Source organism: Rhizobium laguerreae, assembly GCF_002008165.1.
GTDB lineage: Bacteria > Pseudomonadota > Alphaproteobacteria > Rhizobiales > Rhizobiaceae > Rhizobium > Rhizobium laguerreae.
The window spans coordinates 56677-287362 of record NZ_MRDM01000017.1 but is presented as its reverse complement, the minus strand read 5'-3'; the positions used below and the strand labels follow the sequence as shown (position 1 = coordinate 287362).

Below are 230686 nucleotides of genomic sequence, written 5' to 3'. Positions count from 1 at the left end.
GCCCATTCCGAACAATGAGACGTGAACAGGGGTGCCATGGCTGGCCATTCACAGTTTAAAAACATCATGCACCGCAAAGGCCGTCAGGATGCCGTGCGGTCGAAAATGTTCTCCAAGCTTGCGCGCGAAATCACCGTTGCCGCAAAGGCCGGCCTGCCCGACCCGACGATGAACGCCCGCCTTCGCCTGGCGATCCAGAACGCCAAGGCCCAGTCCATGCCGAAGGACAATATCGACCGCGCCATCAAGAAGGCAGCCGGTGCCGACGGCGAAAATTATGATGAAGTCCGCTATGAAGGTTATGGCCCCGGCGGCACGGCGATCATCGTCGAAGCCCTGACCGACAACCGCAACCGCACCGCCTCCAACGTCCGCTCGAGCTTCACCAAGGCCGGCGGCGCTCTCGGCGAAACCGGCTCCGTTTCCTTCTCCTTCGACCATGTCGGCGAAATCACTTACAAGCTTTCCGTCGGCGATGGCGACAAGGTGATGGAAGCCGCGATCGAAGCCGGCGCCGACGACGTCGAGACCGACGAAGACGGCCACTACATCACCTGCGCCTTCGAAGCCCTCGGCGAAGTGGCAAAAGCGCTGGAATCGAACCTCGGCGAAGCCGAAACCGTCAAGGCCGTCTGGCGTGCCCAGAACAACGTGCCGGTAGACGAGGAAAAAGCCCAGTCGCTGCTGAAACTCATCGACAGCCTGGAAGACGATGACGACGTGCAGAACGTCTATTCCAACTTCGAGGTCTCGGAAGAAGTGCTGGCGAAGCTCTCGGCCTGATCTCCTCAGGCAGGTATCAAATAAAAACCCGGCACAACGCCGGGTTTTTATTTGCCGGAAAGATGGCGCCGTCAGAGTGCGCCTTGCGTAGATCCTAAGCGGCGGCTCGCATGAAATTTCCCAGCCCCGCGAATAGTTCCACCGATGTCAGCCGCGCCTCGATGTCGTGGATCGGCATCGAGATGATCACCTCGTCTGCCTGCGTTTCCTGTAGAAACTCCGTCAGTTTCGCCTCCGCCGTCTTCGGCGAGCCGACCACGGCATAACGCAGTGTGTGTTCGACATTCATCTTCTCCATCGGCGACCAGAAGTCCGCCATATCGGCCACCGGACGCGGGAACCGGCCGCGGACATTGCGGCGCAGATTGACGAACTGCTGCTCTGCAGAAGTGAAATGGTAGCGAGCCTCCTCATCTGTCGCCGCCACCGCACCCATCACGCCAACCATCACATGGGGCTTGTCGAGCGTCGCCGAGGGCTGGAAGCGGTCGCGGTAGATCGCGATCGCATCGAGCAGCATGTCGGGCGCGAAGTGCGAAGCGAAGGCATAGGGAAGCCCCAGCATGCCGGCAAGCTGGGCACTGTAGAGGCTGGAGCCGAGCAGCCAGATCGGGATATGTGAGCCATTGCCGGGAACCGCGAGGATCGCCTGGTTCTCGACCGGCGTATCGAGAAGTTGCTGCAGTTCCACCACGTCGTTCGGGAAGCTGTTTGCGCCGGCCTCGAGGTTGCGCCGTAGCGCCTGTGCCGTACGCATGTCCGTTCCCGGTGCGCGCCCGAGGCCGAGATCGATACGGCCGGGGAAGAGCGCCTCCAGCGTGCCGAACTGCTCGGCGATAACAAGCGGCGAATGATTGGGCAGCATGATGCCGCCGGAGCCGATGCGGATGCGCTTGGTCGCAGCGCCGACATGGCCGATGACGACTGATGTGGCAGCGCTGGCGATCCCCGGCATGCCGTGATGTTCGGCAAGCCAGAAGCGCTTGTAACCGAATTCCTCGGCCTTCACAGCCATCCGCGCCGAGCCATCGAGGGATTGGCGCACGCTGCTGCCATCGGCAACGGGGGAAAGGTCGAGTATGGAGAAGGGAACCATGGAAAACCTGCCGGGCAGTTGAACGATGCAGTCTATGTAGGTTCGCGCCCGCACCATTCCAAACCATCCGCGCAAACAAAAAAGGCCGCGCGAGCGCGACCCCTTGTGCAAGATCAGAAGCAATCATTTACCGATGGCGGCGCAGCACATGCACCTCAGCGCTCGGCTGGTGGTGGCCGGCCGGCAGCGTGAAATTGCCGAGCTGGCGATCCATTTCCAGGGCTTCGGTCGCCAGCCGGTGGATCGCCGCTGTCGTCTCCTCGACCATCGAGGCGTTCTGCTGCGTCATCGCGTCGAGTTCGGCAACGGCGCTATTGATCTCGCGCAGCGTATTGGCCTCCTCGCGGGTCGCACTCATGATCTCGTTGATCTGGCCATTGATCGCCTCGACATGGGCGCCGATGCCCGTCAGCGCGACGCCCGCTTTTTCCACCAGCGTAACGCCGCTTTCGACCTCATGCGTCGATTTCTGCAACAGGCTGGAAATCTCCTTGGCCGCACTCGACGAACGCTGGGCCAGCTCGCGCACTTCCATGGCGACGACGGCAAAGCCCTTGCCGGATTCACCGGCGCGCGCCGCCTCGACGCCGGCATTGAGCGCCAGGAGGTTGGTCTGGAAGGCGATGTTGTCGATCACGGAGATGATCGTGTTGATCTGGCGCGAGGAGGCCTGGATTGCCTCCATCGCCGCGATCGTCTCGCGCATGATCTGGCCTGAGCCGGTCGTCTCCTTCTTGGCGTCGCGAGCGATGCGCTCGGCCTGCTCGGCCCGCTCGATCTGCCGGCGGACCGACTGTGTGATGGCACTGATCGCATTCGCCGTCTCGGTGATCGAGCCAGCCTGGCGCTCGGTGCGCCCGGCAAGTTCGTCGGCGCCGGTGCGCATCTCCTCGGAGCCGGCGCGCACCGCCATCGAGTTGCCGCCGATCGCCGTCATGGTTTCGCTGAGTGTCGCCAGCGCCTCGTTGAAATTGACGCGCAGGCTTTCAAGCTCGTTCGGGAAGCGGCTATCGATCTGATAGGCGAGATCGCCGTTCGCCAGATGATGCAGGCCCTCGTCAATCGCCTCGACCACCTGCTGCAGCGTCTTGGCCTCGGCCTCGCGCTCGGCCAGATTCTGCTGGCGATCCTGCTCGGCCTGCAGGCGCGTCTCTTCGCTGGCGGCTTCGAGCTCGCGGCTTTCGATCAGCGAGTGGCGGAAGCGGTCCAGCGCATTGGCCATCGTGCCGATCTCGTCCTTGCGGTTCAGGCTGCCGATCTCGCTGTCGAGCTTGCCGTCGGCGACATCGCGGGTGACACCGGCAAGCCGCGCAAGCGGCGAAAACAGCAAATTGGTAACGAGCCCGGTTGTGATCGCCATGACAACGAGCACGCCGATGCCGATCATCGTCAGCAGGGTGGCGATCTCGATCGAGCCGGCATTGAGCTCGCTCAGGAGCACACTCTCGACCACGAGGAAGCGGTCGCCGCGATAGTCGATGCCGCGGACATAGGCACGAGCCGCACCATCCGCCCGGTCGAAATCGGCAACCGTCATCGCCGAACTGGCAAGCGCATCCTTGATGAAGGTGAAGGGCGTAACATCGAGCGTCGCGAGCTTGCCGCTTCCGTCGAGCCCGACGGCGGAGCCATCGCCGGAGACGATCGCCGCCCGCGCCGTGCTGCCCTGAACGATGCCCTTGGCGAGGATGCCGGTGACGATGTCGTCGCGCACCTTGAAGAGAATGATGCCCTTGGCCGCCCCAAGCTTGACGATCGGCACGGCATAGAAGATCGCCGACTTGCCGCTGCCGGCATCGACGCGAAGGCCGGAAAAGCCTGTCGGCGCGGCGTCATCGGTCGCCTTGGCGGTATTCTCGATCGCCTTGGCGAAAGCGATGCCGGCGCCGGTCGCCTTCCAGGTGTCCGACTTCAGATTTTCGGCGAAATCATCTTCCTTCTTATAGGAATAGAGCACGGTGCCCTCGAGATCGACAATCAGCAGATCGCTGAAGGCGGTATCCTCGAGGTCGCGGGCGACTTCGCCCTGCGTCTTTTCGTGGCTCGAATAATAAAAGCCGCTCGGCCCTTCCGGCTTGATGAGCTTCTCGCGCTGGTCGGCGGGGTTGGGGTTGCCTGCTATGAAAACCTTCTTCAGCTCGGCACGGGCATCGCCCGAGGTCTTCTCGATGGTCTTCCAGCCGCTCTTCAGATTGGTGATCGACATTTGCAGCGCCTCGATGCGCGCGATGGAATTGGCCTGGTTTTCAAGCTGGGTCAGCTGGTCCTGCAGCATGTCGCCGCGAAAGATCAGCACACTTTCCTTGGCCTTCAGCGCCTGCTCGTCAGAAATGCGGCTGCTGGCGAAATAGGCAAGCACATCGATGACCGCAATCGACAGCACGGTCAGCAGAATGAATGTGACGATGACCTTGAAGGACAGGGATTGAAATCTCCGAGCCATGTACGACGAACCCCTTCTGAACGTGCCTGCCAGCGCATGCCTGATCAACTGACCTGTAAACAGAACATCGGAGGCTTAACTCTTCGCGAAAAGAAGCCTCTCTCGTATTCGGTGACTAGAATTCGGGCATCTGTTTTAATTCGCGGTAAATGGCGCGGCCGAAATCCAGGAATGTTTTTGTTTTGTTCACATATCGATGGCAGTTATTTCGCAATCGCTATAGGTTGAACCATGCAAAATACGATTCGCATCGTCGGCATCGATCCCGGGCTTCGCCGCACCGGCTGGGGCATCATCGAGATATCAGGCAATTCCCTGCGGTTTGTGGCATCCGGAACCGTGACCTCCGATGGAGACATGGACCTTGCCTCCCGCCTTTGCCAATTGCACGACGGCCTGGCGGAGATCGTCCACAGCTATAAGCCGGATGAGGCCGCCGTCGAACAGACCTTCGTGAACAAGGATGCGGTGGCGACCCTGAAGCTTGGCCAGGCCCGCGGCATTGCCATGCTGGTACCGGCGCGCGCCGGGCTGCCGGTCTCCGAATATGCCCCGAACGCCGTGAAGAAGGCCGTCATCGGCGTCGGCCATGGCGAAAAGCAGCAGATCCACATGATGTTGAGGATCCTGATGCCGAAGGTCGAATTCAAGGGCAACGACGCCGCCGACGCCCTGGCGATCGCCATCTGCCATGCGCATAATCGCGGCAGCAACAAGCTGCGGCAGGCGTTGGCCGGCTAATCTGTTCTTGACTTGTTCCCATTCGATGATAAGTAATACCTCGGAGGTATTACCATGCGCGTGACGGAAAAAGGCCAGGTGACAATTCCCAAGGACATCCGAGACCGCTTGAAGATCGGCCCCGGATCCGAGGTGGATTTCGTTGCCGATGAAAAGGGTGCCCGCCTCGTTGTTCTATCCAGCAGGATAGAGCCATCACAGGACGATTTTGAATCCTGGCTCGGCAGTATGAGCGGAACCTTCGACACCAGCGGCATGACGACCGATGAATTCATGGAATGGTTGAGGGGACCACGTGATGACCTCGGTCCTCGTTGATACGAACATCTTCATCGATATTTTCGGACCGGATAGTCCTTTCAGGGAATGGTCCGCGCGGGCGTTGAGCGTATTGCGTCCGGACTCGCCATTCATCATGACACCGGTCGTCTGGGCGGAGCTGGCAAGCATGACCCCGCGCGAGGAAACCCTTGCGTTTCTCCTGTCGCGGCTAAACCTGATCCGCGAGGCCCTGCCGTTTCCCGCCGCTTACCGGGCCGGCATGGCACATGCGCAGTACCGGAGAAGCGGCGGCCTGCGCGAGCGCACCCTGCCGGATTTTTTCATCGGTGCTCATGCCCTGGTGAGATCGCACCGCCTTCTGACGCGCGATGGCGCGCGCTACCGCTCCTATTTCCCTGAGTTAGACATCATTTCTCCCGAAACGCATCCTTGAGAGACCGCGACCCATGATCGGCAAGCTGAAAGGCACCATAGACGAGATCGGCGAAGACTATGTGCTCGTCGATGTGCACGGCGTCTGCTACGTCGCCCATTGTTCGGCCCGCACCCTGTCGAAAATCGGCTCGGCAGGCGAGGCCTGCGTGCTGTTCATCGAGACCTATGTGCGCGAGGACCAGTTGAAGCTCTTCGGTTTCATGACAGCGCTGGAGCGGGAATGGTTCAACCTGCTCCAGAGCGTTCAGGGCGTCGGCGCCAAGGTGGCGCTCGCCGTGCTCTCGACGCTGACCCCAGGCGAACTCGCCAATGCGATCGCCCTGCAGGATCGCACCGCCGTCTCCCGTGCCCCGGGCGTCGGTCCCAAAGTGGCCATGCGCCTCGTCACCGAACTCAAGAATCGGGCGCCGGCCTTTGCCGGGGAAGCGATCAATATCGCCCTCAAGCAGGAACTCGGCGAAGGGGTCGCGGCCGCGCCTGTCGCCGATGCGGTTTCCGCGCTGACCAATCTCGGGTACTCCCGCGACCAGGCGGCGAACGCGATTGCCGCGGCCATGAAGACGGCGGGCGATGGCGCCGACAGCGCTAAGCTGATCAGGTTGGGGCTGAAGGAACTGGCGCGGTGACCTCCTTGAATATATCGCAATTCCTTACTAAACTCGAATGGTAAGGAGATCCGCATGAATATCTACTACGGTACGATGACATCGAAGGGCCAGACAACAATTCCGGCTGAAGTTCGTGAATTGCTGAATCTGAAGTCCGGAGACAGGATCCGCTACATCAACCGCGATGGCGAAATCATCATGAAAGCCAAGAACAAACGCGCCATCGACCTTGCAGGCAAGTTTCACGATCCGAACCGACCGACGATCACTTTGACGCAAATGGACGAGGCGATTGGGGAAGCCATCGCCGATCACGTGACTAGTGCAAGATGATTGGCCTCGACACCAATATTATGCTGCGCTTCCTCCTGAAGGACGATGTCGTCCAGACGGAGAAGGTCACAACGCTCTTCGCGAGCCTGTCCGATAGGGCACCCGGCTATATCAGTTGCATCACGCTGATGGAATGCGCGTGGTTCTTGAGACAACGGATCAAGCTGAAGAGAGAACAGATCATGGAGGCGATTTCGGACTTGTTGGACTCGGCCGACCTGATCCTTGAAGATGAAAGAGTAGTCGAGGAGACGCTCGCAATCATGGTGCGGACGAATGCGGAATTCGCAGATGTCTTCATCGCCCTTCGTAATCGTGATGCGGGCTGCGTGACAACCAGGACATTTGATGCCCAAGCCGCAAAAACCATACCTGGAATGGAACTTTTGACATGAGCGAATCCGCCCGCCTGATATCGCCGGAAAAGCGGGGCGAAGACCTTGATATCACGTTGCGCCCGCAATCGCTGGACGAGTTCACCGGCCAGGCGGAGGCGCGCGCCAATCTCAAGGTCTTCATCGAGGCGGCGAAAAACCGCGGCGAAGCGCTGGACCATGTGCTCTTCGTCGGGCCGCCCGGCCTCGGCAAGACGACGCTGGCGCAGATCATGGCCAAAGAGCTCGGCGTCAACTTTCGCTCGACGTCGGGCCCGGTTATCGCCAAGGCCGGCGATCTCGCTGCCCTGCTCACCAATCTCGAGGAGCGTGATGTGCTCTTCATCGACGAAATCCATCGCCTCAATCCGGCCGTCGAGGAAATCCTCTATCCGGCCATGGAAGATTTCCAGCTCGACCTGATCATCGGGGAAGGCCCTGCCGCTCGCTCGGTGAAGATCGACCTGTCAAAATTTACGCTGGTGGCGGCCACCACCCGCCTCGGCCTGTTGACGACGCCGCTACGCGACCGTTTCGGCATTCCGGTGCGCCTGAGCTTCTACACCGTCGAGGAGCTGGAACTGATCGTGCGCCGTGGCGCGCGGCTGATGAACCTGCCGATCACCGAGGAGGGCGCCCGCGAAATCGCAAGACGCGCCCGCGGCACCCCGCGCATCGCCGGCCGGCTGCTGCGGCGCGTGCGCGACTTCGCCGAGGTGGCAAGAGCGGAAGCCGTCACCCGCGAGATCGCCGACGAGGCGCTGACCCGCCTGCTGGTCGACAATGTCGGCTTCGACCAGCTCGACAAACGTTACCTCAACATGATTGCCGTCAATTTCGGCGGCGGCCCGGTCGGCATCGAAACCATCGCCGCCGGCCTTTCGGAGCCGCGCGACGCGATTGAAGATATCATCGAGCCCTACATGATCCAACAGGGTTTCATCCAGCGCACGCCACGCGGCCGTGTTCTGACCGCAATCGCGTGGAAACATCTGGGAATGCAACCGCCCAAGGATATGGAGGCTGCGCAGTTCCGGCTGTTCCAGGAGGACAACTGAGTGATCACCCGCCGCGGATTTTTCAAGGTTCTGGGCGGCGGTGTCGCAGGCGTCATGTCGCTCGGTGGTTATGCCTTCGCCTATGAACCGCTCGCGCGGCTCGCCATCACCCGCTATCGGCTGACGCCGCCCGGATGGACGCCAGGGCTCAAGCTGCGCGTCGTTGCGCTCGCCGATCTCCACGCCTGCGAACCCTGGATGTCGGCAAGCCGCATTGCCGCGATCTGCCGCACGGCGAATGAACTCGAAGGTGATGTCACCGTCCTGCTCGGCGATTATGCCGCCGGCATGAACATGGTGACACAGTACGTGCATTCGAGCCAATGGTCGAAGGCGCTTGCCACCTTGCAGGCTCCTCTCGGCGTCCATGCGGTCATGGGCAACCACGATTGGTGGGAGGACAGGACCGCCCAGAAGAACGGCGGGATGGAAACATTTGGACATCGGGCCCTCGCCGACGTCGGCATCCCGGTCTATGGCAACCGCTCCGTTCGGCTCGAAAAGGATGGCCGCGGCTTCTGGCTGGCAGGCCTCGAAGATCAGCTGGCGCTGCTGCCCGGCAGGAAATGGGGTCGCGCGCATATACTCGGACTCGACGATCTCGAGGGAACGATGGCTCAGGTGACGGACGATGCGCCCGTCATCCTGCTCGCTCATGAGCCCGATATCTTTCCGCGCGTGCCCGAGCGTGTCTCGCTGACGCTATCGGGCCACACCCATGGCGGGCAGATCCGCCTCCTCGGCCGTTCGCCGATCGTTCCCTCGCGTTATGGCAATCGCTACGCCTATGGCCATATGATCGAGGAGGGGCGTAATATCATCGTTTCCGGCGGCCTCGGCTGCTCCATCGCACCGGTGCGCTTTGGCGTACCGCCGGAAATCGTCGTCATCGATCTTGGATAGAATGACATGACCAAACGCACTCTCATCCGCCTGAATGCGGGCGCTGAGCGTTTCAACTATCGCATTGCCGGCCTGGGTTTTCGCGACGGCCACGTGCTCGTTCACCGTGCCGTGCATGAGCCCTTCTGGACTTTTCCGGGCGGCAGGGCGGAAATCGGCGAGACGTCGGAGGAAACGCTGAAGCGGGAGATGGTGGAGGAACTTGGCGTCGACGTCACCGTCTCACGTCTACTGTGGATCGTCGAGAATTTTTTCCGCTATGAACAGCGCAACTGGCATGAACTCGGCCTCTATTACCTGATGGAGATCCCGCCGAAATTTCCCTTCCAGCCCGGCGAGATCATCCACCGGGTCGAGGACGGCGACAACCATCTCGAATTCAAATGGGTGCTTGCGACGCGCGAGGCGCTGACCGACCTCGACATCCCGCCCTATTTCATCGCCGATGAAATCGACACGCTGCCTGCTGCGCCGCGTCATCTCGTCTGGCGCGACGGCGATCTCGATGACAAGAACTGATGCAAGCTAGGAGATGCGTCGATGCCGACCTTCGATCCCGTCAGGCCATTCCGCAAACTTGGCTATAACAATGCTCTCGCCAACCGCCGGCTGCTTCAGGCCTGCACGGCATTGAAGCCCGGCGAGTTCGAGGCGCCACGCACCAGCTTCTTCCCCTCGATCAAGGAAACCTTGAACCATATCATCACGGTCGACTGGTTCTATGTCGACGGTCTGGAAGGCGGCACGCTCGGCCTCAAGGCCTTCGAGGTCGACGAACCGTTCGATGACGTTTCCTCGCTCGCAGAAGCGCAGGCGAAGGTCGATCAGCGCCTGACGGCGCTTTGCGAGGCCCTGACGCCGGAGAGGCTCACCTCGACCATCAGCCTGCATCGCGGCGCCCGCATCCAGGAAGAGCGGATGGAGGACGTGCTCGGCCACCTCTTCCAGCATCAGACCCATCATCGCGGACAGGTGCATGCGATGCTCTCCGGCACCAGCGTCACTCCGCCGCAACTCGACGAATTCATCGTCGCCGACGACGCGCGTTTTCGCGGCGAAGAACTTGCCGGGCTCGGCTGGAGCGAAGAAACTCTGATGCGTTAGTTCTGTAGCCGTCTCTTTAGCCCATCGATGATGGTCTTGGTGAGAAGGTCGTAATTCTCGTCGAAATGATGGTCGCCGGGCAGCTCGATGACCTCGGCGCCGCTATCCCTAACCGCCGGACAGGCGACATCGTCATCGTCGTCCTTGCCGTAGATGCATTGCACGAGCTTCGGATCGATGTTCTTCAGATCGTCGACGGGATCACCGCCCGCCCCTTCCGTCTTCTGGCCGAGCCAGCCGAGAACGGAGATGACGTAGTCGACTTGGTGCGAAAGCGACAGCAATGACAATTGCGCCACCGCCGACTTTTCGGCTGGCTTGAGGAGCTGGTAGGTGGCGGGCACGACATCGGCGCCGAAGGAATAACCGACGAGCAGCACATGCTTCACCTTCCACTGTTTGCGGTAGAAATCGATGATCTTCGAAAGATCGGCGGCAGTCTCCTCCGGCTTGCGCTCCGACCAGAAATAGTGGAGCGAATCGACGCCGACGACCGGAATGCCTTCCTTCTGCAGCGTGCCGCCGACCTCCTTGTCGATGTCGCGCCAGCCGCCGTCGCCGGAATAGATCACCGCCATCGTATCGAAGGCGGGCGTTGTCTCGAGCACCGCCAGCGGCAGGCCGAGCGGGTTGCCGAAGGCGCCGGAGGCTGTGACGAGGTCGTCGAGCGTATCGGCAAATGCCGTTTGCGCATCGTCGTTGGAATCCCGGATCTCGATCTTGTCATGGGCCTTCTTCAGCGCCTCGGCATGCGCCCGGCCATCCTTGTCGGCTTCAGGCGTGAAGACTGATATGATCGGGTCCGGCAGAACGCCGTCGCTGAGGCCGTAGACCGTGCGTTCGCCGACCACCTGCTTCGACGCCGGCGTGCAAAGCTCATTGGCAAGCGGAATGCCGGCGACCGGATTGACGGCAAGTGTCTGGCCGATCGTCGCATCCGGCGTTTGCGCGGCGATCGCCAGCGCCAAGGCCCCGCCCTCGCCGATGCCGGCGACGATCGGCAGGTGATAGGCGTTGTTGCCGGTCGCGCGCTGCACCTGCTGGCTCAGCGATTCGATGTCCGAGACCATATAGACGCAGCCGTCGTTGAGGCTGACGTCGTACCGGCCGAGCGCCTGGATATAGGATGGAAAGTCGACGCCGATGACGACGGCGCCTTCGGCGACCAACCTGTCGGCTTCGCCCTTCTCATAGTCGCCCCAGCCGGCCGCATCCGAGATCAGCATCACCGTGCCCTTCACCTCCCCTTCTGGCAGGAAGATGTGCGGCGACGGAATGAGCCCGGTTTCGAAGCTCTGCGTGGTCTCCTCGGCAGCGGTCGCCGGTGCGGCCGCGAGCATGCAGGCGCACGCCGTGGCAAGAAGGATTGTCCTGATCATTTTCTCACTACCCCTTTCAATCCGCCCCCGATCAGAAATGTCGCGTCCATCAACGCGATCATCGGATTGCCCCCTCCGGAGACAGCAAGATAGCGCGGTTGCCAGTGCGGATGAAACTTGGATTTGAATGCCCGAAGGCCTTTGAAGTTATAGAAGCGCTCGCCATGTTCGAAAACGGTGCTGCCGATGCGGTCCCAGACGGGTGCCGCCTCGCGTTTCGACATACCGGAGAGCGGCGCCATGCCGAGATTGAAGTGGGTGAAACCCTGCCCGCGCAGATATTCCATGATCTGCACGAAGAGAAAGTCCATCGAGCCCTTCGGCGCGTCCGGCGAGAAGCGCATGAGATCGATCGTGCCCTCCTGTCGGGATTCGGTCACGAGGATATTGGCGAAGGCGACGATCCTGCCGCCCTTTTTCAGGATGCCGACCGGCTGCGAGGAGACGTAATCGGAATCGAAGGCCCCGAGCGAAAAGCCCTTTTCTTTGGCATTATGATGCTCGAGCCAGGCCGTGGAAACCGCGGCAAGATCATCGATGACCGAAGACACGTCCTGCGGTTCGACGACGGCGAATTCCAGCCCGTCGCGCTGGGCGCGGCTTGCCGTCTGGCGAAGGTTCGCCCATTTGCCCCCCTTCATCTCGAAAGTCCTGAGATCGGCCACCGCCAGTTCGCCGAGCTTGAAGGCGCGCAGGCCGGCATCGGCGCAGTGGGACAGCAGCGTCGGCGATATCTGGTAGAATACGGCCCGGCAGCCGGCGGCGCGCGCCGCTTCCACGAAACGCCAGACGAGTTCCTGCACGGCGCGATGGTCGCCGACCGGATCGAACAGCGCGATCCACGAGCGCCCCTGCCGACCATACATAATGAAAGCATCGCCGTTTTCCGAGAACATGATGCTCTTGTCGCCCATGCGCACCAGATTGGCGTCGGCATTGCCCTGCTTCATGACGATCTCGACGGCACGCGCCAGTCCCTCGTCCGTCGCCGGTTCCGGCCGGAAGCTCGCCGGCCGGAGCAGGCTGAAGACAGCAATCGCCGACGAGATGATGGTGATACCGAGCACGGCGCGCAGCCCGCGCGGCGCCTCGGCGGTGAATTCGAACTGCCACCAGAGCTGATTGCTGTATTCGACGTCGCGATAGACGAAGAGCAGGATGACGACGGCGCCGACGACGATCACCGCGATCGCCATCAGCCAGGATGCCGTCAACGCCTGGTTGAGCAGCGAGGCCTGGCGGGTAAAGAGCCGGCGGCTGACGAAGAGCCCAAAGATGAGGAAGGCGAGAAAAGCGGCTTCGACGAGCGCGATCGCCTTCAGCAGCGATAAAGTCAGCGCGGCAAGCGCCGAGAATACGGCCACCCACCAGGCGCCGTCGAGCCGCTGGCCGAGGCCACGCGCGGCGACGACGAGCGCCAGCCCCAGCAGGCTGGAGAGGAAATGCGCTCCTTCGACCATCGGCAGCGGCAGATAGTTGGAGAGGAATTCGAGGTTCTGGTCGGGCGTCGGCGTGACACTCGAAAACACCAGCATGACGCCGAGCAGCAGTGCGAGAGCCGACAGCAACTGCGGCATCAGCCGTCCGCCGATGCGCCGCATGCTCGAGGCGGCCGGATGGTCGACAAAACGACGCAGCTCCGCCGCCGAGACCGCAAGCACGGCGATCAGCAGCGGCAGTACATGGTAGACCAGCCGGTAGAGCACCAGCGATCCGAGCACGGCATCGATGTTCACCGCGCTGCCGAGCGAGGCGATGATCACGGTCTCGAACACGCCGAGCCCGGCCGGAACATGACTGAGCACGCCGAGACCGACGGCGATCGCATAGACGGCGAGGAAGACCGGCCAGCCGATGGCTGTCTGCGGCAGCAGCACGTAGAGTACCGACGCCGAGGCGGCGATATCGAAGGCGGTGACGAGGAACTGGCGCGACCAGGTGCGCGAATCCGGCAGGCGGATTGCCACAGGGCCGAGATCGAGCACGCGCCCGTCACGGCCGATAATCATCACCGCGCCCAGAATGGCGACGATCGAACCGGCGATTAGCCGCAGAAGGAAGGCGCTGACCCCGATGAGCGGGCCGATCTCGTCGGCGATGACGATGAGGGCGATTGCTGCGACGCCCGCAAGCCCCAATCCGAAGGACAGCGTGACGAAGGCGATGATGCGGCCGATATCCTCCGGCGAGAGCCCGAGGCGCGTATAGGCGCGGTAGCGGATCGCACCACCCGAAAGCGCGCCGAAACCGGCGGTATTGCCGACGGCATAGGCACTGAACGCCGTCAGCGCCACATGCGGAAAGGGCAGCTTCTTGCCGATGTATTCGATGGCGTTGAGATCGTAGAAGATCAGCGCGAGGAAACTGAGCGCCGTGAAAAACAACGCAAGCAGGATCGCGCTCGGCCTGGTGGCGGCCAGCGCACCGACGACGTCGTCATAGCGCACCTCGTTGGTGAGCTGCATGATCGCGTAACCGACGAGGCAGAAGACCACGAGTGACGCGGCTGCCAACAGCGGCGTTCTGTACCGTCTGAAGAGCCCGCCAAAAGAAAACCCGTCCGTTTCTTCAATCTCTTCCAAATTGCCGTGCCCCGACATTCGTACCTACTGTAACTGCCAGCTTGGCGGGAATCATTTCAGATGACGTAACATGAGAGGCATATAAGCTCTATGAAGCCATGCCGCCGCTACCCCAGCCCCGCTGCCTGCGCCTCAATCATCCTCAATTGGGGCGAATTTGCGCAGCCGGGCGTCGCGGCACATTGCATTTTCGTAAGCTTCGGCAGAGCCTTGCGCTCGATGGAGAGTTGAGACGCGGGAGAAGGTTCAATATGCAAGGTGATGCCGCTTTCGTGATGCTAGCTCTCGGTCGCCTGCTGCTGGGCGGCCTCTATGTCGCTGGCGGCATTCAACATTTTTTCGTCATCGTGCCGCTAACCGACGCGATCGAAGCCCGCGGCATTCCTTTTGCCAAAGGGGTGCTGCTCTTGGGCAGTATGTTCCAGATCGTGGTCGGAATCCTGCTGATGCTCGGCCTGTTCGTCACGGCAGCGGCATTCGGTCTCATCGTCTTCACGTTGGCCGCCACCATCATGCTGCTGAATTTTTGGGACATGCAGGGAACGGCGCGCGACAGCGCCATCAATACCTGGAAAATCAACATGGCAATCATCGGCGGTCTGCTGATCGCAGCCGCCGGCGCGATGTGAAGCAGTCATGCCGCCGGCTCGGCGCCTGCCCGTGCATGCGCGGCGTAGCGCGCGACGGCAGCATCCGCCTCCGTCGCGGTCGCCCGCTACCTGCACCGTCGGCTCGGCTATGACGGCGCGCGCTACAGCGCCACGCGTCTTTCGAGAGCCGCAGGACGCTGTAGCACTTTCGATTGTTTCAGGATTTCGCGGCCGGCTTTTCCACATGGCCGCCGAAGCCCGCGCGCATCGCCGACAGCACCTTATTGGCGAATTCGTCATTGTCGCGCGAGGAGAAACGGCCGTAGAGCGCAGCACTCAGCACCGGCGTCGGCACGCTTTCGTCAATTGCCGCCATGATGGTCCAGCGGCCTTCGCCGCTGTCCGAAACCCGGCCCGCATATTTGGCCAGTGCCGGATCGGCATGCAGCGCATCGGCTGTGAGATCGAGCAGCCAGGAGGTGATGACGCTGCCGCGGCGCCAGACTTCGGCGACATCCTGCAGGTTGAAGTCGTATTGGAAATGTTCCGGATGGGCGAGCGGCGCGGTTTCCGCATCCGCCTCGTGCGAGGCAGCGCCGATATTGGCATGTTTCAGAATATTGATACCTTCGGCATAGGCAGCCATCAGGCCGTATTCGATGCCGTTATGCACCATCTTGACGAAATGACCGGCACCATGCGGGCCACAATGCAGGTAACCCTGTTCCGCGGTGCTGACCGCGGCCGCTTCGGGGCTCCGGTTCGGCGAGGCTTCGGTCTTGCCGACGCCGGGCGCCAGCGTCGCGAAGATTGGGGAAAGGTGTTCGACGATGCCCTTCTCGCCGCCGATCATCAGGCAATAACCGCGCTCAAGGCCGAAGACGCCACCGCTGGTGCCGACATCGACATAGTGGATGCCCTTGGTGATGAGGTCGGCGCCGCGGCGGATATCGTCATGATAATAGGAGTTGCCGCCGTCGATGACGATATCGCCATTCTCAAGCAACGGCACCAGGCTCGCCAGTACCTTGTCGACGATCGCCGCCGGCAGCATCAGCCAGATCGCGCGCGGATGGGCGAGCTTCGAGACGAATTCCGCGAGCGAAGCACTGCCGGTCGCGCCGAGGCCTGCGAGCTCGGCAACGCTTTCCGGCCTTGCGTCATAGACAACGCATTCGTGACCGCCTCGCATCAAGCGCTGGACCATATAATTGCCCATGCGGCCCAAACCAACCATGCCAAGCTGCATAATGAATCTCCTGGAAACCGAAAATGAAGTATCGAATCCGGAAATTAGCACCCGCGGTGTGACAGGCAAGCGAAGTCTCGGTCATATTGACGAATGCGACTATTGCGCCTCGCGCACCAGATGCACGATACCGGCCGGATTGACGATCCAGGCGCCGCGCAGATCCTCCGGCAACGCCTCGATCGGATCGCAGCGAATGACACCGGCCCTTTCGAGATGCGTGGCAGCCCTCTCGAGATCCGGTGTCATCAACTCCAGCCAGAGCTCGGCCTGGCTCATCGCCGGCACCTCGTCTATCCAGAGCCGGATCGGCCCGAGAGCGAACAGCGCCGCATCCCCTTCGCCGATCTGCTTGAGGCCGATGACATCGCGATAGAAGGCGACCGTCGCCTGATACTGGTGCGGCGGCACCTTCATCGCAATATCGACGCCGCCATAAAGAAGTTCCGTCATGACCTTTCTCCTCAAACGTCCGGCGCGCTGGCCGGCTCGCCCTTCATTTCGCTGAGGAACATGCCTTCGCGCAGATTGATGCCATATTCAACGAAGGCCTTCATGCTGCAGAGCATTTGCGTCCAACCTTCGCAGTTGAGATAGGTGCCGCGCCGGCCGGCCGCGTCCTCGCGCCAGCCGTTCTCCGCAATCGTCACCAGCGTGCCACCATCCTCCAGCGGCTTGAAGTCCATCTCCACCAGCGTCTTGTAGGTCGCCTTGTCTTCGCCAGTGCCGCCATCCCAGCGCAGCACGATGCGGCTTTCCGGCACCAGATCGACGACCTCGACCGGCGCATCCTTCCACCAGGTCACCGTCGTGCCCTTCACGAGCGGCGCACTCGCTCCGCCGATCGTGGTGAAATAGCTGCTGAGTTTCTTCGGGTTGACGACGGCGTCGAAAACCTCGGCGACGGGGCGGCCGATACGGCCGGAAACGCGAATTCCAAGAGACATGACACTTCTCCTCTTCTCCATTGTGCCTGGCACCATTATGTTATAAAAATATAACATGTCAAGCGAATCAACCGACGACCCCGTTTTCAAGGCGCTGGCGCATCATCGCCGCCGCGAAATCCTCGATCTGCTCAAGGATGGCCCCCAAACCACAGGGACCCTTTGCGAGATGTTTCCGCAGATGGATCGCTGTACGGTGATGCTGCATCTGAAGGTGCTGCAAGAGGCTGACCTGCTCATCGCCAGGAAGGAAGGCCGCGAGCGCTGGAACCACCTGAACAGCCTGCCGATCAAACACATCTATGACCGCTGGATCAGCGCCTATGCCGGCCATTCCTTGTCGATTCTCGACCGGCTGAAGGGCGACCTCGATGGGCAGCCCGAATAATGATCCAGCCGCCCAACAGCTTGCCGGTCGGTCAGCCGAAGCCTTATGCTGGCCAAAACGGCACGGGATCAGGCAAATGACGATATCGGGCGCCGGCTTACGCCGCATGCGGCTGCTGCGCAGCATGAAGCAGGAACATCTCGCCGAACTCCTCGGCGTCAACCAGGCGACGGTCTCGCGCTGGGAGCGTAATCAGCTCGCTCTCTCGCCCGAACAGGCCATCAAGCTGGAACGGATTTTCGCCTCCCCGCAATATGCAGCAGTCGATGCGGCGCTGAAGCGGCTGGTCGAGGATTCCGTCCGGCCGGTGCATCTGATCTGCGACCGCACCCACCGTCTGCTCTCCGCCTCTCGCCCACGACAGGCGGAGTGGCGGGCGCCGCTCGGCGCCTTTCTCGGCCGTTCTCTGTTCTCTTATGCCTCCGCCGAAATCGCCGCCGCCGAGCAGTCGCTGGAGGAGCGCGGCTGGCATGAGGGCAGGCTCTCGTCGTTGACCCTCGATACCGGCGCCAACGGCAATGCGCTGCTGCCGATCGCCGCCGGCCGCGTGACTTGGGAACGGATCATGCTTTCCGACGGCAGCGCCGGCCGCCTTGTTACGACCATCGGCTGAGCCTCAAGCTTTCCTGCACTCCCATGCATAATTTATGCGTTGTCCGGAAACATCAGTCTTTATAGCGTCCGCCGCCGAACGGTCAGGAGACGATGTGATGACGATATTGGTGACGGGAAGTGCCGGCCATCTCGGCGAGGCGCTGATGCGGACCTTGAGGGCGGAAAGCCGCTGGGTGCGCGGCATCGATATCAAGCCCTCGGCTTTTACCGACATGGTCGGCTCGATCAGTGATCGCGCCTTCGTCCGGCAGGCAATGTCAGGCATCAGCCACGTCATCCATGCCGCAACGCTGCACAAGCCGCATGTGGCAACCCACGGCAATTACGATTTTCTCGACACCAATATCGCCGGCACCCTCAACCTGCTCGAAGAAGCGGTCGCCGCAGGCGTTGTCAGCGTCGTCTTCACCAGCACCACCAGCACCTTCGGTGCGGCATTGACGCCGGCTGCCGGCGAACCGGCGGCATGGGTGACCGAGGACGTGCTTCCCGTCGCGAAAAACATCTACGGCGTGACGAAACTCGCCGCCGAAGGTTTGTGCGAACTCTTCGCCCGCAAATTCGGCCTGCCGGTGGTCATTCTCAGAACGTCGCGCTTCTTCCCCGAAAACGACGACGATCCTGACATTCGCAACAGCTATTCGGCAGAGAATGCCCAGGCCAACGAGCTTCTTCACCGCCGCGTCGATATCAGCGACGTGGTCGGCGCCCATCTGCTGGCGCTCGAAAAGGCGCCGGCAATCGGCTTTGGCCGCTACATCATCTCCGCCACGACGCCGTTTTCGGCAAGTGATCTCGCCGCGATCCGGCGCGATGCGCCTCACGTCGTCGAACGACTGTTCCCAGGTGCAGGCGCCCTTTACGCATCACGCGGCTGGAAAATGTTCCCGACACTCGACCGCGTCTACGTCAACGAACGCGCAAGGCGGGAGCTCGGCTGGCAGCCGCGATATGATTTCCGTTTCGTGCTTGATTGCCTGCGCGACAACAGGGAGTGGCGAAGCCCTTTGGCGCTGAATGTCGGCTCCAAGGGCTATCACGACGAGGTCTTCGCCGAAGGACCTTACCCGGTATGCCAAGGACAAGACGAAGATCGCCGCTGAGAGCGAAATCGTTGCTCTTTCCGACAAGAACCTTCCTGATGCTCGCTGTCGATCCCGCGTCTTCGCTGAAAACAGAAGGAAAGGGTGCGATCCACGACCACCGATGGATGTTTACGATCCTGGGTGCCTACAAACGTAGGTGGGCGCCGTGTGTCCAGGCCCACGGGCCTGGCCAGGGACAGCTCCCTTTGGATCGAGTATGGCCCCAGGGATTGTGGTTCCTGTCGAGAGGCGCAGACCGCATGGCGATATATAAGGTCGTTTGTGCTGGCGCGCCAGTGGCGACGGAAGGCGGCCCCTATTTAATTGAGATCAATTGAGTTCGGGGGCCGGCCGGCCGTTCAGCTTGTCGGTGATGCCGCGGATGCGGCTCGAAACCTCACTGAGCGCCGCGGCTAGGTTTTCCTCGGTGCGGGCGGTCGCTGCAAGCACCGTATCGCGGTTGCCGCGCAGCGTCTCGAGCTCGGATTCCAATCCGGCGACGCGGCGCGTCAGTTCGGAAATTTCATCCACAACCATGATGCCGGCCATGACGGTGATCCTGAGATCGCCGATTTCCCCGAACTGATCCTTGAGATGGCCGACATAGCCGTCGAAGCGGTTGGCGAGATCGGTCAGGTGATCCTCCTGCCCTTCTTCGCAGGCCATGCGATAGGCCTTGCCGTCGATCGTAACCGTCACCTGCGCCATGCGAAACTCTCTCTCATCAGCGATCCAGAACCGCGCGGATCGTTTCCATGGCCGTCACCAGCCGCCGCGAGACCTCGCGATTGACCTCTTCCAGCCGGTTGGCGCGGAATTCGGCCTGGTCGAGCTCCTGCGCCAGCCGGGAGCGATCGGCATGCACGCGCCGCACCTCGCCCTCGATCTCGCCCTGCTCGCGCTGGCGCTCGACGCGCATGTCGACGGCGTTTTCGAGGCTCGATATCGCCTGTCTCAATTCGTTGAGCGCTGCTTCCATGGTTTTGCCTGTGGGCATCATGTCTTTCCGATTCCCGCGCAGGATCCGCGAATCGGCACGCCGCGCCGATCCTGCGTTTTCAAAAGGATATGCCGCTCGTAAACGGCCCGTCAATAAATCCTGTCACTTGCCCACCGGCCTATCCTGTGGATGAGCGTTTTACACATGTCCGCCACATCAGATTCGTCATTTGTACAATCGCGCGATCAAATGTCAAAAATCGCCGCTGCACGCCCGGATTTGGCCTGCCATTTATTGACTTGCCCGTCCCAACTGCTATGTCTCTGCCGCTTTCACTCGATGGTCTTGGAGGCTCGAGGCCATCCCCCGACACCCGGAACTTGCGGAAAAGCCATGACCTCTCCCGAACAACACGACCGGATGGCGAATGCGATCCGTTTTCTCGCCATGGACGCCGTTGAAAAGGCGAACTCCGGCCACCCGGGCATGCCGATGGGCATGGCTGACGTGGCGACGGTCCTGTTCACCAAATATCTGAGGTTCGATCCGAAGAAGCCGCACTGGCCGAACCGCGATCGCTTCGTGCTGTCGGCCGGCCATGGCTCGATGCTGCTCTATTCGCTGCTGTATCTGACCGGCTATCCCGATATGACGATCGAGGATCTGAAGCAGTTCCGTCAGCTCGGCTCGAAAACCGCCGGCCATCCGGAATACGGTCATGCCACAGGCATCGAAACGACGACCGGTCCGCTCGGCCAGGGTATCGCCAATTCCGTCGGCATGGCGATTGCCGAACGCAAGCTGCGCGAGGAGTTCGGCTCCGATCTCCAGGATCACCATACCTATGCGATCTGCGGCGACGGCTGCCTGATGGAAGGCATCAGCCACGAAGCCATCGCGCTCGCCGGCCACCTGAAGCTCAACAAGCTCGTCCTGTTCTGGGATAACAACTCGATCACAATCGACGGCGCCGTCTCGCTGTCGGATTCCACCGACCAGGTCGCCCGCTTCAAGGCGGTACACTGGAACACGATCGAGATCGACGGTCACGATCAGGCCGCCATCGCCGACGCGATCGAAGCGGCCCACAAGTCCGACCGCCCGACCTTCATCGCCTGCAAGACGATCATCGGCTTTGGCGCCCCGAACAAGCAGGGCACCCACAAGGTTCATGGCAACCCGCTCGGCGCCGAGGAAATCGCCGCCACCCGCAAGGCTCTGAACTGGGAATCCGAAGCCTTCGTCATCCCGTCTGATGTGCTCGACAGCTGGCGTGCAGCCGGCGCTCGCTCGGCCGACCTCGTCAAGTCCTGGGAAGACGGTCTTGCCAAGGCTCCGGCCAGGGCCGAGTTCACCCGCCGCATGGCAGGCGATCTGCCGGAAGGCTTCGACGCCGCGATCAGCGCATACAAGAAGAAGCTCGCCGAGACCAAGCCGACGGTTGCGACCCGCAAGGCTTCGGAAGACGCGCTCGAGGTCATCAACGGCTTCCTGCCGGAAACGCTCGGCGGCTCCGCCGACTTGACGCCGTCGAACAACACCAAGACCAGCCAGATGCATTCGATCACCCCGACGGATTTCGCCGGTCGTTACATGCATTGGGGCATCCGCGAGCATGGCATGGCGTCTGCTATGAACGGCATTGCGCTGCATGGCGGCCTCATCCCCTATAGCGGCGGCTTCCTGATCTTCTCGGATTATTGCCGCCCGCCCATCCGCCTTGCTTCGCTGATGGGCATCCGCGTCATTCACGTCCTGACGCATGACTCGATCGGCGTCGGCGAAGACGGCCCGACGCACCAGCCGGTCGAGCAGCTCGCCGGTCTGCGCGCCATCCCGAACCTGATGGTCTTCCGTCCGGCCGACGCCACGGAAACGGCGGAATGCTGGCAGATCGCCATCAAGACGCACAACCGTCCCTCGGGCCTTGCTCTGACGCGCCAGAACCTCACGCCGTCCCGCACCGAATACAGCGAAAAGAACCTCTGCGAACAGGGTGCCTACACGCTGGCCGGCAAAGCCGACGCCAAGGTGACGATCTTCGCCTCCGGCTCGGAAGTCGAAATCGCCGTTGCGGCGCGTACGGCACTCGAAGCCAAGGGCGTCACCGTCCGCGTCGTATCGGTTCCCTGCACGGAACTGTTCTTCGAGCAGCCGGAAGCCTATCGCAAGGAAATTCTCGGCAACTCGCCGGTCAAGATCGCCGTCGAAGCCGCCGTTCGCGAAGGCTGGGATGCGTTCATTGGACCGGAAGGTACCTTCATCGGCATGAAGAGCTTCGGCGCTTCCGGCCCGGTCAAGGAAGTTTACAAGCATTTCGGCATCACCGCCGACGCCGTCGTTGCGGCCGCCGAAGCAAAGCTTTAATGAGGGCGCCTTGAGGCGCTCTCCATCTCCTCAATTCCAGGCCCTCGCTATCGGGCCCTACTCTATCGGGAGTGAATGAACATGACAGTCAAGGTTGCCATCAACGGTTTCGGCCGCATCGGCCGCAACGTCCTTCGCGCCATCGTCGAATCCGGCCGCACCGACATCGAAGTCGTCGCCATCAACGATCTCGGCCCGGTTGAAACCAACGCCCACCTGCTGCGCTACGACTCGATCCACGGCCGCTTCCCGGCAACGGTGAAGGTCGAGGGCGACACGATCATCGTCGGCAACGGCAAGCCGATCAAGGTCACGGCGATCAAGGATCCGGCAACGCTCCCGCACCGCGAACTCGGCGTCGACATCGCGATGGAATGCACCGGCATCTTCACCGCCCGCGACAAGGCTGCCGCTCACCTGACGGCCGGCGCCAAGCGCGTCATCGTCTCGGCGCCTGCCGATGGTGCCGACCTCACGGTCGTCTTCGGCGTCAACCATGACCAGCTCACCAAGGAGCACTTGGTCATCTCCAACGCGTCCTGCACCACCAACTGCCTGGTACCGGTCGTGAAGGTTCTCGACGACGCCGTCGGCATCGACCACGGCTTCATGACGACCATCCACTCCTACACCGGCGACCAGCCGACGCTCGACACGATGCACAAGGATCTGTATCGCGCCCGCGCGGCCGCCCTTTCCATGATCCCGACCTCGACGGGTGCAGCCAAGGCAGTCGGCCTCGTTCTGCCGCATCTGAAAGGCAAGCTCGACGGCACCTCGATCCGCGTTCCGACCCCGAACGTTTCGGTCGTCGACTTCAAGTTCGTCTCCAAGAAGGCGACCAGCGTTGGCGAAATCAACGAAGCCATCATGGCTGCTGCCAACGGCAAGCTGAAGGGCATCCTCGGCTACACCGACGAGCCGCTCGTCTCCCGTGACTTCAACCACGACAGCCACTCCTCGATCCTCGCAACCGATCAGACCAAGGTCATGGAAGGCAACTTCGTGCGCATCCTGTCCTGGTACGACAACGAGTGGGGCTTCTCCAGCCGCATGTCCGACACGGCAGTCGCTTTCGCCAAGCTCATCTGAGCGCTCTTGAGGCATCGACATGCAAGCGGCCCGGGAAACCGGGCCGCTTTTTGTTGCCGTGCCTCCAAACGAAGGCAGCCTTCCCGCACTGGCATCTTTTCGCCCCTTGCCCGGGTGAGATCTGTTAGAATACGTCACCTGGACATTTCAAAATGCCCAGTTTCCTCACGCCGCATCGGCCACCGGCCAGGTACGGAACGCCAATACCGTGCGTCAGCACTGTCGCCCGCATGAAAATGAGAGAGATGGATGGATTACTTTACCGTTGAAATCGCCGGCCGCGCCATTGCCAGTTTTCGCTCGGAAAATCACGAGGAAGCGACGCATTTCTTCGAGGCGGAAGACTTTCGCGACGATTTGACCGTCCTGGAATCCGAAGGCCAGCCTCTTTGGGACCGCAAAGCGACCCTGAGCCTGCGCAAGGCAACGGCCGAGGAAGCAAGCGAAGTCGAGCACGCCTATGAATTCGACGACGATCCCGAACGGACCATCGAGGACGAGTTCGTCGTTTTCCTGGTCCCGGTCGCGGATCTGACCGACGAGGGCGAGGACACAGAAGACTGAGCGCCGATCCGCACCGGCTTCGCTGCACGGGTTGGCAATCCGCTGGCCAAGCGTGCTAGATTGAAGAAATACGCAGCGCTGCACAATGGCTAATGAGCCAAGGGAGGTGATAAATGGCAGAGGCACAAAAGCGCTTGTCCCATACCACTCTCAAACGGCGGCAGCGGTTTCACCCCAAGCGGGACGTCAGACCTGCCGTGCTGGCAAAGGCCAATCGTCTGGTCATCTCGGCTGCCGCGTTCATTGGCCTCTCGTTTCTCGCCATCGTCATACTTCAGGCAGTGTTGGGATAGCAGAGCAATGGCCGGCCGGCCGCTTCCGGCACAAACGACAGCCGGCGGCTCTCGCTGGCCGGCCGGCATTTCCACCCGATATCGAAATATCTCAGCGCTCATTTTCCCCTCTCCGCATCCGCGCGTGCAATCCAGTCTTCCCGTGATTGGACAAGGCAAACGGGCCGCGTGAAAGGAGGAGCGTGTCTTATGTTGTTGCCATTCGCAGATACCGGCAGGAAAAATCCGAGCCTGTCTCTTTTGCCCTGCTCTCGCCTGATTTTCCTATACATTCTTTATAGAGACTTTCTCCCGTAGCATTCCGTGTCGGTTGGCCGTCCGGCAGCTCAGCAGCATGAAGCAGCATCGCGACGAGGTTAAGCCGCAAGGCCTACCCTTCTCTGACGTTTTGCCGTTTACTGACGGATCGCCGCGCGTGACGGAGGGGGTGAATTAAGGCGGATCGGCCGGGCGGGTGTGTTCGCGAAGCAGTCGATGGAAAGGGGTGGGCATGGAAGCGTTCTATATCGTGGTGCTGGTTTCGACGGCACTCGTGCTTCTTGCCGCTTTTTCGAGCCTGCTCGCCTTCCGCTTCGGCGCCCCCCTGCTGCTGCTCTTCCTGATGATCGGCCTTGCTGCCGGCGTCGATGGCCTCGGCATCGAGTTCAGCAACAATTATCTCGCCTATATTCTCGGCTCCATCGCGCTGGCCGTCATCCTGTTCGATTCCGGCTTCGGCACGCCGATACAGGCCTTCCGGCTGGCGGCCGTGCCCTCTCTGGCGCTCGCCTCGGTCGGCGTGCTGATCACCGCCTCGCTCTTTGCCTTCGCCGCCATGTGGCTTTTGAATTTCACCTGGCTGGAAGGACTGCTGCTCGGCTCGATCGTCGCATCGACGGATGCCGCCGCCGTCTTCTTCCTGCTGCGCATTGGCGGCATCAACATCCGTGACAAGGTGCGCTCGACGCTGGAAGTCGAATCCGGCACCAACGACCCGATGGCGATCTTCCTCACCATCGCCCTCGTCGAGGTGCTGGCGAGCGGCGAGCGTTATGCCGGCATCAATATCGGCATGCTCGCCATGTTCGTGCAGCAGATGGGCCTCGGCGTCATTCTCGGCCTGCTCGGCGGCATGATGATCGTGCTGATCGTCAGCAAGCTCGATACCGATCGCGGCCTGACACCGATCTTCGTGCTGGCGCTCGCTCTTCTCGTCTTCTCCTTCACCGGCGCGGTTGGCGGCAGCGGATTCCTCGCCGTCTATGTTGCCGGCATCTACGCCGGAAACCGCAAGATGCAGGCGATCGGCACCATCAAGCGCTTCCAGGACGGCATGACCTGGCTGGCGCAGATCATCATGTTCCTGGTGCTCGGCCTGCTCGCCACGCCGTCGCAATTCCCTGCCATCATCGTGCCGGCCATCCTGCTCGCCCTCTTCCTGATCTTCGTCGCCCGGCCGTTGGCGATCTGGCTGTCGCTGCTTCCCTTCGATTACACGCAGCAGGAAATCGGCTTCGTTGCCTGGGTCGGCCTGCGCGGCGCCGTCTCCATCCTGCTTGCCATCATGCCGATCCTCGGCGGGCTTGAGAACGGCCAGATCTATTTCAACACCGCCTTCATCATCGTGCTGGTCTCGCTGCTCCTCCAGGGCTGGACGATCAAACCCGTCGCCAAGAAGCTCGGGCTGATCATTCCGCCGCGCATCGGCGCCGTCGACAAGGTTGAGGTCGACCTGCCGGGCGCAGCCAACCACGAACTGCTCTCCTACCGCGTCATCAAGGATAGCCCGGTGCTGCGCGGCGAGCGCATTCCGCGCTGGGCGACCCCCTCGCTCGTCATCCGCGACGGCAAGTCGATGCGCTATCAATATGCCGGGCGGCTGCGCGAGCACGATCTCGTCTACCTCTTCATCGTGCCGAGCTATTCCCGCCTGCTCGACCGGCTCTTCGCCAGCCGGGCGCCTGTCGATGACGACGATGCCGAATTCTTCGGGGCCTTCGCGCTCTCTCCCGCCCGCCCCGCCGCCGATCTCGACGCCGCCTATGGCCCCGGCCTGCTCAACGAATCCGAAAAGGGCCTGACGATCGCCGAATTGATGCGGCAGCGGCTCGGCGGCAAGGCCGATTATGCCGACCGCGTCCGCCTCGGCTCGATCATCCTCATCGTCCGCGATCTCGACGAGCACGATCACATCACCTCCGTCGGCATGTCGCTCGAAGCAGTCGAACCGGCAATTACGCTGCCGATCTTCCTCAATCTCAAGGACATCATCCAGCGCATCCGCGACCGACTGAACGGACGCCGGAACCGGGAAACCGCAGCTTCCGAAAGCACACCGAAACCACCAGCCGGACGCGACGAAGGCACACGCGAAAACGGCCGCTGAACGCCTTGCGTCTCGAATGATCCTTGCTATGTTCGGCGCAACTTTCGCCAACCACGACAGGATCCTCCCCATGCCTTCTTTCAAGACCCTCGACGATCTTTCCGACATCCGCGGCAAGCGCGTTCTCGTCCGCGTCGACCTCAACGTCCCGGTGAAAGACGGCAAGGTCACCGATGTGACGCGCATCGAGCGTGTGGCGCCGACGATCCTCGAATTGTCCGAAAAGGGTGCCAAGGTGATCCTGCTGGCCCATTTTGGCCGGCCGAAGGATGGCCCTTCGCCGGAGCTGTCGCTGTCGCTGATCGCCCCTTCCGTCGAGGAAGTGCTTGATCATGCCGTGCTGACGGCCTCCGACTGCATCGGCGAAGCCGCCGCCTCCGCCGTTGCCGCGATGAATGACGGCGATATCCTGCTTCTGGAAAACACCCGCTTCCACAAGGGCGAGGAAAACAACGACTCCGACTTCACCAAGGCGCTTGCCGCCAACGGCGACATCTACGTCAACGACGCCTTTTCGGCCGCCCACCGCGCCCATGCCTCGACCGAGGGTCTTGCCCACCACCTGCCGGCCCATGCCGGCCGCACCATGCAGGCCGAGCTGGAAGCGTTGGAAAAGGGCCTCGGTGATCCCGCTCGCCCTGTCGTCGCGATCGTCGGCGGCGCCAAGGTCTCCACCAAGATAGACCTGTTGATGAACCTCGTGAAGAAGGTCGATGCGCTCGTCATCGGTGGTGGCATGGCGAATACCTTCATCGCCGCCCGCGGCACCAATGTCGGCAAGTCGCTCTGCGAACATGATCTTGCCGAGACCGCCAAGCAGATCATGATCGAGGCGGCTACCGCCGGCTGCGCCATTATCCTGCCCGAGGATGGCGTGATCGCTCGCGAGTTCAAGGCGGGTGCCGCCAACGAGACGGTCGATATCAACGCCATTCCTGCCGATGCCATGGTGCTCGATGTCGGCCCGAAATCCGTTGAGGCCATCAATGCCTGGATCGAGCGCGCCGCAACCCTGGTCTGGAACGGCCCGCTCGGCGCCTTTGAGATCGAACCCTTCGATGCTGCAACGGTCGCTGCCGCGAAATACGCCGCTGGGCGCACCATAGCCGGCAAGCTCACCTCCGTTGCCGGCGGCGGCGACACCGTCTCGGCGCTCAACCATGCCGGCGTTGCCGACGATTTCACCTATGTTTCGACCGCCGGCGGCGCCTTCCTCGAATGGATGGAAGGCAAAGAGCTTCCCGGCGTCGCCGTCCTCAACGCTGCTAGATAACTACCCAGACTGATTTCGCAGATTTTACATGTGGATAGACCGTGGAAGAAAAGAAGCTTCCGCGGTCTTTTGCTCAGATGATGAAAAAAATCCCAAATTTTCAAACGATTGAATTGGATTCAATCGTTTCAATGACTTAGCCTTCCATTTTCCTCGCTATCAACTTCTGTTATCCGCGTTCTATATTCCTCAAGTGCCGATGTTTATTGTTGTGGAGAGAACGAAATGAGCGAACGACTGGAAGACATTGCAGTGCAGATGGTTGCGGGCGGCCGGGGGCTGCTCGCCGCCGATGAATCGACCTCCACCATCAAGAAGCGTTTCGACACGATCAACCTCGAATCGACCGAAACGAGCCGGCGGGACTACCGGGAAATGCTCTTCCGCTCCGACGAGGCGATGAAGAAATATATCTCCGGCGTCATCCTCTTCGAAGAGACGTTGTTCCAGAAGGCCGCGGACGGCACGCCCTTCGTCGATATCATCCGCGCAGCCGGCGCCATCCCCGGTATCAAGGTCGATACCGGCGCCAAGCCGATGGCCAAATATCCCGCTGAAACCATTACCGAAGGCCTCGACGGCCTCGGCGAGCGCCTCGCCAGATATTATGAAGCCGGCGCCCGCTTCGCCAAGTGGCGCGGCGTCATCGCCATCTCGTCAATCTTGCCGACCCGCGGTTCCGTCCGCGCCAACGCTCAGGCGCTTGCTCGTTATGCCGCACTTTGCCAAGAAGCCGGGATCGTTCCGATCGTCGAGCCGGAATGCCTGATGGACGGAAAGCCGGGCGACCACAATATTGACCGCTGCGCCGAAGTGACCGAATCCACGCTGCGCATCGTTTTCGAGGAACTGGCCGAGGCCCGCGTCAACCTCGAAGGCATGATCCTCAAGCCGAACATGGTGATCGACGGCAAGAACGCCCGCAAGGCCTTGGTCGCCGAAGTTGCAGAACGCACCGTCAAGGTGCTGAAGGCGACCGTACCTCCCGCTGTTCCCGGCATCGCCTTCCTTTCCGGCGGCCAGACGACCGAAGAAGCGACAGCCCATCTTTCGGCGATCAATGCCAGCGGCGACCTGCCCTGGTTCGTCACCTTCTCCTACGGCCGCGCCCTGCAGGACAGCGCGCTCAGGGCCTGGAACGGCAAGCAGGAAAACGTCGCTGCCGGCCAACGCGAATTCACCCACCGCGCCGAGATGAACAGCCTTGCCGCCAAGGGCAGCTGGAAGAAAGACCTGGAAAAGGCCGCCTGAGTTTTTGGAGGTTTGAACTAATGGGCAGGGAGCGGCGAACGCAGCTTCCTGCCCTCTCTGCCGTTTCCTTCCCTCTCATTGTCACGGCGACAAGAAACCGCTTCGTTCCGCGAAAAACCGTGATTACTCATAGCGCCCTGTCACAGCAGGAGCCGCCATGAACACCCTCTCCTACGTCACCGTCGATGTCTTCACCTCCACCCGCTTCGAGGGCAATCCGCTTGCTGTCATCTCCGATGCGCGCGGTCTGAGCGATGCGGCGATGCAAAAGATCGCCACCGAGTTCAATTATTCCGAAGTCACCTTCGTCCTGCCGCCGGAAGACCCGCAAAATTCCGCCCGCGTGCGCATCTTCACCCCGACGATGGAAATACCCTTTGCCGGCCATCCGAACGTCGGCACCGCCTATGTGCTCGGCCAGCAGGCGGAGATTTTCGGCAAGCCGGTCGGCGATACGCTGCGTTTCGAGGAAAAGGCCGGCATCGTCGAAGTCAGCCTGAAACGCAGCGGCGGAAAGGTTGCTGGTGCCGCCATCCGCGCGCCGCAGCCGCTGACGATCGGCGACACCATAGCCGCGGAAACCATCGCCGGCTGTGTCTCGCTCGACCCCGGTGTCATCGTCAGCACCACCCATGCCCCGGCCTTTGCATCCGTCGGCCTGAATTTCGCCGTTGCAGAAGTGAATGGGCTCGAGGCGCTGGCCGCCGTCCGCCCAAACCTTGCCGGGTTCCAGGCAGCTGCCGGCCGCCAGGCGACCAGCGGCCACGACTTCTCGCTCTTCCTCTATGTGAGGACAGCCGAAGATCCATGGAATATTCGCGCCCGCATGTTCGCGCCCCTCGACAATGTGCCCGAGGATCCGGCAACGGGCAGCGCTTCTGCCGCGCTTGGCGCCTATCTCGTCTCGCTTGCGCTGGAGGCCGATATGAAAGTCCGCATCGCCATTGAACAGGGCGTCGAAATGGGCCGCCGCAGCGTCATCACCCTTGATGTCGTGAAATCCGACGGCATCGTCACCGATGTCGTCATCTCGGGAGGCTGTGTATCCGTCATGCGCGGCGAAATTAGCTTGCAAGACTGACGGTCGCAGCCCGGACCGTACCCCCGCGTTACACGTAATCCGGGGTTACATCAGGAAATCGCGCGAAAGCAGAGCCACTGCCCATACGGCGAAAGCGATCAGCGCGAGCTTCCAGAAATCCATTCGCCGCCTGAGGCCGGGAAGCCCGAGCGGCTTGATCACTTGTATCGCCATGGCAAGGATGAGCAGCAAGGCTATCAGCTTTGTCATGCTTTATTTTTTCCGTTTTTCGGAATGTCACAGGACGGACATTTTTCCGCGCGAACAAGAGGATCTCGACACGCCGTAAAGACATTCCGGGGCACAATCAATCATCTTGAGGCTGGGCTGACGCAGGTCCTGCCTTATGTCATTGCAAATCGCTAAGACTGAGTCTGGGGAAATGAAGAGAAATCTGCTGTCCGTCGCCGCGCTGCTCTTTGGCACGCTCTTCCTTTTCATGGGCAACGGCCTGCAGGGCATCCTGCTTCCGGTGCGCGGCAATCTCGAAGGCTACGGAACGACGACGCTTGGCCTGCTCGGCACCTCATGGGCCGGGGGCTTCGTCATCGGCTGCCTGGTTGCGCCGAAGATCGTCCGCCGTGTCGGCCATGTGCGTGCCTTTTCCGGCTTCATCTCGATCATCGCCATCATTGCGTTGGTCAGCGGCATCATCATCGATCCGATCTGGTGGGTGGTCCTGCGCGCCGTCACCGGCTTCTCCACCGCCGGCACGTCTATGATCATCGAAAGCTGGCTGAATGAGCGCGCCAGCAACGAGAGTCGCGGCGCGATTTTCTCGCTCTATATCGGCATCACACTCATCGGCGTCGTCGGCGGCCAGATGATGATCCCGCTCGAGGATGTGCGCACACCGGTGCTGTTCATGATCTGCGGCATCTTCTATTGCATCGCCATGCTGCCGACGACGCTGTCGACCGCCGCTTCGCCGCAGCCGCTGAAGGCGGTGCGCCTCGACCTGCCGGCGCTCTATCGCAACTCGCCGGTCTCCTGCCTCGGCATCTTGCTCGTCGGCATCGCCAACGGTGCCTACGGCACGCTCGGCGCCGTCTTCGGCGCCGGCGCCGGCCTCTCCGACACCAGCATCGCCGTCATGATGAGCGCCACCATCTTCGCCGGGGCCGTGATGCAGCTGCCGGCCGGCCGGCTTTCCGATCGCATCGACCGGCGTTACGTGCTCGCTGCCATGTCGGGGATCGCCGCCCTTGCCGGCCTGCTGATCTTCCTGCTCCACCCGACGTCCCCCGCCTTGCTGATCGGGCTCGTCGTCCTTTACGGCGCCGTGGCGAATACGCTCTATCCGATCGCCGTCGCCCACGCGAACGACTTCGCGGCATCGGAGGATTTCGTCAAGGTCTCTGGCGGCCTGCTGCTGCTCTATGGCATCGGCACGGTGATCGGCCCGACGCTCAGCGGTCCCGTCATGTCGGCGATCACACCACATGCGCTTTTCCTCGTCACCGCCATCGCCCATGTGCTGATCACCGTTTATGCCATCATCAGGAGCCGCATCCGCGCCGCGGTCCCCGCCAGCGACCGCGACGCCTACACGACGATCCCGACCGGCACCTCGGCGATCCTGACACCGCAAAGCATGTCGCTTGCCGATCGCGGCGCCGGCAAACCTCCCGAAGCCGGAAAGTCTCCCGAAAGCGACGATCCTGCTGTAAAGTTTGGTTAGGCAGCGAACGGAGGACGAACCATGAGCTTCATCGATGATGACCGGCCGCAGAAGAAAGTCGCCCACGAGATCGGCGCCGATCTCTCCATGCTTTCGGTCGACGAATTGAAGGCGCGGGTGGAATTGCTGAAGACGGAGATCGCCCGTCTTGAGGCCGAGGCCGCCCGCAAAGCCTCCGGGCGGCAGGCGGCGGAAAGCTTCTTCCGCTCGTGATCCGATAAAAACCTCGAAAAACAAGGCTATAGGCGGATGAAATAGCCCGCCTCAAGTCTTAATCCGGCACAATGTTAATAAAATATTAAGCTTTATAAGGTATTACTGTATTCATCCGGATTTCCTCTGGATCTCAGACAGTTTTCCAAGCGGTGAATTGGTCTGATTTTTCTCCCTGTTTTACCTTGAGAGCCGCGTTTGCGGCTCTTCTTTTTCCTATGGCCGGCGCACTTCCACCAAACTGTGGAGATTAACCCTTTCTTAAGAAACGGCTTGCGCATTTGGGCTAATGATACCATCTTAAAGTCATAAAGACCGGGCCTGGAAACTTTTCCGTCGGCACCGGCGTTACCTGACTATATGTAGCTGCGTGCGAACAGGGACTATTGCGATGTCGGAAGTTGGATTGAACACGATCAGTTTTGCAGGCCGCGCCGCTGCATCCTCGCAGTTCAAGGCACTTTATGCGGAAGGCATGTCGCTGGTTGAAGAGACTGCCGCTTATCTCGACGGTCAGGGCCGCGCCGCCTCCAAGGTTCTGCCGCGGATGGCCTCGGTTCTCTACGCGGCGGAATCGATGCGTCTCACCACCCGCCTGATGCAGATGGCCTCCTGGCTGCTGTTGCAGCGCGCCGTCAACAATGGCGAAATGTCTCGCGATCAGGTGCTGGCTGAAAAGAACAAGGTTCGCCTCGACGGCTTCAACGTCGACCGCGCCGCACCCGGCTGGGGCGACCTGCCGGAATCCTTCCGCGACCTCGTCGAACGCTCGCTGCGTCTGCAGAACCGCATTGCCCTGCTTGACCGCGAGATCTACCGCCCGTCCGAAGCGGTGATCGTTCATGACAATCAGAACAGCGTCCAGGCCCAGCTTTCCCTGTTGCAGACCGCCTTCGGCAACAACTGACCGGACTTGCAAGAATTCGAATACAAACCGGCTGCGTCTTACGCGGCCGGTTTTTTTGTTTTGCCGCTCACCACCGGCATCCCTGGAACGTCCTTTGCACGTCCGAAAAGACGCGCGGCGCTGTAAGCCGTTGCGAACGCAAAAAAGCCCGGCGAAACCGGGCTCTTCGAATTCCGTCGAGCAAAAGCGATTAGAGGCCGAGGCCGCCGAAACGCTTGTTGAACTTGGAGACGCGGCCACCGCGGTCCATGAGCTGCTGATTGCCGCCGGTCCAGGCCGGATGCGACTTGGAATCGATTTCGAGGTTCATGACAGCGCCCTCCGAACCCCAGGTCGAGCGGGTTTCGTACTCAGTGCCATCGGTCATGACCACCTTGATCATGTGATATTCGGGATGGATGCCTGCCTTCATAACAATCTTCCTGCGATACCGGAGTTCAATTTGCCGCATGCAGTTGCGGCCAACGAACCGATTGAATAAATGAAGCCGCAGTCGGATGGCTACGGCTTCCCATTAGGATGCGGTGCCTATACATGAAGGACGCCTAGATAACAAGAGCCAACAGGCCGCATTGCGCGGGTCCTGCGGGCGATCGGAGACGATTTGGCAGAGCAGGCACGGGCTGAGGAAAACAAGACGCGATCGCTGCGACCGCTCGGCAGGCTGACGCCCTATGTCATGCGTTATCGCGGCCTGGTGGCCGGTGCGCTGATGTCGCTGGCGCTTGCCGCCATCACCTCGCTGGCGCTGCCGCTCGCCGTGCGTCGCATGATCGATCACGGCTTCACCCAGTCCGACGGCCGCTTCATCAACAGCTACTTCGCCATGCTGATGGTCATGGCCATCGTGCTCGCAGTCGCCAGCGCGCTGCGCTATTATTTCGTCATCACCATCGGCGAGCGCATCGTCGCCGATCTCCGCCGCGACGTCTTTTCCCATGTGACCAGGCTGTCGCCCTCCTTCTTCGACGTCAACCAATCCGGCGAGATCGTCTCGCGGCTGACCGCCGATACGACGCAGATCAAGTCCGCCGTCGGCGCCACCGCCTCGGTAGCGCTCAGGAACTTCATCCTCTGTATCGGCGCCATGGGCATGATGATCGTCACCTCGCCGAAGCTTTCGAGCCTCGTCATCGGAGCGATCCCGCTGATCGTCTTCCCGCTCGTCGCCTTCGGCCGCTCGGTGCGCAAGCGCTCGCGCGCCGCCCAGGATACGCTGGCCCATGCCTCCGCCTTCGCCAATGAGACGATTGGCGCAACCCGCACCGTCCAGGCCTTCAACGGCGAGGATGCCGCAGCGACGCGTTACGGCACCGCCGTCGAATCCGCCTATGAGGCCGCCCGCGCCGCCATCCGCTCGCGCGCACTGCTAACCGGAATCGCCATCACGCTGATCTTCGGCAGCGTCGTCGCCGTGCTCTGGGTCGGCGCCCACAGCGTGCTTGCCGGCACGCTTTCGGCCGGCACGCTCGGCCAGTTCCTGCTCTATGCCGTCATCTCCGCCGGTTCGCTGGGTGCGCTGTCGGAAGTCTGGGGTGAACTCTCGCAGGCAGCCGGTGCTGCAGACCGGCTAAGCGAGCTTCTCGACGAGGTCTCGCCGATTACAGCCCCCGCCAGCCCCGAGCCGCTTCCTTCGCCCAGCCGCGGCCGCGTCGAATTTTCAGGCGTGCATTTTGCCTATCCCTCGCGCCCCGGCAAATCGGCGCTGCATGGCTTAAGCTTCGCGATCACGCCAGGTGAGACCGTCGCCATCGTCGGCCCTTCCGGTGCCGGCAAGAGCACCGTATTCTCGCTGCTGCTGCGCTTCTACGATCCGCAGCAGGGCAGCGTGAAGATCGATGGTGTCGACGCGCAGCTGACAACACCCGATGAGCTGCGCCAGCGCATCGCCATCGTGCCGCAGGACGTCACCATCTTTGCCGCCTCGATCCATGACAACATCGCCTTCGGCCGTCCCAGTGCCTCGCGTGACGAGGTCCGCGCCGCAGCCCTTGCCGCCCAGGCCGATGAATTCATCGCCCGGCTGGACCAGGGCTACGAGACCGAGGTCGGCGAACGCGGCATCACGCTCTCCGGCGGCCAGCGCCAACGCATCGCCATTGCCCGCGCCATCCTGAAGAACGCGCCCGTGCTGCTGCTTGACGAGGCAACCTCGGCGCTCGACGCCGAAAGCGAGACGTTAGTGCAGAAGGCGCTCGATGGACTGGTTGACGGCCGCACGACGCTCGTCATCGCCCATCGCCTGGCAACGGTGCTGAAGGCCGACCGTATCCTCGTCATGGATCAGGGCCGGGTCGTCGAAGAGGGCACGCATCAGAGCCTGATCCGCCACGGCGGCATCTATGCGCGGCTGGCGCGGCTGCAATTCGACGCCGCCAATGAGGATGTGCTCGCTGCCGCGAAATAGCCGGCGCGCACTTCTCCCGCCAACAGCGACTAAAGTTGGAACCCGCCGCGCTTCTCTACGGTTGTCTTTCGCGCGTCCTGCCCTAAGCTCTTCATTCCCCGGGTGGGGATATTGCTGCTGAAATCCTTGGGAGGAGATAGGAATGGCGCTTTCCGATATGACGCGACGTGCGGGCCTTGCGCTCGGTTTCGGTATGCTTGCGGCCATTGCCGCTGGCGCCTCTGCCACCGCTGCGGATTTTCCCGATCGCGCGATCACCATGGTCGTGCCCTTCGCGGCCGGCGGCTCGACCGATGTCGTCGCCCGCATCGTCGCGCAGAAGATGTCGGAGGATCTCGGCCAACAGGTGATCGTCCAGAACGTCGCCGGCGCCGGCGGCAATCTCGGCGCCGGTAACGTCGCCCGCGCCGAACCGGACGGCTACACCATCCTGATGGGCACGGTCGCGACCCACGCCCTCAATCCGCTGATCCTGAAATCGACGCCATATGACGCCGAAAAGGATTTCGCACCGATTTCGCTGCTCGTCGTCGTGCCGAATGTGCTGGTCGTCAATCCGGAACTGTCGGCAAAGACCGTGCAGGAACTGGTCGCCCTGCTGAAGGCCGAGCCCGACAAATACAGCTACGCCTCATCGGGCAACGGCACGCCTCTGCATCTTTCCGGCGAACTCTTCAAGTCCATGGCCGGCGTCAGCATGCAGCACATCCCCTATAAGGGTGCTGGTCCGGCATTGAACGACGTCATCGGCAACCAGGTGCCGATCATGTTCGACAACCTGCCCTCCTCGTCGAGCCACATCAAGGCCGGCACTCTGCGGGCGCTGGCGGTGACCACGGCCGAGCGCGCGCCCTCCTTCCCCGACGTACCGACCGTCGCCGAGTCAGGCATTCCAGGTTACGAGACCTATACTTGGAACGCGCTTTTCGCCCCGGCCAAGACGCCGAGCGAGGTGGTGATGCGCCTCAACGCCTCGGCTAAAAAGGCGCTCGCCGACCCAGCCGTCGCGGAACGGATGAAAGAATTCAGCGCCACCATCGTCGGCTCGACGCCGGAGGAACTCGCCGCCCATGTGAAGGCCGAACTCGCCAAATGGGGACCGGTCGTCAAGGGCGCGAACATCCAGATGGAGTGACCCAGACTGTATAGGCGCTGGCGCCCTCATTCGCTTGCGTCCAATGGAAACGGTGGCAATTGGACGCTAAGCAACCCAATCCTGATTAAGGCAGTGGAAAAGCTCGCCATTTTGATCTAGCTTCCGCTAAGCTGATGGTTGCAATTCAGCGTTTTGGGATTTCGGGAGACATCTATGTATAAATTCGAAGTCTATAAGGATAAGGGCGGGGAGTTCCGCTTCCGCTTCAAAGCATCGAACGGGGAAGCCATGTTCTCCTCCGAGGGCTACAAGGCGAAGGCGTCCGCCATGAGTGCCATCGAATCCATCAAGAAGAACACGCCAAGCGCCGAGATCGTCGATCAGACGAAGGCCGAATCCTGAGCAGGCCGGCAGCGGCGGCGTGATTGCCGCCCCTGCCCTTTCGCGTCCGTAAGCAGCGCCGGTGCCCTTGAGCCCGGCACTTGCGATTTTCAGCGCCATTTTTCTTTTTCGCGTATTTTTTTGAAAGCCATGTCGAAACGACCGGTGGCCGCGCCTCATTGTTTTGGAACGGCTCCGCCGCTCCGCCGGGCTTCACGGCTTTCGGGATATCGGTCCCCGACGCCGGCATGCCCGGATCAACGTCAGCAACGAGATCAGGAGTTTTCCATGCAATATGCTCTCATCATTCGCGAAGCCGCCGAGGATTTCGCCCGCCGCAGCGATCCCGCCTATCGCGACGGCTGGGTCGCCTACAGCCAGGCGCTCGCTCAGGCAGGGATCATGACTGGCGGCGCCGGGCTGACCGGCCCGGAGACCGGCACGATCGTGCGCCGCAAAGGCGAGGACCACGATGTGCAGGACGGCCCCTATCCGGACGGCAAGGAACAGCTCGGCGGCTTCTATCTGATCGACGTCCCCGACATGGACACCGCGCTCGAATGGGCAACCCGGGTTCCGATCTCCGACAAGGGTTCGGTCGAGGTGCGCCCGCGCCTGCAGATGTGAGGTGGTCATGCCGCCCGATGCCGGACGCGCTGCCGAAAAGGTGGCGCGTCAGTCCTACGGCAAGCTGATCGCCTTTCTCGCCGCCCGCTCGCGCGACGTGCCGGCGGCAGAAGATGCATTGTCGGAAGCGCTGGCTTCGGCGCTTCGCGTCTGGCCGGAGCGCGGCATTCCTGGCAATCCGGAAGCCTGGCTGCTGGTGGCTGCCCGCCGCAACCTCATGCAGGCTGCTCGCCACCGCACTGTCGAGGCCAATGCACAAACGACGATATCGGTCGCCTTCGAGGAGGCGGAGGAACGCATGAATGCGGCTGGCAGTGCCGTCTTTCCCGATGAGCGGCTCAAACTGCTCTTCGCCTGCACCCATCCCGCCATCGACAGCTCCGTGCATACGGCGCTGATGCTGCAGACCGTTCTCGGCATCGAGGCGAGAACCATCGCACGGACCTTCGTCGTTTCGCCGGAAACAATGAGCCAGCGGCTGGTGCGGGCCAAGGTGAAGATCCGCGATGCCGGCATTCCCTTCGCCGTCCCGCCTCGCCCCGCCTTGCCCGGGCGGCTCGTCACGGTGCTTTCGGCGATCTACGCGGCCTACGGTCTCGGCTGGGACGGTCTCGACGGTGAGGAAGAGCGCCATTCGCTCGCCGGCGAGGCGATCTGGCTCGGCCGTGCGCTTCTGGCGGTGCTGCCGGATGAACCGGAAGCGATCGGCCTACTGTCGCTGATGCTCCACTGCGAAGCCCGCCGCAGCGCCCGGCGCGACGATAGCGGTCGATATGTGCCACTGGACGAGCAGGACGCGGCCGCGTGGAACGTGATCATGATTGCCGAGGCGGATGCACTGCTGCGGAAGGCCAGCGGCTTCGACCGTTTCGGCCCCTTCCAGTGCCAGGCGGCGATCCAATCCGTGCATGCAGCGCGCCGGCTGTCGGGAACGACCGACTGGCAGGCGCTGACGACACTTTACGCAGCGCTGGTGATGATGAAGCCGACGCTGGGTGCGCGTGTCAGCCAGGCTGCGGTGATCGGTAGGGCCACGAGCGCGACTGCCGGCCTGGTGCAACTCGACAAGCTCGATCCGCGCGACATCGCAAGCTACCAGCCCTACTGGGCGGCGCGTGCCTTTCTCCTGACCCAGGCCGGCGATGATACCGCGGCAGCCGATGCCTATATGACAGCCATCGGCCTTAGCGACAGCCCCGCCGTGCGCGATTTTCTCACCGGCCGGCTAAAGGAAGCGCGGCAGGCGATATCAAGTTAATCACTTCTCGGTCAGCTTCAGCTCGATGCGGCGGTTGGTAGAGCGCGCATCCGGCGTATCGCCAGGCGCGATCGGCTGGAATTCGCCGAAGCCTGCGGCAACCAGCCGGTCGGCCGGCACGCCCTGTGCGATCAGGAACTTGACGACCGAAATCGCGCGCGCCGAGGAGAGTTCCCAATTGTCGCGATAGCGGCCCGTTCCGCCAAGCGGCACATTGTCGGTATGGCCATCGACGCGCAGCACCCAGTTGATCTCGGGCGGAATTTCCTTGGCGAGATCGAGAAGGGCGGTAGCAAGCTTCGCCATCTCGGTCTGCCCCTCCGGGTTGAGATCGGCGCCGCCCGAGGGAAACAGCACCTCCGACTGGAAGACGAACCGATCGCCGACGATGCGGATATTCTCGCGGTCCGAAAGGATCTCGCGCAACCGGCCGAAGAAGTCGGAACGGTAGCGGTTCAACTCCTGAACGCGCGCGGCGAGCGCCACATTGAGGCGGCTGCCGAGGTCGGCGATCTTGGTCTGCGAGACTCGATCTTTCTCCTCCGAGGCCTGAAGGGCTGCTTCGACGGCGGCAATCTGGCTGCGAAGCGCTGCGATCTGCTGGTTCAGCAGCTCGACCTGGCTGAGCGCCCGCTCGCTCACCTGCTTCTGCTCGTCGAGCTCCTGCGTCATCGAGCCGATCCGCTTTTGCGCCGCATCCTGACCACCCGAACCGGCATTCAGCAGCGCCTGCAGTCGCGACCGGTCACCTTCGGCGCTGGCAAGCGAGGCCTGCAGATTGGCGACCGAATCCTGGAGATCCTGATTGCTGCCCTTTTCAAGCGCGAGAAGCTGCGTCAGCTCGTTGATCTGACTGTTGAGACGATTGAGCACCTCATCGCGTCCGCTAATCTCGCGGCTGAGGATGAATTGCCCGACGACAAAGACCGTCAGCAGGAACATGATGGAAATGAGCAGCGTCGACAGCGCGTCGACGAAACCCGGCCAGTAATCCACCGTGCGTTCGCGGCGCCGGTTGCGGGCAAGAGCCATGGCTTACTTGCCCTCGCTCTTTTCTGCCTGGCTGGCGCGGTCGCGCAAGCGCTCGCCCCTCTCGCCGCCGCGCTCCTGCACGCCGATGCGTTCGGCAAGCCGGTCGAGCGTGCGACGCATCGCCTTGGCCTCGTCCTGCTGCGCCTCGATCCAGTCGCGCAGCATCTGCTGCTCGTTGCGCATGTTCTTGACGAGGCCCTGAATGCCTTCGGCAAGGCTTGCCATGGCGGCGACGGAGCGCTGGCTGCCGGCGCCGCCCTCTTCGGAGACCTTACGCAGATAATCGGAGAGCGCGCGCATGTCGTCCGAGGAAGCGCCGGCAACGGCGTCGAGAGCCGGCGCAAGATCGGAGCCGACATCCGTGACCGAGGACAGCCAGTTTTCCAGTTCCATGTAGAAGCGGTTCTGCGCGCGGCCCGCCTGCAGGTCGAGAAAGCCGAGAATGAGCGAACCGGAAAGGCCGAGCAGCGAGGAGGAGAAGGCCTGGCCCATGCCCGAAAGCGGCGTGGAAAGCCCTTCCTTCAGCGCCGAGAGCACGTCTCCAGTACCGTTGGAGCCGGCATCGAGGGACTGGATGACAATGCTGATCGAACCGATCGTGCCGATGAGGCCCCAGAATGTGCCGAGCAGGCCGAGGAAGACCAAGAGGCCGATCAGGTAGCGCGAAACGTCGCGCGATTCGTCGAGGCGGGTGGCGATCGAATCGAGAATCGAACGCAGCGCTGTCGTCGACAGTGCCAGTGAGGACTTGCGGCTGCCGAGCAGCGCCCGCATTGGCGCAAGCAGCCGCGGATTGCGGTTGACCTTGTCGGCGCTGCCGGCGGCGCGGAAGGAATTAAACCAGCGCACCTCGGGTCGAAGCGCCAGTACATGATTGAAAACAAGAATGATTCCGACCGCGAGAACGCCGAGGATCAGGCCGTTGAGGCCCGGATTGTGCATGAAGGCGGTCTGCGTCTGCCGGAAGAGGATGGCGGCGATAAAACCGACGATGACGAGGAAAAGCAGCATCGTCCAGAGGAAGGGCATGGGGCTCGAAAGCCTGTAGGCATAAGTGCCCGCCGTCTTTTCGGTGGAGCCGATCTCCGCCACATTCACATTTTCCATAGGTTACGCAGCCTCCGGATTCCCTGCTGGCGGAGACTAGAACAACATTGTGCCGAATTGAAGTATGCCGGGGAGAAAACCGTGACTTTACAACAGCCAGATTTTCGTTCGGTCACTTGGCGGGAACCGGCCGCTTGACGACTTCGATCAGCGCCTTGTGGATAATCTCGTTGCCGGCGACGATTGTGCCGCTCTCCAGCATCGTTGCGCCACCGTCCCAGTCGGTGGCGAAACCGCCGGCTTCGCGGATGAGCAGGATGCCGGCCGCCATGTCCCACGGCGCAAGCTCGGCCTCCCAGAAACCGTCGAAACGTCCGGCCGCGACATAGGCGAGGTCGAGGGTCGGCGAGCCCAGGCGCCGGATGCCCGCCACTTCGCCCATCACGTGGCGAAGCTCGACCAGGAACTTGCCGTGATTGCGCTTGCCGAGCGCCGGCACGCCGCAGCCGATGACGCAATCCGACAGCGCCCGGCGCGCGGCGACGCGCAGGCGCCGGTCGTTAAGGAAGGCGCCGCCGCCGCGCTCGGCGGTATAGAGTTCGTCGGTCGCCGGATTGAAGACGACGGCTGCAACGATCTCGCCATTGCGTTCGAGCGCGATCGAGACAGCGAAGGCCGGGATGCCATGCAAAAAGTTCGTCGTGCCGTCGAGCGGGTCGACGATCCAGCGATGCGCGCCGTCGGTGCCCTTGATTTCCTCGCTTTCCTCGCCGAGGAAGCCATAGGTCGGACGCGCCTTGAGCAGCTCTTCCTTGACGATCTTTTCGGCCTTGCGATCGGCGGTGGAAACGAAGTCGCCCGGTCCCTTCACGGAAACCTGCAGGTTCTGCACTTCGCCGAAATCACGTCCCAGCGACTTTCCTGCCTTGAGGGCAGCCTGAACCATGACATTGAGAAGAGCTGAACGGGCCATCGGCGCATTTTTCCTTGGGACTGATACGGGGCGCGCGCGCTGCCAGGGGCGGGAAGTGTCCCTGAACATGCATAACAGGCAGCGCTGCGAAGATTGGCGGCCTCAAGACCACAAAATCAGGGAAATTTCAAGGGGAGGCACGCATGGCTGCCCTGCGGTGCCGGAAACCATCAATTTTATTCTGGACAGATCAGTCCAATAAGAGTAGAAGCCTCGTCATGGCACGACACAAGGAATTCGATCGCGACACCGCCCTTCATGCCGCCATCGGCGTATTTTCCGAGCACGGCTATGAAGGCACCTCGACCGAGGAACTGCTGACGGCGATGAAGATCAGCCGGCAAAGCATGTACGACACCTTCGGCGACAAGCGCGGTCTCTATCTGGAAGCGCTGAAGCGCTACAATGTGGAGAGCATCGACAAGATCATCGCCGATCTTCGCCGCGAAGGCCGGCCGATCGAGGCGCTGGAAGGCGCTCTCGTCGCTTTCGCCTCACGTCCCGCTGCCGAGGCGCGGCGCGGCTGCCTCGGTGTCAGCGCCATCTGCGAATTCGGCCGCACCGATGCCGAGGTCGCAGCTCTTACCGACAGCGCCGGCCACGCGCTTCACGCGGCGATCGAGAGCCTTCTCGGGGAGGCTCGCAGGACCGGAGAACTCGCAACAGATATCGATATCGCCGACGCCATTCGGTTTCTCGGCGCTGCCTTGTCGGGCATGAAAGTCAGTGCCCGAAACGGCGCCCCACCCGCGACGCTCCGCGCTATCGCACGCATGGCAATCAGAAGCCTCCGCTGACGAGAACAACTCCGAGCTGATTTTCCATGAGTAATTCTAGACTGATCGATCCAAAAAAAACAGAAGGAAATCCGCATGCCTCAACCTCTTTCCACCAAGATCGCCCTCGTTACCGGCGGCTCGCGCGGCATCGGTGCCGCCATCGTCCGAAGGCTCGCCGCTGACGGAGCCGCGGTCGCCTTCACCTATTCCAGTTCGGAGCACAAGGCGAAGGCGATCGTCGCCGAGCTGGAGGCTGCCGGCGGCAGGGCGCTGGCGATCCGGGCCGACAGTGCCGATGCGAAAGCCGTACAGGATGCCGTCGTGCTTACAGCCGAGACCTTCGGCGGTCTCGACATTCTCGTCAGCAATGCCGGGATTCTCATCCTCAACCCGCTCGACGACTATTCGCTCGAAGATTTCGACCGGATGTTCGCCGTTAATGTCCGCGCTGCCTTCGTCGGCATCCAGGCAGCGGCAAGACATATGAAGGAAGGCGGCCGCATCATCACCATCGGCAGCGTCACCGCCGATCGCAGCGGCTTTCCGACCTCCGCAGTCTACAGCATGACGAAGGGCGCGATCGCCTCGATGACCCGCGGCCTCGCCCGCGATCTCGGCCCACGCGGCATCACCGTCAACAACATCCAGCCCGGCCCGACGGCGACCGACATGAACCCCAATGAGGACGATCATGAGCGCCTCAAGCCGCTGATGGCGCTTGGCCGCCTGGGTGAGGACCGCGAGATCGCCGGCCTCGCCGCCTATCTCGCCAGTGCCGAGGCCGCCTTCGTCACCGGCGCCAGCCTGACGATCGACGGCGGTTATCTTGCCTGAACAGAAAACCTGTAGGGTGATATCAAGAGACGGTCCGGTTGTTTCAAACAGCTCCTAGAACTTCTGCTGCGTCATCAGCACTTCGCGAGCGATCTGATCGAGCGGCAAGACCCGATCGACGCCGCCTTTGGCGATCGCCTCCTTCGGCATGCCGAAAACAACGGAACTCGCCTCGTCCTGCGCCACCGTGTGGGCGCCGGCCTGGTGCATTTCCAGCATGCCGCGCGCGCCGTCGTCGCCCATACCGGTCATGATGATCCCCATGGCGTTCGAGCCGGCCGAGCGCGCCGCCGAGCGGAAAAGTACGTCGACGGAAGGCCGGTGTCGCGACACCAGCGGCCCGGTCTTGACGCTCACATAGTAGCGCGCACCCTGGCGCTCGAGCAGCATGTGCTTGTCGCCTGGCGCGATCAGCACATGGCCGCGCAGCACCGGATCGCCATCGACGGCCTCCTTGACCTCGACCTCGCAGAGCCCGTTCAACCGCTTGGCGAAGGCGGCGGTGAATTTCTCCGGCATATGCTGGACGATCACCATGCCAGGCGCATTGGCCGGCAGTTCCTCCAGGAACTCGCGCAGTGCTTCGGTGCCGCCGGTGGAGGCACCGACGCAGACGACCATCTCAGTCGTCTTCGCCATGGCCCGCCCCGTCGGCGGCGGCAGCATCACATCCGCCGTCAGCTTCTTGGCCGGCCCTTCGACTGAGGCAGAGCGGATGGTTCCGGCGGCGCGGCGGACGTTGGAAAGCCGTGCATGCGAGGCGCTCTTGACGACTTCGCGAATACGCATCGCATCGTCGGAAAGGCTGTCGGCGGCGCCGATCTTCGATTTCAGGATGACGTCGACGGCACCGGCCTCCAGCGCCTGGAGCAGCGTTTCCGATCCCGCCTCCGTCAGCGACGAGCACATCACGACGGGGATCGGCCGTTGCGACATCAGCTTACGCAGGAAGGTGATGCCATCCATGCGCGGCATCTCCACATCGAGCGTGATGACATCGGGGATCTCTTCCTGCAGCTTCCGCGCCGCCATGAACGGGTCGGATGCGACCGCCATGATCTCGATATCGGGATCCTGCTCCAGCACATGGGTCAGCGTCTGGCGGATGCTGGCGGAATCGTCGATGATGAGAACGCGGATTTTCTTAGCCATGAATACCCCTAATGCATGCCGTCCAGAAGTGCGCAGCCGTTTTGAGATGACGCGATGCGCTTTAGCTACGCTGAAACACCGTATTCGAGACCTGCTTCAACGGCAGATCGAAGCCGGTGATCGATTCAGAATGGCCGATGAACATGTAGCCGCCCTTCGCCAGGCAATCACAGAGACGGTTGAGAACGCCAGCCTGAGTCTGCTTGTCGAAATAGATTAGCACGTTGCGGCAGAAGATGACGTGCATCGGCTCGCCGATCGGGTATTTCTCGTCCATCAGGTTCATACGGGCAAAACCGATCTTGCTACGCAGTTTCGGCGTAATGCGCACCTCCCGCCGACCCGGCTGCTTGGCCGTCAGCACGTATTTGCGCTGCAGGTCGCGCGGCACGGGTGCGATGAGGTCTTCCGGATAGATGCCGCGGCGCGCCGTCTGCAGCACGTCGGTGGAAAGGTCGGTCGCCATTACGCTGTAGGAGACGTCGTTGCGGCCTTCGGCGAACTCCGCCAGCACCATCGCCATCGTGTAGGGTTCGGCCCCCGTCGAGCAAGCCGCACTCCAGGTGCGGATGGTCCGCACGCCGCTGTTGGTGATCGCAGGCAACGCCACGCTCTGCAGATAGTCGAAATGCTTGGCTTCGCGGAAGAAGTCGGTCTTGTTGGTCGTCACCACGTCGATCAGGTAGACGGTTTCCTGGGCGAGGCCATCCTCATAGAACAGGAAGTCGCAATAGTCGTCGAAGGTCGCGTGGTTGGTTGCGCGAAGGCGGCGCCTCAGCCGCCCTTCGAGCATCGTCAGCTTGGTCGGCGGCATCTTGATGCCGCTATAGTCGTAGATGAACCGGGCAAGCTTGTCGAAATTGCGCTTGCTGATCCGGTCGCCCGGCAATTGGGTTTCCACCGCTGCTGCCATACTCATAGAATGCAGTACTCCGAATTGATGCGCGGATCAGGCCGCCGATTGCAGTACCGAGGCGTCCTCGCGCGACAGCAAGCGTGCAAGATCGATGATGACGACGAAGCCGTGTTCACGGCGAACGACGCCGGCGATATAGTCCGAGCGCCAGCGCACGCCGATATCGGGCGCCGCCTCAATCTGCTCGCGCCGGAACGGCGTGACCTCGAAGACCCGGTCGGCGACGAGGCCGAGGGTCAGAAGCCGGCTTTCCATCGGCACGTCGAGGACGAGCACCCGCGTATGCGGCGTCGGCACGGTCTTCGTCATGCCGAGCTTCAAGCGAAGATCGATCGTCGGCACGCCCTGCCCGCGCACGTCGCGCAGACCGAGCAAATAGTCAGGACCATTCGGAATCTTGAAGGCCTCCGCATAGTCGAGGATTTCCCGCACCACCTCAACCGGCACGGCGAAGATCTCCTCGCCGAGGCTGAAGGTCACGAATTGCGCTTCCAGGGAGGTCGTGGCCATGATCATGCGCTTTCCTTGAATTCGGCGTCCCCATCATCGGGACCGCCCATGGAGAGATCGAGAGCGAAGCCTTTCGCCCGCGCCTGCTGACCGGCGACGCTGTTGGCGGCTGGTTTTTTGGCCCCCGGCTTGCGGGCGGTGGCCGGAGCCGGACTGCGCACCGTCATCCTGGCAGCTGGCGTGCGGTCACGGCGGCCGCCCGCCATATCGACCTTGAAGAAGGCGATCGACGTCTGCAATTCCTCGGCCTGGGAGGCGAGCTCTTCCGAGGTTGCCGACATCTGCTCGGAGGCGCCGGCATTCTGCTGCGTCACCTTGTCGAGCTGCTGGATCGCTTCGTTGATCTGCGAGGCGCCGATATCCTGTTCGCGGCAGGCCGCACTGATCTCGGACACGAGTTCCGCCGTCTTGCGGATGTCGGGCACCAGGCGGCCGAGCATGTCGCCCGCTTCCTGGGCGGCTTTGACAGTATCACCGGACATCGCGCCGATTTCGGCGGCAGCCGACTGGCTGCGTTCAGCAAGCTTGCGCACCTCCGAAGCGACGACCGCAAAACCCTTACCGTGCTCACCGGCACGAGCGGCTTCAACGGCGGCGTTGAGGGCGAGAAGGTCGGTCTGGCGGGCGATTTCCTGGACGATGCCGATCTTCTGGGCAATCGTACGCATGGCATCGACAGCGCGGGAGACAGCCTCTCCGCTGGCTTCCGCATCCTTGGCCGACTGACGAGCGATCTTTTCTGTCTGCGCGGCATTGTCGGCGTTCTGCTTGATGTTCGACGCCATTTCCTCCATCGAGGCGGAAGCCTCTTCGGCGGAAGCCGCCTGTTCGGTGGCGCCCTGCGATACCTGTTCCGAGCTTGCCGAAAGCTCCTGGCTGCCGGAGGAGACGTTCTCGGCAGCTGAGATCGCATCGGCGACGACGCCGCGCAGGCGCTCGACCATCTGTTCCAGCGCGATGCCGAGCATATCCTTCTCCGAAAGGGGCTTCGGAGAAACCGTCAGGTCGCCGTTCGAGATCTGATTGGCGATCGTTGCGGTAGTGCGCAGGTTCGCCGTCATCCGGCTCATCGAATGGACGAGATCGCGGATTTCGTCGTTGCTCTTGTGCTCGATGTTCTGTTCGAGGTCGCCGATGCTGACGGCATCGGCAAGGTTGACGGCGCGCTTCAGGCCCCGCGAAATGTTGAGCAGGATCCAGATCGCTGCTGCCGACGAGACGATGATCAGGCCGATCGTCATCATGACCAGCAGATTGCGCGAGTGCGCATACTGATCGTTGGTGGCGGCGTCGGTTTCGGCGACATTGCCGGTCACCGTGTCGTTCAGCTTGGTGAGGATGCCGAGAAGCTGGGTCGTCACCTGCTGGCCTTCGCCCATCGAGATGACGCCGGCCTGAGTGTTGGACTCCGTCGTGTTCTGCGTGGCGAGACCGGCGACGCGATCCTGCAGCGCTGTCCACTTGCCGTAGAGGTCGCCGAACTGGCTCATGCCATTCCTGATATCAGGGTCTTCCGAAGCAGCGAGGCGAGCCTGCAATGTCTTGATCTGCTCGCGCTGCTGCGAGATCTCATCGACATAACCGGTGATCTTGGTCGGATCGGTGTTGATGATCGCATCCTTTTCGGCGCGGATCGAGCGCATCACGGCGTCGGAGAGATCGCCGGAATCGCGCAGATTGGCGACCGGACCGGCAACCATGATCGAGATCTCGCTGTTCAGCGACGAGAGATTATAGATCGAAAGACCGGCCATCGCACAGGTCAGGAGAACGATGAAACCGAACACTAGGCTCAGTTTTAATTTGATTGTGAAGCGCATTTCAGAACCCCCGTTAGTACCGCGGCGGATATTCCGCCAGATCGCACATCGTGCCGTCGTAAAAACGCTTCATGCGTCACCGGCGGAGCCGGCATGACCAGGTGCGTCCATGCACCGGTTCAATCGAGGGCCGCTATCCACCGCGGCCCCCCGCTTCTGCATCGGAAAAGCCCTATGCGCTTTCACGGAACTCGTCATCGGTCGTATCGGGACCGCCCATCGACATATCGAGGGCAAAGCCCTTCACGCGGGCCTGCTGGCCGGCGACCGTATTGGCAGGCGCCTTGCCAGCCGGTTTGCGCGGTGCGGCCGGAACCCGGTTGCGAACGGTGAGTTTTGTAGCCGGTGCGCGCTCGCGGCGCCCGCCTGCCATGTCGACTCTGAAGAAAGCAATCGACATCTGCAGCTCTTCAGCCTGGGAGGCGAGTTCCTCCGAGGTTGCCGACATCTGCTCGGAGGCTCCGGCATTCTGCTGCGTCACCTTGTCAAGCTGCTGGATAGCTTCGTTGATCTGGGCCGCCCCGATATCCTGTTCGCGGCAGGCAGCACTGATCTCGGAAACGAGTTCCGCCGTCTTGCGGATGTCGGGCACCAGGCGGCCGAGCATTTCGCCCGCTTCCTGGGCCGCGGTCACCGTATCGCTCGACATTGAGCTTATCTCGGCGGCGGCCGACTGACTGCGTTCAGCAAGCTTGCGCACTTCGGATGCAACGACTGCGAAACCCTTACCGTGCTCACCGGCACGAGCGGCTTCAACGGCGGCGTTGAGGGCGAGAAGGTCGGTCTGCCGGGCGATTTCCTGGACGATGCCGATCTTCTGGGCAATCGTACGCATGGCGTCGACAGCGCGGGAGACAGCCTCGCCACTGGCTTCCGCATCCCTGGCCGACTGACGGGCGATCTTTTCTGTCTGCGCGGCATTGTCGGCGTTCTGCTTGATGTTCGACGCCATTTCCTCCATCGAGGCGGACGCCTCTTCGGCGGAAGCCGCCTGTTCGGTGGCGCCCTGCGACACCTGCTCGGAGCTTGCCGAAAGTTCCTGGCTGCCGGAAGAGACGTTCTCGGCGGCCGAGATCGCATCGGCGACGACGCCGCGCAGGCGTTCGACCATCTGTTCGAGCGCGATACCGAGTGCATCCTTGTCGGAGAGCGGCTTTGGAGACACCGTCAGGTCGCCGTTCGCGATCTGATCGGCGATGCCGGCGGTGGTCCGCAGGTTGGAGATCATGCTCTGCATCGCGATGCCGAGCGTATCCTTGTCCGAAAGCGGCTTGGCATCGGTGCTGAGGTCGCCCATGGCAATCTGATCGGCGAGTGCTGCCGTGGCGCGCAGATTGGCAGTCATGGCATTGACCGTATTGATGAGATCCTTGATCTCGTCATTGCTCTTGACATCGACCTTCTGGTTGAGGTCCCCGATCGCGACTGCGTTTGCAACAGTCGTAATCTTCCGCAGGCCGTTGTTGATGCCGAGCGTGATCCACAAGGCGGCGCCGAGTGCGACAAGCACGGCGATGCCGGAAGCGGTGGCGAGGATCAGCTTGGTCGAGTTATAAAGTTCGGTATTCGAGTGATCGGTCGCCTGCATGCCCTTGCGCTGGATCTCGGTAAGGGCGGCGATCGCATCGCCCATGTCGTTGGTCATCGCCCGGAGATCACCGAGTGAAAGCGCCAGCGCGCCTGATTTGTCGCCCTTAACATCAAGTTGCTGCAGCTCGGCGGATTTTTCACGGAATTTCTCGCCGACCGTCCGCAGCTTTTCCCAATGGGGCTTGCCTTCCGGCAAGGCGATCGCAAGGCCGCCATCGACGGCGTCGAACATGGCCTGTAGATTCTGATCAGCTTCCTTGTAGAAACCGGCAGCCACGTCGGTATCCGTGGAAAGCAGAGCGTTCTTCTGGGCGCGGATGGCATTGACTTCGGCAACATTGGCGTTCAGCGCAAGTTCAAGGCGGCGCATCGGGCCGGCGATCATATTGCCGCTTGCCTCGTTCAAGGTGCCGAGGCTCAGGCTTCCATAAACCGCGATGCCGATCAGCAGCAGCGTCATGATGCCGAAGGCAAGACCCAGCTTGAGTTTGATGGTGAAACGCATGTGATACCCCTATTTACGGTCAAAACGAATGGATAGAGACACGTCCCATCGGTGGGGCGTCGAGCTTGAAAGTGATGTGTCTGAAAAGGGGGAAAGCGACTACATTCACTTCCCGGCAGCCGGACATCTATCGATCGCAGCGCCAACGCCTACATGCGTTGGGGGATATTCCCACCTCGGGCCACCGGAACAGCCCGAGGGATTATGGCGAAAGCGTTCGGGTGCTTTTGCCAGGGGGAGCGCTTATGCACTTTCCCCAGGGGAGCGCCTATGCGCTCTCCCTAAAGTCGTCGTCGCCGGCGTCTGGACCGCCCATCGACATATCGAGAGCAAAGCCCTTGAGACGCTGCTGCTGAGCCGAAACCGTCTGGCCACGGCCTTGGCCGATAGCCTGCTGCGCGGGCTTGCGGACAGCGGCTGGGGCCTTGATCACCTTGGTCGAAGCTTTTGGCTGCGCCTTGTAGGCGCCGGGCCGTGCGCTGCCTGCCGTATCGACCTTGAAGAAGGCGATCGACGTCTGCAGCTCTTCGGCCTGGGAGGCGAGTTCCTCGGAAGTTGCCGACATCTGCTCGGAAGCGCCGGCATTCTGCTGCGTCACCTTGTCGAGCTGCTGGATCGCTTCATTGATCTGCGAGGCGCCGATATCCTGCTCGCGGCAGGCGGCACTGATTTCGGAAACGAGTTCCGCCGTCTTGCGGATGTCGGGCACCAGACGGCCGAGCATGTCGCCGGCATCGGCGGCAGCCTTGACCGTATCGGTCGACATCGCGCTGATTTCGGCGGCAGCCGACTGGCTGCGTTCCGCAAGCTTGCGCACCTCCGAGGCGACGACCGCAAAACCCTTGCCATGTTCGCCGGCACGAGCAGCTTCAACGGCAGCGTTGAGCGCCAAGAGATCGGTCTGGCGGGCGATTTCCTGGACGATGCCGATCTTCTGGGCGATGGTGCGCATCGCGTCCACGGCACGCGTCACCGCTTCCCCGCTCATCTCCGCATCCTTGGCCGACTGGCGAGCGATCTTTTCGGTCTGGGCGGCGTTATCGGCGTTCTGTTTGATGTTGGCGGCCATCTGCTCCATCGAGGCGGAAGCCTCTTCGGCGGAAGCCGCCTGCTCGGTGGCACCCTGCGATACCTGTTCCGAACTCGCCGAAAGCTGCTGGCTGCCGGAAGAGACATTGTCGGCGGCCGACAGTGCGTCGGCAACGACGCCGCGCAGACGTTCGATCATGGTATTGACGTTGCCCAGAAGTTCGCCGATTTCGTCACGGCTGGTGATATCGGCCATCTTCGTCAGATCGCCTTCGGACACTTCCCGAACCACGGCGTTGGCACGGCTAAGGCCCTTGCTGATCGTGCTGGCGATCCAGAATGCGGTAATCGCAGCAACCAGCAGAGCAACAGCTGCCACCGCCATCATCATGGTGCGTGTGGCCGCATACTGCGCGTCGGCATCATCGTCGGCGGCCTTCATGCGCTGCTTTTCAAGTGCCAGGATTTCGCTAAGCGTCGAGTCGATATCGTTGACAGCGGCCCGCGCCGCCGTCACGGAGACGGTATTTGCGCCTTCTGCGTTGCCTGCCTTCACGTAGTCACGAATCTGATCGTCGGCTGCCGTGAAGCTCTTGGAAAGTTCGGCAATACGAGCCCAGCGCGCCTTGCCTTCTTCGGTTGCCAGCGCCAGTACCTGGCCGAAGGCATCTGTGAAGTCCTTGCGGGCCTGATTGCCCTTGGCGATCGCACCTGCGGTTTCGTCGGCAGTGCGGGCAGCGAGCAGGTTCTTCTGCTGGCGGATGGCCTCGAGCTGAGCAATGTTGATTTGCTGGGCGAGGTCGAGACGGGCTGCGGGACCGGCGAGAAGATTGCCAATCGTGTCGTTCAGCGATCCTAGGCTGAAAATGCCGTAGGCAGCGGTGCCCATAAGCATGAGGATGATGAAAGTGAACGCCGTCACCAGTTTTGTCTTGATTGTCAATCGCATCGGTCTAACCCCAGTTTGAACTCAGCCGACATCAGCTGGCGGCTCCCGCCGCGTCGTGCCTCGATGAAAAGATCGCCTGCAGATTGGGGAGAATGATGAATTCTCCGCCCCTCTTCACCAGGCAGTTGATGTAATCGGCGCGCCAGCGCATGCCGACGCTCGGTGGCGCCTCGCTGGCGGATTTTGCAAGCGTCGTCACCTCGTTCACCTTATCGGTCCTGAGGCCGACGAGCGTCGGCTCGCCCTGCAGATCGATCTCGATGACGATGAACCGGCTGTCGATCGTCGCCTCTGCTGCTTCCATCCCGAAGGCGAGACGCAGATCGGCGAGCGGAATGACTTTGCCGCGAAAGTTGATGACGCTGGCGACGAAGGGCTGGCTGCCCGGCACCGCGGTCTCGGGAAGCAGATCCAGGATTTCCTGGACGATGACAGCTTCCAGCGCGAAGGTTTCGCCGTTGAGATCGAAGGTCAGGACCTCGACTTCCTCGGCATAGTTCCAGTGGTTGTCAAATCGTTCGGCTGCTGCTGTTGCACTCATCCTGCTACACGCAACTGCGCCTCCTGTTGCTGACCCGCGGCAACCAGGTGCCCGACGTCGAGAATGAGAGCGACGCTGCCGTCGCCGAGAATGGTGGCGCCCGAGAAGGTCGCGACGTTGTTGTGCAGCTTCGACATCGACTTGATGACCGTCTGGTGGTCGCCGATGATCTGGTCGACGACGAGGCCGACGCGCTCCGTGCCTGTGGAGATGACGACGACCTTCTGATGCACGTCGGGCTTGGTGCCGGTGCGGAAGAGATCGCGCAGGCGCAGGAACGGCACCAGGCTGTCGCGCAGCGAGATAAAGCTGCGGCCGCGCGAGCGAAGATCTTCCTCGAGCGACAGTTCGAGGCATTCCTCGACCGCCGAGAGCGGGATCACGTAGCGGCCGGAACCGACGCGCACCAGCAGGCCGTCGATGATGGCGAGCGTCAGCGGGATGCGCAGCGACACTTCCGAACCCTGTCCCGGCACACTGACGATGTCGATCGCGCCGCGAAGCGCTTCGACCGTCTTCTTGACGACGTCCATGCCGACGCCGCGGCCGGACAGATTGGTGATCGCCGCCGCCGTCGAGAAGCCGGGAGCAAAGATCAATTGCAGCAGCTCGGAGTCGGAAAGCGGCTGGCCGGGCTGGATGAGGCCCGAGGATTCCGCCTTGGCGCGAACCCGTTCGCGATTGATGCCGCGGCCGTCGTCCTTGATCGAGATGATCACCTCGCCGCCGGCTTGACGGGCCGAAAGCGTCACCGTACCGGCTTCGCTCTTGCCGGAGGCAAGCCGGTCGGCGGGCGTTTCGAGGCCGTGATCGATTGAGTTGCGCACCAGATGCACCAGCGGATCGGCCAGACGCTCGATGACGGTTTTGTCGACTTCGGTGCTCTCGCCCTCCGTCACCAGCTCGATCACCTTGCCGGTTTCGCGAGCGAGATCGTGAACGAGGCGGCGGAAACGGGAGAAGAGGGTGGCGACCGGCACCATGCGCAGCACCATCATCGTGTCGCGCAATTCACCGGAGAGACGTTCGATCTCTTCCGAGACGGAGCGCAGTGCGATATCGGTGCTGGCGCTGGCGAGCTGGCTGAGGCGCGATTGCGCGATGACGAGTTCTCCGACGCGGTCCATCAGCTCATCGAGACGTTCGGCCGGAACGCGGACATTCTCGGCCGCCTTCGCCTGGCTGACGGCGGCGGGCACTTCGCGCTTGACCGGAACCGCCTCGACGGGACGGAACTCCGCGACAGTGGTCGGTGAAACGGGGGCCGCCGATGCTGCGGCGACAGGGGCAGGTGCAGCCTTTTCCTCGACCGGAGCGGCGGTTGCCGCTGCCGACGCGTCGATCTCCTCGACGCTGAGTTCCATGTCATCGAGCACGAAGATGAAGACGTCGTCGATCGCCGAGCGGTCCTGTTCGCTGGTCAGCGTCACGTCCCAGGAAATGTGGAGTTCCGTCGGAGCCAGCGCGTCGAGGGGCGGAATGGCCGAGGTGTCGGCGCGCACGGTGCATTCGCCGAGATCGCGCAGCTCGTCCAGCAGGCCGAGCGGGTTGGTGCCGTTGGCCATCGAATTGGCGGGCAGGCTGAAGCGGACGCGCCAGCTGTTCTTCTTCTTCTTCGCCGCTGCGTCGCGCACGGCTGCGGGTACGGAAACAGCGGCCGGCGCTGCTTCCTTGCCGCCGACGGCAGCTTGCAGCTGCGCCAGAAGTTTATGCCCGATATCGCCGTGATCGGCGTCCGGCTGGTCGACCAGGGCCCGCATGTGGTCCTGGGCGGCGAGAACGGCGGCGACGAGTTCGCTGGTCGCCGCGACCTCGCCCTTGCGGACACGGTCGAAGGCCGTTTCGCAATGATGGGTGAAGGCGGCAAGCGCCTCGAAACCGAACATCGCGCCGGAGCCCTTGAGCGTGTGGAGGCCGCGGAACACGGCGTCGACGAGATCCTTGTTGTCGAGCTGGTGGGTCAGGTCGAGAAGACCGGCCTCGATCGCTTCGAGGCATTCGGCGGCTTCGGTGCGGAATACGGCAACCGGATCGAGCGTACTCATCGTCCGAGAACCTTCTTCACGATCTTCACCAGGCTTTCCGGGTCGAACGGCTTGGTCAGCCAGCCTGTGGCGCCGGCGGCCTTGGCACGCGCCTTGAGATCGGCGTCCGATTCCGTCGTCAGGAAGATGATCGGAACACCGGCCTGCGCCGGCAGCTTGCGCAGTTCCTCGATCATCGTCAGCCCGTCCATGACAGGCATGTTGAGATCGGTCACGATCAGATCGAAGCTGCTTCCCTTAGCCGTCGCCAGGCCCTCTGCCCCGTTGACCGCCTCGGTGACGCTATAGCCGGCATTGGTCAGCGTGACCTTGGTGGTCAGACGGATGCTGGCGGAATCGTCGACAGTCAGGATATTTGCACTCATAACGTCACCTCTTTATGCAACCAGAAATTCGCGTCTTCGTGATCGAAGGATTCGATGAAACCTGCGCGTTCAAGTACCTTCAGGACAGAGCCGCTGGCTGGCGAAGAAAGTTTGAACGTCTTTCCCTTGGCTTTTGCTTGGCGGCGCGAGGATTCGATGAGTTGAACGAAACTCAGATCCGCTTCCGCGCCTTCGGGAATGCTGACGATGATTGTATCATTGCTGCGAAATTCATCAGTAACCTTTGAATATAGTTCGGGAATGTTGCGAATATTGAGCACGTCCGGCAAAATTATAGATTCGTAATATTGTTTTTGAGTATCCAATGCAGCCTCCTGGGCCAGGGAAATACTTGATGACCCTAAAAGGACTCTCACGGCAGCGTTAATGCAGAGTAAACAGCGGTTGTAGGAAACTGCCGTATAGCGCGTTCCGCGACTCCCAATTCTCATCCGGGATAAGTTATATTTTTCCTCAAAATTTAGAAATAAATAAAGTAAAAACAGCATGTTGAACTACCCCGCGCGACAGTGACGCTTTCACCGGCACCCCATCGACATCTTTCGTTAATCACAACGCTGGCGAGTCCCGGCGCGTTTACCGGACGTTTCCATCCTGCTCGTAAAAATAGAGTCGAATTGCCTGTATTTTGAGAAAAGGTATAAAATTGGCATACGCTCTGGCACCATCGAACGCTGTAGCCTACACGTCAGGGCGGGACATCAGCCAGACCCTGGAATCTGCTCGTAGCGAGGTCGAGGAACGTTTCCTCGAAGGCGGCACCGTGTTGCTGTCGGTGATGGATGTCCTCAACCGTCTGTTGAACTCGCTCGAGAGTGTCACCACGGCGCTCGATAACAAGGAGGCGAGCGACACCAGCGCCGATCTCCGCGCCACGGTGGAGAGCCTGATGGCGCTGCCCGTCACCGAGGAAAACCGGCAGCAGGCGCTGGTCTCGCTGGCGCATACCGGCAGGGAACTGCGCAAGCACGTCGCCGACATGCAGGAGACGATGCGTTATCTGAGAACCTTCGCGGTCACCGTGAAGATCACCGGTGCCGGCCTTGCCGAATTCGCCGGCTTCGCCCAGGAGATCCTGGAGCGCATCTATTCCGGCACCGATGAGGTCAATCGTTTCGCCACGCACCTCGACAGTCTCGACAAGGAGGTCAAGCTCGCCGCCTCCTTTGGCGCCGGTGTTTCCAAGAGCTATGCCGATACTGTTCCGGCCGTCGCCGGAGCCCTGCGCGATGATGCCGCCAAGATCGCCGGACACCGCAAGGATCTCGGCGTCATCGCCCGCGAGGTCGGCGCAATTGCTCGCGCCGTCCAGGGCAAGGTCGCCTCGACGCTGTCCGCCCTGCAGATCGGCGATATCACCCGCCAGCGCATCGAGCATGTGCAGGCTACCTTTTCGCTGCTTGAAGATTTCTTTGCCGGCGAAGATGGCGCCAGACTCGACGCCGGCGCGCGCCAGCGCCTCCAGAACGTCATTCACCATCTGACAGCGGCGCAGATGAGCGACATGTGCGCAAATTTCCAGCGGGAGTCTGAAAACGTCGTCAAGACTATCGCGAGTTTCGACCACGACATGCGGGAGATTCTCAAGCTGCGCGATCAGATGAGCGGTCAGAGTGGCGAGGCCGGCGGCAACTTCATGCGCGCGCTGGAATCCAGCGTTTCGGCCGCCCATGAAATCGTCAAGCAGGTCGATACGGCAAGCCGCCAGGCCGACCAGGTGAGCCAGTCGACGATCGGTACGGCAGCCAAGCTCTCCGAAGCGATCGGCAACATCCGCGCCGTCAAGACCGACATTCACTATATGGCGTTGAATACCAACCTGCGCTGCAGCCGGCTCGGCGAGGAAGGCAGGTCGATCAACGTCGTCACCGCCGAGTTGCGTATCTTCGCCGGCAAGCTCGACGATTCCGCCGACGCCATCGTCAACGGCCTGCCGGCGCTCGAAGCTGCGGCCGGGCGCGTCGCCCCCGCCACGGATGCCGGAGCCGGCAACCTCGGAGAAAGCCTGACCTCGGCCGTCGGCAACATCCGCTCTGCAGCCAACGTGATGGAAAACGAGCTGAAGGTGCTCGCCGAGAATGGTCGCGAGGTCGCCACCAAGATCAGCCTGCTGATCGGCAAGCTCGATTTCCAGCATAATCTGGGGGAAGTCCTTGCCGGCTGCGCCGATATGCTCGAAGGCGTCGTCGGCACCGATGTCGCCGATATCTCCGATCTCGCAGAGACGATCGCACCGCTCGACCGCAAGATCTTCAAACACTATACGATGGTCCAGGAGCGCAGCATTCATCGCGGCATCATTCCGGCGAGCGAGGACAGCACCTCCGCTCCCGCCGAAACCGCCAAAGCCGAAAACGATGAAGACCTCTTCGCCGATGCGCTTTTTTAGGTTGGACCGCTACAGTGCCGCACGTCTTTTCAGACGCGCGAAGGATGCTGTAGCCGCATGATGCCTAAATCGATTCAGATTTAAGGGACTATGCAGGAGCCCGTCCGCCTCGTCGGCCGGGTCGCCAAGCGGCCGCTATCGCCGCCGAAACTTGTTGGCGGCGTCGATCGCCGCCTTCTGCTGGGTGTCCTCGATGCCGAGGTAGAAATCCTCGAGCGCGGGATCGGCGAGCCCGGCCCGGCGCGACAGCACGTACCACTTCGCCGCCTCGATCGGATTGGGCGCCGTGCCGATCGCGTTGATATAGAGATGGGCGAGCTTGTTCTGCGCGGCGACATTGCCGCCATTGGCGGCAAGTTTCAGCCATTCGAAGCCCTTGACGTAATCCTTTGGCCCGCCGACGCCGTTGACGAACCAGATACCGAGATCGAGCTGGGCCGTGTCGAAGCCGGCGCGCGCGGCGCGTACCATCCATTCGCGGGCGAGCTTCTTCTTTTCTTCCGGCAGGTCCTTCAGCGTCGCATAGATCTGCGCCACGGCGTATTGCGAATCGGCAATGCCCTGCTCGGCCGATTTCTCATAGAATGGCAGCGCCAGCTTCAGTCCCTTTTCGCCGGGATTGTCGGCGATGAGAAGCTGTGCCCAGTTGAATTCCGCCGAAGGATTGCCCGCCTCGGCCGCCTTGTGCATGTAGTCGTCGGCCTTGACCTTGTCACGCGGCACGCCCTCGCCTTCCATCAGGATCAGCGCATATTTGAACATCGCCGCCGCGTCGCCGCCTTCGGCCGCCTTGCCGTACCAAAAGGCAGCGTTCTTCACGTCCTTCTTGACGCCGAGGCCCTGCGAGAGGATTTCGCCGATCAGCGTCTGCGCCGCCGGATCGCCGAGCTGGGCGCGCGGCAGCGCCTTGTCCATTGCCGTCAGGTAATAACCGCGCTGGAAGGCGCCGTAAGCCTCGTCGATCGGCCCCTTGTAATCCTTCTCCGGCGGCAGGTCCGGCAGCTTCGCGCCCATGCGGTCGAATACGCCGACACCATCGGAGGGTTGCACGCCCGGGCTGGAAGGCCGGTCGGTGCGGAAGGTCGAAGCCGGTCCCGTACCCGGCTGACTGATGACGCTGTCCGGCACCTGCGCCATGGCAACATTCGGCCCGGCCGCAAGGAAGGCGGCCATACCGGCGAGGAAATATTTCAAAAGACGGGCGGGCGGGATCGGCATGAGCGCGATTTCAATCCTCAAACCGTGGCGCTTTTTCGTCAAGCAACGCATTGATCTCGGCAACGATAGCCGGCGCCCGGGCGGGCTCGGCGAAAACCGCCAGCCGCATCGCCACGAACTCCGCTCCGGTCTCGGCGACGGCGAGCGCCGAGGCTGGATCGGTGCCGCCCATGACGATGCAGGGGATCTCGATCATCGAGGCCCACCATTCGCCGAGCGCCAGGTTCTTCGGATGCGCCTCCGGCTTGATGTCCCCGTCGAGCTTGCCGAAGAAGATATAGTCCGGCCTGACTTCGCCGATCTCCAGCGCATGGTGCCGGTCAGCTGCGTTGCCGCCGCCGACGATCAGCTTCGGCGCATGTTTGTCGATCGCCTCCGAAAGGGCCTCAGCATTGCCGGAAAGGTGCAGGCCGTCGGCCTTCGCCCGGCCTGCGACACGGCTGTCACCCGCAATCAGCGCGGCGGCGCCAGCGTCCTGGATCAGCGGCACCAGCTTTTCGGCATGTTTCTGGAAGGTGCCGTCGTCAAGCCCATATTGCGGCACGATCACCGAAGCGACATCGCCGCCCTTCAGCGCGTCGGCGACGATCTTTGCCTGTTCATCGGCATCGGCGATATCGGCTACGATGAGCACAAGGCGGCAGCGGTTTTCCGGTTCGGTCATGGGGTCTTTCCGTTTCCTGCGAATTCCCCTTCGAAATGAGGGATCCGCACTCGTTTTGTGTGAGTAGTTCCGTTAGACGAGGCTTGCAAGAGGAGGACGTCGAAAGCATGCCGCAGGATTTGTCATTCTACTACGCCGCCGTGCCCGCCGTTCTGCTGGTGGGCCTCGCAAAAGGCGGCATGGGCGACGCTTTGTCGCTGATCGGCTTGCCCTTTCTCGCCCTCGTCGTCTCGCCGGTCGAGGCGGCCGCCATCCTGCTGCCGATCCTGGTCTTCATGGACATGATTTCGCTTGTCATCTGGCGCAAGCATGGCGACTGGGCGACGCTGAAGATCATGCTGCCAGGCGCCTTCATCGGCATTGCGCTGGGCTGGGCGACCTCGGCGCTGGTTCCGGGCAACATGCTGCGTATCGTCATCGGCGCGGTGACCATCCTCTTCTGCCTGCGCTATTTCTGGAGCAATTTCGGCCCGGGCGCCGGCAAGGTGGTGCCGCCGCGCAGCCAACGGCCGGTGGCCGCCAACCTCTGGGGCACATTTTCCGGTTACGGTAGCTTCGTCGCCCATGCCGGCGGCGCGCCCTTCCAGATCTATGCCCTGCCGCTCAAATTACAGCCACGTGAATATACCGGCACCAGCGTGCGCTTCTTCGCAATCCTCAACGCCATCAAGCTGATCCCCTATTTCGCGCTCGGTCAGCTCGGCACCCAGAACCTTGCGACCTCCGCAACGCTTCTGCCCTTCGCCCCGCTCGCCACCATCGCCGGCGCCTGGTGCGTGCGCCGCATGAAGCCACAGATCTTCTATCCCTTCATGTATGCAATGGCGCTGATCGCCGCCTTCCTGATCGTGCGCGAGGGCCTTGGCTGGTAAGAGGCCCTACAGCGCCGCGCGTCTCTTCAGGCGCGCAAAGGACGCTGCAGCACTTTGAATTGCTGCATAATTCCTTAGATCGATCTCGATTTAAGGAATTTTGCGGCAACACGCTGCAATGCACAATTTCCTTGCTGGTGCCGCCGGTTTGACGTAGCGTTCCCGCCATGTCGAACACGGACCCTTTCTCTGCGATTGCCGATCCGAACCGGCGGTTTCTGCTGGAGGAATTGCGTCGCGCGCCACGGACGGTCAACGAGCTCGCCGAAGGCCTGCCGATCAGCCGTCCTGCTGTTTCGCAGCACCTGAAGGCGCTTCTCGACAGCAATCTCGTTTCCGTGACCTCGGAAGGCACCAAACGCATCTATGCAGTCAATAACCGTGGCTTCGACAAGCTCAATTTGTGGCTGGATCAGTTCTGGGCCTGATGCATGTTCCCGTAAGATCTGGGGATACGATGCGAATCATAAGGATGCGATGTGAGACGTGACAGACGCAAATGCGCCAGCCACGATGCCGGATGCATCGGACTGGCGCAAATATGGTGTCAAATCACCGGTTCTTGCAAATTTTTGGTGGAATGGATGGATTTACCTTGTTGCGCAAGATGATCGCCCGGCGACCCTTGGGAAGATTAGTGGACGGATGACTTAAGACGCTGAATCTCGTCCTTGATGCGCAGCTTGCGGCGCTTGCATTCGGCAAGTTCCGTATCGGAAATAGAGGGAGATGTTCTGAGCGCGTGCAACTCCTCCTCGAGAGCGACATGCTTTTTCTGGAGTGACTCAAGATGAGCTTGAACAGTCATATGACCCTTCCTTCCTCTTACCCTCCCCGGCCAACATCGTCGGGGATCAAGGTGTCAACGGGCGGGACTGTGACATATTTTTGACGGCTTGTCGAAGGCCAAAAGATGAAGACTGCATGGCAATTTCATGATCAAGACTAACTAGCCGTTACCTGTATTTGGTGATAGGAGCTTGCGGAAATCATCGCCAGATCGGACAAGGTCCAAGGACGATAAACGGGGAATGTATATGGCCGATCAGGAACAGGCGGAAATCAGGCTCATAGTGGCGCGCCTGCGCCAGGAGCACGAGGATTTCGACGCCGCGATCAACGCCATGATTCAGACCGGATGCGATGCTCTGCGGATCCAGCGCATGAAAAAGAAGAAGCTCGTTATCAAGGACAGGCTCTCCAAGCTGGAAGATCAGATCATCCCTGACATCATCGCCTGAGAGGGAATAGCAGCAACGATGACAGACAGACCGCCCGTCGCCATCATCATGGGCAGCCAGTCCGACTGGGAGACCATGAAAAACGCCGCCGACACGCTGGAGGCGCTGGAAATTCCCTATGACGCGCGCATCATTTCGGCGCACCGCACAGTCGACCGGCTGGTCAATTTCGCCAAGGGCGCACGTGCGGAGGGCTTCAAGGTCATCATCGCCGGCGCCGGCGGCGCCGCCCACCTGCCGGGCATGACCGCCGCAATGACGCCGCTGCCGGTCTTCGGCGTGCCGGTCCAATCAAAAGCTCTGTCCGGCCAGGACAGCCTCCTTTCCATCGTGCAGATGCCGGCCGGTATTCCCGTCGGCACGCTCGCCATCGGCAAGGCCGGCGCAGTCAACGCCGCCCTTCTCGCCGCCGCCGTGCTTGCCCTTTCCGACGAAGAAATCGCCGACCGGCTCGACGAATGGCGCGAGCGCCAGAGTGCTGCCGTCGCCGAATACCCGATGGACGATCTATGACGGCGAGAACGATCGGCATTATCGGCGGCGGCCAGCTCGGCCGCATGCTGGCCATTGCCGCCGCCAGGTTGAATTTTCGCACGGTCATCCTCGAGCCGCAGGCGGACTGTCCGGCCGCCCAGCTCGCCAACCGGCAGATTACCGCCGCCTATGACGATCCCTTGGCACTGGCCGAACTCGCCGATATCTGCGACGTCGTCACCTACGAATTCGAGAACGTGCCCGTCGCAGCCGCCGAAACGCTCTCGGCGAGCGTGTCCGTCTATCCGCCGCCGAAGGCGCTGGAAGCCGCCCAGGACCGTCTCGTCGAAAAACGCTTTCTCAATGGGTGCGGCATAACCACTGCCCGCTTCCATGCGATCGACAGCCAGGCCGATCTCGAGACGGCACTGAAGGATTTCGGCGGCCAGGGCGTGCTGAAGACCCGCCGTCTCGGTTATGACGGCAAGGGCCAGAAGGTTTTCCGCTCGGCCGCAGACAGTCCGGATGGCGCCTATGCAGCACTTGGCGGCGTGCCGCTCATCCTCGAAAGCTTCGTGGCCTTCGAGCGTGAGGTCTCGATCATCGCCGCCCGCGCCCCCGACGGTACGGTCGTCTGCTTCGATCCCGCCGAGAATGTCCACCGCAACGGCATTCTCCACACCTCGACGGTTCCCGCTGCGATCTCGGCGCCGGCAGCGGACGCCGCGCGGCAATCGGCCGAGAAAATCCTTGCTGCATTGAACTATGTCGGCGTCATCGGCATCGAATTCTTCGTACTTGCCGATGGCGGACTGATCGCCAACGAGATGGCGCCGCGTGTCCACAACTCCGGTCACTGGACGGAAGCCGCCTGCGTCGTCAGCCAGTTCGAGCAGCATATCCGCGCCGTTGCCGGCCTGCCGCTCGGCAATGCCGAGCGCCATTCCGACTGCGTCATGCAGAACCTGATCGGCGATGATATCCTTGCCGTTCCCGACTGGCTGCGGCGCCCCGATACGCTGGTTCATCTCTATGGCAAGACCGAGTGGCGCCCCGGCCGCAAGATGGGCCATGTCACCACCCTGACGCCGAAATCGCCGGTTTTGGCCTGAGAAAACACCCCTGCGCCTTGGGAAAAACACCTTCATGTGGTTGACACGGAAAAGGTGACGGGGTATCTGCTCCCCACCTAAACAGCGCGCCCGATGGCGCGCTTTTGATTGTTAAAGATACGGGCGAATGTGAATTCCCCCATAGAGATCGCGGATCAGAAAAATGAAGATCAAGAATTCGCTCAAGTCGCTCAAGGCTCGTCACCGTGACAACCGTCTGGTTCGCCGCAAGGGCCGCATGTACATCATCAACAAGCTGAACCCGCGCTTCAAGGCTCGTCAGGGCTGATTTCGCGCGTCGGATCGCCCTGCGTATGAGTTTGCGCGGGCATATATATCCGGTGGGTCGCTGCGGTGATCACGTCAAATTTGTTTGATCTTCGGCGCTGGCGGGCTAATATGTCCGCCATGCGCTTTTTTGCTTTGACATCAGCGGCGCTGCCGCTCGCCCTCATCCTGTTCGCCTCCACCTTTCCGGCTACCGCCGCGGAGCAGCCGGCCGCCACGGCGAAAAAGGACGTCATCGTCGAGCAGGCGGATACTAACAATTCGCCGAAGCAGCACCTCGACCAGCTCTTCAGCCAATTGAAGCGTGAACGCGATCCCGAAAAGGCCAGCGGCATCGCCAATGAAATCCGCATGGAATGGAACGATTCCGGTAGCGCCACCGTCAATCTGCTGATGCAGTGGGCCGACAAGGCGATCGAGGAAAAGCGCAACCCCGCCGCCCTCGATTTCCTCGATGAGGCGATTGCGCTGAAGCCCGATTATGCCGAAAGCTGGAACCGCCGCGCCACGCTAAATTTCGTCATGGGCAATTATCGCAAGTCGATGTCCGATATCGAGCGTGTGCTCGATCTCGAGCCGCGCCATTTCGGTGCGCTCTCCGGCATGGCGGCGATCCTCAGCAATTCCGGCAACGACCAGCTGACCTTGAAGGCGTGGGAGCGTTTTCTCGATATCTATCCCGCCGAACGCACCGCCCAGGAACAGGCTAACACGCTTGCGGAAAAACTTGCCGGCAACCGCACCTGATTCCCGGCCGGCCATCTTGACGTTGGATCGTGGCGCACAATTTTAGAATAGAGAGGGAATGATGTGGCGGCTGTCAGCCTCCGGTCGTCCCCCAATTATCGCTCGTTGAGATCATGCTTGCAGAAGTTTCCGCTCTTCTCGCCCCACTCGCCGCCGCCATCGGTTACTCCACATATAAGGCGCGGCAATTCGAACACGCCTATCCGAATATCGGCGAACTGACGGATGTCGGCGGCTTCCGCATGAATGCCGTCCACGTCGAGCGTCCCGAAAATGCGGATCTGCCGGCGCTGGTCTTCATCCACGGCGCCAGCGGCAATCTGCTCGATCAGGTCGTCGCCTTTCGTGCCGCGCTCGAAGGCCGGGCGGAAATGCTGTTCGTCGATCGTCCCGGTCACGGCTATTCCGAACGCGGCGGCCCTGAGAACGCCGTCCCCTCCGGCCAGGCAGATGCAATCGCCAGGCTGATGGAGAAGCGTGGCATCGGGAAGGCGATCATCGTCGGCCATTCCTTCGGCGGCGCGATCACTGCCGCCTTCGGCCTGCGCCATCCTGACAAGACCGCCGGCTTGCTCTTCCTCGCGCCCGCCACCCATCCATGGCCGGGCGGCATCGACTGGTACTATCATGTGGCAACCGTGCCGATCGTCGGCTGGCTCTTCACTCACGCAATCGTTGTGCCGCTCGGGCTCAGCCGGCTGGAGCGCGGCACGCTGAATGTCTTCCGCCCCAACCCTCGCCCGGCCGACTACATCGAAAAAACCGGTCCGTCGCTGGTGCTGCGCCCCAGCGCCTTCCACAACAATGCCGCCGATTTCAAAAGACTGCTCGCCTATGTGAAGGAGCAGTCGCTGCTTTATTCGCAGATCACCGCGCCGACCGTCATCATAACGGGCGACCGCGACGAGATTGTCTGGGAACACCTGCATTCACGCGGCCTTGCCCGCGATATATCAGGCTCCGAGCTCATTACCGTTCGCGGCGTCGGCCACAAGCCGGATTATCTCGCAACCGATGTCGCCGTCGCCGCCATTGACAAGATATCAGGCAAGCCGCGCGACCTGCAGGCAATTGCCCGCAGAGCCGAGGAGAGGCTTGCCGCCGCCTCTCGCGATCAGAGGGCCGCAGCCGCGCTGGCGCCTGCTGCGCCGCGTGTCTTTTCAGACGCGCAAAATACGCTGTAGCACGTTGAAATGTATAACTATCCGGCCAAGGGCCGCATGTCCTTCGACCGACCTGACGCTGACCCAGCCGGCGAAGATAAGGATCATCGTCGATACACCGCTCGATAACGCCGACACACCGGAAACTCACCGAACTGCTGACGCTTTAGGTTTTGTTTTTACGCAGGTCGTTGTCGCAAGCCGCTGCACAGTTTTACGCGACATGATTTAAAGCCAACCCCTTGCATTGCCTCGGGCCCAGGCAGTCCCATATGTTTTTCCATCATTGTCCATAGGAGGGGAAATCATGGGCCGCCTGCATATCGGGACGATCTCCGTCATATCAGCATTGTCGCTGAGCGTGACCTCGGCTTTTGCCGCCTCGCCTGCACCCGTCGAAGCCGAGCACGGCATGGTCGTCACCGCCCAGCATCTGGCGACCGATGTCGGCGTCGAGGTGCTGAAAGGCGGCGGCAATGCTGTCGATGCGGCGGTCGCCGTCGGTTATGCGCTGGCGGTTGTCTATCCCTCGGCCGGCAATCTCGGCGGTGGCGGCTTCATGACCATCCGCCTGAAGGATGGCACCAAGACCTTCCTCGATTTCCGCGAACGCGCGCCGCTTGCCGCAACGAAGACGATGTATCTCGACGCCAAGGGCGATATCGTGCCGCGTGCCAGCCTCGACGGGTATCTTGCCGTAGGCGTGCCGGGCTCCGTCATGGGCTTCGAGACCGCGCGCGAGAAATACGGCACCAAGTCGCGCGAAGAACTGATCGCGCCGGCACTCCGCTTCGCCAAGGAAGGTTTCACGCTGGAACAGGGCGACGCGGCAAGTTTCGCCAGCAACGCCAAACGCCTCGCCAAGGATGAAGCCACGGCAAAGATCTTCCTGAAAGCGGATGGTAAACCCTATGCATCCGGCGAAAAACTCCAGCAGCCGGATCTTGCCGCAGTCCTTGCAGGCATTTCCGAAAAAGGTCCCGACGCCTTCTACAAGTCGGCACCCGCCGAGGCGATCGTCAAGGCGAGCCAGGCCAAGGGCGGCATCCTCGCCAAGGAGGATTTTGAGCAATATGCCGTGCGCGAGCTGAAGCCGATCGAGTGCAATTACCGCGGCTACGACATCATCTCCTCGCCGCCGCCGTCTTCCGGCGGCGTCATCATCTGCGAGATCCTCAACGTTCTGGAAGGATATCCGCTTTCCTATCTCGGCTATAACTCGGCCGAAACCGTGCACATCATGGTCGAGGCGATGCGCTATGCCTATGTCGACCGCAATGCTGCACTCGGCGATCCCGATTTCGTTGAGAACCCGATCACAAAGCTGCTCGATAAGAAGTATGCTTTGGAGATCGCCGCCAAGATCGACCCTTACAAGGCCGGCACCTCGGCGAACCTGAAGCCGCTCGGCGGCAAGGAAAGCACCGAGACCACGCATTATTCGATCATCGACGACGAGGGCAATGCGGTCGCCGTCACCTATACGCTGAATGGCTCCTTCGGTGCCGCGGTCGTAGCGCCCGGCACCGGTGTGCTGCTCAATAACGAGATGGACGACTTCACCTCCAAGCCCGGCGTGCCGAACCTCTACGGACTGGTGCAGGGCGAGGCCAATGCCATCGCCCCGAAGAAGACGCCGCTTTCCTCGATGAGCCCGACGATCGTCACCCGGGACGACAAGCCCTTCATGGTCATCGGCAGCCCCGGCGGCTCGCGCATCATCACCATCACGCTGGAGGCGATCCTCAATGTCGTCGATTTCGGCATGGATATCAGTCAGGCGGTCAATGCCCCGCGTCTCCACCACCAATGGCAGCCCGACAAGGTCTTTCTCGAACCTTATGCGCTTTCGCCGGATACGGAAAAGACGCTCGCCGCCATGGGCTACAGCTTCGACGGCGGCAACGACACGCCGCAATGGGGCCAGGCCGCCGGCATCCTCGTCGGCGGCAAGAGCCTTGCCGCCATCGCTAAGGGCGGCGGCGCCCGGTATAACGGCGCCATGGACAGCCGCGCAACGGAAGGGTCTGCAAGCGGCTACTGACGCTTCGGGATCGCCTGATCAAACGGTCGGCGGAAGCGCAACGCGGCTCGAGAAGCAGCGGTGGCACCATTCATGTCACCGTGACAAAGTCGCCGTTCACAATTGGCCTGCCGCGCCCTATGCATGGGCGAACCCGCAAGCAGAAAGATTCCCGAATGGCCAGCATTGAAATGATTGTCGCAGCCCGCGCCCGTCTGCGCGGTCATGCAAGGCGCACGCCGCTTCTCTCCTCTCCTTTTTTGAATGAGATTGCCGGCCGGCGTCTGTTCGTGAAAGCGGAATGTCTGCAGCATTCCGGCTCGTTCAAGTTTCGCGGCGGCTGGTCGGCCGTCTCCGGCCTCGATGCTGCGGTGCGTTCGAAGGGCGTCATCGCCTTCTCCTCCGGCAACCACGCCCAGGGCGTTGCGCTTGCGGCCAAGCTGCACAATATCCCCTCCGTCATCATCATGCCGAGCGATGCGCCGAAGCTGAAGATTGCCAACACCCGCGCCTTCGGCGCCGAAGTGGTGCTCTACGACCGCGTCAATGAGGATCGCGACGAGATCGGCGCCAGGCTTTCGGCCGAGCGCGGCCTGACGCTGATCAAGCCCTTCGACGAACCGCTGGTCATCGCCGGTCAGGGCACGACCGGTCTCGAAATCTCCGAACAGGCGGAAGAGGAAGGCGTGACATCAGCCGAAGTTCTCGTTCCCTGCGGCGGCGGCGGATTGACCTCAGGCATTGCGCTCGCCCTCGAAGCGAGCGCCCCCGGCTTTCGCGTCCGCCCCTGCGAGCCCAAGGATTTCGACGACACCACCCGCTCGCTCGCCTCCGGCAAGATCGAACGCAACACGTCGGTATCAGGCTCGATCTGCGATGCAATCGTCACGCCGCAACCCGGCAATATCACTTTCCCGATCCTCAAGCGTCTCGCCGGCGCCGGCATCGTCGTCACCGACGAGGAGGCACTGCACGCCATGGCGCTCGCCTTCACACGGCTGAAGATCGTCGTCGAGCCCGGCGGCGCCGTGGCGCTTGCCGCCGCCCTCTTCCATGGCGACGCCCTGGAAAGCGACACGATCGTCGCCGTCACCTCGGGCGGCAATGTCGATGCCGATATCTTCGCCATGGCTCTGGAACGGTTCGGCTAAATATCGTTGCAAATGAACGCCGTTGACCATCCGCAGCAGTAGCAGCGGATGGTTTCTATCTTTTAAGGTCAGGCGATCTTGTAGCGTTTCGCCGGCACGCTGCGAGACAGGTTCGGCATCAGCGCCTCGCGCGCCTGCTCATAGGCGGCAAGCAGACCGGCATCCTCGAGCGACGGAATGGTCGCGAATTCGCCCTGCCCGAGGCCTGCGAGCGACGCATCGACCATATCCTCCGCCGACATTACGATCTCATTGGGCAGGTGTTCGACTGGCGTGCCGGCAATGCCCCAGAATTCCGTTGCCGTGGCACCGGGCAGAACTGCCTGGATGCGAATGTTCTTCTCCGCCAGCTCATGCTTCAGCGATTGGCTGAAGGCGAGCACGAAGGCTTTCGTACCGCCATAAACGCCGTTCAAGAGTTCCGGTGCGATCGCGACAATAGACGCAATGTTGATGATCGTACCGCCGCCACGCGCAACGAAGCCAGGAACAGCGGCATAGGTCAGCCGCATCAGCGCCGTGACGTTGAGTTCGATCATTTCCTGCATCTTGTCGACATCGGCGGCAAGCAGCGGCGCCGTCCCGCCGAAACCGGCATTGTTGACGAGAAGTGTGATGCTCCGATCTTCCTTCAGCACGCGTTCGACGCGAGCTAGGCCGGCCCTGTTGCCGAGATCGGCGACGACAGTCTCGACGGTCCGTCCGGTCTCATCACTCAACCGACTTGCCAGCGCCTGCAGCCGCTCGCCGTTGCGGGCGACGATGATGAGATCGTAACCCTGCTTCGCCAGCCTATGGGCATAGATCGCGCCGATGCCCGAGGATGCGCCGGTTACCAGAGCCGTGCCCTTATGTTCCTGTGTCATGATCCGTCTCCATGAATACGCCGGCCCGATGCCCTGCGCTTGAGGAGAGTTTTACGTCCGATTGCGAATGTCTCAAATGTCATATATACCACCTTTCAGGACATAATCATTTCAGGACGCGATGGTCATGCAGCACGTCGGCTTTCTTCTCTATCCCGGCTTCCAGATCATGAGCCTGGCTGCCGTCTCGGCCTTCGAGTTCGCCAATATCGAACTCGAGGAAAAGGTTTACGAGGTCCACTATCTCTCCGAACATGGCGGGCCAATTGCCAACTCGCTTGGCATGGCGATGGAGACGGAGGCCTTTGGGGACCTAGCCCTCGACACGCTGATCGTGGCGGGAGCGCCCGGCATCAGACTGCCGAATGCGGCGGAAACCGACTTCGTCCGCGCCGCCTTGCCCGCCACACGTCGCCTGGCCTCGATCTGCACCGGCGCCTTCTTTCTTGCCGAAGCCGGCATCCTTGACGGACGCCGCGCAACGACGCACTGGTATGTCTCGCGCGAACTGCAAAGCCGCTATCCCAAAATAAAGATGGAGGAAGACCGGATCTTCATCATCGACGGTTCCGTCTGGACGTCCGCCGGCATGACGGCCGGTCTCGATCTGGCTTTGGCGATGGTCGAGAAGGATCAAGGTATTGAAGTGGCGCGCGCCGTTGCCCGCATGCTTGTCGTCTATCACCGCCGCGCCGGTGGCCAGTCACAATTTTCCGCCCTTCTGGAACTGGAGCCCAAATCGGACCGCATCCAGAAGGCGCTCGCCCACGCCCGCAGCAATCTGAAATCGGCGCTTTCAGTCGAGGAGTTGGCGGAAGCGGCCCATCTTAGCCCCCGCCAGTTCAGCCGCGCCTTCCGCGCTGAAACCGGCCAATCGCCGGCCAAGGCCGTCGAGAACCTGCGGTTGGAAGCGGCCCGGCTGATGATGGAGCAGGGCCGCCACCCGATCGATGTCGTTGCCCGCGAAACAGGCTTTGCCGATCGCGAGCGCATGCGCCGCGCCTTTCTTCGCGCTTTCGGCCAGCCGCCGCAGGCAATTCGGCGCGCCGCCCTGCAGGAGCTGCAGATGTGATACATCCAGCCTGCGACGGCAGGACGCATCCTGTTCTCGTTACCGCTCTTGAAGCGCCCGGCGGATCGCCGTCTCGACCGGCGAATAGGCGCCGTCCTCCCGTTCGAGCCGAAGTGGTTCGGAAGGTGCAAGGCCCGGCTGCGCCATGAAACGGGGCTGCTTGCCGCGGTGCATCTGCGCTGCATGGATGAGGAACGGATGGCACAGATAGACCGTGCCAGCCCGTCCTGTCGCCAACGCCAGCGGCCGCTCCTCCCCGACACGCTCCAGCCAGAGGTGGGCCATCCCTGCATCGCCCGCCGGTTCAAGAAGGCGGGCGATATCCTTGTGCGATCCGACGCGGATCCGGGTCGGCGCGTCCTCCTCCCCGACATCTGAGAACAGGAAGAGCATCAGCAGCGCCCGGCCGCGCGAGGTGATGTTCACCCGCCAGGCGGAAAAGTCCCGCTGCTCATCCGGATTGGAATCCTCGCCGGGAAAGCTGAGGTCGACATGCCATCCGGCATCGCCTGGATCATCGCGATGGGGAAAGCGCACCGGGAAACTGCCAAGCCCATTGCGCGGCACCCAGCGTCCTTTGCCGACGAGCTGGTCGAAGGCCGAATGCAATACCTGCATGTTGACGGCTTTCTCGAAAGGCCCGCCGCCATAACCGGCAAGCCGCACGACGGGCTGCGTCCACGTCCTTGGATCATCCGCATCGAAAGGAATATCGCGCCACATGATGGCACGAGCTTCCATGGCCAATTCGCGGGGAAAAGCGTCGTCGATCCTGACGAAACCGTCATCGATGAATCGCTCGATCTGCGCGGCACTCAGTGCCGGCGGGTAAACATCTGCTGTCATGAAAAATCTCTCTATCGCCAAACCTGCTGGCTCTTTCCTTGGCCAGATGCAGGGTGGTTACAGTTCACGGCAACGCACAGCCACGAAGGCTGTCAGCGGCCGCATCTTCTGATGCCCGAAGGCAGAGCCCTTAGAGGCTCAAGAAGAAGACCGAAGCGATATTGAGGGTGAACATCTTCATAGCAGTTCGAGGCTACAGGCTTGCGCCCGAGGGGTCAATCCGGAGATGTCAAGCCGACACCTCGCGCAGCGCGCCATGCACCGACTGAAGCACGAGCTCGGCAAGCCGGGCGGCAGCCGGCTGCGGTTCGGCTTCCGCCCGATGCAGGACCAGACCGAGCTTCGGCAAATCCGGCAGGCCGATCGTCTCCGGCGCCAGCGGCCGGACCTTCGCCGGCAGGCCGATCGGCGTGCGGATGGTGAGGCCGAGGCCTGCCGCTGTCGCGGCCCAGAGACCGCCGAGACTGGGACTGACGAAGGCGAGCCGCCAGGAAATGCCCGCCTCATCAAGTGCCTTGGTCGCTGCATTCCTCAGCAGGCACGGCGCCTCCAGCGAAGCGAGTGGTATCGGCTCGCCGCTTACGGCTTGCCAGCACGGCTGCCCCTCGGCAGGTCCGATCCAGCGCATCGGCACTTCGCCGACCCGCTCGCAATGCGCCGTCAGCGTGCCATCGCTCCAGGCAAGCGCCAGATCAAGCTTGCCCGAAGTGACGCGCTCGAGCAGCTCGGCATTGCGCACCACCCGCGCTTCAATGCGGACCTTCGGATGAGCGCGCGCAAAGCGGCCGAGCACATCAGGCAGCAGGCTCTCACCGAAATCCTCCTGCAGGCCGAGCCGCACCCAGCCTTCCAGCTCGACGCTGTTGACGGCTGCTGCCGCCTCGTCGTTGAGTTCCAGCAGCCGCCTGGCATAACCGAGCATCGTCTCGCCGGCATCGGTCAACGCCAGCCCGCGCCCCGCCTTGCGGAAGATCGGCGTACCCGCCTGCTCCTCCAGCTTCTTCAGCTGCGCGCTGACTGCAGAGGTCGAACGGCCGAGCCGCGCGGCCGCCTTGGCGAAATTGCCAAGCTCCATGCCGGTCGAAAAGGTTCGAAGCACGTCGAGATCGAAGATCGTCCGTCGCATTGAATTATCCCGATTTTCAGGACCGTTTATCCATAAAATTCTGATTTTCAGCATCATCGTGCCGTGCGATGGTTCTGCTGTCAAGGCCGACCGCGGTCTGAACCATGGAGATCCCGATGCCCTTCGTTCGCATTTCCCTTCACAAAGGCAAGTCGCCGGACTACCTCATGGCACTGGCCGACAGCATCCAGCGCGCCCTAGTCGAGACCTTCGACGTGCCCGAAAACGACCGCTTCCAGGCCATTCATCAGCATGACGGGAACGAATTGATCTTCGACCGCAGCTATCTCGCCGGCCCGCGCTCGGACGACTTCGTCTATATCTCGATCACGATCGGCAGGCCTCGCACCGTCGAGATGAAGGCGGCGCTCTATCGGCGGCTCGCCGATCTCTTGGCGCAGTCACCGGGCCTCCGGCCCGAGGACGTGATGATCGTCATCAGCACCAGTACACCGGAAGACTGGTCCTTCGGCAATGGCATTGCCCAGATGACCGACCCCGACTGGCGGCTTCGTGCAATCGGAGATCGGCAATGATTGCCATGCAGTACAGCTTCACCCTGCCAGCCGATTACGACATGTCGATCATCGGCCGCCGCATCCGCGACAAGGGACCGTTGCTCGACGGCTTTCCCAATCTCGGTTTCAAGGCCTATCTCAAAGCGCGCAAAAGTGAATTTGGCAGTCGCGAAAACCTCTACGCGCCCTTCTACCTCTGGCAGACGCCGGAAGGGGTAAGCGACTTCCTTTGCGGTCCTGGGTTTGAGGCGTTAACAGGCGCCTTCGGCTGGCCGCAGGTCAAAACCTGGATCGTCTGGCAGGCCGAAATCTCGCCTGATATCGCCGCAGCCAAGTTCGCCACCTGTGATATCCAGCAGACGGAATCCTATGCGCCGCTCATCGATCTCCGCGGGGCCAACAGCGCGGAGGCCGATGCAGATATGGCAACAGGCGCGCTCGCCTCCGTCTCCGGCTTCGAACCGACGACATGGACGCGAATACGCTTCAAGCTATGGCGCGAGGTTCCGGAAATCGGCGAGCATACGCGGGCCTATCGCGTCGGTCACCTATCCCTGGCTCGCCCCTGAACTCAGACGGTTGCCCGACGATAAAATGCCAGCGAGCCGGCAAGCGCCAGCAGCGCGCCACCGCAGGCCCGCTCCAGCCACATGGCGCCGGAGGTTTTGAGGAAACGCACGGCCTGCGAACCGAAGAAGGCGTAGCCGAACATGATGAGGAAATCGAGCGCGGCAAAGACCAGCGCGAGCAACGTGTATTGCGTTACCTGCGACAGGGTCGGGTCGATGAACTGTGGCAGGAAGGCTGAGAAGAACAGGTAGCCCTTCGGATTGGTCGCCGCGACCATGAAGCTCTTCAGCCCGATCGAGAAGGGCGAAGTCGCGCCCGCAGGCGCTCCAGACTTCAACGCCGCATCGATCGTGCCCTTCGAGCGCAGCAACATGATGCCGAGAAAAGCGAGATAGGCGGCACCCGCCCATTTCAGCATCGAGAACCAGAATTCCGATGCAGCGAGCAGCGCACCGAGCCCGATCGCGACGGCGCCGATCAGCACGAAATCGGACAGCACCGCGCCGATCATGCCAGCAACTGCCCGGCGCAGGCCATGCCGAGAACCGTTGGTCAGCGCCAACAACACGGTTGGCCCGGGCGTCGCGATGCCGACAAAAGAAACGGCTGCAAAAGCCAGAAGCGTGACGATATCCATGATGCTCCTCCGAACCCGGAGCATGTCCAGCTCCAGGGAGCGAAACTTGCATGCGTCGCCAAGCTTGGCAATGCAAGTCCGTCAACGAAAAAGCCCGCCGCCTCTTCACGCAGCGGACTTTCGAAGGCATGCGATTGGATCAGACGCCGCTCTGGCCGTCGGAGCCGATATAGGCGATGCGGATCATGTTGGTGGCGCCGGGCGTGCCGAGCGGCACACCGGCTGAGATGATGATGCGGTCGCCCGGCTTGCCGAAGCCTTCGTCGGCGACGATGCGGCAGGCGCGGTTGACCATGTCGTCGAGATCGGTCGCGTCATGGGTGACGACGCAATGCAGGCCCCAGACGACGGCAAGACGGCGCGCCGTCTTGATGATCGGCGACAGCGCCAGAATCGGCACTTGCGGACGCTCGCGTGAGGCACGAAGGCCTGTCGTGCCCGACGAGGTGTAACAAACGATAGCCGATAGCTTCAGCGTTTCGGCGATCTGACGGGCGGCAAGCGAAATCGCATCGGCACCGGTCGCTTCCGGCTGGGCACGCTGGGCATAGATGATGCCGGGATAATGCGGCTCGCGCTCGATGGCGGTGGCAATCGACGCCATCGTCGCGACGGCTTCGACGGGATAGTCGCCCGAGGCCGATTCGGCCGAGAGCATGACGGCATCCGCACCTTCGAAGACGGCGGTCGCGACGTCGGAAACTTCGGCGCGTGTTGGCACCGGCGCGGAGATCATCGATTCCAGCATCTGCGTGGCAACGACCACCGGCTTGCCCGAACGGCGGCAGGCGCGGATCAGCTGCTTCTGGATGCCGGGAACCGATTCGAGCGGCATTTCGACGCCGAGATCGCCACGGGCGACCATCAATGCGTCGGACAGTTCGATGATTTCCTCGATGCGCTCGAGAGCCTGCGGTTTTTCGATCTTCGACATCAGGCCGACGCGGCCACGGGCGATCTTGCGCACTTCGGCAAGGTCGTCGGGACGCTGGACGAAGGAAAGCGCCACCCAGTCGACATCGTCGGTGGCAAGCACGGCGTCGAGGTCGGCGCGGTCCTTGTCCGTCAGCGCGCCGACGCCGAGCAGCGTGTCGGGAAGGCTGACGCCCTTGCGGTCGGAGATGCGCGTGCCTGAAATAACAGTCGTGACGATGCTCTTGCCGTCGCATTTTTCTGCGCGCAGCGCGAGCTTGCCGTCGTCGATCAGCAGACGATGGCCGGGCTGCACCGACTCCAGGATCTCGGGGTGCGGCAGATAGACGCGGTTCTGGTCGCCGAGGGCTTCGTTGTTGTCGAGCGTGAAGGTCTGGCCGGGCTTCAGATCCACCTTGCCGTCGACGAACTTGCCGACACGCAGTTTCGGTCCCTGCAGGTCGGCGAGAATGCCGATCGGCCGGCCGGAGCGCGCCTCGACCGAGCGGATACGCTGGATGAGCATACGCATCATGTCGTGACTCGCATGGCTCATATTGATGCGGAAGACATCGGCCCCAGCCTGGTGCAGCTTCTCGATCATCGATTCCTCGGAGGAGGCTGGCCCGAGGGTGGCGAGGATTTTAACTTTGCGATTACGCTTCATCAATTCTGGCTTTCTTGCGTCCCTGGGGTGTCGGAGAGTTGAACCATCCAGCTACCCTGGCGGCCCGTATCATATTCCTTGAATCCCATCTTCTGGTAACCGCGGGCATAACAATCCTGCACACCCGAGATCTTGAATTCATTTTCCGCCACGCACATCTGCACGTCACCCGTCCATCGTCCTCCCCGGGCGGCGTCCTCTGCGTAGAGGTAATAATAACGCGACTGCAATTCTCCCTCGATCAGCGTGGCGCAGGTCGTTGCCGGCACCTGCCACCAGCCCTCCGTCACCCAGCCATCCTTGGCCCGGTATCCGATCGCAACGCCGACGAGATTCTGTGTTCCGTTGCAGACGCGAAAATCGGCGCGTGCGGCATCTGCGATGAAAAACGGCATGGCGGCTGCAAGAGCGAACAGAGCGAGACGGACCAGAGGTCTGGACCGCGTGAGGAAACTTGGCGCGGCTTGGATCAACACGGCTCCCAAATAGCTCCACGGTTATTCGTATCCGTGTCTTCTTGCGCCGCCGTCAACCGAAAGTCAACGCAATGCTAATCGATTATATTTCCTTTCATAACCACCGTCGAGGGTCCGACTTAACCTCTCCCCACCCTGCCGCGCTTGAACCTGCCGCAGGTGCATGCGATCACTGCGCCCGACGGCGCAATGACGAACGGCAATTCCCTGATGGACGACTTCCAATCCTTCGAAATCCTATCCGGCAAACATGACAAAGGCATGGTGATCCTCGCAGATCACGCGATGAACCGCCTTCCCGCGCGATATGGCCGGCTCGGACTGCCCGACGCGGCCTTCGCCCGCCACATCGCCTATGACATCGGCATCGAGGGCCTGACGCGGCAGCTTTCGGAAAAACTCGGCGTTCCCGCCGTGCTCGGTGGCTTTTCGCGTCTGCTGATCGATCCCAATCGCGGTGAAGACGATCCGACACTGATCATGAAGATCTCCGACGGCGCCGTCATATCAGGCAATCATCCGATCACGCCGCAGGAATGGAACTACCGGATCGAAACCTTCCATCGCCCCTATCACGACGCTGTCGCCGCAACGATCGACAGCGTGGCGAATGCCACCGGCAAGGCACCGCTGGTGCTATCGCTGCACTCCTTCACGCCAGCCTGGAAAGGCATCCCCCGTCCCTGGCATGCTGCCGTGCTCTGGGATAGCGACCATCGCGCCGTCGGCCCGCTGCTCGATATGCTGCGCGCCGATCCCGATCTCGCCGTTGGCGACAACGAACCCTATGACGGCGCGCTGAAGGGCGATACCATGTACCGCCATTGCATGATCACCGGCATTCCGCATGCGCTGCTTGAGGTGCGGCAGGACCTGATCGGAGACGAGACCGGCATATCGGCATGGGCCGAACGCCTGGCGCCGATCTTTGCGGCGATGAATGCCGATCCCGCCTTGCACGAATACGATGTCCGCCTGTCGCGCACCGGCCCCTATTGAACGAAGGCTACACTTAACGAGAGGAAAGCGAGATGACCGCGCTCAGCAAGGAACAACAAACCGAATTCGAAGCTGCCGCCTTCCGCCGCCTCGTCGCACATCTTCGCGAACGCAGCGACGTTCAGAACATCGATCTAATGAATCTGGCCGGCTTCTGCCGCAACTGCCTGTCGAACTGGTATCGGGAAGCCGCCGAGGCAGAAGGTGTCCCGGTGACCAGAGACGAATCGCGCGAGATGGTCTATGGCATGCCCTATGAGGACTGGAAGAATCTTCACCAGAACGAGGCCTCGCCTGTGCAAAAGGCTGCTTTTGACCTGAACAATCCACACAAATAACCTGCCCGGCCGCGAACAGGCTTGACCGTGGCGCCGCTTCGCGGCAGTCACTGGCATCCAAAATTGATCACCGAAAAATCAGGAGAACACGATGTCTGATGCTCATGGCGTCGCCCGCGATCAGCTTCGCGCTTTCATCGAGCGCATTGAACGGCTGGAAGAAGAAAAGAAGACCATCGCCGACGACATCAAGGACGTCTATGGCGAAGCCAAGGGAATGGGCTTCGATACCAAGATTCTGAAGAAGGTCGTGGCGCTGCGCAAGAAGGACGAGCAGGAACGCATGGAAGAGGAAGCAATCCTCGACACCTACCTGCTCGCGCTCGGCATGATCGAGTCGCCGCCGGAAGGCTGATCCTTCCGGCATATTACCGATGTCGACAAGCCGCCGGCCTCCCGGCGGCTTTTCTTTTGCGGTGGAAACAACTGCCTAAACAGCCAGCTTGCCGGATCGAAATAAAAAAGAAAAACCGCCGGATCGCTCCGGCGGTTTTCGACTTTTCCTCGATTGGCAGGCTCAGTTCGTGTTGAACTTGCGCACTTCCATGAAGTTCACAGCCGTGCCGCTGAAGCGGGCCGGGTCGACCGAAGCGGTCTTGACGTTGAAGCCCTCGGCATAGACGGCGATCGGCTGGGCACGCATCGTCTGGCTGACGAACCGCGGCGCCTTGACCTGCTTGGAGGCCATTTCGAGGCGGGCATTGGTGAGCGCCCACTGCGAGATCATCTTTTCCGTCAGCTTCGGTTCGGTGCGCACCGTTGTACGGCTGGCACCCGCTGCCGCGGCTTCCTTATGCGTCGGGCGACCACCCTTGGCAGGAAGCCCCTGCGCCACGGCGCTTTCGGCAGCCGGTTCGTCGAAGCCGTCGCCAAAGCTTGCCGATTTGGTCATCGGCGCCAATGCGGCGAGTTCGAGCGGCGGCTTTGCGGCAGGCGCCTTTTGCGTCATCGCGGCTTTGATCGCCTGCTCGACCGTCTGCGGCGGCGCATTCGACGCGATCTGGCTTTCCTCTTCGTTTCGCTGCTGGTCGAGCGCATCGGCAAGGGCAGGAGACAGCGCGTCCTGATCGGCTTCGTCGGCCTCTGCTTCCGGATCGGCATCGGCCGCGGCAAGAAGGTTCTCGGCAACCGCGGGGCGTTCGATCGGCGTCGGAACCGGCAGCGCATTCGCGCCCGTCAGCATGGGATCGGCCAATGCAACCTGGGCATCGCCAGGCACGCGGCGCTGGCCGAGAAGCGAGGGAACCGGAATGCTGTAGGCGCTGAGATCGGCGAATTGCTGCGGCTGGGCCTGATCGGCCGGAAGGGCCGCCGCAAGAGCCTGTTGTGCGGCATTACCCGAAGGCGGGGCGACGAGCGCGCTCGCCACTTCGCTGCCCGTCGGCTGGTTGCTGAATGCCGGGCGAACCTGCGGCACCGGCGCGTTCAGATCGGCGACTTCGGTCTGCTGCGGCTCGGCAGGAGCGGGCTCGGCCTTCGGCGGCGTCGCCTTGGCGACGGCGACAGGCGTGGAATCGTCCGACTCGTCTTCCTGCTCGTCCGCTCCGCCGCCAAAGAGCGCGGCAAACAGCGTCTTGTGCTTCGGCGCCGATTCGGAAGCGCTGGCGATCTGGATCTGCGGGCCGCTGCCGCGGCGCTTATAGTCGGCCATCGCTTGCTGGTAGCCCGGCAATGGCTTGCCATCGGCCGGAATATGGATGGTGTTGCCGTTGGGGAAAAGCCTGACGAGTTCGTCGCGGCTCATGCGCGGCCAGGCGCGAACGCCGCCGACATCCATATGCACGAAGGGCGAGCCCGATTTCGGATAGAAGCCGACGCCGCCGACCTGCATCTTCATGCCGATGGCGCGCAGCGTCGCCAGTTTGACGTCGGGAATGAAGAAATCCATCGCCTTGCCGAGCATATGCTGGCTCTTTTCGGCGACGCCGGATTTGCGCGAGCGGCCACGCAGCATCTCGTTGGTCCCCGGCGAACGGAAACCGCAGACGACGTTGATGTAATCCCTCGAACCGCTCTGGCGATAGACTTCCCAGATCAGGTCGAACAGGCGCGGGTCCATCTTCGTCGGCTGGTTCTTGCGCCAGTCGCGCAGGAAGCGGTTCAGCTGCTCCAGACCCTTGGGGTCGAACTTGCCGTTCCGCTTGTAGGTGATGACGGCTTTTTCGCCGGTATGAATGAAATAAAGCTTAAGGCTGCGGGTGTCGCCCGCTGCCTGCGAAGGCGTACCAACGAATACCGGTGAGGAAACCGCGAGCGCAAGAAGGGCGGCCGCTACCGTCCTTATTGCCTTTCCGCAAATGTCGGCGCACAACAAACGCCAGCTCAAGCGCGAAGGCTTGGAATTCCCATTCAGATTCGGCAACTCGATCCCCGTCAGACAGACAATGTCCCGTACTGTCTCAGATGACTGTCAAATGCGGTCACACGATGGCAAAAATGCCACACATGATCAACCTTTTCTTTACATAGTGAACGCGCCACTAACAAGTGGTTTATGACTAGTAACAAAACGTGGTTGCCTTAATCTTAATGAAAAGCGCTTAAGCCGCATCTTTCTGGGGATTGTCAGGATCTATGCCGTAGTCCTTGAGCTTGCGATAAAGTGTGGATCGGCCGATGCCGAGCTTGCGCGCCACTTGACTCATCTGCCCGCGGTAGAATTTGAGCGCGAATCGGATGAGCTCCTCCTCGACATCGGCAAGCCTACGCACGTCTCCGGCAGGATTGACGCTGGCGATGGCGTTTTCAGGGGCCTCGGACAGCCGGTGGTGGTGCACCTCGCCTGAGATCGACGCCCTGAAGTCCTCGCCATAGCCGCTGTCGGGATCGAGGCCGGTATTGTCGGCAACGAGCGCCAGGTGATCCACCACGTCATATTCCGGAAGCTGGGCGGCGATCTGCGGGAAATCCGCTTCGGTCAACTCCGGCCCTTCGGCCAAGACGACCGCGCGGAAGATCGCGTTTTCGAGCTGGCGGATGTTGCCCGGCCAGTCATAGGCCGTCAGCAAAGCCAGCGTGCCGGCATTCACCGTCATGCGGCGGCCGTTCTTCTGCTCGCTGGAGAAGCGGTCAGCAAAGACGCGCACCAGATGCGGAATGTCTTCCTTACGTTTGCGCAGCGCCGGAATGGTGATCGGGAAGACGTTGAGGCGATAATAGAGATCCTCGCGGAAATGGCCGTTCTTGACCTCCTCGATCAGATCCTTGTTGGTCGCCGAGATCAGTCGGACATTGACCTTGTGCGCGGTGCGCGCACCGACGGTCTCGATCTCGCCCTGCTGCACGGCACGCAGAAGCTTCACCTGCACCTCAAGCGGCAGGTCACCGATCTCGTCGAGAAAGATGGTGCCGCCATCGGCTTCCATGAATTTGCCGATATGGCGCTCGGTCGCGCCGGTAAACGCGCCCTTCTCGTGACCGAAGAGAATGCTTTCGACCAGATTATGCGGGATTGCCCCGCAATTGACCGTGACGAAGGGCTTGTTCGAGCGGTCGCCGCCGGACTGGATGGCGCGCGCCACCAGCTCCTTGCCGACGCCGGATTCGCCTTCGAGCACGACGGGAATGTTGGACTGAGCCGCCCGCTGGGCGAGATCGATGACACGGAGCATCGCCGGGCTTGCCGAGACGATGTCGTCGAAACCGACCGAGCCTGAGCGCGACCGGCGTCCGGCCCGCGCCTTCACCTCGCGCTGGTCGAGCTTCATCGCGTTCGAGATGGAAGTGGCGATGCGTTCGGGCGAGACCGGCTTGACGACGAAATCGAAGGCGCCGGCGCGCATCGCCTGCACCACCGTTTCGATGCCGCCCTGCCCCGTCTGCACGATGACGGGGATCTGCGTGCCGAATTCGTGAAGCGCATCGAGGAATTCGAGGCCGGTCATCTCCGGCATCATCAAGTCGAGCACGATGACGTTGAAAAGGCCGCTGTCGCGTTTGACCATTTCCAGGCCGATGCGGCCGTTTTCCGCCTGGTGCACGACATGGCCGTGACGCTCGATTGCGTTCTTGAGCAGGCGGCGCTGCACGGGGTCGTCTTCGACCACGAGGATCTGCCCTGCTCCCTTGAGCTCATTGTAACCGGTCATTGTCGCCTCACTTCATGCGAAACCATAAAGCGCACTCTGACAGCAAGGCTTGAACATCCAGTTTTGAGAAACAATTGCATTTTAACGATTGCCACGCGTCGTTTTCGTGCCGAAGCGAGGCCTTTCATGCGCCGAAAGCCCCTTGATGCCGGACCTTCCCGCGCTTACAGCGCCGCCGTCTTTTCAGACGCGCAAAGGACGCTGTAACACTTTGAACCTACGCATCGTGCTTTCCGAAAATCGATTCCGATTTTCGGGCCGATGCGGTAGACAATCAGACCTGTTATGAAAGTGGAGAGGAATTGCGCCCATGAAAATCAAGCTCCCGCACGCCGGCCTTCTTTTATCGGCAGCAGCGCCAGCCGGAGCCGCCGACCCGGCGCTCGGCGAGCTGCCGGTCTGGAAGCTGCAGGATCTTTATCCCTCCGCCACCTCCACCGCCTTCGTCGCCGACATGGAAAAGGCCGGCAAGGCAGCGATCGCCTTTGAAGAAAAGTGGAAGGGCACACTCACTGAGGCGGCGGCGAAGACCGGCGCTGAGGGCATCGGCGCGGCGCTGAAGGAATATGAGGCGCTAGACGACATCATCGGCCGTCTCGGCTCCTTCGCCGGCCTCACTTATTTCTCCGACACCACCAATCCGACAAACGGCAAGCTCTACGGCGACGTACAGACCAAGATCACCGAATTTTCCGGCCATCTCCTGTTCTTTGCGCTGGAACTGAACCGCATCGACGACGCGGTGCTCGACGCCTGCATGGCGAATGATCCCGCCGCCGGACATTATCGCCCTTGGCTGCTCGACCTCCGGAAGGACAAGCCCTATCAGCTCGACGACAAGTTGGAACAGCTATTCCTCGAGAAGTCGATGACATCGGCCGCGGCCTTCAACCGCCTCTTCGACGAAACCATGGCGGAACTTCGCTACGACATCGATGGCGAGAAAGTGCCGCTCGAAGTCGCGCTGAACAAGCTGCAGGAAAAGGATCCGGAAGTGCGCCGCAAGGCAGCCATGGCGCTCGCCGAAACCTTCAAGGCGAATATCCGCACCTTCACGCTGATCACCAACACGCTTGCCAAGGATAAGGAGATCGCCGACCGCTGGCGCGGCTTCGAAGACATCGCCGACAGCCGCCACCTGGCAAACCGCGTCGAGCGCGAGGTCGTCGATGCGCTGGCCGCAGCCGTCCGCGAAGCCTATCCCCGCCTTTCGCATCGCTATTACAAGATGAAGGCGAAATGGCTCGGCATGGAGCAGATGAATTTCTGGGACCGCAACGCGCCGCTTCCGGAAACCTCCAGCGCCATCATCTCCTGGCCGGAGGCGAAGGACACTGTGCTTTCGGCCTATGGCAATTTTGCCCCGGAGATGGCTGCTATCGCCAGGCGGTTCTTCGACGAACAGTGGATCGATGCTCCGGTTCGTGTCGGCAAGGCGCCAGGTGCCTTCGCCCATCCGACGGTTCCCTCGGCCCATCCCTATGTGCTCGTCAATTATATGGGCAAGCCGCGCGATGTAATGACGCTTGCCCATGAACTCGGGCACGGCGTGCATCAGGTTCTCGCCGGTGCGCAAGGGGCACTGATGTGCCAGACGCCGCTGACGCTTGCCGAAACCGCCTCCGTCTTCGGCGAGATGCTGACCTTCCGCGCGCTTCTGCAAAAGACCACCGATACGCGCGAGCGCAAGGCGATGCTCGCCCAGAAGGTCGAGGACATGATCAACACGGTCGTGCGCCAGATCGCCTTCTACGAATTCGAGCGCAAGCTGCACACCGCCCGCAAGGCTGGCGAACTCACAGCTGACGACATCGGCGAACTCTGGCTCTCCGTCCAGTCGGAAAGCCTTGGGCCGGCGATCAGCATTTCCGAGGGATACGAGACCTACTGGGCCTATATTCCTCACTTTATTCACTCGCCCTTCTATGTCTACGCCTATGCCTTCGGCGATTGCCTGGTGAATTCCCTCTATGCCGTCTACCAGAAGGCGGAGAAGGGCTTTCAGGAGAAGTATTTCGAACTGCTGAGGGCTGGCGGCACCAAGCATCACTCGGAACTGCTGAAGCCTTTCGGCCTCGACGCCACCGATCCGTCGTTCTGGAGCCAGGGCCTGGCGATGATCGAAGGGCTGATCGACGAACTGGAAGCGTTGGATAGAGCGGCCTGATCAGCCCTGTCCCCACGCTAAACCTCTTCCCGCAAGCGGGAAGAGGCGCCAGCAGGCGGACGAGGGATCGCGCTCCAAGAAAAAGACGCCGCCGATGGCCGAAACCCAACCCACTATTCTCTTCCGCGACGACGTGACCGGACAGGTGATGCTCTTTGCCGAACCGGCCGAGATCATCGTTGCCAGGACGCGCGCCGAGTTCTTTGCAGGCCTTGCCCGGATGGAGCAGGCCAAGGCAGCAGGCAAATGGCTTGCCGGCTACATGGCCTATGAGGCCGGATACCTCTTCGAGGAAAAACTTGCTCCCTTCGCCGGGGAACATCGCGAGACCCCACTCATCTGTTTCGGCGTGTTCGACGCTCCGCAGGCCGATACGCATCCGTTTGCCCAGCCAAAACAGCGCCTCGAAAACGAGGAATTCCTCACTGCTCCGAAAGCTGCCTGGGATTTCCCTATATATAAAGAGCGCTTCGACCGTCTTCACCGGCACCTGCGGCTCGGGGACGCCTATCAGGCAAATCTCACCATGCCGGTCGAGGCTCGCTGGAACGGCGATCCTCGTGCCGCCTTCTGGTCACTGATCGAACGCCAGCCGGTCAAATATGGCGCGCTGGCCGATCTCGGCGGCCCGATCGTCCTTTCGCGGTCGCCCGAACTTTTCTTCCGCACCGATGAAGAGGGCTGGATCGAGACCCATCCGATGAAGGGCACGGCAAAACGCGGCACGACGGCCGCCGAGGATGCCGAAATCATCGAGGCGATGCGCCACGATATCAAGACGCAGGCGGAAAACCGCATGATCGTCGATCTCCTGCGCAACGATATCTCCCGCATCACCGAGGTCGGGACACTCGACGTCCCGAAGCTCTTCGACATCGAGACCTATCCGACCGTCCACCAGATGGTGAGCCATGTCCAGGCAAGGCTCCGCCCCGATCTTTCGATCCGCGACATCTTCTCCGCGCTCTTTCCCTGCGGTTCGATCACCGGCGCGCCGAAGATTCGGGCAATGGAAATCCTCCGCGCGCTCGAGGATGTCCCGCGCGACGCCTATTGCGGCGCGATCGGCATGATCTCGCCCACCGGCGCCATGCGTTTTTCCGTCGCCATCCGCACGATCACGCTTTTTCAGAGCGGCAGGGCCGTCTTCAATGTCGGCGGCGGCATCGTCTTCGATTCGACCGCCGAGGCCGAATATGAGGAATGCCTGCTCAAGGCCCGCTTCGCTGTCGGCGACCAATGGATTGCGCGATGATCGATTTTTCGCTGATCGAGACGTTGCGCTGGCAGCCCGGCGAAGGCTTCATCCGGCTGCGGCTGCATCTCGCCCGGCTTTCGCGCTCCGCCCGTCGGCTCGGCTTCCCGCAACCGACGGAGGCAGCGGCCAAGCTCGACGAAGCCGTTACAGGTGCTGCCGGTCCGCTGCGCGTCCGCCTGACCTTCGACGCGCTAGGCCACATCGAGGTGACGAGCGCCGCCTTTGTTCCGCTCGCACCGGACACGGTCTGGACCGTCCGCCTCGCCGAATCCCGTCTCGATTCTGCTGATAGGTTGCTGCGTGTTAAAACCACGCGCCGCGCCATCTACGAGACCGCACGCGCCGAATACACGCCAGCCGAGGCCGATGAAGTTATCCTTTTGAACGAGCGCGGCGAAGTCTGTGAAGGCACCATCACCTCGATCTTCCTGGACGACGGAACCGGTATCCTGCGCACCCCGCCGATTTCCTGCGGCCTGCTCGCCGGCGTGCTGCGCACCGAGTTCATCTGCCGGCGTCAGGCCCGCGTCGGCCGTATCACGCTTGCCGATCTCGATGCCGGCACGCTTTATATCGGCAATTCGCTGCGCGGCCTGATCCGCGCAAATCTCGTCAGGAGCTGACCGTGTACATTCTCTCCCTCACCTATGTGAAACCCAACGATGAAGCCGACAGGCACATGGAGCCGCACATGGCCTGGGTGAAGGAGGGTTATGCCAAGGGTTGGTTCCTCGCCTCAGGCCGCAAGGTGCCGCGCACCGGCGGCGTCATCCTCGCAATCGGCGAGCGCGCCGCAATCGAGGCCTATATCGCCGCCGATCCCTTCACCATCCACGGCATCGCCGAATACGACATCACCGAGCTTGCCGTAACGACGACGGCCGAAGGACTGGAAATCCTGAAGCACTGAATTTGCGGGAGCAAATCGTGCATGATCTCGCAGCTCATCTGAAAGAGCTCGAAGAAAAACTCTTCGACCCGTCCGTTCGCGCCTCGCGGGAGATGCTGACGACACTGCTCTCGCGCGATTTCCGTGAAATCGGCAGTTCCGGACGGCTCTATACCTTCGACGTCATTGTGCCCAGTCTTTTGGCCGAACAACGGACGGGAACGTCCCGCGGCGAGCATTTCGAAACCCAAAGACTTGCGGAGCACATCGCGCTCGTCACCTACCGCGCCATTTACACAGACACCGACGGAAGCGAAAGGCGAACGCTGCGCAGTTCCATCTGGCGGCTGGAAGAGGACGGGCACTGGCGCATGCTCTTCCACCAGGGAACCGTCATCGGTTAAGCCAATCCATCGAGCTGCCGATCCCCAGGACGGTTTCGCCCGCCCCTATCGCCACCCGATATTTGGCCTTTCCCCGTCAACGCTCTTTATTGTGACGCCGTTTTATGGTTAGAGCCGGTCACCTCGCACTCTCTGCGGCAATTTCAAAACAATTCTTCGGGCTGAACGCCTTCGTCGCCTTCCACAGGAGAAAAGAATGACGGAACAGAATTATCCGGTATATGCCGAAATTACCGGTCCGATCGTAATGATCGGCTTTGGCTCCATCGGCCGCGGCACCCTGCCCCTGATCGAGCGCCATTTCAAGTTCGACAAGAGCCGGATGGTCGTCATCGACCCTCGTGAAGAGCCCTCCGACATGGAGATCCTGAAGAAGCACGGCGTTCGCCATATCAAGGAACATGTCACCAAGGACAATTACAAGGAACTGCTGAAGCCGCTGCTGACGGAGGGCGAAGGTCAGGGCTTCTGCGTCAACCTCTCGGTCGACACCTCCTCGCTCGACATCATCAAGCTCTGCCGCAAACTCGACGTTCCCTATATCGACACCGTCGTCGAGCCCTGGCTCGGCTTCTATTTCGACAAGGGCATGAGCAATGCCGACCGCACGAACTATGCGCTGCGCGAAACCATGCGCAAGGAAAAGGCGAAGAACCCGGGCGGCGCCACCGCCGTGTCCACCTGCGGCGCCAATCCGGGCATGGTCTCCTGGTTCGTCAAGCAGGCACTCGTCAACCTCGCCAACGACATCGGCCTCAAATTCGAGGAGCCGGACCAGCACGATCGCGAAGGCTGGGCAAAGCTGATGAAGAAGGTCGGCGTCAAGGGCATTCACATCGCCGAGCGCGACACCCAGCGCACCAAGCATCCGAAGCCGCTCAACGTCTTCTGGAACACCTGGTCCGTCGAAGGCTTCATCTCTGAAGGCCTGCAGCCGGCCGAACTCGGCTGGGGCACGCATGAAGAGTGGATGCCGAAAAACGCCAAGAAGCACAAGAAGGGCAACAAGGCGGCGATCTATCTGGAGCAGCCGGGCGCCAACACCCGCGTGCGCACCTGGTGCCCGACGCCCGGCCCGCAATATGGCTTCCTCGTCACCCACAACGAGTCGATCTCGATCGCCGACTTTTTCACGGTCCGCGACAAGGACGGCGAAGTGACCTTCCGCCCGACCTGCCACTATGCCTACCATCCGGCCAACGACGCCGTGCTCTCGCTGCACGAGATGTTCGGCAATGGCGGTACGCCGCAGCCCGTCCATCACGTTCTCGACGAGGACGAATTGGAGGACGGCATCGACGAACTCGGCGTCCTGCTCTACGGCCACGAGAAGAATGCCTACTGGTATGGCTCGCGCCTGTCGCTGGAAGAAACTCGCCGCATCGCGCCCTACCAGAACGCCACCGGCCTGCAGGTGACCTCCGCCGTGCTCGCTGGCATGGTCTGGGCGCTCGAAAACCCGAATGCCGGCATCGTCGAAGCCGACGAGATCGATTACAAGCGCTGCCTTGAAGTGCAGATGCCCTATCTCGGCCCGGTCGAGGGCCACTACACCGACTGGACCCCGCTCGACGGCCGTCCGGGCCTCTTCCCCGAGGATATCGACACCAAGGATCCCTGGCAGTTCAGGAACATTCTCGTTCGCTGAGATTGTCTGCACGGCTTTGACAATGCCCGCCGCAAGGCGGGCATTTTTGTAACGCCGGCTGTCTAAATGCCGCTCGCCGCCTCACCAAGGCTTGCCTTCACGCCGGGCGCGCGCCATGTTTTGCCCGAACTTGGCGGCTGTCCGCCGCGCCGATTCGCCGGGAGAAGCCTTATGAAAATTAGAACTGGTCTCGTTCTTGTCGGTGCAGCGGCCGCTCTTGCCGCCTGCGTTTCATCGGAGCCGCGTCGTTTGCCGGTTGCAACCTCGCCCGCCGCCACCGGTGTCGAAGGCAACTGGAGCGATCCGAACGGCATCGTTTCCACCTTCCAAGGCGGTACTTTCACCACCCGCACGACCGACAGCAACCAGCTTCTTGCCTCGGGCACCTATATCAATACATCACCGACCCTGGTGGAGATCAACATGACCTCGCTGGTGCGCAAGACGCAGTCCAAGGTCAATTGCGCCCTCGTCAACCCGAGCCAGCTCAATTGCACCTCCGATTCCGGAGCACAATTCACGCTTTCCCGCCGCGGCTGAAAGATTCGGCGATAGGCTAAGCACGCCATGCAGGCCGTCGCCGGTTACCTCGTCCTGCTGCTCGCCATGCCGCTTGCGGCGCTTGCGATCGTTTCGCCGGCCAACGAATATCGTGCCCAGGGCATCGCCGCTCCCGATTGCGACGGACCGCTGCAGGTGCTGAGCTTCGCCCTACCAGCAATCCTGATCTATGCTGCAGGCGCGCTCCTTGTCTATCGGGCCGGCCGGCGCTTTCATCGCCTCGTTTCCCTTCTCTGCTTGATCATCGCGCTCGCGACGGTCCCGAATATTGCAGAGGCCGTGCACGAACTCTATCGAAACGCCACGGACGGCGAATGCCGGGGATAAGCAGCCCGGCTTTTTTGCCCCGCCCCCTTGGAAAGCGCCTCGCCTGGCCCAGCTTTCTCTTGCGGTCGTGCATCGTCTGATGGAACATCCGCAGGCCGGGAAACCGCCCCGGCGCATGATGAAAGGGATCGGCGAGGATCAGGGGGATCTTTCGCCTCAATCAGGAGAACAGGGATGACGAAGTCTTTCAGCTTCGGTCTTTTGACCGCGTCCATGCTGGCGCTGAGCGCGGGCGCCGCCTTTGCGGATTACGAACTCAATATTCTTCATATCAACGATTTCCATTCACGCATCGAATCGATCAACAAATTCGACTCCACCTGCTCGGCCGAGGAGGAAGGCAAAAAGGAATGCTTCGGTGGTGCTGCCCGCCTGAAGACCGCGATCGACCAGCGCCGTCAGGCGCTATCCGGCAAGAACGTCGTCCTCCTCAATGCCGGCGACAATTTCCAGGGCTCGCTCTTCTACACGACCTACAAGGGGGCCGCCGAAGCCGAATTCCTGAACCTGATGAAGTTCGACGCCATGACCGTCGGCAACCATGAATTCGACGACAGCGAGGACGGGCTTGCGACCTTCCTCGATAAGGTGCAGTTCCCTGTCGTGACGGCGAACGTCAAGGCGACAGCCGCCTCCAAGCTCGGCGACCGCATCAAGCCGTCGCTGGTGCTCGATGTCGGCGGCCAGAAGATCGGCATCGTCGGAGCCGTCACCAATGATACGGCAGAGCTTTCCTCCCCCGGCCCAAACGTCACGATCGCCGATGACGTTGAGACCATCACAGCGGCCGTTCAGGATCTGAAGGGCCAGGGCGTCAACAAGATCATCGCGCTGACCCATGTCGGTTACCCCCGCGATCTCGCTCTGATTGCCAAGATCCCGGATGTCGACGTCGTGGTCGGCGGCCATTCCCACAGCCTGCTCTCCAACACAGATCCGAAGGCCGAAGGCCCCTACCCGACGATGGTCGACAATCCCGGCGGCTACAAAGTGCCGGTCGTCCAGGCTGCCTCCTACAGCAAGTATCTCGGCGATCTCGTCGTCAATTTCGACGATAGTGGCGTGGTCAAGGATGCCAAGGGCGATCCGATCCTGATCGATTCCAGCTTCACGCCCGATCCCGCCCTCATTACCCGCATTGCCGAACTGGCAAAGCCGATCGAGGAACTGCGCAAGAAGGTGATCGGCTCCTCCGAAAGCCCGATCGAAGGCGACCGCAAGGTCTGCCGCGTCAAGGAATGCTCGATGGGCAATCTGGTGGCCGACGCCATGCTCGATCGCACCAAGAACCAGGGCGTCACCATCGCCGTTCAGAACGGCGGCGGCCTACGCGCTTCGATCGACGGCGGCGAGATCACCCAGGGCGAGGTCATCACCGTCCTGCCTTTCCAGAACACGCTCGCTACGTTTGAGCTGACCGGCGCAGACATCGTCAAGGCGCTCGAAAACGGCGTCAGCCAGATCGACCAGGGCGCCGGCCGCTTCCCGCAAGTCGCCGGCCTGAAGTTCTCGTTCGACCAGTCGAAGCCCGTCGGCAGCCGCGTCGGCGATGTCCAGGTGAAGGAGGGCGACAACTTCGCTCCGATCGATCCGGCCAAGACCTACAAGGTCGCCACCAACAACTTCATGCGGGGCGGCGGCGATGGCTATTCGATCTTCAAGGACGGCAAGAACGCCTATGATTTCGGTCCAGACCTTGCCGACGTGACCGCCGAATATGTCGCAGCACATTCGCCCTACAAGCCCTACACGGACGGCCGCGTCACCGAACTGGCGCAGGCAGCGCCTGCTCCCTCCGCTTCCGAGCCAGCGCCTGCTGCACCCGTTGCTCCCGCTCCGTCTGCAGAGCCGGCTCCGGCCCCTGCAGCTCCGGCCCCTGCAGCTCCAGGCCCATCTGCAGAGCCCAGCCCGACTCCGGCAGCACCTGCCCCATCCGCAGAACCGGCTCCGGCACCCGCCACACCGGCGCCTTCGACCGAGCCCGCACCGGCTCCGGCAACGTCAGCACCTGCAACACCATCGACCCATGTCATCGTTGCCGGCGATACGTTCTGGGATCTTGCCGTGACCTTCTACGGCGACGGCACGCTGTGGCGGAAACTTTCGGAGGCCAATGGCAGCCCGAACCCGCGTCATCTGACGGTCGGCAAGGAGATCGAGGTCCCCGCCAAGTAAGACGATTTGTCTCGATGCCACTGGCCGGTCCGGGGTTTTCCGGGCCGGCTTTTCTTTCTATAGGGTGAACCACGATCTCCGGGCTGCGTATGAGCCGATGGGACAAATGAACGTTGGGGTCAAAATGACAGCAGATATTTCACTCCGCCCGGCCGACCATCCGGCCGTCAAATTTGGTAAGGTGGGTGTGCTGCTGGTCAATCTCGGTACGCCTGACGGCACCGATTATACCTCGATGCGCCGCTACCTCAGGGAATTCCTGACCGATCGCCGCGTCATCGAATGGTCGCCCTGGAAGTGGTATCCGATCCTGTTCGGCATCGTGCTCAACACCCGCCCGCAGAAGGTCGGCAAGGCCTATGAGCTGATCTGGAACAAGGAGCAGAACGAAAGTTATCTGCGCACCTACACCCGCAACCAGTCGGAACTGATGGCCGAGCGCCTGAAGGATCTTGATAACGTCAAGGTCGATTGGGCGATGCGCTATGGCACGCCGTCGATCGCCTCGCGCATCGACGCGCTGAAAGAACAGGGCTGCGACCGTATCGTGCTCTTCCCGCTCTATCCGCAATATGCGGCGGCGACGACCGCCACCGTCAACGACAAGGCCTTCCAGAAGCTGCTCTCGATGCGCTGGCAGCCGGCGCTGCGCACCGTTCCCGCCTATCATGACGACGAGACCTATATCGAGGCGCTCGCCGCGTCGGTCGACAGGCATCTTTCGACCCTCGATTGGAAGCCGGAGATGTTGCTCGCTTCCTTCCACGGCATTCCGATGTCCTATTTCAAGCAGGGCGATCCCTATTACTGTCAATGCCAGAAGACCGGCCGGCTGCTGCGCGAGCGGCTCGGGCTCACCAAGGAAAACTTCATGGTCACCTTCCAGTCCCGCTTCGGGCCGGAGGAATGGCTGCAGCCCTATACCGACAAGACGGTGGAGAAGCTCTCCAAGGACGGCATCAAGCGCATCGCCATCATCAATCCCGGCTTCGTCTCCGACTGTCTGGAGACGCTGGAGGAGATCGCCGAACAGGCCGCCCATTCCTTCCACGAGAATGGCGGCGAGAAATTCGCGCATATTCCCTGCCTCAACGACGGCGAGGACGGCATGAAGGTGCTGGAAAAGGTCGTCCGCCGCGAATTGCAGGGCTGGGTCTGAGAAACTTTTTCAGAAAGCAGCGCCGCACGGATAGCTGGCGAAGACCCGAATAACCCAACCGGGACGAAACCTCCGTCTCACACGGATGTGTGGCATCCGTGTGGCATTTCTTCCTCGCAAAGAACATGCTACCCCACCACATCAGTGTATGGGCGCATGCGCCGATAGGAGGAATTTTTCATGTTGTTCGGCGGCTTCGACATCGTCGTGATCGTGCTGGTCATCTTCGTCATCCTGGTGCTCTTTGCCGGGATCAAGACCGTGCCGCAGGGCTACCGCTATACGATCGAGCGCTTCGGGCGTTATACCCGCACGCTGGAGCCCGGCCTCAACCTCATCACCCCCTTCATCGAGCGCGTCGGCGCCAAGTTGAATGTGATGGAGCAGGTGCTGAACGTGCCGACCCAGGAGGTAATCACCAGGGACAACGCCTCGGTTTCGGCCGATGCCGTCTCCTTCTATCAGGTGCTAAACGCCGCCCAGGCCGCTTATCAGGTCGCCAACCTCGAAAATGCCATCCTCAATCTGACCATGACCAACATCCGCTCGGTCATGGGTTCGATGGATCTCGACGAACTGCTCTCCAACCGCGATGCGATCAACGACCGGCTGCTGCGCGTCGTCGACGAGGCCGTGCATCCCTGGGGCATCAAGGTCACACGCGTCGAGATCAAGGACATTCAGCCGCCACGCGACCTCGTCGATGCGATGGCCCGCCAGATGAAGGCCGAGCGCGAGAAACGCGCCCAGGTGCTGGAAGCCGAAGGTTCGCGCAACGCACAAATTCTGAGGGCCGAAGGCGCCAAGCAATCCGCCATCCTGCAGGCCGAAGGCCAGCGCGAAGCCGCCTTCCGCAACGCCGAAGCCCGCGAACGCCTGGCCGAGGCCGAAGCCAAGGCGACGAAGATGGTCTCTGAAGCGATCGCCGCCGGCGACATTCAGGCGATCAACTATTTCATCGCCCAGAAATATACCGAGGCGCTCACCTCGATCGGTTCGGCGCCCAATTCCAAGATCGTGATGATGCCGATGGAAGCCTCTTCCATCCTGAGCTCGCTCGGTGGTATCGGCGCCATTGCTCGCGAAGTCTTCGGCGATGCCGGCAACAGCCCGTCAACGCCACTGCCGGTACCGCCGCGTCCGCGTCCCGCTCCGGCGCGCTCGACGCCGCCGATCAATCCATCGACCCCCAATCCTTTTAATCCCGAGCAGGAGCGCTAAGCCATGCTGGCGAAGATCGTCGCCGAACTCGGTCCGTGGAGCTGGTGGGTCGCGGGCCTCGTGCTGCTCGCCGCGGAAATGATCGTTCCCGGTTTCTTCCTGGTCTGGATCGGCCTTGCCGCCTTGATCGTCGGCGCGCTGTCGCTGCTCTTCTGGGATAGCGCTTTCTGGGTCTGGGAGTTGCAGGCGATCCTTTTTGCGCTTCTCGCCGTTGCCACGACCTTCGCCGGCCGCCGGCTGACGCTGCGCAACGCCACAACCGACGAACCCTTCCTCAATCAGCGCGGCGCCAGCCTCGTCGGCCGCACGGCGACGCTGCACGAACCGATCCGCGAAGGCCGCGGCCGCATCCGCCTCGACGATACACTATGGCAGGTGATGGGACCCGACCTGCCCGCCGGAACGCAGGTGAAGGTAGTGTCGAGCAACGGCCGCGACCTGACGGTGGAGCCGGTCTGATCAAATAACTCCGATCAAAAGAACCTGATCAGGCGACGCCGATCCGCAGCAGGTCGTGGAAATGCACCAGCCCGACCGGCCGGCGGTCGTCGTCGATGACAATCAGCGCGCCGATGTGATGCTGGTTGAGCAGCGCCAGGGCGGCTGTCGCCAGCACCGTCGGCCTTACCGTCTTCGGCGTCCGTGTCATGATGTCGTCGACGGCAAGTTCAGAGAGATTGCGCGTCAGATTGCGCGCCATGTCGCCTTCGGTGACGATGCCGCAGAGCCGCCCATCCTCATCAAGCACGCCGACGCAGCCGAAATGTTTGCGCGACAGCACCGTGATCGCCTCCGGTATCGCTGTGCCCTTGGCAACGAGCGGCAGCCGCTCGCCGGTATGCATGACATCGGCGACATGCATGAGGCTCGCACCCAGCTTGCCGCCGGGATGGAAGACGTGGAAATCCGTGGCGGTAAAGCCGCGCGCCTCCAAAAGCGCCACCGCCAGCGCGTCGCCGATTGCAAGCTGCATCAGCGTCGAGGTCGTTGGCGCCAGCCCGTTGGGGCAGGCCTCCTGTTCGTTCGGCATCAGAAGGACGATATCGGCGGCGGCCGCGAGCGAAGAACCTTCGCTGCAGGTGACCGCAATCAGCGGAATGGAGAAGCGCCGCGTGAAGGAAATGATGCTCTTGAGCTCGGCGCTCTCGCCGCCTTTGGAAATCGCCAGCACGACGTCGTCGCGCGCGATCATCCCGAGATCGCCGTGATTGGCCTCCGCCGCATGTACGAAAAAGGCGGGCGTTCCGGTCGACGCGAATGTCGCCGCGAGCTTGGCGCCGATATGCCCGCTCTTGCCGACGCCGGTGACGATCACACGTCCGGAGATGTCGCCGATGACTTCGACGGCCCGTGTGAAAGGACCGGCCAATCCATTGTCAAAAGCCTGTTCGAGCGCTTCAAGACCGCGTCTTTCGGTCTCTATCGTGCGTTTTGCCGATTCGAGCACGCTGTTTTCAACGAGGTTGATCGCTCTTCTGTTCATGAAATTGCGTTAGACCTTTTCACTTTCCAAGTCCACCCTGCACTCTTTCCGACCCCCACTCTTTCCGATCCCCCACTCTTTCCGAATTGTGAACAGCGCCCGCCGCCGGCAACGAATGGTTAACCACAAGGCTTTACCTTTGGGTAAGAACCGAAAGCATGTCAGGCGCGAATTGCATGGGCCAGCCAAAACAGACGAGCAGTGTGACGCCGCTCCGCGCCATGAGCCGTGCCGTCTCTTTTGCCGTGCTGGGTACCCTGCTTCTCAGCCAGACGGCAGCCTTCGCGCAGTCCGCCTCGTCGCAGGCGGCAACCGGCCGCTCCGCCGCCTCTCAGGATAACCGCGCCACCAACAATGCCGCATCCGCCCCCGGTTTCGAGGACGAGACCGGCGATACCGCCACTCCTGCGGCAAACGGCGCGACCGCGAACGCGGACGATGCCCAGCAGCGGCCTGCCATACCGGACGCGCAAGCCGGCGACGACATTACCGGTTCCATCCTCGACGAAGAGATACGCCGGCTGAACACCCGTGAAGCGCCGGTCGACGAGGCGCTGCCGCGCCGCAGGACTGCCGAAAGTGCCTCGACAGCGGAAACGCCGGGAATCCCGATCGGCACTTTCGTGCTCCGCCCGAGCGTCACCCAGAGCATCAATACCGAGACCACCAAGGACGGCAATACCAGGCAGCGGCGCGCCTTTCTCGAAACGGATGCGGCAGCGACACTGACTTCCGACTGGGGCCGGCATCAGTTGACCGTGACCTCGGAAGGCGCCTGGCAGAAGAATGTCAGCGGCGAGGGTGAGGAACAGCCCTCCTTCAAGATCAACAGCGATCTCAGGCTCGATCTTCCCGACGACACCACGGCGCACCTCATCGCCGGCTATAATTTCTACCGCGAGGACACCGATGATCCCGACGCGATTACCAACGCCGCGCAGCAGTCGGACGTCCAGGAATTTTCGGCCGGCGCCTCCGTCCAGCGCGATTTTGGGATCCTGCGTGGCACGACGGCACTTGCGCTGACACGCTCGATTTATTCGGACGCTAAACTTTCGAACGGCACGACCGTCTCCCTCAGCGACCGCAATCAGACGACGGGCACGTTGCGTGGCCGCGTCGGCTACGAACTGTCCCCCGCGCTCATCCCCTTCATCGAGGCCAACATCGGCCGCACGGTCTATGACGAAACGCAAGATTCCGCCGGTTACGAGCGTTCCGGCCATAGCTATGGCGCCAAGGCGGGCGTCGAGGTCGATCTCGGCGAAAAACTGAAGGGTGAAGTCGGTGTCGGCTACGAGATGGCGGATTTCGAAGACAGCCGGCTGTCCTCGATCGATACCGCCACGCTCGATGCGAGCCTGCTCTGGTCGCCGATCCGCGGCACCGATGTCAATCTAGACCTGCAGACAAGCATCCAACCCTCGACCACGGCAGGCGAAAGCGGCTACGTCTCGCACGCGCTGACGACGACGGTCACCCACCAACTGCGCGACAACCTGGTCGGGACGATGATCGGCGGGGTCATATGGCGCGATTATCCCACGGATAGCACCATCAACGACGAGCTCGTCTATACCGCCGCAACCGGCCTGACCTGGAACATCAACCGCTATCTCGATCTGACCAGCACGCTCGGCTACGAGCTGACGACGCGCAAGGAAGGCAGCGATTCGCAGCAATGGCGAGCCGGCGTCGGTCTCAAGCTGAAACGCTAAGAATGTCGGAAAATAGAGCGCCGCGCATCCGTTAGGACACGCGGCGCTTTATCGCATTGAATCTGCAACTTATTTCAGGCCGGCAAGCAGTTCCTTGAAGCCGCCTTCGACGGTGGGACGGATATCGGCGCGTTCGAGGGCGAAGGCGACGTTTGCCAGGATGAAGCCGTCCTTGGCGCCGCAGTCGTAGGTCGCGCCGCGGAAGTGGTAACCGGCGAAATCCTGTTCCTTCAGCAGCTTCAGCATGCCGTCGGTGAGCTGGATCTCGTTGCCGGCACCGCGCTCCTGGGTTTCGAGGATCTTGAAGATCTCCGGCTGCAGGATATAGCGGCCGTTGATGAAGAAGTTAGAAGGCGCCGTCCCCTTGGCGGGCTTTTCCACCATGCCGGTAATGCGGAATCCGTCGCCGATCGCTTCGCCGACGCCGACGATGCCGTATTTATGCGCCTGGTCGGGCGCGCATTCCTCGACGGCGATGATATTGCCGCCGCTCTGGCCGTAAAGGTCGATCATGCCCTTCATGCAGCCCTTTTCGCCCTTCATGATCATATCGGGCAGCAGCAGAGCGAAGGGCTCGTCGCCGACGATCTCGCGGGCGCACCATACGGCGTGGCCGAGGCCGAGCGGTTCCTGCTGGCGGGTAAAGCTCACCGTACCTGCCTTTGGAAGCTGCTGCTGCAGGAGCGTGATTTCCGCCTTCTTGGCGCGCTCCTTGAGCGTCTGCTCGAGTTCGAAATGAATGTCGAAATAATCTTCGATGACGTGCTTGTTGCGTCCGGTGACGAAAACCAGATGCTCGATCCCGGCTTCGATCGCCTCATCGACGACATATTGAATGATCGGCTTGTCGACCACGGTCAACATTTCCTTCGGAACAGCCTTTGTTGCCGGAAGGAACCGCGTCCCCAACCCTGCTACCGGGAAAACTGCCTTACGAACTTTATTGTGATGCGCCACACAGGCCTCCTGCTTTGACTATATCGCCTTTTAAATAAAGCCGTTCACGTCTGACTAGTATAGAATTGCAACTGTTTTGCAACTGGTGACCTCAGCGGACGGTCATGGTAAAGATTTTGTTGACTCCGTTCCTGTAGTCTCGGGTCTGGGCGGACATGACGCCCTGCTACGCCTGAAACTGAAGATGTGGGATACGACTGTCGATGACCCAGAATCACAAAAACTCCCTTCGTGGTCTTGCGCTCGCGCTCATTGTCGCAGCCCAGGTAGGACTGGTCCCCGACAACGCGAAAGCTGATTCCCGGTTCCAGAAATGGATCGCGGATTTTTACCAAACTGCCGCTCAGAGTGGCATCAGTAAGGCAACCTATCAAAAGGCCTTTTCCGGGGTGAGCGAGCCCGATCCGACCGTGCTCGAAAAAGCGGCCTACCAGCCGGAATTCACCTCGAAGATCTGGGACTACGTCGATTCCCGCGTCAATCCCTATACCGTCAAGATCGGCCGCGAGATGGCCGCCAAGCACGCAAGAACGCTCGCTGCAATCGAGCAGCGCTTCGGCGTCGACAAGACCATACTGCTGGCTATCTGGTCGATGGAATCGAATTACGGCGCGGTCCTCGACAAGGACGACCGGCTGCACTATGTGCCGCGCGCCCTGGCAACGCTTGCCTATGCCGATCCGAGCCGTGCCAAATTCGCCAAGAAACAGCTGGTCGCCGCGCTGAAGATCCTGCAGAACGGCGACGTGCCGGCACGCGAGATGACCGGCTCCTGGGCCGGCGCCATGGGCCACACCCAGTTCATTCCGACAAGCTACCTGCTTTATGCAATCGATGCCGACGGCAACGGCCATCGCGATATCTGGAACTCGATCCCCGACGCGCTGGCGACCTCGGCCAATCTCTTGATGAAGAACGGCTGGGACACCGGCAAGACCTGGGGCTACGAGGTCGTCGTTCCCGCAGCCGCCGCCAAGCAGGCCGGCAAGACCCACACGCTGGCCCAATGGGCGGCACTCGGCCTGACACGCCCGAATGGCAAGGCCTTCCGCGAGAGCGGCACCAAAGCCGTATTGAAGATGCCGGCCGGGCCCAGTGGCCCGGGCTTCCTGATGACTGCCAACTTCTTCACCATCAAGAACTACAATGCCTCGGACAGCTACGCGCTTGCCGTCGGCCTGCTGGCCGACCAGATCGCCGGCTACGGCGGCATGCAGCAGCGTTGGCCGCGCCCGAACGGCGCACTCGACATCACCGAGAAATTCGAGCTGCAGACCCGTCTGAAGACGCTCGGCTATTACAATGGCGAGGTCGACGGCAATTTCGGCTCGGGTTCGAAGGCGGCGATATCGGCCGTGCAGTCTCGCATCGGCATGCAGCCGGACGGCGAGCCCTCGCTACCGCTTCTGAACGCCTTGCGCCGCTAGAGTTCGCGTCGGTTCGGGAATCATGCAGGGCGCTTCAAGTCTTTGTCTCATGCAGGTCGCCCCGTCCTGCCGCACGGTTTTGGCGAACCCGCATTGGAAGCGGCAGAACCGCGATCTAGATATTAGTGGGAGTGGACGCTGGCCTGCCCTGCGTGCAAGATGCCGGCAGATGCGGAACTGCCCATGACGAAGAAAACTGATCGGACCCGTAAAATCCGCTGGCTCGTGCTCGCCTTGGCGGCGGCTTCGCTGTGCCTTGGCGTGTCTGCGCCGGTGCATGTCGCCGAAGCCCAGGAGCAGCGCTATCAGCGCCGGTCGATCTTCGATTTCTTCCTTGGCCGACGCTATCTCGACGACGGCCCGCAAGCTCCTGACGTCCAGCAGCCGAGACGCCAGCAGCGCAAACGCCCGCCAGCGCAGAAAGCCATCGTCAATACCCGCACTGCACCGCCGGTCCGCGCTCCCGTACAGGAGGAGGAGCCGGCCGTGCAGAAGCTCGGCGACGCCCGAAAGATCCTGATCGTCGGCGATTTCCTGGCCAGCGGCCTCGGCGACGGCCTCACCGCCGCCTTCGAGACCTCGCCGGGTGTCGTCGTCGAAGCCCGCGGCAACGTCTCCTCAGGCCTTGTCCGCGACGATTATTACGACTGGCCGGAACAGCTGCCGAAGATGATCGATGAGCTGAAGCCGGCAATGGTCGTCGTCATGATCGGCGCCAACGACCGCCAGCAGATGGTGACCGACACCGCCAAGGAAAAATTCCGCACCGATGGCTGGTTCACCGAATACCGCCGCCGCGTGCTTTCCTTCGGCAAGGAGGTCACCGACCGCAAGATCCCGCTGCTCTGGGTCGGCCTTCCCGCCTTCGAATCCGATTCGATGACGGCCGATGCCGTGCAGATGAACCAGCTCTACCGCAACCAGGTCGAAAGCATCGGCGGCGAATTCGTCGATATCTGGGACGGTTTCGTCGATGAAAACGGCACCTTCGTCGTCACCGGTTCGGATGTGAACGGCCAGCAGGTGCGCCTGCGCACCTCCGACGGAATCAACCTGACCCAGGCCGGTCGGCGCAAGCTTGCCTTTTACGTGGAAAAGCCGGCGCGGCGTCTTCTCGGCACCCAGGCAAGCCCCGATCTGGTCCGCCTCGACTCCAGCAATCTGCCCGGTCTCGGCCTTCCCGCCAATCCGGTCGAACATACCGTGCCGATCAGTCTTTCCGATCCCAATCTCGACGGCGGCGCCGAACTTCTCGGCGCCAGGCCGCCGCCCATGGCCTTGACGAGGTCGCCACGCGACCTCCTGGTCGAGCAGGGCGAAATGACGCCGGCGCCTCCCGGCCGCGTCGATGATTACCGCCTGCCGGTGGCAAAAGCACCGGCCGAAGTCTCGGTCAAGTGAAAAGGCCGCGCGAGGCGGCTCGCCGCTTCGAGAATGTCGCTCCCGCGTCCTGTCAAACACGCGGCGCTATAAAAAAACTCCGCCGGAGGGGCGGAGTTCTTGTCTTCGGAAAGGTGTGCAGCTGACGCTCAGTTCGGCAGGACGGTCGAGCCCATCAGCTCCTCGTCGATGGCGCGCGCCGCCTGGCGGCCTTCACGGATCGCCCAGACCACCAGCGATTGGCCGCGGCGCACATCGCCCGCCGTCCAGAATTTGTCGACCGAAGTCTTGTAGTCGCGATCGTTGGCGACGACGTTGGTCGAGCCGCGTTTGTCGGTGTTGAGCGTCAGCTTGCCGTCGAGCTCCTTCAGTACGCTGCCGGTAAACGGCCCGCGGAAACCGATGGCGATGAAGGCGAGATCGGCCCGGATGACGAATTCCGTGCCTGGAACCGGCCGCCGGCGCTCATCGACCTCGCAGCACTTGACGCCGGTCAGCACACCGTCTTCGCCGACGAATTCAAGTGTGGCCACCTGGAATTCGCGCACGGCGCCCTCGGCCTGCGAGGAAGAGGTGCGCATCTTCGTCGCCCAGAAGGGCCAGACGGCAAGCTTGTCTTCCTTCTCCGGCGGCTGCGGCCGGATGTCGAGCTGGGTGACCTTGACGGCGCCCTGGCGGAACGCCGTGCCGACGCAGTCCGAAGCCGTATCGCCACCGCCGACGACGACGATATGTTTGGCGCCGGCAAGGATCGGGTCCGACGGCCAGCCGACGCTGTCGATGTTCTCGCGCCCGACGCGGCGGTTCTGCTGCACGAGATAGGGCATCGCATCATGCACGCCCGCAAGGTCGGTGCCCGGAATGCCCGCCTCGCGCGGCGTCTCGGAGCCGCCGCAGTAAAGCACGGCGTCGTGATCGGCGAGCAGCTGCTCGACTTTGACGTCGACGCCGACATTGACGCCGCAATGGAAGGTGACGCCCTCGCCCTTCATCTGCTCGACGCGGCGGTCGATGAAGTTCTTCTCCATTTTGAAATCGGGAATGCCGTAACGCAGCAGGCCGCCCGGCTTGGTCTCGCGCTCATAGAGATGCACTTCGTGACCGGCGCGGCCGAGCTGCTGGGCGGCCGCCATGCCGGCAGGCCCGGAGCCGATGACGGCGACCTTCTTGCCGGTATGGACCGTGGCCGGCTGCGGCCGGATGAAGCCGAGCTCATAGGCCTTGTCGGCGATCGCCTGTTCGACCGTCTTGATGGCGACCGGTGCATCTTCGAGGTTCAGCGTGCAGGCTTCCTCGCAGGGTGCGGGGCAGACGCGGCCGGTGAACTCGGGGAAATTGTTAGTCGAATGCAGGTTCTGAATCGCCGCTTCCCAATTGTTGTTGTAAACGAGGTCGTTCCAATCGGGAATCTGGTTGTGAACAGGGCAGCCGGTCGGGCCGTGGCAATAGGGGATGCCACAATCCATGCAGCGCGCGGCCTGTTTCTGCACTTCCGGGTCCGACATCGGGATCGTGAACTCGCGGAAATGACGGATACGATCCGACGCCGGCTGGTACTTCGCCACCTGCCGGTCGATTTCCAGAAACCCTGTTACCTTACCCATATCTTCGTCCCTTACCCTCATGACCGCCTCACCGCAGCCAATCTGTCTATCGTCAGTCCCGGTACCCGGGGCAAGTTGCTTGTCTTGACCGTCATTGGACCATATCCCCTGGAAGACATCCGGGCGATCTGGACAGCTTTCGCCGTCGGTATGATCGTCACGGGTCATCGAGATATTTTCGTCATCCGTCACCTGCAGTCGTCAGGTGACGGATGTCCGGTGCAATTCATTCCGCGGCGATACCCATCCGGCTGCGCTCCATTTCCTCGAGCGCACGCCGGTATTCGACCGGCATGACCTTGCGGAATTTCGGGCGGTAATCGGCCCAGTTGTCGAGGATCTCAGTGGCGCGCGCCGAGCCCGTATAATGCAGATGGTTGGAGATCAGCTGGTAAAGGCGCTCCTCGTCATGGCGCGTCATGTCGCCGGAGACGTCGACGCGTCCCTTGTGCATGAGATCGCCGCCGTGATGATGCAGCTTCTCCAGCATGTCGTCCTCCTCGGGCACCGGCTCGAGCTCGACCATCGCCATGTTGCAGCGGCTGGCGAAATCACCGGTTTCATCGAGCACGTAGGCGACACCGCCGGACATGCCGGCCGCGAAGTTGCGGCCCGTGGCGCCGAGCACGACGACGACGCCACCGGTCATGTATTCGCAGCCATGGTCGCCGACACCCTCGACGATGGCGATCGCCCCCGAATTACGCACGGCGAAACGTTCGCCCGCCACGCCGCGGAAATAGCATTCGCCCTCGGTCGCACCATAGAGCACGGTGTTACCGACGATGATCGAGTCCTCGGCCACGATCCTCGAATTCTCCGGCGGCCGGATGATGATCTTGCCGCCAGAAAGCCCCTTGCCGACATAGTCGTTGCCGTCGCCGATCAGGTTGAAGGTGACGCCGCGTGCCAGGAAGGCGCCGAAGCTCTGTCCCGCCGTGCCGCGAAGCGTCACATTGATCGTGTCCTCCTTCAGACCGCGATGGCGATAACGCTTGGCGACCTCGCCGGAAAGCATAGCGCCCACCGAACGGTCGACGTTCTTGATGCCGACCTCGAAGGCGACGGGTGTCTTGGCCGTCAGTGCCGGCTGCGCCTGTTCGATCAGCACGCGGTCGAGAATGTCGTCGATCGGGTGCTTCTGCCGGCTCGTCCAGAAGGTCTCTTCCTTGGGAGCGTCGACCTTGTGGAAGATACGGCTGAAGTCGAGGCCCTTCGCCTTCCAGTGGTTCAGCATCTCGTCCTTCTCCAGCAACTCCGAGGCGCCGATGATCTGGTCAAGCCGGGTGAAGCCGAGTGAGGCGAGGATTTCGCGCACTTCGTTGGCGACGAAGAAGAAGTAGTTGATGACGTGCTCCGGTGCGCCCTTGAAGCGCTTGCGCAGCACCGGATCCTGGGTCGCCACGCCCACCGGACAGGTGTTGAGATGGCACTTGCGCATCATGATGCAGCCGGCGGCAATCAGCGGCGCGGTGGCAAAGCCGAACTCGTCGGCTCCAAGCAGCGCCCCGATAATGACGTCGCGGCCGGTCTTCAGGCCGCCGTCCACCTGCAGGGCGACGCGCGAACGCAAGCCGTTCAGCACCAGCGTCTGCTGAGTCTCGGCAAGGCCGATTTCCCAGGGGCTGCCGGCATGTTTGAGCGAGGTCAGCGGCGACGCACCCGTGCCGCCGTCGAAGCCGGCAACCGTGATATGGTCGGCGCGCGCCTTGGCGACGCCGGCAGCAACCGTACCGACGCCGACTTCCGAGACCAGCTTGACCGAAACATCGGCGGTCGGGTTGACGTTCTTCAGATCGTAGATCAGCTGCGCCAGATCTTCGATCGAATAGATGTCGTGGTGCGGCGGCGGCGAAATCAGGCCGACGCCCGGTGTCGAATGGCGGGTCTTTGCAACAGTCGCGTCAACCTTGTGACCCGGCAGCTGGCCGCCTTCGCCAGGCTTGGCGCCCTGCGCCACCTTGATCTGCAGCACGTCGGCATTGACAAGATATTCGGTGGTGACGCCGAAGCGGCCCGAGGCGATCTGCTTGATCGCCGAACGTTCCGGGTTCATCGAACCATTGGCCAGCGGTATATAACGGTCGGATTCTTCGCCGCCCTCGCCGGTGTTCGACTTGCCGCCGATCCGGTTCATGGCGATCGCCAGCGTCGTATGCGCCTCCCTGGAAATCGAGCCGAAGGACATCGCCCCCGTCGAGAAACGCTTGACGATATCGGCCGCCGGCTCGACCTCGTCGATCGATACCGGCGTACGGCCGAGCGCCTCGGCGCTCTTCATCTTGAAGAGACCGCGGATCGTGTTCATGCGCAGCGCCGAATTGTTCATCATGTCGGCAAATTCGCGGTAGCGGTCCTCGGCATTGCCGCGCACCGCATGCTGGAGGGCCGCAACCGCATCCGGCGTCCAGGCGTGGCTTTCGCCGCGCATGCGGTAGGCATATTCGCCGCCGATGTCGAGCGTCGTGGCAAGAAGTGGGTCCGTGCCGAAGGCCGCGTTATGGCGGGCGACGGTTTCTGCGGCGATCGCCTCGAGGCCGACGCCTTCGATCATCGTCGCGGTTCCGAAGAAATACTTGTCGATCAGTTCCGACTGCAGGCCAATCGCATCGAAGATCTGCGCGCCGCAATAGGACTGGTAGGTCGAAATGCCCATCTTTGACATGACCTTGAGGATGCCTTTGCCGACCGCCTTGATGTAGCGGTAGACGATTTCGGAGGCATCCACTTCCTTCGGGAATTCGCCTTTGGCATGCATGTCGAGCAGCGTGTCGAAGGCGAGATAGGGGTTGATCGCCTCGGCGCCGTAGCCGGCGAGCAGGCAGAAATGATGGACTTCGCGCGGCTCGCCGGTCTCGACGACGAGACCGACCGAGGTGCGCAGCCCCTTGCGGATCAGATGGTGATGCACGGCAGCTGTAGCGAGCAGCGCGGGAATGGCGATCCGGTCCGGCCCGATCTGGCGGTCGGAGAGCACGATGATGTTATAGCCGCCCTTGACGGCCGCTTCCGCGCGCTCGCAGAGCCGGTCGAGCATCTCGGGCATGCCTTCGGCGCCACGCTCGATATCATAGGTGAAATCGAGCGTCTTGGTGTCGAAACGGTCTTCCGTATGGCCGATCGAGCGGATCTTCTCGAGATCGCCATTGGTCAGGATCGGCTGACGAACCTCGAGCCGCTTGGCGTTCGCCGCCCCCTCATGGTCGAGAATGTTCGGCCGCGGCCCGATGAAGGAAACCAGGCTCATGACCAGTTCCTCGCGGATCGGGTCGATCGGCGGATTGGTCACCTGCGCGAAGTTCTGCTTGAAATAGGTGTAGAGCAGCTTCGGCTTTTCCGACATCGCCGAGATCGGCGTATCCGTGCCCATCGAGCCGATCGCTTCCTGGCCCGTCGTCGCCATCGGCGACATCAGGATGCGTGTATCCTCGAGCGTGTAGCCGAAGGCCTGCTGGCGGTCGAGCAGCGACACGTCGCGGCGCAGCGCCCGCGGCTCCACCGGCTTCAGGTCTTCGAGGATGAGCTGGGTGCGGTTGAGCCAGCTGCGATAAGGATGCGCTGTCGCGAGCTGCGACTTCACCTCGTCGTCGGAGACGATGCGGCCTTCTTTCATATCGATCAGCAGCATCTTGCCCGGCTGCAGGCGCCACTTCTGGATGATCTTCTCCTCCGGAACCGGCAGCACGCCGGCTTCGGACGCCATGATGACGCGGTCGTCATCGGTGACGAGGTAGCGCGCCGGCCGCAGTCCGTTGCGGTCGAGCGTCGCGCCGATCTGCTTGCCATCGGTGAAGGCAACGGCAGCCGGCCCGTCCCAGGGCTCCATCAGCGCCGCATGATACTCGTAGAAGGCCTTGCGTTCGGCGGCCATCGACTGGTTGCCGGCCCAGGCTTCCGGGATCAGCATCATTACCGCATGCGCCATCGAATAACCGCCGCGCACCAGGAATTCGAGCGCGTTGTCGAAGCAGGCCGTGTCCGACTGCCCCTCGTAGGAGATCGGCCAGAGCTTGGAGATGTCCTCACCGAACAGCGGCGAGGAGACCGACGCCTGGCGGGCCGCCATCCAGTTGACGTTGCCGCGCAGCGTGTTGATCTCGCCGTTATGGGCGACCATGCGGTAGGGATGCGCGAGCTTCCATGACGGGAAGGTGTTGGTCGAGAAGCGCTGGTGCACCAGGGCGACCGCGCTTTCGAAACGCGGATCCGACAGGTCCTTGTAATAGACGCCGACCTGATAGGCCAGGAACATGCCCTTGTAGACCACCGTCGCCGACGACAGCGACACCGGATAGAAATTGCTCTCCTCGCCGTCGAACTCGTCATAGATACGGTTGGAGATCACCTTGCGCAGCGTGAACAGCCGGCGCTCGAACTCGTCGTTGTTTTCGGCATCCTCGCCGGCGCCGATGAAGACCTGCACATGATGCGGCTCGGTTGCGGCAATGGCCGGCGCCTTGGAGAGCGAGGAATTGTCGACCGGCACATCGCGAAAGCCGATGAAGACCTGGCCTTCCTCGGTGATAACGTCCTTGATCACCTTCTTAAAGTGCTCGATCTGCTTTTCATCGCGCGGCATGAAGATATGGCCGACGCCATACTCGCCGATCGGCGGCAGGGTGATGCCCTGCTCGGCCATCTCCTCACGGAAGAAACGGTCGGGGATCTGCACCAGGATGCCGGCGCCGTCACCCATCAGCGGATCGGCGCCGACGGCGCCGCGATGCGTCAGGTTCTCGAGGATGAACAGGCCATCCTTGACGATCTGGTGCGACTTCTCACCCTTCATATGCGCGACGAAGCCGACGCCGCAGGCATCATGTTCGTTGCGCGGATCGTAGAGGCCCTGCTTCTTCGGCAGGCCGGAGGCGGATTTGGAGATATTGGCCGTCGCGCGCAGCTCTGCGGCAGCAAACCGGTCAACTTCCATGGATGGCGTCTTCGTCATCATCTTTCCTCCTGTCGAAGCCCGCGGGGCCACGGGCGGCTTTTCGTCCCGCGCCGCAACCCGAAGATAGGTTCGGCGCATGACAGCGCTGTTGCATTGTGAAGATCGGCCGCAGACATCTGCTTTGAAGGAAAGCAAACCGTCGCGTTCCGCGCCTGCCATTCGCCTCCGCGCGCCGCCCCTTGAGGCTTGACACTCGGAAGAACTATAGCGTGAAAGCCGGTCTGTTCCAGGGCTTTCGGCGCCTCTTCGGTCATAAAGGCCAAAATAGGACAGCAACACTGTCCTAATTCATCAGTTCTATGCCAGAAAGCATTCGGCTCTGCAAGAGCGCCCCGGCAAAAAACGTCAATTTGCGACGGAAGATTGCCTGCGCAGCGGTGATGACGAAATAAAATTACGTCAAGAAGTACTATTTTGTTTATTGATTGCGTAGTTCAATTTCTGTGATGTGTCGCGGGCGACAACCTTGATCCTGTGAAGCTTTGGCGTAATGTCCGCTGCGGACTTTGCCAACCCCTTCCTTTTCCACGGTTTCCCCATGTTCTTTGCTTCCGATAACTGGGCCGGTGCCCATAAATCCATTGCCGAACGTCTGCTGACGGAATCGACCGGTTTTGCCGCGGCCTATGGCGCCGGCGATCTCGACAGGAAGGTCGAGGCCCGTTTTTCCGAGATCTTCGAGCGTGAGGTTTCGATCTTCTTCGTCGCCACCGGCACGGCCGCCAACTCCCTGTCGCTGGCAAGCGTCCAGCGCCCCGGCGGCATCACCTTCTGCCACTCGGAGGCCCATGTGATCGAGGATGAATGCGGCGCGCCGGAATTTTTCTCCGGCGCCGCCCGCCTCGTTGCCGTTGACGGCGAAGCCGGCAAGATCGATCCGGCAAAGCTTTCGGCGAAGATCGCAAGCTTTCCCGAGGACGCCGTCCATCACGGCCGCGCCAGCGCGGTGACCATCACCCAGGCGACCGAGATCGGCACCGTCTATTCCCTGCCGGAGATCGGCGAGATCGCCGCCATATCAAGGCAGCGCAATCTGCCGCTCCACATGGACGGCGCCCGCTTCGCCAACGCCTTGGTCGCACTCGGCGCCACCCCGGCCGAAATGACCTGGAAGCGCGGCGTCGACATGCTGTCCTTCGGCGGCACCAAGAACGGCTGCTGGTGTGCCGAAGCGATGGTCTTCTTCAATCCGGATCAGGCCCGGGAAATGCCGTTCATCCGCAAGCGCGCCGCCCAGCTATTCTCCAAGTCGCGTTTCATCGCCGCCCAGTTCGATGCCTATTTCGAAAACGGTCTCTGGCTCGATCTTGCCCGCCATTCGAACGGCATGGCCGACAGGCTGCGCGCCGGCATCGCCACCAGCAACTCCGCCCGCCTCGCCTGGCCGACCGCGTCCAACGAAGTCTTTGCCGTCGTCAGCAAAAGTGCCGCAAAAATCGCGGAGGAAAAGGGCGCGAAATTTTACGCATGGCCGATCCCGGCGGCAATGCCCGAACTCGTTTCCGAAAGCGAAACCCTGATCCGCCTCGTCACCAGCTTCGCGACCACGGAAGCGGATGTCGATGGTTTCCTGAAGTGCTTGGCGGCCTGATCCCCCCGAAAGGCCTGCCTCTCCGGCGGCCTTTCGGTGATGGCAAAGCCTCACGCCGACCTCAGTCCCCTCACCTTTTGCAGAATATCCTCCGACAGTGCTGAAACCAGTGTCTGGTCCGCACCCTTACGCGGCACCAGCACGAATTCCACATCCTCCAGCACCGGAAGTCTTCCCGCAGCGATTTCCTTCAGACCTGAGGGCGCCATGCTGCGCGGCTGCACCAGCACGCCCATCCCGGCCCGCGCCGCCGCCGTCAGACCGCTCAGGCTGCCGCAGGTGCAGACGATCCGCCAGGGTACGCCGTTTCGCCCGAGTGCTTCCAGCGCGATCACCCGTGTGACGCTCGGCGGCGGAAAGGCGATCAGCGGCAAAGGGCCGGAGGCAAGCACACGCTCAGGATCGCGCGCCAGCCAGACGAGCGGCTCGCGATAGACGAGTTTTCCGCGCGCATCGCCGAGCCGGCGCTTGGCGAGCACCAGATCGATCTCACCATTGTCCTGCATCTCGTAAAGAACGCCGGACAGCGCCACTGTCAGTTCGAGGTCTACCGAAGGGTGCGAACGAACGAAATCCTCGAGCACCGCCGGCAGCTGGCTGGTGACGAAATCCTCCGACACGCCGAGCCGCAGACTGCCGCGCAGGCTGTTGTTCTTAAACAGCGACTGTACCTGCCCCTCGATCGAAAGCATGGCGCGCGCATGGGACAGCAGCGCCTCGCCATCGCCGGTGAGCATCACCTTATGCGTGTCGCGTGCCAGCAGCCTGCGCCCGAGTGCTGCCTCCAGTCGCTGAATGTGCTGGCTGACCGTCGACTGCCCGAGGCCCAGCCTTTCTGCGGCGAGCGTGAAACTGCCCATCTGTTCGACGGCGACGAAACTGCGCAATTGCGAAAGGTCCAACATGATCCAGCTTCTCGATAACTGTTATTCCTTGCATCCTGGATCATAATGGACGACAGAACAATGACTGTTTTATCAAGCCGCGAGACCGCCATGCGCCGCTTTCTGCCCGATACATTCACCATCCTGCTCGTCTGCACCGTCATCCTCGCCTCGTTGCTGCCGGCAAGCGGTACCTTCGCGGATTATTTCGGCATCGCCACCGACCTTGCCATCGCTCTGCTGTTTTTCCTGCATGGCGCCCGCCTGTCGCGCGACGTGGTCTTATCAGGCCTGCTGCATTGGCGCCTGCATATCGTCATCCTGCTGACGACCTTCGGCATCTTCCCGCTGCTCGGCATGACGCTCGGGCTGATCCCCGACACGATCCTGCCGCAGCCGCTTTATCTCGGCATCCTCTTCCTCTGCGTGCTGCCGTCGACGGTGCAGTCGTCGATCGCCTTTACCTCGATGGCGGGCGGCAACGTGCCCGCCGCTATCTGCTCGGCCTCGGCATCCAACATCTTCGGCATGTTCCTGACGCCGCTGCTCGTCGGCCTGCTGTTTTCCGTCGGCGGCCGTGGCGGCTTCTCCTTCGACGCATTAGAGCAGATCCTGCTGCAGCTGCTTGCCCCCTTCATCATCGGCCAGGTTCTGCAGCCCTGGATCGGCGACTGGATTCGCGCCAAGAAGAAGATCCTGATGCCTGTCGACCGCGGCTCGATCCTGATGGTCGTCTATCTCGCCTTCAGCACGGCTGTCGTCGAGGGACTGTGGCACACCTTCTCGATCGCCGATATCGCCGTCGTCATCGTCGCCGACATGGTTCTGCTGGCAATTGTTCTGGTGCTGACGATGTTCGGCAGCCGGTGGCTGGGCTTCAACAAGGCCGATCAGATCACCATCACCTTCTGCGGCTCGAAGAAGAGCCTCGCAAGCGGCGTGCCGATGGCGAACGTCATCTTCGCCGGCCAGTCGATCGGCGCGATCGTGCTGCCGCTGATGCTGTTCCATCAGATCCAGCTGATGGTCTGCGCCGTCATCGCACAGAAATACGCCGCCGCCGCGGTCCGCCGCGCAACGGACAAGGAAATCGACGAGGCAACCAGCCCGGCCTGAGCCCAAATAAAAAACGGCGCCCCATAGGAGCGCCGTCCGTTTTACCCGTAAGGGGGATCAATCAGCCGTTGATGATCTGCGCTTCGATGGCCTTCGGAGCCTCGACCGGTTCTGCGGCAATCGCGATCTTGCGGGGCTTCATGGCCTCGGGAATATTGCGCAGAAGATCGATGTGCAGCAGGCCGTTCTTCAGCGAAGCGGCGGTCACCTCGACATGATCGGCAAGCTGGAAGCGACGCTCGAAGGCGCGCTTGGCAATGCCGCGATAGAGGAATTCGCCGCTTTCGGCAGGTTCCTCGTTCTTTTCACCCTTCACGGACAGCACATGGGCATGGGCTTCGATCGAAAGTTCTGTCTCGTCGAAACCGGCAACGGCCATGGTGATGCGATAGGTGTTTTCACCGGTACGCTCGATATTATAGGGCGGATAGGTCTGCGCCTGTTCCGGCTGGGCAAGGCTGTCGAGCATGGTGAAGAGCCGGTCGAAACCGACGGTCGAACGATAAAGGGGAGAGAAGTCTACGTGACGCATGATGTCCTCCTGTGGAAGCGACGTGTTGCGATGAAATGCCCCTGAGACCCCATCTTTGGCGGCCTTGGGACGGTTGCGCAGGCCCTGTTCGGCACCCGCAGAAAGGAGATGGTGATGGGATTTGACGAGTTCAAGACCTTTTGCAATCGCCTTGATCGGCCCGTGAACCCCGCATGAACGGCCGGTTCGGAGCGCGTTCAGGCGCATTCGCCTAGGATTTAGGCGTCGGGTGAATCTGGTCCCGATGGCTGAAGTGCATCGTCCCTTCTTCTTCAGCCTCAACTTCGGCCGGCCGCGAGCACCCTCATGCTCCTGCCGGCCCTTTTCCCCACCGCTTTCCAAGCCGGATGCCATGCGCTATCCCTGATGCGAAGCAGTCAGCAGCGGCGCATTGGCAAAGTCATGGATCAGGTTCTCTATTCGACGCCCGATAATCCCGCCCCGGAAAACCGCACAGAGGGGTTCTTCGAAACCCATGACGGCCAGCAGCTGCGTTACGCCGTCTTCCGCTCGAGTGGCCAGATTGCCAAGGGCACCGTCGTCATCCTGCACGGCCGCAACGAATATATCGAGAAATATTTCGAAACGATCCGCGACCTGACGGCCAAGGGTCTCTGGGTCGCGACCTTCGACCTGCGCGGCCAGGGCGGTTCATCACGGCTGATGAAACGTCGCAACCACGGCCACATCCGCCGCTTTGCCGATTACGAGCGTGATCTCGATACCTTCCTGGAAAGGGTGGTGCTGCCGGATACCCGCCTGCCCTTCTATCTGCTCGCCCATTCCACAGGCGGCCTGATCGCACTCTCGGCCGCGCCCTATCTCACCACCCGTATCGATCGCATGGTGCTGTCGGCGCCCTTTATCGGCCTGACCGGCCAGTCGGCCTCGCCCCGCGTCATCCGCGCTCTCGCCGGCACGCTGACCGCCGTCGGCCTCGGCTTCCTGCCGCTGACCTCGAAACTGAAGGAGCCGAACTTCAGCGACAACCCTCTGACCTCGGACGAACACCGCTTCGAGCGCAATGTTGCAATGATGAAGGCCTATCCGGAATTGACGCTCGGGCCGCCGACGGCCCGCTGGCTGATCGAGGCTTTCCGCACCATGGACCGGGTCACCTCACCCTATCATCTCTTCTCGATCACTATCCCGACCATCGTCATCGCCCCGACGCGTGACGGTGTCGTGCCCTACACGGCGCAAGAGCGGCTCTCGCGTTACTTCCGCGCCGGCCAGCTGGTGCCGATCAACGGTGCCCGTCACGAGATCTTCCAGGAGCGCGATATCTATCGCGCTGCCGCCCTTGCCGCCTTCCACGCCTTTATTCCCGGCAGCGATGCCGAAGAAAACCAGGACGTCGCCGCCCTCGGTACGTGAGACGGATCGGCTTTGCCGACTGGGGGATCAGCGCTGCTGACCGAGGGATCAGCGCTGCAGGATGGCGATTGCCTGTTCGTAGACCGCCTGGCTGCCGGCGGCGATGATCGAGCCGCCGTTTTCCGGCCGTCCGCCGTCCCAGGTGGTGATGATGCCGCCCGCTCCCTCGATGACGGGAATGATGCCGCCGACATCATAGGGCTTCAGGCTGTTTTCGACGACGAGATCGACATGGCCGGCGGCAAGCAGCGCATAGGCATAGCAGTCGCAGCCGTAGCGGAAGAGCCGTACCTGGCTCTCGATCTCACGGTATTTCTCCATTTCCTCACCGGCAAAGAGATGCGGTGAGGTGGTGAACAGGATGGCGTTCGAAAGCGTGTCGCACTGGCGCGTCGCCAGCCGCCGCTCGCCCTCCGGCCCGGTATAGATCGAGCCGTTCTGGTCGGCAAAATAACGCTCGCCGGTAAAGGGTTGCTCGATCATGCCCATGATCGCCCGACCCGCCTTCTGCAGGCCGATCAGCGTTCCCCACACCGGCACGCCGGAGATGAAGGCGCGGGTGCCGTCGATCGGATCAATCACCCAGACATATTCGCGGTCGAGCCCGATATCGCCATGTTCCTCGCCGAGAATGCCGTGGTCGGGGAAATTCTCTTCGATCAGCGCCCGGATGGCGAGTTCGGCCGCCCGGTCGCCCTCCGTCACCGGATCGAAACCGGAAGAAAGCTTGTTCGTGACATCGAGGCCGGAGCGGAAACGCGGCAGCGTTTCGGCGCGGGCAGCCTCCGCCAGGCGATTGAAGAACGAACGGTCAGGAAACATGTTGGATCCGTTTGGCTGGCGGGAGTGGCGCTTTTCATAGCGAAAAGCAACGGGAATGCAAACGCAGCAGGCAAATTGAGTTTAGTTGCACAAAGATATCGCAGCGCAATAAATTGCTTGACATTTGTGCAATGCAATAGTAGTGTCTTCATACAGTCTTCTGACTGTAAATACCCTCCTTGGGTGTTTCCTCCCTAGACTTAGCCGCGCTCACAAGCGCGGTTTTTTTTGGCCGGGGAAGGCCACACGTCAGCAAAATCGAAAAACGGATCTATTCGGCGGCCAGCGCCCGCTCGCCGGCGAATTTCTCGACATAGTCCGCCATCTGCTGCATGAAGTCCGCGACGGCATCGGCCACCGCGGCGAAATCGCCGCGTTTCTCCAGCGTCAGCTCATCGACATAGATCGCCCGGTTCACCTCGATCTGCAGCGCGTGCAGGCCGCGCGAGGGCCGGCCGTAATGTTCGGTGATGAAGCCGCCGGCATAGGGCTTGTTGCGGATCGCCGCAAAACCCATCTCCTCGAGGATGGCGATGGCCGCGCGCGAAAGTTCGGCCGAAGCGCTGGTGCCGTAGCGATCGCCGATGATGAAATCGGGCCGCGCAGTGCTGCCGGCGACGCGCACATTGCCGGGCATCGAGTGGCAGTCAATCAGCACGCCGAAGCCGAACTGCACATGCGTTCGCGCGATCAGCCGGCGGAGCGCCGCATGATAGGGCTTGTAGACCGCTTCAACCCGGTCGAGCCCCTCCTGCACCGGCAGGCGCCGCGCATAGATCTCCATGTTCTCGGCGACGATGCGCGGAATGGTGCCGAGCCCGCCGGCGACCCTGAGCGAATTGACGTTGGCATAGGGCGGCAGCAACCCGTCGAACATCCGCGGATCGAGTTCGTAGGGTTCGCGATTGACGTCGAGATAGGCGCGCGGGAAGTTGGCCGCCAAAAGCGGCGCACCGAGTGCGACCGCCGAGCCGAAGAGCTCGTCGACATAGTGATCCTCGGAACGGCGGATGGCGATGCCCTCCAGCCTGGACTGAGCGATAAATTCCGGTGGATAAATACGGCCGCTATGGGGGGAGTTGTAGACGAAGGGAATGGTCTGCGACACGGGCTCATGGACCTCAAAAAGCTCGTATTCGCGTATTTCCGGCACTTTCGGCCCTCTTTACCATGTCATGAACTGACTGCTTCGCGTATGTTGCCAGTTGCCCGGCCGCAAGTCCATACTATGTAGAAGGGATGGCGGTCACGCACAGGCAATTCACCGGTTGTTTACCGGAGCGAGATTAGTGTAAACGGCTGGCAGCCCACCAAAAACCTATGGATCGCGGTCTGGATTGATGACTCAGAAGATACTTCTCGCCGAAGACGACAATGACATGCGCCGCTTCCTGGTGAAAGCGCTCGAAAAGGCCGGCTACAAGGTCCTTTCTTATGATAATGGCGCCAGCGCCTATGACCGGCTGCGCGAGGAGCCGTTTTCCCTGCTGCTGACCGATATCGTCATGCCCGAGATGGACGGCATCGAGCTGGCGCGCCGCGCCACCGAGCTCGACCCCGACCTGAAGGTGATGTTCATCACCGGTTTTGCCGCGGTGGCGCTGAACCCTGATTCGAAGGCGCCGAAGGATGCAAAGGTCCTTTCCAAGCCTTTCCACCTGCGCGACCTCGTCGACGAGGTCAACAAGATGCTTGCCGCGTAAGGCCTGCGGGCGGCGCGTCACAAAACTGAAAAAAGCCTATTGACGGCTCCGAAGGTTTTGTGATCTATGCGCCGCCATCGGATGGGCGTGTAGCTCAGCGGGAGAGCACTACGTTGACATCGTAGGGGTCACAGGTTCAATCCCTGTCACGCCCACCATCCTAATTCACTAAAAAGCAAACGGCCTTTCGAAAAATCGAGAGGCCGTTTGCTTTTTAGATTTTCCGATCTGCACCGTCCTCATAGTGCGTGCGGCAAGCCGTTCTGCTTATTGAAGAAGTACCCGAAATGCCGAGTTTCGGTGAAACAACATTTTGGATGCATCCCTGCGTCCCGCTTCCATCCCCAATGCAACTATATCCTTGCCGTAAAATTGCGTCGAGCGTCCGAAGCCCGTTCCGGGCAGCACCAAAGCTCCAGATCTGCTTGCCACATCGTCGTCGCTAACGGATTGCGGTCGGCTCGCGCGCATTGCAGCGACGGCGCGATCGCATATGAGAACATGCTCACGCGCTCGTCACTTGCATTAGCGTATTCAAGTTTCAGCCCCTCGTTGGTCAAGCATCCAGAGCTGCCGGTTTTGTGACGGATAGATGACGAGTTTATGACAAAAATCGTGTTATTTCAGCAACATAGAAGCCACGCCCTGCTGTCATGATCGACATCGTTATTGCGACGCAACATGCCGCTGTGTAACTACCGCGGCGAGGCAGGCACCGGGTCAAAAGGCGCCGCTTCGCTCACACGGGTTGAAGATACGTAGGGACTGCCGATGGCAACGGTCTTCATCCTTCTGCATCTGAACTGGAGGTTATTCCATGAACATTAAGAGCCTTCTTCTCGGCTCCGCTGCAGCACTTGCCGCAGTATCCGGCGCTCAGGCTGCCGACGCTATCGTTGCTGCCGAGCCGGAACCGGTTGAATACGTTCGCGTCTGCGACGCTTACGGCACCGGCTACTTCTACATCCCGGGCACCGAAACCTGCCTCAAGATCAACGGTTACGTCCGTTTCCAGGTTGACGTTGCTCCGAACGCCAGCTCGATCGGCGCCGGCGGCGGTGGTTCTGTCGCCAACGACTCGGACTGGGATGCCCGTACGCGCGGTCAGGTTCAGTTTACGGCCAAGAGCGACACAGAATATGGTCCGCTGACCGGCGTCATCGTCATGCAGTTCAATGCTGACAACGCTTCTGCCCAGAAGGCTCAGCTGGACTCTGCTTACATCGACATCGCAGGTTTCCGCGCTGGTCTGTTCTACTCCTGGTGGGACGATGGTCTCTCCGGCGAAACGGACGATATCGGTTCTCCGGTCACGCTGCACAACTCCATCCGTTATCAGTACGAAACCGACGCCTTCTACGCTGGCATCAGCGTTGACGAGCTGGAAGACAGCCCGTTCTACAATGGCGAAACCGCCAACAACGTCGGCGTTGCAGTCGGTCTCGGCGGCAAGGCTGGTGCATTCAGCTACCAGATCACTGCCGGTTACGACACCGACAACGAAGAAGGCGCCATCCGCGCTATGGGTACGGTTGCTGTCGGTCCGGGCACGCTCGGCCTCGCAGTTGTCTACGCAAGCAACCCGAACGCCTACTACAACAAGGCTGAATGGGCGGTCGCTGCTGAATACGCCATCAAGGCGACTGACAAGCTGAAGATCACCCCGGCTGTTCAGTACTACAACAACTACGGCATCACTGCTGGCGAGTTCAACGACGACGTTGACGCTTGGAAGGCCGGCGTGACGATCGACTACCAGATCGTCGACAACCTCTCCACGAAGATTTCGGTTCAGTACCTCGATCCGGACAATGCTAGCGACGTTACCTCGGGCTTCCTCCGCCTGCAGCGCGCGTTCTGATAAAGGGCTGCCGGCTAGAACAGGATGTTATCCGAAAACCGTTCACGCTTTTCTGCATCATGCTCTGGACCGGCAGCTACAAATTCCTGATCTGACTGACCTCCGATCGGGAAAGAATGGGCCTGGACTTCCCTGCCTGGGCCCATTCCCCTTGACCAGACGTGCGTCCAAGACGGCACCTCGACGAGTGCCTTGCCATTGTCGTGTCACATCGGTTCGTTGCCGATGTCCGGCAGTCTATGTCGTTGCCGGATCTTGTAACCAGCAAGCGCAACCAGCTTTTTTACTGATCTGCCGCCGATCGTCGAGCGAGCCCCGCGGCCGACAAAATTTTTTCACCTCAGCAATAACGGCGCGCCAAATTCGGACACAGAGCCATGCCATGGCGAACCGAGGGTGAGGTAATGATTCGCCTCGCCGCGACATGGGGTTTGAGATCGAAATGAAGTTATCCGCGCTTGCCGCTGCCGCCCTTTTTTCCGCCGTCCTCGCCTTGCCGGCCTCTGCCGCGCCCGCCGCACCCGCCGAGACCTTTCCTGGTGCGCCCGGCGTCATTACGCTTTCCGGCAAATGCGCCAAGCTGGTCGTCGCCAAGTTCGACGCCACCAAGGGCTGCAAGAACGAGCTTGCCAGTGTCACGCTGGCCAATGGCATGGTGACCTTCATCTTCACCTCGGATGGCAAGGCGCTGGGCTTCCAGGGCGACGGCAGCGGCATCAAGCCTGCCTCCAACGGCAATGCCCGCCTGCCGCTCAGCCTCGTCTCCACGGGTGTCGGCAACAAGATGACCGGAGAGGTCAAGGTTGCCGGCTTCTGCACCTTCGGCAATCCCTATGCCGGCAAGCCGATCGCGATCGAATGCACCGCCGAAAGCAAGGACTCCTCCTTCACCGGCAGCTTCCGCACTGGCGGCAAGCTGGTGAAGAAGGGTGAGTAGCCGCCCTCAGGCGCACCAGGCGCTGCCGGTGGCCCCTGGCTTGCGTGCCAGGCCCTCATTGATCAGCTGCGCGCCGAAAGAGCGCCCGTCGCGCGAGACGACGCGCGGCGCGCCGGAGGACTCGGCCTTACCCGCCGCATTCATGGTGAAAGGCCCGGCGTTCAGAAGCGCCAGCAGCCGCGACTTGGCGGCAAAGGCCACCCGGCGCTCGCCGTCACAGCGCGCCCGGTCGACCGCCGGGCTTGCCATGTCGGCAATCACGATCTTCTCGCCCTTGTACCAGAAGACGCCACCGTCGCCGACGCAATTGATATGGGCGCCCTGCCCGCAATAGCCGAAGGCGACTGTCCTGGCTTCCGAAACAGCAGCGGAGGCCGGCGACGGCACTGCCTTTATCGGCTGGATCATCGGCGTCGGGATCGCGGCCGGCGGCAGCGGCTGCGGCTGCGGCAGCAACTGCGGTACTGGGACTTTCGGAGCGGGTGCGGCAAGCGCCACCTGCTTCGGCGGCGCGTCCTTCTTGACGACAGGCCTCGGCTCCGCCGTGTCCCGTGTGATCGGCGTCGATTGCCTTGCAAGCATCGGCTGAATGCTCTTCCAATGGTCGTGGGCGACGATGCCGCCGATCGCGGCAATGCCGATCACCGCCCAGGACAGCAATCCGCCCCCGCTGCTGCGCGCTTTGCTCTTTCCTCTTGCCGGCGCCTTGCGGCGGCCTCGTGTCGCTGTCTTGGCCATCTGTCCGATTCCCGTGATGCCGGGATTATCGCTGCTCAATCCTTTCCGAAAGGTTGGCGGCGACAGGATGACGCCTGGTTCGCCGAACTTTCCTTCCAATGACCTGAACGCACCGGAGAGGCCAACGGCACTGCCGAAACGCAACAGGGAAAAGCTGAACAAATTCCGCGCCCAGACGTTAGCCAGCGAAAAATTCCATCTCTCTGGGGGAAAATTCCATGGATCTGATTATCGCCGACATAATACCGGCGTCGCGTATCCACTATCCCGTCATCTTCGCCCGCCTCTTCGGCGCCATCGTTTTCGGCGGGCTGATCGGTTTCGAACGTGAGGCCCGCGACCGCCCGGCGGGCTTCCGCACCCATATTCTGATCAGTCTTGCCGCTGCCCTCTTTGCCATCATCTCGATCGAGGCAGTGCACATGCCGGGTTTTACCGATGACGATCAGGTGCGCATCGATCCGCTGCGCGTCATAGAAGCCGTCACCGCCGGCGTCGCCTTCCTCGCCGCCGGCATGATCGTCTTTGCAAGAGGTCGGGTGCACGGGCTGACGACGGGCGCCGGCATGTGGCTCTCCGGCGCGATCGGCCTCGCCATGGGCTTCGGCTATTGGCCGATCGCCTTCTTCACCACGCTCGCTGCCATCTGCGTGCTCTTCGCCTTCGGCAAGCTCGAAAAATGGTTCGGCTATAATTCCGGACAGCGTGTCGATCGCGATGAACACAAATAGAAAAACAAAGCGCCCGGCATCACGCCGGGCGCTCGTGTCACGTGCGCTTCAGTTGGTCATTCGGCTGTTGGTCGTTCAGCGCGTGTGGCCGAAGGATCGCTTTTCCCAACCAATGCCGTGCCGCCGACGGAGAGCGGCTTTTGGCGTTTGCCAATATTGATGCGTTCGTCCGCCGCCTCACGTACGGCCTGCCATTCATTTTCGTGCCGGATGAAGATCTCGCGGGGCACAAAGTTGATCGTCATATGTTTCTCACCCTGTTTCAAATCTACCGTTCGCGCCGGAGGCTTCCGGAGTACCCGTTATTTCTTGGTCCCTGCATTGCCCTTGATGTCGGGGCCGCCCTTGGAAAGATCGGCGCCGGTAACATGGGCCGGCACGTGAATGTCGTGGTAGACGCCGGGCGTCAGCGTCAGGTCGACATGATGCGGCGGCAGCACCTGCGCCTTCTGCATGCGGTTCGGCTTCGCCCGCTTCATGCGGTCGGCCGCCTCCGTGCGTTTGTCGGGAAGATGGGTCGAAGTGTGCATCATCGGCCTCCTTTTTTAAGCTCAACCAGGGCCTAACGGGCGGGCGTCGGAATGGTTCCAATAAAAATCACCCAATCCCGGTGTGACGACCGGCCTTGACTGGCCCGCGAAGTTCATTACCTAGAGCCTATCCCGCGGCCTTCCAGACATCGGCTGACGGGGAACTTTGGTGCCGGGCCCCTCTGGCGAGAGTTTTTACGGCGCTCTCGTGATGTCGGTACCGCCTGCAGCTTAGCCGGCGGATTTTTCATCGATGAACAAGCTCACCATGCCTGACCCGCGTGCCCGTTGTGGCGTGCCGCGTTTTTCCAATATATCGACCCTCTTCAACACGATTTGCGGCCGCGAGGTGCGGCCATGAATCAACCCGTGACCCATAACTCCGCGCTCAGCTATTTCCGCTGGGCTTTCATCGTCACTGCCCTCGGCCTCGTTCTCGGCGCGGTGCTCGGCTGGCAGACGACCGGTACGATCGGCGGCATGGCAACCGTCTTCTTCATCTGCACGGTGCTTGCGGTGCTGGAGATCTCGCTCTCCTTCGATAATGCCATCGTCAACGCCAACAAGCTGAAGGAGATGACGCCGGTCTGGCAGCAGCGCTTCCTCACCTGGGGCATCATCATCGCCGTCTTCGGCATGCGCATCGTCTTTCCGCTGGCAATCGTCGCGATCGCGGCACAGATCGGCCCGTGGGATGCTCTGGTGCTTGCCGCACGCGAGCCGGCCGAATATGCCCGCATCATGAACGACGCGCATCTGCCGATCGCAGCCTTCGGCGGCACCTTCCTGATGATGGTCGGCCTTAACTACTTCTTTGACTACAAGAAGGAAATCCACTGGCTTCCCGGCCTGGAAAGGGTAATGGCGCGTTCGGCCGCCATCAAGGGTATCGAAATCGCCGTCGTGCTCGCGCTGATGCTGGTTTTCTCCTGGCTGATCGGCGGGGAGGAAGCCACCGTCTTCGTCAATTGCGCCATCTACGGCCTGCTCACCTTCCTCGCGGTCGAGGTGGTCGGCGGGCTGCTCGATGCCTCGCAAAAGACGATGAGTGCTGCCGCCAAGGGCGGTCTTGGCGCCTTCATCTATCTGGAGGTGCTGGATGCAAGCTTTTCCTTCGACGGCGTCATTGGCGCCTTCGCGCTGACGCAGAACCTCTTCGTCATCGCGATCGGCCTTGGCATCGGCGCCATGTACGTGCGCTCGATGACGATCATGCTGGTGGAGAAGGGAACGCTTGCCGAATACCGCTATCTCGAGCATGGCGCCTTCTACGCCATCCTGATTCTCTCGGTGATCATGTATGCGCAGACCCTGGTCCATATCCCCGAGGTTATCACCGGCCTCGGCGGCGCGGCCTTGATCGGCCTGTCCCTCTGGTCGTCCATCCGCCACAACAGGCGCGAAAAGGTGGAAGATCACGGCGCCCGGCAGGAGGAGCTTCACGCCTGACGATGCAGGAAGCCGCAGTGTGCGACGCCCTTGCAGCTAAAAATAAAGCCCGCGACCATCCGGTTGCGGGCTAATTCATTCATGCATGACTTGAAGGTGTTAGCGGGAGACCTGACCGAAGGAGGCCGGGTCGATACCGAGTGTGGTGAGGTCGTTGGCGCGCGGGCGGCGACCGGCTTCGACAGCAGCGCTGACGGCGTTTGCGGCACCAAGGACGGCGAATGCGCGGCCAAAGAAGCCGGTACGGACTGAATTGCGAAGTGCGGACATTGTCCTTTTCCTCTTGCTCTATGATTGACCACTCATAGATGGCATCGCGCACAGACCTCCACAATGCTCAGAAAATCACCTCAGCCGTGCAAAAACAGGAGGCCGGCGCATGTCTCCATGGCCGACCTCGAGGGAGGGGTGGGTGGTCTTTTTGTTCTTAGAGCGCCGTGCGTCCTTTCGGACGCACAAAGGACGCTCTAACACTTTGAAATCTGCGCATCGTGCTTTCCGAAAATCGGAACCGATTTTCGGGCCGATGCGCTAGTCTTCGTTTGCCGCCAGTTGCGAGAGCACCTGGCCCCTGCCGCGCAGCCGCAGGATCAGCGGGATGAGGAAGGCGGCCGCTGCAACGATGAGCAGGCCGGCCGCGATCGGCGACATCACCAGCGTCGTCACATCGCCCTGGCTGATTGCCAACGCCCGGCGCAGCTGCTGTTCGGCAAGCGGCCCGAGGATCAGGCCGACGACGGCAGGCGCGATCGGATAGCCGAAGAGCCGCATCACATAGCCGAGCAGGCCGAAGGCGAGCAGCATGCCGAGCTCGAACACCGACGGATTGGCGCCGATCGTCCCGAGCGTCGCAAACAGCAGGATGCCGGCATAGAGCCACGGCTTCGGAACGGTCAGCAGCCGCACCCAGAGCCCGATCATCGGCAGGTTCAGCACCAAGAGCATCGCATTGGCGATGAGCAGGCTGGCGATCAGCCCCCAGACGAGCTGCGGATTGGTGGCAAACAGCAGCGGCCCCGGCTGCAGCCCGTATTGCTGGAAGCCGGCAAGCATGATCGCCGCCGTCGCCGTCGTCGGCAGGCCGAGCGTCAGAAGCGGCACCAGTGTGCCGGCGGCCGATGCATTGTTCGCCGCTTCAGGGCCGGCGACACCTTCGATCGCACCATGGCCGAACTCTTCCGGGTTTTTCGCCAGCCGCTTTTCGGTGGCATAGGAGAGGAAGGTACCGATTTCGGCGCCGCCCGCCGGCATTGCGCCGATCGGGAAACCGATCAGCGTGCCGCGCAGCCACGGCTTCCACGAACGTGACCAGTCCTGCGCATTCATCCAGAGCGAACCCTTGACCGCCTCGACCTTCTCCGCGATCCGGTTGCCCTGCGCGGCTATATAAAGCGTCTCGCCGATCGCAAACATCGCCACGGCAAGCGTCGTTACCTCGACGCCGTCGAGCAGGTCGGGAATGCCGAAGGTAAGCCTGGCCTGCCCCGTCTGCTGGTCGATGCCGACCATGGCGAGCGCAAAGCCGATGAACAGCGAGGTCAGACCCCTCAATGCCGAATCGCCGAAGGCCGAGGAGACGGTGACAAAGGCAAGCACCATCAGCGCGAAATATTCGCGCGGACCGAAGACCAGCGCCAGCTTGACGATATAAGGCGCGATGAAGGCAAGCCCCAGTGTGGCGATCAGGCCGGCGACGAAGGAGCCGATCGCCGCTGTCGCTAGCGCCGGTCCGCCGCGCCCGGCGCGCGCCATCTTGTTGCCCTCGAGCGCGGTGACGATCGAAGCGCTTTCACCCGGCGTGTTGAGCAGGATCGAGGTCGTCGAACCGCCATACATGCCGCCGTAATAGATGCCGGCGAACATGATCAGCGAGCCGCCGGGATCGAGCTTGTAGGTGACGGGCAACAGCAGCGCCACGGTGAGTGCCGGGCCGATGCCGGGAAGCACGCCGACGGCGGTGCCGAGCGTCACGCCGACCAGCGCATAAACCAGGTTCATCGGCTGCATCGCAACGAGGATACCCTGCCATAGAAATTCGAATGTGCTCATCTTGGTGTCCCAAGCGGCATTCCCGGCCGTGCGTTTCGCAACCGGGCGCCGCGCAAAATCAAAAGAGCTGACAGCGCGTCCCGCGCGGTCAGAAGAACAGATGTTCCAGCGGCCCGGCCGGCAGCGTCAGCTGCAGCAGCTGCGAGAAGATCGCCCAAACTACGAAGCTGAGGACGATACCAAGCGGCAGCGAGATCCAGAGCTTGGGTTTGCCGAATCCGCGTGCCGTCAGCGCGAAGAGGATGCCTGTTGCGATCGAGAAGCCGGCGACGCGCAGGAGCAGCATCTGGCCGGCAAGACCGGCGACGATCCAGATGACGGGTGCGACTTCCTGCCGGTCACGCTCCGGAAAATCGCCGCGCCAGGCTTCGAAGGCGGTCCAGATCCCGAGACAGAAGAGGCCAAATGCCACCATTTGAGGCGCTGTCGCCGGACCGATGCGATCGTATTGCGCGATCGTTTTCAGATGCAAGGCATCCCAGGCCATCACGCCGGCGACGACGAAGAGGAAAACGGCAATGATGAACGCCGCCCAATCAGGGCGGCGTTCGGTTGCCGAGGAGGTGTTATCCTCGCTCATTGAACAAGTCCGATGTCTTTGAGAATGCTCTCAGTGGCCGAGATATCCTTTTCGAGTTGCGCCTTGAAGGCGTCGCCGGACAGATAGGTGTCGGCCCAGCCCTTGGTCTTCAGCGTTTCCTGCCAGGTGGCGGAGCCGTGCAGCTTCTCGAAATCCGCGGTGACGCTTGCCACCTGCTCTGCCGACAGGCCGGGGGCAGCGGCGACCATGCGCCAGTTCTGTATGGTGACGTCGGTGCCGGCTTCCTTCAGCGTCGGGGCATCGACGCCGTCGATACGCTTTTCGCTGGAGACGGCGAGAAGGCGGAGCGTGCCTGACTCCACCTGCGATTCGAACTCGCTATAGCTCGAGACGCCGGCCGTGACCTGGCCGCCGAGAATTGCGGCGAGCGCTTCACCGCCGCCGGAGAAGGCGACATAGTTGATCTTGGTCGGATCGACGCCGGAAGCCTTGGCGATCAGGCCGACGGTGATATGGTCGGTGCCGCCGGCCGAACCGCCACCCCAGGAAACCGAACCCGGATCCTTCTTCAGCGCCGCGACCAGATCAGCCATGGTTTTGATCTCGGATGCAGCGGGAACGACGACGGCCTCATATTCGCCGGTCAGGCGGGCGATCGGCGTAACGTCCTTGAGCGTCACCGGCGACTTGTTGGTGAGGATCGCGCCGACCATGACATAGCCGCCGACGATTAGCGAATTCGGGTTGCCGGCAGCCTGGCTGCTGAACTGCGCAAGCCCGATCGTGCCGCCGGCGCCTGGGACGTTCTGGACCTGCACGTTACCGGAGATCTTTTCCTGCTGCAGCGCGGTCTGCAGCGAACGGGCCGTCTGGTCCCAGCCGCCGCCGGGAGCGGCGGGCGCGATGATGGTGTAGTCGGCCGCATAGGCCGGCAGCGCGATGGTCGCTGCAAGAAGGGTTGCGATGAACGTATGCTTCACGATGTGTCCTCCGTCGGCGGCTGAGCAAACCGCCTGTTGTTCTCTGGGAATCGGGAGGAATGGGCCGGCCAGCGGACGCAAGCGTCCTGAATGACGAGCGGAATACCTCCCAAGGCTTCAGCTCTCCGCCTCCACGGAGAAGAAGTAGCCAAAGCGACCACAACAACCTGTCATTTAGCTGACATCGGCGGGATATCCAGAAGGAGACGACACTTTTTTGCCGTAATTGGCAGGTGCCGATCTAATTCCTGGTTCATCACTGCCGATGGCGAATGCATTACCCGCCGCCGAAGTACGGCTGCGAGCCTCATCCGACGAGAGCTACGGGCGGAGCGACCCAAAGCTCTGTAAAGAGGGCGAACCGGCTGAAAGCTGACGCCTTCACTGCGTCCGCAGAACCTCGTTCCAGTGCGCGATCAACCGCGCCCGTTTCACCTGGTCGAGATAGACCATCAGCCCGGGGCTGACCGGCACCGGCCGCAGTTGGGCGCCGAGCAGTTCCTGCAGCGTATTGGCGGTATTCTCCCCCGCGACCTCGGGGCTGACGGCCGGGATCTGCAGCTCGCGCGCCATGATTGTCTGCCCTTCCCTCGACATGAAAAAGGTAAGGTAACGCCGACCGAGCTCCGGCTCGGCGGCGGCCTGCGGCACCAGCCCGATCCGCGACATCACCACCGTATAATCCTTCGGCAGCACGATGCCGACTTCGGGATAGCGCGAGGCCCAGTCGGCCGCATAGGAGCCGAGAATATTGTAGCCGAGCACAAAGCGCCCGTCGGCAACGCGTTCGAGGATCGCCGAACTCGTCGAATAAAGCTTGACGCCGGCAGCCCCCATCGCCCCGATCACCGACCAGATGTCGCCGAACTGCTCCTGGTCGCGCGCCATGAAAAGAAAGCCGACGCCGGAACGCTCGATATCGTAGGTGCCGATCCGCCCGTAGACCTCGTTGCCCTTGCGCTTCAGATAGTCGACGAATTCAGCCCGCGAACTCGGCACCGGCTCATGCGCAAAGCTCGGTTTGTGATAGACGAACACCGCCGGCTCGAAGGTGAGCGCATAGGCGGTATTGCGCCAGTTTGCCCATTTCGGCCACGCAGCACTCATCGGCAGGTTGCTGACCTGTGCATACCCGTCGTTGGAAAGCTTCACCTGCAAGTCCATTGCCGACGAGAAGGCGAAATCCGCCGTCTTCTTGCCGGCATCCGTCTCCCTGACGATCCGGTCGTAGATGTCGCCGGTCAGCATATCCTCATATTTGACTGCGATATCGGGATTGGCGTCCTGGAAACCCCGGATCATCGGTTGCGCCAGCGGCTCGTCGAGCGAAGAATAAACCGTCAGCACCGGCGCATCGGCATTGCCCGACTTCGCCGGATAGAAGACCGGATCGGCGAGCGCAAAGCCCGGCCAGAACGCCAGCAGCAAGATGAAAACTCTCCTCATGCAGCAACAATGCCTGAGCGCGCCAGGAGGAGCAAGGGCTCCGGACTAGGCGCATGCCCACTCCATCAGGGCATTCTGCGCGTGCAACAGGAAAGCCTTGGCGGCGCGGCTCCGGCAGAGCGGATGTTCCATCGCCTCGGCCGCCACCTCCTGGCCGCGCGTAACCGGCGGGCACGGCAGGAAGATCGCATCCTCCCGCAAACGATCGAGCACATCGGTCCCGATCCGGTAACCGGCAAGCGCCTCCTCGGCAGCGTCACCCGGCCATGAATCGGTGATGACGACGTCGGCATCCGATAGTTCGCCCATATCGGTGCTCACACGGAAGCGTCCATTGAGCAGCGCGGTATCGCTGATGTGCCAGCGTTCGGGATAGACCTGCACCACCTCGATCGGCAACGCGATCGATGCTTCGGCCCAGGAGCGAAGGATATTTGCGTCCGCCGCCACGCCGACCACCTTCAACCCGTCGATGGAGCCACGCCGGCTGTCGATATAGGCAAGGTCGCCGAGCGTCTCGCAAGGGTGGTTGTAGCATGTGCGCGCATTGATGACAGGCACCGGCAAGGCTGCCGCCACCGCCTTCAATGTCGCAAATTCCTTCGTGCGGATCACCAGCATGTCGAACCAGTTGCCGAGATACCCGGAGAGATCGCCGGTTTCCTCCCTGGTATTGAAGCCGATCGGCACATGCGCGCAGATGCCGCCCATCGCCTGGATGCCGAGATCGAAGGCGGTTGTATTGCGCCATCCGCCGTCATCGACAATCAGGGCGACGCGTTTGCCCGCAAGGCTCTGCGGCATCGTGCGCTCATCCCAGGCTTTGGCAAGCTCACTGGCGCGACCGATGATCGACCGAAGCCCGGCCTCCGGAATATCTTGAAACTCCAGAAAATTCCGGGCCGAACCTGTCATTCAAATCCCCGTCGGGCATGAAACGTCGCCACAATACCCTTCGCTCGCCTCATGGCAATCGCTGAAGCAACCGCGAATCACATTGCATACCGCGTTGGATATTCTCGCGTTTCGTCTTCCAATCCATGCTCCTGGGTCCGGCTCAAGCCTTAAATTGATCAGCGATCGGCTTTATGATGTCGGTTCAGAAAGTGTCGGCCAAAGCAGAACATTCCATTTTTCTCCGATGTGAATTGTCTTTTCATCACAAAGGATTAGGGATTGGCTCCGTCCTTCACCCGTTTAGAGTATTGATGAAGATCGACGACGCTATATGGTCGCGCTGCCGCGTTAAAAACGTCGAGACCGCCCGAATTTATTATTCGGGGGACGACTCTACGCGACAAAAACTCTATGAAAAGCTAGACTAAACTGGAAAGATCCATGGGAGGGGTCATGGAACGACGACTGAGCGCTATTCTTGCTGCAGACGTCGTCGGCTACAGCCGACTGATGGGCATCGATGAATCCGGCACGTTGCAGGCGCTGAACCGCCATCGCTGCGAGCTGGTCGACATTCGTATTTCGGATTACAAGGGCCGGATCGTCAAACTCACCGGCGACGGTATCCTTGCCGAATTCCAGAGCGTGGTGAATGCGGTCGCCTGCGCCGCCGAAATCCAGCGCAGCATGGCGGCCCGCAACGAGAACGTGCCCAAGGACGAGCGCGTCGAATTTCGCATCGGCATCAATCTCGGCGACGTCGTGGTCGAGAACGGCGACATATTCGGAGATGGGGTCAATCTCGCCGCCAGGCTCGAGCGCATCGCAGCGCCGGGCGGCATCGCCGTGTCGGCCTCGGTGCGCGAGCAGGTCGGCTCGCGCCTCAATCTCGGCTTCGAATTCATTGGCGAACATATGCTGAAGAACATCCGGCAGCCCGTTCAGGTCTACACCGTCAGCTTAGCGCCGCCTTCCTCCGCCAGATTGGTCGCGCAGAACCGCAACACCTGCTTCATCGCGGTGCTGCCCTTCACCAATATGAGCGGCGATGCCGACCAGGATTATTTCTCCGACGGTATCACCGAAGACATCATCACCGATCTCTCCAAGATCTCCAGCCTGCACGTCGTGCCGCGCAATACGATCTTCACCTACAAGGGCATATCGGTAAAGGTGAAGCGCCTCGCCCAGGAGCTTGGCGTGCGCTACGTGCTCGAGGGAAGTGTGCGCATCGTCGGCAATCGCGTGCGCATTTCCGGCCAGCTGATCGACACCGCCAATGGCGACCATCTCTGGGCCGAGCGTTACGACCGCGACATGACCGACATCTTCGCCATCCAGGACGAGATCACCCATGCGATCGTCGGCCAGTTGAAGGTGCGTCTGTTGCCGGAGGAGAAGAAGGCGATCGCGACTGAGCCGACCGCTAATGTCGAGGCCTATACCTATTATCTCAGAGGCCGCCAGCTCTCTCACACCTGGACCAAATCCTATCTGGAGCTCGCAAGGCGCATGTTCTGCAAGGCGGTGGAGCTCGATCCGGATTATGCCCGCGCCTATGCCGGCATCGCCGATTGCGACGCGGCGATCCGCGATTGGGCGCCTGATGACGTGCCGCTGAGGCGCATCCTCGAGATGAGTGCTCGCGCTCTGGCGCTCGATCCTGACCTTCCCGAAGCCCACGCTTCCCATGGTCTCGCCCTGCATCAGAGCGGCTATGACGATAGGGCAGCGGCGGCCTTCGAACGTGCCCTGGCGCTCGACCCGAACCTCTTCGAGGCGAACTTCCACTATGCCCGGTTCTTCTTCATGCACGGCAACTTCGCCGAATCCGTGCAATATTTCACCCGCGCCGCCGCAATCCGCTCTGATGACTACGTCTCGCCGATCCATCTGATGTCCGCCTATCGCTCGCTCGGAAGGGTGCTGGATACGGAAAACTGGGCGCGCCTCGGTCTGTTGCGCGCCGAACGCGCCCTTAACCTCAATCCAGAAAATTCAGGCCCCGCCCATCGCGGCGCGCTGGCGCTTGCCCATCTCGGCGATGCGGCAAGGGCACGCGACTGGGCCGACCGCGCGATCGCCATCGATCCCGACGACATCGTCGCGCAGTATAATCTCGCCTGCGTCTACTCCGTCCTCGGCGACGTCGACCAGGCGATCGATCTGCTGGAGAAGCTGCTGCCGAACAGCTCCGTCTACCACATCAAATGGTTCGATAATGATTCCGATCTCGACAACATCCGCGACGATCCCCGCTTCCAGAAACTCCTCGCCGCCGCGATGACGCAGCGCGAGCGTATCGAAAGGACCGGGAGCTGAGGTCGAGCTTTTCCCGGCCGTTCACTGGCGCATCGGCCCGAAAATCGGAATCGATTTTCGGAAAGCACGATGCGTAGATTCAAAGTGTTACAGCGTCCTTTGCGCGTCTGAAGGACGCGCGTCGCTGTAAGCCTGAAAATCGCTGTGACATCCCTGCTTCATCTCTGTAATCTCCCTTGAAAAACAGGGGAAACATCCGTGCGCATCCTGCTCACCGAAGACAATATCGCGCTGGCCGACGGCCTGTCGGCGATCTTGCGCGGCACGGGCCATGCCGTCGATGTCGTCCATGACGGAGCGTCCGCCGATGCGGTCATCGCCGCTGAAAATTTCGATCTGGTGATCCTTGACCTCAACCTGCCCGAGATGGATGGGCTCGACGTGCTGCGCGCCATGCGCGCCCGACAGAACCAGGCGGCCGTCCTCATCCTGACCGCGCGCGGCACGCCGGAAGAGCGAGTGAAGGGGCTCGATCTCGGCGCTGACGATTATCTGATCAAGCCCTTCGATATCGCCGAATTCGAGGCCCGCGTGCGCGTGCTGCTGCGCCGCCAGGCCGGGCTGCGTTCGGCGACCGTCGGCTTCGGCGGCATCTCCTTCGATCTCAATTCCCGCACCTTTTCATCAGGCGCAACGCCACTCGATATTCCCGCCCGCGAACTCGGCCTGCTCGAAATCCTCTTCATGCGGGCCGGCAAGGTCGTCGCCAAGGAGGCAATCATTCAATCGCTGACCGCCTTCGACGACGACATTTCGGCAAACGCCATCGAGCAATATGTCAGCCGTCTGCGTAAGCGCCTGTCGCCGCACGGCCTGACCGTCAAGACCGCCCGCGGCATCGGCTATTATCTCGACAAGCTGCCCGAGGCCTCATGAAAGCCGCCTATTCCCTCAGGCGCCGGCTGCTCTTCTGGTTGCTCGTCTCCACCGCCGTCATCGGCACGCTGGCACTCGCCGATACCTATCGCGAGGCGGTCCAGACCTCCAATATCGTCTCCGATCGCGTGCTCGCCGGTTCCGCGCTGGCGATCGCCGAGCGCGTCGTCGTCGCCGAGGACGGCACGCTGCAGGTCGATATCCCCTATGTCGCACTTGAAATGCTGACCTCGGCCGCGCAGGATCGCGTCTTCTACCGCGTCGACGGCCCGCCGGGCCAATTCATCACCGGCTACCAGTCCCTGCCGGTCCTGAAGAAGACGCCGGGCGATGCCGCCGCCTTCGCCGACGATACGTTCCGCGGCGAGCCGATCCGCGTCGCCACACTCGAACGCTCGGCCTCGACAGGCATCCGCTCGGTGCCCTTCGTGGTGACGGTCGCCGAAACCACCATCGCCCGCCGGCAGTTGGCGCGGGCAATCCTCGTCCGATCCGCACTCCGTCTTGCCTTCATGATCGCGGGCGCCGCCGTCATCGTCTGGATCTCGGTCACGGTGGCTCTGCGCCCGCTCTACAAGCTCGGCGACGCCATCGGCGAACGCAGCCCCGATGACCTGCATCCGATTAGGCAGACCGTGCCGAGCGAGGTCGAGCCACTGGTCGATACGGTGAATTCCTTCATGGTCCGCCTGCAATCGGCGCTCGATGCGCTCCGCCATTTCACCGGCAATGCCAGCCATCAGCTACGCACACCGCTGGCAATCATCCGCACCCAGCTTGCCCTTTCCGCCCGTGCCGGCTCGCTTGATGAGGCGCAGGCGGCGGCACTGAAGGGCGACCAGGCGGTGGCGCATGCCGAACGCATCCTTGCCCAGCTTCTGCTGATGGCCAAGATCGACGCCGCCACCGCCAAGGAGGCGCTCACCGCCTCCGCCATCGATCTCGCCGCCATCGCCCAGGAAATCACCGGCGAGCAGATCCCGACGGCCGCCGTCGCCGGCATCGATCTCGGCTTCGAGGGCGAGAGCCCGGCGATGGTCCGCGCCGAGCCGCTGTTGATCGGCGAAATGCTGCGCAACCTTGCCGGCAATGCCATCGCCTATGCCGGCAAGGGAGCTGAGGTCACCGTCCGTATCATCGCCGCGTCAGAGACGATCCGCCTCGAAATCGAGGACAACGGTCCCGGCATCCCGCCCGAAAAGCTGGAGGCGGTGCGCCGGCGCTTTTCGCGCGGCAATGAGTCCAGTGCGCCCGGTGCCGGTCTCGGTCTGCCGATCGTCGAAGAAATCGCCAATCTTTTCAATGCCGCGCTGACGCTGGAGCCGGGCACGGGCGGGAAGGGCCTGAAAGCGGCGGTTACCTTTACCAAGGCAGCGTAAGAGCCGTCGACCTTTCCGCCTTGCTTTCTTTCGCTGCATTGCACACACTGATTTTCGGGAACAGCAAGCCGCACGACGATGCGAGCCGGATAAAAAGAGAAATATGTCGATCAAAGCCAGCATCTATCATCTGACGCATTATACCTATGACAAGCCGATCCGCCTCGGCCCACAGATCATCCGGCTGAAACCTGCCTCGCATTCGAAGACACGGGTGCTCAGCCACTCGCTGAAGGTCACGCCCTCCAACCATTTCGTCAACCTGCAGCAGGATCCATACGGCAATTACCTTGCCCGCTATGTCTTTCCGGACCCGGTGACGGAGTTCAAGATCGAGGTCGATCTCGTCGCCGACATGACGGTCTATAATCCCTTCGACTTCTTCGTCGAGGAAGAGGCAACCAAGTGGCCCTTCGGATACCCTGAAACGATCCAGGAGGATCTGTCGATCTACATGACGCCGGAGCCGGCCGGTCCGCGCCTCAAGGCGCTGCTGCCGACGCTCGACTGGTCGCCCGACCAGCCGACAGTCGATATGATCGTCGGCCTGAATGCCCGTCTGCAGCGACAGATCGGCTATGTCATCCGCATGGAAACCGGCGTGCAGACGCCGGAGGAGACGCTGGAAAGCGCCAAGGGTTCCTGCCGCGACACCAGCTGGCTGCTCGTCCAGATCCTGCGCCATCTCGGTCTCGCCGCCCGCTTCGTCTCCGGCTACCTCATCCAGCTGACGCCGGACCTGAAGGCGCTTGACGGCCCTTCCGGCACCGAAGTCGATTTCACCGACCTGCATGCCTGGGCTGAGGTCTATCTGCCTGGCGCCGGCTGGGTCGGCCTCGATCCGACGTCCGGCCTGCTGACCGGCGAAAGCCACATCCCGCTTGCCGCCACGCCGCATTATCGCAACGCCGCTCCGATCTCCGGCGGTTATTTTGGCGAGGCTGAAACCGAATTCGCCTTCGACATGAAGGTCTCGCGCGTTGCCGAGCACCCGCGCATCACCAAGCCCTTTTCCGATGAAAGCTGGGAGGAGCTCAACGAACTCGGCGAGAAAGTCGATCGTATCCTCGAAGCCGAGGACGTACATCTGACGATGGGCGGCGAACCGACCTTCGTTTCGATCGACGATTTCCAGTCCGAGGAATGGAACACCGCCGCGGTCGGCCCGACCAAGCGCGAAAAGGCCGACATCCTGATCCGCAAGTTGCAAGAACGCTTCGCCCCCGGCGGTTTCCTGCATTACGGCCAGGGCAAATGGTATCCGAGCGAAAGCCTGCCGCGCTGGACCTTCTCGCTCTACTGGCGCCGCGACGGCAAGCCGGTCTGGCAGAACCTCGATCTGGTCGCCGCCGAAGGCAAGGATACCGGCGTCAAAGCCGAGGATGCCGAAAAGCTCCTGACGGCAATCGCAAAGGAGCTGGCGATCAAGCCTGACATGGTGCAGCCGGCCTATGAGGATCCGGCCGACTGGATCATCAAGGAAGGCAGCCTTCCCGAAAATGTCGATCCGTCGAATTCGAAGCTGAAGGATCCCGAGGAGCGCAGCCGCATCGCCCGCGTCTTCGCCCGCGGCCTCACGACCCCGACCGGTTACGTCCTTCCGGTTCAGGCATGGAACGCCAAAGCAGCCGAAACACGGGTCTGGGTCAGCGAGAAATGGCGCACCCGCCGCGGCAAGATCTTCCTCGTCCCGGGCGACAGTCCGATTGGATATCGCCTGCCGCTCGGCACTCTGCCCTATGTTCCCCCGGCGCGTTACCCCTATATCCACCCCGCCGACCCGACGATCCCGCGGGGACCGCTGCCTGATGTCTTCGTACCGGCCGGCCGGGCCATGCCGGAAGCCTCCTTCCATGCCGACGAGAGCAATCGCGGCCGGGTCGAACAGACGCTCGGCGAGCTTCGCGGCGCCGTGCGCACCGCCATGTCGGTCGAGCCGCGCGACGGCAGGCTCTGCATCTTCATGCCGCCGGTGGAGCGCATCGAGGATTATCTCGAGCTGATCGCAGCCGCCGAAAACGCCGCCGCCGAGCTCAAGCTTCCCGTCCATATCGAAGGTTATCCGCCGCCGCAGGATGAACGCATCAACGTCATCCGCGTCGCCCCGGATCCCGGCGTCATCGAGGTCAATATTCATCCGGCTTCGAACTGGAAGGACTGCGTCGACATCACCACGGCGATCTACGAGGAGGCCCGCGCCACCCGGCTCGGCGCCGACAAGTTCATGATCGACGGCCGTCATACCGGCACCGGCGGCGGCAACCATGTCGTCGTAGGCGCGGCCAATCCGAACAACAGCCCCTTCCTGCGCCGTCCCGACCTCCTGAAGAGCGTGGTCCTCCACTGGCAGCGCCACCCCTCGCTCTCCTACCTCTTCTCCGGCATGTTCATCGGCCCAACCAGCCAGGCGCCGCGCATCGACGAGGCTCGTCACGACAGCCTCTACGAGCTGGAGATCGCCATGGCGCAGATCGACCCCAGCCGCGGTCAGCAGCCGCTGCCCTGGCTCGTCGACCGCCTGTTCCGTAATCTTCTGACCGACGTCACCGGCAACACCCACCGTGCCGAGATCTGCATCGACAAGCTATTCTCGCCCGACGGCCCGACAGGACGGCTCGGCCTCATCGAGTTCCGCGGTTTCGAGATGCCGCCGAACGCACGCATGTCGCTTGCCCAGCAATTGCTGGTGCGCGCGCTGATCGCCCGTTTCTGGGTCAATCCAGTCGACGGCAAGTTCGTCCGCTGGGGTACGACCCTGCATGACCGTTTCATGCTGCCGCATTTCGTCTGGGCCGACTTCCTCGACGTGCTTGCCGACCTTCGCGAAAATGGCTTCGATGTCAGCCCGGAATGGTTCAAGGCCCAGCTCGAATTCCGCTTCCCCTTCTGCGGCGAAGTCGAATACGAGGGCTCGAAGCTGGAACTGCGCCAGGCGCTGGAGCCCTGGCATGTCATGGGCGAGGAAGGCGCGCCGGGCGGCACCGCCCGCTACGTCGACAGCTCCGTCGAACGCCTTCAGGTGCGACTCGAAACCGGCAATGCCTCGCGTTATACCGTCACCTGCAACGGCCGCACCTTGCCGCTGACGCCGACCGGTACATCGGGCGTGTCGGTCGCCGGCGTCCGCTACAAGGCGTGGCAGCCGGCCTCGGGCCTGCACCCCGTCCTGCCGATCAACACCCCTTTGACTTTTGACATTTATGATACATGGTCGAAGCGTTCGATCGGCGGCTGCATCTATCATGTTGCTCATCCAGGTGGCCGGACCTATGACACCTTCCCGGTCAACGGTAACGAGGCGGAAGCAAGACGGCTCACCCGATTCGAGCCGTGGGGGCATACGGCGGGCGGATACATTCCGCGCGTCGAGACGGGTTCGCCGGAATTCCCGCTGACGCTGGATCTGAGGCGGCCCGCCGGGGTTTGAGGCCGAGGGTTTGAGGCTTAAGTTTTGATGGGCAAGAAGCCGGCAGTGGAGCGCAGGGAAGAGGCAGAGGACCGCATCGCCAAGAATGCGGCCTTCGACTATGCGCCGCTTCCCGATACCGCCGATGAGATGGTCGACAACGACGGCGCCGTCCGCCCCGTCTGGCAGAATTTCCTCTCGCATCTGAGCGCAATGCCGGAAAAGGATCTCGCCGAGCGCTTCGCCCGCGCCGACCGCTATCTCCGTGATGCCGGCGTCTTCTATCGCGCCTATGGCAGCAAGGGCACCGGCGAGCGAGCCTGGCCGATCTCGCATATCCCGGTGCTGATCGACGAGCGCGAATGGCAGACGCTGTCGGCGGGCCTCGTCCAGCGCGCCGACCTGCTGGAAGCGATCATCGCCGATATCTACGGCGACAACCGGCTGGTAGAGGAAGGGTTCCTGCCGCCGGCACTGATCGCCGCCAATCCCGAATTCCAGCGCCCGCTCGCCGGCATCAAGCCGGCATCCGGCCATTATCTGCATTTCTGCGCCTTCGAAATCGGCCGCGGGCCTGACGGCAACTGGTGGGTGCTCGCCGATAGGACGCAGGCTCCCTCAGGCGCTGGTTTCGCGCTGGAAAGCCGCGTCGCGACGACCCGTGCCTTCTCGGATATCTATGCCGAAACCCCGGTCCATCGCCTTGCCTCCTTCTTTGGCGCCTTCCGGGATGCGCTTCAGGATATGAAACATTCCGGCGACGACCGTATCGCGGTGCTGACACCTGGCCCCGCCAACGAGACCTACTACGAACACGCCTACATCGCCCGCTATCTCGGCTTCATGCTGCTCGAGGGCGAGGATCTGACCGTCGTCAAGGGCCGCGTCATGGTGCGCACTGTCGCCGGCTTAAAGCCGATCGGCGTGCTCTGGCGCCGTCTCGATTCGGCTTTTGCCGACCCGCTGGAGTTGAACCAGAATTCGCATATCGGCACGCCCGGCCTCGTGGAAGCGCTGCGCGCCGAAAGCCTCACCATCGTCAATGCGCTCGGCACCGGCATTCTTGAAACCCGGGCGCTTCTCGCCTTCATGCCGACCATCTGTCACCATCTGCTTGGCGAGGATCTGCAATTGCCCTCGATCGCTACCTGGTGGTGCGGTCAGGAGGAAGAGCGCGAGCACGTGGCAAAAAACATCGAAAAGATGGTAATCGGCCCGGCCTATTCCCGCGCTCCCTTCTTCGACGATAACGGCGAATCCGTGCTCGGCTCATCGCTGCGTGCGGCTGCCAAGGATTCGATAACCGACTGGCTGAGTTCCGACGGCCCGAAGCTCGTCGGCCAGGAAGTTGTCACGCTGTCGACCACACCCGCCTGGGTGGACGGCAAGCTCGTGCCGCGGCCGATGTCGCTGCGCGTCTTCGCCGCGCGCACCGCAAACGGCTGGCAGATCATGCCCGGCGGTTTTGCCCGCATCGGCTCCGGCGCCGATGTCGCGGCGATCGCCATGCAGTCCGGTGGTGCCGCCGCCGATGTCTGGATCGTCAGCGACAAACCGGTCGAGCGCCACACGCTGCTGCCCGCTGAAGGCAGCTTCACCCGCAACATGCCGGGCAGCCTGCCGAGCCGGGCGGCCGACAACCTGTTCTGGCTCGGCCGCTACATCGAGCGCGCCGAAGGGGCGCTGCGCATCCTGCGCGCCTGGCATGCCCGTTTCGCCGAAGCTGCCGATCCGAGCCAGCCACTGCTCGCTGACGTCTCCGATTATCTTGCCGCCGTCGATATCGATACCGCCGACGCCGTGCCGGAAACGCTGCTGCGCAACATCGACAGCGCCGTTTATTCGGCCAGCAACATCCGCGACCGTTTCTCGCCGGACGGCTGGCTGGCGCTCAACGATCTCGCCAAGACCGCCCGCCGCTTCCACGTCACCGTCGCTGCCGGCGACGACGCCAGCCACGCGATGACGATCCTCTTGCGGAAGCTTGCAGGCTTTGCCGGTCTCATGCATGAAAACATGTACCGCTTCACCGGCTGGCGGTTCCTTTCCCTCGGCCGTTATATCGAACGCGGCCTGCACATGACGCGCCTGCTCGGCCACATGTCGGGCCCGGAAGCGCCTGACGGCGCGCTCGACATGCTGCTGGAGATCGGCGACAGCGTCATGACTCATCGCCGCCGCTATAACGTCAACACCGCACGGCTGACTGTCACCGACCTCTTGGCGCTCGACCCGCTCAACCCGCGTTCGGTCCTCTTCCAGGTGAACGAGATCCATCACGAGGTCGAGCAGCTGCCGAATGCCATGATCAACGGCCAGATGTCGCCCTTCTACCGCGAGGCGATGCGGCTCCATTCCGGCCTGGCGGTGATGACGCCGGAGGGCATGGGCGTCGAGGTCTATCAGCGACTGGAACGCGAGTTGGAGCAGCTCTCCGATCTGCTCGCCCAGACCTATCTCGGGTGATGGCCGTGCTCTACGATCTCTCCCTCCACATGGGTTACAGCTACGACGCGCCGGCCTCCGGCGCCCGCCATATCATGCGCCTGATGCCGCTGTCGCTGGCCAATCGGCAGCGGCTGATCGCCGGCTCGATTACCATTTCGCCCTCGCCGGACGAGCAGTCGCATTTCGTCGATTTCTTCCATCATCCCGCTACCTCCTTCCTGCTGCGCGCGCCGCACGAAACGCTCGACATTCGCATGCAGGCCCGCGTGCAGGTGGAAAGCCAGCCGATCGCCGCCGATTTCTCGCCGCTGCTTGCTGACCTGCCGGAGGAGATATCAGGCATGTGGTCGCTGGCGCCGGATTCGCCGCACCATTTCCTCGGTGACAGTCCGCGCCTCACCGAAGCGCGCGAGATCGCCGACTATGCGCGAAGCTGCGCCACGCCTGATCTGACGGCCATGCAGATTGCTCATGCGCTCTGCGCCCGCATCAACAAGGATTTCACCTACGACCCGGAGGCAACGACGGTGGACACCACGCCGATCGAGGCGTTCAAGCTGAAGCGCGGCGTCTGCCAGGATTTCACCCATGTGATGATCCTGGCTCTCAGAAGCCTCGGCATTCCGGCCGGCTACGTCTCCGGCTTCCTGCGCACCATCCCGCCACCCGGCAAGGAACGGCTGGAAGGGGCGGACGCCATGCATGCCTGGGTGCGCATCTGGTGCGGCGAGACGATCGGCTGGATTGAACTGGATCCGACCAACAACATTCCCGCCGGCATGGACCACATCGTTGTCGCCTACGGCCGGGACTATTCCGATGTCGTCCCCGTCATCGGCGTCTTGAAGAGCTACGGCGGCCACCGCGCCGTCCAGGCGGTCGACGTGATCCCGCTGAAATAATCCCAAAACTGGAAAAATCCGACGATTCGTTAAAATTGTATTGACGCCGTAAGGACCGCGTAAAGAAGCAGCATGCCTAAATCGCCTCACAGGGTTTCCAGTTGGGTGAACATGATGAACACCTCCTTTTTGCGTCCCTGCCTGCATCGCATGTTCAGCGATCGAGGCGGTAATTTCGGTATCATGACGGCAATCATGATCCCCGTTCTTTTCGGCGCTGCCGGCATGGCGATCCAAGTCGGTGATATGCTGCTGTCGAAGCAGCAACTGCAGGAAGCAGCCGATTCGGCAGCGCTTGCGACCGCCACCGCACTGGCGAATGGCACGATCCAAACCTCTGAGGCTGAAGCCTTTGCCCGGAATTTCGTCGCTGGGCAGATGGCGAATTATCTGCAGAGCGGTACCGATATCAAGAGCAGGACGGCCGTTAATGTCCAGGCAACGACATCGGGCAAGTCAACATCCTACCAGGTAACGGTTTCGCCGAGTTACGACCTCACGGTCAATCCGCTGATGCAGGCGGTCGGCTTCAAGACACAGCATCTCTCGACCTCTGGAACGACGGTCGGCGGGCATTCGCAGACCCAAGGCTCGATCTCTATGTTCCTCGCACTCGATAAATCGGGGTCGATGGGATATCCTACCACGACGGTCACGACGGAATCATACACCTATAAATGCAACCCCCACCTCAACAAAAACGGTAAGACAGTCTCCGACACCTGCACCGGCACGCGTACGCGTTATTACACAAAAATAGAAGCACTAAAGCTCGCCGCCGGCAATCTTTTTGATCAGCTCAATAGCGCGGATCCCAATGCCGAATATGTACGCACAGGCGCGGTATCATACGATATCGTTGAATACCCAGCCAGCAGTCTCGCTTGGGGAACCGCCGCTGTCTCAAGCTATGTCAGCGCGCTTCAAGCTGATGGCGGCACGAACTCCAGTGGCGCAATGAACACGGCCTATTCGGCCCTGACCGCTAACAACGCTGCGGGGAATGACGCCGAAGACGCCGCCCACCAGCAGAAAACCGGGCAGGTACCCAAGAAGTACATCGTCTTCATGACGGACGGCGACAATAATAATGATAGCAGCGGCGGCCGTTCCTACGACACCGCGACGAAGAAGACATGCGACGACGCGAAATTGAAAGGCATCGAAATCTATACGATTGCCTTCATGGCGCCCGAGGGGGGACAGGCACTGCTGCATTATTGCGCCTCCGATGACTCCCATTATTTCCAGCCGGAAAAAATGGAAGACCTTCTTGCCGCCTTCAAGGCAATCGGAGCGAAGGCCTCCGCGCAGGTGACGCGCCTGACCAACTGACGATATGTCCCGGCAAAAGCCTAACGAAAAAGCCGCACCGGAACAAACCGGAGCGGCTTTTCGTTGTGCTCGTTCGGCGCATCAGATCGGGAAAAACGATTGAAATCAACCCTCTCGACCCGCGTGAATATGAAGGTTTCGCAAATTTTTCGTTTGTCCAAATCCTTTGTTGCAAGTGCTTAGTAACGATGCATAAACTGTCACTGGTGCAAGCGACAAATTGATTGAATCAGGCATAACATCCTGAAACCAAATTAAAATTGGCGAGACCTGACGATGAACACTGTTTCCAAGCCGATCATCCCCTCCCCCGCCCCTCGCAGTTCAAGGCCGGAAATTCTCGCTGAAGAAATTATCGAACGTCTGACCTACCGCATCGGCAAGGATGCCAAGGTGGCAAAGCCGCATGACTGGCTGACCGCGACGATCCTGGTGGTGCGCGACCGCATCATCGACAAGTGGATGGCCTCCACCCGCGAGGTCTATGCGACCGGTGCCAAGCGCGTCTATTATCTTTCTCTCGAATTCCTGATCGGCCGGCTTATGCGCGACGCCATCTCGAATCTCGGCCTGATGGAGGAGGTGCGCGATGCACTCGCCTCGCTCGGCGTCGACGTCAACGTCATTGCCGGCCTGGAGCCGGACGCCGCACTCGGCAACGGCGGCCTCGGCCGACTGGCTGCCTGTTTCATGGAGAGCATGGCGACGGTGGAGGTTCCGGCCTATGGTTACGGCATCCGCTATGTCCACGGCCTCTTCCGCCAGCAGCTGGCCGACGGCTGGCAGGTGGAACTGCCGGAAAACTGGCTCGCCCACGGCAATCCCTGGGAATTCGAGCGCCGCGAAAGCTCCTATGAAATCGGCTTCGGCGGCGCCGTCGAATTCATTACCACCCATGACGACCAGCCGCGCTACGTCTGGAAACCGGCCGAGCGCGTCATCGCCGCCGCCTTCGACACGCCGGCCGTCGGCTGGCGCGGCAAGCGCGTCAACACGCTGCGCCTCTGGTCGGCGCAGCCGATCGATCCGATCCTGCTCGATGCCTTCAACGCCGGCGACCACATCGGGGCGCTGCGCGAAAGCAACAAGGCCGAAAGCCTGACCCGGGTTCTCTATCCTGCCGACGCCACCCCGGCCGGCCAAGAACTGCGCCTGCGCCAGGAATTTTTCTTCTCGTCGGCCTCGCTGCAGGACATCCTGCGCCGCCATCTGCAGCAATATGACGATTTCACTTCGCTGCCGGACAAGGTGGCGATCCAGCTGAACGACACTCACCCCGCCGTCTCGGTCGCCGAACTCGTACGTCTGCTCTGTGACGTACACGGGATGGATTTCGACCAGGCCTGGGACATCACCCGCCGCACCTTCTCCTATACTAACCACACGCTTCTGCCCGAAGCGCTGGAAAGCTGGGCGGTGCCGCTGTTCGAGCGTCTGCTGCCGCGCCACATGCAGATCATCTATGCGATCAATGCCAAGATCCTGATCGACGCCCGTAAGGGCAAGAATTTCTCCGATGGGGAAATCCGCTCGATCTCGCTGATCGATGAAAGCGGCGACCGCCGTGTGCGCATGGGCAACCTCGCTTTCGTCGGCTCGCATTCGATCAACGGCGTCTCGGCCCTGCACACCGACCTGATGAAGGTCACGGTCTTCGCCGATCTGCACAAGCTCTATCCCGACCGCATCAACAACAAGACCAACGGCATCACACCGCGCCGCTGGCTGCAGCAGTGTAATCCCGGCCTCACCGGCCTGATCCGCGAGGCGATCGGCGACGAATTCCTCGATGATGCCGAGAAGCTGCGTGCGCTCGACGTGCATTCCTCCGATCCGGCTTTCCAGCAGAAATTCGCAGCGATAAAACGCGCCAACAAGGTGGCACTCTCCAACCTCGTCGCCAGCCGCATGGGCGTGAAGCTCGATCCGTCGGCGATGTTCGACATCCAGATCAAGCGCATCCACGAATACAAGCGCCAGCTGCTGAATATCATCGAGGCCGTCGCGCTCTATGACCAGATCCGCTCGCATCCGGAGCTCGACTGGGTGCCGCGCGTGAAACTCTTCGCCGGCAAGGCGGCGCCGAGTTACTACAACGCCAAGCTCATCATCAAGCTGATCAACGACGTCTCCCGCACGATTAACAACGACCCGTCGGTACGCGGTCTGCTGAAGATCGTCTTCGTCCCGAACTACAATGTCTCGCTCGCCGAAGTCATGGTTCCGGCCGCCGACCTCTCTGAGCAGATCTCGACCGCCGGCATGGAAGCATCCGGCACCGGCAACATGAAGTTCGGCCTCAATGGCGCGCTGACGATCGGTACGCTCGATGGCGCCAATGTCGAGATGCGCGACAATGTCGGCGAGGACAACATCGTCATCTTCGGCCTCAAGGCCGACGAGGTGTCGAAAGTCCGCAGCGATGGCCACAATCCCCGCGCCATCATCGAGGGATCGCGCGAACTCGCTCAGGCGCTTGCCGCCATCGGCTCCGGCGTCTTCTCGCCCGATGACCGCAACCGCTATACATCGTTGATCGACGGCATTTATTCGCACGACTGGTTCATGGTCGCGGCCGATTTCGACGCCTATGCCCAGGCCCAGCGCGAGGTCGACCAGATCTGGACCAACCAGTCCGCCTGGTACACCAAGACGATCAACAATACGGCACGGATGGGCTGGTTCTCTTCCGACCGGACGATCAGGCAATATGCAGACGAAATCTGGAGAGCCGGATGAAAACGCCGAAAACCGTCCCTGAAGTAAAGCTTTCCTGGGAAATTTCGGCAGATGAAATCACGGCAATCCTTGCTGGCTCGCATTCCAATCCCTTTGCCGTCCTAGGTGTGCACCAGGCCGGCGACGCCTTCGTCGCCCGGTGCTTCATCCCGGGCGCGGAGGAAGTGACCACCATGACGCTCGACGGTGGCGTCATCGGCGAACTGAAGCAGCTTCACGTCGACGGCTTCTTCGCCGGCCCAGTTTCCCTCACAAAGGTCCAGCCGGTGCGTTACCGCGCCCGGCGCGGCGATGCCGAATGGGCTGTTACCGATCCCTACAGCTTCGGTCCGGTGCTCGGACCGATGGACGATTATTTCGCCCGAGAGGGCTCGCACCTGCGACTATTCGACAAGATGGGCGCTCACCTCATCAAGCATGACGGCGCCCAGGGCATCCATTTCGCCGTCTGGGCGCCGAACGCACAGCGCGTCTCGGTCGTCGGTGATTTCAACAATTGGGACGGCCGCCGCCACGTGATGCGCTTCCGTGCCGACAGCGGCATCTGGGAAATCTTTGCCCCTGATGTACCGATCGGCGTTGCCTACAAGTTCGAGATCCGCGGCCAGGACGGCGTATTGCTGCCGCTGAAGGCCGATCCCTTTGCACGGCGCAGCGAGCTGCGACCGAAGACCGCCTCGATCACCGCCGCCGAGCTGGAGCAGGAGTGGGAAGACGAGGCCCATCTGAAGCACTGGCGCGAGACCGACAAGCGCCGCCAGCCAATCTCGATCTACGAGGTGCATGCCGCCTCTTGGCAGCGCCGGCAGGACGGCACGATGCTGTCCTGGGACGAGCTCGCCTCCAGCCTTATCCCCTATTGCGCCGACATGGGCTTCACCCATATCGAATTCCTGCCGATCACCGAGTACCCCTACGATCCCTCCTGGGGTTACCAGACGACCGGCCTCTACGCGCCGACCGCCCGTTTCGGCGAGCCGGAGGGTTTTGCCCGTTTCGTCAACGGCTGCCACAAGGTCGGAATCGGCGTCATCCTCGACTGGGTGCCGGCGCATTTTCCGACCGACGAACACGGCCTCGGCTGGTTCGACGGCACGGCACTCTATGAGCACGAAGACCCGCGCAAGGGCTTCCATCCGGACTGGAGCACGGCGATCTACAATTTCGGCCGCACCGAGGTCGTTTCCTATCTCGTCAACAACGCGCTCTACTGGGCCGAAAAGTTCCACCTCGACGGCCTGCGTGTCGATGCCGTCGCCTCGATGCTCTACCTCGATTATTCGCGCAAGCACGGCGAATGGATCCCGAACGAATATGGCGGCAACGAGAACCTCGAAGCGGTCCGTTTTCTGCAGGATCTCAACATCCGCATCTACGGCAAAAATTCCAACGTCATGACCATCGCCGAGGAATCGACCTCCTGGCCGAAGGTCTCGCAACCCGTCCATGAAGGCGGCCTCGGCTTCGGCTTCAAGTGGAACATGGGCTTCATGCACGACACGCTGAGCTACATGAGCCGCGATCCCATCTATCGCGGGCACCATCACAACGAACTCACCTTCGGCCTGCTCTACGCCTATTCGGAAAATTTCGTCCTGCCGCTCTCGCATGACGAGGTTGTGCACGGAAAAGGCTCGCTGATCGCCAAGATGCCGGGCGACGACTGGCAGAAGTTCGCCAATCTGCGCGCCTACTACGCCTATATGTGGGGCTATCCCGGCAAGAAGCTGCTGTTCATGGGCCAGGAATTCGCCCAGTGGAGCGAGTGGAGCGAAGAGAAGGCACTCGACTGGAACCTGCTTCAATATCGTATGCACGAGGGCATGCGGCGCCTGGTGCGCGACCTCAATTTCACCTATCGCAGCAAGCCGGCACTGCATGAGCGTGACTGCGAGGGCGAAGGTTTCGAATGGCTGGTCGCCGACGACCACCAGAATTCCGTCTTTGCCTGGCTGCGCAAGGCGCCGGGCCAGAAGCCGGTCGCCGTCATCACCAATTTCACCCCTGTCTATCGCGAGAATTACTCGATCCGCCTGCCGTCCGCAGGCCGCTGGCGGGAAATCCTGAACACCGATGCCGACATCTACGGCGGCAGCGGCAAGGGCAATGGCGGGCGCGTGCAGGCCGTCGATGCCGGCGGCAACATCACCTGCTCGATCACCTTGCCGCCCTTGGCGACAATCATGCTTGAACCTGAAAATTAGTGACTGGTGGGAGGAGAAAATGGTAGAAAAGCGCGTTCAGCCACTTGCCCGCGATGCAATGGCTTATGTTCTGGCGGGCGGTAGGGGGAGCCGTCTCAAGGAACTCACCGACCGGCGTGCCAAGCCGGCCGTCTATTTCGGCGGCAAAGCCCGCATCATCGATTTCGCCCTGTCGAACGCCCTGAATTCCGGCATCCGCCGCATTGGTGTCGCGACGCAATACAAGGCGCATTCGCTGATCCGTCACATGCAGCGCGGCTGGAACTTCTTCCGCCCCGAGCGCAACGAGAGCTTCGATATTCTGCCGGCCAGCCAGCGCGTCTCCGAGACGCAATGGTATGAAGGCACGGCCGACGCCGTCTATCAGAACATCGACATCATCCAGGATTACGGCGTCGAATACATGGTCATTCTTGCCGGCGACCACGTCTATAAGATGGACTATGAGTGGATGCTGCAGCAGCACGTCGATTCGGGCGCTGACGTCACCATCGGCTGCCTGGAAGTGCCGCGCATGGAAGCGGTCGGCTTCGGCGTCATGCATGTCAACGAGAAGGACGAGATCATCGCCTTCGTGGAGAAACCGGCCGATCCGCCGCCCATTCCCGACAAGCCGGATTTCGCCCTCGCCTCGATGGGCATCTACGTCTTCCACACCAAGTTCCTGCTCGATGCGCTGCGCCGCGACGCCGCCGACCCGGCCTCGAGCCGCGACTTCGGCAAGGACATCATCCCCTATATCGTCAAGAACGGTAAGGCGGTCGCCCACCGCTTCGCCAAGTCCTGCGTCCGTTCCGATTTCGAGCACGAGCCCTACTGGCGCGACGTCGGCACGATCGACGCCTATTGGCAGGCCAATATCGACCTGACGGCGATCGTTCCCGAACTCGACATCTACGACAAGTCCTGGCCGATCTGGACCTATGCAGAGATCACCCCGCCGGCAAAATTCGTCCATGACGACGAGGATCGCCGCGGCTCGGCCACCTCCTCCGTTGTGTCAGGTGACTGCATCATCTCTGGCGCCATGCTCAACAACAGCCTGCTCTTCACCGGCGTCAGGGCCAATTCCTTCTCCAAGATGGAAGGTGCGGTCATTTTGCCGAACGTGAAGATCGGACGGCGCGCGCAGCTCAAGAATGTGGTGATCGACCATGGTGTCGTCATTCCGGAAGGCCTGGTCGTCGGCGAGGATCCCGAGCTCGATGCCAAGCGCTTCCGGCGGACGGAAAGCGGCATCTGCCTGATCACGCAACCGATGATCGACAAGCTGGATATCTGACGTATGAAAGTTCTTTCGGTTTCGTCCGAAGTCTTCCCTTTGATCAAGACAGGGGGTCTGGCCGATGTGTCCGGCGCCCTGCCGATTACTCTGAAAGCCTTCGGGGTCGAGACCAAGACCCTGCTGCCCGGCTATCCCGCCGTCATGAAGGTCATTCGCGACCCAGTCGTCAGGCTCGAATTCCCCGACCTGCTCGGTGAGCGGGCGACCGTGCTCGAGGTTGAGCACGAGGGGCTCGATCTGCTCATCCTCGATGCGCCGGCCTATTACGACAGGCCGGGCGGACCCTATCTCGATCCACTCGGCAAGGACTATCCGGACAACTGGCGCCGTTTCGCCGCTCTGTCGCTTGCCGCCTCCGAGATCGCCGCCGGTCTGCTGCCCGGCTGGCGGCCGGATCTCGTCCACACCCACGACTGGCAGGCGGCGCTGACGTCGGTCTATATGCGCTACTACCCGACGCCGGAACTGCCGAGCGTGCTGACCATCCACAACATTGCCTTCCAGGGCCAGTTCGGTTCCGAGATTTTTCCCGGCCTGCGCCTGCCTGCCCATGCCTTCGCCACCGAAAGCATCGAATATTACGGCACTGTCGGCTTCCTCAAGGGCGGCCTGCAGACTGCCCATGCGATCACGACGGTCAGCCCGACCTATGCCGATGAGATCCTGACGTCGGAATTCGGCATGGGGCTCGAGGGCGTCATCGCCAGCCGCATCGACGATCTGCACGGCATCGTCAACGGCATCGACACCGATATCTGGAACCCGGCGACCGATCCGGTCGTCCACACCCATTACGGCCCGACGACGCTGAAGAACCGCGAGGAGAACCGTCGCTCGATCGCCGAATTCTTCCATCTCGACAATGACGACGCCCCGATATTCTGCGTCATCAGCCGTCTTACCTGGCAGAAGGGCATGGATATCGTCGCCAACGTCGCCGATGAGATCGTCGCCATGGGCGGCAAGCTCGTCGTGCTCGGCTCCGGCGAAGCCGCGCTTGAAGGCGCGCTGCTCGCCTCCGCCAGCCGCCATCCCGGCCGCATCGGCGTCTCGATCGGCTATAACGAGCCGATGTCGCACCTGATGCAGGCCGGCTGCGACGCGATCATCATCCCCTCGCGTTTTGAGCCCTGCGGCCTCACCCAGCTTTACGGCCTGCGTTACGGCTGCGTGCCGATCGTCGCCCGCACCGGCGGGTTGAATGATACCGTGATCGACGCCAATCACGCCGCACTTGCAGCGAAAGTCGCAACCGGCATACAATTTGCCCCCGTGACGGAAACGGGCATGCTACAGGCAATCCGCCGTGCGATGCATTTTTACCAGGACCGAAAACTCTGGACCCAATTGCAAAAGCAGGGCATGAAATCGGATGTCTCCTGGGAGAAGAGCGCCGAACGCTACGCTGCCCTCTATTCAAGCCTCGTCTCGAAAGGCATGTGACCTAAAATGATCAAGTCCGTCTCCACCACCCCCTATCTGGACCAGAAACCCGGCACGTCGGGCCTGCGCAAGAAGGTTCCGGTCTTCCAGCAGCCGAACTATGCGGAGAACTTCATCCAGTCGATCTTCGATTCGCTGGAAGGCTACCAGGGCAAGTGCCTCGTCATCGGCGGCGACGGACGCTACTATAATCGCGAAGTCATCCAGAAGGCGGTCAAGATGGCCGCGGCCAATGGCTTCGGCAAGGTCATGGTCGGCAAGGGCGGTATTCTGTCGACGCCGGCCGCCTCTCACATCATCCGCAAATACAAGGCTTTCGGCGGCATCATCCTCTCCGCCAGCCACAATCCCGGCGGCCCGACCGAAGATTTCGGCATCAAATACAACATCAACAATGGCGGCCCGGCGCCGGAAAAGATCACCGACGCGATCTATGCGCGCTCCAAGACGATCGACAGCTACAAGATCGCCGATTTCGCCGACGTCAATCTCGACCGCATCGGCAAGGACGAGCTTCCCGGCGGCACGATTCTCTCGGTCATCGACCCGGTCGAGGACTATGCCGCGCTGATGGAAGAGCTGTTCGATTTCGGCGCCATCCGCAATCTGATCAGCCTCGGCTTCCGCATTGCCTTCGATGGGATGAGCGCCGTCACCGGCCCCTATGCCAAGGAAATCTTCGAAAATCGTCTCGGCGCTCCCTCGGGTTCGGTGCGCAATTTCATGCCGCTGCCGGATTTCGGCGGCCATCACCCGGACCCGAACCCGGTGCACTGCAAGGAGCTCTTCGATGAGATGATGGGCGATGACGCGCCCGATTTCGGCGCCGCTTCCGACGGCGACGGCGACCGCAATCTCATTATCGGCCGCGGCATCTTTGTCACGCCTTCCGACAGCCTGGCGATCCTTGCCGCCAACGCCAATCTCGCCCCCGGCTATTCCGGCGGCCTTGCCGGCATCGCCCGTTCGATGCCGACATCGGGTGCTGCCGACCGCGTCGCCGAAAAGCGCGGCATCGGCATGTACGAGACGCCGACCGGCTGGAAGTTCTTCGGCAACCTGCTCGACGCCGGCATGGCGACGATCTGCGGTGAGGAAAGCTCCGGCACCGGCTCCAGTCACGTCCGCGAAAAGGATGGCCTCTGGGCCGTGCTGCTATGGCTGAACATTCTTGCCGTGCGCGGCGAGAGCGTCGCCGATATCGTCACCCAGCACTGGCAGACCTACGGCCGCAATTATTATTCGCGCCATGATTACGAAGGCCTCGACACCGATGCGGCGAACGGCCTGGTGGATAATCTCCGCAGCCAGCTTCCCACCCTGCCCGGCAAGAGCTTCGGCAGCCTGAAGGTGGAGAAGGCGGACGACTTCGCCTACCACGATCCGATCGACAAATCGGTGAGTGACCACCAAGGTGTCCGTGTGCTCTTCGAGGGCGGTTCGCGCGTCGTCTTTCGCCTGTCCGGCACCGGCACGTCTGGCGCAACCTTGCGTGTCTATATCGAGCGCTACGAGCCGGATTCGACTCGCCACAACATCGAAACGCAGGAAGCGCTCGCCGATCTGATCGCCGCCGCCGAAAGCATAGCCAGCATTCGTGAACGCACGGGACGCGATGCGCCAACCGTGATCACCTGATCCGGGGGGAAACATGCGGGGAAGCAGTTCGGCGCAGGCCGGCGCGATCGTCTTCGAGACCGGCGTCGAATTTGCCGTGTGGTCGCATCATGCCGCACAAATCGAACTCTGCCTCTTCGAGGATGACGGCCACAGGGAATTCGCGCGCCTGCCGATGGCGCGCGACAGCAACTACTTCCATCGTCTCTTTGTCGACGGACTGAAGGAGGGCGCGCGCTACGGCTATCGCGCCGACGGTATCTATGCGCCCGATAACGGCCTCTGGTACGATCCTTCCAAACTGCTGATCGATCCCTACGCCAAGGAGATCGACAGGCCGTTCCGCTACGATCCCCGCCTCGGCATCTATGGCGAGGACAGCCAGGATCTGATGCCGAAGGTGATTGTCACCACGGATACCCGAGCCGCGATCGGCAAGCCGCTGTTCAAGCCGGGCGGCTTTATCTATGAGGTGGCGGTGCGGCCCTTCACCATTCTTCATCCCGACGTACCGGAGGCTCAACGCGGCACGGTCGCAGCGCTTGCCCATCCCTCCGTCGTCGCACATCTGAAGCGGATCGGTGTCGACGCTGTCGAACTGATGCCGATCACCGCCTGGATCGACGAACGCCATCTGCCGCCGCTCGGCCTCACCAACGGTTGGGGCTACAATCCCGTCGCCTTCATGGCGCTCGATCCGCGGCTCGTCCCCGGCGGCATGACGGAGCTGCGCGAGACGGTCGCGGCCCTCCACGCCGAAGGTATCGCCGTCATCCTCGACCTCGTCTTCAATCATACCGGCGAGAGCGACCGTTACGGCGCGACGCTGTCGCTGCGCGGCCTCGACAACCTGCATTATTATCGCCACGCTCAGAATTGCCCGGGCGAACTCGTCAACGACACAGGCACCGGCAACACGCTCGCCTGCGATCATTCTGAAGTCCGCCGCCTCGTCATCGACAGCCTGCGCCATTTCGTGCTCAACGCCGGCGTCGACGGTTTTCGCTTCGATCTCGCCCCGGTGCTCGGCCGCACCGCGACGGGTTTTGAACGCGACGGAACACTGGCCGCGATCCTCTCCGACGATGTGCTTGCCGACCGGATCATGATCGCCGAACCCTGGGATATTGGCCCCGGCGGTTACCAGCTCGGCAATTTCCCGCCGCCCTTCCTTGAATGGAACGACCGGGTTCGCGACGACCTGCGCTGCTACTGGCGCGGCGACGATTGGAAGACCGGCGCGCTGGCAACCGCACTCGCCGGCTCCTCCGACATCTTCTCGCGCAACGACGGCCGGGAAACGCGCAGCGTCAATTTCCTCGCCGCCCATGACGGCTTCACGCTGATCGATCTCGTCTCCTATACCGGAAAGCACAACGACGCCAACGGCGAACACAATCGCGACGGCCATAACGAGAACCATTCCTGGAACAATGGTGTCGAAGGCGAAACCGTCTACCCGACGATCCGCAAGCGCCGCCGGGACGATGTGATGGCGCTGATCTCAACGCTTTTTGCCACCCGCGGCAGCATCATGCTGACGGCGGGCGACGAGGGCGGCCGCAGCCAGCACGGCAACAACAACGCCTATTGCCAGGATAACGAGATCACCTGGCTGGACTGGAAAGCGTTGGACGGGGATCTCATCGCCCACACCGCCTTCGTTGCGGGGCTGCGGCGCCGCTTCACCGTCTTCTCCGAAAGGGACTTCCTGTCAGGAAACGGCGATGTCGAATGGATTTCGCTCTCCGGCGAGCCGATGACCGTTGCCGAATGGGAGACGCCGTCGCTCTCCACCCTCGGCATGCTGCTATCGACCGGTGACCGTTCCGCTCGCGGCAGGCAAACCCGGCTTGGCGTGCTTTTCAACCGCTCGGGAAGCCGCCAATTTTTCACGCTGCCTTCTGAGGGCGAACCGGGCTGGCGCCAGTTGACCCCGGATGGAGCGAAGAAACCCGGTGGCCGCGCAACCGTTGGGCCGCGCTCGATTGCCTTTTTCGTAGAAAATTGATCGCCTCCCCTCGCTTGCGCAAATCCTTGTCGCAATCGTCACAAATGCACGATAAGGCTTTGCCGCGGCGGCTTATTTCACGAGGAATTCATGGTCACGGAAATTTCTCTCTCCGACGTGCGGGGATTGATCGGCATGGAGACGGGCCTTTCGGATTGGGTCACCGTCGACCAGACGATGATCGACGCCTTCGCGTCGGCGACCGACGACCATCAGTTCATCCACGTCGATCCTGAGCGCGCGGCGGCCGAGAGCCCGTTCGGCGGTACCATCGCCCACGGCTTCCTGACCCTGTCTCTGCTGTCGACGATGAACTACAACTGCCTGCCGAAAGTGCGCGAACAGACCCTCGGCATCAATTACGGCTTCGATCGCGTCCGCTTCATGACGCCGGTGAAAAGCGGCGCCCGTGTCCGCGGCCGGTTCCTGCTTTCCGAAGCCCGCTTCCGCGGCGCCGGCATGCTGATGACCACCTATGACGTCACGATCGAGATCGAAAACGAGAAGAAGCCGGCGCTGACGGCAAAATGGATCACCATCATCCAATTCGACCCGAAGGACCGTCCCGAGGACGTCTGAACAAGACTGCTTTTGTTACTCGGCTGAATTGAACACGGCTTCGAGAGCGTGTCCGTCGAGATCCATGACGAACGCAGCATAATAGTGTTCACCGTAATGGGGCCGCAGGCCGGGGCGGCCATTGTCACTGCCGCCATGCGCGATTGCCGCCGCATGAAACCGATCGACCGCCTGCCGATTCGGAGCAGCAAATGCGAGATGAAAGCCGGGACCGGGCGCACGCTGGCCATCCGGGCGATGCTTGATCGCCAGTTTATCTCCGCCGCCGGGAAGGCCGTAGCCGACGGCCTGCCCCGTTTGTCCCGGCCTGATATCGTCCCAGACCCTGACATAACCGAGCGCGGCGAGGGCGGCATCGTAAAATGCCGCAGACCACTCGATGTCGGAAACGCCGAGGGAGGCATGGTGCAGCATTCGCTTACTCCTTGAATGAGCAAACGCCCGCGATGGCTGAGACTCAGTGCCCCGCGTCTTCAGCCGCCTCGTTCAGCAGCCCGAAGACATAATCCGAAAACGACCGCCAGCACTCCACTCGGAACGTGTCTTCTTCCGTACGGAAAAGAACGATTTCCGCTTTGCCGAACACCGTGCGCGATGCAGCCCCTACCGGAAAGGAAGAAAGCGACAGATCCTGCGGGCAACCGGCCGAAAGCGTCGCCTCCGAACCCGGTCCCGAGACGATGATCGCGACATTGCGGTGGGAAACGTCGGTCGCCGAATGCAGCGTGCCGGCACCGGAAAGTGTTGCCATCAGATCGGCGCCGGCCTCGTCGATCACCAACCACTCGTCCGGCCCAATCCAGAGCGCCGATCGGGCGCCGGCCCGGCCGGATGTCTTCGGGGCATCCGGCAGCGCCAGGCCGAGAGCAGAGGAAAGTGCTGCAAGCGATTCCGCCGGCGCGCGCAGCGCCACCCGGCTGGCAGTGGGAGCGGTCGTCAGCCGCACCGCTGCGGAGCCGCCGAAACGTCCGGCAAGCGCCGGTTTGCGAATTGCGACATCAGCCATGGATGCGGCCCCCTTCCTTGTCAAAGAATACCAGATCCGTCACTTCGACGGCGATCGTCCGGTCCGGCATCGGCACATAGAGCGTCTCGCCCATCCGCGCCCGGCCGCCGGCGACGAGCGCAAACGCGATCGACCGGCCGCAATTTTCCGACCAATAGGCAGATGTGACATGGCCGAGCATGGTCATTGGCTTCGGCTCGTTCGGGCTCGCGACGATCTGCGCGCCTTCCTCGAGCACCAGCTTCGGGTCCTTGGTGACGAGGCCGACGAGCTGTTTGCGCCCGTCCTTGACGAGATCCGGCCGCTTCAGTCCGCGAATGCCGACGAAATCCGTCTTTTTCTTCGAAACAGCCCAGGAAAGCCCGGCGTCATCGGGCGTCACCGTCCCATCCGTATCCTGCCCGACGATGATGTAGCCTTTCTCGGCGCGAAGAACGTGCATCGTCTCCGTTCCGTAGACGCAGGCGCCGAGCGGCTCGGCATTGGACCAGACCGCTTCGAGTACCGACTGGCCGTAGTCGGCCGGCACATTGATTTCGAAGCCGGTTTCGCCGGTGAAAGAGACGCGGAAGAGCCGCGCCGGCACGCCACAGACCGTGCACTCGGCAACGCTCATATGCGGGAATGCCTCGCTCGAAAGATCGAGGCCTTCGACCAGCGGCGCGACGATCTCGCGCGCCTTCGGCCCCTGCACGGCGATGACAGCCCATTGTTCGGTTACCGAGGTCAGCCATACCTTCAGATGCGGGAATTCCGTCTGCAGGTAGTCTTCCATGTGATGGAGAACGCGCGGCGCACCGCCGGTCGTCGTCGTCACATGGAAACGGTCGTCCGCCAGGCGTCCGACAACGCCATCGTCATAAACGAAGCCATCCTCGCGGGTCATGATGCCGTAGCGGGCCTTGCCGGGCTTCAGCGTATCCCAGGCATTGGTGTAGATGAGGTTGAGGAACTCCGCCGCATCCGGCCCCACCACCTCGATCTTGCCGAGCGTCGAGGCGTCGAAGATGCCAGCCGCCTCGCGTGCCGTCCGGCATTCGCGAGCCACCGCCTGGTGCATGCTCTCGCCGGCCTGCGGATAGAACCAGGCGCGCTTCCAGTTGCCGACATCCTCGAAGACCGCGCCATGAGCTTCTTCCCAGCCGTGCAGCGGCGTCTTGCGTGTCGGATCGAACAGCTCTCCGCGCGAATGGCCGACCAGCGTACCATAGGTGACCGGCGTATAGGGCGCACGGAAAGTGGTGAGCCCGACCTGCGGGATTTCCTTGCCGAGCATTTCGGCGGCAATCGCCAGGCCATGCATGTTGGAGAGCTTGCCTTGGTCCGAGGCCATACCGTTGGTCGTGAAGCGCTTGATATGCTCGATCGAATGCATGCCCTCGCGCACGGCAAGGCGAATATCCTTGGCGCAGACGTCGTGCTGGAAATCGATGAAGGCCTTGGCGTTGGTCTTCGGCCCGGCGCCTTCGGCAGCGCCGATCATGCCGCCCGTCCAGTCATAAGCCTGCTCGGCCGAAATTGCGATCTTCTCGCCGCTGCTTCTGCCGGTGGCCTGTGCCATCAGCTCGCCGGCGGCAAGCGATTCCTCGATCGTCCGCTGCAGATCGTCGGTGCCGTTGCAGGCGCCGACCGAGAGGCAGTCCTGCGCATAGGAGCCGGGCAGGAAACGCTGGCTTTCTGCATCGAAGGCCACTTTGCCGCGCGACTGCGAGAACAGATGGACGGACGGCGTCCAGCCGGCCGAAACCAGCAGCGCATCGACCGCGATCTTGCGCGGCGAACTGCCGCCGTTGCGAGCCACCGTCATCGACGAGATGCGCAGCCGCCCCGACGTGTTGACGACCGATTGGCCGGCCAGAACATCGATGCCGAGCGCACGCGCCTCCGCCAGCACTGCCGCTCCCGGCGCCTGCCTGCTATCGACGATCGCGGCAATCGAAACACCCGATCGTTTCAGATCGAAGGCCGCCTCGTAGGCCGAATCATGCGCCGTGTAGATGCCGACCTTGGTCCCGACGGCGACGCCGTAATGATTGAGATACATCCGCCCCGCCGAGGCGAGCATGATGCCCGGCCGGTCGTTGTTCGGAAATACCATGTGCCGCTCGATCGCACCGGTGGCAAGGATCACGCGCTTCGCCCGGACCTGCCAAAGCCGCTCGCGCGGCAGATCGCGGGTAGGTTTGGCGATATGATCGGTGACGCGCTCGGCAAGACCGACGAAATTGTGGTTGTAGTAGCCGAAAGCTGTCGTGCGGACCAGCACCTCGACATTGTCCATCGCCTTCAGCCGCGCCACGGTCTTCTGCGCCCAGCTATTGCCGTCCTCGCCGTCGATCCTGATGCTGGCGCCGTAACGCAATGCGCCGCCCGCTTCCGCCTGCTCGTCGCAAAGGATCACCCGGGCACCGGTCTCGGCCGCAGCCAGCGCCGCCGAAAGCCCGGCCACGCCGGCGCCGACCACCAGCACGTCGCAATGCGCATAGCGGCTGGCATAGTGGTCCGGATCCTCCTCCGTCGGCGCGACGCCGAGGCCGGCGGCGCGGCGGATGAATGGTTCATAGACGTGTTTCCATGCGGCGCGCGGCCACATGAAGGTCTTGTAGTAGAAACCGGCCGCGAAGAACGGCGACATCAGGTTGTTGACCGCGCCGATGTCGAAGGCAAGCGAGGGCCAGCGGTTCTGCGAGCTGACGATCATGCCGTCGAAGACTTCCTGCACGGTGGCGCGCACGTTCGGCTGTTTGCGCGCCGTATCGCGGGAAACGTCGATAAGCGCATTCGGCTCCTCGGCGCCTGCCGACAGAATGCCCCGGGCCCGGTGATATTTGAACGAACGACCGACAAGATGCACGCCATTGGCGATCAGCGCCGAGGCGACGGTATCGCCTTCGAGCGCTGTATAGCTCTTGCCGTCGAAGCTGAAGCGCGCGGTTCTGGCCGGTGTCAGGCGCCCCTTGCCGGCGATACGGTTCACGCCGCTCATTGCGCCTCTCCTTCCACGGCTTCATATGTTTCGACAGGCCCATGCTGCTGGGCCGCCGTGCCGATCTCAGGCTTCGGCTCACCCGCCTTGTAGGTCACGATGAACTTGTCGGTCACCGTATCGCGCGCCGCATTGAAGAAGCGCCCGCAGCCGTGGATGTGCCGCCAACGTTCGAAGATCAGCCCCTTCGGATTGTCGCGCAGAAAGAAATAGGCCTCGAATTCCTCGTCCGAGATCGAGGCGATGTCGGCGGGCCGCGCGATATGCGCGTCACCCGCGCCACGGAATTCGAGCTCGGAGCGCTCTTCCTGACAGTAGGGGCAATAGATCAGCAGCATGTGTTACCCGTCTTAGAGTTCCGATCCGGAAACATTGGTTCCAGGAGGTTGATTGCAGAGACGCTTTCCCATCGTCACATAGGGGATGAGGCGCTTGAGAAGCTGTTCGAAATTGTCATAGGGCTCCAGCACACCGGTCATGCCGATGTTCGCAAAGGCCATCTTGGCGATATCGTTGTCGATCACGAAGGCACGTCCCGGCGTTCCGCCGACCTCAGGCACGAAATAGACGGCTGGCTGGCGCAGGACCATCGCGCAAAGCAGCGTGCCGCTCTCGGCAACGAAGGGCCATTCGCTTTCGCCGGCAGCCCTGTGGATCTCCTGCAGGCGGAAATCCCCGACGCCGGGAAAGACGTCACCGGCCGGCATTGCCGCGCCGCTGATCCCGATCGTCAGGAAAGCCGCCGTCCACATCAGTGCGCCACCGCCGCCGCCGCCGCTTCGTCGATGAGCCGGCCGCTGCGGAAGCGCTCCAACGTCAGCCCGGCGTTGAATTTGTGCGGCTCGTCGCGAGCAATCAGATGCGCGAAGAGATTGGCCGAGCCCGGCGTCGCCTTGAAGCCGCCGGTACCCCAGCCACAATTGACGTAAAGCCCGGGAACCGGCGTCTTCGACTGGATCGCCGAACGATCCGGCGTATTGTCGACGATGCCGCCCCATTGCCGCATCATCTTGACGCGCCGGAACATCGGGAAGAGCTCGCAGATGGCGTCGAGCGTGTGCGTGATGATCTGCAGCCCGCCGGTCTGGGAATAGGAATTATACTGGTCGGTGCCGGCGCCGATGACGAGCTCTCCCTTGTCGGACTGGGAGATATAGGCATGCACCGTGTTCGACATGACGACACAGGGAAAGATTGGCTTCAGCGGCTCGGAGACCAGCGCCTGTAGAGGGCTCGATTGCAGCGGCACGCGCACACCAGCCATCTGCATGATGGTTGTCGTATGGCCGGCCGCCGAGACGGCGATCTTTTTGGCGCCGATGAAGCCGCGTGAGGTCTCGACCCCGGTCACCCGTCCGTCCGGACCGCGCCGGATGCCGGTCACTTCACAATTCTGGATGATGTGCACGCCGCGGTCTGAGGCGGCCCGCGCATAACCCCAGGCAACCGCGTCGTGCCTGGCCGTGCCGCCGCGCCGCTGCAGTGCCGCCCCGTTGATCGGGTAGCGCGCGCTGGCCGAGATATCGAGCGGCGGACAATAGGCCTTCGCCTGCTCCGGCGTCAGCCATTCATTATCGATGCCGTAGAGCCGGTTGGCATGGATATGCCGTTTGAAGGACTGCTGGTCGTGAATATTGTGCGAGAGCATCATCACGCCGCGCGGCGAATACATCACATTGTAGTTGAGCTCCTGGGAAAGCCCCTCCCAGAGCTTCATCGAATGCTCGTAGATGTGCATGCTCTCTTCGTAGAGATAGTTCGAGCGGATGATGGTGGTGTTGCGCCCGGTATTGCCGCCACCGAGCCAGCCCTTCTCGATCACCGCCACATTGGTAATGCCATGCTCCTTGGCGAGATAGTAGGCAGCACCCAGCCCGTGGCCGCCGCCGCCGATGATGACGACGTCGTATTCGGCGCGCGGCTCAGGCGAATTCCATTGCTTCTCCCAGCCCCTGTGGCCGCGAAGGGCCTCCCGTGCCACGGCAAAAACCGAATATTTCCGCATCCGCCTTCTTCTCCTTCGGGAAAGGGCTTGTTCTCCGCGCTCATACAAATCGCAAATCCAAATGCGGCACAACGGTTCTTTTGCGACGCGCGAGAGCTTTGGTTTCGACACGCTGAAGAGAATGCCGCTTCAGGCGAATGACGCAAGCGGCAGCGTTTCTGCTTGTCCGTCGACCGGCCGCCTAACCCAAGAGGGTTAGAAGACAAGCAATTACTAAAATGTTAACAATCACATGTTGTGGGGTATGTGTATCATGTGGGGTTGGCGCTCAGTATCAGTCGCGACGCTTTGCATCGCGTTAAACGGCGCATGGCCGGCGCTCGCCGCCGAGCCGGTCGGCCAGGCCGTCGTCGTCAAGACGCAGGTGACGGGACAGAGTGGGCCGATCGAGGTCGACACCCGCGTTCATCGCAACGAACGCATCAAGACGTCGCAATCGGGGCTTGGCCAATTCGTGTTTCGTGACGGCACGAAGCTCGCGGTCGGCTGGGGTTCGTCGGTCGTGATCGACAAATATGTCTTCGATGATTCCCAATCGGTCAAGAAACTGACGATTAGGGCGGCAAAGGGCACATTCCGCTGGGTCAGCGGCAATTCCAACTCCTCGGCCTACCAGATCCTGACTCCCGCCGGCACGATCGGCGTACGTGGCACCGCTTTCGATTTCTACGTCGGCCCGGATGGCACGACCGCCATCGTGTTGCTGAATGGTGCTGCCCGTTTCTGCGGCCCCGGCGGCTGCCGGCAGTTGCAGCAACGCTGCGATTGCGTGGTGGCCAAGCCGAATGGCGATATGTCCGCGGCACGCCGGGTCGACCCCAGCATCCTCGCGACGCTCGGAAATCAGCGCGCCCTACCCTTCCTCTCCGGCAATCAGCGACTTGCGGGCGGCATCGGCATGCTCGGCGGCTGCAATATGGCCTCCGTTGCGCCGGAAAGAAAAGACAGAACGCGGCCTCCACCGGCAGTTGCGCCTGCTCCGCAAAGGCAGGATCCGCCACAGAGACAGGCCGAGCCGCAAAAGGAGCGACCGAACAAGCCCGACAAGCCGCATCATGACAAGCCTCATCATGACAGGCCGCACCACGATAAGCCCCATCATGACAAACCGGACAGGCCCGACAAGCATGATGGCCATGGCCGGCATGACGATGACGGCAAGCCCGGAAATCACGGTTTGGATCATCGGGGGCACGAGCGCCACCATGATAGAGATCGCGATCACGACAACGATCGGAACCACGACAGGGGTCATAATTTCAATCGCGGTCGCTGAGGCCTGTCAGTCTGCGGCGCTTTTTTCGACCTCCTCCGGCACCTCGCGGAAATGATCGGCCCTGCGGTATACGCGCTCGTAGAATTCAGCCAGACCGCCGATCACCTGCACAGCCCTGAGCTTTGCCGTACCGATAAGCTTCCGGCTATTCCTTGAGTGTGATTGCAGGGCCTGCATCAACTGGTTATGGACGACCTTGAGCGAGGCAAATTCCTGAGATGCCGCGACCCGCTCATCGCCGACAACGGCGAGGATCTGTGTGCGGTTGCTCTTCCCCTTTAGCGGGAGCGCGCCGGCCTCGATCAGCGCCATTTCCGGCACTGACCGTGCCGTGCTGTCGGAGATGAGGATATCGAAGCCGACCTCCTTGCAGGAGGACTCGATCCGAGCCGCAACGTTGACGGCATCTCCGACAGCCGAATAGTTGAAGCGGGTCTTGGCGCCCATATTGCCAACGCAGGCAAGGCCAGTATGTATGCCGATACCGATGCTGACCTCCTGATCAGGCCCGAAGCCAAAGGCGTCGGCGGCGTTCAATTCAGCGAGTGTCTCGCGCATGGCAAGCGCTGCGCGAACAGCCTTGGCTTCATGATCCGCCACATCGACGGGCGCATTCCAGAATGCCATGATCGAGTCGCCGATGAACTTGTCGAGCGTGCCCTCATTCGCCACGACATGACGGCTCAACGCATCGAGCAGCGTGTTGAGGAAAGCGACGACATCCGTCGGCGCCAGCCGCTCGCTCATTTCGGTAAAATTCCTGACGTCGACGAACATCATCGTCAACTCGCGATCGTCTCCGCCGAGACGCAATGCATCGCGATTATGCTCGATACGGTGGAGCAGCGACGGGGAAAGATAATGTCCGAAGGCGCGCCGCACCTCGCGTCGCTCTCGATCGATCACCAGGATCTTGAACGAGGTCGCGGCAAAATGGGTGATCGATCCGCTGATGATCGGCGCCAGCGGATCGAAGAGAAGTCCTGCATAAAGAAAGGCGAGCCACGACGCGACAAGCGCCATAGCGGTAATTAGCAAACCGCAGACGAGCGCGACGGCGGGGCTGACGAAAGTCGTCACCACAACGAGCAGGCATCCAAGCACTGCGATGACGAGGATTTCAAGGCCATCCGCCCAGTCGGGCCGAGATAGGAATTGGCCGGAGAGGATCTGCTCCACCGCTTGCGCATGCAGCGAGACACCCGGAACGTTCTCGCCCAGTGCGGTAACGCGGATGTCCTGCAAGCCGGCCGCCGATGTGCCGACGAAGACGATGCTTCCGACGATGGCGGCTTCGACTTCTGCGGAGGCGCCACCTGACGAAAGCACCTGACGGACGGAGATATACCGCTCGGCCCGGTCGGGAGTGACATAGAGCCAGAGCTCGCCCGCCGCCGTCAGCGGCACGACGAAATCGCCGATCTTAGCCGATGTCATGATACCCGCGTGGTCGGGCGCGCCCGATACCACGTAGGTCGATGCTTCCTGCGCGACGCGCAGCGCCTCGACCGCGAGATTCGGATAGAGCTGTTCCCCATCGGTCAGGAACAGCGGGACCGCTCGCACCACCGGCGAAGGGTTTCCCGGGTTGAGGCTGATGTGGCCGAGGCCCGCCGCGTTGGCCTCCAGTTGCGGTCTGAGCGGCGTCGAAGCGCCGAGACGGGGCGGGGCCGAGATGGGGCTTTCGCCCGTGAATGCGAAGCCCGCTTTTACGGGCGGCCGGTAATTGCCTGCGTTGGAAAGACCGAAGCCCAGCACAACGGGCTTGTCGGCAATCGAACGGGCGAATATTTCGTCATTGTCGGGTAGCTTTTCGGCAAGCGAGGGATCGACCCCGACCACCTCACGGACGACATTGCGCGGCGACAACCGATCCGGCTCGGAGAAGAGAACATCGAAGGCGATGGCCGCGGCACCCATTTCCGAGAGCCGGTCCACCAACAGGGCCAGCCGATCCCGCGGCCACGGCCATTGGCCGAATTCGCTGAGCGAAGTCTCGTCGATGTCGATGACACGAACCGGCATCGGCTCGAAGATCCTGGGAACGAGCCGCTGATACTCATCGAACGTCACGCCGCGGATCAGCTTAAACATCCCGGGATCGCCGGCGCGCAGCATCGTCAGCAGAGTCACGATGATCAGACCGATAACGACACCGATTTGCTGCTCGCGCGTCATGATCTCACCGGCTGTCCCTCCCACGGCCGCTCGAGCGGCCCCGCACTGCCGGCTGACAGGCTACGCCGCTTTCAGCCCGAACGCCATTCGCACCTGCGCTCCAGGCGCTTCTTTTCGGTTTCCCGCCTTTTCTTTCCGTCCACCGGTGCAACAGCATCTTCAAATTCAGCGACGCCGCCAGTTCGGCTAAGTTTTTGCTTGGACGACAAGGGGTCCGATCTTGCCGGGCGAGGAACGAAATGTTCTTGTAACGATCGAAGGGTGAATGCGTTTTAGATGAGATAATGAGAGGCTCCCGTGATTTCGGAAACCGCCGCGCGCCGCAGCGGCTATTGGCTGATTGTCGTCGTTCTGGCAATGCTCGCCGGGCTGCCGCTTTCCGTCTGGCTCGACATCAGCGATCTCTCCGGAAACACGCTCAGGCGCCAGGCGCGCGACATGAGCTCGCTGATATCAAGCATCCGCTCGTATTATTCCGCCAATGTCGTGGGGCGCGTCCTGGCCGCGCACGCCAGCGGCGCAACTGCAGGCACGGTTGTCTCCCACAATTACGCCAATATATCAGGCGCCATTCCGCTGCCGGCCACGCTTTCCCTGGAGCTCGGCGACGTCATCAAGGAGCAGCAGGCCAATATCACCTATCGTTTCGTCTCCGACCTGCCGTTCAAAAGCCGCGCTTCCCACGAGCTCGACGATTTCGAGAGACGAGCGCTGGCCGAGCTGCGTGCCAATCCGCAGCAGACGCTGAACGACCTCACCCGCGTCGGACTGACTGATACCGTGCGGTTCATCACCCCAGTGCTCATGGGGCAAGCCTGCGTTGCATGCCATAACAGCCATCCGGAAAGCCCGAAGACCGACTGGAAGGTCGGCGATGTCCGCGGCATTCAGGAAGTGGTCATCAAGCAACCCTATGTAAGCAACGTCTTCGCCTTCAAATATCTGCTCTGCTATTTTCTATTTGTCGCCATCATCGGCCTCAGCTTCATTCTGCTGCAGCGGCAGCAGGCGCGCGCGATCCATAGCGCCAACCGGGACCTTGAAGCGGCGAACGAATTCCTGGCAAGCGTTTCCCTGAAGATTTCGCGCTATCTCTCGCCGCAGATCTACAAGAGCATCTTCAGCGGACAGAAAGACGTCGTGGTCCATACCGAGCGCAAGCGCCTGACGATTTTCTTCTCCGACATCAAGGATTTCACCGCGACCACCGAGCGGCTGCAGCCGGAAGCGCTGACGGAAATGCTCAACGAATATCTGACCGAGATGTCGAACATTGCCCTGGAGCATGGCGGCACGGTCGACAAATTCATTGGCGACGCGATGCTGGTCTTCTTCGGCGATCCCGAAACCAAGGGGCCGGAGGAGGATGCGAAAGCATGTCTGCGTATGGCCGTCGACATGCAACGCCGTCTCGGCGAACTCAAAGACAGGTGGCGCAGAAACGGCACCGAAGAGCCTTTCGTCGTCCGTATGGGAATTAACAGCGGTTATTGCAACGTCGGCAATTTCGGCAGCAGCGACCGCATGGACTATACGATCATCGGGGCGGAGGCCAATCTCGCAGCCCGGCTGCAATCGATCGCTGAGGGAGGAGAGATCGTCATCAGCTACGAAACCTATGCGCTGGTGAACGAAATCGTCGACGCTCATCCCTTGCCGCCGATCACGATGAAGGGCATACAGCGCGAGATCGTGCCCTATGGGGTGGATGGGCTGACGCTCAGTGCTGACCACAAGAGCCGCGTTCTGAGCGAGCACCTCTCCGGCCTCGACCTGCACCTGGATATGAGCCGGCTTGAGCCTGCCGACCGCCTCAGGGTCAGGACGGCTCTCAATGAGGCAATCGCCGCGCTGGATGAAGCCGCCCCCGAACCGACCGGATCATGACCGGATCAGGCGAAGCGTGATTTTTCCGCCCGCCTTCCATATCCATCTGGACTTCCCGTACCCAATCTGCTATCCCGCATCACCAATCGCAAGGCTGCGGCCGCGCGAACGTTATTGTTTTGCCTCTGGCCGCTGCGCCGCCTCCGGCATCAACCAACCAAAGGAACGTGATTCTCGTGCAGGTACTTGTCCGCGATAACAATGTTGATCAGGCTCTCCGCGCTCTCAAGAAGAAGATGCAGCGCGAAGGCATTTTCCGCGAAATGAAGATGCGCGACTACTACGAGAAGCCGTCGCAGAAGCGTGCTCGCGAAAAGGCCGAGGCTGTTCGTCGTGTTCGCAAGCTGGCCCGTAAGCGCGCCCAGCGCGAAGGTCTGGTCGCAGCACGCTGAGCGTTGCCGTCGTTTTTTCGACGTTTTCAGATGCATTGTGGCGGGGGCGATGGGTTCGCCGCCGCCTTTTTTAGTTTGCCGCTGAAGAGCGCATATCCGCGCACCGGATATGCCGCATGGGGAAAGCGAGCCCGAATGGCTGTCAACACCTTTAATCCGTCCCGCGCTTTGCGCTTGCAGAAAACGGCATTCCTGCCCGCTTTGGCGCTGGCGGCAATGTTCGGCCTCGCCGGCTGCGAAACGACCAATACCACGGATGCCGTGATCCGCATCGATAAGGCGCAGGGCTCGGAAGAGAATATCGCCTCGCTGACGGCTGTTATCAACGCCAATCCGAGGGATCCCGAAGGTTACAACGTCCGTGGTTCCGCCTATGGCCGCGCAGGCCAGTTCCGCCCGGCGCTGAACGATTTCAACACGGCATTGCAGATCAATCCGCGGTTTTTCCAGGCTTACGCCAACCGCGCGCTCGTCTATCGCAACATGGGCCAGCAGGCTCAGGCGATTGCCGATTACAATGCCGCCCTGCAGATCAATCCGAGCTACGACGTCGCCTATATCGGCCGCGGCAATGTCTATCGCATGGCTGGCCAGGACGACCAGGCTTTCAACGATTTCGACAGGGCGATCCAGCTCGGCACCACCGATGGCCGCGCCTATCACAATCGTGGCCTGATTTACCAGAAGCGCAATCAGCAGGATAAGGCGATCGACGATTTCTCGAAAGCGATCTCCCTCGCCCCGAATTCGGCCGAGCCCTATAATGGCCGCGGCATTTCCTATATCGCGCTGAACGACGACGACAACGCCTTTGCCGATTTCAACCATGCGATCGAGCTTAACGGCAACATCGCCGAATCCTGGGCCAACCAGGCGCTCGTCTACGAACGCCGAGGCGACAAGGCGAAGGCTGCCCGCTCCTATCGCCACGCGATCGGCCTCGATCCGAAGTACCAGCCGGCTCGTGACGGCCTTGCTCGCGTCGGCGTCGCCCCAGCCGGCTAAGGACTTGAGTTGGGCGGCCCGGAACATCGGGCAGCCGAACGGACTTTCGCCGGTCGCACCGCATTAAAAAGAGAAAGCGGAAAAGCGCCTGTCATCGTCGGCGGCGTCTCATAGTATGTTGCAACCTGCTCTTGCTCCCCCTAACATGGACCTGCTTCGATAGCCTGCTATCGGGCGTTCGAACACGGGTTGAGGGCGGTTTGCGAGAGATGCGGATCTTTGCTTTCCTGGCCGCAAGCGAAAACCGTTGCGGGCCATGCGCATTACAGCGCCGCGCGTCTTTTCAGGCGCATGCCATCTGGCGCAACAGATGAAGATCGTCACCCTGTTCTTTCCCAAGGCTTCGATCGGCACCTACCTCGTCGCCATGGCCGTGGCAATCGCACTGCCGATCTTCGCCTTCGTAGCGCTGCTTCTGCTGCAGCTGGAGGACAACCAGCGTTCGGCGCTGAAGCGCGAGACCGCCCAGGATGCGCTTGCCCTTTCACGCATCATTGACCGCCAGCTTCAGGACATGGCGACGACCCTGCGGCTGCTTTCGAGTTCGCCGGAGCTTGAAAACGGTAATTTCGCCTCCTTCCATGAGCGCACGGAAACGGCCCTCAGAGACAACACGCTTTTCGTCATCGCCGTCGACCGCACCGGCCAGCAGCTGCTCAACACCCGTCGGGCGTTCGGCACGCCGCTCGGCAAGACGGCGAACATGACAGCTCTCGAGGCGGCCATGGCGTCCGGTCGCATCGAAGCGTCCGACGTCTTTCGCGGCCGGACCAGCGGCGAATGGGTCTATAACGTCACCCTGCCGCGGAAGAATGAGCCGGTCGCAGCCCTTATCATCACGCAGAACGCCCAGGATCTGCGCAAGCTTGTGACCACCGAGGGCCTTGGCCCCGGCTGGTCGGCCGCCGTCATCGATGAGAGCGGCCACGTCGTCGCGGCCACTGGCCCCGCCAATCTCGAACCCGGCACGCCCTTCGATCCGCGCATTCTGCCGGCGCTCACCGTGTCCCGCGGCGTCTTCGAGGACGAGGCGATCCTGCCGCACATGCTCCTCGGTTATGCCCAGATTCCCGGCTGGTCGTGGAAGACGGTAATCTGGGGACCGATCGCCCAGGCTTCGATCCTCAGCACCTGGCGTTTCCTGATCATCGGCGGCGTGGCACTGGTGCTTGTCGCGGTGCTGGCCGCCTATGCCGTCGCAAGACAGGTCCGCACCACCATCCGCGATATCGCCGACATGGCAAACCGCATGGGCGAAGGCCATATCGTCTCGCCGGTCGAGACCAGCGTCATCGAGGCCAACCAGGTGGCGATTGCCCTTTCGAATGCCTCTTTCGACCGTAGCCAGACCGAAGACCGGCTGCGTTTCGTCATGCATGAACTCGTCCACCGCACCAAGAATCTTCTGACGCTTGCCCAGGCAATGATGCGCCAGCTCGCCAAGCAGTCCGACAGCGTCGAGACCTTCCGCGCCGCCGTCGCCGACCGCCTCGAGGGGTTGGTGCGTTCGATCGAGCTCCTGACCAGCGAACAATGGGGAGGGGTATCGCTGCGGCGGGTCGTCGACATCCATTTGCACGCCTTCCCGCAATCGCGCGACCAGATAGACATCAGCGGCGAAGACTTCGTGCTGAGACCGGATGCCGTGCAGAATCTCGGCCTCGCCTTGCACGAACTCGCCACCAATTCGGTGAAGTACGGGGCACTCTCCGTACCGCAGGGCCGTGTCCGCTTCGAATGGCGCGACGTCAGCGAGGCGGGCAAGCCGGATGCCCTGCTTCGTTTCACCTGGGAAGAGCGCGGCGGCCCGCCGGTCACCGAGCCATCGCGCTCGGGCTTCGGCACGACCGTTATCAAGGCTCATGCCGCCTCCGCCTTTCGCGGCACGGTTGAGATCGATTTCCGGCCCGAAGGCCTGTTATGGGTGCTGACGGCGCAGCGCGCCACGCTGGAGCGGGAGTAAAAGTCCCGGAACAATCGCTACCTCCACCCGTTTCGGACAGGTCGTTCCAAAGGAGAAGGAACATGTTCAAGCAAACGATGATCGCAGCCGCGGCGCTGACAGCCGTTGCCTGGGCGAACCCGGCGGGCGCGGAAAATTATGTCACGCTTGGCCGTCTGGTCTGCGGATCGGATGGCGGTCAGGGTCTGATCGTCACCTCGCAGAAGAACCTTATCTGCACCTATACGCCATCGGCCGGCGGCGCCAAGGCGGTCTATGCCGGCAAAATCGAGAAATTCGGCCTCGATATCGGCCTGACCGGCAAGAGCGTCATGATCTGGCAGGTGCTGGCAAAGACCGGCACAGATATCCCGCAATTCGCCCTTGCCGGCGAATATTACGGGATCGGCGCCGATGCGAGCATCGGTGCAGGCGCCGGCGCCAAGGTTATCGCCGGCGGCACCGACAAGGCCTTCATGCTGCAGCCGTTGAATGTCCAGGCTCAGGAAGGTTTAAACCTGGCGATCGGCGTCGAGAAAATGACCCTCGTGCCGGGCGAGACCTGACGAAAGCAGCCGCATCGGCCAAGGTGGACAGCAGTTAACTGTTTGCATGAATCAAACAGCCGCCCGAAGGGCGGCTGCAGCGATCAATGCGCGAGCGCCTTGTTGATATCCTCGGTCATCTTCTTCGCGTCACCGAGCAGCATCATCGTGCCATCCTTGTAAAACAGCGTATTGTCGATGCCGGCATAACCCGAGCCGAGCGAACGCTTGACGAAGAGGCAGGTCTTGGCCCGGTCGACGTCGAGGATCGGCATGCCGTAGATCGGCGAGGTCTTGTCGTCGCGCGCCGCCGGATTGGTGACGTCATTGGCGCCGATGACGTAGGCGACGTCGGCCTGGGCGAATTCCGAGTTGATGTCCTCAAGCTCGAAAACCTCGTCATAGGAAACATTCGCTTCGGCGAGCAACACGTTCATGTGGCCGGGCATACGTCCTGCGACCGGATGGATCGCATATTTCACCTCGACGCCGTTCTTCTTGAGATTGTCGGCGAGTTCGCGCAGCGCATGCTGGGCCTGGGCGACCGCCATGCCATATCCCGGCACGATGATGACCTTCAATGCATTGGCCATCAGATAGGCCGCATCCTCGGCCGAGCCGAGCTTGACCGTCCTGTCTGATGTGTCGGGTCCGCCGGACGCCGTCTCACCGCCGAAACCGCCGAGGATGACGGAAACGAAGGAGCGGTTCATGCCCTTGCACATGATGTAGGAGAGGATCGCGCCGGAGGAACCGACGAGCGCACCCGTAATGATCAGCGCCAGATTGCCGAGCGTGAAGCCGATGCCGGCCGCGGCCCATCCTGAATAGGAGTTCAGCATCGAGACGACGACCGGCATATCGGCCCCACCGATCGGCACGATCAGCAGAACGCCGAGCGCCAGCGACAGCGCGACGACGGCCCAGAAGTCGAAATGACTCTCGGTGGCGGCAAGCCCGATAATAAAGAGCACGATCAGCACCAGCAGGCTCGCATTGATCACATGCCGGTAGGGCAGCAGGATCGGCTTGCCGGACATGCGTCCGTCGAGCTTCAGAAAGGCGATGATCGAGCCGGTGAAGGTCAGCGCCCCGATCGCAACGCCGAGCGCCATCTCGACGCGCGCCTCGGTGTGGATGTGACCGATCTCGCCGATGCCGAAGGAAGCAGGCGTGTAGAGCGCAGAGGCCGCGACCAGCACGGCGGCAAGGCCGACCAGCGAGTGGAAACCGGCGACGAGCTGCGGCATCGAGGTCATGGGGATGGTGCGGGCGACATAGGCGCCGACGCTGCCGCCGATGGCAAGACCAAGGACGATCAGCACGAAGCCGCCGAAGTCAGGCGTCGCCAGCACCAGCGTCGTCAGGATCGCGATCCCCATGCCGATCATGCCGTAGAGATTGCCCTTGCGGCTGGTGGCCGGATGCGACAGGCCGCGCAGCGCCAGGATGAAGAGCACGCCGGAGACGAGGTAGAGGAAGGCTGCGATATTGGTCATCGGTCCCTCACCGGTCCTTCTTGCGGTACATCGAAAGCATCCGCTGCGTGACGAGGAAACCGCCGAAGATGTTGACCGAGACGAGCACGAGGGCGACGAAGCCGAAGCCGGTCGCAAGCCCGCTGGTCGAGATGCCGACCGCCAGAAGCGCGCCGACGACGATGACGGAGGAGATCGCATTGGTGACGGCCATCAGCGGCGTATGCAGTGCCGGCGTCACCGACCACACGACGTAATAGCCGACGAAGATCGACAATACGAAGATGGCGAGCTGGAAGACGAAAGGATCGATCGCCCCGCCGGTCGCAGCACTTGCCGCTTCCGGTGCCTGGGCCGCCGCCGTGATGACGGCGGTCACCGCCTGGTCGAGCTGCTCCAGCGCTCTGTCCATTGCTTCACTGGCCATCAGATGTCTCCCTTCTTCGCGCCGCCGAAGGCGGGATGAACCACATCGCCGGCATTGGTCAGCATCGTCGCCTTGACGAGCTCGTCGTCGAGATTGACGACGACGCTCCGGCTTTCCTTGTTGATCATGGTCTCGAGGAAGGTGACGAGGTTCTTGGCGTAGAGCGCCGAAGCGCTGGCCGCAACCCGGCCCGGCATGTTGGCGAAACCGATCACCCTGACGCCTTCGACGTCGGCGATCTCGCCGGGGACGACACCCTCGATATTGCCGCCGCGCTCGACCGCAAGGTCGACGGCGACCGCACCTGATTTCATCGAAGCGAGCATGGCGCGCGAAACGAGGCGCGGCGCCGCACGACCGGGGATCAGCGCGGTGGTGATGACGATATCCTGTTTGGCGATGTGTTCGGCCACCAGAGCCGCCTGTTTCGCCTGATAGTCGGCGGACATTTCCTTGGCATAGCCGCCGGCCGTTTCCGCCGCCTTGAACTCCTCGTCCTCGACGGCGATGAACTTGGCGCCGAGCGAGGCGACCTGCTCTTTGGCGGCAGGGCGAACGTCGGTGGCCGAGACCGCAGCACCCAGGCGACGCGCGGTCGCAATCGCCTGAAGACCGGCGACGCCGGCGCCCATGACGAAGATCTTGGCGGCCGGCACCGTGCCGGCCGCCGTCATCATCATCGGCATAGCGCGGTCATAAACCGCCGCCGCCTCGATGACGGCTTGGTAACCGGCGAGATTGGCCTGGGACGACAGCACGTCCATGGACTGAGCGCGGGTAATGCGCGGCATCAGTTCCATCGCGAAAGCCGAAAGCCCTGCACTTGCCAGTGCCGCGATCGCTTCGTCATTGCCGTAGGGGTCCATGATGGCGATGACCACGGCGCCGCTTTTATAGCCGGAGATTTCCGATCCGCTGGGACGGCGCACCTTCAGCACCACGTCGGCGGAGGCTGCATCTGCAAAACTGCCGATCCTGGCGCCGGCGGCCTCGAACTCCCCGTCCGGAATGCGCGAAGCCGCACCGGCACCGGCTTCGACGACGACGTCGAAGCCGAAACTTTTCATCTTCTTCACGGTCTCGGCGGAGGCCGCGACGCGCGTCTCCTCACCCGTGTTTTCCCTTGCAACGAAAACGATATTGCCCAACTGCCCCCTCCTCCGGGTCAGCCAGACCGCCGCAGGCTTTCCCTGCGCGGGCCAAGCACCTCATTCAAAAAGCTTCGGAGAAGCTCTCCTCCCCTCAGAACGCCGTGCGTCCTTTCGGACGCACAAAGGGCGCTCTGACCCTCTGAATCTACGCGATCAGCGGAGCAGGAAGATGCCGGCAGCGAGTAGAATGATAAAGACGAGGAGACCGCCGAGAAGGCCGGCGCCGCCGAAGAAACCGGCGGTCATTGCAAGCAGGAGGACGATGAGAAGCATCGAGCCGTATTTCGCGCTGGCGACGAACATGTCGTAGGTCTTTTCATGTTCCTTGTAGTCCATCGGCGCGCCGGTCTCGACCGGTCCGGTATGATGTTCGGCCATAAATATCGTCTCCCTGAAATGCCTCTGCGCTGCTTGATTCCCTAGCCTGAGCGAGGGAAATCCCTTCCTGCAGGAATTACACAATGACAGGCAAAAGCGCAATGCATGAGAATGCCGCGAGCGCGCCTCGCAGCGACCTCATCCGGACGAGAAGACGACCTCAACGATCGGATGAAAGGAGGTCCGGCGACAGATGCGGTTTTCGCCTGTCGTCCACGCCTCATCTGCCCTGACGGCATCGCCTCTCTATCGCGGAGAAAGGGAAATCACAGCGGCAGATCGGTGCCAAGTTCGCCTGGCGGCACGAAACGCGCCGTCGGAATGATGGTGAGCGGCGGTAGCGTGTCGTTCGGAGTGCGCGAAAACATCATACGCTGCTCGCTGGCGCTGGAGATGAAGAAGGGATAGCGCGTCAGCAGCTTGCGTCCGACCTCGATCACATTCGTCGCCATCAGCGTCACGTCAACCCCGTAACTCTCCGCCAGTCGGCCGGGCACGATGGTATCGGCATAGAAGACCCGCTTGTAGAAGGCGGCATGCGGGGGCCGGACGGACTGAATAACGCGGTCAGCTCGGAAATACGCTGCCGCAACGATGGCGGGTCTCAGCGTCAGATAGGGAACCCACGGCAGATCGGCGGTGAGCTCCGGATCGGCCGCGAAACGCGCCGGATCGATCAAGGTCAGCCCGGCGTCCAAAAGCTCATCCATCGCCTCGGGAAAGGCCTCTCCGGACCGGCTGATACGATGCTCCGGCGTCACATAGTGAATTCGGATCGTACTGACCAGTTCACCATAATAATAGAGACCAAAGATATAGGCATGGCTGTCGAAATCGACATCGTCCAATAAACCTTCCGGGGCAAGCGACAGCGCGTCGTGGGCTTTGTAGGCCTTGTAGCGCAGCCGCTCCACGTCCTCCATGTCTTCACTGCTTTCGACCCGGCGATATTCGACGTGATCTAGAATTTCAAGGATTTTCCTGCTGAAATCGCTACGCGTAAAAAGTGTGTCTGACATTCTCTCGATCCGCTCGTTAACGGATCATTAATCATACGCCGCCGATATATAGGCAAGAAAATCTGAAAATTTGGGTTGAATTTAAACTATTAAGGTTAACGGCGCGCAAGATTTTAAGCTGGGATAACCAGTCATTTGCAGGCGGCTCAGGCGACCTTGTTGCGACGGCGCTGGACGGTGCGGCGGCCGATGCCCTCTTGTAGCAGCGTGATGTTCTGGGAAGGCACCGGCCGCGAGAAAACGTAACCCTGCACGAGATCGGCGCTGCGGTGCTTGTTGAGCAGCGCCAGCTGCTCCTCGGTCTCAACGCCCTCGATGACAATCTTCAGGCCCAGTTCGCGGGCGAGATTGACTGTGCCGCGCAAGAGCTTGAGGCGGCGCGCATCCTCGACGATGTTGCGCACGAAGGACCGGTCGATCTTGACGATATCAAGCGGCAGCGTGTCGAGATAGCTGAGGCTGGAGAAACCGGTGCCGAAATCGTCGATGGCAATGGTGATGCCGCGGGACCTGAGCTCCGCCAGGATGGCGCGCACCGCCGCCGGCTCGTCGATCAGGCAGCTCTCGGTGACTTCGAGATGCAGTCGTGCCGCGGCGAGGCCGGAATGGGCAAGCGCCTCGGCAACCACCGAAAGGATGTCGGCATCGCGCAGATCCCGCGCCGAAAGGTTGACCGAAACGGCGATATGTTCCGGCCAGGTCATGCATTCGCTGCAGGCCTTGAACAGCACGAAGCGGGTGATGTCGGAGATGATGCCCATATCTTCGGCGAGCCGGATGAAGACATCGGGGGGGATCGAGCCCCTCTCCGGATGCACCCAGCGCGCCAAGGCCTCGGCACATTCGATCCGCGAGCCGTCGGCCCGGAACATCGGCTGGAAGACGAGATGCAGCGCCTGCGCCGAGACCGCATCGCGCAGATCCGCCTTCAGCTTCTGTTGCTCGATATAGCGGCCGTCCATCTCCCGCTCGAATCCTGAGATGCCGCCCTTGAAGCGCGACTTGCTTTCGAACAGGGCAAGATCCGCCTTGACGCTCCATTCGTCCATCGCGAACGCGTCGCTTTCGAGAATCGCGTAGCCGGCGCTGAGCGAAACGAGAAAAGTCACTTCGTCGACCTCGTAGTTACCCTGGATCGCGGCATGAACGCGGCGGATTTCGCGGTCGAGCGAGACCTGCTCCTTCGCACGCGGGAAGAACAGAATGAACTGATCGCCCATCAGCCGGCCGAGGATGGCATTACCGGAAGCCTGTTTGATGCGGGCGGCGATAGCGCAGAGCAGATGGTCGCCGGTCACATGGCCGCGCATGTCGTTGACATGTTTGAACTCGTCGATATCGAGCACCATGAAGCCGAGCGGCCCGTTCTTCTTCGGATACTTGGCAAAATACTCCTGCACCAACTGGCCGAAATATTGCCGGTTGGGCAGGCCGGTCAGCGCGTCGAAGCGCACCATGTGCAGGATCTTCTGCTCCGCCTTCACCCGGCTTGACACGTCCTCGAAGATCAGCACGGCGCCACCGTCGGCCCTGCGGCTGGCGGAGAATTCGAGCGACAGGCTCTCGGGAAAATGAATGAGCGTGCGCGACAGGCTGCCCTCGGCGACCTGGGTGAGCTGGCGCAGGATGAGCTCCGGTTGCGAGGCATCCATGAAGCTGTAGCGCGCGCCGTAGCGCAGCACGGCGCCGAGGTCGCGGTCCTTCAGCCGCTCCGGCGCACCGATCTTCAGAAGCTCGCAGGCCTTGCGATTGACCACCTGGATGCGGTTTTCGGCATCGACCATGACGAGGCCGTGCGGCATGTTGTTGAGAGCCGTATCGAAACGGTCGGCAATGATGGTGATTTCCCGGCGCGCAATGACGTTCTCATAGAGAAACTCGCGCACGCCGTTCGCCATGGCCCGCGTCGTCAGCCAGAAAGGAATGAGGAAGATCGACAGAACGCCGCGATAGAAATCTAGCACCAGCAGGCTGCAGACGATCATCGGCAGGCAGCAGAAGAACGTCTGGAGGTCGACTGCGAAGCGCGAGCCGTAGTTGCGGCCGACGACGGAAACCATGGTTGCCATGGTGACGGAAATGCAGGCAAGCTCCGCAAAGGAATCGCGCACGACGAAGATGGCGTAGCCGCTGGCGATGCCGAGGAGCGCCGTGGTGCAGGCTCCACTGGCAACGAGAATCCGCTCCCACCGTTCGATTCCGGCGTGCGACAGGCTCTGCTTGTCGACACGATCGAACTGCCGGAAGATGGCCATGCGAGCGCCGAAGACCAGAAGGAAGGCGACCGACAGCAGGATGTAGATGGAGTATTGTGTCTTGGCAGCCACGGCAAGGCACGTCGCAACATGTACAATCACGCCAACAAGAAGCGTCATGCGATTCCCGGAGAGGGAACTCACAAACGACAGATACACATCTATTGGGACCCTGTTCGGGTTATCTGGCTTCATCCACACTTTCCCTGTGCGCGGGAATTCTAAGCCCAACCCTTTAAAAATTGATTTCAATGGAATCAAACATTTGGTCAAATTTTCTAAAACCACAGGATGAACCGCACAGCCTACGCGAGTTAATGCAGCCTACCGGCGAGATTACTGAAATAATTTATCCACGCCTGGGTTGTTGAAATATTCGACGGCCATATGATCCTACCTGCGCACTTAAGACTATACTCCAACGCGAGGCATTTATCCTTCCAATTTCAAAGGCCGTGGTCTACATCGATTGCAAGAGAGAAAAGCTGCCGGAAAACCGGCGGGACAAGAATAAGGGGAGGCGAATGTCGGTACTTCTGGCCGCAAGCCGGCTGATCGATTCGATCAGTCAGTTCATGGGCAAACTTTCCGAATATATGGTGCTGTTCTGCTGTCTGATCAGCGCCGGTAACGCCATCGTCCGTTATGCCTTCAACTACAGTTCGAACGGCTGGCTGGAGATCCAGTGGTATCTCTTCGCCTTCGTCGTCATGCTCGGCGCCTCGCATGCGTTGCGCAACAATGAACATGTCCGCGTCGATCTGATCTATGGTTCGGTTTCCGACAAGGCGAAGATCTGGATCGACATCGTCGGCCTCATCGTCTTCCTCCTTCCCGCATGCGTCTATCTCACCTGGCTGTGCTGGCCCTTCTTCGCGCTCTCCTACCACCAGGGGGAAATATCGGGCAATGCCGGCGGGCTGATCCGCTGGCCCGTCAAGCTGATCCTCGTCGCCGGCTTCGCGTTGCTGTCCCTTCAGGGCGTCTCGGAACTGGTCAAGCGGATCGCAGCGCTCACCGGCTATCTCAGCATCGATACGAAATACGAAAAGCCGCTGCAGTAACGCGGGCTGGGAGACACGGATTTGTTTGATTTCGGCATCATCCCGCCGGCCATGTTCCTGGGCATGATCATTTTCATGCTCTACGGCTTTCCGGTCGCCTTCTCGCTCGCCGCCGTCGGCTTGTTTTTCGCCATCATCGGCATCTTCACCGGCCATTTCGGCGAGGTCTTCCTGCAGGCTCTGCCGCTACGCTTCTTCGGCATCCTTTCCAACGATCTCTTGCTCGCCATTCCCTTCTTCACCTTCATGGGCGCGGTGCTGGAGCGCTGCGGATTAGCCGAGGACCTGCTCGAGGGCACCGGCAAGCTCTTTGGCGGCATACCCGGGGGCATCGCCTATGCCGTCATCCTCGTCGGCGCCGTTCTCGGCGCGATCACCGGCACGGTGGCTGCCTCGGTCATCACCATGGGGATGATCTCGCTGCCGATCATGTTGCGCTACGGCTACAACCCGCGCCTTGCCACCGGCGTCATCGCCGCCTCGGGCACGATCACACAGGTGATCCCGCCTTCGCTCGTGCTCGTCGTTCTCGCCGATCAGCTCGGCAGGTCGGTCGGCGACATGTATCTCGGCGCGATCGGCCCCTCAATCCTGCAGGTGACGATCTTCGTGCTCTTCATCCTGGTGATGTCGATTATCCGGCCGAAATCGATGCCGCCGCTGCCGAAAGAGGTGCGCGGCGATTTCAACTGGGCTCTGCTCGTGAGGGTGCTGATGGGCATGGTCCCCTCGATCGTGCTGATCTTCCTGGTGCTCGGCACGATCTTCATGGGCCTTGCAACACCGACGGAAGCAGGCGCGCTCGGCGTCGTCGGCGCCATTGTGCTTGCCGCCATGAATCGCCGCCTCACCTGGCCGCTGATCCGCGAAGCTATGTCATCGACCACGCACATCACATCCATGGTGGTGATGATCCTGATCGGCTCCACCTGTTTCAGCCTGGTCTTCCAGGGCATGGACGGCTCGCGCTGGATCGAGCACATGCTGTCGGGCATTCCCGGCGGGCCGGTCGGTTTCCTGATCTTCGTCAACATCTTCATCTTCGTGCTCGCCTTCTTCCTCGACTTCTTCGAGATCGCCTTCATCGTCATCCCGATGCTCGCACCCGTTGCCTCCAGTCTCGGCATCGACCTGATCTGGTTCGGCGTCCTGATCTGCGTCAACATGCAGACGAGCTTCATGCATCCGCCCTTCGGCTTCGCACTCTTCTACCTGCGCTCGATCGCCAGCAAGGACGTCAAGACCTCGGATATCTACATGGGTGCGCTCCCCTGGGTCGGTATGCAGCTGATCCTGGTGGCGATCGTGATTTTCTGGCCGCAATCGGTCACCTATTGGCTGGATCACGGCCCGAAGGTCGACCCGAACGCGATCAAGATCGAAATCCCAGGCTTCGGCGGCCAGCTCGGCCTGCCGCCACTGGGCGGCGGCGGCAATGGCTCACCGCAGATCCCCGGCCTGAGCCTGCCGCCCCTGAACGGCCTGCCGGGAGCACCGCCGCCACCGGCAAAATAGTCCAGAAATAACAAAACCCCGGATGGAGATCCGGGGTTTTGTTATTGCGCTCGTCTGAAGCGTCGACGGCGGAAAGCCTTAAAGCTTTCCGGCCCGTTGCTGAATCATCATGAACGTATCGAAGGTGTATTCCGACAGCTGCATCCAGAGATAGGCGTCCCGCTTGAAGGCGGTCTGGTCGTCGTAAATCTTCTTGAAATACTGGTTCGTGCCCGAGATTTCGCTGTAGATGCCCGTGGCTGCCTGGAAGCAGGCTTCCATGATCTCCTGGCTGAATGGGCGCAGCGTCGCGCCCTCCGCGACGAGCTGCTTCAGCGCGGTTGGGTTCTTCGTGTCGTACTTCGCCAGCATGTTGGTGTTGGCAAAGGCGCAGGCGTCGGTCAGCGCCGCCTGATAATGCTTGGGCAAGCTGCTCCACTTTTCGAGATTGAAGAATCCATGCACCGTCGGGCCACCTTCCCACCAGCCCGGATAATAGTAGTACTTCGCCACCTTGTGGAAGCCGAGTTTCAAGTCGTCATAGGGGCCGACGAATTCCGCCGCATCGATCGTGCCTTTTTCCAACGCCGGATAGATGTCGCCGCCGGCGATCTGCTGCGGGATGACGCCGACCTTCTCCATGACGCGGCCGGCAAGGCCGGCAATGCGCATCTTGACGCCCTTGAGGTCATCGAGCGTATTGATTTCCTTGCGGAACCAGCCGCCCATCTGCGCACCGGTATTGCCGGCCGGCAGGGCATACATGCCCTGCGTGGCATAAAACTCGTTCATCAGTTTGTTGCCGTTGCCTTCATAGTACCAGGCATTGGTCAGACGGCTGTTCAGCCCGAATGGAATGGCCGTTCCAATGGCATAGGTCGGGTCCTTGCCGACGAAATAATAGGAGGTGGTATGGGCTGCCTCGACCGTGCCGGCGGCAACGGCATCGACGGCCTGCAGGCCCGGCACGATTTCACCCGCCGCGAAAGGCTGGATCGTGAAATTGCCATCCGTCGCGGCGGCGACATGCTTGGCGATGTCCTCGGCGCCGCCGTAGATCGTATCCAAGCTCTTCGGAAACGACGATGTCATGCGCCACGCGATCTTCGGATTCTCCTGCGCGATCGCAGGCGCTGCCAATGCCGTTGCGGCAACCGCACCGGCGCCGGCGGTTCCCGCCTTCTTGAAAAACGAACGACGATCCATCAAAAACCTCCCGTATAGATGGTACTGCGCGGGCGATCTTCACCCCTACCCGCAGCAAGGGCAAACCTAAGCATGGCGGGGGCCGCGATTCAAGCTTTAGTCTATTAGCCTTTGGCATCAAGACGGCAATAAGGCGGCCCCAGGCGCCCATCAAAATCAGCGGCTTAGCCCAAACCGGAGAGCTTCCCTATCGCTTCCGCCGCAATTTGGCCACCTCACGCAGCCAAGCGTTGACTTGACGGCCGTTCTGGCGGCAGAAACGGCAAGCACAAAGATTTCACCGGGGCTGATATGACGAAACCGATCGTTGCCATTCCTTCCGATATCCGCAGCTTCGACGGCGCAACCTGGCATGCCGTGCAGCATCAATATCTGCGTGCCGCATTGAATGCCGCCGGCGTCATGGCCTTCATGATCCCCGCCTTCGAGGAAGGCTACGATACCGATGCGATCCTCGACCGCGTCGACGGCCTGCTGGTGTCCGGCTCGGCCAGCAATGTTCATCCCTCGCTCTACGGTACCGAGGCGAATGACAAGCACGGCCCGTTCGACCCCGCCCGCGACGCCACCAGCCTGCCGCTCATCTGCCGCGCCATCGACCGCGCCGTCCCGCTGCTTGCCATCTGCCGCGGCATCCAGGAGCTGAATGTCGCCCTCGGCGGCTCGCTGACAAGCGAGATCCAGGAGCAACCCGGCATCTGGGACCACCGCCGGCCGGAAGGCGTCGACCGGGACGGCATGTACGCCATTCGCCAGACCGTCCACGTCAAGGAAGGCTCCTGCATCGCAGGCATTCTTGGTCCGGGCGAGATCCGCGTGAATTCCCTGCATCGCCAGGCAATCGCCAGAACCGCCCCACGCCTGCAGGTGGAAGCGATCGCCGAAGACGGCACGGTGGAGGCCGTTTCCGTCATCGACGCCAAGGCCTTTGCCATCGGCGTGCAATGGCATCCGGAATATTGGGCTGAGACCGATAAGTCTTCGAACCAGCTGTTCGCCGCTTTCGGTGACGCCGTCCGCAGCTATGCCGCCGCCAAGCTGCCGATAATCCCCGCGCAGGCGATTGCCTGACTCCAGGCGCCCGCGAAGCGCTAGTCTGTTACTCGGCAAGCATCGTCCGCGGAGCCAGCTACGCCTAAGCCTTCTGCGGCGTCTCCGGCACCGGCGTCAGCGCCGCACCCTTCTCGAACCAGGCAATGAGATTGTCGGCGACGAGATCGGCCATCGCATTGCGTGTCGGCACGGACGCGGAGGCGACGTGCGGTAGCAGCACGGCATTGGTCGGTTCCAGCAGGTCGGCCGGCACGGTCGGCTCTTCATAGAAGACATCGAGACCGGCAGCACCGAGCGCGCCGGAAGCAAGCGCCGCACTCAGCGCCTCCTCGTCCACCGTCCAGCCGCGGCCGACATTGACGAGAATGCCGTCAGGGCCGAGGGCAGCCAGAATATCGGCATCGATCGTCTTGTGCGTCTGCGGCGTCTTCGGAACGATGGCGATCAGCGTATCCACCGCTTCCGCGAGCCCTTTCAACGTCGGGTGATAATCGTAGGACACATCGGCATGGCGCGAACGTGTGTGATAGCTGATCTTCACCTTGAACGGCTCCAGCCGCTTGGCGATTTCAAGCCCGATGCGGCCAAGGCCGTAAAGCCCGACGTGGCGACCCTTGAGTGAGAAGCGCGACAGCGGATAGGCCGTGCCCGGCTTCCAGTTACCGGCACGCAGCCAGGCTTCGGCCCGCGGCAACTCGCGGACTGTGTTCAGCAGTAGGCCGATCGCCGTATCGGCGACCTCGTCGTTCAGCACATCGGGCGTATTGGTGACGACAATGCCTTTTTCGGCGGCATGTTTTACATCGACGCCGTCATAACCGACACCGAAATTGGCGATCACCTCGACACGCGGCAGTTGGTCCATCCAGGCGCCCGGGAAGGAGCCGGACACGGCGACAGCGCGGATGCGGCCGGCAATCTCGCCGTCAAGCGCAAGCGTCTCCTCGCGCGGGACGGCGACAATCTCAAAACGATCCTTCAACCTGTCGAGAACACGCTCGTGTATCTTCCCAGGAACGAGAATGGCGATGCGGGACATGGCTTTTCCTCTTGGATGGCGGTCTTGGTTCAGGCGCGCGGCCGATGGGGACTGGTGGACTGGCGAATGCGCATTTCCGGCTTGATCAGATGCATACCGTCAGGCTCATGGCTGCCGGCAAGGCGATCGAGCAGCGCCCGGGCGGCCAGGCGCCCGACCTCGGCCTGACCGTTCCAGACGGTCGTTAGCGCGGGCGTAGCGATCGAGGCCTCCTCGAGATCGTCGTAGCCGGTGACGGAAATATCGCGTCCCGGCACCAGGCCGGCGCGCGCAATGCCGTTCATCAGGCCGATCGCCACGAGATCGTTCCAGCAGACGGCTGCGGTCGGCTTCTGCGGCAGCGAAAGGAAATGCACTGCAGCCTCGAAACCGCCCTGTTTCGAGCGCGGACCGGGAATGCGCAGGTTCGGATCGACCTCGATGCCGGCCTTGCGGAGCGAATTGACGTAGCCCTGGTAGCGGTCGCGGCCGGTGGATGTCTGGTCCGTGCCGCCGATCATGGCGATCGAGCGATGACCGAGGCCGATTAGGTGGTTGGTGGCAAGCGAGATACCGTAGCTGTCGTCGCCGCGATAGGTCGGCAGGTCCTGCCCTTCCATCGAGCGGGCGACCAGGATCGCCGGCATGCCGTTGTCTTCCGCCAGTTGCACGTCTTCCGGCGGCGTACCGATCGCCGGCGACATGATGACGCCGTCGCCGCCGAGCTGCAGCAGCGTCTCGATGAAAGTGCGCTGCTTTTCGACATTGTCGTAATGGTTGGAAAGGATGAAGGTGTGGCGGCTACGATCGAGCTCGCTTTCGATTGCCTTCAGAATCTCCCCGTAGAAGGGGTTCATGATGTCGTGCACGACGACGCCGATGATGCCGGAGCGGGAGGTCCGAAGGCTGGCGGCACGGCGATTGTAGATATAGCCGAGCGCGCGCGCCTGTTCCTTGATCTTCTCCCGGGTATTGCCGGCGACGAGCGGACTGTCGCGTAAGGCAAGCGATACGGTCGCCGTTGAAATGCCGAGCGTTTCGGCGATTGTCGAAAGCTTGATCTTCTGGACCACGTGTCCTCCTCCAGGCAGCACGCAAGCAGCAAGACCCCGCCGTCAAACCGGCGCGGCCCTTAAAATGTTTAATTAAAAGATTTAATCGATGGAAGCAATTCGTCTTTCGGGGAAATTTCAGTCTTCGTCCGGTTCTTCGATATGAATGGCTTCGGCCTGCAGATTGGCATCGATCGCCTTCAGCAGTCGGACGAGATTGCGAATTTCCTTCTCGGAGAACTCCTGCGTCGCCAGCCTGTCGCAGGCCGAGGCCGCCATCTCGATCCCCTGAACGCTGCCGCGGCCGAGTTCGGTGAGATAGACTTTGGTTAGGCGCGCATCTTCCGCATCGGGCTTGCGCTCGAGAAATCCCTGCGCCTCCATGCGGCCGATCGTGCGCGTCATCGTCGGCGCCTTGACCCCGAGCTTCTGGGCAAGACCGCCTGCCGTCATGCCGTCGCTCTCGGCAAGCGAGAGAATGACGCCGTCCTGGCCGGCATAGAGCCCGCTTTCAAGCAGGTTGCGCGAAAGCACCGTCCGCATGGAACGCGCCGCCTGGGTGAGCGCCGGAGAGAGATCGACGAGCGTATACTCGGTCTGGTCCTTCTTCTTGGACTTGTTCTTTTTGCCGTCCTTGTGCTTCTTTCCCATAGCCATCCCTTTGATCTTTAAGCCCCGACGCCGCTGCGATATGACATTGCTCAGGATCTCGTCATAAACAAGAGGCAACGACCGGATGATGACACCTTCGCCGCGCTTCGAGGACAGCAACCCGACCTTTGCACCTGACGGGCGCCGTCTGATTGCCGTGTTGCCGCTCGGCGCCCATGAACAGCACGGCCCTCACCTGCCCTTCGAAACCGACACACTGATTGCCGAAGGCATCGCCGGGCGATTGAAGATGGCCCTGCCCGCTGGCCTGCCGGTCACCTTCCTGCCCGCCGAATCCATCGGCTATTCCATAGAGCATATGGATGTTGAAGGAACGAAGACGCTTGCCTTCGACGAAGCGGTATACCGCTGGCTCGGCATCGCCGAAGGCCTGGCAAAGCAGGGCATCCGCAAATGCGTGATGCTGAACGCCCATGGCGGCAATTCGCCCGTCATATCAATCGTCGCCACCGAGGCGCGGGTCCGCTTTGCCATGCTGGCGGTGGCGACGAGCTGGACCCGTTTCGGCGTGCCGGATGGCCTGGTCACGCCGGAGGAAAAGGCGATCGGTATCCACGGCGGCGATATCGAGACCTCGGTGATGCTGGCCCTTCATCCCGACAAGGTTGATATGGCGAAGGCGGCGGACTTTTCCTCGCGACAGACGGAATTCGCCGAGCGTTTCAAGCATCTGCGCGCCTACGGGCCGCACGCCTTCGGCTGGAAGATGTCGGATCTCAACAGGCAAGGCGTGGCGGGCAATGCCGCGGCTGCGACGGCAGAAAAAGGTGAGGCGCTGATTGCCCATGCGGTAAAAGGACTGATGGAATTGATGAGCGATGTCGATGCATTCGATGTCGCGCAACTCAGGTGAATATGGGCCATCTGCACCGGCCAGACGATGTGATCTTATAACATTATAAAACCCTTTGAACTGCCACGCTCAAGCCATTATATGAGACCAACCGTTCAAGCAGCCGATCCCAAGCCGCTCGGCCGCACGCCTAATCCTAGAGGTTCTCATGACCGACGCGATCTCCACCCAGAAGCCCATTCCCGTTACCGTGCTCACCGGTTATCTCGGCGCCGGCAAGACGACGTTGCTCAACCGCATTCTCTCCGAAAATCACGGCAAGAAATATGCGGTCATCGTCAACGAGTTCGGCGAAATCGGCATCGACAATGACCTGATCGTCGAGTCGGACGAGGAAATCTACGAAATGAACAACGGCTGCGTCTGCTGCACGGTGCGCGGCGACCTGATCCGCGTCGTCGAAGGCCTGATGCGCCGCCCCGGCCGCTTTGACGGCATCATCGTCGAAACGACCGGCCTTGCCGACCCAGTGCCGGTCGCCCAGACCTTTTTTATGGATGACGATGTGCGCGCCAAGACCGAGCTCGACGCCGTCGTCGCCCTCGTCGATGCCAAGCACCTGCCGCTGCGCCTGAAGGACAGCCGCGAGGCCGAAGACCAGATCGCCTTCGCCGACGTCGTCATCATCAACAAGACCGACCTGGTGACCCCGGAAGAACTTGATGTGATCGAGGATATCGTCCGCGCCATCAACCCGGCCGCCCGCGTCTACAAGACCAGCCGCTCCGGGGTCGACCTCGCCCGCGTGCTCGATCAGGGCGCCTTCAACCTGGAGCGCGCGCTCGAAAACGATCCGCATTTCCTGGAGCACGGCCATGACGACCACGTCTGCGGCCCCGATTGCGATCACGACCACCACCATCATGACCATGATCACGATCATCACGGCCACGACCATCATCACCATGGCGCCCATAACCATGGCGCGATGTCGGCGATCCACGATGTGACGGTGCAGTCGGTGTCGCTACGCGGCGGTCAGATGAACCCGGAGCGTTTCTTCCCCTGGATCCAGAAGATCACCCAGACGCAGGGGCCGAATATTTTGCGTCTCAAGGGCATCATCGCCTTCAAGGACGATCCCGAGCGTTACGTCGTTCAGGGTGTGCACATGATCATCGAGGGTGATCACCAGCGGCCGTGGAAGGAAGGCGAAAAGCACGAGAGCCGTCTCGTCTTCATCGGCCGCGAACTCGACCGCGAGAAGCTCGAAACCTCCTTCAAGGCATGCGAGGCAGCCGCCTGATGCCGACAGTTGCACCGCTTGATCTCGACGGCCACGTTCTGGCCGTCGAATTTTTAGGTGATGTTCCCTTCTTCGCAAGCGCAAACGGTACATTCCACCGGCTGGACGGCGGCGACAGGGTTTCTGAAGCCCACCAGGGCATGCTAACCGCGATCCGCGACCCCTACAGCGAGAGCCTGATTTCGGGCGGCGAGGACGGCAAGGTGCTGCGCATTGCCGCCGACGGCAGCGTCAGCGAGATCGCGACCGCGCCGCGCAAGTGGATTTCGCAGGTGGCAGCCGGCCCGCAGGGCGCCGTTGCCTATTCCTACGGCAAGAGTTCGCTCGTGCGCCTTGCCGATGGCACGACCAAGGAATTCCCCGAAGAGCGCACCGTCGAAGGTCTTGCCTTTGCGCCGAAGGGCCTGCGCATCGCGGCCGCGCGCTACAACGGTGTGTCGTTGCACTGGATCGGCATGAATGCCAAGCCGATCGATCTGGAATGGAAGGGTGCGCATACCGGCGTCACCTTCTCGCCTGATGGTAATTTCCTCGTCACCTCGATGCAGGAAAACGCATTGCACGGCTGGAAGCTCGACATCAAGCCCGGCACCGAAGCCCGCCACATGCGCATGACCGGCTACCCTTCCAAGGTGAAATCGCTCTCCTGGTCGGTCAAGGGCAAGTGGCTCGCGTCTTCAGGCGCGCCTGCGGCAATCGTCTGGCCCTTCCAGGGCAAGGACGGGCCGATGGGCAAGGCGCCGCTGGAGCTCGGCACCCGCGCAAATATCATGGCAACCGCGGTGAAATTCCATCCGCTCGAAGACATCCTCGCCATCGGCTTCATCGACGGCATGATCCTGGCCGTGCGCATCGCCGACAGCAAGGAAGCGCTGCTGCGCCGGCCCGGCAAGGGTGCGATCACAGCGATGAGCTGGAGCAAAAACGGCAAGTTGCTCGCCTTCGGCTCGGAAGCCGGCGATTGTGGTGTCATCGATATTTCGGCTTGAGGCCGTTGCCGGCATGGACGACGCCCTGATGGAACCCGAAATCATGGCGCTCACCGCCGATCACATGCAAGCCGCGGCCGCAATCAGACGTGCTTCCCTGTGGCAGCGGCTGCCCTGGCTGCCGGATGTGCATACGCCCGAGGAGGAAGAGCAGTATTGGCGCATGCATCTGCTGCCGAATTGCTCCATCCTCGGCGCTGCCATGGGCAACCGGCTCGTCGGTGTCATCGCCTATGGCGACAACTGGATAGAGCAGCTTTACGTTCTCCCCGGTTTCCAGGGCATGGGCATCGGCTCTTCACTCCTCGGCCGCGCCAAGGAGGAGATGAACGAGATCAGGCTCTGGACGTTTAAGCGTAATGCAGGCGCTCGTGCTTTCTACGAACGGCATGGTTTTACCGCTGAAAAGGAGACCGATGGCGCCGACAACGAAGAGCGGGAGCCTGATGTGCTCTATCATTGGCGCCGGCTTCCGGAGCTGACTCCTCGCCCGCAGCCATCCGGTGGTTAGAATATGCTATCGGACTCAAGTCCGTAGGATATCGGGGCTTGCCAAACGCCGTGCCCGGGCGAAACATGAACCACCAGCAGGAAGCGCTTTCCGCTGCCGTGGCTGACAGAGGAAACGGAAATGTCGAAATCGACCCGCCTCGGTTTAGCCGGGCAACAGCCGCACGCTTTGGCCCACGCATCCGTCTGGACCGTGATCCGCGCCGAGGCGGCCGAGTTCGCCGCGCGCGAGCCGATATTGCGGCAGCTGCTTGCCGCTCAGGTAACGGACACTGCCAACAACGATGAGATCATCGCCTGCGTGCTGGCCGCGCGGCTCTCCGTAGCGCAGGTGGAAACGGGTGATCTGTTCGATCTCATCCTGTCCACACTTGATGACGATATCATGCGGAAGGTCGAGGCCGATCTCATCGCCGTGCGCGAGCGCGATCCGGCCTGCACGACATTTCTGCACGCGCTTCTCAATCTGAAGGGCTTTCATGCGCTTGAGACGCATCGCATCGCCCATGCGCTCTGGATCGCCGGCCGTCCGGAGATCGCCAGTTGGCTCGCCAATCTCGTTTCGCTGGTCTTCGGCCCGGATATCCATCCGGCGGCACGGATCGGCGCATCCATCATGCTCGACCACGGTTCGGGCATCGTCATCGGCGAAACGGCTGTCATCGAGGATGAAGTGTCTATCCTACAGAACGTCACGCTCGGCGGCACCGGCAAGGAGACCGGCGACCGCCACCCGAAGATCCGCCACGGCGTGATGATCGGCGCGGGCGCCAAGATCCTCGGCAATATCGAAATCGGCGCCTTCAGCAAGGTCGCCGCCGGCAGCGTCGTGCTCAAACCGGTTCCCACGCATTGCACGGTTGCCGGCGTGCCGGCAACGGTCGTGCGCATCCACCGCGCCGACGAAATTCCGGCCGAGACGATGGACCAAAATATCTAGGGCCGCCCCGTTCCTACGCAGCTTGTTGATTTTCTCCAAAGACTTCGACCCGGTTGCGGCCTTCGCGCTTCGAACGGTAGAGCGCCTCGTCCGCCTTCTGCGTCAACCGCTCAAAATCTCCACCGCTTTCCGCACGAGCGGCAACGCCGATGCTCAGCGTCGGAAAGACGGCCAGATCCGGCCGCTGCATGACGGCAGCGGCGAAAGCGAGACGGATGCGCTCGGCAATCGCCATCGCTTCCTCCAGGGAAACGTTTTTCAGCACCGCCAGGAATTCATCCCCACCTTGACGGGCGAGCAGGTCGCCGGAGCGCATGATGCCTCTCGAAACACTGGCGAAAAGCCGCAGGATGTCGTCACCGGCAGCATGGCCATGCCTGTCGTTCAGTTGCTTGAAATGGTCGATGTCGATGATCAGCAGCGATACCGGCTGGGAGCCGAGAGCAGGCAGATGCTGGGCAAGGCCGCCGCGATTGAGCGCGCCGGTCAGCGGATCGTGGTGAGCGAGTTCCGTCAGCTGATTTCGGCTGCGCTCGGCGGCCATCAGCACCATGGCCATGCTGCGCAGCATGATGAAGGCGACCGCCGATACCGCCATCCAGCTATGAATTGCACTGCCGCCGAAGGGATCCGGCCCTCCGATCTCACCGGTCGCCGCGAGAATGCTGCGAACCGCAAAGATCGCGGCAGTGCAGGCGTAGAGGCCGACAAGTAAGGCTGCCGAATAAAGCCTCTCGCGCCGGACAATGCCGATCGCCTCCCTTGCAACGGCAAGATCGCAGAGGCAGCAGATGACGGAGACGTAGAGGAGCCTCGCCGAGACTGCCGATGAATCGCTGACGATGAGGACGACAGGAACGCTGATGAGCAAGATCGCAAGCCAGAAAGTGCGCTGGTCGAGCGCTCGTCCCGAAAAGACGCGCACGGCAAAGAACATCAGCATATAGCCGGCGATGGTGACGATATTGCCGCCGTCGATCGAGACGGAGGTGGGAACGAGATTGCGCAGCGCGACGAGAAACGAGCCGACACCGACAAGAAGGTTGCTCAAGCCCCACCAGAGCGGCCACCTCTCGAAGCGACCCGTCGCATAGGCTGCAAGCTGGAGAACGCCCAGCACGAAACAGCTCACGGCAACAATGAAATAGATTGTCCTGAGATCCAGCAGCATGGCGCTTTCCCGAAATTCTCGCGGAACTTACAGGAAGCGTTTTGCGGTTTGATTGGAGCCTTCGCTAAAAATTTAACGATCGCGGGTTTTTCCCTGCTGTATAATTCTAAATGCTACAGACCCTTGGCGCGTCTGAAAGACGCGCGGCGCTGTCATCAAGCGGCCCGCACCGAGCCGATGATGTCCGCCAACAGACCGTGCAGCAAGTCCCTGTAGCCGCTTCGGGCAGACGGACCGCTCTCTTCCGAGGTCATGACGACGGTGAGATCAAGCGACGGCACGATGTAGAGCATCTGCCCGCCATATCCCCAGGCGAAATGCACCTGCTCGCCGCCGATCTGCCGCGTGAACCAGCCATAGCCATATTCATCGCCAGAGAAACGCGAGTTGGTGCGCTGCTGCCACGACTGGGCAATCCAGTCGGCAGGAACGATCTGGCGGCCGTTGGCGGTCTTGCCGCCGTTGCGGTAGAGTTCACCGAAGGCAAGCAGGGACCGGGCGCTCATCGCCATCTGATTGCCGCCCAGATAGATGCCCTGCGGATCGCGCTCCCATGCGCCAATGCGGAAACCTTCGACAGGACCCAGCCATTCGCGCGCCAACACCAGCGTCGGCCGCCGGCCGACCTTGGTGAGAATGGCCGAAAGCAGATGCGTGGATGCGGTGGAATAGAGCATCTCGCCACCGGGCTGATCGACGAAAGGCTGCGACAGTGCAAAGCGCACCCAGTTGCGCGAGGAGACCCAGCGGCCGTAGTTCGCCCCCGACATGCGATCGAGCCCCGCCTGCATGGAGAGAAGATTGCCGATGGTGATGTCGTTGATGCGCGGGTCTGGTGCTGCCGGAAGATCGGCCTTCAGGATCGGCGCGATCTTCTGGTCCGGCCCCTCGAGCAGGCCTTTGTCGATGGCGATACCGACCAGCGCCGAAATGATCGACTTCGAAGCGGATTTGATATTGGTCGATTCCGAGGGCGAATGACCATGAAACCCACGTTCGCTGAGCACGCGCCCGTCGCGAGCGACAATCACCGTCTTCAGAGGTCTCATCGCGGGGTCGCTCGCCGCGCGATCGAGACGCGGACCAAGCCCGCCGACGCCGGAAGCCGTGCTCTGGGCAGTCGCTGGCCCCGTTGCAGCAAGCGGCAGGCAGAAGAAAAGCAGAAGGGAAAGAAGGCGGATCATGCGACGCAAGATAGGATATCGCCGCGATATGTTCGCGGGCAGGCGCCCCTTTTCACGCGATTGTGTTTCCGCGTGCTGCCGGCGCCTTTTCGAAACTTGATGCCAGAAAGACAATCCGCGCCGCAACTACACCAGGCCCGCCTGCCTGCGTGGTCAAACGGCGCGGATATTGCCAGCCGGGGGAAAAATTCTCAACCTGGCCGGCCGGTCGGAGCAGCCTTACGGCTCCGCGTGACGTTTCAGGCCGATCCGGCCCAATCCCGTTCTAGGCTGCGCGGCGAACCGGGGCACCGGTCAGCATGCGTCCCGAGGGGACGATCATGCCGGCCGCGCCGCCAAGCCAGCCGTCCGTGAGCTCGAGCGCCAGAAAGCGCGAGCGTTCGAACGGACCCGGCATGACGAGATGGCGAGCCTTTTCGGCAAAGAAGCCGAAGCGCTCGTAATAGGCAGCATCGCCGACGAGCAGGACGGCGCCGTGCCCGCGCTTCTTCGCTTCGAGAAGCGCCGCACGCATCAGCGCCGAGCCGATGCCCTTGCCGCCCTGATGGGGCGCAACGGCGAGCGGTCCAAGCAGCAGCGCATTGATCGGCGTGCCTTCGTCATTGACGCCGGCCTCGATGTTCCAGAGCCGCACCGAGCCGATGACATGGCCGTCGCGATCGCGCGCGACGAGCGCAAGGCCCTCGGCCGGGACGCGGTTGCGGCGGATCTTCTCCGACGACTTCTTGCGGCGATCCGGGCCCATGACGCGGTCGAGCAGGTTTTCACGCGCAACGACATCCGAGGGATTTTCGGCGTCGATGGCGAAAGTGGTAGGCGCAAAGAATGCGCGGACAGAATCAAGAACAGCGGCCATCTTGGCCTCCCGTACCCAATACCGTTATCAGCGGCGATGAAGGAAGATTGTGAAGTTGCCGCCCCGGCTGGTTACGGGGCCGGCGGAAACGACCTTAGATGACGTAGGACTTCAACGGGTCGAAACCGTTGAAAGCGACCGCCGAATAGGTCGTCGTATAGGCGCCGGTGCCTTCGATCAGGACCTCGTCGCCGATCGAAAGGGAGATCGGCAGCGGATAGAGGTTCTTCTCGTAGAGCACGTCGGCCGAATCGCAGGTCGGACCGGCAATGACGCAGGGCTCCATCTCGTCGCCGTCGTGTTCCGTGCGGATCGGATAGCGGATGGCTTCATCCATCGTCTCGGCGAGACCGCCGAACTTGCCGATGTCGAGGAAGACCCAGCGGGCATCGTCATTGTCCGACTTCTTCGAAATCAGAACGACTTCCGCCTTGATGACACCGGCATTGCCGACCATGCCGCGGCCCGGCTCGATGATCGTCTGCGGGATCTGGTTGCCGAAATGCGTGCGCAGCGCCTGGTAGATCGACTTGCCGTAAGCTTCAGCGGACGGAACGTCACGCAGGTACTTGGTCGGGAAGCCGCCGCCCATGTTGACCATCTGCAGGTGGATGCCCTGCTTGGCAAGCGATACGAAGACGCGCTTGGCATCGGCGAGCGCCGAATCCCAGGCATCGACCTTGGTCATCTGCGAACCGACATGGAACGAGACGCCATAGGACTGAAGGCCAAGCTGATGGGCGTAGACGAGGACGTCGACAGCCATCTGCGAAACGCAGCCGAACTTGCGCGACAGCGGCCATTCGGCGCCTTCGCCATCCGTGAGCACGCGGCAGAAGACCCGGGCGCCGGGAGCGGCGCGCGAAATCTTCTCGACTTCCTCGTGGCTATCGACGGCAAAGAGGCTGACGCCGAGCGCATGCGCGCGGGCAACGTCACGTTCCTTCTTGATCGTGTTGCCATAGGAGATGCGGGCGGCGGTCGCACCGGCTTCGAGCGCCATTTCGATTTCGGCAACGGATGCACAATCGAAATTGGAGCCGAGGCCTGCAAGCAGCTTCAGCACTTCGGGAGCCGGGTTGGCCTTGACGGCATAATAGATGGCGCTGTCCGGCATGGCGTGACGGAAGGCGTGGAAATTGTCGCGAACGACGTCGAGGTCAACCACGAGGCAGGGACCATCGGGACGTCGGGTTGCGAGAAAGTCGCGGATGCGCTGAGTGGTCATATCGATTCCCTCTTCCAATTCCAGAGCTCCGGCATGAACCGGAGGACAAAGGGCATACGATAGCTCGCATTGGAACCAGCCGGTGGAGACCCCGGAACCATAGCAAGCGCTCGATGCGCAGATAGTGAACCAACGCCGCGATGCGGTGTAAGTTCGGCTTTGTCTGCCATGGATTGGAGGGAGAATCCCAACCGCACTTCCGGCAATGATGGTGTGCCTCTTCAGTAACCCCCGCTGATGGAAAGCAGGGAGAGAACAAAAAGGCCCGCACCGTCGTTGCTTCAGGCGTCCTCGCATTTTCCGGTTGGCCGGAATAGCGACTGGAGGGGTTAATTCCAGGTACCTTACCGATTTCCTCACCAATTCGAGGGTTCGGCGGACACCCATGGGCACGTGCGACTTTGGGCTGAGTGGGAAATAAGAATATTCGCCTTCATAATCAAGCGATTTTTTGATCTTGGGGCTAAAAAAATTATTGAACAAGACGAGCCAATTTGTTCAACATTCCGAAACAGCCTGAGGGGTGCCATGGATACCTTGACCCGCATACGCGCCTTCATCGATGTCGTCGAGGCCGAAGGCTTCTCCGCTGCGGCACGGCGCACCGGCCGCTCGAAGGCGCTGCTCTCCAAATATGTGCGCGAGTTGGAGGACGAGCTCGGTGCGCTGCTGCTCAACCGCACCACCCGTCAGTTCTCGATGACCGAGGCCGGCCATACCTATTACCGCACCGCCTCCGATATCCTGAAGGAGATCGACAACCTCGCCGATCTCGTGCGTGAAAACAATGCGCAGCTCAAGGGACGGCTGCGCATCTCGGTGCCGCGCACCTTCGTCGATGCCGATGTCGGCCAGTCGCTGATCGACTTCGCCAAGGAGAACCCGGACCTTTCGCTGGAGATCGCCGCCGACGACCGGTTCGTCGATCTGATCGAGGAAGGCTTCGACGTGGCGATCCGCATCACCAAGCTCGAAGATTCCGGCATGATCGCCCGCAAGATCTCGGATTTCCGCATCCATATCTGCGCCACCCCTGAATTTCTCGAGCGCTATCCCGATCTCGATCACCCGGCGGCCCTTTCCAGCGTCCCCTTCATCGTCGATACCAATGCGCGCACCCAGGCGAGCATCCGCTTCCACAATCCCGACAACACCTCGTTCGCAGTTGCCGTTTCCGGACCGATAGAGGTGAACAGCCCGCATGCGACATTACGCGCAGCACTGGCCGGCATCGGCGTAGCCTTCATCCCGGATTTCATCGCCCGCAAGCCAATCGAGAGCGGCGAACTGGTGACCCTGTTCAACGATTACATCCCCACCGACCGCGGCATCTATGCCGTTTACCCACACCGGCGCTACCTGCCGGCCAAGGTGAGGATTTTCGTCGATTACCTGCACAACTGGTTCAAGAAGCACCCATGATGCGACAACAGGTTCCATGTTGATCCACATGGCTGAGACGATCGGCGACGATCGGGGAACCGCCAGTGAAGCCCGTCCCAATTCCGTCCCAATTTCTGGCAAGAAGTCAGGGTCACCGAACAGAGCAGCGGAATAGATGAAACATTCAACGATACTGATGGCGGCGCTTCTTTCGCTGGCGCCGGCCGCCGCCTTTGCCCATCCGCACATCTTCGTGGAAGCGCGCCTCGAAGTCGTGGCCGGCAAGGACGGCAGTGTCGAGGAGCTGCGCAATGTCTGGCGCTTCGACGAGGTCTTTTCGTCCTCCGTCGTCATGGATTTCGACAAGAACACCGACCTGAAGCTGGAGCCGAACGAGCTCGCGGAGGTCGGAAAGACGGTGAAGCAGTCGCTTGCCGACTACGATTACTACATGAACCTGACGATCAACGGGAAGAACATCACCGTCCAGAAGCCTGACATCATCCATGTCGACTACAAGGAAGGTCAACTGCTGATGTTCTTTGCGGTGAAGCCGGTGGAGAAGATGCCACTCAAGGGCAGGCTCAGCTTCGGCGTCTATGACCCGACGCTCTATACCTCGATCGACTTTCCCACGGACGGTGAGCTCGCGATCGTCGGAGACGGCTTCAAGGCCTGCAAACATCAGGTAGTGCGGCCCGATGCCGACCAGGTGATATCGGAAAACAAACAGTCGCTGACGGACGCTTTCTTCAACGATCCCACCGGCACCAACATGTCCAAACTCTTCGCCACCCGGCTGGAGGTCACATGCTGACAAAACGCCTGCCCCTCATTTTTTGCGCAGTCGTCCTCGCGCTCCTAGCGGCGGCAAGTCTCGCCCATGCGCAATCTCCGCTTGGCATCGGCACGGCGGAGCCGAGCTTCCAGCCGACCGGCGGTCCGCTCGCACCGCTTTTGCTCTATGTGAATTATGAACAGCAGGCCTTCTACCGGGCGCTGACCGGCGCCTTAAAGGCGATGCGTCAAGACCCATGGCAACTGGCATCGCTGATCGGCCTGTCCTTCGCCTACGGCGTCTTCCATGCAGCCGGCCCGGGCCACGGCAAGGCGGTCATCTCCTCCTATATGATTGCCAACGAGATCGAGCTGAAGCGCGGCGTGATGATTTCCTTCATTTCGGCCTTCATCCAGGGCGTGGTGGCGGTAGCGCTGGTCGGCGGCGCCTGGTTGGTGTTGCGCGGCACCGGCATCACGCTGACGGCAGCGACCCACGCGATGGAGATCGCCAGCTTCATCATGGTCATCCTGTTCGGCGGCTGGCTGCTGTTTCGCAAACTGCGCTCGATAGCCGGCAATATGCCACGGCGCCGGCTGATGGCGACGCCTGCCGGCCCGGTCAGCATGATGCTCGACTGGAAGGATAATGCAGCCGAACGCCAGGCCTATGCCTTCAACGGCAAGGCGCAGGCTGTCGAAGCCGGCCACACCTTTGTTCCCGGCATGGTCTGCGAGACCTGCGGCAATGCCCACGTGCCCGACCCGGCCCTGCTCGGCGGCGATAAGTTCAGCGTCCGCGAGGCCTGGTCGGCAATCGTTGCCGTCGGTCTGCGCCCCTGTTCCGGCGCCTTGCTGGTCATGACCTTCTCACTGCTGAACGGGCTCTATCTCGGCGGCGTGCTGTCGATCGTCGCCATGTCGCTCGGCACGGCGATTACCGTTTCCCTACTTGCCACACTTGCCGTCACTGCCAAGAGCGCGGCCGTCCGCCTCTCCGGACGCGGCTCGACCGCCTCGATCTGGGTCGGCAATGCCATCGAAATCCTCGGCGCCGTGCTCGTCATGCTGATGGGTGCCCTGCTGCTTGGGGCCTCGCTGCAGGGTTAAACCTATTTCCCCCGGCTGCGCTGGTAACGCGCCCGCAACCAGAAGACAGCGAAAAACGCCATGATCAGGCAGACGCCGACGACGATCGCCAACGTCGGCGAGAAGTTGCCGATCCACAGAACGATGGTCGGCAGGAAGTAGATGACGAGGGCAGCGCTAAGCAGGATGATGCCGGCGGCGGTCGCCTGCGAGCGGCTTTCCGGGCTCATACGAGCCTTTCCTTTTCGAGATCGGCGCGGATATCCTGCAGGCGGCGGATCTGATTGCCCTCGGCGTCGAAATTCGCGGGGGAAAGCCATGCTTCGAAGGCATCGTTGATCACCGGCCATTCGGCATCGATCATCGAGAACCAGGCGGTGTCGCGGTTGCGATGCTTGGAGATCATGTGCTGGCGGAAGACCCCTTCGAAGCTGAAGCCGTAACGCGCGGCCGTCGTCTTGCTCGCCTCGTTCTTATTGTCGCATTTCCATTCGTAGCGGCGGTAGCCGAGATCCTCGAAGACGTGCTTGGCCATCAGGTAATGCGCCTCGGTCGAAAGCGGCGACCGCTTCATCTCGGCCCCGTGCGCCACTCCGCCGATCTCGACGACGCCGTTTGCCGGGTCGGCGCGCATGTAGTTCGCCATGCCGACAATCTTGCCGATGGCGTTGTCGCGGAAGATATGGGTGAGCCAGCCGGACTTGGTATTGACGGTTTCCAGCCAGCTGGCGAAATCGTCGATACCGGAGAAATCGTCCTGCGCGAAATAGAGAAGCAGCGGGTTGATGCCCATGCCGCCGAGCCCGTCCCACAGCGCCTCGAGATGTTCCGCGCGCCGATAGGGTTCAACCGTGACGAAACGGCCCTTCAGCGTCACCGGCTTCGGCGCCGGGCAGCCCTTGAAATTTGCAAGATCGCGCATGTTCACTCCCCTTTTCGGAAGAGTGGATAGGCCAGCCGCCCGACAAAGGCAACCGGCCTAGATGTCACTGTGACAAGGTCACCTTGGCGGAGGATACCGTCGCCTCGATATGGTCGACCAGTTGGTCGGCAAGGCCGAGGCGGCCGGCAAGCAGATCGAGATAACCGCGCTCGGCGCGTGAATCCGGCTCGATGGTGAGCCGCGAGCCGGTGTAGATCTCGACGCGCTGTTCTTCCGTCACCGCGGCGGCCACGAGCGCATCAATATCCGTCGGCGAGGCGAGTTCATGCTCGATGAAGGCCGCAGCCTCGCCGCTGACATCGGCGGCCTTGACCTTCTCCATGATGAGGGCGCGTTCGGCATCGTCGATATGGCCATCGGCCTTGGCGGCGGCAATCATTGCGCGGATCAGCACCAGGGCGAATTCATTGCTGCCGGCAGGCGACGTCGGCCCGAAACCGGATTCGGCAGGCGGCGGCAGAAGCACCGGATTATTGGCGGACGGTGCATCGGAAGGGGCAGCGGGGGCCTGCCCGGCCTGGTAATTCTTGTAGGCTTGGTAACCGAGGCCGGCAATCGCGGCAAGACCGCCGATCGCCAGTGCATTGCCGGCAATACTGCGGCCGGTCTTGGTGCCGAGGAGCGCGGCAGCAATGGCGCCGGTCTTCATCGGATTGTTCCTGGCCGTCTGAACGGCATCACCCGCCCTGTCGCGGACCGAGCCGCCGAGACCCGGCACCTGCGAACCCAAGAACTGGTCGAGAAGCTTTTTTGCGTCGAACATTCCTCGTCATCTCCCTGTTGAAGCTGGAGAAGAACATAGGTTTGCGACGGTTGAAATACAAACTTGGGAAGCGGGATTGAGCCGTGAGGCTCACCCGCCCTTGCCGAAACTCAGGCCTTCAGCGCCGCCGCCTCTGCCGCGAGCTTGGTAATGCCGGCCCAGTCGCCGGCCGCGACCAGTTCCTTTGGCGCCACCCACGAGCCGCCGACGCAAATGACGTTCGGCAGCGAGAGATAATCATTGGCATTCTTCAGCGAAATACCGCCGGTCGGGCAAAACAGCGTGCCGGCAAGCGGCGAGGACAGCGCCTTGAGATAGGCGGCGCCGCCAGCCTGCTCGGCCGGGAAGAATTTCAGCACCTGGTAGCCTTCTTCGCGCAGCGCCATGACTTCGCTGGCGGTCGCAGCCCCCGGAAGCAGCGGCACGTCGGAATCCGCAGCCGCATCGAGCAGCTCCTGCGTCGTGCCGGGGCTGACGATGAACTTCGAACCGGCCTCGACGGCGGCTTCCCAATGGGCGACATTAAGGATCGTGCCGGCGCCGACTTCGGCGCCTTCGACCTCTGCGGCGACGGCGCGCACCGCCTCGAGCGCCGCCGGCGTGCGCATGGTGATCTCGATCGCCTTCAGGCCGCCCGCGACGAGCGCACGGGCCAGCGGCACCGCCGTCTTCGCATCGTCGACGATCAAGACCGGAACGACAGGCTGGAGTTTCAGGATGGAAAGGAGCTTCTCTGTTTTCTCGCCCATGGTCGCGCGACCTCCTTGAAACGATTGAATTCGGACCCCGAATAACGCCCCCGCGGAACCTTGTCGAGATAAAACCGGACCGCATATCGAGAAGGGTATGAAATGCGTGGAAATTGGGCTACCGTGCCGCAATCGTCACAAAAGGTTCACCGGTATGGCGAAAGAGATCGAGCGGAAGTTTCTTGTACGCAGCGATGGATGGCGTTCCGCCGTCGAGACGAAGTCTGTCCTCAGGCAGGGTTATATTGCCTCGATGGAAGACCGCTCCGTCCGGGTGCGCATCCTCGACGGCAGGAAGGCGAAACTGACGATCAAGATCGGCCGCAGCGCCATCACTCGTGACGAATTCGAATATGACATCCCCATCGCCGATGCCGAAGAGCTGTTGCAGAACGCGATCGGCGTCGTCATCGAGAAGACGCGCTATCGCGTTCCGCATGAGGACTTCGTCTGGGAAGTCGACGTCTTTACCGGCGAGCATCGCGGACTGGTGATCGCCGAGGTGGAGATGACGGCAGAAACCGATGATCCGGCCCTGCCCACCTGGCTCGGCCGCGAAGTGACCGGCGATTTCCGCTATTCCAACCAGGCCCTTGCCACAGAATACGGGCACGACAGGCATGGCCTATCGCATTCGGCCTGACGCCGATTTCACCAAGGCATTCCGCAGCGTTGCGACGGAGCAGCTGGAACGCGCCGTCACCATCCTTGAGGAACGCCCGGACGGCGCGCATGAGGCGATCCATTCTTTCCGCAAGAACCTGAAACGGCTACGCTCGCTCTACCGCCTCGTGGCCCGCGAGGTGCCGGATTTTCAGGCCCAGGAAAATGCGAGGCTGCGCGATACCGCACGCTCGCTTTCGGCGATCCGCGACGCTGCCGCCCTCATCGGCACCGCGGAATATCTGCAGCACGCAGCCCGCGGAAAAGAGGAGAGCGAGGCGCTCGGCCGCATCGTCACCATTCTCGAAGGACGCCGTGACTGGATGGTGCAGGCCGAAAGCGGCCTGGAACAGCGGCTCGCGGAAACCTCCGACGTTCTGAAGGAAGCGATCACCGCCCTGGATGCCGTCTCCTTTGATGGCGGCCACCGCAAGAATGCCCGCATGCTGGCAAAGAGCTGGCGACGCACGGCGCGGAAGGCCAAGACCGCGCTTGCGGCTTGCCATGGCGAGGCAACGGCCGACGTTTTCCACGATCTGCGCAAACGCACCTACGACTATCGGCTCTACCATGCGCTTTTGCGTGACGTCTGGCCGGGCGCGATGAAGGCCAAGCGCTATGCGGCCAAGGAACTTGTCGAGGATCTCGGCCACATCCACGATCTCACCGTGCTCTCCGAACTGGTCGAGGCCGAACCGCAGCTCTTCACCCGCAATGACGACCTGGCGCATCTGCTCGACATCATCATCTTCCGCCAGCAGGAAGAGCGTCGGCAAGCGCTGGTCAAAGCCGAAGCGGTCTTCGCCGATGATGCCGACGAGGAAGCCCAGCGCATCGAGCTTCTCTGGTTGATGACTGGAAACTGAGAGAAGGCCGCCACTGGCGAAGGCAATTGCGCGGCCCGCCGATTTTCTGTATTTCCCGCCCATGACCGACAGCCTGACACACACCAGCCCGTTCCTCGTGGCCGCACTCTACCATTTCGTTTCCGTGCCGCACTTTGCCGGCCTGCAGGCGCCGTTGCAGACGCTTTGCGAGGAGAACGGCGTCAAGGGAACGCTGCTTCTGGCGCATGAAGGCATCAACGGCACGATCGCAGGCCCGGATGCCGGCATTCACGCCGTGCTCGCTTTCCTGCGCGCCCAGCCGGAATTTTCGGGCCTGGAGCACAAGGAAAGCCGCGCCTCGAAAATGCCCTTCCTGCGCATGAAGGTGAAGCTGAAGAAGGAAATCGTCACCATGGGCGTCGAAGATATCGACCCCAACAAGGTGGTCGGCACCTATGTGGCTGCCAAGGACTGGAACGCGCTGATTTCCGACCCCGACACCATCGTCATCGACACCCGCAACGACTACGAGACGGCGATCGGAACCTTCCGCGGCGCGCTCGACCCGAAGACCAAGAGCTTCCGTGAGTTTCCGGAATGGGTGCGTCAGAATCCCGGTCTGCACAACAAGCCAAAGGTCGCCATGTACTGCACCGGCGGCATACGCTGCGAGAAGGCCACCGCCTTCATGAAGGCTGAGGGCTTCGACGAGGTCTATCATCTGAAGGGCGGCATCCTGAAATATCTGGAGGAAGTGCCGCAGGAGGAGAGCCTCTGGGATGGCACCTGCTTCGTCTTCGACGAGCGCGTGTCCGTCGAGCACGGTTTGAAGGAAGGCGAACACCGGCTCTGCCACGCCTGCCGCAACCCGATCACCGCCGAGGAAATCACCTCGCCGCTTTACGAGGAAGGCGTTTCCTGCAGCCACTGCTACCACATGCGTACGGAGGAAGACCGGCTGCGTTACCGTCAGCGTCAGCATCAGATCGCCCTGGCGAAAAAGCGCGGCCAGCGACATATCGGCAGCTGAGCCGGAATTCTGATTGGCCTGAGGATCAGGCTGCCGGTCGAGCTGCGCCGACGTGGCGCCGGGCCGCAGGCTCCGCTTTGCGTCGCTCCTGCAGCATCTCGGTGATAAGGTCCGATGTCACAGGCTTTGCGAACCAATAGCCCTGCAGGCAGTCACAGCCGAAGAGGCGCATGGCGATCGCCTGCTCCTCGGTCTCGATACCTTCGGCCGTCACCGGAATATCGAGCGAACGGGCAAGTGCTACCGTCGCCTGCAGCATCTCGCGCTGGCGTTTGTCGTTGACACCCATGACCAGCGAGCGGTCGATCTTGATGCGGTCGAAGCCGAACTGCCTGAGATAACCGATCGAGGAGAAACCGGAACCGAAATCGTCGAGCGCCACCTTGACCCCCAGCCCCTTCAACCGTTCGATCGACTGGCGGGTGCGCTGCGGATTCTGGATCATGTAGCCTTCGGTGATCTCGAGCGTGATGCGGTCGGCCTCGATCTCCGTCTGTTTCAGCACGTAGCGCACATAGTCGGTAAAGGCGGGATTGCGGAACTGGCCGGGCGAGACGTTAACCGAGACATTGAGTTCCGGCCATTGCTTGGCCGTCTCGCAGGCCTTGCGCAGTACGAACAGGCCGAGCGATTCGATGAGGCCGCTGGTCTCGGCAATCGGGATGAACAGCTCGGGCGAGACAGGACCATGGCCCGGGCGGTTCCAGCGCACCAGAGCCTCGACGCCGGTCATCGCATGTGTGCTCGCATCGATCAGCGGCTGGTAGGCGAGCGTCAGGTCGCCGCTTTCGATCGCCATCCGGAGATCGAGCTCCAGCGCATTACGCTGCTCCCGATCCGCATCCATCGACGGATCATAGAGCATCATCCGCGCGCGGCCGGCCTCCTTCGCTTTGTACATGGCAAGATCGGAGCGGCGCACCAGCTCTTCGCGCCCGACCGCACCCAAAGGCGACATGGCGATGCCGATACTGGCTCCGACGACGACCACGCGGCGGCCGATCTCTAGCGGCTCGACCAGAAAATCGAGGATCTGTTCGGCAAGCTGCAGGGCGGCGGCATTCTCGCCGTCGGAGAGAAAGGCGATCGCAAATTCATCGCCGCCGATGCGCGCGAGAACCGCACCCTGCGGAATGAGCACAGCGAGCCCGGCCGCGACCGCACGGATCAGCTGGTCACCGGTGCCGTGGCCATAACTGTCATTGACTTCCTTGAAGCCATCAAGATCAAGATAGAGGAGCAGCACGTTGCGCTTGGCCTGGCATGCCTCGACGACAAAGCGATCGACGGCGAGCCCGAGACCATCGCGGTTGGAAAGACCGCTCAACCTGTCGCGCAACGCCTCCTCGCGGGCGCTGCCTTCCTCTGCCCTCAGGCGGCGGCCGGCAAGCCAGCCGATGACCAGCAGCACTACGAAGAACAATCCGACGAGGCCGAGAGCCTGGATGACCATCGGCCGCACCTGAGCATAGGCGATATCGCCGGGTGAACGCGAGGTCCAGACGAGCTTGCCGAGCGTTGCCCCCGTCGGATCGACGATCGGTACGCGATAGTCGGCAGCAAAACTCGGCGGCGCCAGCCTCAGCCCGCCGATGACATAGGTCTGGCCGAGCGCGGTCACTCTGTCGTCATCGAGATGGCGGGCGAAAACAAGATAGCGGCGCTGGCCGACGGGCGCATCCAGCGCACCGGACTTTTCCCGCACCAATGCCACGCCGACAGCGGCAATGCCGCGTTTGGTGGTGACGAAGCCGACCGCTTGAGGACGATCGGCCGGGCCGGCCGCCTTCACCCTGTCGAGCAGGACCCAGAGCGACGGCGCGAAGAAATCCGTGAGCGGCTCCTCCATCGGTTTGCCGTCGCGATAGGTCATGATCGCCTTCTTCTCGCCATCGATGACGATCGCCACGTCAAACAGCGAGCTATTGACCGACATCTCGCCGTAATTGCTCACCGTCCAGGCCATACCGTCCGGCGCGTAGACGTTGGCGGCGGCATCGTCCCAGGCGGCATAATCGTCGAGCGTCGCGCCGAGCTGATCCTCGAATGTCTTCACCGCGCCGATCGTCGTTTCGCGCGAGCGCTCGTCATCGAGGAGATTGGCGTTTTCGGTCACGCGTTCGAGTGCCGTCAGCACCATGACGGTGACGACGGCGACGATGACCGCGAAGGAGAAAAGTACGCCGGTGACGGTAATGTGACGGCCTATTCCCGATCCCTTGCTCTGCGACTTTCCGACTGCCTGCATAACAGCTCCCTGACCGGTGCACTTTGCCAGCCAAGGGTTCAAAAACGTTTAAACAACCGCCTGTTGCACGTGTCTGACGATCGATTTTTGTCCGTGCCGCCGGTGGTCGCGAAATTGACGGCAAGCAGCGTCAGCTTGCCGTGCCGCCGGACGGGCAAGTTCAAAAGGCGCCTGGATCAAGTGCCCGCTGGAGTAATTGCGCTAACCCGCTTTGTGATTGCCCTTCGGGAACTGAGCCGCCAGTTCGCGATACCACTTGCCGCTCTTCTTTACCGTGCGTAACTGCGTCTGATAATCGACATGGACGAGGCCGAAGCGCATGCGGTAGCCTTCCGCCCATTCGAAATTGTCCATCAGGCTCCAGGCGAAATAGCCGCGCAGGGGATAGCCGTCCTTGACGAGGCCGGCCACGATGTCGAGGTGATCGCCGAGATAGTCGAGGCGCATCACGTCGTCGACCTCGCCGTCGACGACATCGGTATTGTCGCAGGCGCCGTTCTCGGTGATGTAGCATTCCGGCAGGTCATAGCGGCGGTAAAGGTCCTCGACCGAGAGCTTCAGGCCCGGCGCATAGATTTCCCAGCCGATATCGGTCTTGACGTCGCTTGCCGGCGGCGCTTCCACCGTCCAGGGGAAATCGCCCTTGCGTTCGGCATCGTCGGTGACGCGCTCGGGCTTGTAGTAGTTCAGACCCCACCAGTCGAGTTTCTGGCTGATGAGCTTCATGTCGCCATCCCCGATGGCGGGCATGCGATCGCCGAGCGCTTCGACGAATTCCTTTGGATACTCGCCCTTGAAGACGGGGTCGAAGAAGGCGCCGTTGTGGAACTGATGTGCACGCTCGGCGGCGGCGCGATCGGCCGGGCTGTCGGAGCCGGGAATGATCGAGGCGGCATTGAGCACGAGGCCGACCGGCACATTGGGGGCTTCCGAGCGGATCGCCTCGACGCCGAGGCCGTGTGCCAGGTTCATGTAATGCATGGCGTGAAGGGCGGCCTGCATGTTGCGCTCGCCAGGAGCATGAATGCCGTAGAGGTGGCTGAGCCAGACGATGCACCAGGGCTCGTTGAAGGTGGCGACACTGTCAAGGCGATCCCCCAGGCGGTTCATCACCGTCTTGGCGTAGCGCTGATAGGCGTAGGCGGTCGAGCGCGCAGTCCAGCCGCCCTCGCCGGCGAGCAACAGAGGCAGATCCCAATGGTAGAGCGTCGCGAAGGTCTTGATGCCCCGCGCCTTGCAGCCGTCAACCAGCCGGTCGTAGAAATCGAGGCCGGCCTCGTTTACCGGACCCGTACCGTCGGGGATAATGCGCGGCCAGGCGATCGAGAACCTGTAGGCTTCGACACCCATCTCCTTGATGAGATCGAGGTCCTGCTCCAGGCGATTGTAGTGGTCGCAGGCAACGTCGCCGTTATCGCGATTATGGACGCGACCGGGCATATTGCAGAAAGCATCCCAGATGGATGGCTTGCGGCCATCGGCCTTGCTGGCGCCTTCGATCTGGAAGGCGGCGGTGGCAACGCCGAAAGTGAAGTCGCCGGGAAAGCGCTCCGCGAGTTTCTTCGGATCGATCATCTGCAAATCCTATCTCTCAGGTTCAGCCGTTTGCGCCGGATTTAGCCAAGCCCGAGTGTAAAGTACAGGCTGGCGGCGAGAAAATCTGCAACGTTGCAGGAGGAAAAACAGAACAGCTGCAACGCCGCTCCCTATCCGGGCAACCACCCTCATAACGGCATTGTCAGCAGTCGTGACTTGGCCGTTGAGACGGAGATCCTTACACGGGAAATGGAATCACAAATGTGAAAGGAATCCAATGCTCTCTTCGTTCCATTCGCTGCAGCCTCATCTGCTGAGCCTGTTGCGCATCGTCTCGTCACTCGTGCTTTTCAGCTACGGAACACAGAAAATCCTGCATTTTCCGGCTGCGGCAAGCGTACCGCCCGCGGGCTCGCTTTCCTGGATTGCCGGGCTGCTCGAACTCACCTTCGGCTTCCTGGTCCTGGTGGGATTCCAGACTCGTATCGCAGCCTTCGTGCTCTCGGGCCTGATGGCCTTCGCCTATTTCATCGGGCACGCGTCGAAGGGCATCTATCCTGCGCAGAACGGCGGCGTCGCGGCGATCCTGTTCTGCTTCGTGTTTCTTTATCTGGTGGCGGCAGGTGCCGGACCGTTGAGCGTCGACAATCTGCTGAAGCGCGGGCGCACTGCTACTGCCTGACCAAATAAACAAAATGCCGAGACGGCTTGACCCCGCCTCGGCGCTTTCATGGCGCAATCCAGATCGTTAATTCAGACCTTGACCCAGGCGCCGTTCTTCTTCGAAGACGCGACGCAGGCTTCGACGAAAGCCACGCCCTTCACGCCGTCATCGACTGTGGGGTAGACCACTGCCTTGTCGACGGCCTTGTCCTTTTTGCGGGCGTTGATCGCATGTGCGGCTTCCGTATAGATCGTCGCGAAGGCTTCGAGATAACCTTCCGGATGCCCGGATGGCACGCGCGTGACACGGCCGGCAGCCGCGCCTGAACCGGCGCCGCCCCGGGTGATCAGCCGCTTCGACTCGCCGAAAGGCGTGTACCACAAGTAGTTCGGGTCCTTCTGGGTCCATTCGAGCCCGCCCTTGGTGCCGTAGACGCGGACCATCAGACCGTTTTCATGGCCGGGCGCCACCTGGCTGCACCAGAGCATGCCCTTGGCTGGCTTCTCCGAGCCCTTCGCCTTGAAGCGCAGCATGACATGCGCGTTATCGTCCAGCCGGCGGCCGGGAACGAAGCTGTCGAGATCGGCAGCGAGGCTGTCGAGCTCCAGGCCAGTGATGAAGGCGGCGAGATTATAGGCATGCGTACCGATATCGCCCGTCGAGCCGCCGACGCCGGACTGTGCCGGATCGGTGCGCCAGGCAGCCTGTTTCTGGCCGGTTTGCTCGACCGCTTCCGTCAGCCAGTCCTGCGGATATTCGGCCTGGACGACGCGGATGTCGCCGAGTTCGCCATTCGCGATCATCTCCCGCGCCTGGCGGACCATCGGATAGCCGGTGTAATTATGAGTCAGCACGAACAGCGCGCCGCTCTCGTCGGCGATCTTCTTCAGCTTCTTCGCATCGGCAAGGTTGGACGTCAGCGGCTTGTCGCAGATGACATGGATGCCGCGCTTCAGGAATTCCTTGGCTGCATCGTAATGCACATGGTTCGGCGTGACGATCGCCACCGCCTCGATGCCGTTCTTCAGCTTCGCCTCGCGGATTGCCATCTCGCGGTAGCTGGAATAGGTCCGCGACGGATCGAGGCCGAGGTCGCGGCCGGATGCGATCGCCTTTTCGGACGAAGCCGACAGCGCGCCGGCGATGAGATCGTACTGATCGTCGATGCGTGCCGCGATACGGTGCACCGCGCCGATAAACGCGCCCGCGCCGCCGCCCACCATACCGAGCCGGATGCGCGGCTCGCGGGTCTGTTCGGATGATGCTTCGATTGCCATTGATTCCTCCTGAAATTTGAACTTGGTGCGGATATGCCCCTCATCCGACTGCCGCCACCTTCTCCCTGCTCGCGGGGAGAAGGTGTATGCCGCGGCGTCTTTTCCGCTCTCGACGCTTGGTCGGGCAAGTCCCCTCGCCCCGTTTACGGGGAGAGGGTCAGGGTGAGGGGCAACCAACCAATATGAACTGATTTAGGAAAGCCCCAGCATCCGCCGGTTGGCCGCCTGGTCTGTGCCGCTGCCGGCGAAATCGTCGAAGGCTTTCTCGGTGACGCGGATGATATGGGCGGCAACGAATTCGGCGCCTTCGCGGGCACCGTCCTCCGGATGCTTCAGCGCACATTCCCATTCGACCACCGCCCAGCCGTCGAAATTATTCGCCGTCATCTTCGAAAACACCGCGCCGAAATCGACCTGGCCGTCGCCGAGAGAGCGGAACCGGCCGGCGCGTTCGACCCAGCCCTGATAGCCGCCGTAGACGCCCTGGCGTCCGGTCGGATTGAACTCCGCATCCTTGACGTGGAACATCTTGATGCGGTCCTTGTAGATGTCGATATTGTCGAGATAATCGAGGCACTGCAGGACATAGTGCGAGGGATCGTAGAGCATGTTGGCGCGCGGATGGTTCTTCACCCGCTCTAGGAACATCTCGAAGGTGATGCCGTCATGCAGGTCCTCGCCCGGGTGGATCTCGTAGCAGACGTCGATACCGTTCTCGTCCGCATGGTTGAGGATCGGCGTCCAGCGGCGGGCAAGCTCGTCGAAGGCAGTCTCGACCAGACCGGCAGGACGCTGCGGCCAGGGATAGATGAAGGGCCAGGCAAGCGCGCCAGAGAAGGTCGCATGCGCCGTAAGCCCGAGGTTCTTGGATGCGGTCAGCGCCATCTTGACCTGCTCGACCGCCCATTCCTGACGCGCTTTCGGATTGCCACGCACCTCCGGTGCAGCAAACCCGTCGAAGGCTTCGTCATAGGCCGGGTGAACGGCGACGAGCTGGCCTTGCAGATGGGTGGAGAGTTCGGTGATCTCGATGCCGTTTTCGCGCGCCTTGCCGGCGAATTCGTCGCAATAAGCCTTGGATGTGGCAGCCTTCTTCAGATCGATCAGCTGGCTGGCCCAGGTCGGCACCTGGACGCCCTTGTAACCGATGTCGGCCGCCCATTTGGTGATGGCGTCCCACGAATTGAAAGGAGCAGTATCGCCCGCGAACTGGCCAAGGAAAAGGCCGGGGCCCTTGATCGTCTTCATGTCAGATTCCTCCCTGAATATCGACCGTAAACGTTTCTGAAGTGTTGTAGCACGCTATTTGGCGGGAGCAAGGCGCCTCCTCGCCCTTGCGTCGAATTTGGCGCGAGGCCAAATGCGATATGGCTGCGAGCTAATCATGATGGGCTTTGGCGGGCAAGAGGTACGTGCAGCATTTTCGGCCAGCCGCTGTATGGAAGCATAAAAAATGCGCCCATCCTTTCGAATGGGCGCTTGTCTCAAGTCGATGGATTAGAACGGCGAATCCGGGAAATAGAAGTCCTTGGCATTCTCCTTGGTGACGAGCGTCGCATCCAGAATGTAGCTGCCATGAACCGGAACCTGATCGTAGAGGGCCGCCGCCGTCAGCTCCATTGCCGTGCCGACCATTGCCGGCGGATAGAGAACGTCGACGGGGATCATCTTGTCGCCGTCCATGACCTTCTTGACCATGTCCTTGGAGCCGGCGCCGGCGACGACATACTTGATGTCTGTGCGCTTGGCCTGCTCGATCGCCTGAAGAACGCCGACGGCCATGTCGTCGTCCTGGCACCATACGACGTCGATCTTCTGGTACTTGGTCAGGTAGTCCTGCATGACCTTGAAGGCATCGTCGCGGTTCCAGTTGCCATATTGGCGGTCGAGAACCTTGACGTTCGAGCCGGCAATGCCCTTATCGAAGCCGTCCTGGCGCTGCTGATCGATCGGGATCGGCAGACCGCGGATGATGACCACTTCGGCGTCCGGCGTCGTGTCCTTGATGTACTTGCCGGCGACTTCGCCGAGAGCCGGGTTGTTGCCGGCGACATAAAGGTCGCGCACGGAATTGTCATTGTTGCTCGGCGCGCGGTCGACGAGGGCGACGAACTTGCCTTTGGCCTTGACTTCCTTGATGGCGTTGACGAGCGGATCCGGGTCCGACGGCAGGATGACGAGGGCGTCGATGCCTTGCGTATCGAGATCCTGCACGGCGTTGGCCTGGCTGGCGGCGTCCGGCGAGGTCTTGACGATGACGTTGAGACCGGGATGTTCGGCCATCAGAAGCTTGGCGACGCGTTCGGCATGGAACACGACGCCCGACGTCCAACCGTGGTCGGCGGCCGGAATGGATACGCCGATCGTGAATTTCTTGTCCTGGGCGTGAGCGGCGCCGGCGAACGTCACCGCCGCAACCGCCAGACCCAACATCAATTTACGCATGCTATTTCCTCCCAATAAGGTCAGGGACTTTTCCATACGGGACCGGACGCCCTGTAAGTCCGGTCAATTCATGATTTGGCAATTCAGGCTTTGCGCACCAGCGAGCGCTGGACGAACATGGCGATGATGATGATTGCACCCTGGATGGCGCCGATCAGATACTCGCTGATGAAATTCGAAAGCAGCATGATGTTGCCGACCAATTCGAGAATAAAGGCGCCGCAGATCGTGCCCCAGACCCTGCCCGCGCCACCCTTGAGCGCCGTGCCGCCAACGACGACGGCGGTGATCGCCTGCAGTTCCCACAGGATACCTGTCGTCGCCGAGGTCGAGCCAAGACGGGGAACGTAGAGCAGCACGGCAATGGCGACGCACAATCCCTGGATGACGAAGGCAATCGTCCGCACACGGTTGACCGCGATGCCCGAATAGCGGGCGACATCGCTGTTTGATCCGACCGCGACGACGTGGCGCCCGTAACGGGTGCGGTAGAGGATGAAGGCAGCAACCGCCGTCACCGCCAGGATCACTACGATCGGCACCGGTATGCCGGCGATATTGCCGAAATAAGCAGGGCGATAGAGCGTCTGGATATCCGCGGAGCGAAGCGTGATCGCGCCGCCCTGCGACAGCCATGTCGTCAGGCCGCGATAGATGCCCATCGTGCCGAGCGTCGCGATGAACGGCTCGATCCTGCCGACCGTCGTGATCAGGCCGTTCGCCAGGCCGCAGAGTGCGCCGGCAACCATGGTGAAGACGACCGCGACCACCAGCATCAAAGCCGGGTTTTCGATGGCGCCTGAGTTCATCAGCAGGATCATCAGGCTGGCGACGAAGGCCACCATCGAGCCCACCGAAAGGTCGAGATCCCCCGCTGATATCACGAAGGTCGCACCGACCGCGATAATGGCGATGAATGCGCTTCGCGTCGCGACATTGGCAAGGTTAGTGATGCCGATGAAATTAGGGTTGACCAGGGCTCCAACGATCAGCAGGAGCGCCAGGGCGACGAAGGGCGCGACCGCACGCAGGTCGACATCCCGCCAGGATCGGCGCCGGATTTCCCTGGTCTCCTCGTTGACACTCATTTCCAAAACCAACCTCCCGTCCCATATTTTCTGGGAATCTTAATGTGTCGCCCTGATCGGCAAAGCCCTGCTTCAGCCTTCAGGCAGCCGCCTTCTTCTTGAGCCCGGCGGCGTAACGCATGATCTCCTGCTCGGAAATCTCCTCGCCCTCGAGCACGCCGACGATACGCCCTTCGCGCATCACCGCCACTCTCGTGCAGAGGCCGATGACCTCCGGCATCTCCGACGACACGACGATGATTGACCGGCCGTCCCGGGCGAGTGCCGAGATGAAATGATAGATCTGCTGCTTGGTGCCCACATCGATGCCGCGCGTCGGCTCGTCGATGATGATGATCTGAGGTTCGGTCTCCATGACCTTGGCGAGCAGCAACTTCTGCTGGTTCCCCCCCGACATCCGGCCGGCGACGATATTGCTGTCGCGAACCCTGATATCGAAGCGGCGTTTGGCCTTTGCCATCGCGGCCGCCTCGCTGCCCGGGCTGAGATAACCGTGGCGAGCGTGCCTTCCAAGCGATTGCAGTGTCAGATTGGTCACCATGCCGGAGCGCAGCAAGAGGCCTTTCGACTTGCGGTCCTTGGTCATATAGGCGAGCCCGCAGCGATTGGCGGCATGGACGTCGCCGGAGGGAACCGTTTCGCCCTTGATGACCACCTCGCCCTCGAGACGGGTCCGCAACCCGGCGATTGCTTCCATCAGCTCGGTGCGGCCGGAGCCGATCATGCCTGAAAAACCGATGATCTCGCCCTTGCGCACCTCGAAGCTCGCGTCATTCACATAGCCCGTGGACAACGACGCGACCCTGAGGACAATCTCCTCGTCGATATCAGGCTCGACCTTGGCGGGATAGAGGCTGGAGAGTTCGCGGCCGACCATCAGCTGCGCGATCGATTCCCCGTCCAGAACGGATGTCGGTGAAGTCTTGATCCATTGGCCATCGCGAAGGACGGTGACCCGGTCGGTCAACTCCATCACTTCGTCGAGTTTGTGGGACACGAAGACGAAGCTGGTACCCTGGTCGCGAAGTTTGCGAACCTGCTTGAACAGCATGCTGGTCTCTTCACTCGACAGCACTGCGGTCGGTTCGTCCATGAACACCACGCGCGCATCGCGGCTGATTGCCTTGGCGATTTCGACCATCTGCTTGTCGGCGATGGAAAGTGTGCTGATCAGCGCATTCTCATCAACATGCGAACCGAGCACATTGAGAACCTTGCGTGTCTCCGACCGCATATATTTGCGATCGAGCACGCCGAAGCGCGTGACTTCGCGCCCGAGAAAAAGGCTCTCCGTCACGGTCAAATGTTCGGCGAGGTTGAATTCCTGGTGAATGATGACGATGCCGAGCGCCTCGGCGGCGCCATTCGGCGGCAGGACGACCGGCTTGCCGTCGAGCAGTATTTCGCCGGAACTCGGCTGTTCGAAACCGGACAATACCTTGACGAGCGTGGATTTTCCGGCGCCATTTTCACCCATGAGTGCATGGATTTCGCCGGCGCGGAGATCGAAGTTCACGCTGAAGAGAACCTGCACTCCACTGAAGGATTTGCATATGCGCCTGGCGGACAGCACCACGGGTGCGGTGTCGGCAGCTTCCACAGTCATCCGGTCCTCCCAAAGCGGCATCCCACCCGCTCTGGGGCTTATGTAAACCTTTACATACATCATGTAAAGGTTTACATCGTTGATTTACACAGATCAGTTGAAGCATGCCTTTGACCTCTCGACAAGTCTGTGTAGTGTCGCGGCGAAGACAGCCCCAAGGCAGAGCCAAGTGTCGAATTCCACGCCCGCAACCATCGAAGACGTCGCCCGGATCGCCGAGGTCTCCATCGCGACGGTTTCCCGGGCAATCCACATGCCGGAGAAGGTCGCCAACTCCACCCGCCTCAAGGTCAACCAGGCGATCGCCATCACCGGCTATACGACCAACGCCATGGCGCGCAGCCTGAGGCTTGGCCGCTCCAACATGATCCTCGTCGTGGCGCCCGATATCGGCGATCCCAATTTCTCCAACATTCTCGTCGGGCTGGAAAACGAAGCGCGAGCTCACGGCTACGGCATCCTGATCGGCCACACGCAGAACGATGCGCAGCGCGGTCTGGAATATCTGAAATTCTTCAATTCCAACCAGGCGGCCGGATTGATCCTGTTCACCGGCATCCTGCCCTTCGGGCATCAGACCATGACCGCGCGGCTGCCGCCGAGCGTCGGCGTTTTCGAGCCCGTCTTCAACGGCGGCATTCCCTATGTCGGCGTCGACGACACCGAGGGCGCTCGCAAAGCGGTGGATCTGCTGCTGGCCGAAGGGCATCGCAAGATCGCCTTCATCGGCGATTCGCGCACCCGGCTTGCCTATACCAGACGCCGCATGGGTTACGATGCCGGTCTCGACGCAGCAGGCATCCCGCCCGACACCAGGATCGTGCTCGAAGGCGACGGCACGATCGAAAGCGGGCGGCATGCGGTCGAACAGCTTTTCATGCGCGACACGCTTCCAACCGCCTTCATGTGCGTGAACGACCAGACGGCGATCGGCGTCATGATTGGTCTCGGCGCGCGAGGCTACGACATTCCGCGGGATTTCTCGGTGACCGGTTTCGACGACGTGCCGCAGGCCGTCTTCATATCCCCACCGCTGACCACGGTCCGCCAGCCGAGAACGGCAATCGGCAAGCAGGCAATGGCGCTGCTGCTGGAACTTCTGTCCGATGGCCGGCCGGCCGAAACGGAAATCCTGCTGAGGCCGGATCTGGTGGTTCGGAACTCAGTCTCGGCGCCGTCGCGCAACTGGTCGAAGCGTTGAACCCATATCGCTGAGCGCTTAAGGCGCATTTAGCCGGCAAAATTGCGCCGGCGACCAATGGCCGCCGACGCACTTTATCAAACGTAACGGTTGACGATGTTCTCAAGCAATTCCTGCTTGCCCGACCTTGGCTGCGGGTTGACGTCGTGGCTCTCGACATAGTGGGTGATCTCATCCAGCGAATACTCGCCGCGGAAGAGCTTCTGCGCCTCGGCAGATTCCCAGCCGGCATAACGATCGGCGAGCGGCTGCGACAGAGCCTTGTCCTCGATCATCTTGGCGGCGGCCTTCAGGCCGCGGGCGCAGCAATCCATGCCGCCGATATGGCCGATCAGCAGATCCGCCGGGTCGAGAGACTGGCGGCGAAGTTTCGAGTCGAAGTTGGTGCCGCCGGTCTTGAAGCCGCCGCCAGCCAGAACATGGTAATAGGCGAGTGCCATTTCGGGAACATTGTTCGGGAACTGGTCGGTATCCCAGCCGGACTGGTAGTCATTGCGGTTCATGTCGATCGAGCCGAAGATGCCGAGAGCATTGGCAAGCGCCAGCTCGTGCTCGAAGGAGTGGCCGGCAAGGATCGCGTGGCCCTGCTCGATATTGAGCTTCACCTCATTTTCAAGGCCGTGCTTCTTGAGGAAGCCGTAGACAGTCGCGACGTCGTAGTCATACTGGTGCTTGGTCGGCTCCTGCGGCTTCGGCTCGATCAGGATCGTGCCCTTGTAGCCGATCTTGTGCTTGTATTCGACGACAAGGTTGAGGAAGCGGCCGAGCTGATCGAGCTCGCGGCCGATATCGGTGTTGAGCAGCGTCTCGTAGCCTTCACGGCCGCCCCAGAGCACATAGTTTTCGCCGCCGAGCTTCTGCGTGGCGTCGATGCAGGTCTTTACCGTCGCGGCTGCGAAAGCGAAGACGTCAGGATCCGGATTGGTCGCAGCGCCCGACATATAGCGGCGGTGGGAGAAGAGGTTCGCCGTGCCCCAGAGCAGCTTGGTGCCGGTTGCGGCCTGCTTCTCGGCGAAATAATCGACGATCTCGTTGAGGTTTTTAGTGTTCTCGGCAAAAGTCTTGCCTTCCGGACGCACGTCGGCGTCATGGAAGCAGTAATAGGGCGAGCCGAGCAGCGAGAAAAATTCGAAGGCGACGTCGGCCTTGAGCTTGGCGGCCTTCATCGTGTCCTCGAACCAGGGACGCAGGAAGGTCTGCCCGCCGAAGGGATCGCCGCCCGGCCAGGTGAAGGTGTGCCAGTAGGCCACCGCAAAGCGCAGATGGTCTTCCATGCGCTTGCCCATGACGATCTCGTCCGGCTGGTAATAGCGGAAGGCCAGCGGATTGGTGCTGTCCGGGCCTTCGTATTTTACTTTCTGAATATCGCCGAAAAATCCGGTGCTCATTTTGGTTCTCCTTGGGTTCGTATCTGTTGGCAGTTCCGAATTCTTGTCTACGCCAGGGCCCCCTCATCCGCCTGCCGGCACCTTCTCCCCGATGGGGAGAAGAGACTCGCTGCGGCGCTTCTTTTCCCTTCTCCCCTGGGGGAGAAGGTGGCCCGAAGGGTCGGATGAGGGGGCCGCCGTCTCAGTTCTCAGTGCGCCAGCGACTTGATCGCCGGGTACAGCGCACGATAGCGCTTGTAAGCATCCTCATACGCGCCGCTCAGCGACGCCACCGGCTCGATCGTGCCCGCCGTCACCGGCGGCGTGCAGACCGTGATCGGATCTGCGCCCGTTGCCGCGATCAGGCCGAGGCGGGCAGCGCCGAAGGCCGCGCCGAAATCGCCGTCGGCCGGCAGATCGACCGGAACGCCAAGCGCGGTCGCGATCGACGCCAGCCAGTAACGCGAGCGCGAACCGCCACCGATTGCCGTGACGCGGGATATGCCGGTGCCGGCCGAACGCAGCGCTTCGAGATTGTCGCGGATGGCGAAGGCGACGCCTTCGAGCACCGCCTGGGTCAGAACGACACGGCTGCTTTCATGTTCAAGGCCGATGAAGGCGCCGCGGATGACGGCATCATTGTGCGGCGTGCGCTCGCCGGAGAGATAGGGCAGGAAGGTGACGCCGGTAGGCGCCTTCAGCGTTTCGCCGAGTTCGCCGGTGAGATCGGCGGCCGACTTGCCGGTCACGCCGGAATGCCAGTTCAGCGCATCGGTCGCCGATAGGATGACGCCCATCTGGTGCCAGGTGTTCGGCAGCGCGTGGCAGAAGGCATGCACGGCGCTTTCTGGCTTCGGCAAATAGGAACCGTTGGCGGCAAAAAGCACGCCTGATGTGCCGAGCGAGACGAAGGCGGCGCCATCGCTGACCGTGCCCATGCCGCAGGCCGAGGCCGCGTTGTCGCCGGCACCGCCGGCAACGACGACATCACCTGATATACCCCATTGCGCCGCCAGTTCGGACCGCAGCTTACCAGCCTGCTCGGTGCCTTCGACGAGCGCCGGCATCTGCTCCTCGGAAAGCTTGGTGGCGGCCAGCAGTTCGGAGGACCAGGCGCGCTTGCCGGTGTCCAGCCAGGAGGTGCCGGCCGAATCCGACATTTCCGAGATATAGTCGCCGGTCAGCCAGAGACGCAGATAGTCCTTCGGCAAGAGCACCTTGGCGATCTTGCCGAAGACATCGGGCTCATGCTTTTCGATCCAGGCGAGCTTCGGCGCCGTAAAGCCGGGGAAGACGATGTTGCCGGTGAGCGCGCGAAAGCGCGGATCGGCATCAAGTGCCGCGGCCTCGACGTAGCTGCGCGTATCGTTCCAGAGGATGCAGGGGCGCAGGACCTTGTCGGTAGCATCGATGAGCGTTGCGCCATGCATCTGCCCGGAAAGGCCGATGCCCTTGATCGCCGCCAACTCCTTCGGGTGTTTTGACTTGAGGCCGGCGACAGCCTCCTCCGTGGCGCGCACCCAGTGGGCCGGCTCCTGCTCCGACCAGCCGGAATGCGGACGCGACACGTCGAGCGAACCGTTGGCCGAGCCGACGATCTTCTGATCACCGTCGATCAGCATCGCCTTGACGCCGGAGGTTCCGAGATCGAGACCCAGATACATGTGGTGTTTCTCCCTTTGCCGTTACGGCAGATTGTCTTTCAGGAATATGTCGAGGCGGATGCGCTCCTGCGCTTCGATGACGGCAAGTCCGTCCGCCTTGGCTTTCAGCACCCGGATCGCGCTGCGCACCTCATGTCCGGCATCCTGATTGAGGATCGCATCGATCGTGTTGTCGATGAGTGCTGCGCGTGTATGGGCGGTCAGTTCGTGGGCAATCACGGTCAGCACGCGGTCGACGGCCTTCTCCTTCAGCGCTCGGATCAGGCCGCGATTGCCGGCGCCGAGGCTGTAGACGCCGATGATGCTGGCATGTCTGGAGAGCGCGTCGGCGACGAGCATATGGGCGACCTCGGGGTCGTCGCGGCCTTCGAGAACCGGCAGAATCGCAAGAGCCGGGAATTCCTCGGCCATGACGGCGGCGAAGCCCTCCAGCCGCTCGCGATGGTCGCGCACCAGCATGGAGCCGGCGAGCACGGCGATTTCGCCCTTTCGCGACCCAAGAAATCGCCCGAGCAGCCGGGCGGCTGTGCGACCGGCGGCGATATTGTCGACGCCGGCATAGTGATGGCGTAGCGACCCCGTGAGATCGGACACCAGGGTGACGATGGGAAAGCGCTCGCGCACCAGCCGGTCGACGGCGGCGCGCACCTCAGGCGCATCGGTCGCAACCAGTGCGATGCCACAAGGCTTTTCCCGGGAAAGACCCTCGAGCACGGAGACAAGGGCGGCGGGATCGAAGGCCGGCACCTCAATGGTACGGATGTCGGTGCGTTCGGCCGACGAGCGGAGGACCGCCTGTCGAATCTCGGCGTTGAGACCGTGCATGAAGGAATTGTCGCTGGCCGGCAGGATGAAAACCAGCGGATAAGTGCGCCCTTTGGCAAGATTGGCGGCGGCGACGTCTCTGACATAACCGAGCTCGCGGATCGCGGTCTCGACCTTTTCCCGTGTGACGTGGCGCACACCGGGACGCTGGTTGAGAACCCGGTCGACAGTCGCCAGACTGACACCGGCGGCGGCGGCGATATCGTGAACAGTTGGCCTCATCATTCCTCCTGACGAGACCATTACCGCCAATTTTGATGTACGTAAATCAAAAAATCGAACGGGCTGGTTTCCGCATCGTTTTCCCGGCATTTCCTCTTCGCTTCGGACCGATCCAGCCAGCAGCCGGAAAACACCAACAAAAAGGCCCTCCGGAGAGGGTCTTTTCAAGGGGTGGCAGGCCGGAGGTCAGTGGCCGCCACCGCCTCCCCCGCCTTGCGGCGCAGGTTTCTTGATCATGGCGACGCCGAGGATCATGGCAAGGAAGAGTGCGGTCAGGATCAGGAACACGTCACTAAAGGAAAGAATGATCGCCTGTTTGGTGGCAAGGCCGACCATCTGCTTGATCGCAACCGAGGCGCCGTCCATGCCATATGTGTTGAAGTTGGCGGCCATGTTGTTCATCTGGTCGATCGCCGCCGGATTGCCCCAGTCCATATTCTCCCGCAGCCGCTCGTAGTGCACGTCCTGCCGGTTGGTGAGCACGGTGTTGATGACCGCGAGGCCGACGGCGCCGCCGAGGTTTCTGGTCAAGTTGAACAGGCCGGAAGCGCCGCGGATGCGCGAGGGCGGCATCGTACCGAGTGCGATGTTGTTGATCGGCACCATGCACATCATCAGCCCGAAGCCGCGCAGGATCTGCGGGATGAAGAGTTCGTAGAAATCCCAATCCGCCGTCAGATGCATCATGATGAAGGTGCCGGCGGCGAAGCTGACGAAGCCGATCACCATCATCAGGCGCAGGTCCATCTTGGTCGACAGCCGCCCTGCGATGGGCGCGGTGAAGAACATCGCAAGTCCGGAGACAAACATGGTCTCGCCGATCATCAATGAGTCATAGCCGCGGATGCGCCCGAGATAGACCGGGTAGATATAGGTGAGGCCATAGAGGCCGATGCCCATGACGAAGGAAAACACCGAACCGAAGGAGAAATTTCGGTTCGCAAAGGCCTTGAGGTCGACGACCGGGAAATCCACCGTGAAGGCGCGATAGAAAAAGACGATGGCTGCAGCACCGGAAGCGACTGCCGCTATGGTGATGTAGCTGTCGTTGAACCAGTCGTTGGAATTGCCCTCTTCGAGCACATATTCAAGGCCGCCGAGGAAGACGCCCATCGAGAACAGCCCCCACCAATCGAACTTCTTGAAGAGCGACAGTTCCGGCTTGTCGAAATCGATGAAGTTCCAGGTGACGATCGTGACGATGATGCCCGGAATGATATTGACGAGGAACAGCCAGTGCCAGGAGAAGGCGTGGCTGAGATAGCCGCCGACGGTCGGGCCGATGGTCGGCGCCAGCGTGGCGATCAAGCCGATGATCGGCGAGACGATGCTGCGCTTCGACGGCGGGAAGATGGTGAAGGCGGCCGCGAAGACCGACGGGATCATGCCGCCGCCGATGAAGCCCTGGATGACCCGGTAGACGATCATCTGGTCGATATTCGTCGCGGTCGCGGCAAGCGCGCTCGCCATGGTGAAGCCGGCAGCCGAGATCGCGAAAAGATAACGCGTCGAGATGATGCGCGCCAGCGTGCCCGAAAGCGGGATCATGATCACTTCGGCGATCAGATAGGACGTCTGCACCCAGCCGATCTCGTCGCTGCCGGCCGAAAGGCCGGCCTGGATCTCCGCAAGCGAGGCCGAGACGATCTGGATGTCGAGGATCGACATGAACATGCCGACCACCATCGCGAAGAAGGCGATAAGCTTCTTCGGATCCATGCGCTCGTCGGCATGGGCGGGTGCCGCCGGCATCATTCCCGCCGTTGCTGTCGCGCTGCCGGCCATCAGATCACCTCTGCCTTTCCTGAAGGCTTACTTGCTCGGCGCCGTACGGGTGTCGACATCGACGACGACGCTCAGGCCCGCGCGCAGACGGCCGCTGTCGAGTGCATCCTGCGGCAGCGCAATGCGCACCGGCACGCGCTGGATCACCTTGGTGAAGTTGCCGGTAGCGTTTTCCGGCGGCAGCAGCGAAAAGACCGAGCCGGAAGCCGGCGAGATCGACTCGACGATGCCGACGATCGGATGGTCGTCATAGGCATCGACATGGACGTTGACCTTCGAGCCCGGCACCAGATGCTGGATCTGCGTTTCCTTGAAATTGGCGTCGATGTAGAGCTGGCGCACCGGAACGAGCGCCATCAGGCGCTGGCCGGGAGAGACGAGGTCGCCTTCCTGGACGGAGCGGTTGCCGACAATCCCGTCATAAGGCGCCTTGAGCACGGTGAAGGAAAGGTCACGGACGGCCTTGTCGCGCGAGATCTCAAGCGAACGGACCGAGCCTTCGGCTTCCTTGCGCTGGGCCTGGAGGATGGTGATGTTGGCCTGTGCGGCGGTGATGTTGGCGTCACCGCCAGCAAGGTTGGCCTTGGCCTGGTCGAGGGCGATATTGGCGTTGTCGAGATCGGCGGCGGTGCCGACCGACTTCGCCTGAAGGTCGCTCTGGCGCTTCTGGGTGATCTCGGCACCGCGAACGGCCGCTTCGAGTGCCACCTTCTGCGCCTGCGCCTGCACGAGGCTCGCATTCGCGCCTTCGATCTGCGCGTCGATACGCTGCAGAGAAAGCTGTTCGGTGACGATCTGGGCCTGGGCCAAGTCGAGGGCGTTCTGATAGTCGCCGTTATCAAGCGTGGCAAGAACGTCGCCCGCTTTGACTTCCTGGTTGGCGACAACGTTCACCTTCGCCACGTAGCCCGTGACCTTCGGCGAAATCGTTGCGATATCGCCTTCGATATAGGCGTCGTCGGTCGACACCATGAAGCGGCCGTTCGTCCACCATTCGTAACCATACCAGCCGCCGCCCGCGAGAAGGGCGAGCACGACGATCGGCAGCACAAGGCTGCGGCGCTTCTTCGCAGCCGCGGGTGCGGTGACCGAAGCCGGCGCCGACTGCGCGGGAGCTGAAGGAACTTCGCGGGCTTCCGCCGTCGGAGCTTCTACGGCCGCGACATCGGCCTTTACCTCTTCGGTCCCGGCGTTTTCGCTGACGATACGCGCGACGTTGCTCTTCTGGTTGCTCGACATGGCCACTTTACCGATCTGGAGTAAATAATCGAACTGAACGGTTCGGTTCAGTTGACTTAAACCTGTTTTATCGTCATATCAAGATGCATAGAACCAATCGGTTCGATTTCTTTTAAAGAACATGCGAAACCGTCAACACGGTGAAGAGGACATGACGCTGACACCCGACCACGCCGCCGTATTCAGTCCTCCCGCTGCCGGAGGCCGATTTGCCGCAGGCGAAGATCCGGCCAAGCGCCAGCAGATCCTCGCCGGCGCCAAGCGCGTCTTCATGAAGATGGGCTTCGACGCCGCCAGCATGAACGACGTGACCCGCGAGGCCGGAGTCTCCAAGGGAACGCTCTACGTCTATTTCACCAACAAGGAAGAACTGTTTTCGGCGATGATCGAGACCGAGCGCGCCGCCTTCGTGGCGGCTGTGCGCACGGCGCTTGCCGAACATGACGATCCCGAAGCCGGCCTGTACGAATTCGGGATAAGCTTCGTTACCCATATGACCGATGAAAAGGTCATCAGCGCGATGCGCACCGTGCTCGGCGTTCGAGACCGCATGCCTGAGCTCTGTCAACGCTTCTTCAAGGGGCCGGTCAATCTGCGCACCATCATGCGCGATTTCCTGGAACGCCATATCGCCGAAGGCACACTCGAGATCGATGACATCGATCTCGCCGCCGGCCAGTTTCTCGATCTTGCCAGCGGCAGTTTCTTCAAGCTGCGCCTGTTCGGAAGCATGGAAGAGCCGCCGCCGCTTGACGAAATCGAGCGCGTCATCCGCGGCGCGATCCGGGTCTTCATGGCCGCCTACGGCGCGCGCCGGCACGAGACGGCCTGACTGCACCCTTGATTGCTGTCCTCCATCGGCCAAAATTCCGCAACTACGATCAAACCCGGCTGCCGGCTTTTCTTTAAAGAAGAAGCCGCAACCAGGGGAGTGAGAATGAGCGCCGTCGGACGGGCGATCTGGTTCATCGAGAGCCATTTCGAAAGCGATATATCGCTGGAAGAGATATCGGAAGCAGCCGGATTGTCGCGCTACCATCTGTCGCGCGTCTTCGGGCTCGTCACCGGCCACTCGATCAGCGGCTATATAAGAGGGCGCCGCCTCAGCCGCGCCGTCCCGACACTGGTCGGCGGTTCATCCACCATTCTCGAGGTTGCGCTTTGCGCCGGCTACGGCTCGCACGAAGCCTTCACCCGTGCCTTCCGCGACCAGTTCGGCATGACGCCGGATGCGGTGCGCAGACAAGGGCACGCCCGTAACCTTGTCTTGCTGGAGCCGATCAGAATGGACCCCGCCCACCTCAACGACCTCGAACCGCCCCGCTTCGAAACCCTTCAACCGATGCTGTTTGCCGGCTTGCAGGAGACCTACCCCTATGGCGGCAATGCCGCCATCCCCTCCCTCTGGCAGAAATTCAATGCCCATTTCGGTCATATCTCCGGCCAGAAAGGCAACGTCGCCTACGGCATCTGCACCCATATCGATGGTGAAGCAGAGAAATTCCGCTATCTGGCCGCGGTTGAAATTTCCGATGCCGGCGATCTGCCGGCGGATTTTGCAACGCTCAAGCTTCCGGGCCAGCGTTACGTCGTCTTTGCCCATCGCGGCCATGTCTCCGGCATTCCGGCGACCATGAACCGGATATTTGGCGCATGGTGGCCAACCTCAGGCCTGGAGCACGGCGAGACACCCGACATGTTCGAACGCTACGACGAGCGCTTCGACCCCTATACCGGCATGGGCGTCACCGAAATCTGGTTGCCGGTCAGAGCATGATGCCGAAAAATGTCAGCGGTTTTCGGACGACATCATGCTCTAACTCTTTAATCTGGAACAGGATTCAAATTTAAGGCCGCCCCGGCCTTAAATCATCCTGTTCTGGGGAATAAAATTCACATCGGTTTCGTATACCCCCTTGCGGCGCTTGCCTGGCAGGCCGGCGACATTACATAGCGGGCGTTACTACTCATGTGACGCAAAGGGGATATATGCTGATGCAGGAAATCATGACGCTCATTCAGGATCCGGCCGCCTGGGTGGCGCTCATCACGCTGGTGGTGATGGAAGTCGTTCTCGGGATCGACAACCTGATCTTCATTTCCATTCTCACCAACAAACTTCCGCCCGAGCACCGCGAGAAGGCCCGCAAGATCGGCATCGGCCTTGCGCTCGTCATGCGTCTCGTCCTGCTCGGCACCATCGCCTGGATCGTGCAACTGACCGAACCGCTGTTTGAAGCCTTCGGCCACGGTTTCTCCTGGAAGGATCTGATCCTGATTGCCGGCGGTCTGTTCCTCGTCTGGAAGGCCACCAAGGAAATCCACCACAGCGTCGATCCGGAAGATCACGGCGAGGACTTCATCGCAAGTTCGGCCACGACAGGCTTTGCATCGGCCATCGGCCAGATCCTGCTGCTCGACCTCGTCTTCTCCGTCGACAGCATCATCACCGCCGTCGGTATGACGCCGCATCTGCCGATCATGGTGGTCGCCGTCGTTGCCGCCGTCACCGTCATGCTGGTCGCCGCGACGCCGCTTGCCAACTTCATCGAGCGGAATCCGACGATCGTCATGCTGGCGCTCGCCTTCCTGCTGATGATCGGTACGACACTGATCGCCGATGGCATGGGCTTCCACGTGCCGAAGGGCTACGTCTACGCCGCCATGGCCTTCTCGGCGCTGGTCGAGGTGCTGAACATGTTCGCGCGCAACGCCCGCAAACGCAAACGCGATGCCGCGCATTGAGGCTTGGACAGGAGGGCGCGGCGGAACCGGCGCGCCCTCACGCACCGCTATCAGGCCTTTGCGGGCGTGGTTTTTCTTGACGCGCCCGGTTGAATATGGCCTAAGGCCAGCCGAACGGACGATCGGCGGATAGTGCGGGCGCATGCCCTTTTTCCGGCCGGTTTGCCGATGAAGCTATCTGCATCCTTCCGGCCGAACGTCGCTTTCCGATGAAAGCCGTCCGGCATTCATTGACGGGCACACACAATGACAGTTTCCGGGACAGCCACCGGCGTCCGCGTCCGCATCGCTCCCTCGCCGACCGGCGAGCCGCATGTCGGCACCGCTTACATCGCTCTCTTCAACTACCTTTTCGCCAAGAAGCACGGCGGCGAGTTCATCCTGCGCATCGAGGATACAGATGCGACGCGCTCGACCCCTGAATTCGAAACGAAGGTGTTGGACGCACTGAAGTGGTGCGGGTTGGAATGGAAGGAAGGCCCTGATATTGGCGGTCCCTACGGCCCCTATCGCCAGTCCGATCGCAAGCCGATGTACCAGCCCTATGGACAGGAGCTGCTGGACAAGGGCCATGCTTTCCGCTGTTTCTGCACGCCCGCGCGCCTGGAACAGATGCGCGAAACCCAGCGTGCCGCCGGCAAGCCACCGAAATATGACGGCCTCTGCCTGAATCTTGCGGCCGAAGAGGTCACCTCGCGCATGGCTGCCGGCGAGACGACCGTCATCCGCATGAAGATCCCGGGCGAAGGCTCCTGCGACTTTACCGACGGCGTCTATGGCGATGTCAGCATCCCGTGGGATTCGGTCGACATGCAGGTCCTCGTCAAGGCCGACGGCATGCCGACCTATCATATGGCCAACGTCATCGACGACCATCTGATGAAGATCACTCATGTGGCCCGCGGCGAGGAATGGCTGGCTTCGGTGCCGAAGCATATCCTGCTCTATCGCTACTTCGGTTGGGAGCAGCCGGTCTTCATGCATCTGTCGCTGATGCGCAACGCCGACAAGTCGAAGCTGTCGAAGCGCAAGAACCCGACTTCGATCTCCTATTACTCCGCGCTCGGCTATATCCCGGAAGCGCTGATGAACTTCCTCGGCCTGTTCTTCATCCAGATCGCCGAAGGCGAAGAGCTCCTGACGATGGAAGATCTGTCCCAGAAGTTCGATCCGGAGAACCTCTCCAAGGCCGGCGCGATCTTCGACATTCAGAAGCTTGACTGGCTGAACGGCCGCTGGATCCGCGAGAAACTGTCGGAAGAGGAATTCCAGGCGCGCGTGCTGACTTGGGCAATGGAAAACGATCGCTTGAAGGAAGGCCTGCGCCTGTCGCAGACACGCATTTCCAAGCTCGGCGACCTGCCCGATCTTGCCGGCTTCCTGCTGAAATCCGATCTCGGCCTGCAGCCCTCCGACTTCGCCAAGATCAAGTCGCCGCCGGAAGAGATCCTGGAGATCCTCAACACCGTTCAGCCGGATCTCGAAAAGATCCTGGAATGGAACGTCGAGACGATCGAAGCCGAATTGCGCGCGATCGCCGACCGCATGGGCAAGAAGCTGAAGGTCGTGGTCTCGCCGCTCTTCGTCGCCGTGTCCGGCTCGTCGCGCTCGCTGCCGCTCTTCGATTCCATGGCGATCCTCGGCCGGTCCGTTGTGCGTCAGCGCCTGAAGCTCGCCTCGCAGGCGGTCGCCGCCCTCGTCGGCTCGAAGTAAGAACAGTCAGAGGATTTCGACAGTGGCTGACAACAAGACCGAAAACACCCTTTCCTCCGACGCGACGGAAGTGCGCGCCCAGAAGCTGAAGCTGCTGCGTGAGCAGATCGGCGAGGTCTATCCGGCGCATTTCCACCGCACGATGACCAATGCCGAGCTCATCGCGAAATATGAGAACCTGGAACCTGACGTCGAGACGCAGGATGTCGTCACCGTCGCCGGCCGCGTCTACTCATCGCGCAACTCCGGCATGTTCATGGACATCCACGATGCCGGCGGCAAGATCCAGATTTTCAGTCACAAGGACACCACCCCGGAAGAAGCCCGTGCGCTTCTGCCGATGATCGACATCGGCGACATCATCGGCGTCACCGGCATCGTACGCCGCACCAAGCGCGGCGAGCTGACGATCAACGCGCAGACGATCACCATGCTGACGAAGTCGCTGCTGCCGATGCCGGAAAAGTGGCACGGCCTCTCCGACATCGAGCTGCGATATCGCAAGCGCCATCTCGACATCATGACCAACGAGGATTCGAAGCTCCGCTTCCAGCAGCGCTCGAAGATCCTCTCCGGCATCCGCCGCTTCATGGAAAATGACGGCTTCCTGGAAGTCGAGACGCCGATGCTGCATTCGGTCTATGGCGGCGCCACCGCCGAGCCGTTCAAGACGCATCACAACACGTTGAAGCTCGACATGTACCTGCGCATCGCGCCGGAACTGTTCCTGAAGCGTACGCTGGTTTCGGGGCTGACCGACAAGGTCTTCGAGATCAACCGGAACTTCCGTAATGAAGGCGTCTCCACCCGGCACAATCCCGAATTCACTATGATGGAGTGTTACTGGGCCTATGCCGACTATGAGGACATCATGGACCTCGTCGAGCGGCTGTTCGAGAGCTTGGCGCTCTCCATTCACGGCACCACGGAATTCCCCTTCGGCGACAAGACCATGTCCTTCAAGGGTCCGTTCAAGCGCGTGCCGATGCCCGACGCCGTCAAGGAAGCGACCGGCATCGATTTCCGCGCCATCAAAACCGATGAAGAGGCCCGCGCCGCCGCCAAGGCTGCCGGCTTCGCGGTCGAGAAGGATTGGACCTGGGGTGAATGCCTCGCCTTCATCTTCGAGGAAAAGGTTGAATCCACGCTGATCCAGCCGTCGCATGTCACGCATTTCCCGAAGGATATCTCGCCCTTCGCCAAGGAAGTGCCGGGCGAGCCGCGCCTCGTCGAGCGCTTCGAGACCTATTGCAACGCCTGGGAACTCGGCAACGCCTTCTCGGAACTCAACGATCCCGAAGAGCAGCGCCGCCGCATGGTCGAGCAGCTCGAACAGGCGCATGCCCGTGGCGAAAAGGAAAAGCAGCTGGACGAGGAATTCCTCGACGCGATCGACCAGGGCATGCCGCCGGCAGGTGGCCTCGGCATCGGTGTCGACCGTCTCATCATGCTGCTGACCAACGCACCGTCGATCCGCGACGTCATCCTCTTCCCGGCCCGCCGCAGCAAGGCCGACTGACCGGAAGACAGGTCGAAAATGCCAAGCGGAGTGCCTCCCGGCGCTCCGCTTTTTCATGCCAGCTGTTCAGTGGGTCTTGGCGGCTTCAGCCGGCGGCTCTTCGGCCGGCGCATCTGCGCCGTGGCCGCCTGCAGCCGGCGCGGCTTCGCTTTCTGCTGCCGGCGCTGCGCCATGCCCGCCGCCTGCGGCCTTCTTGCCCTTTTCCTCGCTTTTAGTCGAGGCAACCGCGACCGGGTCGACGCAATCCTCGGGATCCTTGAAAGCGGCGCTGATCATGGCGATCTCGTCGAACGGCATCTCTATCCGTTCGCCGAAGAACAGCCCGTTTTCGCTGGCCTTGCCGTCGTAGTAGCGCGCTGTATAGGACTTGTCGTCGAGGCCGGGAACCGTCTTGTCGGGACGCGGGATATAGACGACATCAGCGCCGATCGCCCGGCCGCGAATATCGGCGCGCATCGTCGGTCCGTTTTCGTCGAGCACCACAACCTGCACCAGATCCGGCTTCTGCGCGGCATAAACCGCTTGAGCGACACGAAGTGCGGTCTTGACCCGCGTCATCCCGTCGGTCGGTTCGGTCCTGATGTATTTGCGCACCCAGACGTGGTCCTGCTTGCGGATCGTCACCAGGTTGACGTCACTGCATTCGAGCCCGTAGCCACCACCAGTTGCACCGATCAGCCTGTCCTTGCCGACATAGACCGCCGCACCGCCGGACACGCCCGTCAGAAGAGCGAGTCCGCCAATGATGATTGCCAATTTCCGGGAAGGCCGGAATATGCGCAGTAAGGCCTTCACGCCAACTGCTCCGCCATCTGAAACTCCAACGCAGGACAAGTGCCGAGAACGCTAAGGAAATGACGTTTCCGAAAGTTTAAGTGGGCATGCGAAGCCCGCTCCATTTTAGGAAAACACCAAAAAAGGTCCACTTTTTCCGACCGCTTGCCACGGCCCGTTCCGCCATGCTCTAAAACCCCATGGCCTTCACGCTTCGCCAGGTTCAATATTTTGTTGCCGTCGCCGAACAAGGTTCGGTGACGCGAGCCGCACAGAACCTTTCGATCTCGCAATCCTCGGTGACGGAAGCGCTGAAGGAGCTCGAAACCGACCTCGGCGTCGAGCTCTTCGAGCGCCATCCACGCGGCCTGACAATCACCCATAACGGACACCAGTTCCTGCGTCATGCGACGAAGATCCTGGCCTCCGTCTCCGATGCACGGACCAGCTTTTCCGGCCAGCAAAGCGCCCTCTCCGGCACACTGAACATCGGCGTCACCTCGCTTGTCGCCGGCTATGTGCTCTCCGATCTCCTGGCGCGATACCGCCGTGCCTGTCCCGGCATCGAGGTCAGCGCCATCGAGGACAATGGGGGTTACCTCGAACATCTCCTGGTCGGCGGCGAATTGGATGTCGCCGTGATGGTGATATCAAACCTGCGCGACCGCATGGCGCTGCAGGCGGAAATCCTCGAAACCTCGCCCTATCGACTATGGCTGCCGATGGGCCATCCGCTGGTGTCGGCCGACATCATCTCGGTCGCCGACATCGCCCGCGAGCCGCTGATCATGCTGACGGTCGACGAAATTGAAGAGAATACCGGCAAGCTGCTCTCAGCTCTCGGCGCCCGCCCGCATGTCGCCTTCCGCACCCGCTCGGTGGAGGCGGTACGCAGCCTGGTTGCAACAGGCGCCGGCGTAGCCCTGCTTCCCGATCTCGTCTATCGACCATGGTCGCTGGAAGGCGACCGCATCGAGAGCCGCGACGTCTCGGGATCGCTGCCGGTCGTCCAGGTCGGCATGGTCTGGCGCAAGGGCTCCAGCCTGCCGCAGGCGGCGCGCGATTTCGTCGGCATCGCCGAAAGCTTGCGCTCCGGGCGTATCCGCTGATATCGGAATTTCCGATACCGCCTTTCTGATAAATGAATTTGCGAAAGCGGCTTTTTCGCGTCACCTTTTCGTCCGGGAACAATCCGCCACAAAAGTGGCAAACCGGGAGACGGATGATGACGAATCTGTTGAAATCCTGCACGGCAACGCTCGCCTGCCTGAGCTTCGCGACCCAAGGAATCGCCGCCGAACCGCTGAAGGCCTTGGGCAAGGGCGAAGGTGCGGTCAGCATCGTCGCCTGGGCCGGCTATATCGAACGCGGCGAAACCGACAAGAACTACGACTGGGTCACCGATTTCGAAAAGGAGAGCGGCTGCAATGTATCCGTCAAGACCGCCGCCACCTCGGATGAAATGGTGTCGCTGATGAACGAGGGCGGCTTCGATCTCGTCACGGCATCGGGCGACGCCTCGCTCCGCCTCATCGCCGGTAAGCGCGTCCAGCCCATCAACACCGATCTGATCCCGAGCTTCAAGACCGTCGACGAGCGCCTGCAGAACGGCCCGTGGTATACGGTCGGCGGCGTGCACTACGGCGTGCCCTATCTCTGGGGCCCGAATGTGCTGATGTACAACACCGATGCCTTCAAGGACAAGGCGCCGACCAGCTGGAACGTTGTCTTCGAAGAGCAGACACTGCCTGACGGCAAGTCGAACAAGGGCCGCGTCCAGGCCTATGACGGCGCGATCTACATCGCCGATGCCGCCGTGTATCTGATGGCCCACAAGCCGGATCTCGGCATCAAGGATCCCTACGAGCTGAACGAGGACCAGTACAAGGCCGCCCTCGACCTGTTGCGCGGCCAGCGCAAGCTCGTGTCCCGCTACTGGCACGACGCGATGATCCAGATCGACGACTTCAAGAATGAAGGCGTCGTCGCCTCCGGCTCCTGGCCTTTCCAGGTGAACCTGCTGCAGGCCGACAAGCAGAAGATCGCCTCCACCTTCCCGGATGAAGGTGTCACCGGCTGGGCCGACACCACCATGTTGCACGCCGACAGCGAACATCCGAACTGCGCCTATATGTGGATGGAACATTCGCTGAAGGCCAAGGTCCAGGGTGACGCCGCCGCCTGGTTCGGTGCCGTGCCCTCCGTTCCCGCCGCCTGTAAGGGCAACGAACTGATGGGTGATAGCGGCTGCGCCACCAACGGCTTCGATCACTTCGACAAGATCAAGTTCTGGAAGACCCCGGTCGCCAAATGCACAACGCAGAGCGAATGCGTGCCCTATCATCGCTGGGTGTCGGATTATATCGGCGTGATCGGCGGGCGGTAATTTACGTCCTCACTGAGATGACCGTTGTAGCGTGAGACCCCTCCCCACCCCCCCACAAGGGGAGGGGCTCCGAGTGGCACCGCCGATTCCTGCCGAAACGCCAAGGTATTTGCGAAAGGGGTACGGCAGATTAAGCCCCTCCCCCTTGTGGGGAGGGGTTTGGGGCGGGGTCCTTGTTGGCCAAGACCGAGCCCTCTCTGAACACACACGACCCGGAGCCCCCATGACGTCAGCCGTCCGCTTCCAGCAGGTATCGCGCCATTTCGGCCAGGTTCGCGCCGTCGACGGCGTCGATCTCGAGATCGCGCCCGGCGAATTCTTTGCCATGCTCGGGCCATCCGGCTCCGGCAAGACGACGTGCCTGCGATTGATCGCCGGCTTCGAACAGCCGACCGCGGGCCATATCCAGATCTTCGGCGAGACGGCTGACGGCGTTCCGCCCTATCGCCGCAACGTCAACACCGTGTTCCAGGACTACGCGCTCTTTCCGCATCTCAATATCCTCGACAATGTTGCCTATGGACTGATGGTCAGAGGCGTCGGCAAGGCGGAGCGGATGAAGGCGGCAGGTGAAGCCCTCGAGCTCGTCAAGCTACCGGGTTACGGCGCCCGCCGCCCCGGCCAGCTGTCCGGCGGCCAGCGGCAGCGCGTGGCGCTCGCCCGCGCGCTGGTCAACAAGCCGAAGGTGCTGTTGCTCGATGAGCCGCTCGGCGCGCTCGACCTGAAACTGCGCGAGCAGATGCAGGAAGAATTGAAGAGCCTGCAGCGCGCGCTCGGCATCACCTTCGTCTTTGTCACCCACGATCAGGGCGAGGCCCTGTCCATGGCCGACCGCGTCGCCGTCTTCAACGACGGCAACATCGTCCAGGAGGGCACGCCGCAGGATATCTACCGCCGCCCGAAAAACCGCTTCGTCGCCGATTTCGTCGGCTCGTCGAACGTCATCGCGCCTGATCTGATGGCCTCGCTCGGCGGCGAAAGACGCTGGGCAAGCCTCCGTCCCGAAGCAATCCGGCTGGCAGGCGACGGCGTCGAGGCGCAGGTCGACAATGCGAGCTTCCTCGGGGCAGCCACGCGCCTCACCGTTGGCCTCCGGGGGGCGCGGCTGCATGTGATGCTGCCGGCGGGCGCAGATGTGCCTGTCGTCGGCGCCGACATACGACTTGCCTGGCAGCCCGACGATATCCACTACATGGATGATGCGGCATGACGGCGCTCACCATGTCAGGCGGCAAGACATCGATCCTTCCGGGGCGCGGCGGCCTCTTCGGCCGGCTGTCCGATGCCTTCTGGCGGCACCCGAAACTGCTGCTCTTCCTGATGCTGACGCCGCCGCTGCTCTGGCTCGGCATCATTTATATCGGCTCATTGATCGCCCTGCTTCTCCAGAGCTTCTTCTCGATCGACGATTTCTCCGGGCTGGTGAATACCGAATTCACCCTCTCGACCTATGCCCAGCTGCTGAATCCTGTAAATTTCGATATCATCATCCGTACCCTTGTGATGTCGGCGCTGGTCACCCTCGCTGCCGCCCTGATCGGCTTCCCGATCGCTTACTATGCGGCGCGTTATGCGCAAGGCAAATGGAAGGCGCTCTTCTATCTCGGCGTCATGCTGCCGCTTTGGTCGAGCTATCTCGTCAAGATCTACGCCTGGAAGCTGATCCTCGCCAAGGAAGGCATCCTCACCTGGATCTTCGAGAAGCTCCATCTCTCCTGGCTGCTTGACGCGACCCTGAACCTGCCCGTGATTGGCGGCAATTCGCTTTCGGTGAGTTACCTCGGCACCTTCATCGTCTTCGTCTATATCTGGCTTCCCTACATGATCCTGCCGACGCAGGCGGCCCTCGAGCGTGTGCCCGGCAACCTGATCGAGGCCTCGGCGGATCTCGGCGCCACGCCGCGCCAGACCTTCCGCACCGTGCTCCTGCCCTTAGCGCTCCCCGGCATCGTCGCTGGTTCGATCTTCACCTTCTCGCTGACATTGGGTGATTACATCATCCCGCAGATCATCGGCTCGTCCAGGCTGTTCATCGGCCAGGCGGTCTATGCCCAGCAGGGAACGGCCGGCAATGTGCCGCTCGCCGCCGCCTTCTCCGTCGTGCCGATCGTCATCATGGCGCTTTATCTGTCGCTCGCCAGGAAATTGGGGGCTTTCGATGCGCTCTGACCTCAAGAGATCGCCACTGCCCCTGAAAATCGCCGCAGCCGCCGGACTGCTTTACCTGCACCTGCCGATCCTGCTGATCTTCGTCTATGCGTTCACGACGGAGGAGAAGAGCTATCAATGGCCGCCGCCCGGGCTGACTCTGCAATGGTTTACTGTTGCCTGGAACCGGCCGGACGTCTGGTCGGCGCTCAGCCTTTCCGTACAGGTCGCCGTCATCGCCACGGCGATCGCGCTGGTCCTCGGCACGCTCTGTGCGGCCGCCGTCAGCCAGACGAAATTCTTCGGCCGCGAGGCGATCTCGCTGCTGGTCATCCTGCCGATCGCCCTTCCCGGCATCATCACCGGCATTGCGCTCCGCTCCGCTTTCAGCCTGTTCGACATCCCGTTTTCGGTCTGGACGATTGTGCTTGGCCACGCCACTTTCTGCGTGGTCGTCGTCTACAACAATGCGGTCGCCCGCTTCCGCCGCACCTCCGGCTCGCTGATCGAGGCCTCGATGGATCTCGGCGCTGACGGCTTCCAGACCTTCCGTCATGTCATCCTGCCGAATATCGGCACCGCCCTTCTGGCCGGCGGCATGCTTGCCTTCGCCCTGTCCTTCGACGAGGTCATCGTCACCACCTTCACCGGCGGCCAGCAATCGACCTTGCCGATCTGGATGCTCGAAGAACTCATCCGCCCGCGCCAGCGCCCTGTCACCAATGTGGTCGCCATGGTCGTGGTGCTCGTTACTTTCCTGCCGATCCTGGCAGCCTATTACCTCACCCGCGATGGCGACCAGATCGCCGGCGCCGGCAAATAAAGGGAGAACATCATGGACATCCAAATGCTGATCGGTTCCCGCTTCGAAAAAGGCACCGAGACGGAAGAGCACATTCTGAACCCGAAGACGGGCGAGACGGTGATTGACCTTGCGGAAGCCTCGCTCTCCCAGATCGACGCCGCCGTCGATGCCGCCGAAAAAGCCTTCACACGCTGGTCGCAGACGACGCCGGGCGAGCGCTCCGGCTACCTATTGAAGATCGCCGACGCGATCGAGAAGGATGCCGTCGGCTTCGCCACACTGGAGGCGCTGAACTGCGGCAAGCCGATCAATGCGGTGCTGAACGACGAAATCCCGGCGATCGTCGATTGTTATCGCTTCTTTGCCGGCGCCGTGCGCAACCTGCACGCACCGGCGGCCGGCGAATATCTGCCCGGCCATACCTCGATGATCCGCCGCGATCCGATCGGCATCGTCGGCTCGATCGCGCCGTGGAACTATCCGCTGATGATGATGGCATGGAAGCTGGCGCCGGCCATTGCCGGCGGCAATACCGTGGTCTTCAAGCCTTCGGAGCAGACGCCGCTGACGGCACTGAAAATGGCCAAGCTGCTCTCCGAAATCCTTCCCGAAGGCGTCGTCAACGTCATCCTCGGCCGCGGTGAAAGTGTCGGTAACGCCCTGATCAATCACGCCAAGATCGGTATGGTCTCGATCACCGGCGATGTTGCGACCGGTAAGAAGGTGCTGCAGGCCGCGGCCAAGACGGTCAAGCGCACCCACCTGGAACTCGGCGGCAAGGCGCCGGTCATTGTCTTCGATGATGCCGATATTGATGCCGTCGTCGCCGGCATCCGCACCTTCGGCTATTACAATGCCGGCCAGGACTGCACCGCTGCCTGCCGCATCTATGCCGATGCCAGGGTCTACGATAATTTTGTCGCCGATCTCTCCTCGGCCGTCTCGAGCATTCGCTTCAACCAGGCCGACGATACCGAAAACGAGATCGGTCCGCTGATCTCCAAGCGCCAGCGCGACCGCGTCGAAAGCTTCGTCGCCCGTGCTTCCGAACACAAGCACATGGAAGTCACCACCGGCGGCAAGGTCTCCGGCGACAAGGGCTTCTTCTTCACGCCGACTGTCATTGCAGGCGCCACACAGGACGACGAGATCGTCCGCCGCGAGGTCTTCGGCCCGGTCGTCTCGGTCACCCGCTTTTCCGATGCCGACGAAGCCGTTGCCTGGGCAAACGACAGCGACTATGGCCTGGCCTCCTCGGTCTGGACCAAGGATATCGGCCGCGGCATGAAGACTGCTGCCCGCCTGCAATATGGCTGCACCTGGA

General features: G+C 61.7%; 210 protein-coding genes, 1 tRNA gene and 1 other RNA gene (1 of these 212 cut by a window edge). 121 read left to right on the top strand and 91 right to left on the bottom strand.

The genetic code is table 11. The annotated features are described in order from the left end of the window. Positions 1 to 36: 36 nt before the first annotated feature. Positions 37 to 783: a YebC/PmpR family DNA-binding transcriptional regulator gene (locus tag BS630_RS25370; RefSeq protein WP_077979570.1), complete on the top strand. Its 747-nt coding sequence runs from the start codon at positions 37 to 39 to the stop codon at positions 781 to 783. A 94-nt stretch (positions 784 to 877) separates the two neighbouring features. On the opposite strand, the gene BS630_RS25365 is transcribed toward BS630_RS25370, so the two are convergent. Both BS630_RS25365 and BS630_RS25360 read right to left on the bottom strand, forming a co-directional pair. Then, complete coding sequence (locus BS630_RS25365) at positions 878 to 1879, bottom strand: LLM class flavin-dependent oxidoreductase (RefSeq protein ID WP_077979664.1); 1002 nt, start codon at positions 1877 to 1879, stop codon at positions 878 to 880. A 127-nt stretch (positions 1880 to 2006) separates the two neighbouring features. Beyond that, positions 2007 to 4322, bottom strand: a complete 2316-nt coding sequence (locus tag BS630_RS25360; protein ID WP_077979569.1) for a methyl-accepting chemotaxis protein — start codon at positions 4320 to 4322, stop codon at positions 2007 to 2009. Between the two features lie 231 nt (positions 4323 to 4553). Between BS630_RS25360 and ruvC the strand changes: the two genes are divergently transcribed. From ruvC to BS630_RS25310, 10 genes are read left to right on the top strand one after another with little or no spacing between them, the layout of a single operon-like run. Beyond that, positions 4554 to 5063: a crossover junction endodeoxyribonuclease RuvC gene (gene ruvC, locus BS630_RS25355; RefSeq protein ID WP_077979568.1), complete on the top strand. Its 510-nt coding sequence runs from the start codon at positions 4554 to 4556 to the stop codon at positions 5061 to 5063. Between the two features lie 54 nt (positions 5064 to 5117). Beyond that, positions 5118 to 5381 carry an AbrB/MazE/SpoVT family DNA-binding domain-containing protein gene (locus tag BS630_RS25350; protein ID WP_011653415.1) on the top strand — a complete coding sequence of 88 codons (264 nt, stop codon included), beginning with the start codon at positions 5118 to 5120 and terminating at the stop codon, positions 5379 to 5381. Then, positions 5362 to 5778 (top strand): type II toxin-antitoxin system VapC family toxin, encoded by a 417-nt coding sequence (locus tag BS630_RS25345; protein ID WP_077979567.1) that lies wholly within the window; start codon positions 5362 to 5364, stop codon positions 5776 to 5778. Before BS630_RS25350 ends, BS630_RS25345 begins: the two co-directional genes overlap by 20 nt. Before the next feature lie 13 nt (positions 5779 to 5791). After that, the gene (ruvA, locus tag BS630_RS25340; protein ID WP_025395931.1) at positions 5792 to 6406 is read left to right on the top strand and encodes a Holliday junction branch migration protein RuvA; all 615 of its coding nucleotides are present in this window, start codon (positions 5792 to 5794) and stop codon (positions 6404 to 6406) included. A 54-nt stretch (positions 6407 to 6460) separates the two neighbouring features. Next, positions 6461 to 6721: an AbrB/MazE/SpoVT family DNA-binding domain-containing protein gene (locus BS630_RS25335; RefSeq protein WP_017968119.1), complete on the top strand. Its 261-nt coding sequence runs from the start codon at positions 6461 to 6463 to the stop codon at positions 6719 to 6721. Further along, a complete protein-coding gene (locus tag BS630_RS25330; RefSeq protein ID WP_077979566.1) occupies positions 6718 to 7116 on the top strand; it encodes a type II toxin-antitoxin system VapC family toxin in 399 nt (132 codons plus the stop codon). Before BS630_RS25335 ends, BS630_RS25330 begins: the two co-directional genes overlap by 4 nt. Then, positions 7113 to 8153 (top strand): Holliday junction branch migration DNA helicase RuvB, encoded by a 1041-nt coding sequence (gene ruvB / locus BS630_RS25325; protein ID WP_017968121.1) that lies wholly within the window; start codon positions 7113 to 7115, stop codon positions 8151 to 8153. The genes BS630_RS25330 and ruvB overlap by 4 nt, the downstream gene beginning before the upstream one ends. Next, the gene (locus tag BS630_RS25320; protein ID WP_077979565.1) at positions 8154 to 9056 is read left to right on the top strand and encodes a metallophosphoesterase; all 903 of its coding nucleotides are present in this window, start codon (positions 8154 to 8156) and stop codon (positions 9054 to 9056) included. 6 nt (positions 9057 to 9062) lie between these two features. Then, positions 9063 to 9575, top strand: coding sequence for an NUDIX hydrolase (locus BS630_RS25315; RefSeq protein WP_077979564.1), 513 nt, complete (start codon positions 9063 to 9065; stop codon positions 9573 to 9575). Positions 9576 to 9596: 21 nt separating this feature from the next. Beyond that, on the top strand, positions 9597 to 10160 hold the full coding sequence (locus BS630_RS25310; protein ID WP_077979563.1) for a DinB family protein: 564 nt from the start codon (positions 9597 to 9599) through the stop codon (positions 10158 to 10160). On the opposite strand, the gene BS630_RS25305 is transcribed toward BS630_RS25310, so the two are convergent. Both BS630_RS25305 and mprF read right to left on the bottom strand, forming a co-directional pair. After that, complete coding sequence (locus tag BS630_RS25305; RefSeq protein WP_077979562.1) at positions 10157 to 11539, bottom strand: virulence factor family protein; 1383 nt, start codon at positions 11537 to 11539, stop codon at positions 10157 to 10159. The genes BS630_RS25310 and BS630_RS25305 overlap by 4 nt on opposite strands. Beyond that, the gene (gene mprF, locus BS630_RS25300; RefSeq protein ID WP_077979561.1) at positions 11536 to 14139 is read right to left on the bottom strand and encodes a bifunctional lysylphosphatidylglycerol flippase/synthetase MprF; all 2604 of its coding nucleotides are present in this window, start codon (positions 14137 to 14139) and stop codon (positions 11536 to 11538) included. Before mprF ends, BS630_RS25305 begins: the two co-directional genes overlap by 4 nt. Positions 14140 to 14372: 233 nt before the next feature. On the opposite strand from mprF, the gene BS630_RS25295 reads away from it, so the two are divergent. Beyond that, positions 14373 to 14750: a DoxX family protein gene (locus tag BS630_RS25295; RefSeq protein WP_077979560.1), complete on the top strand. Its 378-nt coding sequence runs from the start codon at positions 14373 to 14375 to the stop codon at positions 14748 to 14750. A 178-nt stretch (positions 14751 to 14928) separates the two neighbouring features. Here BS630_RS25295 and gnd read toward each other — a convergent pair whose 3' ends face one another. The 3 genes from gnd to BS630_RS25280 all read right to left on the bottom strand — a co-directional run bounded on the left by gnd (position 14929) and on the right by BS630_RS25280 (position 16907). After that, positions 14929 to 15960 carry a phosphogluconate dehydrogenase (NAD(+)-dependent, decarboxylating) gene (gene gnd, locus BS630_RS25290; RefSeq protein ID WP_017962006.1) on the bottom strand — a complete coding sequence of 344 codons (1032 nt, stop codon included), beginning with the start codon at positions 15958 to 15960 and terminating at the stop codon, positions 14929 to 14931. A 99-nt stretch (positions 15961 to 16059) separates the two neighbouring features. Next, positions 16060 to 16413: a VOC family protein gene (locus BS630_RS25285; RefSeq protein WP_077979559.1), complete on the bottom strand. Its 354-nt coding sequence runs from the start codon at positions 16411 to 16413 to the stop codon at positions 16060 to 16062. Positions 16414 to 16424: 11 nt separating this feature from the next. Beyond that, positions 16425 to 16907, bottom strand: a complete 483-nt coding sequence (locus BS630_RS25280) for an SRPBCC domain-containing protein (protein ID WP_077979558.1) — start codon at positions 16905 to 16907, stop codon at positions 16425 to 16427. 55 nt (positions 16908 to 16962) lie between these two features. Between BS630_RS25280 and BS630_RS25275 the strand changes: the two genes are divergently transcribed. The 3 genes from BS630_RS25275 (at position 16963) to BS630_RS25265 (ending at position 19013) form a co-directional block, all read left to right on the top strand. After that, on the top strand, positions 16963 to 17295 hold the full coding sequence (locus BS630_RS25275; RefSeq protein ID WP_077979557.1) for an ArsR/SmtB family transcription factor: 333 nt from the start codon (positions 16963 to 16965) through the stop codon (positions 17293 to 17295). A 76-nt stretch (positions 17296 to 17371) separates the two neighbouring features. Continuing rightward, positions 17372 to 17908, top strand: a complete 537-nt coding sequence (locus tag BS630_RS25270; RefSeq protein WP_077979556.1) for a helix-turn-helix transcriptional regulator — start codon at positions 17372 to 17374, stop codon at positions 17906 to 17908. Positions 17909 to 18005: 97 nt separating this feature from the next. Continuing rightward, positions 18006 to 19013: an NAD-dependent epimerase/dehydratase family protein gene (locus tag BS630_RS25265; RefSeq protein ID WP_077979555.1), complete on the top strand. Its 1008-nt coding sequence runs from the start codon at positions 18006 to 18008 to the stop codon at positions 19011 to 19013. Between the two features lie 84 nt (positions 19014 to 19097). Here the strand turns inward: BS630_RS25265 and ssrS are convergent. The 3 genes from ssrS to BS630_RS25250 form a co-directional block, all read right to left on the bottom strand. Next, positions 19098 to 19256: non-coding RNA, 6S RNA (gene ssrS / locus BS630_RS25260), on the bottom strand. Between the two features lie 69 nt (positions 19257 to 19325). Beyond that, positions 19326 to 19703 carry a cell division protein ZapA gene (locus tag BS630_RS25255; RefSeq protein ID WP_077979554.1) on the bottom strand — a complete coding sequence of 126 codons (378 nt, stop codon included), beginning with the start codon at positions 19701 to 19703 and terminating at the stop codon, positions 19326 to 19328. Positions 19704 to 19719: 16 nt separating this feature from the next. Then, positions 19720 to 19995 (bottom strand): DUF4164 domain-containing protein, encoded by a 276-nt coding sequence (locus BS630_RS25250; RefSeq protein ID WP_012758879.1) that lies wholly within the window; start codon positions 19993 to 19995, stop codon positions 19720 to 19722. Between the two features lie 333 nt (positions 19996 to 20328). Between BS630_RS25250 and tkt the strand changes: the two genes are divergently transcribed. The 8 genes from tkt (at position 20329) to BS630_RS25210 (ending at position 30221) form a co-directional block, all read left to right on the top strand. Continuing rightward, positions 20329 to 22302, top strand: coding sequence for a transketolase (gene tkt, locus BS630_RS25245; RefSeq protein WP_077979553.1), 1974 nt, complete (start codon positions 20329 to 20331; stop codon positions 22300 to 22302). Positions 22303 to 22383: 81 nt separating this feature from the next. Then, on the top strand, positions 22384 to 23394 hold the full coding sequence (gap, locus tag BS630_RS25240) for a type I glyceraldehyde-3-phosphate dehydrogenase (protein WP_077979663.1): 1011 nt from the start codon (positions 22384 to 22386) through the stop codon (positions 23392 to 23394). A gap of 249 nt (positions 23395 to 23643) precedes the next feature. Further along, the gene (locus BS630_RS25235; protein WP_027668246.1) at positions 23644 to 23958 is read left to right on the top strand and encodes a hypothetical protein; all 315 of its coding nucleotides are present in this window, start codon (positions 23644 to 23646) and stop codon (positions 23956 to 23958) included. 113 nt (positions 23959 to 24071) lie between these two features. Further along, a complete protein-coding gene (locus tag BS630_RS25230) occupies positions 24072 to 24251 on the top strand; it encodes a hypothetical protein (protein ID WP_020051550.1) in 180 nt (59 codons plus the stop codon). A 490-nt stretch (positions 24252 to 24741) separates the two neighbouring features. Continuing rightward, on the top strand, positions 24742 to 26616 hold the full coding sequence (locus tag BS630_RS25225) for a potassium/proton antiporter (protein WP_026158864.1): 1875 nt from the start codon (positions 24742 to 24744) through the stop codon (positions 26614 to 26616). Between the two features lie 70 nt (positions 26617 to 26686). Next, positions 26687 to 27889: a phosphoglycerate kinase gene (locus BS630_RS25220; protein ID WP_170269174.1), complete on the top strand. Its 1203-nt coding sequence runs from the start codon at positions 26687 to 26689 to the stop codon at positions 27887 to 27889. Positions 27890 to 28114: 225 nt separating this feature from the next. Continuing rightward, entirely contained in the window at positions 28115 to 29140 is a 1026-nt protein-coding gene (locus BS630_RS25215; protein ID WP_077979551.1) for a class I fructose-bisphosphate aldolase, read from the top strand. A 157-nt stretch (positions 29141 to 29297) separates the two neighbouring features. After that, positions 29298 to 30221 carry a PhzF family phenazine biosynthesis protein gene (locus BS630_RS25210; RefSeq protein WP_077979550.1) on the top strand — a complete coding sequence of 308 codons (924 nt, stop codon included), beginning with the start codon at positions 29298 to 29300 and terminating at the stop codon, positions 30219 to 30221. Between the two features lie 45 nt (positions 30222 to 30266). Here BS630_RS25210 and BS630_RS37460 read toward each other — a convergent pair whose 3' ends face one another. Further along, positions 30267 to 30431: a hypothetical protein gene (locus tag BS630_RS37460; protein ID WP_003542801.1), complete on the bottom strand. Its 165-nt coding sequence runs from the start codon at positions 30429 to 30431 to the stop codon at positions 30267 to 30269. 172 nt (positions 30432 to 30603) lie between these two features. Here BS630_RS37460 and BS630_RS25205 point away from each other — a divergent pair, with 172 nt between their 5' ends. The 3 genes from BS630_RS25205 (at position 30604) to rcdA (ending at position 33022) form a co-directional block, all read left to right on the top strand. Next, a complete protein-coding gene (locus BS630_RS25205; RefSeq protein ID WP_077979549.1) occupies positions 30604 to 31902 on the top strand; it encodes an MFS transporter in 1299 nt (432 codons plus the stop codon). A gap of 21 nt (positions 31903 to 31923) precedes the next feature. Continuing rightward, the gene (locus BS630_RS25200) at positions 31924 to 32115 is read left to right on the top strand and encodes a DUF1192 domain-containing protein (RefSeq protein WP_003542803.1); all 192 of its coding nucleotides are present in this window, start codon (positions 31924 to 31926) and stop codon (positions 32113 to 32115) included. A gap of 391 nt (positions 32116 to 32506) precedes the next feature. Further along, the gene (gene rcdA, locus BS630_RS25195) at positions 32507 to 33022 is read left to right on the top strand and encodes a protease adaptor protein RcdA (RefSeq protein WP_003542804.1); all 516 of its coding nucleotides are present in this window, start codon (positions 32507 to 32509) and stop codon (positions 33020 to 33022) included. 190 nt (positions 33023 to 33212) lie between these two features. Here the strand turns inward: rcdA and rpmE are convergent, their stop codons facing one another. Then, the gene (gene rpmE, locus BS630_RS25190; protein ID WP_003542805.1) at positions 33213 to 33434 is read right to left on the bottom strand and encodes a 50S ribosomal protein L31; all 222 of its coding nucleotides are present in this window, start codon (positions 33432 to 33434) and stop codon (positions 33213 to 33215) included. A 192-nt stretch (positions 33435 to 33626) separates the two neighbouring features. On the opposite strand from rpmE, the gene BS630_RS25185 reads away from it, so the two are divergent. The 5 genes from BS630_RS25185 to BS630_RS25165 all read left to right on the top strand — a co-directional run bounded on the left by BS630_RS25185 (position 33627) and on the right by BS630_RS25165 (position 38791). Beyond that, entirely contained in the window at positions 33627 to 35429 is a 1803-nt protein-coding gene (locus BS630_RS25185) for an ABC transporter transmembrane domain-containing protein (protein WP_077979548.1), read from the top strand. Between the two features lie 142 nt (positions 35430 to 35571). After that, entirely contained in the window at positions 35572 to 36564 is a 993-nt protein-coding gene (locus BS630_RS25180) for a Bug family tripartite tricarboxylate transporter substrate binding protein (RefSeq protein WP_077979547.1), read from the top strand. A 174-nt stretch (positions 36565 to 36738) separates the two neighbouring features. After that, on the top strand, positions 36739 to 36927 hold the full coding sequence (locus BS630_RS25175; RefSeq protein WP_003542808.1) for a YegP family protein: 189 nt from the start codon (positions 36739 to 36741) through the stop codon (positions 36925 to 36927). 267 nt (positions 36928 to 37194) lie between these two features. Then, positions 37195 to 37533: a YciI family protein gene (locus BS630_RS25170; protein ID WP_077979546.1), complete on the top strand. Its 339-nt coding sequence runs from the start codon at positions 37195 to 37197 to the stop codon at positions 37531 to 37533. A 7-nt stretch (positions 37534 to 37540) separates the two neighbouring features. Next, the gene (locus tag BS630_RS25165; RefSeq protein ID WP_077979545.1) at positions 37541 to 38791 is read left to right on the top strand and encodes an RNA polymerase sigma factor; all 1251 of its coding nucleotides are present in this window, start codon (positions 37541 to 37543) and stop codon (positions 38789 to 38791) included. On the opposite strand, the gene BS630_RS25160 is transcribed toward BS630_RS25165, so the two are convergent. From BS630_RS25160 to BS630_RS25150, 3 genes are all read right to left on the bottom strand, one after another. Further along, entirely contained in the window at positions 38792 to 39823 is a 1032-nt protein-coding gene (locus BS630_RS25160; RefSeq protein ID WP_077979544.1) for a peptidoglycan -binding protein, read from the bottom strand. It lies immediately after the preceding gene. A 3-nt stretch (positions 39824 to 39826) separates the two neighbouring features. Then, positions 39827 to 40930 (bottom strand): MotA/TolQ/ExbB proton channel family protein, encoded by a 1104-nt coding sequence (locus BS630_RS25155; RefSeq protein ID WP_077979543.1) that lies wholly within the window; start codon positions 40928 to 40930, stop codon positions 39827 to 39829. A gap of 112 nt (positions 40931 to 41042) precedes the next feature. After that, positions 41043 to 41843: an inositol monophosphatase family protein gene (locus tag BS630_RS25150; protein WP_029871935.1), complete on the bottom strand. Its 801-nt coding sequence runs from the start codon at positions 41841 to 41843 to the stop codon at positions 41043 to 41045. A 218-nt stretch (positions 41844 to 42061) separates the two neighbouring features. On the opposite strand from BS630_RS25150, the gene BS630_RS25145 reads away from it, so the two are divergent. Together BS630_RS25145 and BS630_RS25140 are read left to right on the top strand one after the other, a co-directional pair. Further along, on the top strand, positions 42062 to 42640 hold the full coding sequence (locus BS630_RS25145) for a TetR/AcrR family transcriptional regulator (RefSeq protein WP_072640612.1): 579 nt from the start codon (positions 42062 to 42064) through the stop codon (positions 42638 to 42640). Between the two features lie 75 nt (positions 42641 to 42715). Then, complete coding sequence (locus BS630_RS25140) at positions 42716 to 43456, top strand: 3-oxoacyl-ACP reductase family protein (RefSeq protein WP_017962030.1); 741 nt, start codon at positions 42716 to 42718, stop codon at positions 43454 to 43456. A gap of 54 nt (positions 43457 to 43510) precedes the next feature. Here BS630_RS25140 and BS630_RS25135 read toward each other — a convergent pair whose 3' ends face one another. The 10 genes from BS630_RS25135 to BS630_RS25090 all read right to left on the bottom strand — a co-directional run bounded on the left by BS630_RS25135 (position 43511) and on the right by BS630_RS25090 (position 55204). Further along, complete coding sequence (locus BS630_RS25135) at positions 43511 to 44608, bottom strand: protein-glutamate methylesterase/protein-glutamine glutaminase (RefSeq protein ID WP_017962031.1); 1098 nt, start codon at positions 44606 to 44608, stop codon at positions 43511 to 43513. Between the two features lie 61 nt (positions 44609 to 44669). Then, complete coding sequence (locus BS630_RS25130; RefSeq protein WP_077979542.1) at positions 44670 to 45527, bottom strand: CheR family methyltransferase; 858 nt, start codon at positions 45525 to 45527, stop codon at positions 44670 to 44672. Positions 45528 to 45557: 30 nt separating this feature from the next. Further along, positions 45558 to 46040, bottom strand: coding sequence for a chemotaxis protein CheW (locus tag BS630_RS25125; RefSeq protein ID WP_017962033.1), 483 nt, complete (start codon positions 46038 to 46040; stop codon positions 45558 to 45560). Further along, a complete protein-coding gene (locus BS630_RS25120; RefSeq protein ID WP_077979541.1) occupies positions 46037 to 47854 on the bottom strand; it encodes a methyl-accepting chemotaxis protein in 1818 nt (605 codons plus the stop codon). The genes BS630_RS25125 and BS630_RS25120 overlap by 4 nt, the downstream gene beginning before the upstream one ends. A gap of 172 nt (positions 47855 to 48026) precedes the next feature. Beyond that, a complete protein-coding gene (locus BS630_RS25115; protein WP_077979540.1) occupies positions 48027 to 49949 on the bottom strand; it encodes a HAMP domain-containing methyl-accepting chemotaxis protein in 1923 nt (640 codons plus the stop codon). A gap of 268 nt (positions 49950 to 50217) precedes the next feature. Continuing rightward, the gene (locus BS630_RS25110; protein WP_077979539.1) at positions 50218 to 51927 is read right to left on the bottom strand and encodes a methyl-accepting chemotaxis protein; all 1710 of its coding nucleotides are present in this window, start codon (positions 51925 to 51927) and stop codon (positions 50218 to 50220) included. 31 nt (positions 51928 to 51958) lie between these two features. After that, complete coding sequence (locus tag BS630_RS25105) at positions 51959 to 52468, bottom strand: chemotaxis protein CheW (RefSeq protein WP_017962036.1); 510 nt, start codon at positions 52466 to 52468, stop codon at positions 51959 to 51961. Next, positions 52465 to 54513 (bottom strand): chemotaxis protein CheA, encoded by a 2049-nt coding sequence (locus tag BS630_RS25100; RefSeq protein ID WP_077979538.1) that lies wholly within the window; start codon positions 54511 to 54513, stop codon positions 52465 to 52467. Before BS630_RS25100 ends, BS630_RS25105 begins: the two co-directional genes overlap by 4 nt. Next, the gene (locus tag BS630_RS25095) at positions 54510 to 54878 is read right to left on the bottom strand and encodes a response regulator (protein WP_003552634.1); all 369 of its coding nucleotides are present in this window, start codon (positions 54876 to 54878) and stop codon (positions 54510 to 54512) included. The genes BS630_RS25100 and BS630_RS25095 overlap by 4 nt, the downstream gene beginning before the upstream one ends. Continuing rightward, positions 54875 to 55204, bottom strand: a complete 330-nt coding sequence (locus BS630_RS25090) for an STAS domain-containing protein (protein WP_077979537.1) — start codon at positions 55202 to 55204, stop codon at positions 54875 to 54877. The genes BS630_RS25095 and BS630_RS25090 overlap by 4 nt, the downstream gene beginning before the upstream one ends. A 341-nt stretch (positions 55205 to 55545) precedes the next feature. On the opposite strand from BS630_RS25090, the gene BS630_RS25085 reads away from it, so the two are divergent. After that, complete coding sequence (locus BS630_RS25085; protein ID WP_077979536.1) at positions 55546 to 57288, top strand: chemotaxis protein; 1743 nt, start codon at positions 55546 to 55548, stop codon at positions 57286 to 57288. 135 nt (positions 57289 to 57423) lie between these two features. On the opposite strand, the gene BS630_RS25080 is transcribed toward BS630_RS25085, so the two are convergent. Together BS630_RS25080 and BS630_RS25075 are read right to left on the bottom strand one after the other, a co-directional pair. Then, a complete protein-coding gene (locus BS630_RS25080; RefSeq protein ID WP_077979535.1) occupies positions 57424 to 58506 on the bottom strand; it encodes a tetratricopeptide repeat protein in 1083 nt (360 codons plus the stop codon). Between the two features lie 10 nt (positions 58507 to 58516). Then, entirely contained in the window at positions 58517 to 59170 is a 654-nt protein-coding gene (locus BS630_RS25075; RefSeq protein ID WP_003542828.1) for a thiamine phosphate synthase, read from the bottom strand. A 107-nt stretch (positions 59171 to 59277) separates the two neighbouring features. Here BS630_RS25075 and BS630_RS25070 point away from each other — a divergent pair, with 107 nt between their 5' ends. Beyond that, entirely contained in the window at positions 59278 to 60042 is a 765-nt protein-coding gene (locus BS630_RS25070; RefSeq protein WP_077979534.1) for a sulfite exporter TauE/SafE family protein, read from the top strand. A 167-nt stretch (positions 60043 to 60209) separates the two neighbouring features. Next, positions 60210 to 60470 carry an ArsR/SmtB family transcription factor gene (locus BS630_RS25065; protein WP_003552646.1) on the top strand — a complete coding sequence of 87 codons (261 nt, stop codon included), beginning with the start codon at positions 60210 to 60212 and terminating at the stop codon, positions 60468 to 60470. A gap of 206 nt (positions 60471 to 60676) precedes the next feature. On the opposite strand, the gene BS630_RS25060 is transcribed toward BS630_RS25065, so the two are convergent. Beyond that, positions 60677 to 60850 (bottom strand): YdcH family protein, encoded by a 174-nt coding sequence (locus BS630_RS25060; RefSeq protein WP_003542831.1) that lies wholly within the window; start codon positions 60848 to 60850, stop codon positions 60677 to 60679. A 229-nt stretch (positions 60851 to 61079) separates the two neighbouring features. Between BS630_RS25060 and BS630_RS25055 the strand changes: the two genes are divergently transcribed. The 8 genes from BS630_RS25055 (at position 61080) to BS630_RS25020 (ending at position 68241) form a co-directional block, all read left to right on the top strand. After that, on the top strand, positions 61080 to 61283 hold the full coding sequence (locus tag BS630_RS25055; RefSeq protein WP_003542832.1) for a YdcH family protein: 204 nt from the start codon (positions 61080 to 61082) through the stop codon (positions 61281 to 61283). A gap of 18 nt (positions 61284 to 61301) precedes the next feature. Next, entirely contained in the window at positions 61302 to 61796 is a 495-nt protein-coding gene (purE, locus tag BS630_RS25050; RefSeq protein ID WP_011653459.1) for a 5-(carboxyamino)imidazole ribonucleotide mutase, read from the top strand. Beyond that, entirely contained in the window at positions 61793 to 62869 is a 1077-nt protein-coding gene (locus BS630_RS25045) for a 5-(carboxyamino)imidazole ribonucleotide synthase (protein WP_077979533.1), read from the top strand. The genes purE and BS630_RS25045 overlap by 4 nt, the downstream gene beginning before the upstream one ends. Before the next feature lie 163 nt (positions 62870 to 63032). Continuing rightward, positions 63033 to 63158, top strand: a complete 126-nt coding sequence (gene ykgO, locus BS630_RS25040; RefSeq protein ID WP_003542835.1) for a type B 50S ribosomal protein L36 — start codon at positions 63033 to 63035, stop codon at positions 63156 to 63158. A gap of 110 nt (positions 63159 to 63268) precedes the next feature. Beyond that, positions 63269 to 63904 (top strand): tetratricopeptide repeat protein, encoded by a 636-nt coding sequence (locus BS630_RS25035; protein WP_077979532.1) that lies wholly within the window; start codon positions 63269 to 63271, stop codon positions 63902 to 63904. Positions 63905 to 64017: 113 nt separating this feature from the next. Further along, a complete protein-coding gene (locus tag BS630_RS25030) occupies positions 64018 to 65088 on the top strand; it encodes an alpha/beta fold hydrolase (RefSeq protein WP_077979531.1) in 1071 nt (356 codons plus the stop codon). Positions 65089 to 65374: 286 nt separating this feature from the next. After that, a complete protein-coding gene (ggt, locus tag BS630_RS25025; protein WP_077979530.1) occupies positions 65375 to 67111 on the top strand; it encodes a gamma-glutamyltransferase in 1737 nt (578 codons plus the stop codon). A 155-nt stretch (positions 67112 to 67266) separates the two neighbouring features. Then, a complete protein-coding gene (locus BS630_RS25020; protein ID WP_077979529.1) occupies positions 67267 to 68241 on the top strand; it encodes a threonine ammonia-lyase in 975 nt (324 codons plus the stop codon). 68 nt (positions 68242 to 68309) lie between these two features. Here the strand turns inward: BS630_RS25020 and BS630_RS25015 are convergent, their stop codons facing one another. Continuing rightward, positions 68310 to 69107, bottom strand: a complete 798-nt coding sequence (locus BS630_RS25015; RefSeq protein WP_077979528.1) for an SDR family NAD(P)-dependent oxidoreductase — start codon at positions 69105 to 69107, stop codon at positions 68310 to 68312. A gap of 127 nt (positions 69108 to 69234) precedes the next feature. On the opposite strand from BS630_RS25015, the gene BS630_RS25010 reads away from it, so the two are divergent. Next, positions 69235 to 70179, top strand: coding sequence for a GlxA family transcriptional regulator (locus tag BS630_RS25010; RefSeq protein WP_077979662.1), 945 nt, complete (start codon positions 69235 to 69237; stop codon positions 70177 to 70179). A 39-nt stretch (positions 70180 to 70218) separates the two neighbouring features. Here BS630_RS25010 and BS630_RS25005 read toward each other — a convergent pair whose 3' ends face one another. Together BS630_RS25005 and BS630_RS25000 are read right to left on the bottom strand one after the other, a co-directional pair. Further along, a complete protein-coding gene (locus BS630_RS25005; RefSeq protein ID WP_077979527.1) occupies positions 70219 to 71025 on the bottom strand; it encodes a phytanoyl-CoA dioxygenase family protein in 807 nt (268 codons plus the stop codon). 229 nt (positions 71026 to 71254) lie between these two features. Further along, positions 71255 to 72151, bottom strand: a complete 897-nt coding sequence (locus BS630_RS25000; protein ID WP_077979526.1) for a LysR substrate-binding domain-containing protein — start codon at positions 72149 to 72151, stop codon at positions 71255 to 71257. A 116-nt stretch (positions 72152 to 72267) separates the two neighbouring features. On the opposite strand from BS630_RS25000, the gene BS630_RS24995 reads away from it, so the two are divergent. Then, on the top strand, positions 72268 to 72687 hold the full coding sequence (locus tag BS630_RS24995) for a tautomerase family protein (RefSeq protein WP_077979525.1): 420 nt from the start codon (positions 72268 to 72270) through the stop codon (positions 72685 to 72687). Continuing rightward, positions 72684 to 73238 (top strand): DUF4865 family protein, encoded by a 555-nt coding sequence (locus tag BS630_RS24990; RefSeq protein ID WP_077979524.1) that lies wholly within the window; start codon positions 72684 to 72686, stop codon positions 73236 to 73238. The genes BS630_RS24995 and BS630_RS24990 overlap by 4 nt, the downstream gene beginning before the upstream one ends. A gap of 2 nt (positions 73239 to 73240) precedes the next feature. Here BS630_RS24990 and BS630_RS24985 read toward each other — a convergent pair whose 3' ends face one another. From BS630_RS24985 to BS630_RS24975, 3 genes are all read right to left on the bottom strand, one after another. Then, positions 73241 to 73876, bottom strand: a complete 636-nt coding sequence (locus BS630_RS24985) for a LysE family translocator (protein ID WP_077979523.1) — start codon at positions 73874 to 73876, stop codon at positions 73241 to 73243. Positions 73877 to 74015: 139 nt separating this feature from the next. Then, on the bottom strand, positions 74016 to 75455 hold the full coding sequence (gene pyk / locus BS630_RS24980; RefSeq protein ID WP_077979522.1) for a pyruvate kinase: 1440 nt from the start codon (positions 75453 to 75455) through the stop codon (positions 74016 to 74018). Next, positions 75455 to 75940 (bottom strand): DUF1036 domain-containing protein, encoded by a 486-nt coding sequence (locus tag BS630_RS24975; RefSeq protein ID WP_017962056.1) that lies wholly within the window; start codon positions 75938 to 75940, stop codon positions 75455 to 75457. The genes pyk and BS630_RS24975 overlap by 1 nt, the downstream gene beginning before the upstream one ends. 201 nt (positions 75941 to 76141) lie before the next feature. Between BS630_RS24975 and BS630_RS24970 the strand changes: the two genes are divergently transcribed. The 3 genes from BS630_RS24970 (at position 76142) to BS630_RS24960 (ending at position 77623) form a co-directional block, all read left to right on the top strand. Next, complete coding sequence (locus tag BS630_RS24970) at positions 76142 to 76930, top strand: N-formylglutamate amidohydrolase (RefSeq protein ID WP_025395987.1); 789 nt, start codon at positions 76142 to 76144, stop codon at positions 76928 to 76930. A gap of 32 nt (positions 76931 to 76962) precedes the next feature. After that, positions 76963 to 77268, top strand: coding sequence for a DUF1244 domain-containing protein (locus BS630_RS24965; protein ID WP_017962058.1), 306 nt, complete (start codon positions 76963 to 76965; stop codon positions 77266 to 77268). 91 nt (positions 77269 to 77359) lie between these two features. After that, the gene (locus tag BS630_RS24960) at positions 77360 to 77623 is read left to right on the top strand and encodes a DUF2312 domain-containing protein (RefSeq protein ID WP_003542853.1); all 264 of its coding nucleotides are present in this window, start codon (positions 77360 to 77362) and stop codon (positions 77621 to 77623) included. A gap of 162 nt (positions 77624 to 77785) precedes the next feature. On the opposite strand, the gene BS630_RS24955 is transcribed toward BS630_RS24960, so the two are convergent. After that, entirely contained in the window at positions 77786 to 79630 is a 1845-nt protein-coding gene (locus BS630_RS24955; RefSeq protein ID WP_077979521.1) for a peptidoglycan L,D-endopeptidase MepK, read from the bottom strand. Between the two features lie 178 nt (positions 79631 to 79808). Continuing rightward, entirely contained in the window at positions 79809 to 81356 is a 1548-nt protein-coding gene (locus tag BS630_RS24950; RefSeq protein WP_017962060.1) for a sigma-54-dependent transcriptional regulator, read from the bottom strand. Between the two features lie 310 nt (positions 81357 to 81666). Here BS630_RS24950 and BS630_RS24940 point away from each other — a divergent pair, with 310 nt between their 5' ends. The 12 genes from BS630_RS24940 to BS630_RS24885 all read left to right on the top strand — a co-directional run bounded on the left by BS630_RS24940 (position 81667) and on the right by BS630_RS24885 (position 93624). After that, the gene (locus tag BS630_RS24940; RefSeq protein WP_077979520.1) at positions 81667 to 83523 is read left to right on the top strand and encodes a M3 family oligoendopeptidase; all 1857 of its coding nucleotides are present in this window, start codon (positions 81667 to 81669) and stop codon (positions 83521 to 83523) included. A gap of 94 nt (positions 83524 to 83617) precedes the next feature. Next, positions 83618 to 84778, top strand: a complete 1161-nt coding sequence (locus BS630_RS24935; protein ID WP_077979519.1) for an aminodeoxychorismate synthase component I — start codon at positions 83618 to 83620, stop codon at positions 84776 to 84778. Then, positions 84775 to 85404 carry an aminotransferase class IV family protein gene (locus BS630_RS24930; RefSeq protein ID WP_025395991.1) on the top strand — a complete coding sequence of 210 codons (630 nt, stop codon included), beginning with the start codon at positions 84775 to 84777 and terminating at the stop codon, positions 85402 to 85404. The genes BS630_RS24935 and BS630_RS24930 overlap by 4 nt, the downstream gene beginning before the upstream one ends. Positions 85405 to 85406: 2 nt before the next feature. Continuing rightward, positions 85407 to 85691 (top strand): YciI family protein, encoded by a 285-nt coding sequence (locus BS630_RS24925; protein ID WP_077979518.1) that lies wholly within the window; start codon positions 85407 to 85409, stop codon positions 85689 to 85691. A gap of 17 nt (positions 85692 to 85708) precedes the next feature. After that, positions 85709 to 86074 carry a nuclear transport factor 2 family protein gene (locus tag BS630_RS24920; protein ID WP_025395993.1) on the top strand — a complete coding sequence of 122 codons (366 nt, stop codon included), beginning with the start codon at positions 85709 to 85711 and terminating at the stop codon, positions 86072 to 86074. A gap of 196 nt (positions 86075 to 86270) precedes the next feature. Then, positions 86271 to 87722 carry a homospermidine synthase gene (locus BS630_RS24915; protein WP_077979517.1) on the top strand — a complete coding sequence of 484 codons (1452 nt, stop codon included), beginning with the start codon at positions 86271 to 86273 and terminating at the stop codon, positions 87720 to 87722. A gap of 171 nt (positions 87723 to 87893) precedes the next feature. Continuing rightward, a complete protein-coding gene (omp10, locus tag BS630_RS24910; RefSeq protein WP_025395995.1) occupies positions 87894 to 88262 on the top strand; it encodes an outer membrane lipoprotein Omp10 in 369 nt (122 codons plus the stop codon). A gap of 27 nt (positions 88263 to 88289) precedes the next feature. Then, complete coding sequence (locus BS630_RS24905) at positions 88290 to 88610, top strand: hypothetical protein (protein ID WP_077979516.1); 321 nt, start codon at positions 88290 to 88292, stop codon at positions 88608 to 88610. Positions 88611 to 88784: 174 nt separating this feature from the next. After that, positions 88785 to 90785 carry a bifunctional metallophosphatase/5'-nucleotidase gene (locus BS630_RS24900; RefSeq protein WP_077979515.1) on the top strand — a complete coding sequence of 667 codons (2001 nt, stop codon included), beginning with the start codon at positions 88785 to 88787 and terminating at the stop codon, positions 90783 to 90785. 124 nt (positions 90786 to 90909) lie between these two features. After that, on the top strand, positions 90910 to 91944 hold the full coding sequence (gene hemH / locus BS630_RS24895; RefSeq protein ID WP_077979661.1) for a ferrochelatase: 1035 nt from the start codon (positions 90910 to 90912) through the stop codon (positions 91942 to 91944). Positions 91945 to 92124: 180 nt separating this feature from the next. Continuing rightward, the gene (locus BS630_RS24890; protein WP_077979514.1) at positions 92125 to 93165 is read left to right on the top strand and encodes an SPFH domain-containing protein; all 1041 of its coding nucleotides are present in this window, start codon (positions 92125 to 92127) and stop codon (positions 93163 to 93165) included. A 3-nt stretch (positions 93166 to 93168) separates the two neighbouring features. Beyond that, positions 93169 to 93624, top strand: coding sequence for an NfeD family protein (locus tag BS630_RS24885; protein ID WP_077979513.1), 456 nt, complete (start codon positions 93169 to 93171; stop codon positions 93622 to 93624). A gap of 28 nt (positions 93625 to 93652) precedes the next feature. On the opposite strand, the gene BS630_RS24880 is transcribed toward BS630_RS24885, so the two are convergent. Then, a complete protein-coding gene (locus BS630_RS24880; RefSeq protein ID WP_077979512.1) occupies positions 93653 to 94648 on the bottom strand; it encodes a KpsF/GutQ family sugar-phosphate isomerase in 996 nt (331 codons plus the stop codon). Between the two features lie 176 nt (positions 94649 to 94824). On the opposite strand from BS630_RS24880, the gene BS630_RS24875 reads away from it, so the two are divergent. Beyond that, positions 94825 to 96366, top strand: coding sequence for an outer membrane beta-barrel protein (locus BS630_RS24875; protein WP_077979511.1), 1542 nt, complete (start codon positions 94825 to 94827; stop codon positions 96364 to 96366). A gap of 69 nt (positions 96367 to 96435) precedes the next feature. Here the strand turns inward: BS630_RS24875 and galU are convergent, their stop codons facing one another. Further along, on the bottom strand, positions 96436 to 97323 hold the full coding sequence (galU, locus tag BS630_RS24870) for a UTP--glucose-1-phosphate uridylyltransferase GalU (RefSeq protein WP_077979510.1): 888 nt from the start codon (positions 97321 to 97323) through the stop codon (positions 96436 to 96438). 203 nt (positions 97324 to 97526) lie between these two features. On the opposite strand from galU, the gene BS630_RS24865 reads away from it, so the two are divergent. Both BS630_RS24865 and BS630_RS24860 read left to right on the top strand, forming a co-directional pair. Continuing rightward, a complete protein-coding gene (locus tag BS630_RS24865) occupies positions 97527 to 98750 on the top strand; it encodes a lytic murein transglycosylase (protein ID WP_077979509.1) in 1224 nt (407 codons plus the stop codon). Positions 98751 to 98909: 159 nt separating this feature from the next. Then, complete coding sequence (locus BS630_RS24860) at positions 98910 to 100151, top strand: SGNH/GDSL hydrolase family protein (protein WP_183594570.1); 1242 nt, start codon at positions 98910 to 98912, stop codon at positions 100149 to 100151. A 128-nt stretch (positions 100152 to 100279) separates the two neighbouring features. On the opposite strand, the gene BS630_RS24855 is transcribed toward BS630_RS24860, so the two are convergent. Then, positions 100280 to 101734, bottom strand: a complete 1455-nt coding sequence (locus tag BS630_RS24855; protein WP_062941551.1) for a glutamate synthase subunit beta — start codon at positions 101732 to 101734, stop codon at positions 100280 to 100282. A 226-nt stretch (positions 101735 to 101960) separates the two neighbouring features. Further along, a complete protein-coding gene (gene gltB / locus BS630_RS24850) occupies positions 101961 to 106685 on the bottom strand; it encodes a glutamate synthase large subunit (RefSeq protein ID WP_183594573.1) in 4725 nt (1574 codons plus the stop codon). A 538-nt stretch (positions 106686 to 107223) separates the two neighbouring features. Between gltB and BS630_RS24845 the strand changes: the two genes are divergently transcribed. Then, complete coding sequence (locus BS630_RS24845; protein WP_077979658.1) at positions 107224 to 108276, top strand: threonine aldolase family protein; 1053 nt, start codon at positions 107224 to 107226, stop codon at positions 108274 to 108276. A 50-nt stretch (positions 108277 to 108326) separates the two neighbouring features. Here BS630_RS24845 and BS630_RS24840 read toward each other — a convergent pair whose 3' ends face one another. Next, the gene (locus BS630_RS24840) at positions 108327 to 109181 is read right to left on the bottom strand and encodes a LysR substrate-binding domain-containing protein (RefSeq protein ID WP_077979508.1); all 855 of its coding nucleotides are present in this window, start codon (positions 109179 to 109181) and stop codon (positions 108327 to 108329) included. A gap of 45 nt (positions 109182 to 109226) precedes the next feature. Here BS630_RS24840 and BS630_RS24835 point away from each other — a divergent pair, with 45 nt between their 5' ends. Further along, complete coding sequence (locus tag BS630_RS24835) at positions 109227 to 110276, top strand: bile acid:sodium symporter family protein (RefSeq protein ID WP_077979507.1); 1050 nt, start codon at positions 109227 to 109229, stop codon at positions 110274 to 110276. A gap of 61 nt (positions 110277 to 110337) precedes the next feature. On the opposite strand, the gene BS630_RS24830 is transcribed toward BS630_RS24835, so the two are convergent. Then, positions 110338 to 110808 carry an Hsp20 family protein gene (locus BS630_RS24830; RefSeq protein WP_003542878.1) on the bottom strand — a complete coding sequence of 157 codons (471 nt, stop codon included), beginning with the start codon at positions 110806 to 110808 and terminating at the stop codon, positions 110338 to 110340. A 402-nt stretch (positions 110809 to 111210) separates the two neighbouring features. On the opposite strand from BS630_RS24830, the gene BS630_RS24825 reads away from it, so the two are divergent. Then, positions 111211 to 112185 (top strand): alpha/beta fold hydrolase, encoded by a 975-nt coding sequence (locus tag BS630_RS24825; protein ID WP_077979506.1) that lies wholly within the window; start codon positions 111211 to 111213, stop codon positions 112183 to 112185. A gap of 48 nt (positions 112186 to 112233) precedes the next feature. Here the strand turns inward: BS630_RS24825 and hisN are convergent, their stop codons facing one another. Together hisN and BS630_RS24815 are read right to left on the bottom strand one after the other, a co-directional pair. After that, the gene (gene hisN / locus BS630_RS24820) at positions 112234 to 113007 is read right to left on the bottom strand and encodes a histidinol-phosphatase (RefSeq protein WP_077979505.1); all 774 of its coding nucleotides are present in this window, start codon (positions 113005 to 113007) and stop codon (positions 112234 to 112236) included. Positions 113008 to 113278: 271 nt separating this feature from the next. Then, positions 113279 to 114160, bottom strand: a complete 882-nt coding sequence (locus BS630_RS24815; protein WP_077979504.1) for an N-formylglutamate amidohydrolase — start codon at positions 114158 to 114160, stop codon at positions 113279 to 113281. A 187-nt stretch (positions 114161 to 114347) separates the two neighbouring features. On the opposite strand from BS630_RS24815, the gene cpdR1 reads away from it, so the two are divergent. The 4 genes from cpdR1 to BS630_RS24795 all read left to right on the top strand — a co-directional run bounded on the left by cpdR1 (position 114348) and on the right by BS630_RS24795 (position 117508). Further along, entirely contained in the window at positions 114348 to 114710 is a 363-nt protein-coding gene (gene cpdR1 / locus BS630_RS24810) for a response regulator CpdR1 (protein ID WP_003542883.1), read from the top strand. 83 nt (positions 114711 to 114793) lie between these two features. After that, a tRNA-Val gene (locus BS630_RS24805) sits at positions 114794 to 114868 on the top strand. Between the two features lie 659 nt (positions 114869 to 115527). Next, on the top strand, positions 115528 to 116571 hold the full coding sequence (locus BS630_RS24800; protein WP_077979503.1) for a porin: 1044 nt from the start codon (positions 115528 to 115530) through the stop codon (positions 116569 to 116571). A gap of 442 nt (positions 116572 to 117013) precedes the next feature. Further along, positions 117014 to 117508: a hypothetical protein gene (locus BS630_RS24795; protein WP_244735600.1), complete on the top strand. Its 495-nt coding sequence runs from the start codon at positions 117014 to 117016 to the stop codon at positions 117506 to 117508. Positions 117509 to 117514: 6 nt separating this feature from the next. Here BS630_RS24795 and BS630_RS24790 read toward each other — a convergent pair whose 3' ends face one another. Further along, entirely contained in the window at positions 117515 to 118246 is a 732-nt protein-coding gene (locus BS630_RS24790) for a hypothetical protein (protein WP_077979657.1), read from the bottom strand. 218 nt (positions 118247 to 118464) lie between these two features. Between BS630_RS24790 and BS630_RS24785 the strand changes: the two genes are divergently transcribed. Then, entirely contained in the window at positions 118465 to 118977 is a 513-nt protein-coding gene (locus BS630_RS24785) for an MgtC/SapB family protein (RefSeq protein ID WP_017962091.1), read from the top strand. Positions 118978 to 119033: 56 nt separating this feature from the next. On the opposite strand, the gene BS630_RS24780 is transcribed toward BS630_RS24785, so the two are convergent. Beyond that, entirely contained in the window at positions 119034 to 119222 is a 189-nt protein-coding gene (locus BS630_RS24780; protein WP_027667764.1) for a hypothetical protein, read from the bottom strand. A gap of 57 nt (positions 119223 to 119279) precedes the next feature. Next, positions 119280 to 119510 (bottom strand): hypothetical protein, encoded by a 231-nt coding sequence (locus BS630_RS24775; RefSeq protein WP_077979501.1) that lies wholly within the window; start codon positions 119508 to 119510, stop codon positions 119280 to 119282. A 354-nt stretch (positions 119511 to 119864) separates the two neighbouring features. Here BS630_RS24775 and BS630_RS24770 point away from each other — a divergent pair, with 354 nt between their 5' ends. Further along, positions 119865 to 120956, top strand: coding sequence for a DUF475 domain-containing protein (locus BS630_RS24770; RefSeq protein WP_077979500.1), 1092 nt, complete (start codon positions 119865 to 119867; stop codon positions 120954 to 120956). 99 nt (positions 120957 to 121055) lie between these two features. Here the strand turns inward: BS630_RS24770 and BS630_RS37455 are convergent, their stop codons facing one another. From BS630_RS37455 to BS630_RS24745, 6 genes are all read right to left on the bottom strand, one after another. Next, entirely contained in the window at positions 121056 to 121226 is a 171-nt protein-coding gene (locus BS630_RS37455; RefSeq protein WP_003542890.1) for a hypothetical protein, read from the bottom strand. A gap of 261 nt (positions 121227 to 121487) precedes the next feature. After that, complete coding sequence (locus BS630_RS24765) at positions 121488 to 123005, bottom strand: tripartite tricarboxylate transporter permease (protein WP_027667767.1); 1518 nt, start codon at positions 123003 to 123005, stop codon at positions 121488 to 121490. A gap of 88 nt (positions 123006 to 123093) precedes the next feature. Continuing rightward, positions 123094 to 123585: a tripartite tricarboxylate transporter TctB family protein gene (locus BS630_RS24760; protein ID WP_077979499.1), complete on the bottom strand. Its 492-nt coding sequence runs from the start codon at positions 123583 to 123585 to the stop codon at positions 123094 to 123096. After that, complete coding sequence (locus tag BS630_RS24755) at positions 123582 to 124526, bottom strand: Bug family tripartite tricarboxylate transporter substrate binding protein (protein WP_077979498.1); 945 nt, start codon at positions 124524 to 124526, stop codon at positions 123582 to 123584. The genes BS630_RS24760 and BS630_RS24755 overlap by 4 nt, the downstream gene beginning before the upstream one ends. Before the next feature lie 381 nt (positions 124527 to 124907). Next, complete coding sequence (locus BS630_RS24750) at positions 124908 to 125954, bottom strand: ABC transporter substrate-binding protein (protein ID WP_077979497.1); 1047 nt, start codon at positions 125952 to 125954, stop codon at positions 124908 to 124910. 63 nt (positions 125955 to 126017) lie between these two features. Next, positions 126018 to 126887, bottom strand: a complete 870-nt coding sequence (locus BS630_RS24745) for an ornithine carbamoyltransferase (RefSeq protein ID WP_077979496.1) — start codon at positions 126885 to 126887, stop codon at positions 126018 to 126020. 435 nt (positions 126888 to 127322) lie between these two features. Between BS630_RS24745 and BS630_RS24740 the strand changes: the two genes are divergently transcribed. The 14 genes from BS630_RS24740 (at position 127323) to BS630_RS24675 (ending at position 151415) form a co-directional block, all read left to right on the top strand. Next, positions 127323 to 129191, top strand: a complete 1869-nt coding sequence (locus BS630_RS24740; RefSeq protein ID WP_077979656.1) for an adenylate/guanylate cyclase domain-containing protein — start codon at positions 127323 to 127325, stop codon at positions 129189 to 129191. Between the two features lie 198 nt (positions 129192 to 129389). Next, a complete protein-coding gene (locus tag BS630_RS24735) occupies positions 129390 to 130067 on the top strand; it encodes a response regulator (protein WP_027667773.1) in 678 nt (225 codons plus the stop codon). Beyond that, positions 130064 to 131446 carry a sensor histidine kinase gene (locus BS630_RS24730; protein WP_077979495.1) on the top strand — a complete coding sequence of 461 codons (1383 nt, stop codon included), beginning with the start codon at positions 130064 to 130066 and terminating at the stop codon, positions 131444 to 131446. Before BS630_RS24735 ends, BS630_RS24730 begins: the two co-directional genes overlap by 4 nt. Before the next feature lie 103 nt (positions 131447 to 131549). After that, positions 131550 to 134873: a transglutaminase family protein gene (locus BS630_RS24725; RefSeq protein WP_077979494.1), complete on the top strand. Its 3324-nt coding sequence runs from the start codon at positions 131550 to 131552 to the stop codon at positions 134871 to 134873. A gap of 27 nt (positions 134874 to 134900) precedes the next feature. Beyond that, the gene (locus BS630_RS24720; protein WP_077979493.1) at positions 134901 to 137318 is read left to right on the top strand and encodes a circularly permuted type 2 ATP-grasp protein; all 2418 of its coding nucleotides are present in this window, start codon (positions 134901 to 134903) and stop codon (positions 137316 to 137318) included. Between the two features lie 5 nt (positions 137319 to 137323). Further along, complete coding sequence (locus tag BS630_RS24715; RefSeq protein ID WP_077979655.1) at positions 137324 to 138202, top strand: transglutaminase family protein; 879 nt, start codon at positions 137324 to 137326, stop codon at positions 138200 to 138202. A 114-nt stretch (positions 138203 to 138316) separates the two neighbouring features. Then, positions 138317 to 139537 carry a TadE/TadG family type IV pilus assembly protein gene (locus tag BS630_RS24710; protein ID WP_077979492.1) on the top strand — a complete coding sequence of 407 codons (1221 nt, stop codon included), beginning with the start codon at positions 138317 to 138319 and terminating at the stop codon, positions 139535 to 139537. A gap of 276 nt (positions 139538 to 139813) precedes the next feature. Beyond that, on the top strand, positions 139814 to 142276 hold the full coding sequence (locus tag BS630_RS24705) for a glycogen/starch/alpha-glucan phosphorylase (RefSeq protein WP_072640561.1): 2463 nt from the start codon (positions 139814 to 139816) through the stop codon (positions 142274 to 142276). After that, positions 142273 to 144480, top strand: coding sequence for a 1,4-alpha-glucan branching protein GlgB (gene glgB, locus BS630_RS24700; protein WP_077979491.1), 2208 nt, complete (start codon positions 142273 to 142275; stop codon positions 144478 to 144480). Before BS630_RS24705 ends, glgB begins: the two co-directional genes overlap by 4 nt. Positions 144481 to 144499: 19 nt before the next feature. After that, positions 144500 to 145762 (top strand): glucose-1-phosphate adenylyltransferase, encoded by a 1263-nt coding sequence (glgC, locus tag BS630_RS24695; RefSeq protein ID WP_027667781.1) that lies wholly within the window; start codon positions 144500 to 144502, stop codon positions 145760 to 145762. A gap of 3 nt (positions 145763 to 145765) precedes the next feature. Then, positions 145766 to 147208 carry a glycogen synthase GlgA gene (gene glgA / locus BS630_RS24690; protein ID WP_077979489.1) on the top strand — a complete coding sequence of 481 codons (1443 nt, stop codon included), beginning with the start codon at positions 145766 to 145768 and terminating at the stop codon, positions 147206 to 147208. 6 nt (positions 147209 to 147214) lie between these two features. Continuing rightward, on the top strand, positions 147215 to 148846 hold the full coding sequence (locus BS630_RS24685; RefSeq protein ID WP_072640559.1) for an alpha-D-glucose phosphate-specific phosphoglucomutase: 1632 nt from the start codon (positions 147215 to 147217) through the stop codon (positions 148844 to 148846). Between the two features lie 13 nt (positions 148847 to 148859). Then, complete coding sequence (glgX, locus tag BS630_RS24680) at positions 148860 to 150836, top strand: glycogen debranching protein GlgX (protein ID WP_077979487.1); 1977 nt, start codon at positions 148860 to 148862, stop codon at positions 150834 to 150836. Positions 150837 to 150926: 90 nt separating this feature from the next. Continuing rightward, positions 150927 to 151415 carry a MaoC family dehydratase gene (locus tag BS630_RS24675; protein WP_027667785.1) on the top strand — a complete coding sequence of 163 codons (489 nt, stop codon included), beginning with the start codon at positions 150927 to 150929 and terminating at the stop codon, positions 151413 to 151415. A 15-nt stretch (positions 151416 to 151430) separates the two neighbouring features. Here BS630_RS24675 and BS630_RS24670 read toward each other — a convergent pair whose 3' ends face one another. From BS630_RS24670 to BS630_RS24645, 6 genes are read right to left on the bottom strand one after another with little or no spacing between them, the layout of a single operon-like run. Then, positions 151431 to 151829, bottom strand: a complete 399-nt coding sequence (locus BS630_RS24670; RefSeq protein ID WP_077979486.1) for a VOC family protein — start codon at positions 151827 to 151829, stop codon at positions 151431 to 151433. A 43-nt stretch (positions 151830 to 151872) separates the two neighbouring features. Then, entirely contained in the window at positions 151873 to 152421 is a 549-nt protein-coding gene (locus tag BS630_RS24665; protein WP_077979485.1) for a sarcosine oxidase subunit gamma, read from the bottom strand. Next, a complete protein-coding gene (locus BS630_RS24660; protein ID WP_077979483.1) occupies positions 152414 to 155407 on the bottom strand; it encodes a sarcosine oxidase subunit alpha in 2994 nt (997 codons plus the stop codon). The genes BS630_RS24665 and BS630_RS24660 overlap by 8 nt, the downstream gene beginning before the upstream one ends. Further along, positions 155404 to 155745: a sarcosine oxidase subunit delta gene (locus tag BS630_RS24655; protein WP_017962117.1), complete on the bottom strand. Its 342-nt coding sequence runs from the start codon at positions 155743 to 155745 to the stop codon at positions 155404 to 155406. Before BS630_RS24655 ends, BS630_RS24660 begins: the two co-directional genes overlap by 4 nt. A 12-nt stretch (positions 155746 to 155757) precedes the next feature. Further along, a complete protein-coding gene (locus BS630_RS24650; protein ID WP_077979481.1) occupies positions 155758 to 156159 on the bottom strand; it encodes a hypothetical protein in 402 nt (133 codons plus the stop codon). Further along, a complete protein-coding gene (locus BS630_RS24645) occupies positions 156159 to 157412 on the bottom strand; it encodes a sarcosine oxidase subunit beta family protein (RefSeq protein WP_017962119.1) in 1254 nt (417 codons plus the stop codon). The genes BS630_RS24650 and BS630_RS24645 overlap by 1 nt, the downstream gene beginning before the upstream one ends. 253 nt (positions 157413 to 157665) lie before the next feature. On the opposite strand from BS630_RS24645, the gene BS630_RS24640 reads away from it, so the two are divergent. After that, on the top strand, positions 157666 to 158688 hold the full coding sequence (locus BS630_RS24640; RefSeq protein WP_017962120.1) for a FecR family protein: 1023 nt from the start codon (positions 157666 to 157668) through the stop codon (positions 158686 to 158688). Between the two features lie 6 nt (positions 158689 to 158694). Here the strand turns inward: BS630_RS24640 and BS630_RS24635 are convergent, their stop codons facing one another. Further along, complete coding sequence (locus tag BS630_RS24635) at positions 158695 to 160866, bottom strand: CHASE2 domain-containing protein (protein ID WP_077979479.1); 2172 nt, start codon at positions 160864 to 160866, stop codon at positions 158695 to 158697. 357 nt (positions 160867 to 161223) lie between these two features. On the opposite strand from BS630_RS24635, the gene BS630_RS24630 reads away from it, so the two are divergent. From BS630_RS24630 to BS630_RS24610, 5 genes are all read left to right on the top strand, one after another. Further along, positions 161224 to 162753 (top strand): adenylate/guanylate cyclase domain-containing protein, encoded by a 1530-nt coding sequence (locus BS630_RS24630; RefSeq protein WP_231285448.1) that lies wholly within the window; start codon positions 161224 to 161226, stop codon positions 162751 to 162753. 176 nt (positions 162754 to 162929) lie between these two features. Next, positions 162930 to 163145: a 30S ribosomal protein S21 gene (rpsU, locus tag BS630_RS24625; protein WP_003542939.1), complete on the top strand. Its 216-nt coding sequence runs from the start codon at positions 162930 to 162932 to the stop codon at positions 163143 to 163145. A 135-nt stretch (positions 163146 to 163280) separates the two neighbouring features. Continuing rightward, a complete protein-coding gene (locus tag BS630_RS24620) occupies positions 163281 to 164150 on the top strand; it encodes a tetratricopeptide repeat protein (RefSeq protein WP_017962124.1) in 870 nt (289 codons plus the stop codon). 310 nt (positions 164151 to 164460) lie between these two features. Further along, positions 164461 to 166113 carry a sensor histidine kinase gene (locus BS630_RS24615; protein ID WP_077979654.1) on the top strand — a complete coding sequence of 551 codons (1653 nt, stop codon included), beginning with the start codon at positions 164461 to 164463 and terminating at the stop codon, positions 166111 to 166113. Positions 166114 to 166175: 62 nt separating this feature from the next. Beyond that, the gene (locus tag BS630_RS24610) at positions 166176 to 166658 is read left to right on the top strand and encodes a DUF992 domain-containing protein (protein ID WP_027667796.1); all 483 of its coding nucleotides are present in this window, start codon (positions 166176 to 166178) and stop codon (positions 166656 to 166658) included. 83 nt (positions 166659 to 166741) lie between these two features. Here BS630_RS24610 and BS630_RS24605 read toward each other — a convergent pair whose 3' ends face one another. From BS630_RS24605 to BS630_RS24580, 6 genes are all read right to left on the bottom strand, one after another. Beyond that, positions 166742 to 168136, bottom strand: a complete 1395-nt coding sequence (locus tag BS630_RS24605) for an NAD(P)(+) transhydrogenase (Re/Si-specific) subunit beta (protein ID WP_077979476.1) — start codon at positions 168134 to 168136, stop codon at positions 166742 to 166744. Between the two features lie 7 nt (positions 168137 to 168143). Next, positions 168144 to 168542: a proton-translocating transhydrogenase family protein gene (locus BS630_RS24600; RefSeq protein ID WP_003542949.1), complete on the bottom strand. Its 399-nt coding sequence runs from the start codon at positions 168540 to 168542 to the stop codon at positions 168144 to 168146. Continuing rightward, the gene (locus BS630_RS24595) at positions 168542 to 169690 is read right to left on the bottom strand and encodes a Re/Si-specific NAD(P)(+) transhydrogenase subunit alpha (RefSeq protein WP_077979474.1); all 1149 of its coding nucleotides are present in this window, start codon (positions 169688 to 169690) and stop codon (positions 168542 to 168544) included. The genes BS630_RS24600 and BS630_RS24595 overlap by 1 nt, the downstream gene beginning before the upstream one ends. 156 nt (positions 169691 to 169846) lie before the next feature. After that, the gene (locus BS630_RS24590; protein WP_077979472.1) at positions 169847 to 170071 is read right to left on the bottom strand and encodes an aa3-type cytochrome c oxidase subunit IV; all 225 of its coding nucleotides are present in this window, start codon (positions 170069 to 170071) and stop codon (positions 169847 to 169849) included. A gap of 266 nt (positions 170072 to 170337) precedes the next feature. After that, on the bottom strand, positions 170338 to 171090 hold the full coding sequence (locus BS630_RS24585) for an N-acyl amino acid synthase FeeM domain-containing protein (RefSeq protein WP_017962130.1): 753 nt from the start codon (positions 171088 to 171090) through the stop codon (positions 170338 to 170340). 146 nt (positions 171091 to 171236) lie between these two features. After that, the gene (locus tag BS630_RS24580) at positions 171237 to 173540 is read right to left on the bottom strand and encodes a putative bifunctional diguanylate cyclase/phosphodiesterase (RefSeq protein ID WP_077979470.1); all 2304 of its coding nucleotides are present in this window, start codon (positions 173538 to 173540) and stop codon (positions 171237 to 171239) included. Positions 173541 to 173869: 329 nt separating this feature from the next. On the opposite strand from BS630_RS24580, the gene BS630_RS24575 reads away from it, so the two are divergent. Both BS630_RS24575 and BS630_RS24570 read left to right on the top strand, forming a co-directional pair. Beyond that, a complete protein-coding gene (locus BS630_RS24575; protein WP_077979469.1) occupies positions 173870 to 174409 on the top strand; it encodes a TRAP transporter small permease subunit in 540 nt (179 codons plus the stop codon). Positions 174410 to 174430: 21 nt separating this feature from the next. Next, positions 174431 to 175924 (top strand): TRAP transporter large permease, encoded by a 1494-nt coding sequence (locus tag BS630_RS24570; RefSeq protein ID WP_077979468.1) that lies wholly within the window; start codon positions 174431 to 174433, stop codon positions 175922 to 175924. A gap of 78 nt (positions 175925 to 176002) precedes the next feature. On the opposite strand, the gene BS630_RS24565 is transcribed toward BS630_RS24570, so the two are convergent. Beyond that, a complete protein-coding gene (locus tag BS630_RS24565) occupies positions 176003 to 177109 on the bottom strand; it encodes a TRAP transporter substrate-binding protein (RefSeq protein WP_003552852.1) in 1107 nt (368 codons plus the stop codon). A 291-nt stretch (positions 177110 to 177400) separates the two neighbouring features. Here BS630_RS24565 and BS630_RS24560 point away from each other — a divergent pair, with 291 nt between their 5' ends. Further along, on the top strand, positions 177401 to 178180 hold the full coding sequence (locus BS630_RS24560; RefSeq protein ID WP_077979467.1) for a gamma-glutamyl-gamma-aminobutyrate hydrolase family protein: 780 nt from the start codon (positions 177401 to 177403) through the stop codon (positions 178178 to 178180). Between the two features lie 64 nt (positions 178181 to 178244). Here BS630_RS24560 and BS630_RS24555 read toward each other — a convergent pair whose 3' ends face one another. The 3 genes from BS630_RS24555 to BS630_RS24545 all read right to left on the bottom strand — a co-directional run bounded on the left by BS630_RS24555 (position 178245) and on the right by BS630_RS24545 (position 180883). Next, positions 178245 to 179201: a 2-hydroxyacid dehydrogenase gene (locus tag BS630_RS24555; RefSeq protein ID WP_077979465.1), complete on the bottom strand. Its 957-nt coding sequence runs from the start codon at positions 179199 to 179201 to the stop codon at positions 178245 to 178247. Between the two features lie 29 nt (positions 179202 to 179230). Then, on the bottom strand, positions 179231 to 180253 hold the full coding sequence (locus BS630_RS24550) for a LacI family DNA-binding transcriptional regulator (RefSeq protein ID WP_003542973.1): 1023 nt from the start codon (positions 180251 to 180253) through the stop codon (positions 179231 to 179233). Positions 180254 to 180370: 117 nt separating this feature from the next. Beyond that, complete coding sequence (locus BS630_RS24545) at positions 180371 to 180883, bottom strand: MarR family winged helix-turn-helix transcriptional regulator (protein ID WP_025396056.1); 513 nt, start codon at positions 180881 to 180883, stop codon at positions 180371 to 180373. Positions 180884 to 180968: 85 nt separating this feature from the next. Here BS630_RS24545 and BS630_RS24540 point away from each other — a divergent pair, with 85 nt between their 5' ends. The 5 genes from BS630_RS24540 to cysE all read left to right on the top strand — a co-directional run bounded on the left by BS630_RS24540 (position 180969) and on the right by cysE (position 185442). After that, a complete protein-coding gene (locus BS630_RS24540; protein WP_077979464.1) occupies positions 180969 to 181757 on the top strand; it encodes a creatininase family protein in 789 nt (262 codons plus the stop codon). A 148-nt stretch (positions 181758 to 181905) separates the two neighbouring features. After that, complete coding sequence (locus tag BS630_RS24535) at positions 181906 to 183003, top strand: CobW family GTP-binding protein (protein WP_077979463.1); 1098 nt, start codon at positions 181906 to 181908, stop codon at positions 183001 to 183003. Beyond that, entirely contained in the window at positions 183003 to 183992 is a 990-nt protein-coding gene (locus BS630_RS24530) for a WD40 repeat domain-containing protein (protein WP_065281295.1), read from the top strand. The genes BS630_RS24535 and BS630_RS24530 overlap by 1 nt, the downstream gene beginning before the upstream one ends. A 13-nt stretch (positions 183993 to 184005) precedes the next feature. Continuing rightward, the gene (locus BS630_RS24525; protein WP_077979462.1) at positions 184006 to 184503 is read left to right on the top strand and encodes a GNAT family N-acetyltransferase; all 498 of its coding nucleotides are present in this window, start codon (positions 184006 to 184008) and stop codon (positions 184501 to 184503) included. A 120-nt stretch (positions 184504 to 184623) separates the two neighbouring features. Beyond that, entirely contained in the window at positions 184624 to 185442 is an 819-nt protein-coding gene (gene cysE / locus BS630_RS24520) for a serine O-acetyltransferase (RefSeq protein WP_077979461.1), read from the top strand. Positions 185443 to 185455: 13 nt separating this feature from the next. Here the strand turns inward: cysE and BS630_RS24515 are convergent, their stop codons facing one another. The 4 genes from BS630_RS24515 to odc2 all read right to left on the bottom strand — a co-directional run bounded on the left by BS630_RS24515 (position 185456) and on the right by odc2 (position 189881). Next, complete coding sequence (locus BS630_RS24515; RefSeq protein WP_077979459.1) at positions 185456 to 186613, bottom strand: GGDEF domain-containing protein; 1158 nt, start codon at positions 186611 to 186613, stop codon at positions 185456 to 185458. Between the two features lie 155 nt (positions 186614 to 186768). Continuing rightward, complete coding sequence (locus BS630_RS24510) at positions 186769 to 187797, bottom strand: serine hydrolase domain-containing protein (protein WP_077979458.1); 1029 nt, start codon at positions 187795 to 187797, stop codon at positions 186769 to 186771. 265 nt (positions 187798 to 188062) lie between these two features. After that, entirely contained in the window at positions 188063 to 188653 is a 591-nt protein-coding gene (locus tag BS630_RS24505; protein ID WP_077979457.1) for a GNAT family N-acetyltransferase, read from the bottom strand. A gap of 94 nt (positions 188654 to 188747) precedes the next feature. Continuing rightward, the gene (odc2, locus tag BS630_RS24500; protein ID WP_077979653.1) at positions 188748 to 189881 is read right to left on the bottom strand and encodes an ornithine/lysine decarboxylase; all 1134 of its coding nucleotides are present in this window, start codon (positions 189879 to 189881) and stop codon (positions 188748 to 188750) included. A gap of 528 nt (positions 189882 to 190409) precedes the next feature. On the opposite strand from odc2, the gene BS630_RS24495 reads away from it, so the two are divergent. The 3 genes from BS630_RS24495 to BS630_RS24485 all read left to right on the top strand — a co-directional run bounded on the left by BS630_RS24495 (position 190410) and on the right by BS630_RS24485 (position 193151). Then, on the top strand, positions 190410 to 191303 hold the full coding sequence (locus BS630_RS24495; RefSeq protein ID WP_077979456.1) for a LysR family transcriptional regulator: 894 nt from the start codon (positions 190410 to 190412) through the stop codon (positions 191301 to 191303). A gap of 136 nt (positions 191304 to 191439) precedes the next feature. Further along, complete coding sequence (locus BS630_RS24490; RefSeq protein ID WP_065281302.1) at positions 191440 to 192081, top strand: DUF1007 family protein; 642 nt, start codon at positions 191440 to 191442, stop codon at positions 192079 to 192081. Beyond that, a complete protein-coding gene (locus BS630_RS24485) occupies positions 192075 to 193151 on the top strand; it encodes a nickel/cobalt transporter (protein WP_077979455.1) in 1077 nt (358 codons plus the stop codon). Before BS630_RS24490 ends, BS630_RS24485 begins: the two co-directional genes overlap by 7 nt. A 2-nt stretch (positions 193152 to 193153) precedes the next feature. Here BS630_RS24485 and BS630_RS24480 read toward each other — a convergent pair whose 3' ends face one another. The 4 genes from BS630_RS24480 to BS630_RS24465 form a co-directional block, all read right to left on the bottom strand. Continuing rightward, positions 193154 to 193360 carry a hypothetical protein gene (locus tag BS630_RS24480; RefSeq protein WP_017962148.1) on the bottom strand — a complete coding sequence of 69 codons (207 nt, stop codon included), beginning with the start codon at positions 193358 to 193360 and terminating at the stop codon, positions 193154 to 193156. Continuing rightward, positions 193357 to 194052 carry a GNAT family N-acetyltransferase gene (locus tag BS630_RS24475; protein WP_077979652.1) on the bottom strand — a complete coding sequence of 232 codons (696 nt, stop codon included), beginning with the start codon at positions 194050 to 194052 and terminating at the stop codon, positions 193357 to 193359. Before BS630_RS24475 ends, BS630_RS24480 begins: the two co-directional genes overlap by 4 nt. 64 nt (positions 194053 to 194116) lie before the next feature. After that, complete coding sequence (locus tag BS630_RS24470) at positions 194117 to 194836, bottom strand: tellurite resistance TerB family protein (protein ID WP_077979454.1); 720 nt, start codon at positions 194834 to 194836, stop codon at positions 194117 to 194119. 110 nt (positions 194837 to 194946) lie between these two features. Further along, a complete protein-coding gene (locus BS630_RS24465) occupies positions 194947 to 195585 on the bottom strand; it encodes a 2-dehydro-3-deoxy-phosphogluconate aldolase (protein WP_003543005.1) in 639 nt (212 codons plus the stop codon). A 154-nt stretch (positions 195586 to 195739) separates the two neighbouring features. Here BS630_RS24465 and BS630_RS24460 point away from each other — a divergent pair, with 154 nt between their 5' ends. The 3 genes from BS630_RS24460 to trhO all read left to right on the top strand — a co-directional run bounded on the left by BS630_RS24460 (position 195740) and on the right by trhO (position 198105). Further along, positions 195740 to 196228, top strand: coding sequence for a CYTH domain-containing protein (locus BS630_RS24460; protein ID WP_077979453.1), 489 nt, complete (start codon positions 195740 to 195742; stop codon positions 196226 to 196228). Then, positions 196206 to 197114 (top strand): CHAD domain-containing protein, encoded by a 909-nt coding sequence (locus BS630_RS24455; protein ID WP_077979452.1) that lies wholly within the window; start codon positions 196206 to 196208, stop codon positions 197112 to 197114. Before BS630_RS24460 ends, BS630_RS24455 begins: the two co-directional genes overlap by 23 nt. A 61-nt stretch (positions 197115 to 197175) precedes the next feature. Beyond that, a complete protein-coding gene (gene trhO, locus BS630_RS24450) occupies positions 197176 to 198105 on the top strand; it encodes an oxygen-dependent tRNA uridine(34) hydroxylase TrhO (protein WP_077979451.1) in 930 nt (309 codons plus the stop codon). A gap of 25 nt (positions 198106 to 198130) precedes the next feature. On the opposite strand, the gene BS630_RS24445 is transcribed toward trhO, so the two are convergent. Next, positions 198131 to 200353 carry a putative bifunctional diguanylate cyclase/phosphodiesterase gene (locus BS630_RS24445; protein WP_077979450.1) on the bottom strand — a complete coding sequence of 741 codons (2223 nt, stop codon included), beginning with the start codon at positions 200351 to 200353 and terminating at the stop codon, positions 198131 to 198133. Positions 200354 to 200554: 201 nt separating this feature from the next. After that, positions 200555 to 201928, bottom strand: coding sequence for a GH1 family beta-glucosidase (locus BS630_RS24440; RefSeq protein ID WP_077979449.1), 1374 nt, complete (start codon positions 201926 to 201928; stop codon positions 200555 to 200557). 238 nt (positions 201929 to 202166) lie between these two features. On the opposite strand from BS630_RS24440, the gene BS630_RS24435 reads away from it, so the two are divergent. After that, on the top strand, positions 202167 to 202571 hold the full coding sequence (locus BS630_RS24435) for a DoxX family protein (protein ID WP_077979448.1): 405 nt from the start codon (positions 202167 to 202169) through the stop codon (positions 202569 to 202571). A gap of 71 nt (positions 202572 to 202642) precedes the next feature. Here the strand turns inward: BS630_RS24435 and BS630_RS24430 are convergent, their stop codons facing one another. The 5 genes from BS630_RS24430 to BS630_RS24410 all read right to left on the bottom strand — a co-directional run bounded on the left by BS630_RS24430 (position 202643) and on the right by BS630_RS24410 (position 208969). After that, the gene (locus tag BS630_RS24430; protein WP_077979447.1) at positions 202643 to 203830 is read right to left on the bottom strand and encodes a Gfo/Idh/MocA family protein; all 1188 of its coding nucleotides are present in this window, start codon (positions 203828 to 203830) and stop codon (positions 202643 to 202645) included. A gap of 192 nt (positions 203831 to 204022) precedes the next feature. After that, positions 204023 to 205078: a sugar phosphate isomerase/epimerase family protein gene (locus tag BS630_RS24425; RefSeq protein ID WP_029871833.1), complete on the bottom strand. Its 1056-nt coding sequence runs from the start codon at positions 205076 to 205078 to the stop codon at positions 204023 to 204025. A 249-nt stretch (positions 205079 to 205327) separates the two neighbouring features. Further along, a complete protein-coding gene (locus tag BS630_RS24420) occupies positions 205328 to 206275 on the bottom strand; it encodes a substrate-binding domain-containing protein (protein ID WP_025396077.1) in 948 nt (315 codons plus the stop codon). A gap of 83 nt (positions 206276 to 206358) precedes the next feature. Further along, on the bottom strand, positions 206359 to 207363 hold the full coding sequence (locus BS630_RS24415; protein WP_025396078.1) for an ABC transporter permease: 1005 nt from the start codon (positions 207361 to 207363) through the stop codon (positions 206359 to 206361). A 79-nt stretch (positions 207364 to 207442) separates the two neighbouring features. Next, positions 207443 to 208969: a sugar ABC transporter ATP-binding protein gene (locus BS630_RS24410; RefSeq protein WP_077979446.1), complete on the bottom strand. Its 1527-nt coding sequence runs from the start codon at positions 208967 to 208969 to the stop codon at positions 207443 to 207445. A 169-nt stretch (positions 208970 to 209138) separates the two neighbouring features. Here BS630_RS24410 and BS630_RS24405 point away from each other — a divergent pair, with 169 nt between their 5' ends. Continuing rightward, positions 209139 to 210170 (top strand): LacI family DNA-binding transcriptional regulator, encoded by a 1032-nt coding sequence (locus BS630_RS24405; protein WP_077979445.1) that lies wholly within the window; start codon positions 209139 to 209141, stop codon positions 210168 to 210170. 77 nt (positions 210171 to 210247) lie between these two features. On the opposite strand, the gene xylA is transcribed toward BS630_RS24405, so the two are convergent. The 5 genes from xylA to BS630_RS24380 all read right to left on the bottom strand — a co-directional run bounded on the left by xylA (position 210248) and on the right by BS630_RS24380 (position 217272). After that, positions 210248 to 211558, bottom strand: coding sequence for a xylose isomerase (gene xylA, locus BS630_RS24400; RefSeq protein ID WP_077979444.1), 1311 nt, complete (start codon positions 211556 to 211558; stop codon positions 210248 to 210250). Between the two features lie 188 nt (positions 211559 to 211746). Continuing rightward, on the bottom strand, positions 211747 to 213201 hold the full coding sequence (gene xylB, locus BS630_RS24395) for a xylulokinase (RefSeq protein WP_077979443.1): 1455 nt from the start codon (positions 213199 to 213201) through the stop codon (positions 211747 to 211749). A gap of 21 nt (positions 213202 to 213222) precedes the next feature. Beyond that, positions 213223 to 214248 carry a LacI family DNA-binding transcriptional regulator gene (locus tag BS630_RS24390; protein ID WP_077979442.1) on the bottom strand — a complete coding sequence of 342 codons (1026 nt, stop codon included), beginning with the start codon at positions 214246 to 214248 and terminating at the stop codon, positions 213223 to 213225. Between the two features lie 186 nt (positions 214249 to 214434). Next, positions 214435 to 216033, bottom strand: coding sequence for a DHA2 family efflux MFS transporter permease subunit (locus BS630_RS24385; RefSeq protein ID WP_077979441.1), 1599 nt, complete (start codon positions 216031 to 216033; stop codon positions 214435 to 214437). A gap of 27 nt (positions 216034 to 216060) precedes the next feature. Continuing rightward, positions 216061 to 217272, bottom strand: coding sequence for an HlyD family secretion protein (locus tag BS630_RS24380; protein ID WP_077979440.1), 1212 nt, complete (start codon positions 217270 to 217272; stop codon positions 216061 to 216063). A gap of 151 nt (positions 217273 to 217423) precedes the next feature. Here BS630_RS24380 and BS630_RS24375 point away from each other — a divergent pair, with 151 nt between their 5' ends. The 5 genes from BS630_RS24375 to lysS all read left to right on the top strand — a co-directional run bounded on the left by BS630_RS24375 (position 217424) and on the right by lysS (position 223249). Continuing rightward, entirely contained in the window at positions 217424 to 218104 is a 681-nt protein-coding gene (locus tag BS630_RS24375; RefSeq protein WP_025396084.1) for a TetR/AcrR family transcriptional regulator, read from the top strand. A 105-nt stretch (positions 218105 to 218209) separates the two neighbouring features. Beyond that, complete coding sequence (locus BS630_RS24370; protein WP_077979439.1) at positions 218210 to 219049, top strand: AraC family transcriptional regulator; 840 nt, start codon at positions 218210 to 218212, stop codon at positions 219047 to 219049. 218 nt (positions 219050 to 219267) lie between these two features. Continuing rightward, positions 219268 to 220017 carry a TerC family protein gene (locus BS630_RS24365; protein ID WP_027668622.1) on the top strand — a complete coding sequence of 250 codons (750 nt, stop codon included), beginning with the start codon at positions 219268 to 219270 and terminating at the stop codon, positions 220015 to 220017. A 246-nt stretch (positions 220018 to 220263) separates the two neighbouring features. After that, entirely contained in the window at positions 220264 to 221730 is a 1467-nt protein-coding gene (gene gltX, locus BS630_RS24360; protein ID WP_077979438.1) for a glutamate--tRNA ligase, read from the top strand. A 22-nt stretch (positions 221731 to 221752) separates the two neighbouring features. Then, positions 221753 to 223249: a lysine--tRNA ligase gene (gene lysS / locus BS630_RS24355; protein WP_077979437.1), complete on the top strand. Its 1497-nt coding sequence runs from the start codon at positions 221753 to 221755 to the stop codon at positions 223247 to 223249. Between the two features lie 66 nt (positions 223250 to 223315). On the opposite strand, the gene BS630_RS24350 is transcribed toward lysS, so the two are convergent. Further along, the gene (locus tag BS630_RS24350) at positions 223316 to 224044 is read right to left on the bottom strand and encodes a hypothetical protein (RefSeq protein ID WP_077979436.1); all 729 of its coding nucleotides are present in this window, start codon (positions 224042 to 224044) and stop codon (positions 223316 to 223318) included. A 179-nt stretch (positions 224045 to 224223) separates the two neighbouring features. On the opposite strand from BS630_RS24350, the gene BS630_RS24345 reads away from it, so the two are divergent. The 6 genes from BS630_RS24345 to BS630_RS24320 all read left to right on the top strand — a co-directional run. Continuing rightward, positions 224224 to 225132: a LysR family transcriptional regulator gene (locus tag BS630_RS24345; RefSeq protein WP_003566676.1), complete on the top strand. Its 909-nt coding sequence runs from the start codon at positions 224224 to 224226 to the stop codon at positions 225130 to 225132. Positions 225133 to 225248: 116 nt separating this feature from the next. Next, positions 225249 to 226409, top strand: coding sequence for an ABC transporter substrate-binding protein (locus BS630_RS24340; protein ID WP_077979435.1), 1161 nt, complete (start codon positions 225249 to 225251; stop codon positions 226407 to 226409). Between the two features lie 223 nt (positions 226410 to 226632). Continuing rightward, on the top strand, positions 226633 to 227619 hold the full coding sequence (locus BS630_RS24335; RefSeq protein WP_077979434.1) for an ABC transporter ATP-binding protein: 987 nt from the start codon (positions 226633 to 226635) through the stop codon (positions 227617 to 227619). After that, positions 227616 to 228578, top strand: coding sequence for an ABC transporter permease (locus BS630_RS24330; protein ID WP_025396093.1), 963 nt, complete (start codon positions 227616 to 227618; stop codon positions 228576 to 228578). The genes BS630_RS24335 and BS630_RS24330 overlap by 4 nt, the downstream gene beginning before the upstream one ends. Further along, entirely contained in the window at positions 228568 to 229380 is an 813-nt protein-coding gene (locus BS630_RS24325) for an ABC transporter permease (RefSeq protein ID WP_077979433.1), read from the top strand. The genes BS630_RS24330 and BS630_RS24325 overlap by 11 nt, the downstream gene beginning before the upstream one ends. Positions 229381 to 229392: 12 nt before the next feature. Beyond that, positions 229393 to 230686: the 5' portion of a gamma-aminobutyraldehyde dehydrogenase gene (locus BS630_RS24320; protein WP_077979432.1), read on the top strand. 134 nt of this gene lie beyond the right edge of the window; 1294 of the gene's 1428 nt are visible here — the first part of the coding sequence; it begins with the start codon at positions 229393 to 229395; its stop codon lies off the right edge, out of view.

Coding starts and splice junctions, on each gene's coding strand:
- BS630_RS25370 (WP_077979570.1), top strand. CDS start 37: ATGGCTGGCCATTCACAGTTTAAAAACATCATGCACCGCAAAGGCCGT.
- BS630_RS25365 (WP_077979664.1), bottom strand. CDS start 1,879: ATGGTTCCCTTCTCCATACTCGACCTTTCCCCCGTTGCCGATGGCAGC.
- BS630_RS25360 (WP_077979569.1), bottom strand. CDS start 4,322: ATGGCTCGGAGATTTCAATCCCTGTCCTTCAAGGTCATCGTCACATTC.
- ruvC (WP_077979568.1), top strand. CDS start 4,554: ATGCAAAATACGATTCGCATCGTCGGCATCGATCCCGGGCTTCGCCGC.
- BS630_RS25350 (WP_011653415.1), top strand. CDS start 5,118: ATGCGCGTGACGGAAAAAGGCCAGGTGACAATTCCCAAGGACATCCGA.
- BS630_RS25345 (WP_077979567.1), top strand. CDS start 5,362: ATGACCTCGGTCCTCGTTGATACGAACATCTTCATCGATATTTTCGGA.
- ruvA (WP_025395931.1), top strand. CDS start 5,792: ATGATCGGCAAGCTGAAAGGCACCATAGACGAGATCGGCGAAGACTAT.
- BS630_RS25335 (WP_017968119.1), top strand. CDS start 6,461: ATGAATATCTACTACGGTACGATGACATCGAAGGGCCAGACAACAATT.
- BS630_RS25330 (WP_077979566.1), top strand. CDS start 6,718: ATGATTGGCCTCGACACCAATATTATGCTGCGCTTCCTCCTGAAGGAC.
- ruvB (WP_017968121.1), top strand. CDS start 7,113: ATGAGCGAATCCGCCCGCCTGATATCGCCGGAAAAGCGGGGCGAAGAC.
- BS630_RS25315 (WP_077979564.1), top strand. CDS start 9,063: ATGACCAAACGCACTCTCATCCGCCTGAATGCGGGCGCTGAGCGTTTC.
- BS630_RS25310 (WP_077979563.1), top strand. CDS start 9,597: ATGCCGACCTTCGATCCCGTCAGGCCATTCCGCAAACTTGGCTATAAC.
- BS630_RS25305 (WP_077979562.1), bottom strand. CDS start 11,539: ATGATCAGGACAATCCTTCTTGCCACGGCGTGCGCCTGCATGCTCGCG.
- mprF (WP_077979561.1), bottom strand. CDS start 14,139: ATGTCGGGGCACGGCAATTTGGAAGAGATTGAAGAAACGGACGGGTTT.
- BS630_RS25295 (WP_077979560.1), top strand. CDS start 14,373: ATGCAAGGTGATGCCGCTTTCGTGATGCTAGCTCTCGGTCGCCTGCTG.
- gnd (WP_017962006.1), bottom strand. CDS start 15,960: ATGCAGCTTGGCATGGTTGGTTTGGGCCGCATGGGCAATTATATGGTC.
- BS630_RS25285 (WP_077979559.1), bottom strand. CDS start 16,413: ATGACGGAACTTCTTTATGGCGGCGTCGATATTGCGATGAAGGTGCCG.
- BS630_RS25280 (WP_077979558.1), bottom strand. CDS start 16,907: ATGTCTCTTGGAATTCGCGTTTCCGGCCGTATCGGCCGCCCCGTCGCC.
- BS630_RS25275 (WP_077979557.1), top strand. CDS start 16,963: ATGTCAAGCGAATCAACCGACGACCCCGTTTTCAAGGCGCTGGCGCAT.
- BS630_RS25270 (WP_077979556.1), top strand. CDS start 17,372: ATGACGATATCGGGCGCCGGCTTACGCCGCATGCGGCTGCTGCGCAGC.
- BS630_RS25265 (WP_077979555.1), top strand. CDS start 18,006: ATGACGATATTGGTGACGGGAAGTGCCGGCCATCTCGGCGAGGCGCTG.
- BS630_RS25255 (WP_077979554.1), bottom strand. CDS start 19,703: ATGGCGCAGGTGACGGTTACGATCGACGGCAAGGCCTATCGCATGGCC.
- BS630_RS25250 (WP_012758879.1), bottom strand. CDS start 19,995: ATGATGCCCACAGGCAAAACCATGGAAGCAGCGCTCAACGAATTGAGA.
- tkt (WP_077979553.1), top strand. CDS start 20,329: ATGACCTCTCCCGAACAACACGACCGGATGGCGAATGCGATCCGTTTT.
- gap (WP_077979663.1), top strand. CDS start 22,384: ATGACAGTCAAGGTTGCCATCAACGGTTTCGGCCGCATCGGCCGCAAC.
- BS630_RS25235 (WP_027668246.1), top strand. CDS start 23,644: ATGGATTACTTTACCGTTGAAATCGCCGGCCGCGCCATTGCCAGTTTT.
- BS630_RS25230 (WP_020051550.1), top strand. CDS start 24,072: ATGGCAGAGGCACAAAAGCGCTTGTCCCATACCACTCTCAAACGGCGG.
- BS630_RS25225 (WP_026158864.1), top strand. CDS start 24,742: ATGGAAGCGTTCTATATCGTGGTGCTGGTTTCGACGGCACTCGTGCTT.
- BS630_RS25220 (WP_170269174.1), top strand. CDS start 26,687: ATGCCTTCTTTCAAGACCCTCGACGATCTTTCCGACATCCGCGGCAAG.
- BS630_RS25215 (WP_077979551.1), top strand. CDS start 28,115: ATGAGCGAACGACTGGAAGACATTGCAGTGCAGATGGTTGCGGGCGGC.
- BS630_RS25210 (WP_077979550.1), top strand. CDS start 29,298: ATGAACACCCTCTCCTACGTCACCGTCGATGTCTTCACCTCCACCCGC.
- BS630_RS37460 (WP_003542801.1), bottom strand. CDS start 30,431: ATGACAAAGCTGATAGCCTTGCTGCTCATCCTTGCCATGGCGATACAA.
- BS630_RS25205 (WP_077979549.1), top strand. CDS start 30,604: ATGAAGAGAAATCTGCTGTCCGTCGCCGCGCTGCTCTTTGGCACGCTC.
- BS630_RS25200 (WP_003542803.1), top strand. CDS start 31,924: ATGAGCTTCATCGATGATGACCGGCCGCAGAAGAAAGTCGCCCACGAG.
- rcdA (WP_003542804.1), top strand. CDS start 32,507: ATGTCGGAAGTTGGATTGAACACGATCAGTTTTGCAGGCCGCGCCGCT.
- rpmE (WP_003542805.1), bottom strand. CDS start 33,434: ATGAAGGCAGGCATCCATCCCGAATATCACATGATCAAGGTGGTCATG.
- BS630_RS25180 (WP_077979547.1), top strand. CDS start 35,572: ATGGCGCTTTCCGATATGACGCGACGTGCGGGCCTTGCGCTCGGTTTC.
- BS630_RS25175 (WP_003542808.1), top strand. CDS start 36,739: ATGTATAAATTCGAAGTCTATAAGGATAAGGGCGGGGAGTTCCGCTTC.
- BS630_RS25170 (WP_077979546.1), top strand. CDS start 37,195: ATGCAATATGCTCTCATCATTCGCGAAGCCGCCGAGGATTTCGCCCGC.
- BS630_RS25165 (WP_077979545.1), top strand. CDS start 37,541: ATGCCGCCCGATGCCGGACGCGCTGCCGAAAAGGTGGCGCGTCAGTCC.
- BS630_RS25160 (WP_077979544.1), bottom strand. CDS start 39,823: ATGGCTCTTGCCCGCAACCGGCGCCGCGAACGCACGGTGGATTACTGG.
- BS630_RS25155 (WP_077979543.1), bottom strand. CDS start 40,930: ATGGAAAATGTGAATGTGGCGGAGATCGGCTCCACCGAAAAGACGGCG.
- BS630_RS25150 (WP_029871935.1), bottom strand. CDS start 41,843: ATGGCCCGTTCAGCTCTTCTCAATGTCATGGTTCAGGCTGCCCTCAAG.
- BS630_RS25145 (WP_072640612.1), top strand. CDS start 42,062: ATGGCACGACACAAGGAATTCGATCGCGACACCGCCCTTCATGCCGCC.
- BS630_RS25140 (WP_017962030.1), top strand. CDS start 42,716: ATGCCTCAACCTCTTTCCACCAAGATCGCCCTCGTTACCGGCGGCTCG.
- BS630_RS25135 (WP_017962031.1), bottom strand. CDS start 44,608: ATGGCTAAGAAAATCCGCGTTCTCATCATCGACGATTCCGCCAGCATC.
- BS630_RS25130 (WP_077979542.1), bottom strand. CDS start 45,527: ATGAGTATGGCAGCAGCGGTGGAAACCCAATTGCCGGGCGACCGGATC.
- BS630_RS25125 (WP_017962033.1), bottom strand. CDS start 46,040: ATGATCATGGCCACGACCTCCCTGGAAGCGCAATTCGTGACCTTCAGC.
- BS630_RS25120 (WP_077979541.1), bottom strand. CDS start 47,854: ATGCGCTTCACAATCAAATTAAAACTGAGCCTAGTGTTCGGTTTCATC.
- BS630_RS25115 (WP_077979540.1), bottom strand. CDS start 49,949: ATGCGTTTCACCATCAAACTCAAGCTGGGTCTTGCCTTCGGCATCATG.
- BS630_RS25110 (WP_077979539.1), bottom strand. CDS start 51,927: ATGCGATTGACAATCAAGACAAAACTGGTGACGGCGTTCACTTTCATC.
- BS630_RS25105 (WP_017962036.1), bottom strand. CDS start 52,468: ATGAGTGCAACAGCAGCAGCCGAACGATTTGACAACCACTGGAACTAT.
- BS630_RS25100 (WP_077979538.1), bottom strand. CDS start 54,513: ATGAGTACGCTCGATCCGGTTGCCGTATTCCGCACCGAAGCCGCCGAA.
- BS630_RS25095 (WP_003552634.1), bottom strand. CDS start 54,878: ATGAGTGCAAATATCCTGACTGTCGACGATTCCGCCAGCATCCGTCTG.
- BS630_RS25080 (WP_077979535.1), bottom strand. CDS start 58,506: ATGCCGATCCCGCCCGCCCGTCTTTTGAAATATTTCCTCGCCGGTATG.
- BS630_RS25075 (WP_003542828.1), bottom strand. CDS start 59,170: ATGACCGAACCGGAAAACCGCTGCCGCCTTGTGCTCATCGTAGCCGAT.
- BS630_RS25070 (WP_077979534.1), top strand. CDS start 59,278: ATGCCGCAGGATTTGTCATTCTACTACGCCGCCGTGCCCGCCGTTCTG.
- BS630_RS25065 (WP_003552646.1), top strand. CDS start 60,210: ATGTCGAACACGGACCCTTTCTCTGCGATTGCCGATCCGAACCGGCGG.
- BS630_RS25060 (WP_003542831.1), bottom strand. CDS start 60,850: ATGACTGTTCAAGCTCATCTTGAGTCACTCCAGAAAAAGCATGTCGCT.
- BS630_RS25055 (WP_003542832.1), top strand. CDS start 61,080: ATGGCCGATCAGGAACAGGCGGAAATCAGGCTCATAGTGGCGCGCCTG.
- purE (WP_011653459.1), top strand. CDS start 61,302: ATGACAGACAGACCGCCCGTCGCCATCATCATGGGCAGCCAGTCCGAC.
- BS630_RS25045 (WP_077979533.1), top strand. CDS start 61,793: ATGACGGCGAGAACGATCGGCATTATCGGCGGCGGCCAGCTCGGCCGC.
- ykgO (WP_003542835.1), top strand. CDS start 63,033: ATGAAGATCAAGAATTCGCTCAAGTCGCTCAAGGCTCGTCACCGTGAC.
- BS630_RS25035 (WP_077979532.1), top strand. CDS start 63,269: ATGTCCGCCATGCGCTTTTTTGCTTTGACATCAGCGGCGCTGCCGCTC.
- BS630_RS25030 (WP_077979531.1), top strand. CDS start 64,018: ATGCTTGCAGAAGTTTCCGCTCTTCTCGCCCCACTCGCCGCCGCCATC.
- ggt (WP_077979530.1), top strand. CDS start 65,375: ATGGGCCGCCTGCATATCGGGACGATCTCCGTCATATCAGCATTGTCG.
- BS630_RS25020 (WP_077979529.1), top strand. CDS start 67,267: ATGGCCAGCATTGAAATGATTGTCGCAGCCCGCGCCCGTCTGCGCGGT.
- BS630_RS25015 (WP_077979528.1), bottom strand. CDS start 69,107: ATGACACAGGAACATAAGGGCACGGCTCTGGTAACCGGCGCATCCTCG.
- BS630_RS25010 (WP_077979662.1), top strand. CDS start 69,235: ATGCAGCACGTCGGCTTTCTTCTCTATCCCGGCTTCCAGATCATGAGC.
- BS630_RS25005 (WP_077979527.1), bottom strand. CDS start 71,025: ATGACAGCAGATGTTTACCCGCCGGCACTGAGTGCCGCGCAGATCGAG.
- BS630_RS25000 (WP_077979526.1), bottom strand. CDS start 72,151: ATGCGACGGACGATCTTCGATCTCGACGTGCTTCGAACCTTTTCGACC.
- BS630_RS24995 (WP_077979525.1), top strand. CDS start 72,268: ATGCCCTTCGTTCGCATTTCCCTTCACAAAGGCAAGTCGCCGGACTAC.
- BS630_RS24990 (WP_077979524.1), top strand. CDS start 72,684: ATGATTGCCATGCAGTACAGCTTCACCCTGCCAGCCGATTACGACATG.
- BS630_RS24985 (WP_077979523.1), bottom strand. CDS start 73,876: ATGGATATCGTCACGCTTCTGGCTTTTGCAGCCGTTTCTTTTGTCGGC.
- pyk (WP_077979522.1), bottom strand. CDS start 75,455: ATGAAGCGTAATCGCAAAGTTAAAATCCTCGCCACCCTCGGGCCAGCC.
- BS630_RS24970 (WP_025395987.1), top strand. CDS start 76,142: ATGGACGACTTCCAATCCTTCGAAATCCTATCCGGCAAACATGACAAA.
- BS630_RS24965 (WP_017962058.1), top strand. CDS start 76,963: ATGACCGCGCTCAGCAAGGAACAACAAACCGAATTCGAAGCTGCCGCC.
- BS630_RS24960 (WP_003542853.1), top strand. CDS start 77,360: ATGTCTGATGCTCATGGCGTCGCCCGCGATCAGCTTCGCGCTTTCATC.
- BS630_RS24950 (WP_017962060.1), bottom strand. CDS start 81,356: ATGACCGGTTACAATGAGCTCAAGGGAGCAGGGCAGATCCTCGTGGTC.
- BS630_RS24940 (WP_077979520.1), top strand. CDS start 81,667: ATGAAAATCAAGCTCCCGCACGCCGGCCTTCTTTTATCGGCAGCAGCG.
- BS630_RS24935 (WP_077979519.1), top strand. CDS start 83,618: ATGGCCGAAACCCAACCCACTATTCTCTTCCGCGACGACGTGACCGGA.
- BS630_RS24930 (WP_025395991.1), top strand. CDS start 84,775: ATGATCGATTTTTCGCTGATCGAGACGTTGCGCTGGCAGCCCGGCGAA.
- BS630_RS24915 (WP_077979517.1), top strand. CDS start 86,271: ATGACGGAACAGAATTATCCGGTATATGCCGAAATTACCGGTCCGATC.
- omp10 (WP_025395995.1), top strand. CDS start 87,894: ATGAAAATTAGAACTGGTCTCGTTCTTGTCGGTGCAGCGGCCGCTCTT.
- BS630_RS24905 (WP_077979516.1), top strand. CDS start 88,290: ATGCAGGCCGTCGCCGGTTACCTCGTCCTGCTGCTCGCCATGCCGCTT.
- BS630_RS24900 (WP_077979515.1), top strand. CDS start 88,785: ATGACGAAGTCTTTCAGCTTCGGTCTTTTGACCGCGTCCATGCTGGCG.
- hemH (WP_077979661.1), top strand. CDS start 90,910: ATGACAGCAGATATTTCACTCCGCCCGGCCGACCATCCGGCCGTCAAA.
- BS630_RS24890 (WP_077979514.1), top strand. CDS start 92,125: ATGTTGTTCGGCGGCTTCGACATCGTCGTGATCGTGCTGGTCATCTTC.
- BS630_RS24885 (WP_077979513.1), top strand. CDS start 93,169: ATGCTGGCGAAGATCGTCGCCGAACTCGGTCCGTGGAGCTGGTGGGTC.
- BS630_RS24880 (WP_077979512.1), bottom strand. CDS start 94,648: ATGAACAGAAGAGCGATCAACCTCGTTGAAAACAGCGTGCTCGAATCG.
- BS630_RS24875 (WP_077979511.1), top strand. CDS start 94,825: ATGGGCCAGCCAAAACAGACGAGCAGTGTGACGCCGCTCCGCGCCATG.
- BS630_RS24865 (WP_077979509.1), top strand. CDS start 97,527: ATGACCCAGAATCACAAAAACTCCCTTCGTGGTCTTGCGCTCGCGCTC.
- BS630_RS24860 (WP_183594570.1), top strand. CDS start 98,910: ATGCCGGCAGATGCGGAACTGCCCATGACGAAGAAAACTGATCGGACC.
- BS630_RS24855 (WP_062941551.1), bottom strand. CDS start 101,734: ATGGGTAAGGTAACAGGGTTTCTGGAAATCGACCGGCAGGTGGCGAAG.
- gltB (WP_183594573.1), bottom strand. CDS start 106,685: ATGATGACGAAGACGCCATCCATGGAAGTTGACCGGTTTGCTGCCGCA.
- BS630_RS24845 (WP_077979658.1), top strand. CDS start 107,224: ATGTTCTTTGCTTCCGATAACTGGGCCGGTGCCCATAAATCCATTGCC.
- BS630_RS24840 (WP_077979508.1), bottom strand. CDS start 109,181: ATGTTGGACCTTTCGCAATTGCGCAGTTTCGTCGCCGTCGAACAGATG.
- BS630_RS24835 (WP_077979507.1), top strand. CDS start 109,227: ATGGACGACAGAACAATGACTGTTTTATCAAGCCGCGAGACCGCCATG.
- BS630_RS24830 (WP_003542878.1), bottom strand. CDS start 110,808: ATGCGTCACGTAGACTTCTCTCCCCTTTATCGTTCGACCGTCGGTTTC.
- BS630_RS24825 (WP_077979506.1), top strand. CDS start 111,211: ATGGATCAGGTTCTCTATTCGACGCCCGATAATCCCGCCCCGGAAAAC.
- hisN (WP_077979505.1), bottom strand. CDS start 113,007: ATGTTTCCTGACCGTTCGTTCTTCAATCGCCTGGCGGAGGCTGCCCGC.
- cpdR1 (WP_003542883.1), top strand. CDS start 114,348: ATGACTCAGAAGATACTTCTCGCCGAAGACGACAATGACATGCGCCGC.
- BS630_RS24800 (WP_077979503.1), top strand. CDS start 115,528: ATGAACATTAAGAGCCTTCTTCTCGGCTCCGCTGCAGCACTTGCCGCA.
- BS630_RS24795 (WP_244735600.1), top strand. CDS start 117,014: ATGAAGTTATCCGCGCTTGCCGCTGCCGCCCTTTTTTCCGCCGTCCTC.
- BS630_RS24790 (WP_077979657.1), bottom strand. CDS start 118,246: ATGGCCAAGACAGCGACACGAGGCCGCCGCAAGGCGCCGGCAAGAGGA.
- BS630_RS24785 (WP_017962091.1), top strand. CDS start 118,465: ATGGATCTGATTATCGCCGACATAATACCGGCGTCGCGTATCCACTAT.
- BS630_RS24780 (WP_027667764.1), bottom strand. CDS start 119,222: ATGACGATCAACTTTGTGCCCCGCGAGATCTTCATCCGGCACGAAAAT.
- BS630_RS24775 (WP_077979501.1), bottom strand. CDS start 119,510: ATGATGCACACTTCGACCCATCTTCCCGACAAACGCACGGAGGCGGCC.
- BS630_RS24770 (WP_077979500.1), top strand. CDS start 119,865: ATGAATCAACCCGTGACCCATAACTCCGCGCTCAGCTATTTCCGCTGG.
- BS630_RS37455 (WP_003542890.1), bottom strand. CDS start 121,226: ATGTCCGCACTTCGCAATTCAGTCCGTACCGGCTTCTTTGGCCGCGCA.
- BS630_RS24765 (WP_027667767.1), bottom strand. CDS start 123,005: ATGAGCACATTCGAATTTCTATGGCAGGGTATCCTCGTTGCGATGCAG.
- BS630_RS24760 (WP_077979499.1), bottom strand. CDS start 123,585: ATGAGCGAGGATAACACCTCCTCGGCAACCGAACGCCGCCCTGATTGG.
- BS630_RS24745 (WP_077979496.1), bottom strand. CDS start 126,887: ATGACAGGTTCGGCCCGGAATTTTCTGGAGTTTCAAGATATTCCGGAG.
- BS630_RS24740 (WP_077979656.1), top strand. CDS start 127,323: ATGGAACGACGACTGAGCGCTATTCTTGCTGCAGACGTCGTCGGCTAC.
- BS630_RS24730 (WP_077979495.1), top strand. CDS start 130,064: ATGAAAGCCGCCTATTCCCTCAGGCGCCGGCTGCTCTTCTGGTTGCTC.
- BS630_RS24725 (WP_077979494.1), top strand. CDS start 131,550: ATGTCGATCAAAGCCAGCATCTATCATCTGACGCATTATACCTATGAC.
- BS630_RS24720 (WP_077979493.1), top strand. CDS start 134,901: ATGGGCAAGAAGCCGGCAGTGGAGCGCAGGGAAGAGGCAGAGGACCGC.
- BS630_RS24710 (WP_077979492.1), top strand. CDS start 138,317: ATGAACACCTCCTTTTTGCGTCCCTGCCTGCATCGCATGTTCAGCGAT.
- BS630_RS24705 (WP_072640561.1), top strand. CDS start 139,814: ATGAACACTGTTTCCAAGCCGATCATCCCCTCCCCCGCCCCTCGCAGT.
- glgB (WP_077979491.1), top strand. CDS start 142,273: ATGAAAACGCCGAAAACCGTCCCTGAAGTAAAGCTTTCCTGGGAAATT.
- glgC (WP_027667781.1), top strand. CDS start 144,500: ATGGTAGAAAAGCGCGTTCAGCCACTTGCCCGCGATGCAATGGCTTAT.
- glgA (WP_077979489.1), top strand. CDS start 145,766: ATGAAAGTTCTTTCGGTTTCGTCCGAAGTCTTCCCTTTGATCAAGACA.
- BS630_RS24685 (WP_072640559.1), top strand. CDS start 147,215: ATGATCAAGTCCGTCTCCACCACCCCCTATCTGGACCAGAAACCCGGC.
- glgX (WP_077979487.1), top strand. CDS start 148,860: ATGCGGGGAAGCAGTTCGGCGCAGGCCGGCGCGATCGTCTTCGAGACC.
- BS630_RS24675 (WP_027667785.1), top strand. CDS start 150,927: ATGGTCACGGAAATTTCTCTCTCCGACGTGCGGGGATTGATCGGCATG.
- BS630_RS24670 (WP_077979486.1), bottom strand. CDS start 151,829: ATGCTGCACCATGCCTCCCTCGGCGTTTCCGACATCGAGTGGTCTGCG.
- BS630_RS24665 (WP_077979485.1), bottom strand. CDS start 152,421: ATGGCTGATGTCGCAATTCGCAAACCGGCGCTTGCCGGACGTTTCGGC.
- BS630_RS24660 (WP_077979483.1), bottom strand. CDS start 155,407: ATGAGCGGCGTGAACCGTATCGCCGGCAAGGGGCGCCTGACACCGGCC.
- BS630_RS24655 (WP_017962117.1), bottom strand. CDS start 155,745: ATGCTGCTGATCTATTGCCCCTACTGTCAGGAAGAGCGCTCCGAGCTC.
- BS630_RS24650 (WP_077979481.1), bottom strand. CDS start 156,159: ATGTGGACGGCGGCTTTCCTGACGATCGGGATCAGCGGCGCGGCAATG.
- BS630_RS24645 (WP_017962119.1), bottom strand. CDS start 157,412: ATGCGGAAATATTCGGTTTTTGCCGTGGCACGGGAGGCCCTTCGCGGC.
- BS630_RS24640 (WP_017962120.1), top strand. CDS start 157,666: ATGTGGGGTTGGCGCTCAGTATCAGTCGCGACGCTTTGCATCGCGTTA.
- BS630_RS24635 (WP_077979479.1), bottom strand. CDS start 160,866: ATGACGCGCGAGCAGCAAATCGGTGTCGTTATCGGTCTGATCATCGTG.
- BS630_RS24630 (WP_231285448.1), top strand. CDS start 161,224: ATGCTCGCCGGGCTGCCGCTTTCCGTCTGGCTCGACATCAGCGATCTC.
- BS630_RS24620 (WP_017962124.1), top strand. CDS start 163,281: ATGGCTGTCAACACCTTTAATCCGTCCCGCGCTTTGCGCTTGCAGAAA.
- BS630_RS24615 (WP_077979654.1), top strand. CDS start 164,461: ATGAAGATCGTCACCCTGTTCTTTCCCAAGGCTTCGATCGGCACCTAC.
- BS630_RS24610 (WP_027667796.1), top strand. CDS start 166,176: ATGTTCAAGCAAACGATGATCGCAGCCGCGGCGCTGACAGCCGTTGCC.
- BS630_RS24605 (WP_077979476.1), bottom strand. CDS start 168,136: ATGACCAATATCGCAGCCTTCCTCTACCTCGTCTCCGGCGTGCTCTTC.
- BS630_RS24600 (WP_003542949.1), bottom strand. CDS start 168,542: ATGGCCAGTGAAGCAATGGACAGAGCGCTGGAGCAGCTCGACCAGGCG.
- BS630_RS24590 (WP_077979472.1), bottom strand. CDS start 170,071: ATGGCCGAACATCATACCGGACCGGTCGAGACCGGCGCGCCGATGGAC.
- BS630_RS24585 (WP_017962130.1), bottom strand. CDS start 171,090: ATGTCAGACACACTTTTTACGCGTAGCGATTTCAGCAGGAAAATCCTT.
- BS630_RS24580 (WP_077979470.1), bottom strand. CDS start 173,540: ATGAAGCCAGATAACCCGAACAGGGTCCCAATAGATGTGTATCTGTCG.
- BS630_RS24575 (WP_077979469.1), top strand. CDS start 173,870: ATGTCGGTACTTCTGGCCGCAAGCCGGCTGATCGATTCGATCAGTCAG.
- BS630_RS24565 (WP_003552852.1), bottom strand. CDS start 177,109: ATGGATCGTCGTTCGTTTTTCAAGAAGGCGGGAACCGCCGGCGCCGGT.
- BS630_RS24560 (WP_077979467.1), top strand. CDS start 177,401: ATGACGAAACCGATCGTTGCCATTCCTTCCGATATCCGCAGCTTCGAC.
- BS630_RS24555 (WP_077979465.1), bottom strand. CDS start 179,201: ATGTCCCGCATCGCCATTCTCGTTCCTGGGAAGATACACGAGCGTGTT.
- BS630_RS24545 (WP_025396056.1), bottom strand. CDS start 180,883: ATGGGAAAGAAGCACAAGGACGGCAAAAAGAACAAGTCCAAGAAGAAG.
- BS630_RS24540 (WP_077979464.1), top strand. CDS start 180,969: ATGATGACACCTTCGCCGCGCTTCGAGGACAGCAACCCGACCTTTGCA.
- BS630_RS24535 (WP_077979463.1), top strand. CDS start 181,906: ATGACCGACGCGATCTCCACCCAGAAGCCCATTCCCGTTACCGTGCTC.
- BS630_RS24530 (WP_065281295.1), top strand. CDS start 183,003: ATGCCGACAGTTGCACCGCTTGATCTCGACGGCCACGTTCTGGCCGTC.
- BS630_RS24525 (WP_077979462.1), top strand. CDS start 184,006: ATGGACGACGCCCTGATGGAACCCGAAATCATGGCGCTCACCGCCGAT.
- cysE (WP_077979461.1), top strand. CDS start 184,624: ATGTCGAAATCGACCCGCCTCGGTTTAGCCGGGCAACAGCCGCACGCT.
- BS630_RS24515 (WP_077979459.1), bottom strand. CDS start 186,613: ATGCTGCTGGATCTCAGGACAATCTATTTCATTGTTGCCGTGAGCTGT.
- BS630_RS24510 (WP_077979458.1), bottom strand. CDS start 187,797: ATGATCCGCCTTCTTTCCCTTCTGCTTTTCTTCTGCCTGCCGCTTGCT.
- BS630_RS24505 (WP_077979457.1), bottom strand. CDS start 188,653: ATGGCCGCTGTTCTTGATTCTGTCCGCGCATTCTTTGCGCCTACCACT.
- odc2 (WP_077979653.1), bottom strand. CDS start 189,881: ATGACCACTCAGCGCATCCGCGACTTTCTCGCAACCCGACGTCCCGAT.
- BS630_RS24495 (WP_077979456.1), top strand. CDS start 190,410: ATGGATACCTTGACCCGCATACGCGCCTTCATCGATGTCGTCGAGGCC.
- BS630_RS24490 (WP_065281302.1), top strand. CDS start 191,440: ATGAAACATTCAACGATACTGATGGCGGCGCTTCTTTCGCTGGCGCCG.
- BS630_RS24485 (WP_077979455.1), top strand. CDS start 192,075: ATGCTGACAAAACGCCTGCCCCTCATTTTTTGCGCAGTCGTCCTCGCG.
- BS630_RS24480 (WP_017962148.1), bottom strand. CDS start 193,360: ATGAGCCCGGAAAGCCGCTCGCAGGCGACCGCCGCCGGCATCATCCTG.
- BS630_RS24475 (WP_077979652.1), bottom strand. CDS start 194,052: ATGCGCGATCTTGCAAATTTCAAGGGCTGCCCGGCGCCGAAGCCGGTG.
- BS630_RS24470 (WP_077979454.1), bottom strand. CDS start 194,836: ATGTTCGACGCAAAAAAGCTTCTCGACCAGTTCTTGGGTTCGCAGGTG.
- BS630_RS24465 (WP_003543005.1), bottom strand. CDS start 195,585: ATGGGCGAGAAAACAGAGAAGCTCCTTTCCATCCTGAAACTCCAGCCT.
- BS630_RS24460 (WP_077979453.1), top strand. CDS start 195,740: ATGGCGAAAGAGATCGAGCGGAAGTTTCTTGTACGCAGCGATGGATGG.
- BS630_RS24455 (WP_077979452.1), top strand. CDS start 196,206: ATGGCCTATCGCATTCGGCCTGACGCCGATTTCACCAAGGCATTCCGC.
- trhO (WP_077979451.1), top strand. CDS start 197,176: ATGACCGACAGCCTGACACACACCAGCCCGTTCCTCGTGGCCGCACTC.
- BS630_RS24445 (WP_077979450.1), bottom strand. CDS start 200,353: ATGCAGGCAGTCGGAAAGTCGCAGAGCAAGGGATCGGGAATAGGCCGT.
- BS630_RS24440 (WP_077979449.1), bottom strand. CDS start 201,928: ATGATCGATCCGAAGAAACTCGCGGAGCGCTTTCCCGGCGACTTCACT.
- BS630_RS24435 (WP_077979448.1), top strand. CDS start 202,167: ATGCTCTCTTCGTTCCATTCGCTGCAGCCTCATCTGCTGAGCCTGTTG.
- BS630_RS24430 (WP_077979447.1), bottom strand. CDS start 203,830: ATGGCAATCGAAGCATCATCCGAACAGACCCGCGAGCCGCGCATCCGG.
- BS630_RS24425 (WP_029871833.1), bottom strand. CDS start 205,078: ATGAAGACGATCAAGGGCCCCGGCCTTTTCCTTGGCCAGTTCGCGGGC.
- BS630_RS24420 (WP_025396077.1), bottom strand. CDS start 206,275: ATGCGTAAATTGATGTTGGGTCTGGCGGTTGCGGCGGTGACGTTCGCC.
- BS630_RS24415 (WP_025396078.1), bottom strand. CDS start 207,363: ATGAGTGTCAACGAGGAGACCAGGGAAATCCGGCGCCGATCCTGGCGG.
- BS630_RS24410 (WP_077979446.1), bottom strand. CDS start 208,969: ATGACTGTGGAAGCTGCCGACACCGCACCCGTGGTGCTGTCCGCCAGG.
- xylA (WP_077979444.1), bottom strand. CDS start 211,558: ATGAGCACCGGATTTTTCGGCGATATTCAGAAAGTAAAATACGAAGGC.
- xylB (WP_077979443.1), bottom strand. CDS start 213,201: ATGTATCTGGGTCTCGATCTCGGAACCTCCGGCGTCAAGGCGATGCTG.
- BS630_RS24390 (WP_077979442.1), bottom strand. CDS start 214,248: ATGAGGCCAACTGTTCACGATATCGCCGCCGCCGCCGGTGTCAGTCTG.
- BS630_RS24385 (WP_077979441.1), bottom strand. CDS start 216,033: ATGGCCGGCAGCGCGACAGCAACGGCGGGAATGATGCCGGCGGCACCC.
- BS630_RS24380 (WP_077979440.1), bottom strand. CDS start 217,272: ATGTCGAGCAACCAGAAGAGCAACGTCGCGCGTATCGTCAGCGAAAAC.
- BS630_RS24375 (WP_025396084.1), top strand. CDS start 217,424: ATGACGCTGACACCCGACCACGCCGCCGTATTCAGTCCTCCCGCTGCC.
- BS630_RS24370 (WP_077979439.1), top strand. CDS start 218,210: ATGAGCGCCGTCGGACGGGCGATCTGGTTCATCGAGAGCCATTTCGAA.
- BS630_RS24365 (WP_027668622.1), top strand. CDS start 219,268: ATGCAGGAAATCATGACGCTCATTCAGGATCCGGCCGCCTGGGTGGCG.
- gltX (WP_077979438.1), top strand. CDS start 220,264: ATGACAGTTTCCGGGACAGCCACCGGCGTCCGCGTCCGCATCGCTCCC.
- BS630_RS24345 (WP_003566676.1), top strand. CDS start 224,224: ATGGCCTTCACGCTTCGCCAGGTTCAATATTTTGTTGCCGTCGCCGAA.
- BS630_RS24340 (WP_077979435.1), top strand. CDS start 225,249: ATGACGAATCTGTTGAAATCCTGCACGGCAACGCTCGCCTGCCTGAGC.
- BS630_RS24335 (WP_077979434.1), top strand. CDS start 226,633: ATGACGTCAGCCGTCCGCTTCCAGCAGGTATCGCGCCATTTCGGCCAG.
- BS630_RS24330 (WP_025396093.1), top strand. CDS start 227,616: ATGACGGCGCTCACCATGTCAGGCGGCAAGACATCGATCCTTCCGGGG.
- BS630_RS24325 (WP_077979433.1), top strand. CDS start 228,568: ATGCGCTCTGACCTCAAGAGATCGCCACTGCCCCTGAAAATCGCCGCA.